At 66.3% G+C, this 193317-nt stretch carries 151 protein-coding genes, 1 tRNA gene and 5 pseudogenes; 66 read left to right on the top strand and 91 right to left on the bottom strand.

What is annotated here, in order from left to right:
- Positions 1–116: 116 nt before the first annotated feature.
- The 6 genes from ABIC65_RS13455 to ABIC65_RS13430 all read right to left on the bottom strand — a co-directional run bounded on the left by ABIC65_RS13455 (position 117) and on the right by ABIC65_RS13430 (position 6650).
- The gene (locus tag ABIC65_RS13455) at positions 117–1223 is read right to left on the bottom strand and encodes a DegT/DnrJ/EryC1/StrS family aminotransferase (RefSeq protein WP_354309374.1); all 1107 of its coding nucleotides are present in this window, start codon (positions 1221–1223) and stop codon (positions 117–119) included.
- Between the two features lie 185 nt (positions 1224–1408).
- Entirely contained in the window at positions 1409–2410 is a 1002-nt protein-coding gene (locus ABIC65_RS13450; RefSeq protein WP_354309372.1) for a fatty acid desaturase family protein, read from the bottom strand.
- The gene (locus ABIC65_RS13445) at positions 2410–3240 is read right to left on the bottom strand and encodes a class I SAM-dependent methyltransferase (protein ID WP_354309370.1); all 831 of its coding nucleotides are present in this window, start codon (positions 3238–3240) and stop codon (positions 2410–2412) included. The genes ABIC65_RS13450 and ABIC65_RS13445 overlap by 1 nt, the downstream gene beginning before the upstream one ends.
- A gap of 66 nt (positions 3241–3306) precedes the next feature.
- On the bottom strand, positions 3307–4398 hold the full coding sequence (locus ABIC65_RS13440; RefSeq protein WP_354309369.1) for an FkbM family methyltransferase: 1092 nt from the start codon (positions 4396–4398) through the stop codon (positions 3307–3309).
- Positions 4395–5564, bottom strand: coding sequence for an ATP-grasp domain-containing protein (locus tag ABIC65_RS13435; RefSeq protein ID WP_354309368.1), 1170 nt, complete (start codon positions 5562–5564; stop codon positions 4395–4397). Before ABIC65_RS13435 ends, ABIC65_RS13440 begins: the two co-directional genes overlap by 4 nt.
- 36 nt (positions 5565–5600) lie before the next feature.
- Positions 5601–6650: a Gfo/Idh/MocA family protein gene (locus ABIC65_RS13430; RefSeq protein ID WP_354309405.1), complete on the bottom strand. Its 1050-nt coding sequence runs from the start codon at positions 6648–6650 to the stop codon at positions 5601–5603.
- Between the two features lie 343 nt (positions 6651–6993).
- Here ABIC65_RS13430 and ABIC65_RS13425 point away from each other — a divergent pair, with 343 nt between their 5' ends.
- Together ABIC65_RS13425 and ABIC65_RS13420 are read left to right on the top strand one after the other, a co-directional pair.
- Positions 6994–8082 carry a class I SAM-dependent methyltransferase gene (locus ABIC65_RS13425; protein WP_354309366.1) on the top strand — a complete coding sequence of 363 codons (1089 nt, stop codon included), beginning with the start codon at positions 6994–6996 and terminating at the stop codon, positions 8080–8082.
- A gap of 68 nt (positions 8083–8150) precedes the next feature.
- Positions 8151–9665, top strand: a complete 1515-nt coding sequence (locus tag ABIC65_RS13420) for a hypothetical protein (protein ID WP_354309364.1) — start codon at positions 8151–8153, stop codon at positions 9663–9665.
- A 101-nt stretch (positions 9666–9766) separates the two neighbouring features.
- On the opposite strand, the gene ABIC65_RS13415 is transcribed toward ABIC65_RS13420, so the two are convergent.
- The 4 genes from ABIC65_RS13415 to ABIC65_RS13400 all read right to left on the bottom strand — a co-directional run bounded on the left by ABIC65_RS13415 (position 9767) and on the right by ABIC65_RS13400 (position 13984).
- Positions 9767–11113: a sensor histidine kinase gene (locus ABIC65_RS13415; RefSeq protein ID WP_354309363.1), complete on the bottom strand. Its 1347-nt coding sequence runs from the start codon at positions 11111–11113 to the stop codon at positions 9767–9769.
- 3 nt (positions 11114–11116) lie between these two features.
- Complete coding sequence (locus tag ABIC65_RS13410) at positions 11117–11824, bottom strand: response regulator transcription factor (protein WP_354309362.1); 708 nt, start codon at positions 11822–11824, stop codon at positions 11117–11119.
- A 78-nt stretch (positions 11825–11902) separates the two neighbouring features.
- Entirely contained in the window at positions 11903–12454 is a 552-nt protein-coding gene (locus tag ABIC65_RS13405) for a DUF4142 domain-containing protein (protein WP_354309360.1), read from the bottom strand.
- A gap of 96 nt (positions 12455–12550) precedes the next feature.
- Positions 12551–13984: a S41 family peptidase gene (locus ABIC65_RS13400; RefSeq protein WP_354309359.1), complete on the bottom strand. Its 1434-nt coding sequence runs from the start codon at positions 13982–13984 to the stop codon at positions 12551–12553.
- A gap of 626 nt (positions 13985–14610) precedes the next feature.
- Between ABIC65_RS13400 and ABIC65_RS13395 the strand changes: the two genes are divergently transcribed.
- From ABIC65_RS13395 to ABIC65_RS13360, 8 genes are all read left to right on the top strand, one after another.
- Positions 14611–15360, top strand: a complete 750-nt coding sequence (locus ABIC65_RS13395) for a response regulator (RefSeq protein WP_354309357.1) — start codon at positions 14611–14613, stop codon at positions 15358–15360.
- Positions 15357–16307, top strand: a complete 951-nt coding sequence (locus ABIC65_RS13390) for a cytochrome-c peroxidase (RefSeq protein ID WP_354309355.1) — start codon at positions 15357–15359, stop codon at positions 16305–16307. Before ABIC65_RS13395 ends, ABIC65_RS13390 begins: the two co-directional genes overlap by 4 nt.
- On the top strand, positions 16304–18709 hold the full coding sequence (locus ABIC65_RS13385; RefSeq protein ID WP_354309353.1) for a DAHL domain-containing protein: 2406 nt from the start codon (positions 16304–16306) through the stop codon (positions 18707–18709). The genes ABIC65_RS13390 and ABIC65_RS13385 overlap by 4 nt, the downstream gene beginning before the upstream one ends.
- A 133-nt stretch (positions 18710–18842) precedes the next feature.
- Positions 18843–20186 carry a type VI secretion system baseplate subunit TssK gene (gene tssK / locus ABIC65_RS13380; protein WP_354309351.1) on the top strand — a complete coding sequence of 448 codons (1344 nt, stop codon included), beginning with the start codon at positions 18843–18845 and terminating at the stop codon, positions 20184–20186.
- Entirely contained in the window at positions 20183–21499 is a 1317-nt protein-coding gene (gene icmH, locus ABIC65_RS13375; RefSeq protein WP_354309349.1) for a type IVB secretion system protein IcmH/DotU, read from the top strand. The genes tssK and icmH overlap by 4 nt, the downstream gene beginning before the upstream one ends.
- Positions 21500–21503: 4 nt before the next feature.
- The gene (tssM, locus tag ABIC65_RS13370) at positions 21504–24884 is read left to right on the top strand and encodes a type VI secretion system membrane subunit TssM (RefSeq protein ID WP_354309347.1); all 3381 of its coding nucleotides are present in this window, start codon (positions 21504–21506) and stop codon (positions 24882–24884) included.
- Positions 24881–25348 carry a type VI secretion system-associated protein TagF gene (gene tagF, locus ABIC65_RS13365; RefSeq protein ID WP_354309345.1) on the top strand — a complete coding sequence of 156 codons (468 nt, stop codon included), beginning with the start codon at positions 24881–24883 and terminating at the stop codon, positions 25346–25348. The genes tssM and tagF overlap by 4 nt, the downstream gene beginning before the upstream one ends.
- Entirely contained in the window at positions 25345–26088 is a 744-nt protein-coding gene (locus tag ABIC65_RS13360) for a PP2C family protein-serine/threonine phosphatase (protein WP_354309343.1), read from the top strand. The genes tagF and ABIC65_RS13360 overlap by 4 nt, the downstream gene beginning before the upstream one ends.
- On the opposite strand, the gene tagH is transcribed toward ABIC65_RS13360, so the two are convergent.
- From tagH to ABIC65_RS13345, 3 genes are read right to left on the bottom strand one after another with little or no spacing between them, the layout of a single operon-like run.
- Positions 26085–27395 (bottom strand): type VI secretion system-associated FHA domain protein TagH, encoded by a 1311-nt coding sequence (gene tagH / locus ABIC65_RS13355; RefSeq protein WP_354309341.1) that lies wholly within the window; start codon positions 27393–27395, stop codon positions 26085–26087. The two genes, ABIC65_RS13360 and tagH, sit on opposite strands and share 4 nt — an antisense overlap.
- Entirely contained in the window at positions 27392–27937 is a 546-nt protein-coding gene (locus ABIC65_RS13350; RefSeq protein ID WP_354309339.1) for a DUF6931 family protein, read from the bottom strand. Before ABIC65_RS13350 ends, tagH begins: the two co-directional genes overlap by 4 nt.
- The gene (locus tag ABIC65_RS13345; protein WP_354309337.1) at positions 27934–29862 is read right to left on the bottom strand and encodes a type VI secretion system Vgr family protein; all 1929 of its coding nucleotides are present in this window, start codon (positions 29860–29862) and stop codon (positions 27934–27936) included. The genes ABIC65_RS13350 and ABIC65_RS13345 overlap by 4 nt, the downstream gene beginning before the upstream one ends.
- Positions 29863–29987: 125 nt before the next feature.
- Between ABIC65_RS13345 and tssA the strand changes: the two genes are divergently transcribed.
- The 10 genes from tssA (at position 29988) to ABIC65_RS13295 (ending at position 42500) form a co-directional block, all read left to right on the top strand.
- On the top strand, positions 29988–30989 hold the full coding sequence (gene tssA, locus ABIC65_RS13340) for a type VI secretion system protein TssA (RefSeq protein ID WP_354309336.1): 1002 nt from the start codon (positions 29988–29990) through the stop codon (positions 30987–30989).
- A 321-nt stretch (positions 30990–31310) separates the two neighbouring features.
- On the top strand, positions 31311–31853 hold the full coding sequence (gene tssB, locus ABIC65_RS13335; RefSeq protein ID WP_354309334.1) for a type VI secretion system contractile sheath small subunit: 543 nt from the start codon (positions 31311–31313) through the stop codon (positions 31851–31853).
- 28 nt (positions 31854–31881) lie between these two features.
- The gene (gene tssC / locus ABIC65_RS13330; RefSeq protein ID WP_354309333.1) at positions 31882–33375 is read left to right on the top strand and encodes a type VI secretion system contractile sheath large subunit; all 1494 of its coding nucleotides are present in this window, start codon (positions 31882–31884) and stop codon (positions 33373–33375) included.
- 56 nt (positions 33376–33431) lie between these two features.
- A complete protein-coding gene (locus ABIC65_RS13325; RefSeq protein ID WP_354309332.1) occupies positions 33432–33917 on the top strand; it encodes an Hcp family type VI secretion system effector in 486 nt (161 codons plus the stop codon).
- A gap of 77 nt (positions 33918–33994) precedes the next feature.
- Positions 33995–34804 (top strand): type VI secretion system accessory protein TagJ, encoded by an 810-nt coding sequence (locus tag ABIC65_RS13320; protein ID WP_354309330.1) that lies wholly within the window; start codon positions 33995–33997, stop codon positions 34802–34804.
- Positions 34801–35331, top strand: coding sequence for a type VI secretion system baseplate subunit TssE (gene tssE, locus ABIC65_RS13315; RefSeq protein WP_354309328.1), 531 nt, complete (start codon positions 34801–34803; stop codon positions 35329–35331). The genes ABIC65_RS13320 and tssE overlap by 4 nt, the downstream gene beginning before the upstream one ends.
- Positions 35331–37196, top strand: coding sequence for a type VI secretion system baseplate subunit TssF (gene tssF / locus ABIC65_RS13310; RefSeq protein WP_354309327.1), 1866 nt, complete (start codon positions 35331–35333; stop codon positions 37194–37196). Before tssE ends, tssF begins: the two co-directional genes overlap by 1 nt.
- On the top strand, positions 37160–38203 hold the full coding sequence (gene tssG, locus ABIC65_RS13305) for a type VI secretion system baseplate subunit TssG (protein ID WP_354309325.1): 1044 nt from the start codon (positions 37160–37162) through the stop codon (positions 38201–38203). The genes tssF and tssG overlap by 37 nt, the downstream gene beginning before the upstream one ends.
- The gene (gene tssH / locus ABIC65_RS13300) at positions 38200–40827 is read left to right on the top strand and encodes a type VI secretion system ATPase TssH (protein WP_354309324.1); all 2628 of its coding nucleotides are present in this window, start codon (positions 38200–38202) and stop codon (positions 40825–40827) included. Before tssG ends, tssH begins: the two co-directional genes overlap by 4 nt.
- Entirely contained in the window at positions 40824–42500 is a 1677-nt protein-coding gene (locus ABIC65_RS13295; protein WP_354309322.1) for a serine/threonine-protein kinase, read from the top strand. The genes tssH and ABIC65_RS13295 overlap by 4 nt, the downstream gene beginning before the upstream one ends.
- 27 nt (positions 42501–42527) lie before the next feature.
- Here ABIC65_RS13295 and ABIC65_RS13290 read toward each other — a convergent pair whose 3' ends face one another.
- The 8 genes from ABIC65_RS13290 to ABIC65_RS13255 all read right to left on the bottom strand — a co-directional run bounded on the left by ABIC65_RS13290 (position 42528) and on the right by ABIC65_RS13255 (position 56922).
- Entirely contained in the window at positions 42528–44882 is a 2355-nt protein-coding gene (locus ABIC65_RS13290; RefSeq protein ID WP_354309320.1) for a GH92 family glycosyl hydrolase, read from the bottom strand.
- Between the two features lie 129 nt (positions 44883–45011).
- Positions 45012–47729 (bottom strand): M16 family metallopeptidase, encoded by a 2718-nt coding sequence (locus ABIC65_RS13285; protein WP_354309319.1) that lies wholly within the window; start codon positions 47727–47729, stop codon positions 45012–45014.
- Positions 47730–47794: 65 nt separating this feature from the next.
- Positions 47795–51214 (bottom strand): TonB-dependent receptor, encoded by a 3420-nt coding sequence (locus ABIC65_RS13280; protein ID WP_354309318.1) that lies wholly within the window; start codon positions 51212–51214, stop codon positions 47795–47797.
- A 96-nt stretch (positions 51215–51310) separates the two neighbouring features.
- Positions 51311–52261 (bottom strand): FecR family protein, encoded by a 951-nt coding sequence (locus ABIC65_RS13275; protein ID WP_354309316.1) that lies wholly within the window; start codon positions 52259–52261, stop codon positions 51311–51313.
- The gene (locus ABIC65_RS13270; protein ID WP_354309315.1) at positions 52255–52731 is read right to left on the bottom strand and encodes an RNA polymerase sigma factor; all 477 of its coding nucleotides are present in this window, start codon (positions 52729–52731) and stop codon (positions 52255–52257) included. The genes ABIC65_RS13275 and ABIC65_RS13270 overlap by 7 nt, the downstream gene beginning before the upstream one ends.
- Before the next feature lie 249 nt (positions 52732–52980).
- The gene (locus ABIC65_RS13265) at positions 52981–55311 is read right to left on the bottom strand and encodes a TonB-dependent receptor (protein WP_354309313.1); all 2331 of its coding nucleotides are present in this window, start codon (positions 55309–55311) and stop codon (positions 52981–52983) included.
- A 21-nt stretch (positions 55312–55332) separates the two neighbouring features.
- The gene (locus ABIC65_RS13260) at positions 55333–56298 is read right to left on the bottom strand and encodes a FecR family protein (protein WP_354309311.1); all 966 of its coding nucleotides are present in this window, start codon (positions 56296–56298) and stop codon (positions 55333–55335) included.
- A 36-nt stretch (positions 56299–56334) separates the two neighbouring features.
- Complete coding sequence (locus ABIC65_RS13255; RefSeq protein WP_354309310.1) at positions 56335–56922, bottom strand: RNA polymerase sigma factor; 588 nt, start codon at positions 56920–56922, stop codon at positions 56335–56337.
- 377 nt (positions 56923–57299) lie between these two features.
- Here ABIC65_RS13255 and ABIC65_RS13250 point away from each other — a divergent pair, with 377 nt between their 5' ends.
- The 3 genes from ABIC65_RS13250 (at position 57300) to ABIC65_RS13240 (ending at position 65796) form a co-directional block, all read left to right on the top strand.
- Positions 57300–63236: a hypothetical protein gene (locus tag ABIC65_RS13250; RefSeq protein WP_354309308.1), complete on the top strand. Its 5937-nt coding sequence runs from the start codon at positions 57300–57302 to the stop codon at positions 63234–63236.
- 55 nt (positions 63237–63291) lie between these two features.
- Positions 63292–64419 (top strand): TIGR03032 family protein, encoded by a 1128-nt coding sequence (locus tag ABIC65_RS13245; RefSeq protein ID WP_354309307.1) that lies wholly within the window; start codon positions 63292–63294, stop codon positions 64417–64419.
- Positions 64420–64656: 237 nt separating this feature from the next.
- The gene (locus ABIC65_RS13240) at positions 64657–65796 is read left to right on the top strand and encodes a serine hydrolase domain-containing protein (RefSeq protein WP_354309306.1); all 1140 of its coding nucleotides are present in this window, start codon (positions 64657–64659) and stop codon (positions 65794–65796) included.
- A 199-nt stretch (positions 65797–65995) separates the two neighbouring features.
- Here ABIC65_RS13240 and ABIC65_RS13235 read toward each other — a convergent pair whose 3' ends face one another.
- The gene (locus ABIC65_RS13235; protein ID WP_354309305.1) at positions 65996–67102 is read right to left on the bottom strand and encodes an LLM class flavin-dependent oxidoreductase; all 1107 of its coding nucleotides are present in this window, start codon (positions 67100–67102) and stop codon (positions 65996–65998) included.
- 24 nt (positions 67103–67126) lie between these two features.
- Between ABIC65_RS13235 and ABIC65_RS13230 the strand changes: the two genes are divergently transcribed.
- Positions 67127–68230, top strand: a complete 1104-nt coding sequence (locus ABIC65_RS13230; RefSeq protein ID WP_354309304.1) for a Gfo/Idh/MocA family protein — start codon at positions 67127–67129, stop codon at positions 68228–68230.
- On the opposite strand, the gene ABIC65_RS13225 is transcribed toward ABIC65_RS13230, so the two are convergent.
- From ABIC65_RS13225 to ABIC65_RS13210, 4 genes are all read right to left on the bottom strand, one after another.
- Complete coding sequence (locus ABIC65_RS13225) at positions 68212–69438, bottom strand: MFS transporter (protein ID WP_354309302.1); 1227 nt, start codon at positions 69436–69438, stop codon at positions 68212–68214. The genes ABIC65_RS13230 and ABIC65_RS13225 overlap by 19 nt on opposite strands.
- Positions 69419–71662: a TonB-dependent receptor gene (locus ABIC65_RS13220; RefSeq protein WP_354309301.1), complete on the bottom strand. Its 2244-nt coding sequence runs from the start codon at positions 71660–71662 to the stop codon at positions 69419–69421. The genes ABIC65_RS13225 and ABIC65_RS13220 overlap by 20 nt, the downstream gene beginning before the upstream one ends.
- 338 nt (positions 71663–72000) lie before the next feature.
- Positions 72001–73179: a winged helix-turn-helix domain-containing protein gene (locus tag ABIC65_RS13215; protein WP_354309300.1), complete on the bottom strand. Its 1179-nt coding sequence runs from the start codon at positions 73177–73179 to the stop codon at positions 72001–72003.
- A 115-nt stretch (positions 73180–73294) separates the two neighbouring features.
- Complete coding sequence (locus ABIC65_RS13210) at positions 73295–76006, bottom strand: TonB-dependent receptor (protein WP_354309298.1); 2712 nt, start codon at positions 76004–76006, stop codon at positions 73295–73297.
- Between the two features lie 624 nt (positions 76007–76630).
- On the opposite strand from ABIC65_RS13210, the gene ABIC65_RS13205 reads away from it, so the two are divergent.
- From ABIC65_RS13205 to ABIC65_RS13190, 4 genes and pseudogenes are all read left to right on the top strand, one after another.
- Positions 76631–78763 (top strand): TonB-dependent receptor, encoded by a 2133-nt coding sequence (locus ABIC65_RS13205; RefSeq protein ID WP_354309296.1) that lies wholly within the window; start codon positions 76631–76633, stop codon positions 78761–78763.
- The gene (locus ABIC65_RS13200) at positions 78763–79863 is read left to right on the top strand and encodes a PepSY-associated TM helix domain-containing protein (RefSeq protein WP_354309294.1); all 1101 of its coding nucleotides are present in this window, start codon (positions 78763–78765) and stop codon (positions 79861–79863) included. The genes ABIC65_RS13205 and ABIC65_RS13200 overlap by 1 nt, the downstream gene beginning before the upstream one ends.
- A gap of 81 nt (positions 79864–79944) precedes the next feature.
- Positions 79945–81438 (top strand): glucuronyl esterase domain-containing protein, encoded by a 1494-nt coding sequence (locus tag ABIC65_RS13195; RefSeq protein ID WP_354309292.1) that lies wholly within the window; start codon positions 79945–79947, stop codon positions 81436–81438.
- Between the two features lie 27 nt (positions 81439–81465).
- A pseudogene (locus ABIC65_RS13190) lies at positions 81466–81759 on the top strand (MFS transporter); the annotation flags it as partial.
- A gap of 800 nt (positions 81760–82559) precedes the next feature.
- Here ABIC65_RS13190 and ABIC65_RS13185 read toward each other — a convergent pair.
- The 3 genes from ABIC65_RS13185 to ABIC65_RS13175 are packed head-to-tail and all read right to left on the bottom strand — an operon-like array spanning position 82560 to position 86126.
- Positions 82560–82898 (bottom strand): hypothetical protein, encoded by a 339-nt coding sequence (locus tag ABIC65_RS13185; RefSeq protein WP_354309290.1) that lies wholly within the window; start codon positions 82896–82898, stop codon positions 82560–82562.
- Between the two features lie 34 nt (positions 82899–82932).
- A complete protein-coding gene (locus tag ABIC65_RS13180; RefSeq protein WP_354309288.1) occupies positions 82933–85428 on the bottom strand; it encodes an ABC transporter permease in 2496 nt (831 codons plus the stop codon).
- Positions 85425–86126 (bottom strand): ABC transporter ATP-binding protein, encoded by a 702-nt coding sequence (locus ABIC65_RS13175; RefSeq protein ID WP_354309404.1) that lies wholly within the window; start codon positions 86124–86126, stop codon positions 85425–85427. The genes ABIC65_RS13180 and ABIC65_RS13175 overlap by 4 nt, the downstream gene beginning before the upstream one ends.
- Positions 86127–86176: 50 nt before the next feature.
- Between ABIC65_RS13175 and ABIC65_RS13170 the strand changes: the two are divergent.
- From ABIC65_RS13170 to ABIC65_RS13160, 3 genes and pseudogenes are all read left to right on the top strand, one after another.
- Positions 86177–86773 (top strand): annotated as a pseudogene (locus ABIC65_RS13170) (arylesterase); the annotation flags it as partial.
- 231 nt (positions 86774–87004) lie between these two features.
- Positions 87005–87955 carry an NADP-dependent oxidoreductase gene (locus tag ABIC65_RS13165; protein ID WP_354309286.1) on the top strand — a complete coding sequence of 317 codons (951 nt, stop codon included), beginning with the start codon at positions 87005–87007 and terminating at the stop codon, positions 87953–87955.
- Entirely contained in the window at positions 87955–88785 is an 831-nt protein-coding gene (locus ABIC65_RS13160; protein ID WP_354309402.1) for an aldo/keto reductase, read from the top strand. Before ABIC65_RS13165 ends, ABIC65_RS13160 begins: the two co-directional genes overlap by 1 nt.
- A gap of 59 nt (positions 88786–88844) precedes the next feature.
- Here ABIC65_RS13160 and ABIC65_RS13155 read toward each other — a convergent pair whose 3' ends face one another.
- The 3 genes from ABIC65_RS13155 to ABIC65_RS13145 form a co-directional block, all read right to left on the bottom strand.
- Entirely contained in the window at positions 88845–90371 is a 1527-nt protein-coding gene (locus tag ABIC65_RS13155) for a sialate O-acetylesterase (RefSeq protein ID WP_354309285.1), read from the bottom strand.
- A gap of 66 nt (positions 90372–90437) precedes the next feature.
- Positions 90438–92927, bottom strand: coding sequence for a glycoside hydrolase family 9 protein (locus ABIC65_RS13150; protein ID WP_354309283.1), 2490 nt, complete (start codon positions 92925–92927; stop codon positions 90438–90440).
- Positions 92928–93548: 621 nt separating this feature from the next.
- Positions 93549–94271 carry an SDR family NAD(P)-dependent oxidoreductase gene (locus ABIC65_RS13145; RefSeq protein WP_354309282.1) on the bottom strand — a complete coding sequence of 241 codons (723 nt, stop codon included), beginning with the start codon at positions 94269–94271 and terminating at the stop codon, positions 93549–93551.
- A gap of 90 nt (positions 94272–94361) precedes the next feature.
- On the opposite strand from ABIC65_RS13145, the gene ABIC65_RS13140 reads away from it, so the two are divergent.
- Positions 94362–94748, top strand: coding sequence for a winged helix-turn-helix transcriptional regulator (locus ABIC65_RS13140; protein ID WP_354309281.1), 387 nt, complete (start codon positions 94362–94364; stop codon positions 94746–94748).
- Positions 94749–94891: 143 nt separating this feature from the next.
- Here ABIC65_RS13140 and ABIC65_RS13135 read toward each other — a convergent pair whose 3' ends face one another.
- From ABIC65_RS13135 to ABIC65_RS13125, 3 genes are all read right to left on the bottom strand, one after another.
- Positions 94892–95434 carry a RidA family protein gene (locus ABIC65_RS13135; RefSeq protein WP_354309280.1) on the bottom strand — a complete coding sequence of 181 codons (543 nt, stop codon included), beginning with the start codon at positions 95432–95434 and terminating at the stop codon, positions 94892–94894.
- A gap of 59 nt (positions 95435–95493) precedes the next feature.
- Positions 95494–96273, bottom strand: coding sequence for an alpha/beta fold hydrolase (locus ABIC65_RS13130; RefSeq protein ID WP_354309278.1), 780 nt, complete (start codon positions 96271–96273; stop codon positions 95494–95496).
- A gap of 142 nt (positions 96274–96415) precedes the next feature.
- A complete protein-coding gene (locus tag ABIC65_RS13125; RefSeq protein ID WP_354309277.1) occupies positions 96416–97189 on the bottom strand; it encodes a response regulator transcription factor in 774 nt (257 codons plus the stop codon).
- Positions 97190–97779: 590 nt separating this feature from the next.
- On the opposite strand from ABIC65_RS13125, the gene ABIC65_RS13120 reads away from it, so the two are divergent.
- From ABIC65_RS13120 to ABIC65_RS13105, 4 genes are all read left to right on the top strand, one after another.
- On the top strand, positions 97780–97992 hold the full coding sequence (locus ABIC65_RS13120; RefSeq protein ID WP_354309275.1) for a hypothetical protein: 213 nt from the start codon (positions 97780–97782) through the stop codon (positions 97990–97992).
- A gap of 127 nt (positions 97993–98119) precedes the next feature.
- The gene (locus ABIC65_RS13115) at positions 98120–98746 is read left to right on the top strand and encodes a response regulator transcription factor (RefSeq protein WP_354309274.1); all 627 of its coding nucleotides are present in this window, start codon (positions 98120–98122) and stop codon (positions 98744–98746) included.
- 355 nt (positions 98747–99101) lie between these two features.
- Positions 99102–99878, top strand: coding sequence for a response regulator transcription factor (locus tag ABIC65_RS13110; protein ID WP_354309272.1), 777 nt, complete (start codon positions 99102–99104; stop codon positions 99876–99878).
- Between the two features lie 145 nt (positions 99879–100023).
- Entirely contained in the window at positions 100024–100824 is an 801-nt protein-coding gene (locus tag ABIC65_RS13105) for an alpha/beta fold hydrolase (protein WP_354309271.1), read from the top strand.
- 3 nt (positions 100825–100827) lie between these two features.
- Here the strand turns inward: ABIC65_RS13105 and ABIC65_RS13100 are convergent, their stop codons facing one another.
- Both ABIC65_RS13100 and ABIC65_RS13095 read right to left on the bottom strand, forming a co-directional pair.
- Positions 100828–102309 (bottom strand): hypothetical protein, encoded by a 1482-nt coding sequence (locus ABIC65_RS13100; protein ID WP_354309269.1) that lies wholly within the window; start codon positions 102307–102309, stop codon positions 100828–100830.
- A gap of 452 nt (positions 102310–102761) precedes the next feature.
- A complete protein-coding gene (locus tag ABIC65_RS13095; protein ID WP_354309267.1) occupies positions 102762–104048 on the bottom strand; it encodes a DUF418 domain-containing protein in 1287 nt (428 codons plus the stop codon).
- A 483-nt stretch (positions 104049–104531) separates the two neighbouring features.
- On the opposite strand from ABIC65_RS13095, the gene ABIC65_RS13090 reads away from it, so the two are divergent.
- Positions 104532–104993, top strand: coding sequence for a DoxX family protein (locus ABIC65_RS13090; RefSeq protein ID WP_354309265.1), 462 nt, complete (start codon positions 104532–104534; stop codon positions 104991–104993).
- Positions 104994–105040: 47 nt separating this feature from the next.
- Positions 105041–105862 (top strand): SAM-dependent methyltransferase, encoded by an 822-nt coding sequence (locus ABIC65_RS13085; RefSeq protein WP_354309263.1) that lies wholly within the window; start codon positions 105041–105043, stop codon positions 105860–105862.
- A gap of 63 nt (positions 105863–105925) precedes the next feature.
- Here ABIC65_RS13085 and ABIC65_RS13080 read toward each other — a convergent pair whose 3' ends face one another.
- Together ABIC65_RS13080 and ABIC65_RS13075 are read right to left on the bottom strand one after the other, a co-directional pair.
- The gene (locus ABIC65_RS13080) at positions 105926–106705 is read right to left on the bottom strand and encodes an SDR family oxidoreductase (protein ID WP_354309262.1); all 780 of its coding nucleotides are present in this window, start codon (positions 106703–106705) and stop codon (positions 105926–105928) included.
- Positions 106702–107031, bottom strand: coding sequence for a nuclear transport factor 2 family protein (locus ABIC65_RS13075; protein WP_354309260.1), 330 nt, complete (start codon positions 107029–107031; stop codon positions 106702–106704). Before ABIC65_RS13075 ends, ABIC65_RS13080 begins: the two co-directional genes overlap by 4 nt.
- A gap of 297 nt (positions 107032–107328) precedes the next feature.
- On the opposite strand from ABIC65_RS13075, the gene ABIC65_RS13070 reads away from it, so the two are divergent.
- Entirely contained in the window at positions 107329–108276 is a 948-nt protein-coding gene (locus tag ABIC65_RS13070) for a hypothetical protein (RefSeq protein ID WP_354309259.1), read from the top strand.
- A 95-nt stretch (positions 108277–108371) separates the two neighbouring features.
- Here the strand turns inward: ABIC65_RS13070 and ABIC65_RS13065 are convergent, their stop codons facing one another.
- The 6 genes from ABIC65_RS13065 to ABIC65_RS13040 form a co-directional block, all read right to left on the bottom strand.
- Positions 108372–108878, bottom strand: coding sequence for a VOC family protein (locus tag ABIC65_RS13065; protein ID WP_354309257.1), 507 nt, complete (start codon positions 108876–108878; stop codon positions 108372–108374).
- Positions 108879–108976: 98 nt separating this feature from the next.
- Entirely contained in the window at positions 108977–109738 is a 762-nt protein-coding gene (locus ABIC65_RS13060) for a response regulator transcription factor (RefSeq protein ID WP_354309256.1), read from the bottom strand.
- Between the two features lie 92 nt (positions 109739–109830).
- Complete coding sequence (locus tag ABIC65_RS13055) at positions 109831–111450, bottom strand: GMC family oxidoreductase (RefSeq protein WP_354309255.1); 1620 nt, start codon at positions 111448–111450, stop codon at positions 109831–109833.
- A 425-nt stretch (positions 111451–111875) separates the two neighbouring features.
- Complete coding sequence (locus ABIC65_RS13050; RefSeq protein WP_354309253.1) at positions 111876–112958, bottom strand: GAF domain-containing protein; 1083 nt, start codon at positions 112956–112958, stop codon at positions 111876–111878.
- Positions 112959–113366: 408 nt separating this feature from the next.
- Positions 113367–114659 carry a cytochrome P450 gene (locus ABIC65_RS13045; RefSeq protein WP_354309252.1) on the bottom strand — a complete coding sequence of 431 codons (1293 nt, stop codon included), beginning with the start codon at positions 114657–114659 and terminating at the stop codon, positions 113367–113369.
- A gap of 56 nt (positions 114660–114715) precedes the next feature.
- A complete protein-coding gene (locus tag ABIC65_RS13040) occupies positions 114716–115624 on the bottom strand; it encodes an alpha/beta fold hydrolase (RefSeq protein ID WP_354309250.1) in 909 nt (302 codons plus the stop codon).
- 413 nt (positions 115625–116037) lie between these two features.
- Between ABIC65_RS13040 and ABIC65_RS13035 the strand changes: the two genes are divergently transcribed.
- Positions 116038–116763: a hypothetical protein gene (locus tag ABIC65_RS13035; RefSeq protein WP_354309248.1), complete on the top strand. Its 726-nt coding sequence runs from the start codon at positions 116038–116040 to the stop codon at positions 116761–116763.
- Positions 116764–116805: 42 nt separating this feature from the next.
- On the opposite strand, the gene ABIC65_RS13030 is transcribed toward ABIC65_RS13035, so the two are convergent.
- Positions 116806–117705 carry a LysR family transcriptional regulator gene (locus ABIC65_RS13030; protein ID WP_354309246.1) on the bottom strand — a complete coding sequence of 300 codons (900 nt, stop codon included), beginning with the start codon at positions 117703–117705 and terminating at the stop codon, positions 116806–116808.
- 172 nt (positions 117706–117877) lie between these two features.
- Here ABIC65_RS13030 and ABIC65_RS13025 point away from each other — a divergent pair, with 172 nt between their 5' ends.
- Positions 117878–118303, top strand: coding sequence for an Ohr family peroxiredoxin (locus tag ABIC65_RS13025; RefSeq protein WP_354309401.1), 426 nt, complete (start codon positions 117878–117880; stop codon positions 118301–118303).
- A gap of 34 nt (positions 118304–118337) precedes the next feature.
- Here the strand turns inward: ABIC65_RS13025 and ABIC65_RS13020 are convergent, their stop codons facing one another.
- Positions 118338–118712, bottom strand: a complete 375-nt coding sequence (locus ABIC65_RS13020) for a winged helix-turn-helix transcriptional regulator (RefSeq protein WP_354309245.1) — start codon at positions 118710–118712, stop codon at positions 118338–118340.
- Positions 118713–118807: 95 nt separating this feature from the next.
- Here ABIC65_RS13020 and ABIC65_RS13015 point away from each other — a divergent pair, with 95 nt between their 5' ends.
- Together ABIC65_RS13015 and ABIC65_RS13010 are read left to right on the top strand one after the other, a co-directional pair.
- Positions 118808–119389, top strand: coding sequence for an FMN-dependent NADH-azoreductase (locus tag ABIC65_RS13015; protein ID WP_354309243.1), 582 nt, complete (start codon positions 118808–118810; stop codon positions 119387–119389).
- A gap of 99 nt (positions 119390–119488) precedes the next feature.
- Positions 119489–120640, top strand: a pseudogene (locus ABIC65_RS13010) (N-acetyltransferase).
- Between the two features lie 12 nt (positions 120641–120652).
- Here the strand turns inward: ABIC65_RS13010 and ABIC65_RS13005 are convergent.
- Positions 120653–121738: a class I SAM-dependent methyltransferase gene (locus tag ABIC65_RS13005; protein ID WP_354309242.1), complete on the bottom strand. Its 1086-nt coding sequence runs from the start codon at positions 121736–121738 to the stop codon at positions 120653–120655.
- 239 nt (positions 121739–121977) lie between these two features.
- Between ABIC65_RS13005 and ABIC65_RS13000 the strand changes: the two genes are divergently transcribed.
- The 3 genes from ABIC65_RS13000 (at position 121978) to ABIC65_RS12990 (ending at position 123620) form a co-directional block, all read left to right on the top strand.
- The gene (locus ABIC65_RS13000; RefSeq protein ID WP_354309240.1) at positions 121978–122604 is read left to right on the top strand and encodes a LysE family translocator; all 627 of its coding nucleotides are present in this window, start codon (positions 121978–121980) and stop codon (positions 122602–122604) included.
- 123 nt (positions 122605–122727) lie between these two features.
- A complete protein-coding gene (locus tag ABIC65_RS12995; protein ID WP_354309239.1) occupies positions 122728–123108 on the top strand; it encodes a lysozyme inhibitor LprI family protein in 381 nt (126 codons plus the stop codon).
- 56 nt (positions 123109–123164) lie between these two features.
- Positions 123165–123620, top strand: a complete 456-nt coding sequence (locus ABIC65_RS12990; RefSeq protein ID WP_354309237.1) for a hypothetical protein — start codon at positions 123165–123167, stop codon at positions 123618–123620.
- A 66-nt stretch (positions 123621–123686) separates the two neighbouring features.
- Here ABIC65_RS12990 and ABIC65_RS12985 read toward each other — a convergent pair whose 3' ends face one another.
- Positions 123687–126710 (bottom strand): sensor histidine kinase, encoded by a 3024-nt coding sequence (locus ABIC65_RS12985; RefSeq protein ID WP_354309235.1) that lies wholly within the window; start codon positions 126708–126710, stop codon positions 123687–123689.
- 206 nt (positions 126711–126916) lie between these two features.
- Here ABIC65_RS12985 and ABIC65_RS12980 point away from each other — a divergent pair, with 206 nt between their 5' ends.
- Together ABIC65_RS12980 and ABIC65_RS12975 are read left to right on the top strand one after the other, a co-directional pair.
- Positions 126917–127273, top strand: a complete 357-nt coding sequence (locus ABIC65_RS12980) for a hypothetical protein (protein WP_354309234.1) — start codon at positions 126917–126919, stop codon at positions 127271–127273.
- An 812-nt stretch (positions 127274–128085) separates the two neighbouring features.
- Positions 128086–129351, top strand: coding sequence for a carbohydrate porin (locus ABIC65_RS12975; protein ID WP_354309232.1), 1266 nt, complete (start codon positions 128086–128088; stop codon positions 129349–129351).
- 293 nt (positions 129352–129644) lie between these two features.
- Here ABIC65_RS12975 and ABIC65_RS12970 read toward each other — a convergent pair whose 3' ends face one another.
- Entirely contained in the window at positions 129645–130487 is an 843-nt protein-coding gene (locus tag ABIC65_RS12970; RefSeq protein ID WP_354309231.1) for an alpha/beta fold hydrolase, read from the bottom strand.
- Between the two features lie 227 nt (positions 130488–130714).
- The gene (locus ABIC65_RS12965) at positions 130715–131077 is read right to left on the bottom strand and encodes a response regulator (protein ID WP_354309229.1); all 363 of its coding nucleotides are present in this window, start codon (positions 131075–131077) and stop codon (positions 130715–130717) included.
- A gap of 281 nt (positions 131078–131358) precedes the next feature.
- On the opposite strand from ABIC65_RS12965, the gene ABIC65_RS12960 reads away from it, so the two are divergent.
- Positions 131359–133644 carry an FdhF/YdeP family oxidoreductase gene (locus tag ABIC65_RS12960; protein ID WP_354309227.1) on the top strand — a complete coding sequence of 762 codons (2286 nt, stop codon included), beginning with the start codon at positions 131359–131361 and terminating at the stop codon, positions 133642–133644.
- A gap of 169 nt (positions 133645–133813) precedes the next feature.
- On the opposite strand, the pseudogene ABIC65_RS12955 reads toward ABIC65_RS12960, so the two are convergent.
- Positions 133814–133942 (bottom strand): annotated as a pseudogene (locus tag ABIC65_RS12955) (MBL fold metallo-hydrolase); the annotation flags it as partial.
- A gap of 82 nt (positions 133943–134024) precedes the next feature.
- On the opposite strand from ABIC65_RS12955, the gene ABIC65_RS12950 reads away from it, so the two are divergent.
- Positions 134025–134366 (top strand): helix-turn-helix transcriptional regulator, encoded by a 342-nt coding sequence (locus ABIC65_RS12950; RefSeq protein WP_354309399.1) that lies wholly within the window; start codon positions 134025–134027, stop codon positions 134364–134366.
- 103 nt (positions 134367–134469) lie between these two features.
- On the opposite strand, the gene ABIC65_RS12945 is transcribed toward ABIC65_RS12950, so the two are convergent.
- The gene (locus tag ABIC65_RS12945) at positions 134470–135126 is read right to left on the bottom strand and encodes a sensor histidine kinase (protein ID WP_354309225.1); all 657 of its coding nucleotides are present in this window, start codon (positions 135124–135126) and stop codon (positions 134470–134472) included.
- A 181-nt stretch (positions 135127–135307) separates the two neighbouring features.
- Here ABIC65_RS12945 and ABIC65_RS12940 point away from each other — a divergent pair, with 181 nt between their 5' ends.
- Complete coding sequence (locus ABIC65_RS12940; RefSeq protein WP_354309397.1) at positions 135308–136018, top strand: FABP family protein; 711 nt, start codon at positions 135308–135310, stop codon at positions 136016–136018.
- Positions 136019–136126: 108 nt separating this feature from the next.
- On the opposite strand, the gene ABIC65_RS12935 is transcribed toward ABIC65_RS12940, so the two are convergent.
- Entirely contained in the window at positions 136127–137032 is a 906-nt protein-coding gene (locus tag ABIC65_RS12935) for a LysR substrate-binding domain-containing protein (RefSeq protein ID WP_354309224.1), read from the bottom strand.
- Positions 137033–137118: 86 nt separating this feature from the next.
- On the opposite strand from ABIC65_RS12935, the gene ABIC65_RS12930 reads away from it, so the two are divergent.
- Positions 137119–138153 carry an aldo/keto reductase gene (locus ABIC65_RS12930; RefSeq protein WP_354309395.1) on the top strand — a complete coding sequence of 345 codons (1035 nt, stop codon included), beginning with the start codon at positions 137119–137121 and terminating at the stop codon, positions 138151–138153.
- Positions 138150–139310, top strand: a complete 1161-nt coding sequence (locus ABIC65_RS12925) for an MFS transporter (protein WP_354309223.1) — start codon at positions 138150–138152, stop codon at positions 139308–139310. Before ABIC65_RS12930 ends, ABIC65_RS12925 begins: the two co-directional genes overlap by 4 nt.
- Positions 139311–139469: 159 nt before the next feature.
- Here the strand turns inward: ABIC65_RS12925 and ABIC65_RS12920 are convergent, their stop codons facing one another.
- Positions 139470–140021 (bottom strand): hypothetical protein, encoded by a 552-nt coding sequence (locus tag ABIC65_RS12920; RefSeq protein ID WP_354309221.1) that lies wholly within the window; start codon positions 140019–140021, stop codon positions 139470–139472.
- Between the two features lie 180 nt (positions 140022–140201).
- Positions 140202–140519, bottom strand: a complete 318-nt coding sequence (locus tag ABIC65_RS12915; protein ID WP_354309219.1) for a carboxymuconolactone decarboxylase family protein — start codon at positions 140517–140519, stop codon at positions 140202–140204.
- A gap of 682 nt (positions 140520–141201) precedes the next feature.
- Here ABIC65_RS12915 and ABIC65_RS12910 point away from each other — a divergent pair.
- Entirely contained in the window at positions 141202–141939 is a 738-nt protein-coding gene (locus ABIC65_RS12910; protein WP_354309217.1) for a helix-turn-helix domain-containing protein, read from the top strand.
- 155 nt (positions 141940–142094) lie between these two features.
- Here ABIC65_RS12910 and ABIC65_RS12905 read toward each other — a convergent pair whose 3' ends face one another.
- From ABIC65_RS12905 to ABIC65_RS12840, 14 genes are all read right to left on the bottom strand, one after another.
- Positions 142095–142625: a hypothetical protein gene (locus ABIC65_RS12905; protein WP_354309216.1), complete on the bottom strand. Its 531-nt coding sequence runs from the start codon at positions 142623–142625 to the stop codon at positions 142095–142097.
- 148 nt (positions 142626–142773) lie between these two features.
- A complete protein-coding gene (locus tag ABIC65_RS12900) occupies positions 142774–143139 on the bottom strand; it encodes a response regulator transcription factor (protein ID WP_354309214.1) in 366 nt (121 codons plus the stop codon).
- 70 nt (positions 143140–143209) lie between these two features.
- Positions 143210–143869 (bottom strand): response regulator transcription factor, encoded by a 660-nt coding sequence (locus ABIC65_RS12895; RefSeq protein ID WP_354309213.1) that lies wholly within the window; start codon positions 143867–143869, stop codon positions 143210–143212.
- The gene (locus tag ABIC65_RS12890; protein WP_354309211.1) at positions 143866–145395 is read right to left on the bottom strand and encodes an ATP-binding protein; all 1530 of its coding nucleotides are present in this window, start codon (positions 145393–145395) and stop codon (positions 143866–143868) included. The genes ABIC65_RS12895 and ABIC65_RS12890 overlap by 4 nt, the downstream gene beginning before the upstream one ends.
- Positions 145396–145724: 329 nt before the next feature.
- A complete protein-coding gene (locus ABIC65_RS12885) occupies positions 145725–146969 on the bottom strand; it encodes a threonine/serine ThrE exporter family protein (protein WP_354309209.1) in 1245 nt (414 codons plus the stop codon).
- A gap of 1 nt (position 146970) precedes the next feature.
- Positions 146971–148473, bottom strand: a complete 1503-nt coding sequence (gene mqo, locus ABIC65_RS12880; protein ID WP_354309208.1) for a malate dehydrogenase (quinone) — start codon at positions 148471–148473, stop codon at positions 146971–146973.
- Positions 148470–148865 carry a cupin domain-containing protein gene (locus ABIC65_RS12875; RefSeq protein ID WP_354309207.1) on the bottom strand — a complete coding sequence of 132 codons (396 nt, stop codon included), beginning with the start codon at positions 148863–148865 and terminating at the stop codon, positions 148470–148472. Before ABIC65_RS12875 ends, mqo begins: the two co-directional genes overlap by 4 nt.
- Positions 148866–148877: 12 nt before the next feature.
- Positions 148878–150326 (bottom strand): class II fumarate hydratase, encoded by a 1449-nt coding sequence (gene fumC, locus ABIC65_RS12870; protein WP_354309205.1) that lies wholly within the window; start codon positions 150324–150326, stop codon positions 148878–148880.
- 93 nt (positions 150327–150419) lie between these two features.
- Complete coding sequence (gene cydB / locus ABIC65_RS12865; RefSeq protein ID WP_354309203.1) at positions 150420–151436, bottom strand: cytochrome d ubiquinol oxidase subunit II; 1017 nt, start codon at positions 151434–151436, stop codon at positions 150420–150422.
- Positions 151436–152824: a cytochrome ubiquinol oxidase subunit I gene (locus ABIC65_RS12860; protein ID WP_354309202.1), complete on the bottom strand. Its 1389-nt coding sequence runs from the start codon at positions 152822–152824 to the stop codon at positions 151436–151438. The genes cydB and ABIC65_RS12860 overlap by 1 nt, the downstream gene beginning before the upstream one ends.
- Before the next feature lie 351 nt (positions 152825–153175).
- A complete protein-coding gene (locus ABIC65_RS12855) occupies positions 153176–154576 on the bottom strand; it encodes an Nramp family divalent metal transporter (protein WP_354309200.1) in 1401 nt (466 codons plus the stop codon).
- A gap of 276 nt (positions 154577–154852) precedes the next feature.
- On the bottom strand, positions 154853–155425 hold the full coding sequence (locus ABIC65_RS12850; RefSeq protein ID WP_354309198.1) for an HdeD family acid-resistance protein: 573 nt from the start codon (positions 155423–155425) through the stop codon (positions 154853–154855).
- A gap of 24 nt (positions 155426–155449) precedes the next feature.
- On the bottom strand, positions 155450–156160 hold the full coding sequence (locus ABIC65_RS12845; RefSeq protein ID WP_354309197.1) for a hypothetical protein: 711 nt from the start codon (positions 156158–156160) through the stop codon (positions 155450–155452).
- A gap of 115 nt (positions 156161–156275) precedes the next feature.
- Complete coding sequence (locus ABIC65_RS12840; RefSeq protein WP_354309195.1) at positions 156276–156851, bottom strand: outer membrane protein; 576 nt, start codon at positions 156849–156851, stop codon at positions 156276–156278.
- A 268-nt stretch (positions 156852–157119) separates the two neighbouring features.
- On the opposite strand from ABIC65_RS12840, the gene ABIC65_RS12835 reads away from it, so the two are divergent.
- A complete protein-coding gene (locus ABIC65_RS12835) occupies positions 157120–157479 on the top strand; it encodes an HdeA/HdeB family chaperone (RefSeq protein ID WP_354309193.1) in 360 nt (119 codons plus the stop codon).
- 183 nt (positions 157480–157662) lie between these two features.
- On the opposite strand, the pseudogene ABIC65_RS12830 reads toward ABIC65_RS12835, so the two are convergent.
- Positions 157663–157785 (bottom strand): annotated as a pseudogene (locus ABIC65_RS12830) (transposase); the annotation flags it as partial.
- A 320-nt stretch (positions 157786–158105) separates the two neighbouring features.
- Here ABIC65_RS12830 and ABIC65_RS12825 point away from each other — a divergent pair.
- Both ABIC65_RS12825 and ABIC65_RS12820 read left to right on the top strand, forming a co-directional pair.
- Entirely contained in the window at positions 158106–159590 is a 1485-nt protein-coding gene (locus ABIC65_RS12825) for an ATPase domain-containing protein (RefSeq protein WP_354309191.1), read from the top strand.
- A gap of 71 nt (positions 159591–159661) precedes the next feature.
- The gene (locus ABIC65_RS12820; RefSeq protein WP_354309190.1) at positions 159662–161602 is read left to right on the top strand and encodes a response regulator; all 1941 of its coding nucleotides are present in this window, start codon (positions 159662–159664) and stop codon (positions 161600–161602) included.
- Positions 161603–161922: 320 nt separating this feature from the next.
- Here the strand turns inward: ABIC65_RS12820 and ABIC65_RS12815 are convergent, their stop codons facing one another.
- From ABIC65_RS12815 to poxB, 3 genes are read right to left on the bottom strand one after another with little or no spacing between them, the layout of a single operon-like run.
- Entirely contained in the window at positions 161923–162945 is a 1023-nt protein-coding gene (locus tag ABIC65_RS12815) for an MsnO8 family LLM class oxidoreductase (protein ID WP_354309394.1), read from the bottom strand.
- A 37-nt stretch (positions 162946–162982) separates the two neighbouring features.
- Positions 162983–163984, bottom strand: a complete 1002-nt coding sequence (locus ABIC65_RS12810) for an MsnO8 family LLM class oxidoreductase (RefSeq protein ID WP_354309188.1) — start codon at positions 163982–163984, stop codon at positions 162983–162985.
- 27 nt (positions 163985–164011) lie between these two features.
- Complete coding sequence (poxB, locus tag ABIC65_RS12805; protein ID WP_354309186.1) at positions 164012–165754, bottom strand: ubiquinone-dependent pyruvate dehydrogenase; 1743 nt, start codon at positions 165752–165754, stop codon at positions 164012–164014.
- Between the two features lie 217 nt (positions 165755–165971).
- On the opposite strand from poxB, the gene ABIC65_RS12800 reads away from it, so the two are divergent.
- The 9 genes from ABIC65_RS12800 (at position 165972) to ABIC65_RS12760 (ending at position 179173) form a co-directional block, all read left to right on the top strand.
- Positions 165972–166895 (top strand): cation diffusion facilitator family transporter, encoded by a 924-nt coding sequence (locus tag ABIC65_RS12800; protein ID WP_354309185.1) that lies wholly within the window; start codon positions 165972–165974, stop codon positions 166893–166895.
- A 306-nt stretch (positions 166896–167201) separates the two neighbouring features.
- A complete protein-coding gene (locus tag ABIC65_RS12795) occupies positions 167202–168209 on the top strand; it encodes an NAD(P)H-quinone oxidoreductase (RefSeq protein WP_354309183.1) in 1008 nt (335 codons plus the stop codon).
- Positions 168210–168391: 182 nt separating this feature from the next.
- Positions 168392–170029: an MFS transporter gene (locus ABIC65_RS12790; protein ID WP_354309182.1), complete on the top strand. Its 1638-nt coding sequence runs from the start codon at positions 168392–168394 to the stop codon at positions 170027–170029.
- Complete coding sequence (locus tag ABIC65_RS12785; RefSeq protein ID WP_354309180.1) at positions 170026–171114, top strand: HlyD family secretion protein; 1089 nt, start codon at positions 170026–170028, stop codon at positions 171112–171114. The genes ABIC65_RS12790 and ABIC65_RS12785 overlap by 4 nt, the downstream gene beginning before the upstream one ends.
- The gene (locus ABIC65_RS12780) at positions 171111–172562 is read left to right on the top strand and encodes an efflux transporter outer membrane subunit (protein ID WP_354309179.1); all 1452 of its coding nucleotides are present in this window, start codon (positions 171111–171113) and stop codon (positions 172560–172562) included. Before ABIC65_RS12785 ends, ABIC65_RS12780 begins: the two co-directional genes overlap by 4 nt.
- Before the next feature lie 220 nt (positions 172563–172782).
- Positions 172783–176934: a trifunctional serine/threonine-protein kinase/ATP-binding protein/sensor histidine kinase gene (locus tag ABIC65_RS12775; protein ID WP_354309178.1), complete on the top strand. Its 4152-nt coding sequence runs from the start codon at positions 172783–172785 to the stop codon at positions 176932–176934.
- Between the two features lie 871 nt (positions 176935–177805).
- Complete coding sequence (locus tag ABIC65_RS12770) at positions 177806–178390, top strand: outer membrane protein (protein WP_354309176.1); 585 nt, start codon at positions 177806–177808, stop codon at positions 178388–178390.
- 86 nt (positions 178391–178476) lie between these two features.
- Positions 178477–178779, top strand: coding sequence for a hypothetical protein (locus tag ABIC65_RS12765; protein ID WP_354309174.1), 303 nt, complete (start codon positions 178477–178479; stop codon positions 178777–178779).
- 43 nt (positions 178780–178822) lie between these two features.
- Complete coding sequence (locus ABIC65_RS12760) at positions 178823–179173, top strand: HdeA/HdeB family chaperone (RefSeq protein WP_354309172.1); 351 nt, start codon at positions 178823–178825, stop codon at positions 179171–179173.
- 88 nt (positions 179174–179261) lie between these two features.
- On the opposite strand, the gene ABIC65_RS12755 is transcribed toward ABIC65_RS12760, so the two are convergent.
- From ABIC65_RS12755 to ABIC65_RS12675, 17 genes are all read right to left on the bottom strand, one after another.
- Positions 179262–179654: a hypothetical protein gene (locus ABIC65_RS12755; RefSeq protein WP_354309171.1), complete on the bottom strand. Its 393-nt coding sequence runs from the start codon at positions 179652–179654 to the stop codon at positions 179262–179264.
- A 353-nt stretch (positions 179655–180007) separates the two neighbouring features.
- Positions 180008–181135, bottom strand: coding sequence for a thiamine pyrophosphate-dependent enzyme (locus ABIC65_RS12750; protein WP_354309169.1), 1128 nt, complete (start codon positions 181133–181135; stop codon positions 180008–180010).
- Positions 181108–181926 carry a TauD/TfdA dioxygenase family protein gene (locus tag ABIC65_RS12745; RefSeq protein ID WP_354309167.1) on the bottom strand — a complete coding sequence of 273 codons (819 nt, stop codon included), beginning with the start codon at positions 181924–181926 and terminating at the stop codon, positions 181108–181110. The genes ABIC65_RS12750 and ABIC65_RS12745 overlap by 28 nt, the downstream gene beginning before the upstream one ends.
- Before the next feature lie 5 nt (positions 181927–181931).
- Positions 181932–182993, bottom strand: a complete 1062-nt coding sequence (locus ABIC65_RS12740) for a polyprenyl synthetase family protein (protein WP_354309166.1) — start codon at positions 182991–182993, stop codon at positions 181932–181934.
- Positions 182990–183865, bottom strand: a complete 876-nt coding sequence (locus tag ABIC65_RS12735; RefSeq protein WP_354309165.1) for an SAM-dependent methyltransferase — start codon at positions 183863–183865, stop codon at positions 182990–182992. The genes ABIC65_RS12740 and ABIC65_RS12735 overlap by 4 nt, the downstream gene beginning before the upstream one ends.
- Before the next feature lie 2 nt (positions 183866–183867).
- Entirely contained in the window at positions 183868–185244 is a 1377-nt protein-coding gene (locus ABIC65_RS12730) for a cytochrome P450 (RefSeq protein WP_354309392.1), read from the bottom strand.
- Positions 185245–185249: 5 nt separating this feature from the next.
- Positions 185250–186242: a polyprenyl synthetase family protein gene (locus ABIC65_RS12725; RefSeq protein ID WP_354309164.1), complete on the bottom strand. Its 993-nt coding sequence runs from the start codon at positions 186240–186242 to the stop codon at positions 185250–185252.
- A complete protein-coding gene (locus tag ABIC65_RS12720; protein WP_354309163.1) occupies positions 186239–186496 on the bottom strand; it encodes a hypothetical protein in 258 nt (85 codons plus the stop codon). Before ABIC65_RS12720 ends, ABIC65_RS12725 begins: the two co-directional genes overlap by 4 nt.
- Before the next feature lie 8 nt (positions 186497–186504).
- Positions 186505–186840, bottom strand: coding sequence for a hypothetical protein (locus ABIC65_RS12715; protein ID WP_354309162.1), 336 nt, complete (start codon positions 186838–186840; stop codon positions 186505–186507).
- A 48-nt stretch (positions 186841–186888) separates the two neighbouring features.
- Positions 186889–187869: an isocitrate lyase/phosphoenolpyruvate mutase family protein gene (locus ABIC65_RS12710; protein ID WP_354309161.1), complete on the bottom strand. Its 981-nt coding sequence runs from the start codon at positions 187867–187869 to the stop codon at positions 186889–186891.
- 320 nt (positions 187870–188189) lie between these two features.
- Positions 188190–188507 (bottom strand): Arm DNA-binding domain-containing protein, encoded by a 318-nt coding sequence (locus ABIC65_RS12705; RefSeq protein ID WP_354309160.1) that lies wholly within the window; start codon positions 188505–188507, stop codon positions 188190–188192.
- A 162-nt stretch (positions 188508–188669) separates the two neighbouring features.
- Positions 188670–188745: transfer RNA gene (locus ABIC65_RS12700), tRNA-Phe, on the bottom strand.
- Positions 188746–188776: 31 nt separating this feature from the next.
- Positions 188777–188959 (bottom strand): DNA gyrase inhibitor YacG, encoded by a 183-nt coding sequence (locus tag ABIC65_RS12695; protein WP_064312577.1) that lies wholly within the window; start codon positions 188957–188959, stop codon positions 188777–188779.
- A 5-nt stretch (positions 188960–188964) separates the two neighbouring features.
- Positions 188965–189915 carry a ribonuclease E/G gene (locus ABIC65_RS12690; protein WP_354309158.1) on the bottom strand — a complete coding sequence of 317 codons (951 nt, stop codon included), beginning with the start codon at positions 189913–189915 and terminating at the stop codon, positions 188965–188967.
- Complete coding sequence (locus ABIC65_RS12685; protein WP_354309157.1) at positions 189908–190477, bottom strand: Maf family protein; 570 nt, start codon at positions 190475–190477, stop codon at positions 189908–189910. The genes ABIC65_RS12690 and ABIC65_RS12685 overlap by 8 nt, the downstream gene beginning before the upstream one ends.
- Positions 190478–190490: 13 nt before the next feature.
- Positions 190491–190709 carry a translation initiation factor IF-1 gene (infA, locus tag ABIC65_RS12680; protein WP_003049127.1) on the bottom strand — a complete coding sequence of 73 codons (219 nt, stop codon included), beginning with the start codon at positions 190707–190709 and terminating at the stop codon, positions 190491–190493.
- A 270-nt stretch (positions 190710–190979) separates the two neighbouring features.
- Positions 190980–193169, bottom strand: a complete 2190-nt coding sequence (locus ABIC65_RS12675) for a sodium-translocating pyrophosphatase (RefSeq protein WP_354309156.1) — start codon at positions 193167–193169, stop codon at positions 190980–190982.
- Between the last annotated feature and the right edge of the window lie 148 nt (positions 193170–193317).

The raw sequence follows: 193317 nt of genomic DNA, 5'->3' as shown, positions 1-193317 counted from the left end.
ACGCGGAAGGGACCCTTGCTCCCTATCGGGCTCCAGACCCTCGGGGGGGACGGGCTCCCTTCCGCAACCTCTTCATACCACCATCCCATCAGACAGGGGGGGAGTGATCGAGATGGTCAGAAGGCGTGTTCGATGACACGGCAGACGCGTTCGACATCCGTGTCGGTCATGTCGACAAAATAGGGGAGACCCAAGGTTTCCCGCGCAAGCATCTCCGTCACCGGAAGCGTCAGACGCGGTAGTTCGGCGAAAGCGGACTGAAGATGAACGCCGGCACCCCACCAGGCACGACTGCTGATGCCGACGGCGTCGAGCCGCGACACCAGCCGCTGCTGGTCCGCGCCGAAAAATCGCGCGACGCACACGCTTCCGCACCATTCGCTTCCGAAACCAGCCTGGAACGCGATCTGCTGCCTCCGGCCCAAGCGCTCGCGATAGGCCTCTGCGACCGCTCGGTATCCCACCAGGTCGCTTGCATAGGCGTCCATGGCCGCCAGACCGACGGCCGCGTGATACTCGCTCATCTTCGCGTTGGTGCCGACCGCGCGGGCGTCGCGCGAGCCGGAGAAACCGAAATTGCTACGTTGCTTGATGTCGGCAATCGTGTCGCGCCGCCGACAGACGACATAGCCGCCTTCACCTGCGCCGAGGATCTTAGTGGCGTGAAGACTGACGACGGCGGGGGAGGTGCCGACGCGCACCGCGTCATGCCCGGCGGCAGCGTCGATGACCACCGGGACGCCGGTTTCCTCGGTGAAGCGGTCCCAGGCCGCGGTGTCCATCGGCGCGCCGAAGGGCGCCACGGGCATCACCGCGGCGACGGGGCCGTCGACCCGCGCCAGGGCGTCGCGCGCGATCTCGGGCGTCAGCGCCCAGGATCCTTCGTCGACATCGACGAGAAACGGCGTCAGGCCGGCACTGCTGACGGCATGTGCCGTCGCGACGAACGTCCAGGACGGAATGAGGCAGTAGCCCTTGGCTTTCCCGACGACCGACTGCAGGGCGATCGCAAGGCCCGCGGTCCCATTTGATACCGTGACGATGCACGCCGGGTCGACGCCCAGCCGCTGCGCCAGCCTGGCTTCGAGTTCCGTGACGAGCGGGCCGAAGTTCGAATAGCTCCGCCGGTCGTCGATCCGCTGCAGATAGGGCAGCAGCGCTTCGGCCCGAGGCATGCGGGGACGCAGGACCGGAAGGTCTTCGGTAGCGACGACGGAGAGCATGGCTCTGCTGCCGGTCGCGTTCCGTTCTACTGCCGCACTTGTCTGAGTCCGCATCGGGCCGCTTTCGGATGGATGGTATCTTTTCTTTATAGGTCGGTGGTCGTTTCCCGGGAAATGCGTGTCGAGATAAGCGCGGGCATCCGCGGAAGATCGAGACTCGGTCGAGCCCCTGCGGTGGCGGCGGACTAGCGCTCGCGGCGGCGCCAGGGCCCCGGCATCCGACCGGCGGTGAAGAAACCCTCCCGCGCCAGCAGCTTCACGCCGCTCCAATATCCGCACTCGATGTGGCGGTGCGCGCCCTGGCGCCTGAAGGCCTTGTGCACCGCGTGCAGATTATAATGCGGGATCGACGGAAATTGATGGTGTTCCAGGTGGTAGTGCATGTCCGCGTAGAAGAACGCGGTAATCGGATCCAGAACCACCGTGCGGGTCGAGGCTTCATACTGCCCACGAACCTCGTCGGCGGACAGGTTGAAGTGCTGTAGCGCTGCCAGCGTACGGTTGGGAAAGGTGAGGCAGAACGGCGCGAGGCAGATCGCGGTGGCGAGATAGGGGCCACCAAGCACGAGGCTGACGGCGAGGATCAGCGCCTGTCCCGCAAATACGGCGCGCGCCCCGTTCTTGAGCTGAACCGCCTCGCGCGATCCCGGCGCGAACAGCGTGGCGAAGCGCCCCTTGAGAATCGTGCCCGCCGCGTTCAGTGCCAGCACGCGGAGACGCCGCCAGATCGCGGGCACATCCACCGTCAGCAGCGCCAGCGTACCCAGCCAGGACAGCCGCTCCTGCGGCGACGCTTCGAGGTCGTTGGGACCCAGCGGGGTCCGATGATGTTGCGGATGCGTCACCGCGAAATAGCCGTAGTTGCTCCACGTCAGGATGGAGCATAGCCGGAACAGCACCACATTGGGCCATCGTGCGGTGAAGACCGAACGATGGAAAAGCTCATGGCCGATGCCCGCCCAACCCAGAAAGGACCAGGTGAGGAAATGCGGGATCAGGACGAGCAGCGCCGCCCAGACATGGCCATGCGCGAAGAGGTGCGTCCCCGCCGTCAGCAACGCAGCATGGAACGCCACGCGGATCGCGATCAGCAGCGCGGCGAGAAGATCGCGCTTTTGGGACCAGCGCCGATAGGCGTCTCGATCGAGAAGCCTTAGCCCGCGCGCTTCGCCGTCGGTTGCAGCCATCAGGCCGTATCCCGAAGCGGGCCGTCGACGCCCATGCCGAGAAACCGTTCCCGGATGTCGCCCACGAGCAGCATTGCCATCATCGTGTGCTGGACGTGAATCACCAGATCGTCCTTCGCGAGCTCCTCGACGAAGGTGGTCACGTCGCCATGAATGGACGATCTGAAATCGTGCCAGAGGATCACGCCGCTGTCGCCGATCATCTTTCTCGCATTGGTGGTGTCGATCGCCACGGTTTCCAGATCATGGCCGCCATCGACGAAGACGAGATCGACCGCGCCGACCAGCCCGTGCGCCGCAGGATCGAACACGCGGCTGTCCTGCTGGAGCAGGGTTGTCCGGGATCTGTCCGCATCGGTCAGCCCACCGAGGTAGCGGGGAGCAGACGCACTCTGGACGGCGCGCAAATACGCGTCGTTGATGTTGCCGTCGCGCCGCAAGTCCGCATCGGTGTAGGAGTCGACAGTGTCCCCGGCAGCATGGCTCTCTCCGAGATCGAGCGAGTATACCGCGCATTCCGCGCCCGAATTCTCGACCAGCAGGGCGGTGGAATAGCCGAGGAAGGTGCCGAACTCGAAGATCTTCCGCGGCTGGATCAGCTTGACGATCGAGATCAGCGCGGCGGCCTCCAGCAAGGTCACGCTGCCGAGCCCGCTGGAGGGCACGTTGATCTTCATCGGCACGGGGCCCGGGTTTTCGGCCTCGATCTTCAGGAAGAGGACCTTCGGCTTGATCGCCACGACGCCGGCCCGGTGCGTCTCGCAATGATCGAGCAAGCCGGCAGGGTCTTCGATCGGTGCGGGGTCGAGTGCAGATTGCAGAACGGGCATGTGAAAATTCCGATTGCCGAAGAGGAAGGGAAGGTGCCTGGGCAGGATGTCGCGCCGGTCACGCCGTCAGAGGAAGAACATCACCGTCTCCGACCAACCCTGGGTGTAATGCCGGAGATAAACCTGGTAGTCGGCGTGTAGCGAGCGAACATATCGCCAGATATCGCGGAAGTCGCTCGCGCGGTGGTACACGGCAATGGCCAGCTTGGGCCGGTCCTGGCGGATGTGCCGCTCGCACCCGGCAAGTGCCTTTATCTCCCAGCCTTCGAGATCCATCTTGATGAAGCTGACCGGGTCGGGGATGGCCAGATCGACCGTCGTCATCTCCACCAGCTCGCGGCCGCCGCTGGTGACGGCGGATGCGGATCCCGCCTCGCTGTCGAAGGCGATCTGCCCCGGCGCGTCGGAAAGCGCCTTGGCGTGGAAAGCGATGTCGCGATGTCCGGCCAGCCGGGCTTTGGCGGCGCGGAGATTCCGCTCCGAAGGCTCGAACAGGTGCACCTGCCGATAGTCGGGGCAGCGGCGGCAGAATTCCTCGGTGGTATCGCCGTCGAAGCCGCCGGCGTCGACGAATACTTCCGACCGCAGGTCCAGGAAGGGTTCGAAATATTGCTCCTGGGTGCGCACGGCATAGCCGCGCATGAAGGCGGCGTTCGCCGTCAGCCGGTAGCGCAGCACGTCGGCGAGCGTCCGGCGCGACGCTTCGTCCGCGAGCGTATCGAAGATGTCGGCCCATTCCGGGGCGAAGCGCCTCCAGTCCGCACGCTGTTCGCGAACGACGTCGGCGTCGGCGATCGCACCGCCCGATGCATGAGCGAGCTCCTGGATCGAAAGGACCGAGCGGACCCCGGCATCCGCGAGCCGCTGTTCGACCGCTACCGGACTGATCGAGGTCGAGCAGTTGATGACCGCGGCATCGGGTGGCAATTGCGCCATTCCGACCGCGGCGAGCCCGTTCCATACCGAACCGGCCGGCGCGAAATCGTCGACGATGCCATCCAGGCGCAACCGGCCGATGAGCCCGAGCGACTCGGCATTGCGCCCGATTACGTAGCAGGGGCGGTCCTGGCCGGACAGCAGGTCGCTGGCCAGCTGCTGGTTGGCGGCAGGCGCTGCGACCGCCGAGTCCAGCATCGCGCTGAAATCCTGTTTCGTCATGCTCTCGCCTTTCGATCTGCCCCAAGTACCGAATATAGTTCGCCGTCCAGCGTGGCACGCATCAGCGCGTCCAGCGCGCCCGGATCTTCTGCCCGCGCAAACAGGATGCCGATCCGGCCGAACGGGCTGGCCGCGATGCAATCGCCGGCGAGGGCGAGCGATACGAACATCTCGATATCGATGGGCCGGTGGAACCGCAGTCCCTCGAAGACCTGCGGCTCGCGCAGCGAAATCGTGTGGCGCAGGATCGGGCGATAGGATTGGGCATGCCCGTCGAATCCTTCCCCAAGAAAGGGGCGGGCATAGTTTTCGGCATAGTTGAAGCCGGTCGAGCTCGCGATCAACTGGCTATACAGATCGCCGGGGCACCGCCGGGTGATCTCGATGATCCAGAAGCGCTCGCCATCGGCAATGAACTGGGTGTGGATCAGGCCCGAGGTCAGTTGCAGGTCGTGCGCAATCTTCTCGATCGCCGCCCGCACCTTGCTCGCCAGCGTCGGGTCGAACGCCGGAACGACATAGCTGGTGTCGACGGCGAACGGATTGACCGAGCCATGCTCCTCGACGAAGAAATCGGTGCGGATGCCATCCGGGCCGAGAAAGGCGGAATGGCTGTACAGCTGCCCCTGGACGAACGCTTCGATCAGGCAGGTGCCGTTTCGTGAAAATGCTTTCGCATGCTCGATCGCCGCTGCAAGATCCCCTGCCGAGGGCGCCGGCAGGGCCGTCACGCCGCGGCCGCTGAAGGCCTCCGCGGGCTTTACGATCACCGGACCCGCCGCCAGCGCCTCGCTCTCGGCGAGGCGGCGGGGGGCAGGAATGGCGGCGGCTTCCGCATATCGCCGGAAATCCTGCTTGTTGCCGAGGATGCGGACGGTCTCGACCGGGTCGATCCCGGGAAAGGGGCGCTTGGCGCTGATCGCGGCACAGGTCTCGTAGGAGAGATCGTTGCACCCGGGGATGAGGAAGTCCGCATCCAGCCGCTCCACCAGCGCCGTCACCGCCTCGATGTCCGAATAGTCGAGCTTGACGTACTTGTCGGCGGACATGGCGAGCGCGTTGTCCGGCTTGTTCCCGACGACGGTCACGTCATGACCTGAATCGACGAGATACCGGTAGATCGGCACGGACGCGGCATTGGTGTCGAGAAGGATGGCGACGGCCATTCTGGATTCAGCCTTTCACGAAGTTTCGCGGCACGATCAGGCGTCGAGTTCCACCAGCGACCTGGTTTCGGCGGACCTTCGGATCGCCTCGGCGACCCGCACATTCTGGGCCCCGTCGAAGGCCGGCACGATCGGCTCGGCGGTGCCGAGGATGACCGCCAGAAAATTCTCGAGCTGCCGCGCGAGCGGATCTTCCCGCATGACCGGAATGACCTCTTCCGCAAGCGGGGTGTGCCAGGAAGGGGATTGCGGAGCCGGGTGGGACAGCAGGCGCATGCTGGGGAAGTCGAAGGTCCCTAGCGTTCCGGTGATGCTGTAGCAGTCCTCGTTGGGGTAGGTCGGATAGACCGGGTTCTCTCGCGAGGTCTGCTCCCAGCTATGCGGCGAGGCGCCGGCGTCGGACAGCAGGAACGTGCCGAGCACGCCGTTCCGGAATTGCAGGTTGATCGCCACGGTATCCTCGACCGCAAACTGCCGGATCGCGTTGGACGCGATCGCCTGCACCGCGGCGATTTCGCCGCAAAAGGTGCGCATGATGCCGATCTCGTGGATAAGGTTGATCAGGATCGGGCCGCCACCAGGCTGGCTACGCCAGGGGCCCGCCTCGAAATACGCGGCCGGCTTGTAGAAGATCGCGCTTCCCTGGAAGGCGACCAGCCGCCCGAGCCGCCCGCTGTCGATGATCGCCTTGGCGGCGGTCAGCAATGGCGAGTGGACCCGGTGGTGGCCGACCAGGACCTTTGCGCCGCGCTGCGCCGCGAGATCCACCAGATCGAGAGCCTCGTCATGATCTGCGGTGATCGGCTTCTCGATCAGCACGGGGATGCCACGCTCGATGCACAGCTTCGCCTGCGCGTAGTGGAATTCGTTGGGCGACGAAATGATCACGCCCGACGGGGTTCCCGCTGCAAGACAGGCCTCGAGCGTGTCGAAGATCGGCACATTGGGAAAGCGTTCGCCGATGTTCCTGCTGCCGTTGCGCCCAGGCGTCACGATGCCGGCCAGTTCACAGTGCGGATGTGCCTGGATCATCTCTATATGCTTCAGGCCCATAAGGCCCGGACCCACCACAATGATGGATGGCATCGTCATCGCACGACCCCGATCATCTGACTCATCCCGCACCATCCTGCTTCGTGCATAGAAGCTGTTGAACCACGCAAGGGCGCGCCGGTTGTCTGGCCCGGCCGTTCACCTGCCGGGGTCGAGCATCGCCCCTCCCGATCCATTATAGGACGTGCGTCAGAACGGGACACAAACTGGTGCAGGGCAATGTGCGTGTTCAGCGTCCGAATGTCGCCGGCGCGGGTCGCGGCGGGCAGCCACGCGCGGCCTCGATGTGCTTCCCGTTCCGCCAACTGGACCTCTCCGGCGCGGAACGGCCGCTATAATGGGGTGGACGCACCGGTTGCGCTACAGGATGAACGAAATGTCTGTGACCTTGGTCTTTCCCGTCTCCACCCCCGATGGCCGGACCTATCTCAAGCAAGCGCTGGAACGGGGAGAGCCGGTAGTGACGGCATCGTGCGACGTCAGCGATCCCACCAATGGGGCGGCCCCCTGGATAAGGCTGCCACTGGTCAGCGAACCGGCGTTTCTGGACGCATTCACCGATGTGGTGCGACGGCATGACGTAACCCGGATCCACGCGTCGGCGCACATCGTCCACGCGGCACTGCGCAATCTGCTGCAGGAGCAGGATCTGGGCCCGCTGCGGATCATCAACCGCTCGGCGCTCGAACTGGAATTCGAGCGGTGGGACGATATTTTCGCGCGGGCGGAGCGGTGGGCTGAGTTCATCGAGCGCTTGGTGCCGGCCCAGCCGCAGCCCGGCCTTGCGTTCATCGCCGGCGTCGTGCGGCTTGCGTTCGATCTGTTCGGCGAATCCTATGACGACAAGCTGGCAGCGCTGCTCGCCTGCCTGCTCGATGCGCCGGAGGGCGACATCGTCGAGATCGGCTCGCTGTTCGGCCGCTCCGCGGGCGTGTTGCTCGCGGGACGCGCGCTCGGGGTGGCGGAGCGCAAGATGTTCGTGTTCGACCCCTGGTGCTCGGACGCGGGCGCGCAGCAGGATCTGCCGGTCGCTCTTCAGAAATACACGCGTTCGGCCGGGCTGGAGCGCGTCGCCCATGCGTTCGAAGCGACCTTCGCCGCACTGGCGCCGGCGGGGGCAATGACCGTGTACCGTACGCCCTCGGTTTCGGGCCACGCCGTGTATCGTGGCGAGACCGATGGCGAAGCCGTGCGACTGCTGAAGCCGGCGAAAGCATCCCGACCGACGGGTCGGATCGCGCTGCTCCACATCGACGGCAATCACGATCGATCGGCGGCCGCGGAGGATGTCATGCTCTGGTCCCCGCACGTCGCATCCGGCGGCTGGGTGGTGATCGACGACTATAACTGGCGCTATGGCGACGGCCCCAAGGAAGCGGGAGACGCGCTGCTCCGGCTGTGGGGCGACAAGGCTGCGCGCGCCTTCGTCGCGGGCGACTGCCTGTTCATACAGCGCGCTCGTTGAGCGCGCTTGTGGCTGGCACGACACCGGCCGTAACCCTGCGTTAAACAGTTCTCTTTACCGTCCCGGCCATGATCGCCAGCAACGCCATGGATATGTCGGCACCACCGCGCGGCACGGCGGCCCCCGCCTTGGCCGGTCCCCTTCGGTTCAGCTGGTTGCAGGAAGAGCTCCCCGACCGCCCTTGGCCCGAGCCTCTTCGCGCGGCGCTAAGTGCCGCGATGAATCAGGTCGGCTGGCCGGCCGTGCAGCAGGGCGAACGCGCAAACCTCGAGGGGCTGTATCGCGACTTCACCTCCGTGTTTCCACGCTTTCTCACCGCGGCCGGCGATGTCGACCGAGCGGCCGACCTCTACACGCTCATCCACATCCTGTTGTGGCGCAGCACCCAGAACTTGGCCGAGCTGAAACGGTTCAACACGGATGTGGTGCTGCCGTTCACCGACTATCTCGCGCGGCACTTCCCCAAGCGACCGCTTCGTCCCGCAACACGCGCCGTGCCCCGCATCGCCTATCTTTCCGAGACGAGCGATCTGTTCAGCAGCAATGCGGTAGCCAAGACCACCGTTTCGCTGATGCTGGGCCAGCACGCGCTCCGCGCACCGGAAGACTGGCCGTTCCTCTACTGCATCAAGCAACCCGTGCAGAATCTGTGGGACTTCGCACGGGAAACCGGCCTCCGTGTGCGTGACATGTCCCGTCCGACGCCTTCGCAGATGACGCAGGCGATCCTGTCGCAGCTCGAGGCGGACGAGATCGACATCTTGATCGCCGACAGCAATTGCGCCGTCGCGACGATGGTGCTGCAGCAGCGCCCCTGCCGGGTGCAGGCGTTCCACGAGAACGGCTTCGCGCCTTGGGGTATCCCCGAGCTGGACCTTGCCTTCATGGGCATCACCAAGCCCGCATCCGGCCTGTTCGACGACCGCGTCGCAATGCACGAGACGCCGCGGAACACCGCCTCCGTCTTCCACTGCGTCGCGAGGCCGCAAGCCCAGATCGACGCCTTGCGAAACGTGCTGTGCGCCGGGACGGGGGTTGCCCAGCCAAGCGCCATCTACGGATTCTATGGTCGCATGGCCAAGATCACGCCTGCCTATATGGCGCTTGTCGAGGAGATACTGGAACGCGATCCGCAGGCGATCTTCTTCGCCGGCGGCACCGGCTCGACCACGATGATCGTGGAACGCCGGGCGACATCGCCCGCCGGCGACCGCATCATTCTCTATGACGAGTTCATCGACGGGCACCTCGTAAGCGAATGCATCGACATTTTCCTCGACACCTTCCCCTTCCCGGGCGGCAATGCGTGCCTGGAGGCGCAGGCGCATGGCGTGCCGGTGGTGTGGATGGCGCCGGAGCCGGACAGCGAAATGCAGCTTGTGTTCACGCTGCGCGACGAGCGCCTGAAGGCGCGCGATGGTGCCCAGTTCGTCGCACTGTCGCAGCGGTTGGCCGATCCCGGCCAGCGCCAGGAACATGGCAATCTCGCACAAGCGCTCGTCGCCCGGCACGGCGACATGACCGAACAGGCCACCCGTGTGGAGGATCTTCTACGCGCAGCCTGGAATCAGGCCGCGAGATAGTTGCTTGATGCTGTTTGGAAGAACGCGAGCGCCCGCGGTGTCGCAGCTGGCTTTGCCTTCAGCTCCACCAGTCGGCTGAAGCTTCTCCCGACCAGCTGCATTCAACCCGCGAGCGCCAGCCGCAGCACCACGCGCAGGCCGGGTTCGGCATCTTCCAACGCCAGCGTGCCGCGATGCAACCGCGCGATCGCCAGCGCGAGGGGCAGGCCCAGCCCGTGACCGTGCGTATGGCGGCTGTCGTCCAGCCGGCCGAAGCGGCGCAGGGCACGATCGCGTTCCGTCGGCGGGATGCCCTGGCCGTTGTCCGCAACGTAGAGCAGCGCTGTGTCGTCTTCGCGGCGCACCTCCAGCCGGATCGTCGTTCCGGGTGGGGTGTGCGTCACGGCATTCTCGATCAGGTTGACGGTCAGCTGGGTGAGGAGGCGCGGGTCGCCCTCGACCGGCACTGCCTCCACCGGTACGGGGGCCACGAAGTACCGGCCATTCCCGGTCACCAGCAGCTCCAATCCTTCGCCTACGTCCGCCGCGAGTGCTGCAAGGTCCAGCCGCTCGAAACCCGCGCGCCGTTCGCCGCCCTCGATCTCGGTGATGCGCAGGATCGCTGCGAAGATGGCGAGAATCTCCTCGCTCTCGGCAACGGCGTCGGCCAGTTCCTCCCGCATCGGCGCCGCCTCGGGCGTTTCGGCGAGCGCCGCGAGCCGGCCGTGCAGCCGCGCCAGCGGCGTGCGCAGATCGTGGGCGATGTCGTTGGAGATGCTGCGCATGCCGGTCATCAGCTCGCCGATGCGATCGAGCATGCGGTTGAAGGTCACCGCCAGCCCGCCGAAGACGCTCCCCGGCCGCTCCACCGGCACCCGCGCGCGGAGGTCGCCGTCGATGATCGCCTCCGCCGTGTGGCCGATCGCGGCGATGTTGATGCGGATCGCGCGGATCAGCGCGAAGGTGCCGATCAGCAGGAGCGCCACCACCGCGCCGAAGCCGATCGCGAGGATGCGACCCCGCTTGTGGTCATGCTGGTCGATCGGCTCGCTCTCGGCGACCAGCGCCAGCGTCTCGCCGTCGGGCAGCTGCTTGACCCAGGCCCGCCCGCGGCTGAGTCCTGGGATCGCCGCGTCAGTCTTCACCGTCGAGACTCCGATCGGCAGCGGATGCGCGGGCGCGATGTTGCCGGCGATTCGTTCCCCCAGAGAATCACGCAGCAGAAAACCGATATCGGCGCTCTCGCGCTCGCTGCTCTCGCGGGCGATGCGGCGGACGATCTCGGGCACGCCGGCGCCGCCTTCCAGCAGCTCGCGCGCCTCGCCCTGCAGCCGCAGGTCCACCTGATGGTCGATGGCGTCGAGCAGCGCGAGATAGACGCCCACCCCGGCGAGCGCCGTCGTCGCGGAGAGCGCCAGCGCGAAGGCGATCGCGATCCGACCGAGCGAACGGAGGCGCCGGCGCGGCACCGTTCAGGCGCGGAACATGTAGCCGACCCCGCGCACGGTCGCGATCGGATCGGGCAGGCCGGGCATCTCCAGCCGCTGGCGCAGCTTGAGGATATGGACGTCGACGATGTTGGTGGTCGGCACGAAGTCATAGCCCCAGACGCGCTCGATCAGCATCTTGCGCGACAGCACGCTGCCGGCCTCGCGGACCAGCTCGGCGAGCAGCTTGAGCTCGGTCTTCTGCAGCTCGATCGGCTTGCCGGCGCGGGTGACGCGGTGGCGCAGCACGCTGACCGTCACGTCGCCGGCGGTCAGCGTCGCAGTGTCGGCGGCAGGGGCGCTGCGGCGGCGGAGCACCGCACGGATGCGGGCGTTGAGCTCGTCGATCTCGAACGGCTTGACGATATAGTCGTCGGCGCCGGCCTCCAGCCCCTCCACCCGTTCCTGGGTGAGCCCCAGCGCGGTGAGCAGGATCACCGGCGTCTCGACGCCCTCGGCGCGGATGCGGCGGAGCACTTCGACGCCCTCGATCGCGGGCAGCAGGCGATCGAGCAGGATCGCATCGAACTGCGCCTGGCCGAGCGTGGTGATCGCGGCGCGGCCATCGGCCACCGTCTCCACCGTGTAGCCTAGGCCACTCAATTGCCGGGCGAGCAGGGCGCTGAGCTGGGCGTCGTCCTCGACGACGAGGATGCGGAGGGCGGCGGGCGACGGGTCGGACGGGGACTGCATGATCGGCATCCTTAGGGCGGACGCCTGTTCCTAACCTTACAGCCCGTGCAGGTCGACCCGCCGCGCGCGGGCAGTCCTTCAGCCCTTGGGCAGCTGCGCGAGCAGGTCGATGTGGCGCTGGACGATCGGCACCGCGGCCGCGGCGACCTTGCGCAGCGCGGCGTTGTCGCCATTCTCGGCATAGCCGGCATGGAGTGCCAGCGCTTCCTGATGCGCCATGCGCTGCTGGCGGAGATAGGCGGCGTCGAACGGCGCGCCGGAGAGGCCGCGGAGTTCGTCGATCATCTTCTGCTGGCGCGGCGCCAGCGCGGGCGGCGGCGGGGTCATGCCGGCGGCGCGGGCGGCGCTGGTCAGCGCCTGCGTCGTCTGGGTGTGTTGCTCGATCATCATCTGGCCGAACTGGCGCACCGCCCCGGTCGCGCCCTTTTGCTGGGCGAGGCGCGAGGACTCGATCTCGTACAGGTCGCCGGCGCCGGCCATGCGGGCATAGCCCATCGTGTCGCGCGGCATCTGCATCTGCGCCGGGGCCATCGGCTCGGTCTGCGGCGCCATCGAACGGGGCGCCTCGGCGGCGGTGGCAGCCGTCATCGCCAGCGACGCGAAGGCGCCGCACAAGAATATCGTCTTCATCTTTCCCTCCTGGATGTGGCCGATCAACCGGCCACATCCAGGATGGTTGCAAATTGGCTTTTCTTTACTTGGTGTTACTTCGCCGTGACGAGTGCGTCAGAACAGTCCCGGCACCTCGCGCTGCGCGGTATTCGGGCGATCGGGCATCAGCAGCTCGTTCGGCGCGGAGGCGGCCCGTGCCAGCGCGAAGCCGCCGATCGCGCTGCAGCTGCGCCCCGCGACGAAATCGAGCGCCGCCCTGACCGAGGCTTCGCGCACGTCGCCCAGGGGCTGCGACAGGTCGTCGCTGGCGGCGCAACTCGCCTCGACGTTGCTGGCGAGGCCGTTGAAATAGCTGCCCTGGCGATTGGCATTCTGCGTGGCGAAGGCGATCACGCGCAGCCGATCGTCGCACTCGCTCTTGTCGATCGCGACCTGGCCCACCGGCTTGCCATAGGTGTTGGTGCCGATCAGCCCCAGATTGGCGTGGAAATAGGGGATCATGCCGTTGATCACCAGTTCGCTGGCGGAGGCGGTGCTGCGCGTGCCGATGAAGGCGATGCGGGTGGGCGCGAGCGACTCGGGCTGGGGTGCGAACCTGTCGACCTTGTCGTTTGCCGATTTCTCCGGGCGGAAACTGGTATAGGCAAACACGTCAGTGGTGGCGCGTGCGCCGCCGAGCAGATTGCCGAACAGGACTGCGATCGAGACGAGCCCGCCGCCATTGTAGCGCAGGTCGACGATCACCTTGTCGATGCCCTGCGCCTTGAACGTCGCGAAGGCGCTGCGCAGCGCCGGATCGGCGGTGTCGATGAAGGTGCGCAGATTGAGATAGCCGACGCGGCCGCCGCCGTTCGGGTCGGTGAGGATCTGCGCGCCGTAGCGGCTGGATACCGGGGTGAGGGTGAAGTCCGACTTGGCGAGCGTGACAGTGCGGACCGCGCCGTTCGGATCGCGCACGCGCAGCACGCGGGTGGTGCCGTTGGTGTCCGGCCCGAGCGCCGACTGTACGCCGGCCGAACCCTGCGTGCTGAAGATCGTGCTCACGTCGCGCAGGTCGCTGCTGCTGGTGCCGATGGCGAGAATCTGGGTGCCGCGATCGATGCCGGCCTGCAGCGCGTTGCCGCCCTCGAAGCTCTCCGCGACGGTCAGCGTGCTGCTGCCGTCGCTGGTCAGGCGGAAGCCGAAGCCGGCGCTGGAGCCGCTGCTATAGTAGGCGGTCTCCTCGGCGATCGAGGTGAGATAGGTGAAATAGCGGTCGCGCCCCTGCGCGCGCGCGGTGGCGGTGAGCGCGTCGAGATAGTCGTCGGCGGTGCCGTAGCCCGACGGGTTCAGGTTCGCCGGCAGCGTCTCGGGGAAGAGATACCATTCGCGCATCGTCGCCAGGATCCAGTCCTGCCGGGCGCGCAGCGTGCAGGCGCTGGAGGTCGGGGCGGGCGTAGCGGTGCCGGTACCGGGCTGGACGACATTGCCTGCCCCACCGCCACCTCCACATCCAGCCAGCAACGCGGCCAAGACAATCGTCGAAACCCCAGATCGCACACGTCGCATTGCGATGCTCCCCCGTTTCGGAGAAACTAGCCGGGCGGCGGATGCAGTGCCAGCGCCTTCCTCACAGCCTTGATCGCGCCGCCGTGACGTTGGCCAAGGGCTGCAACGGGTATATACGCGAGCATAGGTTGACACGTTTCGGCCTTTGCTTGTCATAAGCATGTTGTCGGCGGAGTATAAAAAGGCAACTGCGCTTCAAGGCCCACAAAAAAATCTAGATGGTCCAAGTAAGGCTCCAAGACTGGTACGCTTTTGCGGTGTCGGAGGGGTCGGGCTGTTGCGGTGCTTTGCGTCGAGCGGATTTGGTGTGACGGCCAATCGGCTTGGCAAATCGTGTTACAATTGCAACTCTCCGCGCGGCATCTGTTCGACATCATCGCTGCTGGGTGTTGTCGGCCCTGTTAGAGCGGTTCGTGCAGCCATATATGCCGCGGGATGCCGCCTGCCCCGGAACCGGCGGCCGCGGGGCTGCGGATGCAGAGATAAATTCAGGTGAAATGAGGTAATTGCGAGCACCAGGCTATGGAGTTTTACGCGGAGCAAGGCTGTACCGGATAATAGTTTCACCTGTTGGTTCGGTCGGGCGAGCCATATCGCCGAGTATATGTTGGTTTTGAGGTAAGTGAATGAACGCAGAAGTTTTCGGTGATGCCGTTGTGCCGGCCACGCCGCGAGTTCTCGTCGTGGATGACGACGCAGCGATGCAGCGCATGATTGTTTCCTATCTGAGTGAAAACAACATGCAGACGGCGGCCGTGTCCGGGCGGGAAGGCGTGGTGCGTGCACTCGCCGGCCGCGAGCCCGACGTCATCCTGCTGGACCTCAACCTCGGCGATCAGGACGGGCTGGATCTTCTCCGCGAGGTGCGCGCCAAGAGCGTCGTGCCGGTCATCCTGATTACCGGCCACCGTCGGGACGAGGTGGACCGGGTGATCGGCCTCGAACTGGGTGCGGACGATTACCTGACCAAGCCATTTGGCATGCGTGAGATGCTGGCTCGCGTACGCTCGGTGCTGCGCAGACGGACGATGGATCGCTTGCATCCTGCGCGTCAGCCCGAACAGAGTTTCGAATTCGCGGGCTGGGTGTTCAGCCAGCGATCGCGGCGGCTCATCAGCCCGGACGGTGAGACCGTGCCGCTTACCAAGGGCGAGTTCGCGCTGCTCAGTGCCTTCGTCGCAGCGCCGCGGCGGCCGCTCACCCGCGAACGGCTGCTGCAGGCGACGCGCGTGCACGAGGACGTGTACGATCGCAGCATCGACGTGCAGATCCTCCGACTGCGGCGCAAGCTCGAACGCGACGCGAGCGCTCCCAGGCTGATCCGCACCGAGCGCGGTGTCGGCTATGTCTTCGATGCCGAGGTGCGGACAGTGTGAGCTTTCGTCTGCGGATACGAACCCTGTCCGTGCTTGTCGGCGCCGCGATGCTGTGCGCGGGCGCGGCGCTGGCCGGCCAGTGGGGTGCGCGCGACGAGCCGATCACGCCGCTGCCGCCGGCGCCGGCGATCGCGCCGGCCAAGCTCGCGCTGGGGGCGCTGCTGTTCCGCGATCCGCGACTGTCGCAGCGCCAGACGGTGAGCTGCAACTCCTGCCACGACGTTGCCACCAGCGGGGCCAGCGATCGCAATTTCGACATCGCCCAGAACGGCGGTGCCCTGCGGATGAACACGCTCACCGTGTTCAATGCGGCGCTCAACTATCGCTTCAACTGGCGCGGGCGGCGGGAGAAGTTCGAACGCTTCACCGCGCAGGTGCTCGACGATCCGGGACTGATGGGGGCCGCAAATGGGGTGGCGGTAGCGCGGCTGCGGCGGGATCCGGCGATGGTCACGCGCTTCCGGCGGGTATATGGCCGGCCAATCGACGACGCCGCGTTGGTCGATGCACTTGCGGCGTACCAGCGTAGCCTGGTCACGCCGGGCGCACGCTTCGATCGCTGGCTTGCCGGCGACGACCGCGCGATTTCCGCACAGGAGCGGCGCGGCTATGCCCGCTTCAAGGCGCTGGGCTGCGTCTCCTGCCACCAGGGGGTGAACATCGGCGGCAATCTCATGCAGCGCCACGGCATTTTTCATCCGATCGGCGCGGCAGATCCGGTGCTGGTGCGGGTGCCTAGCCTGCGCAACGTGGCGGCGACCGCGCCCTATTTCCACGACGGCAGCGCAGCCACGCTGCCGGACGCGGTGCGCGCGATGGGACGGGCGCAGCTCGACCTGACGCTGTCGCCGCACGAGGTCGACGACATCGTCGCATTCCTTCGCACGCTTACCGGCACCTATCAGGGCAAGCCGGTCCGCCCGCCCGTGCCGAGCCGCCACAGGTGAAGTCTGTCGCTATGCTGCGCGCCGCGGCCGCGACGACCGCGCTGGCGGCGGTGCTGCTGTTCGGCGCGGCGGCGCGCATGCGGACGATGGGCGATGGTTGGGCGGTGGACGCGAATCAGGCGATCGAACGCTACGCCTTTGCCGATCGCTCGCTCACGCGCGACATGTTGAGCGCGCGAATCGGGTTGCTGCGCAACTACGACATGATCAATCAGGACCTGGCGAGCGCGGACGAAAGCATCGAGCGTCTGGTGCAGCTCGCAGGCGACGACCTGCCGCTCCGCGACGCCGTGTCGCGGCTCGGTGATCACACCCGGTCTGCCGAGGCGATGGCCGAGGAGTTCAAGAGCGAGAACGCCCTGCTGCAGAACTCGCTCGCGCGGGTCACGGCGCTGTGCAACTTGCTGCAGGACTCGCCGCGGGCGGGCACGGTCTCGGCACGCTTCCTGCGGCTGACGCTGGATACCAGCCCCGCGGCGGTGGCGGCGGCGCAGGCCGCGCTGGCCGGGGTGAAGGGCGCGCGGAGCGACCTCGAATCCCAGCTGATCACGCATGGCAGCCTGCTGATCGCGCTGTTGCCGCGCGTCGATGCGATTCTCGATGCGGTGCGCGAGGGCAGCCGCGACGGCGAGATCGAAATCGTGCGCCGGCTGACCGTCGAGCACCAGCAGCGCATCGAGGCGGGGCACCAGCGGGCCTTTCTGGGGCTGCTCGCCGCCGGCGCTGCGGCGGGGATCCTGTGGCTCGCCCTTCTTGCCGCGCTTCGCGCGCAGTCGCGAGAGCGTCGACGCCGCCGCGAGAATGAGCGGTTGAGCGCCACCGTCGCCAGCCTGTTGCTCGAAGTGTCGTCGGAACAGCTCGAGCAGCGGATCGGGGATGCGCTGCAGCGACTTGCCGCCCATGCTGGCGCCACCGATGCTTATCTCGTGCTCCAAGGGGAGCAGGCCGGCCGCACCTATGTGTGGAGCAGCGACGGACGGCTGAGCGAAAACTGGCCGGCGCGTGTGGCGGCGGCGGCGCAGGACTCGCCGCTCTGGGAGGAGGACGTGCTCCACCTAGCGCTACCGCACGGCGCCGACACTCCGCTCGGCGCGATGCTGCTGTCACGCGGGACAACGTCGCTCCTTCTGCTCCGGGCATCGACGCCGGTGCCCGCACTGCTCGGCTTCGAGCGCCACGATACCGATCGTGGCCGGTCCGACGTGATTGCCGGGTTGCACATGGCACAGGCGGCGATCCTGCAGGCACTGCGCCGCGACGGGCTGGAGCGGGCGCGTCTCCAGCTGGAATTGCGTCTCGCCCGCGCCCGGCGGATGGAGGCGATCGGCGCGGTGGCGAGCGGTGTGGCGCACAATTTCAACAACATCATCGGCGCGATCGGCGGCTTCAGCGAGATCGCCGAGATCCATGCCGGGCAAAACCGGGTGGTGCGGGAAGACCTGTCCGAAATCCGCCAAGCAGTCGATCGTGCGCGCGAACTGGTCGACGAGATCCTCGCCTTCGGGCGGGGCCATGATGCCGAATACAGGCCGCTGGCGCTGCAGGCGCTGGTGGAGGAAACCGTGCGGCTCGTGCAGGCGACGGGGCGCGGCACGGTCTGCTTTGCCGCCCAGGATTGGCCGGTGGGGCGCGAAGTGCAGGGCAATGCCACGCAGCTCCAGCAGGTGTTCATGAACATCTGCAACAATGCCTTCCTCGCAATGCCCGGCGATCCGCATGTCGACGTGACGCTCGGCTTCCGCGTCGAGTGCAGGCCGCGCGCCTTCAGCCATGGCAGTCTGGAGGCGGGGGACTATGCCGTGGTCACGATCGCGGATCGCGGATGCGGCATCGCCGCCGCCGCCCAGCCGCGCCTGTTCGAACCTTTCTTCACCGGGCGACAGGGCGGTACCGGGCTGGGCCTGTCGACCGCCTGGGAGATCGTCCAGGCGCATGGCGGCACGATCGACGTCCGCAGCGCACCCGGCCAGGGCAGCCGCTTCGACATCTGGCTGCCGGCGATGCGCGCGCAGCTGCAAGCACCGGTGCAGCAGGCCGCGGCGCCACTGTCGGGCAATGGCGAAGGCGTGCTGGTGGTGGCGCCGGCGGCGATACGTGAGGCAGTCGAGGATCTGGTGGCGCAACTCGGCTACGAACCGGTGAGCGTCGATCCCGCGCGCGCGGACCTGGCCGAGCAGGCAGATCACGCAGGTGCCGATGCGGTGCTGCTGGTCGACGCGCCGGGCGCCGCGCACCAGTTCCTGCCGGACGGCCGATCGGGCTCGGAACATGGCATGCTGCTTCTGATGCGGCCGGCAAGCGGGCAGGCGTTCGCGCCGGTGCCGCTCGCAGCACCGCTCGATCCGATCGCGCTTGCCGCCGCACTCCACCCGCTAACTGGCGCGCCAACACTACAGCCGTAACCGCAGCCCACGCCATCCGACATGCGCGTGAAACCGTCCTGCTGGCACAGCCGGCCGGACGGTCGCCGCCTGTTGTTGGGAGTGAATGTGTTTCGAGCCGGGAATTTCTGCCGCCGCCGCGGAAGCGCGCACCGTGTCCGCTGACGGGCGCGTCGCCTGGCGCGAGGGGCTGTTCCTGCGCCAGCAGCATTTCCAGCAGCTGGAACGCCATCTCGACGCGGAGCTCGCGGCCGCCGGCCGCCATGCCGGGCCCTATCGCTGGGGCGTGACCGAGTTGGTGATCAACCAGAATCTCGCCGCGCTCGGCAAGTTCGCGATCGAGAAGCTCTCCGGCGTGCTGCCCGACGGGCTGCATTTCGCCATCCCGGGCACGCTGCCGCCGCCGCCGCCGATCGACATCCCCGCCGACGCGCGCGACGCCGGCATCCAGCTGACCCTGCCCGCGCACCAGCCCGGCGGGGTAGCCTTTCGCGACGTCGACGCAGCCGGTGCCGAGGGCGCACGGTACCTGGTCGAGACCCATGAGGTCGCCGACGTCTTTTCTGAAGAGCGGGCGAGCGAGCCGATCGAAATGGCACGCCCCAATCTGCGCTTCGGCATCACTCGCGACCAGACCTATGGCCGTGTCACGCTCGAATTGGCGCGGGTGCGCGAGGTGCGAAACGGCGCGATCCAGTTCGACGAGCGCCACATCCCGCCCGCGCTCGACCTGCGCGCCAGCCCGCGGCTCGCCGGCTTCCTCGCCGATATATTGGGCCGGGCCGGGCAGCGGGTGGAGGAACTCGCCCTGCGCGCGGTCGAGGCGGCCGAGGCGGGCGCCGAGAGCATCGCCAATTTCCTGTTGCTCCAGGCGCTCAACCGCTGGCGCCCGCAACTCGCGCATCTGGCGAGCCTGCCGATGGTGCATCCCGAGCGGCTGTACGAGGCGCTGCTCGGCATGGCGGGCGAACTGGCGACGTTCACCCGACCCGAACGCCAGCCGCCGCCCTTCCCGCCCTATGACCATCTCCGCCTGCGCGAGACGTTCGAGCCGGTGGTCGAGGCGATTCAGGCGGCCCTCTCGGCGGTCTATGATCGCGCCGCGGTCCAGCTGCCGCTCGTCCAGGCGGGGCCGGGGGCCTATACCGCGCGGATCACCGATCCGGCGCTGTTCCAGACCGGCTATTTCTACCTCGTCGCCTCGGCGCGCATGTCGCTCGAGGATCTGCGCGCGCGCTTTCCCTCGGTCGCCAAGATCGGGCCGGTGCAGAAGATGCGGCAGATCGTCGATTCGGCGCTGGCCGGCATCCCGCTGCGCCACACGCCGACCCCGCCGCCGCAGATCCGCGCACTACCGGGGCATGTCTATTTCGAGCTCGACCGCTCGGCACCCGACTGGCCTGCGCTCGCCGCCGCGCCCGCGCTGGGGCTGCACGTCGCCGGCGACTGGCCCGAGCTCCGGCTCGAGCTCTGGTGCGTCAAGAAGGCCGCGCGGTGAACGACGACGACGCCCTGGGCGGCGACGGCCACACCGTCTTCCAGCCGACGCCGCTCCAGCAGGCGCGCGCCCGGCTTGCCGAGACGCGGGCCGCACCGCCCCCCGCCGACGAGGATTTCCCCGAGCCGCCGGTCGCGGTTCGCGCGCACAATCCGATCGTCGCGGCAGCCGCGCCGCTGCTCGCGCTGATCGCGTCGGCGCGGTCGGGCCGGATCGCGCTCGATCTGCCGTCGCTGCATCGCCGCGCGTCGGCCGCCGCCCAGCGTTTCGACGCGGCGATCGCGGGCGGCGGCTATGATGCCGAGACCCAGCGCCGCGCGCGCTACGCCGTCTATGCGACGGTCGACGACATCGCGCAGAACCTGCCCGGCCAAGCCGCCGACGGCGCCGAATGGGCGCGGCGCAGCATGGTGGTGCGCGGGTTCGGCGAGAATATCGGCGGCGACCGCTTCTGGGCGCTGCTGCGCGAGATGCTCGCCCAACCGGCGGCGCACGCCGAGCTGATCGAGCTCTACCATGCCTGCCTCGCCGCGGGGTTCGAAGGCCGTTTTCGGGTGGCGCAGGACGAGCGCGGACAGCGCGCCGCGATCCTGGCGAGCGCCTATGCCGCGATCCCCGCCGCGCGTGGACTCTCGGAAACCGAGCTGGTGCCGCACTGGCGCGGCTCCCCTACAGCGCGCGGTCGGATCGGCTTCTGGGCGCCGATCGGGCTAGCGGCGAGCGTCGCGCTCGGCGTGCTGCTGCTGGTCGTGCTGGCCTTCCGGCTGGTGCTGATCCAGACGGGCCAGCCGGCGATGACCGCCTTGCTCGCGCTCAACCCCGAACAGCCCTTGCGCCTCTCGCGCGCGGCGCCACCCGTCGCCGTGCCGATCGGTGCACAGCAGCAGCGGCTCCAGGGATTCCTCGCCGACGAGATCGCGCGGAAGCTGGTCGTGGTCGAGCAGGACCCCAACAGCGTGCGGGTGCGCACCACCGTCGGCACGCTGTTCCGCTCGGGCTCGGATCAGCTCGCGCCGGGGCGGCAGGCGCTGTTCGAGAAGATCGCCGAGGCCGTGGCAGGCGAAAAGGGCGTCGTGCGGGTCGAGGGCCATGCCGACAGCGATCCGGTGGCGAGCCTGACCTTCCCCGACAATGTCGCCCTGTCGAAGGCGCGGGCCGAGACGGTCGCGGCGATCCTGCGCGCGCGGCTCGCCGATCCGGCGCGGGTCGAGGCGCAGGGCTTCGGCGCGACCCAGCCGATCGCGCCCAACGCCACCCCCGAAGGCAAGGCGCAGAACCGGCGCGTCGAAATCGTGATCGCGCGGAACGGATAACGGAATGCAGAAGCTGATGCGCAACTGGATGGCGGTGAGCGCCTCCGCGGCGGCGATCCTCGCGCTGATCATACTGTTCGGGCTGCCGACGCTGTTTCCGCTGTTCCGTGCGACCTGGATACGGCTCGCGCTGGTCGGCCTGGTCGCGCTCGGCTTCGGGCTCGCGGTGCTGTGGCGGTGGTGGCGCGGCAAGCGCGCCGCCGATGGCTTGGCCGACGGGCTGGCAGCGACCGACGCGGAGGACGGGGCCGAGGAAACGCGCACGCTTGCCGCGCGGATGCGCGAGGCGCTGGCCGAGCTGAAATCGCTGTCGGGATCGCGGCGCGCCTATCTGTACGACCGGCCCTGGTACGTCATCATCGGCCCGCCGGGTGCCGGCAAGACGACGGCGCTGGTCCATTCCGGCTTGCGCTTCCCTTGGGCCAAGCGCGCGCTGAAGGGCGTGGGCGGCACACGCAACCTCGATTTCTGGTTCGCCGACGAGGCGGTGCTGGTCGACACCGCCGGGCGCTACACCACGCAGGATGCCGATGCCGGCACCGATGCCGCGGGCTGGCGCGGGTTTCTCGACCTGCTCCGCCGCCATCGGCCGCTTCAGCCGATCAACGGCATCCTCGTCGCGCTCGCCACCGATATGCTGACCAGCGCCGACCGCGCCGTGCTGGACGCGCACGCGGCGGCGATCCGCCAGCGGCTGGCCGAGCTGCGCCGCACGCTGCAGGTGGATGCGCCGGTCTATCTGCTGTTGCCCAAGGCCGATCTCCTGGCCGGCTTCACCGACTTTTTCGGCGACCTCAGCGCCGAGGGCCGACGTGCCGTGCTCGGCGCCACGTTGGAGCCCGATAGCGCGGCCGATGGAGCCCAGGTCGCCGCCGAGTTCGATCGCGTGGTGCAGGCGCTCTGGCAGCGGCTGCCGCGACGGTTGCACGAGGAGCCCGATGCCGCGCGACGCGCCCGCATCCTCGCCTTCCCGGCGCAGATGGCGTCGCTGCGCCAACGGCTCGTCTATCTGGTCGAGGGAGCGTTCCTCGCCGATGGCGACGGCGCGGGCGATTTCCGCGGCTTCTATTTCGCCAGCGGCGTGCAGGAAGGCGCGACGCTCGATCGGGTGCTGAGCGCGATGGCGGCGGTGTACGACGCGCCGCAGCCGCCCGCGCGCGAGGGGCAGGGGCGCGCCTATTTCCTCAACCGGCTGCTCACCGAGGTAGTGATCCCCGAAGCCGGCCTGGTTCGGTCGGCGCCCGCCGTGCAGCGGCGGCGGCGTGGGGTGCTGGCGGGCGTGTTCGGGGGCATGGTGCTGCTGGTCGTGGCGATGAGCGCGCTTTGGGCAGGCAGCTTCGCGCGCAACAAGGCGCTGCAGGCCGATCTCGCCGCGCAGGCGCAGTCGATTTCCGGCCAGATCGGCACCTCGGGAATCGACCTCGTCGAGGTGCGTGCCAGCGATCCCGACCTCGAACAGGTGCTGCCGCTGCTCGACCGGCTGCGTGCGCTGCCGCGCGGGTTCGCCGACCAAGCGCAGGGCGATCCGTCGTGGCGGATGCGGCTCGGGCTGTTCCAGTCGGGGCATGCGGCGACCGCGCGCGGTGCCTATCTGGAGGGGGTGCAGCGCATCCTGCTGCCACGGCTGTTGCTCCGGCTCGAGCAGGTGCTGCGAGCCGACGCAGAAACACCGGCGGCGCTTTACGAACCGCTCAAGGTGTATCTGATGCTCGGCGGGCAGGGGCCGCTCGACCCGCGGGCGGTGCGCGCGTGGGCGGTGGCCGATTGGCGCACCGGTCCGCTCGCCGGCGACGACCGCGCCGATATTCGCGCCGATCTCGCGCGGCACTTGGACGCGATGCTCGCCGATCCCGATCTCGGCCGCGTCTGGCCGAACCGGCGTGCGCCGCTCGATGGCGCGCTGATCGCCTCGACCCGTGCCGCGGTGCAGACGCTGTCGCTCGCCGATCGCGCCTATGCCGAGCTGCGGACGCGCGCGGCGGCGAGCGGCCGGCCGGACTGGCAGCCTGGCGGCGTGCTCGCCAGCGGGGACGCGCAGGCGTTCCGGGGTGGCAATGCGCTGCTCGCCGCGCAGGTGCCGTGGTTCTTCACGCGCGAGGGCTATGCCAAGGCCTATCGGCCGGGGCTCGCCGACGTGCAGGCGGAGCTCGGCAACAGCCTGTGGGTGCTGGGGCCGGACGCCGCACGCCAGTCGATCCGCGAGCAGCTGCCGGCGCTGCGGGCCGCGGTCGCCGCTGCCTATGCCCGCGATTACGTTGCCGCCTGGGACGGGCTGCTCGCGCAGGTGCAGCCGGCCGATTATTTCGGCAGCCCGGCCGCGCTGGGCGCCTTCACCCGCACACCCTCGCCGCTCAAGGTGCTGCTCCAGGATGTCGCCCGCAACACCCGGCTGGGTAGCGAGGGCGGACAGGCGGGCGACGCCGGCGGCACGATCACCGCGCATTTCGCCGATCTCGCGCGCTATGCCGGCGAGGGCTCCGGGCCGGCGCCGGTCGATGCGCTGGTCGACGGCGTGCGCAAGGCCGCGTCTGCCCGATCGGCGGCGAGCGTGGCGGGCGCCTCGCTCGGTAGCGACGCGGCGCAGGGGCAGCTGGCGGTGGCGCTCGGCGACCTGACAACCAGCAGCGCTTCCGCACCCCCGCAGCTCCAAGACTTCGCGCGACAGGCGACGCGTAGCGGCGCGAGTGCCGCGGCGAAGTCGGCGCAGACCGCGCTCGGTACCGAATATGCGCGCGACGTGCTGCCCGCCTGCCTGGCGGCGACGCGGGGCCGCTATCCCTTTGCCCCCGGCGCGCCCCAGGATGCGGCGCTGGCCGAGGTGCAGCAGGTCTTCGGCATGGGCGGCATGCTCGACCGGTTCGTGCAGCAGCGGTTGCTGGCCTTGCTCGATCTGTCGGGGCCGGTCTGGAGGTGGAAGTCGGGCGATCCGGTCGCCGCCAGCTTCGCCGCGAGCAGCGCCGCGCAGTTCCAGAAGGCGGCGGCGATCCGCGCGCTGCTCGCAGGCGGGATCGCGGTCAATGTCGGGCTGGCGCAGCTTGGGCCGGAGGTGCGCGCCGTGCAGTTCGCTGCCGGCGGTGCCAGCTATCGCTTCGATGCCGCCACGCGCGATCCCAAGCCCGTGCTGTGGTCGGCGAGCGCATTGCCGAGCGCGAGCCTGCAGCTTTCGGCCGACCAGCGCATCCTCTCGACCATCGAGACACGCGGCAGCTGGGCGCTGTTCCGTCTGGTCGACCGCGCGCGGGTGGCGAATGCCGGACCGTCGACGCTGCGGCTCGGCTTCGGCGAGGGCGCACAGGCGACGAGCCTGACCATGGTACTGCCGGGAAGCGAAAGTCCGTTCGGCCGCGGCGGTCCCTTCGCCTTCCGGTGCCCCGAGCGGCTATGAGCGGCGCAGCCTTCCTGTTCGGCAAGCTGCCGTCGCGCGGCGAGTTCACCAGCCGCGGCCTCGCGCCGGCCGAGCGGCTGCGCTGGGATGCCTGGTGCTGCGCGGTTATGGCCGACGGCGCCGCCCGGCTCGGCGAGGGCTTCGAGGCGGCGTTCGACGCCACCCCGCCGTGGCGCTTCGGCCTTTCACTCGCCGACGGCAGCTGGCAGGCGGGTTGCATCGCGCCGGCGTGCGACAGTCACGGCCGCCGCTTTCCGCTGGTGTTGGGGCGCAAGGGCGCGGGTGCGCTGGCACCCCCGTTCCTGGCAGGCATCGCTGCGGCGATGGCTGAGGCGATCCAGTCTGCCTTCGCGCCGATGCTCGACCTCGACGCATTCCTTCCGGCCTGCGCGGCGCGCGTCGCCGATCCTGCGGCGCCTGCGCCGCAGATGACCGACTGGCGGCACGATTGGATCAGCCGATGACGATCGCGACGCGGCTTCGCTTCGAACAGGGCGCGCGCAGCGATGTCGGCTGCGTGCGGCGGGTGAACGAGGATAGCTGGGCGGCGCGGCTGCGCGACGGGCTCTGGCTGGTCGCCGACGGCATGGGCGGGCATGCGCATGGCCAATGGGCCTCGTCGACGATCGCCGCCGCGCTCGAAGCCGCGCCCTTGCCCGAAACCTTCGAGGAAGCCGCCGCCGCCGCCCGCGCCGCGCTGCTCGCCGTCAACGCCCGGATCTATGCGGCCACCGGCGCGGAGGGGGCCAAGATCGGCTCCACCGTCGCGCTGCTGCTCGCCCGCGAGGGCCGGGCACGGGTGATGTGGGTGGGGGACAGCCGCGTCTATCGCCTGCGCGAGGGCGCGCTCGAGCAGCTCACTACCGATCATTCGCAGGTCGAGCAGCTGGTCGCGCGCGGCCTCCTCACCCGCGCGGAGGCGGAGCAGCATCCGATGGCGCATGTCCTTGCGCGCGCGGTGGGCGTCGAGCCGCGGCTCAACGTCGACATGCGCGACGAGGTGGTCCTGGCGGGGGACGTGTTCCTGCTGTGCAGCGACGGGCTGACGCGCATCGTCACCGATGCCGAGATCGCCCAGACGCTCGCCGCCGAGCATCCCCGCCGCGCCGCCGACGCGCTCGTCGCGCTGGCCTTGGCCCGCGGCGCGCCCGACAATGTGACGGTGGTCGTCATCGGCTGCGATTCGACCACGCTGATCGGCTAGCGGCGCCCCCGCATCGCGGCGATCTGCTCCTCATAGGCGGTGCGGAATTCCTTGGCGAAGCGGTCCATGAATGCCTCGTCGGCACCGCGCACCACGCCTTCGAAGTCGCGGACATAGGCGCGCCACAGCGCCGCCTCGCGGGCCTGGCGCGACCAGCGGGCGATGCCCGCCGGCTCGGGTTGCCGCGCCTGGATCGCATCGGGGGAAAACTGCGCCAGCGTCTGGGTGAGCGCGCCGCGCATCGCCGACAGCGTCGCCATCTGGTGCGCCTGCAGATCCTGATAGGCTTCCTCCACCGCGCGGGCGGCATCCATGAAGCCGGGTTCGGGCGCGTCGAGGAGCTGGAGCAACGCGCGCTCGGGGGAGCGCACGAACTTGATCGGATTGTTGCCTTCGAGCTCGAGGCTCGTCGCTTGCGTGCCGAGCTGCGCCTTGGCGCGGGCGCGGGCGTCGACCATCAGGATCAGCCCGCTGACCATCTGGCGCAGCATCGCGCCGGCGGCCGCCAGCGCCTCCGCCGGGCGGCTGCGCAGCCGATCGGCGGGCACGCCAGAGGCGCGGAGGAACGCGGCCCAGCCGTCGTCGGCGATGGCGGCAGGGGCGGGGGGCGCTTCGACGGCAGCGGCTTGCGCGGCGGGTGCTAGGTCCTCCGGCGGCAGCGGCAGCGCGAGCGGCGCCGGCTGCTGCGCGGCGCTCCACGCCTCGGCGGCGGCGAAATCGCCGCGCGACCAGTCGATCGCGCTCTCGGCGGCAAGCTGCCCCCAGAGGTCGGTCGCCGAAGGCTGGGTGCTTTCGCGCGGCGCGCTGGCCCAGTCGGAGGGTGCGCGCTGCGGCTCGGGCGCTGCCCAGAGGCTGGCATCCGGCGGCGGTGCGGCCGGCAGATCGTCCCAGGCCGAGGGCGCGGCGGGCGGCGCGGGCGGGTCCCAGCTGCCCCAGGGCGATTCCGCCGGAGCCGCCGCTACGGCCGCGACCTGGGTGCCCGCGCTCGCCTCGGCCGGGAGCGATACCACGATCCGATAGTCGCCGATCGCGATCCGGTCGCCGTCGCGCAGCACATGCGGCGCGGTCAGCCGCTCGGCGGAATCGTTGACGAACGTGCCGTTGGTGCTGAGATCGGTGAGCAGATAGGCGCCATCGCGATAGCCGATCTCGCAGTGGCGCGACGAAATGTGGTGGCGCGGGTCGGGCAGGTGCCAGTCGGCGTGGGGCGAGCGGCCGATCAGCGCGCCATGCCCGTCGAGGTGAAGCGGGGCGGGCTGGTCGGGCACGGGCGACGTGCCGGGCTGGAGGGTGAGGGTCAGCGTCATGGGGTGGTCTCCGCCTCGCGCCGGGCGAGGGCCGTTCCAAGGTCGAGGGCGTGGTCGAGTGCGGCGCGGTGGTCCCTTCCGGCCATGGCGACCGCGGCGAGTACCGCGACCGCGGCCAGCGTACCGGCAACTTCGCGCGGCGGTGTCGTGGGCGGCTGGTCCGGCGGCGCGATCGAGCCGCCCGAATGGAATACCGCGCTGGCGGCGAGGGTGGCGGCGGTGGCCGGGGGGCCTTGCAGCGCCGCGGTGCCGGCGGCGCGGCGCTGGGGCTCGGCGGGGTTGGCCAGCCAGGCCTGCACGGCCGCCATCGCCGCAGCATCCGCCGGGCCGGCGACCGGCGCAGCGACTTGCGCCGCCCAGAGCACCGCCTCGAACCGCGGCAGCGCCTGGCCGAGGAACAGGGCCGCCTCGGCCGCCTTGCCCTCGGCACGCAGCCGCTCGAAGAAACGATCGGGCGGCGCGTCGTCGCCGGGCAGCGCCGGCCAGCGCAGCAGCGCGTTGATCTGGCGGGCCTGCGCCCAGATGGTGCGCGGCCAGCTCACAGGATCACCAGCGAACCGCCGATCAGGGTCAGCAGTCCTGCAGCCGAGACGGTGGCGGTGCCGAGGCTGTTGAGCGTCAACGCCCCCGTCGTGTTGCCGGTGATGGTCAAGCCGTTGAGCAGGATCCCGGCCTGGGTGATGGTGATATTGTTCATGCCCACGCGCAGGGTGATCGCCGCTTCGTTCATGACGATGGTGTTGAGCCCCACCGTGAGCTTGATCTCCCGCGCCGCGCTGATGTCTGCACTGCCGCGGGCGACGTCGAGGCGGTGGTTGCCGGTTTCGACCGACACGCTGTCGTCGCCGTGTACCTCGGTGGTGCGATCCCGGCCCACCCGCGTCTTGCGATCGCGCCGGACGCGCAGCTCGTCGTCGAGCATCACCTCGGCGAGACGGTCGCGCTGGGCGCGGAGATAGACCTGCTCGGCCCCGCCCTTGTCCTCGAAATGCAGCTCGTTATAGCCGCGCCCGCCCGGCGCGCCGCCCTCGGCGCCGGCATAGCTGCCGCTCGCCCCGATCGTCTGCGAGCGGTAGAGCGAGCGCGTGCGATGCTCGGGCAGCGCATAGGCCGGCACGTGCTCCGAATTGTAGACGCGGCCCGTGAGGATCGGACGATCCGGGTTGCCGTCGAGAAAGTCGACGATCACTTCCTCGCCGGTGCGCGGCAGCGTGACATGCCCGAAGCCGGCACCTGCCGAGGGATAGGAGATGCGCAGCCAGCAGGAGCGCGCCTTGTCCTCTCCCTCCGAAGCGCGCTTCCACAGGAAGCGCACCCGCACGCGGCCCTGCGGATCGACATTGCTGTCGTCGGCCCCGCCGGCGACCACGATCGCGGTTTCGGGCCCGGCGACCGGTGCGGGCGTGACCGCCGGCGCGCGCCAGGGGGTGTCGCCGGGAACGGCCTCGATCGAGACGCGGCGCGGCGTCGCGTCCGCGCCGGTGCGATAGGGCTCGGCGTCCATCGCCATGTCGAGCGCGGTGACGACGAACTCGGACCCGCGATCGAACGCGTCCTGCGAATCGAGCGTGAACCGCCCGCCGCAGGCGAGCCCGATCGCGTCGCCGGTGCCGGTATAGACGCGCTGGCCGGCACGCGCCGCCTGCAGCGCCACCTCCGCCCAATGCTGCGCCAGCGCGGGCTCGACGAAGTCGCCGGTGTAGCGATGCACCTCCTGGCTGTCGGCCTTGTTGCGCGCGGGACCTTCCTTCTGGCCCTCGCGCACCGTGCTCGACTGATGGTCGAAGCTCTGCAGCAGATAGCGCCGCTCGCCGCCACTGCGGACATGCTCGTGCCAGTCCCACAGTGCCTCGGCGAGCCCGCCGCTGCGGCCCGACCAGTCCGGGCGCAGCTTGACCGTGGCATAGCCGGGCGCGGGCTTGTGCGCCGAGGGCGAGTCGCACAGCACCAGCACATGCTCGCCCGCCTCGTGGCGGAAATAGTAATAGATGCCCTCGCGCTCCATCAGCCGCGAGACGAAGGCGAAGTCGCTCTCGCGATACTGGGTGCAGTACTTCCAGGGGCGATAGCTGCCCGTCAGCCCGCCGACATCGACCCGTCGGCTATACGACTCCAGCACCGCCTTGAGGATGTCGACCACGCTGCGCTCCTCGAACACGCGATAGGCCATGTTGTGGTCGAGCAGGTGCAGCCAGGGACGCAGCTCCAGCCTGTAGTGATAGCCCTGGTCCTCCTCGCGCAGGAAATGTGCTTCGGCGAGCTGCGCGTGGAAGTAGCGCACATGCGCATCCAGTTCGAAGACTTCGATGCTGGCGGCGTTGCCGAGCTTCGGCAGGAAATCCACCTTGTCGCGCACGACGATCTCGGCAGTGATCGTGAACAAGCTGCTCAGTCGCTCATGCGAAGCGAAGTGCACCAGCTTGATCGGCGAGCCGACATCCAGCGTTATTTCGGCCTGCCGCTTCATGCGATCGCGCTTTCCATTCTGTTACTATTGTCATCATGTCGTCGATTGATCGGCTTCCGAGCCGCGCTTAGGCCCGGCGCCGCCCGCCGGGCCCCGGCGGTCCCCCGATCAAGGATGCTCCCGACATGGCCATCGACCTCGACACGCTGCTGGCGCCCGTCTCCGACGAGGATCCCGCCGGGCCCGACCTCGCCTATGATCCGCAGCGCCACCGGATCGAGCAGGCGTTCGACACGTCGGTCTCGATCGACGCCTCCGGCATCGTCGAGCAGCGCGCCGATACCGACTGGCGGCAGCTGCTCGACACCATCGCGACGCTCGCCACGCGGACCAAGGACCTTTGGCTCGGGGTCTATTTCTGTCGTGTCGCGGCGGAGTCGGGCAGGCTCGACCAGGTCGAGCTGGGCGTGGCGTTCGTCGCCGGGCTGCTCGACCGCTACTGGGACGCGGTGCATCCGCGGCTCGACGAATATGGCGTGGAGGCACGCAAGAGCGCGTTCGATGCGCTCGCCTCGGTGCCGGCCTTTGCGGGCCCGTTGCGGCGCATCGTCTATGCCGATCACGCCCGGCTCGGCCGGATCACCGGCGAGGACATTGCGCGCTTCCATCGCGGCGGAGAGGGCGAGGAAGGGTATGGCATGTTCCGCGCGATGCTTGCCGAGGCCGAGATCCGCGAGGCGCTGACCGAGGGGGCGGCGGCGATCGAGCGGATCGAGGCGACCATCCACGCCATCGACGAGCGCCTGATGGCCAATGCCGGCGCCCGCAATGCCACTGATTTCTCCGCGCTGTACGAGGTGCTCTCCACGCAACGGGTCGCGCTGCGCAGCTTCGTGCCCGCCGAGGCGGACATTGAAATGCCGAGTGAAGAGGCCGTCGCCGGCGCCGAGGCGGCGCAGGACGGCGTGCAGCCGATGGGCACCACGGTGCGGAACCGGGAGGATGTGGCCCGGGTACTCGATCTGGTGCTCGACTATTACCGCCGGCACGAGCCGTCGAGCCCGGTGCCCATGCTGGTGGAGCGGGCGCGGGGCTGGATCGGGCTCGATTTCATGGCCGTGCTCGAAGACATCGCACCGACTGCGCTCGTCGATGCGCACGCCATCCTGCGCATGCGCGGCCAGTAGGGCGGCGCATGCGTGTTCGGCATGGCGATGTCGGGCGGCGAGCGGCGCTGCCATGTGCTGCGGTTCCCGTGGCGGTGTGAAGCGGTGGACGGGAAATAGGCGCGGCCGGGTGCCGGGCGGTAGGAGGATTGCGTTGCGCCTGAAATATTGCGGGCGCCGGGGTGCCGCTTTTTCCATGGGCCCAGAGCCGCTTATTTCGATCGTAGCTTCGCCGCCGGCTTCTGAAATCCGGCTGAAGCCGTCCGCCCGCTACTCGGCCAGCGTCGCTCGGCGGGAGCCCCAACCGTTCCCCCCGAGCAATCGCAAACGCACGAGGTGGCTATGGTTTCGGCACGAGGCGGTCAGCGCTTCATCAAGGAAAACAGGGCGCCGCGCGTCCATATCGAGTATGAGGTCGAGACCTATGGCTCGCGCCAGAAGATCGAGATCCCGTTCGTGATGGGCGTGATGTCCGATCTTTCCGGCAAGTCGCTGGTCGAGAAGAAGCCGCACGACCAGCGCGACTTCGTCGAGTTCGACATGGACAATTTCGAGGAGCGCATGGAGCGGATCGCCCCGCGCGCGGCCTTCACGGTCGAGAACACGCTGACCGGCGAGGGGCGGCTGGGCGTCGACCTGACCTTCAAGACGCTCGAGGATTTCAGCCCCGGCCAGATCGCCCGCGGCGTGCCCGCGCTCGCGAAGCTGCTCGAGGCGCGAGAGCAGCTCAACGACCTGATGCTCTACATGGACGGCAAGGCCGGCGCGCAGGAGCTGCTCGACAAGGTCCTGAAGGACCCCGAGCTGATGCGCTCGCTCGCCGCCAGCCGCGCGGCGCATGCCGAGACGGCCGAGACCACGACCGGCGGCGACGCGGCCGCATAAGCGCAGACACCGGATTCAGGAGGCACAGATGGCCCAGCAAGCAACGCAGCAGGACGATCGCATCCAGCTGACGGAAGACGGCGGCGCGGACGAGTTCGCGATGCTGCTCCAGCGCGAGTTCAAGCCCGGCTCGGACACCAAGCGCGCCCGCATCGAGGAAGCGGTGAAGACGCTCGCCGAGCAGGCGCTCGCCGACGCCGCGGTGATCGGCGAGGACGTCTACATGACGGTCGACGCGCTCAAGGCGGCGATCGATCGCAAGCTCAGCGAGCAGGTCAACGCGATCCTGCACCATCCCGAATTCCAGCAGCTGGAATCGGCGTGGCGCGGGCTGTGGTACCTGGTCGGCAACACCTCGACCGGCAAGGATCTCAAGATCCGCGTGCTCAACGTCTCCAAGGAGGAGACGCGCCGCCAGCTGCGCCAGTATCGTGACGCGGCCTGGGATCAGAGCCCGCTGTTCAAGCGCATCTACGAGGCGGAGTTCGGCCAGCTGGGCGGCCAGCCCTATGGTGCGATCGTCTGCGACTATCAGTTCGACCATAGCGGCCCCGACATCGAAGTGATGAAGGGCCTCGCCAAGATCGGTGCGGCGGCGCACGCGCCGTTCCTGGCGGCGGCGGCCCCGGCGCTGATCGGCATGGACAGCTGGCGCGAGCTCGCCAATCCGCGCGACATCGCCAAGCAGTTCGACGCCACCGACTATATGGCCTGGCGCTCGTTCCGCGCCTCGAACGACAGCCGCTACATGGCGCTGACGCTGCCGCGCTTCCTGGGTCGTCCGCTCTACGGCGCGAACACCGATCCCGTCGAGGAATTCGCCTTTGAGGAAGAGGTCGAGGGCGATCACGACAACTATCTGTGGCTCAACGCCGCCTATGCGCTGGGCGTGCGGATCACCGAGGCGTTCAAGACCTATGGCTGGTGCACGCGCATCCGCGGCGTGGAATCGGGCGGCACGGTCGAGGATCTGCCGACCGCCCTGTTCCCCACCGACGAGGGCGGGCTCGACGTGAAGTGCCCGACCGAGATCGCGATCTCGGACCGGCGCGAGGCGGAGCTCTCCAAGGCCGGGCTGATGGCGCTGGTCCACCGCAAGAACACCGATCACGCCACCTTCATCGGCGCGCAGACGCTCCACGCGCCAAAAGCCTATGAGGATCCGGACGCGACGGCGAGCGCCAACCTCTCGGCGCGGCTGCCCTATATCTTCGCCAGCTGCCGCTTCGCGCATTACCTGAAGTGCATGGTGCGCGACTGGGTGGGCAGCAGCCGCGAGGCGCCGGTGCTCGAGCGCGATCTGCAGAGCTGGATCATGCAATATGTCGACGTCCAGCCCGACTTCTCGACCGAGGATACCAAGGCCCGCAAGCCGCTGAAGCAGGCCTCGGTCGAGGTGATCCCGGACCCCGAGAACCCCGGCTATTATCGCGGCCTGTTCCGCATGATCCCGCACTATCAGCTCGAAGGCATGGACGTGTCGCTGAGCATGGTCTCGCGGCTGCCCAAGTCCGGCAACTGAGCCGCGGGCCCGTCCAATCCCACTCCCTACCGCTTCAAACCAACCAAGGGTGAATCATGGCTGTCGATATTTTCCTGAAGCTCGAAGGCATCAACGGCGAGTCGAAAGATTCCACGCACAATAACGAGATCGACGTGATCGGCTGGAACTGGGGCATGAGCAATGTCGGCACCGCCCATATGGGCGGCGGCGCCGGCACCGGCAAAGCCAATTTCCAGGACATCACCGTCACTAAGTACGTCGACCTCGCCTCGATGCCGCTGATGCTCAGCTGCGCGCAGGGCAAGCATGTCACCAAGGCGACGCTCACCATGCGCAAGGCGGGCGGCACGAGCCCGCTGGAGTATCTCACCATCGTGATGGAGGAAGTGCTCGTCTCGAACATCCAGCACGGCGGCAGCAGCGGCGACGAGCGCACCACCGAGATGGTCTCGCTCAACTTCGAGAAGATGCACATGACCTACAAGGAGCAGACCAAGGACGGTGCCGCAGGCGGCGCGCCCGAGTTCAAGTGGGACATTCTCAAGAACACCAGCGCCTGACCGGCCTTCGGGGCGCCCCGCGTCCGCCTCGGCAGGAAGGCGCGGCGCCCCTTTTCCAGCGACCAGCAAGAGAGAAGATGATGCCAGCCGATGTCGCACAGGAACAGGTTATCGCGGCGCAGCTCGCCTCGGGCGATCTGGTCGCTGCGCGGCAGGCGTTGGTCGCCGCGGTGCGCAATGCGCCTGGCGACCAGCGTGCGCGGATGTTTCTGTGCCAGATGCTCTGCCTCGACGGCGCGTGGGACAGTGCGCGCAGCCAGCTCCGCGCGCTGGCGCAGCTCTCGCCCGAGGCGCAGATGCTGTCCGTCGCCTATGGCCAGGTGATCGAGGCGGAGCGGCTGCGCGCCGCGGCGATGGCAGGCGAGGAACGCGCGCCGCTGCTCGTCGGCGACGATGCCTGGGCGGAAGTGTTCGTCGACGCGCTCGCCGCGGTGGGCCCCGATGCGGGGCTGCTGCGTCGCCACGCGCTCGACGGCAGCCCCGATACGCCCGGCGAGGTCGACGGCCATCGCTTCGACTATCTGTTCGACGCCGACAGCCGCTTCGGGCCGATGTTCGAGGCGGTGGTGGCGGGCCGCTGGGGCCTGATCCCCTTCGCGGCGGTCGCGGAGATCACCAGCGACGGGCCGGTCGACCTGCGCGACCTGGTGTGGCTTCCCGCCGAGATCCGCCTGCGCGACGGTGCGGGGATCGCGGCGTTGCTGCCGGTGCGCTACCCCGGCACCGAAGCCCAGGACGACGGCGCCCTGCGGCTCGCACGGCGGACCGAGTGGCGCGAGGCGGGCGACGCGGTGCACGGCGTCGGCCAGCACCTCTGGACGACCAGCGACGGCACCGACATCGGCATCCTGGGCTTTCGCCGCATCCGCTTCGATTCCCGGCCATGACGCAGCGGATCAACCCGACGCTGTTCGACAAGCTGGTCGCCGATCTCGAGCTCGACGGGTTGCGCGACGAGTCGATCGAGGTGCGCGGCATGGACCGCACGTCGCTGCGTTTCTACACCGTGCCGCGGATCGAGCGGTTCAACGAGGCCGCGCTGCGCACCACGGTGCTGCGCGAGCTCAACTGGCTGCTCAACACCATCTCGCTTGCCTCGGCCGAGGATCTTTCGGCGGCGCCCGAAGCGGCGAGCTCGGTGCTCAACTACGGCTTGGCCGACCTGACCGGCAGCCTGCTCACCCGCCCGGGCGTGCAGTCGCGTGCGCGCGAGATGCGCGAGGCGGTCGCCCGGTTCGAGCCGCGGGTGGCGCGCGGCAGCCTGGAGGTCGAGGTCGATCCCGATCGCACCCGCGCCAGCAGCGTCGGCTTCGTAATCCGCGGCGACCTGGTGAGCGCGGTCGCCGCGCTGCCGGTCGAGTTCCGCTCGGACGTGGAGATCGAAACCGGCGCGGTCGCCTTCCGGGAGCAGTGATGGATCCTCGGCTCCTCCACGCGTATAACGACGAGCTCGTCTACCTCCGCGAAAGCGCGCGGCAATTCGGCGAGGAGCACCCGACCGTCGCCGGCCGGCTGGGGCTCGACGCCTCGGGCGAAGTCGATCCGCATGTCGAGCGGCTGCTGGAGGGCGTGGCGTTCCTCGCGGCGCGCGTCCAGCTCAAGCTGCAGGACCAGTTTCCCGATTTCACCCAGCATCTGCTGCAGGTGGTCCAGCCGCATTATCTCGCGCCGACGCCGTCGATCTGCATCGCCGGGTTCGAGCCGCATGCCGGGGACGGCGCGCTGGCCGAAGGCGTGACGGTGCCGCGCGGCACCCGGCTGCGCACGCTCGCCGCCGATCGGGACAATTCCCCTGTCCAGTTCGTCACCGGCCATGCGGTCACGCTCTGGCCGCTGCGCGTCGTCGAAGCGGAGTATCTGGGCTCGCGTGCGGCGGTCGCGCCGTTCATGACCGCGGCGCGCACGGGCGAGCCGATCGAGGCCGGCATCCGGCTGCGGCTGGGCACGACCGAGGGCATGCTGCTGGCCGATCTGCCGGTCGACGATCTCCCGCTCTATCTCGACGGTACCGGCAGCGTGCCGGGCGAGCTGTACCGCCAGCTGATCGGCGATGCCGTCGCCGTGGTCGCCCGCGCGCCCGAATCCGGCGCGGCCGGGGGCGTGCGCCTGCCGGTGCCGGCGCAGCATGGCTTCGACGAGGACCATGCGCTGCTGCCGCACGACCGGCGTTCGCATCGCGGCTATCGCTTGCTCGGCGAATATTTCGCCTGCCCCGAACGCTTCCTCTTTGCCCGTCTCGAAGGGCTCCGCGCCGCCTTCGCGGCCGGTGAGGGCGAGACGTGCGACATCGTCATCCTGTTGCGGCGCGCCGCGCCGGTGCTCGCCGGTGCGCTGTCCTCTGCGAATTTCCGGCTGTTCGCGACGCCGGCGATCAACCTGTTCGAAAAGCAGCTCGATCGCGTGCCGCTGCGCGGGTTCGAGCACGAGCATCAGGTGATCGCCGATCGCACCCGGCCGCTCAACTACGAGGTGTGGCGGCTGCTCGACGTGAAGGCGCATGGCCGCGAGGCGGACGATGTCCAGCCGGTGCTGCCGCTGCACGATTTTGCCGGGCTGCTCTACGACTGGAGCGACGCGATCTTCTACGTCCCGCGCCTGCGCTACCGCCGGCTCTCGACCCGCGAGCAGCGCGCGCGGCGGCGCGGCGACTATACCGGCACCGAGACCTGGATCAGCCTGACCGCCCCCGGCCGCCCCGATCGCGTCGAGGAGATCGGCGAGCTGTCGGTCCGCGCGCTCGTTACCAATCGCGAGCTGCCCGAGCTGGTGCGCGGCACCGGCGCGGCGCTGTCGGCGGACGGTCTGCCGGTGCGTGCGATCACGATGCTGCGCGCGCCGACGCCGCCGCGGCCGCCGCTCGGCATCGGCGATGCGGCGTGGCGGGTGGTGAGTCACCTCACGCCCAATTACACCGGCTTCGCCAGCGATCCCGACGGTAGTCCTGACGTGCTGCTCAGCCATCTCGCGCTTTACGGCCGGGTCGACGATCCGGCGCTGCGGCGACAGGTGGACGGGGTGCGCTCGGTCACCGCGCGCCCGGTGTCGCGCCGTGTGCCCGGCGAGGCGCAGCCCGGCTTCGTGCGGGGGCAGCAGCTGCGCGTCACGCTGGACGAGGCGGCGTACGAGAATGGCCGCATGTTCGTGTTCGGCGCGGTGCTCGAGCGGTTCCTCAGCGAGTTCGCCGCAGTCAACAGCTTCACCGAGACGGTGTTCGAGACCCTCCAGCAAGGGAGGTTGGCGCAATGGCCCGCGCGCATCGGCCGCCGTCCGACCATCTGAGCTATTTCGCCCGCGCCGCGCAGCAACTGTGCCGGCTGGGTCCGCTCGCGCTGCTGCGCGGGGCGGAGGCGCGTGCGCCGGGCCTGCCGCGGATCGGCGAGGCGAAGCTGCCCGCGCAGGACATCGCGACGCTTACCCACACGCCCTCGCTGGCCTTTCCCGCCGCCACGCTCGATGCGATCCGGGTGGAAGACGGCCGGGCGACGGTCGCCGGGCAATGGATGGGGCTGACCGGGCCGATGGGGCCGCTGCCGCTCCACCTCAGCGAGTTCGCCGCCTATGAGCAGCGCTATTCGCGCACCCAGCCCTATGGCGGCTTTCTCGACGTCCTCGCGGGCCGGATGCTGCAGCTCTTCTACCGCGCCTGGGCGTCGACCAGCCCGGCGGCGAGCGCCGATCGCCCGGCCGACGACCGCTTCGCCGATCGCATCGCCGCGCTCACCGGCGCGCAGGACGGCGCGCGCGCGGACAGCGCCTTCCCGCCCGCCGCCCGGCTGCGCCATGCCGCGCTGTTCGTCTCACCGCGCAGCCCGGCCGGGCTGCAGGATGCGCTTGCCGACCTGCTCCGCGTGCCGGTGCGGATCCGCGAGTTCGTGCCGCGCTGGCGCGCGGTGGAGCCGGAGGACGCCACGCGGCTAGGCGGGCGGTGCGCGGGGCTGGGGCAGGACGCGCTGGCGGGCGGCCGCGTGCGGACCTGGCAGGATGTCTTCCGCGTCGAACTCACCATCCGCGATCCGCGCGACCACGCAGCGTTCCTGCCCGGCGGCCAGCGTTATGCGCTGCTGGTCGCGGCACTCGATGCCTTCGCGCCGCCGCATCTCGAATGGGACGTCGAACTCGCCGTCGCGATCGAGGCGATCCGACCGGCGCGGCTGGGCGGCGGCGCCCGGCTCGGCTGGAGCGGCTGGACCGGGCGCGCGGCGCCCGGCGGCATCCGCGCCGATGCCCGGCTCGGCCCCAGCGCCCGGCGGCTTGCCCGCACCCTTTCCAAGGAGACCATCACGTGACGGAGATCAGCCGGTCGGCGCTGTTCGGACGCCTCAACCCCACCGCCCTCAAGGCGATCGAGACCGCGACCGGCTTCTGCCGGATGCGCGGCAATCCCTATGTCGAGCTGGTCCACTGGCTGCACGTGCTGGTGCAGGATGCCGGCAACGACGTCGCGGCGATCCGCAGCGCCTTCGCGATCGACGATGCCCGGCTGGCGGCCGACCTCGCCGAGGCGCTCGACCGGCTGCCGCGCGGCGCCAGCGCGATCTCGGACTTCGCGCCGCAAATCGAGGAAACGATCGAGAAGGGCTTGCTGTTCGCCTCGCTGATGTTCGCCGCGCCGCGCGTGCGTAGCGGGCACCTGCTGCTCGCGATGCTCAAGACGCCGACGCTGCGCGGGCTGCTCCACGCGACCTCGGCCGAATGGCGCAAGCTTTCCGCCGAGCGGCTGGGCGCCGACTTCGCCGACATCGTCCGCCACTCCACCGAGGCGGCGGGCGCCGAGCCTGCGGCGGTATCCGACGCCCCGGCTCCGGCTATGGGGGAAGGCGCGCTGGCCCGCTATGCGGTCGACCTCACCGAACGCGCCCGTGCCGGCGCGATCGACCGGATCGTCGGGCGCGATGCCGAGATCCGGCAGGCGATCGATATCCTGCTGCGCCGCCGCCAGAACAACCCGATCCTCACCGGCGAGGCGGGGGTGGGCAAGACCGCGATCGTCGAGGGGCTGGCGCGCCGCATCGCCGATGGCGACGTGCCGCCCGCGCTCGCCGACGTCACCCTCCACGCGCTCGACATCGGGCTGCTCCAGGCCGGTGCCGGGGTGAAGGGCGAGTTCGAGAAGCGGCTGCGCGCAGTGATCGACGAGGTCGAGGCCTCGCCCAAGCCGATCATCCTGTTCATCGACGAGGCGCACACGCTGATCGGCGCGGGCGGCCAGGCCGGCACCGGCGACGCCGCCAATTTGCTCAAGCCGGCGCTCGCCCGCGGGCAGCTGCGGACGATCGCCGCGACCACCTGGGCCGAGTATCGCCAGTATTTCGAGAAGGACCCGGCGCTCACCCGGCGCTTCCAGCCGATCGCGGTCGGCGAGCCCGATACTGAGACGGCAATCGCGATGCTGCGCTCGGTCAAGCCGCTGATGGAGACGCACCACCGCGTCGTGGTGCTCGACGAGGCGGTCGCCGCGGCGGTGCGGCTCTCGCAGCGGTACATTCCGGCGCGGCAGCTGCCCGACAAGGCGGTGAGCCTGCTCGACACCGCCAGCGCCCGCGTCGCGGTCTCGCAGCATGCGACGCCGGCCCCGGTCGAGGATGCGCGCCGCCGCATCGAATTGCTCGAAATCGAGCTGGGCATCGCCGAGCGCGAGGCGGCCGGCCGCTATGCCGATGCCGGGCGGATCGCGCCGCTGGAACAGGCGCTGGCAGAGGCCCGCGCGACCTTCGCCGCGCTCGAACAGCAATGGGCGGGCGAGCGCGCGGCGGTCGCGGCGGTGGCCGAGGCGCGCGCCGCGCTGGCGGACGGTGACGACGCGTCGCTCGATGCCGCGCTTGAAGCTGCCGATGCCGTGCGCGGCGATCGGGCGATGGTGTATGGCGAAGTGACCGAGGAGATGGTCGCCGCCGTGGTCGCCGACTGGACCGGCATCCCGGTCGGGCGGATGGTCCAGGACGAACTCACCGCCGTCCTCGAGATGGAAACGCGGCTCCAGCGGCGCGTGATCGGGCAGGATCATGCGATGGCGGCGATCGCCCGGCGGCTGCGGACCAGCCGCGCGCGGCTCGACAATCCAGACAAGCCGGTCGGCGTGTTCCTGCTCTGCGGTCCCTCGGGTGTCGGCAAGACCGAGACCGCGCATGCGCTCGCCGAACTCCTCTATTCGGGCGACGACAGCCTGATCACGATCAACATGAGCGAGTTCCAGGAGGCGCACAGCGTCTCGACGCTGAAGGGCGCGCCCGCGGGCTATGTCGGCTATGGCCAAGGCGGGGTGCTCACGGAGGCGGTGCGGCGGCGGCCCTATTCGGTGGTGCTGCTCGACGAGATCGAGAAGGCCCATCCGGACGTCCACGAGATGTTCTTCCAGGTCTTCGACAAGGGGTACATGGAAGACGCCGAGGGCCGCTACATCGACTTCCGCAACACGCTGATCCTGCTCACCTCGAACGTCGGAACCGACCTGATCGCCAGCCTATGCGAAGACGAGGAGACGGCACCCGCGCCCGAGGCGCTTGCCGGGGCGCTGCGCCCGGCGTTGCTCCAGGTGTTCCCGCCGGCGCTGCTCGGCCGGTTGAGTGTCCTGCCCTATCTGCCGCTCTCGCCCGCGATGCTGCGCCGGATCGTCGCGCTCCAGCTCGATCGCATCGTGCGCCGGGTGGCGGAGCATCACGGCGCGGCGCTGGTCGTCGCACCCGCGACGATCGACCTGATCGTGTCGCGTTGCGAGGAGGTCGCCTCGGGCGGCCGCATGATCGATGCGATCCTTACCAACACGCTGCTCCCCGATCTCTCGCTCGGGCTGATCGAAAGGCAGATCGCGGGCACGGCGGTGACGGCGATCCATGTCGGCGTCGACGGCGACGGCTTCACCTACCGCTTCGACGGCGCGGCGGCCGAAGCCCCCGCACTGGCGGCCGAATGAGTAGCGAGGCGATGCCCGACAAGGACCAGCCCGTCGACGGCCGCACCGTGGTCGCGATCGAGCCCAGCGCGGGTGGATCCCTGCCGGGTGCCGGCGGTGGCGCTCGTCGCGGTGCCAGCCTCGTGCCCGGCGACGTGCTCAACGGCATCTACCGGGTCGATCGCTTCATCGCGCGCGGCGGCATGGGCGAGGTGTTCGAGGGCATCAACGTCGAGAGCGACGAGCGCGTCGCGATCAAGGCGATCCGCAGCCACCTGGCGCAGGAAGACAAGATTATCGCGATGTTCCGCAAGGAAGCGCGCGTGCTCACCCAGATCGCCCACCCGGCGATCGTGCAGTACCGCGTGCTGGCGCGCGATCCGATGCTCGACCTCTATTACATCGTTACCGACTTCATCGACGGCGAGCCGCTGTCGACGCATCTCGGGGGCTCCCTGCCGACGGCGGCCGAGATCGCGGTGCTGGCGCGCCGGCTTGCCGCGGGACTGCTGGCGGCGCACGAACATGGCGCAGTCCACCGCGACATGTCGCCGGACAATGTGCTGCTGCCGGGCGGCGCGATCGAGCGGGCCAAGATCATCGATTTCGGGATCGCCAAGAGCCTCGACATCGGCGGCGAGACCGTCGTTGGCGAGGGCTTTGCCGGCAAGCTCGGCTATGTCGCGCCCGAGCAGTTCGGCGACTTCGGTCGCGAGGTCGGTCCCTGGACCGACGTGTACAGCACCGCCTTGGTGCTGCTCGCCTTTGCGCGCGGCAAGGCGCCGGCGATGGGCAACACCCTCGCCGATGCTGTAGAGCGCCGCCGCCAGCTGCCCGATTGCGACGGGCTGCCGCCGGCGCTGGTGCCGCTGTTCCGCAAGATGCTCGCGCCGAACCCCGCCGAGCGCATCCGCTCGATGGCGGAGGTGCTGGCGTTCCTCGACTCGCTGGTGCTGCCGGAGGAGGATGCGACCGGTGCATCGCCTGTGCCCGTCCCGGCCCCCGCTGCGCCGCCCGCTCCGGAAACCGTGTTCGCACCCGCCGTCGCGGTCGCCCCGACGCGGCCGGCGGCTGCTCCCAAACCCGCAGCTGCGCCGAAGCGACGGCGCGGCAAGGCGATATGGGCGCTTGCCGCGCTGCCGATCGCCGGGGGCGCATGGTGGCTCGTTGCCACACCCGCATCGCATCCCCCCGCTGCCCCACCGCCGGTACGGGCGGCGGCACGCACCGTCCCCCAAGCACCTGCCGTGCCGCGTCCGGCGCCGGCGGCATCGCAAAGTCCCCGCGTGGAAACGGCCGGACCGGCTTCCAAGATCGCTGCGCTGCCCGTGCCGACGGCGACGCCGACCCCAACGGCATCGCCGACCGCGCTCCCGGAGGCCAAGCCCTCGCCCGCGGCGCCCGCGCGTAAGCCCGACGAAGACGGGGAGGGGCAACTCGTCGACCTGCAGAAACTGGAGCGCAGCCACCATTGGCAGAGCAGCGGCGTCGGTGCCTGCTACCGCTTTACCGGCGACTGGAAGCTGATTGGCTATACCAGCAAGGCAGCCTGCGCGCTGACGGTGTTCTTCAACCAGTGCCAGGTGAAGAACGGCCTGTTCGACCAGATTGCACTACGCCGCAACGGCCCGCGCATCGAGGAACTGCGCGGGCGCAAGTGGCAGCCGCTCTACGCCGACCGCCGCTGCGGGTGAGTGCGGCGCAGAGCACCGGACTGCAGGTCAATTCGGTGCGAAGGAGGGCGGGGCTGTCGTTCCCCAATGCCGGTTCGGCATCGCCGCCAGCGTGAAATCCAATGTCCCGCCGCGCTGGACGAAGCGGGCCGGCAGCCAGGTCTGGTTGCTTTGCCGGCCATTGACCGCGAGCGACTGGACATACGGCGCGGCAGGCCCCGCGCCCTTCGCCCGAATGACGATCCGCGCCCCCGGGCGGTCGATCGTCATGGCCGGGAACGATGGGCTGCCGATGACCAGGTCGGCGAGGCCGGGATAAAGCGGATACAGACCCAGCGCAGCCCATACATACCAGGAGGACATCTGCCCCAGATCGTCGTTGCCGGAAATGCCGGCGGGCGCGTTGGTCCAGATGCGTCGCATTGCCTCGCGTACCGTTTCCTGCGTCTTCCACGGCTCGCCGGTGAACAGATAGAGCCAGGGCGATGCGATCGACGGTTCGTTGTCCATTTCCGCATGTAGCGGCCCCGACTTGGTGACTGCCCAGCTGCCGTCGGGCTTGCGGAAAAAGGCATCGAGCCGTTGGGACGCCCGCTCGGGGCCGCCGAGCGCCGAGATCAGTCCGCCCGCATCGAACGGCACCATCCACAGATATTGCGCGCCGCTTCCCTCCACGAACTCGTCTTCGGCGGCAGGATCGAAGGTCGGCCAGCTCCCGTCGGCATTGCGCGGCTGGATATAGCCGCCGTTCGGCGTCGCCTTCGGATTGAACAGGTTGCGCCACCATCCGGATCGCGCCCGGAACTGGCGCGCGCCGTTGCCATCGCCTGCCGCGCGCGCCAGCTCGCTCAAGCCGAAATCGGCCGCCGCCAGTTCGAGGGTGTCGGCTGCCGAGCCCCAGCCGGGCGCCCCGATGGGCATGTAGTGAAGCTGCAACCACTGATCGAGACCGGGCCGCTGGCCGACGCACAGCACCGGGCAGCCCTTGCGGCTGAGGTCCAGCGCCGTCGGCACCGTCGCTGCCCGCTTGAGCGAGGCATAGGCGCGCTTCACGTCGAAGCTGCGTCCGCCGAACGCATGAATGGCAGCCAGCGACGCGGGCGACGGGTCGCCGTTCATCACGCTGGTCGCGCCGGTGAGATGGGTCCAGCGATCCCAAACGCCGCCATTCTGGTCGGCCTGGTTGAGCAGCGATTGGGCGATGTCGGCGCCGCGCTTCGGATCGAGCAGCGTCACCAGTTGCAGTTGGGAGCGATACACGTCCCAGCCGGAGTAGTTGGCATATTGCGCACCTTGCCCGGGCGACAGGCGATGCACCCGGCCGTCGAATCCGCGATAGCGTCCATCGACATCGCTGTAGAGATTGGGCGTCAGCAGCGCATGGTAGAGCGCGGTGTAGAACACGGCGCGCTCGTCCTGCGCGCCGCCCTCGATCGCGATCTGGCCGAGGCGCCGGTTCCAGGCCGCGCGCGCCGCCGCCTGCACGGCCGGAAGCGTGGTGCCTGCCGGACTCTCGCGGTTCAGATTGGCGCGGGCACCGGCGGCGTTGATATAGGAGATGCCCACCCGCATCGTCACGACCGGGCTGCGCTTCGCGTCGAAGCGGATCCAGCCGCCGGAGCCCTTGCCGATCGGCGGATGCCCATCGCTGCCATAGCTGGTTCCGCCCGAACCCTGCGCCGCGCCGGGCGACACCATTTCGTCGCGCCATGTTCCGCCGATTTCGAACGGCTGGTCGAATACGGCGACGAAGTGCAGCGTATAATAGCTCTCGCGCCGGTCTGGGGCGAGGTAGCCGCAGAAATTGCCGCTGGTGACCGAGCCGGTAACGGTGCGCGTCGCGGGATCGATGGTGATGGTCGAGGCGGTGCTGCCGACTTCGCTGTCCGACGTGCGAAACAGCAGGTTCGCCTGCTGGCCCGCGGGGAAGGCGAACTGCCCTATTGCAGTACGGTCCGTCGCGCCAAGCTCGACCTTCACGCCATTGCCCAAGGCAACGCCGTAGCGGCCCGGGCTCGCGCTTTCCTTGGCATGGTCCAGGATGCTCGCATAGTCGGTCCCGGCCGCCACCGATGCGGGTGACATGGTCACCGGCGTCGTGATCGGCATGATCGGGATGTCGCCGCTCGCCCCTGCGCAGCCTGTCCCCGAGACGTGCGTCAGGCTGAAGCCGCGCACGCTGTTCGCACGCCACTCATAGCCGCCGGGCGCGGCCACGGCGGAGCGCCGGCCCAACAGCGGCAGCTCCTCGGGGCTGAACGCGACCATGCCGAAGGGCATCGAGACGCCGGGGAAGACGTTGCCGCCGTTGGTGGTGCCGATGAACGGGTTCACCTCCCCGGCGGGATCCCCGACGGCTTCGACTTGACCGGCGGCTTGCCCGACGCCGGCGAGCCCCAACATAGCTATGGCGATCGCCCGCATTCCAAAACTCCCGATACAAACCATGGATCGCGTTACCGGCCCTGATGTTCCGCCATCGGCCGATACGCGCTGCGTACCGTCAAGGCCGCAAGAAAAGGAAGCGAGCCGTCACCGCAGCTTCTTTCCTTCCGCGTCCCATACCTCGACGGGCCCCAGCGACAGTGCGCGCAGCTTGTCCTCGATCTTCGAAAGGTCCCCGACGATCACCCATGTCATCGCATCCGGGTTTAGCAGCTGTGCCGTGGTGGTGATGGTCGCCGGCGTGAGCTTGCCATAGGCGTCCGGCAGGGTGGTGATCCAGTCATAGGGTCGGCCGAAGCGCTGCACATATTGCAGGTAGCCCACCATCGCCTGGCTGGTTTCGAAACGCCCCGGCAGGCCCAGTACCTCGCCCTTGGTCAGCAATTCCAGCTCGCGCGCGCTCGCCGGTCGCTTGCCGCGGATATCGCGCAATTCCTTGTCGATCTCGTGCAGCGCCTCGGCGGTCTTGTCGGTCTGCACGCTGGTCGAGACGCCGAAGACCTGCGGCCCCCGCGCTTCCGCAACGAAGGAATTGGCGCCGTAGCTCCAGCCCTTGTCCTCGCGCAGATTCATGTTGAGCCGCGCGGTGAAGCTGCCGCCGAGCACATCGCTCATCGCGCCGATCTCGAACTGGCGGGGATCGGTGCCCGGCGGCAGGATCTGGCCCACCCGGATAACGGACTGGATCGCGCCGGGCTTGTCGATCAGCACGATGCGGGGGCTGGTGGCAGGGGCGACGGGGTCGATCTGCTTCGTGCCCCTGGCGCTAGCGGGTGCCTTCCAGTCGCCGAAGCTGCGCTCGAGCGTCGCGCGGAGCGTGGCGAGGTCGGTGCCGCCGGCGGCATAGATCGTCGCATTGTCGGGCCGGAACCAGCTTTCATAGAAGCCCACGACATCGTCGCGTGTGATCCCGCGCAGCGTCTCCGCCCGGTCCGCGAGCGGCACGCCATAGGCATGGGCGGCACCGTAGAGAAGATAGGTGAAGGTGCGCTGCGCCACTTCCGACGGCTCCGCCAGCGATTGCGACAGCCCGGAGAGGCTCAGCGCGCGATCGGCCTCGATGTCCGTGGGACGGAAGGCCGGGCGGCGAATCTCGTCGGCCCAGAGCGCAACCGTCTCCGACAGGCTGCGCGGCATCGCCGAGAGGATGAAGTTCGTCGTATCCACGTCCAGGGTCGCATATATCCGTGCACCCAGCAGCGCCTGGCGTGCCGCGAACTGCTGGCTGTTGAGCGTGGCGGTGCCTTCGTCCATCAACCCCATGGTGAAGCCGCCCAGGCCGGGTTTGGATCGTTGCTCCGCCGCCTGGCCGGCGTCGAACACCATCGTCATGTCGACCGTCGGTGCGCCGGGGCGTTCGGCGAGCAGGACCCGGATGCCGTTGGAAAGGCGCGTTTCCTGCAAGGGCGGCAGCTTCAGCGCCGGCGAGGGCGCCAGCGGCGGCAGCTTGGTGCGATCGGCGCCGTCGGCGAGCACCTTGTGGCTGCCGAACGGCAGCACGGTGAGCGCATAGTTCGGCCGGGTCAGCCAGCTGGCCGCGACGCTGCGCACCTGTGGCGCGGTCACCGCCTGCAGCCGTTGCGCCTCCACCGCATATTGCCCGGGATTGCCGGAGAAGACCGTGCTGTCCGCCAGCGCCATTGCCTTCACGTAGATGGATTCCATGGCCCGGGCATTGTCGGCATAGGCACTTGCCTTCACCCGGGCGAGTTCGGGTGCGGACGGGCCTTGCGCGACAAAGCCGTCCAGCACTTCCTTCACCGCCTGCTCTGCGGCGGCGCGATCGACCCCAGGCTTGAGGCGGACGTCGATCGAGAAGATGCCTGCGACGGCGAAGCCCGCATAGCTGGCCGCGGCATAGGTCGCGAGTTGCTTGTCCTGCACCAGCACCTGGAACAACCGGGACGTCTTGCCCCGGCCGAGCGCCTGTGCGGCCGCCTGCAGCGCCGGTGCTTCGGCGGTGCCTCGCCCCGGCACCGCCCAGGCCCAGGCGATCGCGGTCTGGGGAACATTGTCTTCCATCGTCTCGCGCCGATCACGCTCCAGCACCGGCACCCAAGCGTTGGTGCGGGTGATCGGCGCACCGGCTGGCACGCTGCCGAAATACTGCTGCATCAGTGCCTTGGCCCGTTCCACCGTGACATCGCCGGTAAGCGAGACGACGGCGTTGGTCGCGCCGTAATAATCGGCGAACCAAGTCTTCACGTCGCTTAGAGTGGCGGCGTTCAGGTCCTCCATCGATCCGATGGTGGGGTGGTGATAGGGGTGCCCCTCCGGGAACAGCGCGGCCGCCTGGCGGGGGTCCATCAGTGCATAGGGGGTGTTCTCCCGCGTGCGCTTCTCGTTCTGGACGACCTTGCGCTGCTCGTCGAGCTTCGCCTGGCTGATCGCGCCGGCAAGATAGCCCATGCGATCGGATTCCAGCCACAGCACGCGCTCCAGCCCGCCGGTGGGGACGATCTCGTAATAATAGGTCTGGTCGAGCGAGGTCGCGCCGTTGACGCCCGAGACGCCGATCTCCTGCAGCGGCGGCATATATTCCTTGTCGTGATGTTCGGAGCCGTTGAACATCAGATGCTCGAACAGATGCGCAAAGCCCGATTTGCCGAGCGGCTCGTTCATCGAGCCGACATGGTACCACACGGTCACGGCGACCTTCGGCGTACTGTGATCCTCGTGCACGACGACGCGCAGGCCGTTGGGGAGGGTGAATTGCTGGTAAGGGATGGCGTCCTGCCCGTGAGCGGGGGCGGCGCAGGCGAGCGCTAGGGAAGCGGCCGTGCGAAGCAGCGCGGTGCGAAACATCGGAAATCCTTGTGAAAAGAGCGCCGGCGCAACCCTGGAAGCGCCGGCGCGAGGTGGGCCGAGGCTCAGAAGAGGATGGCGCCGCCGATCTTGAACTTGCGCCCGCCGAGATAGGTGGCGCGGGTGTAGGTGCCGGCGATCAGCTGCTGCAGGTCGGGCGTAGAGGTGCCCTTCAGCAGGTCCGAGCCCTCGACATAGAGGCGGTATTTGCGGGTGCGCGGGTCCAGATAATATTCGGCGTGCAGGTCGAGCGTCTGCACCCCCTTGTCCCACACCGACAGCCCGCGCGGGATGAAGTTGTTGAGCGTCTTCGACTGGAAGCTGTACGCCAGCGTGCCGTCAAAGCCGTATTTGTTGTAGGTCAGCGCAACCGTGCCGGAATGCTTGGGCTGCTGGTTGAACGGCAGGCCGGCGAATTCGTAGACGTTGCTCTGGCCTGTCGGGGCGTAGGCCCAGCTGTAGCGCTGCCAGCGCTTGCTGTGCGTGTAGGTGTAATTGGCGATGATCCCCAGGCCGCCCAGCGCGCCGGGCAGGAAGTCGAACTGGCGTTCGAACCGCGTCTCGATGCCCCAGATCGTCGCCAGATGACCGCTGTTGATCGGCGATCCGCCGTTGATGAACACCGTCTCGGGATGCGCTGGGTCGAAATAGGGCGCACCCTGGAAATAGGGGTGGTCCGGCAGCGTGACATTGGCGAGGTTGGCCGGACCGTTGGTCTGGGTGGACTGGAGCAGATTGTTGATCCGCTTGTAGAAGCCGGCAAGCTTGATGATGCCGATCTTGTGATAATACTCTGCGCTCAGATCGAAATTGTGCGTGATCGCCTGCTTCAGATTGGGGTTGCCCGAGTTGAGCTGGAGCACCGGCTTCACGCCTTCCGGGCCAGGGATCGGAATGTTGATGAAGCTGATCCGCGTCTGCTGCGACAAGTCTCCGATCTGTGGCCGGGCGACCGACAGGAAATAGCCGCCGCGGAAGATGAGATTGTCCGACCGGCGATAGTTGAACAGAATGCGCGGCAGGAAGTCCTCCGACTTGGCAGTTTCCGTCACGAGCTTGCTGAACTGGTTCTGGAAAATCAGGTCGGCGCCGAAGCCGCCGCCATCCTGCGCCAGGATCGGGCCCACATAGGTCGGGAAAAGCAGGTTGGATGCGCTGAGATCGGTGCGATTGTATCGCACGCCGCCGATGATCTCGAGCTTGCCGAACTGCAGCCGGGTCTGGACATAGGCGGCGTAATTGTCCTCGCGCGTGCCCTGTCGGTCCTGCCCGTCCACCGGCTTGATCGGGTTCAGGGTCAGCTGTCCGCTCTTCGCGATATAGTCGTCGATATGATCGAGGAAGCCGATCAGCGTGCTTTCGGACATGGCGGTGAAGTTGGCACCCGTGACACCGATCCGGCTGAGGTCGGTCGGCGAGAAGGGCAGCCCCAGCGAAGCGACCGACGCGTTGCCGCCGAACTGGGTGCGCACCAGATCGTGCCGGAACTTGGCGCGCTCGAAGCGGCCGCCGATCTGGACGTACTTGAGGAAACCCCAGTCCATGTCCCAGCGCACGCTGATGTCGCCGGTATAGCGATCGTTGCTGCCGGTGGTGGTGTCGATCTGGCCGGTCCCGCTGCTGATCTTGTACAGCGACGGATCGTTGATTACCGCCCAGCCGGCCTCGCTGAGCAGCGGAATCGGGATGGCATCGCCGCTGCGAGGGGCGAAGGCCGAAATAATATAGCCCAGCTTGGCATCGGTCGCCGCAGGCTGGAATAGCGCGGGGGTTGCTTCAGTACCCGGCGTGCGCATGTCCAGAGCGGTGTTGCGGCCGTGGTTCTCACTGCCATGGGCATAGCCCGCAATATAGGTGAACGTCAGCTTGCCCAGCGTGCTTTTGCCGTTGAAGCTGTAGGTGTCGGTTCGGCTCTTGCCGCCGGGATCATAGCCATAGACCTGCTCGCGGTAGAGCGAACCGTTGCCGGGTTTGAGGTTCAGGTGCAGCGCCGAGATCGCCTCCCCACCCGGCACATCCGAATAGTCCCCACCGGCCGAGAAAACGTCGGACATCGAATAGCTGGTGCGATCGGATTCGGCGTGCTGGAAATCGAAGCGGAGATTGGTGTGGCGCCCGATCTGCCATTCGGCCGACAAGGTTGCCGCGACCGTCGACTGCTTGACGTGGTTGAAGTCGGTCTGCAGCTGCGAGACATAGACGCCGTCGTCGCCCGGCGTGAACGGGAAGGTCGCGCGCGGATCGACCGCCTCGATCGTGGTGAGCGTGGGCTTGCCGTTCGCGGCGTTGGGCAGGAATGCACCGAAGTTCGTGACCGTCCCGTACGAAATGTTGCGCACCGAATTGCGGCGATACTGGACCGAGGCGCTAAGGCCGAGATTGCGCTGCGCGCCGAACCGCCCGGCGACCGTGCCGGAGACGAGCAGGTCGTGGCTGAAGTCCTTGGCCCCGAGCCCGCCTTCCAACTGGAAGCTGGCGTAGCGCCGCGGGCGGTTGAGCGGCGAGAGCGTCTCGATCTCGATCAGGCCGCCCGTGCCGGCGCTGTCCTGGCTGGGCAGCAGGCTCTTGCTGATCGTGATCTTGCTGACGGAATCCGCCAGCAGGTTATTGAGATTGGCCGAGCGCCCGGTGCCGTTGCCCACCGGTAGCTGCAGTCCGTTGAGCTTTACGTTGTTCATGTCCGGATCCAGCCCGCGGACGATGACGTTTGTGCCGTCGCCGGTCACGCCGTCGCGCTGGAACGAGATGCCGGCAGTACGCCGCAGCGCGTCCGCGAAGGTGGTGCCGGTGAAATTGCCGAGATCGTCGGCGGAAACCACTTCCGAGTTATTCTCGGCGCTGCGCTGCAGATTGAGCGCGTTCGCGCGCGCGCTCTGCGTGCCGTAGACGACGATCTGCGTGCCTTGTTCGGTCACGCCTTCGCTCAGCGCCAGATCGAAGGCGCTGACGCCGGTGCCGACCGAGATGGTCTGCGTTCGCGTCTCGAAGCCGAGGAAGGCGACCTCGACGGTGTAGGTGCCGGGCGCGAGATCGTCGAAGTGGAAATCGCCATTGTCGTCGGCGGTGGTGGTCTGGCCGGTTTCAACGATGCGGACCAGCGCGCCGGCCAGCGAACGCCCGCCCTGGTCCCGCATCAGATGCCCGGCGATGCTGCCCTTCTCTCCGCCGTGGCTCTGCCCTGCCGGTGGTGCGACGACGTAGGACCCGCCCCCCGTTACGGTGAGCGTAAGTCCCGAACCCTGCAATAGCGTGTAATAGGCATCACGCGCGCTGTACTCGCCGTGCAGTGCGGGGGCGTTGCGTCGCTGCGCCGTCGGCCCGTCGAACACGATGTTGGTGCTGGTGCGCGATGCGACGGAACGCAGCGCCGCGTCGAGCGGCTGTGCCGCCATGTCGAAGCTGTAGCGCGTCTGCGCCTGTGCAACGGGAATGACAGATAGGCAGCAACCCGCTGCGAGAACGGCAAGCATCGGTCTGGACGGCATCGATTTCCCCCCAGGGAGCGCGACCCTTTTCGCTGTCTCCCTACCGACCTAGACGATGCTGCAACGCGGAACCGACAAAGATTCGACATGAAAATGTCATCGCTTGTCGTCTTGGCGCACGATCCACAAAATTTTTCCATCTTCAGCGACATGAAGCGCGTGGAGTGCTGCCACTGCCCTGGCGAACTCGCCGGTGTCGTTGGTTGCGAAAACGCCGGATACGCGCAGGCTCCCGAGTGCCGGATCGGCGAGTATCAGGCGGGGGCCGCCATAGCGGTTCATTTCCGCGATAGCCTCCGGCAGCGGCGTGTCCGCGAATACCGCCTGTCCACGCCGCCAAGCGGTGGCTGCTTCCAACGGCTGCACGTCGATTCGCATTTGCCCCGCCGCGGGCGCGCGAAGGCGATCGCCGGGATTGAGGTAGGTCGGGGCGCTGCCCGATGCTCCGCTACGCACGTCGGTCACCGCGACCTTGCCATGGAGCAGCGTGACCGTCACCGCATTTGCCTCGCGCCGCACGACGAAGGCCGTGCCTACGGCCCGTATCTGCTTGTCGCCGGCGCGGACGAGGAAGGGGCGAGCGCTGTTATGCGCCACCTCGAACATCGCCTCGCCGCGATCCAGCTGCACCAGCCGTTCCTTCGCGTCATAGCGTACTTCGACACTGCTATCGGTATTCAGCGCGATCCGGCTGCCATCTTCGAGCGTCGCGACCTTCTGTTCGCCGACGCGGGTGGAGTAGGCGGCGGGACGCAGGATCCACAGCGTGGCCGCAACTGCGATCGCCGCTACCAGCATGGCTGCCAGCGCATAAAGGGGCGCTCGCTGTCTCGGCTTCGGCGCCGTCACTTCGGGCTCGGCTCCGACCATGTCCGGCACCTCCGCCCAGATGTCGGTCGCCTTCTCGAACGCATAGCGGTGCGCAGGGTCCGCGCGTAGCCATTCGCGGAACGCCGTCTCCCGTTCGGGGGTGCGTACGTCCCCCTGCAGGCGGGCAAGCCATACCGCTGCCTCTGCGGCGGCGCGGGTGTCGAGGCGGCTCACCATCCGTCCATCCACTGCATGAGTTGCAGCGTCGCACGGGCGACCTGTTTCTCAACGGCGGCGATGCTCATCCCTTCGTCGGCCGCGATCTCTGCATAGGAGGCGCCGTCCAGACGGCGACGGAGCAGGATGCGCCGGGTCCGCTCCGGCAACCGCTCGAGCCCGGCCCGGGCATGCGCCAGCCGCGCCTGCTGCTCCAGGACCTGCGCCGGATCGGGCGATGCGTCGGCGATGTTGAGCAGGTCGTTCGCCGGCGAGAACGGCGCGCGGGATTCGCGGCGGTGGCGATCTATGGAGAGGTTGACTGCCGCCGTGACGAGCAAAGCCTCGCGCGAGCGGGCTTGCTGCGCGCGCTCGTAGCGCTCGATCCTGAGGAACGCTTCCTGCACCAACTCGTCCGCATCCTGCTCCGCGACTCCGCGACGAAGCACCGCGCGCTTCGCCTTTGCAAGCATGTCCGCAAGATCGGGCACGCCGTCGCTACCTTAGCTAGACGCGCGGGGTTGGGAAATCCGACAAGTATTCGATCGTCGGGGAGCGGGGTTCATCGGTCCAGATTGGTGGAGCCATGCCGTCTTGCCAAGCGCAATGTCGGACTGCGTCGTGGAAAGCGTTCTCTGTTGGTACACCCTTCCGGCACTTCGCCGGGCGAGACACATATTGACGGCGCGTTCTTGGGAAGATCGCGCGGGGAGTGACCGCAAGCCCACGTGCCGCAACGCCTAGAACCTTCTCGAAACAGCCAGCCGTGCGCTGCGAGGCTGCAACGGTGTGGTGCGGGTGGCCCCGTCCGGCAGGAACGGGGTGCCGAAGGCGAAGACGTTGCCCCGGGCGTCGAGCAGGTTGGTTGCCTCCATTGAGAAGGTGAGCCGTCCGATTGTCAGCGCAGCGGTGGCCGACAGGGTTGCATACCGACCCTGCGCGCGGTTGACCGACTGCTCGATGCCCAGCCGCGACGGGCCGATCACGTTGAGGCGAACCCCGAGCCGATACGGATAGGCGCCGCGCAGCGCGTGGAGATAGTCCAGCGAGGCTGCAAGCCCGTATCGCGCGACATCGGGCAGCGGCAGCTTCCCGGGAAGATCTGCCAATGCCGGACTCGGGTGGAGCGTGCCTTCGGCCAGGAAGCCGCTTCCCGCCACGCGCAGCGACGGTGCCAGAGTAGCTGCCAATTCGAGCGTCGCACTGCGGACCCGGGCGTCGCCGACATTGGCGACACGCGGCAGGCCGAGGCCGTCATGGGCGTCCGCCTGCACGTCATGCCACGCGCCCGTCGCCAGCGACCCGGCAACGCGCAGCCTGTTGCCGTCCCCCGACCGGTAGCGGAACCCGATCTCGGCGGTGCGGATGGTGTCGGCGTCGAAACGCTCGAGAACGGCGTTGGCAGTGATGCCGCCCGGCCGATAGCCGCCGGCATAGCGCACGAAAAGATCGAGCGGCGCAGCGGGCCGCCACAGCAGGGCGGCCATGGGAGTGGCAAGCCATTGCACGCCAGGCCGCCTGGTCACCGGCTCGCCGCCCTGTACCGGCTTTGCCAGTGCACCCTCGCCCGCGCCGTCGATCTGCACGCGCGACCCGCGCCCGCCGAGCGTCAGTCGAAGCCCGGGCAGAACGGGGGCCTCCACTTGCCCGAACAGGGTGGCGTCGCCGACGCGCGCGTGGACCCTGCCCAGGCTGGTCAGGGCGTCCGGCGTACCGGTTGCCCGTTCCTGGCGTGAATCGCCCAGGACGAACGACGCACCGGCCAGCCAGCCGCCGTCCCGGCCCGCCTGCCCGGAAAGCCGCGCTTCCCCCGTCCACAGGCCCAGCGCATCATATTGACGATAGAGGCTTGGCGCCTCCGCGCCGGCCGCTGCGTCGAACACTTGCCGGATGCGTTGGCCGCTATGGCCGATCGTCATATGGAAGTCGGCCTTCGCCACCCGCCCGCTGACGTCTACATGCGCGGCTTCATAGTCGTGCCGGGAGGGCTCCGCGACGCTGCTCGCCCGTGCCAGTGCGCCGACCGACGGATCGGTATATTGCGCATCATCGTTGCGGATCCGCTGGAAGATGCCGGCCAGCTGGATCGACCAATCGGCATTGATCGGCACCCCCAGGGTCGCGCGTCCGCCGACCACCGCGCCTCCATTGACGTTCTGTGCCTGGCGGCGGACATCGTCGATATAGCCGCCGTTGCGCTCTGCATATCCTACGACACGGATCGCCACGTTGCGACCGAGCGGCACGTTGGCGACTACGCCGGCATCCGTGCCGGCGCTTCCATGTTCGGTCAGCGTCAGTGCGCTCCATGCTTCGCCCGACATGGCGGACGCGTCTGGCGGATTGGGCACGGCGCGGACGATGCCCCCCAGTGCGCCGGAGCCGTACAATTCTCCCTGCGGACCTTCGAGGATCTCCACCTGTTTGAGGTCGTAGAGACGCAGGTCCGGGTCCGGCGCGGCATAGGTCAGGCGGAAATCGCCGAGATATTGGCCGACCAGCATCGGGCTGGTGCCGTTGAAGCTGCTGTCGGCAATCCCGCGCAGGAACAGCTTGTTCCGCCCCGGGCCCAGCCGGGTGGCGAGCAGCGCGGCATGATGCTCGGCAATCGCCAGCGTGCCCCGGGTCGCGGCGGGCAGGCCGATCGTGTCGCCCTCGATCAGGGTCACGCTGGCGGGCAAGTCTTCGAGCCGCAGGCCGCGCTTGCTGCCGGTCACGACGATCGTGTCGGAGGCGGGCACGGGTGGCGGCGGCGGGGACGACGGTGCGCCGTGGCGTCGCGGCCGGCGTTTCGCCACGATCCGCCAGACCCGCGGACCGACCGAAACCGCCACGGCGCCCGTGCCTTCCAGCACCTGCCGCAGTGCCAGCTCGATGCTTCCGTCGAAGCGCTGTGGCCGTATGCGGCGGCGCAGCAGCGATGGATCGGCGGTACCGATGCTGGCATCCGCCTGGATTGCGATCGACGCCAGCACCTCGGCGAGCGATGTCGGCTGTCGAATGTCGAGATGGACATGCTGCGCCTGTGCGCCGGATACCGCCAGCGAGAGTATAGAGAGCGCCGGCGTCATCGCCGAACGAGCATCACGCGCTCATCTGCCATCGCGACGCGGTTCCAGGATCCAGCCGTCGCTCGCCCGGCGCGCGCGCACGTTGAGGATCGCCTCAATCCGGGGGATCAGGCGCTCGCCGCCGTTGGCCACGTTGATCGAGCCGGCGAAGCGCCGCCCGGCCAGCCCGGGCGCAAGCGTCAGCCGCACGCCGCTGCGCTGCGTGATATCGGCGGCCACTTCGGCGAGCGGCGCATCGGCATAGTTCAGCTGCCCGGTGCGCCAGCCGTCGATCATGCGGGGCTGTGTGGGGGAGGGGGCCGTCACGGCGCCGTCGCGCGTGACCCGGCTTTCCTGCCCGGCCGTCAGCGTGACCGCGCGCGCGCCGCGCTTCAGTCGCACCATCCCCTCGGCGACGGCCACCCGGATCGCCGCGTCGCTGCGCTTGACGTCGAAGCGGGTGCCGATGTCGATGATCTCGACATCGCCGACCTGAACGGTGAAGGCGCGCGCGGGATCGTGGACGATGTCGAAGCTCGCCTGGCCGCGGACGAGCGTCATGCGGCCGGGGCTGCCGGGATCGCGGCGCAGTTCGCTGTCGCCATTCAGCACGACGGTACCGTCTCGACCCAGATCGACCCGGCGTATCTCGCCTGCACGCGTCGTCACCAGCTGGGCGTATTCAGCCGGCCTGGGTCCGAGCGGCAACCCCATCCACAGCGCGGCGGCAAGCGATGCGGCAAGCGCCCCACCTATGGCTACGGGAATCGCGCGGCGGGGAAGACGGATCAGCAGCCTCCGTCCCGTCATGCCGGAGGGCGCAGGCCGCGCCGCGTCGCGCAGCAGAACCGCGGCCTCGTCCACCGTGATCGAGACCCGGTCGAACGCGACGGCATGCCGCGGATCGGCCGCCAGCCATGCCTCGAGCGCCGGCCAATCCTCGAACGCGGGATCGTCGGTGCGGATCGCCCATTGCGACGCCTGGGCAGCAATCTCGCGCTCGGTCATCGGCTCCTCCTGCCTCCGATGACGCCGAGCGAGGCCTCAACCCTCATCCGGTTCCCTTTCCAGTCCCGAAAGGGCGACATAGCTGCGCCGCAATTCCTTTTCCACGGTACTGAGGCTGACGCCCAGTTCCTCCGCGATCCTGCGCTGCTCCACGCCGTCGACGCGGTAGCGCAGGAAGATTCGGGCCGCGCGGGCGCCGAGCCGCCCAAGCGCGGCTTCGATATGCTGGAGCCTCTCCCGGGCGAGCAGCGCGCGCTCGGCCAGCGCGGCCTCGGCATCCTCGATCGCGCCGCTGGTGATGCTCCAGCTATGCTCGCGATCTTTCGCCCGCGACGCGCCCCTACGGGTATCGAGCACCAGGCGGTGCGCCATGCGATACAGATAGGGCAGCGGCTTTTCGATCACGGCGTCGCTCAGCTGCACCTTGATCCACAATTCCTGCAGCAGATCCTCCGCCACGTCCCCGCCGCAGCGTATCGCAAGGAAGCGCGCAAGTGCGCTGCGGTGCGCCATGAACGTTTCGGAAAGCGAGCCTTCGACCCTGGACACGTTTCTGCTCGTTCGCCTTCCAAACGTTAACGCAATACTGCGGCGCAACAAATCGGGATGCGTCGGATGCGTCAAGTCGCTCGATTTGGGAGGAAGGGCTGCCAGATCCTCGCGCCCGCTTCGCATCGAGGCACAGGAGACGCGAAAGTGGCGGATTTGCGTGGCTGCGCGAATGCACCGAATAGGAGATAGGACGCCGCGCCAGGCGCAGAACCGTAACCCGCGCAGCATAAAAGTTTTCTGCGGCGTACTCGCGGCAATTCCGTTTCGCCACAAAGGCATATTCGTAAAATTTTCCTTACGGCTGGCGCTCCTGCTCGGCGTCGAAGGGGCAGAGGGGCCGCCGGACCATCCAACCGACAAGCGCAGCAATGCCCGCCGCAAGGGGGGCGTGGCGCGCATTGAACAGGTGGAGGAACGGCGGACCGCCCGACATGTCAGGGAGCGGTCGCGTGCAGCAGTTTCGACGCACAGGATTTGGGGACGTTTCTTTCAACACCGTCGCGCGCCGTCGCACGGCGCTTCGGCTGGGCACCTGCCTCACGGGCGCGGCGGCCGCATTGCTCATCGGCGCGCCGCCGGCCAGGGCGCAGAGCTGCGGAACGCTGACGCTCGTCGCGATCACCTGCCCGGCGGGCACCAGCTACCCGAGCGGGATCGCCTATTCGGTGGACGCCACCCAGCCGCCGCAGGACCTCACTGTGCGCCTTGACGACGGCGTGCAGATCGAGACTACGGCCGATCAGACGCACGGCATCAGCGTCAGCAACCTGTCCGGCGGCGGCGCGGCAATCCTGGCCGATAGCGCGAGCGCGATCGCCACCAGCGGGCAGGACGCCAAGGGCATCCTCGCGGAAACCATCGTCGGCGACCTCACCGTGCATGTCGGCGACGTCTCCACGGCCGGTGGCCAGTCCACCGGCATCCAGGCGCGCAGCGACGGCGGCGCCATCGAGGTGCATGCGGGCACGATCACCACGGTGGGCGACGACGCGCCCGGGATCGACACGCGCACCAACGGCACGACGACGATCGACGTGACGGCGATCAGCACCCAGGGCGCCAATTCGGCCGCCATCCATGCCTATGGTTCGGGACCTATCACGATCCAGGCGGGTACGATCGAGACGCAGGGCTATCGCGCGCACGGCATCTACGCGAACAACAATCTGGGCGGCCAGTCGGGCGGGATCACCATCGACGCGGGCAACGTGAACACCGCCGGCTATGGTGCGGCCGGCATCTGGGCCACCGGCTATGCCGGCGACACGCACATCACCGCGCAGACCGTCACGGTGCAGGGCAGCAACACCGATGCCGTCTACGGCAGCAGCTATCTCGGCAACACCAGCATCCAGGTAGGCAGCGTCTCGGCGGCGAGCCCGGGCGGCGTTGGGATCCGCGCGATTTCCGGCGGGGCAACCGACGTGACGGTCGGCGACGTCACCAGCGATGGGATCGGCATCCTGGCGATCGGCACCCAGGCCACGGTCACCGCCGACACCGTCTCGACCTCCGGCGACAATGGCAAAGGCGTCTATGTCCACAGCGATTTCGCCATCGACAACGGCAAGGCGCCGACCCGGGATCTCACCGTCAATGTCGGCTCCGTCGTCACCAGCGGCTATGAGTCGGACGGCGTCTATGTGCGCAACGGTGCGTCCGGCGGGCATATCGACGTCACCGTCGGATCGATCAACACCTTCGGCGATCAGGCGGACGGCATTGTCGGCATCGGCTATGGCGATGTCGCGATCAAGGCGGGCTCGGTGGTCACCAGCGGCGCGGGCGCGTTCGGCTTGGGCGCGATCTCCAAGGAAGGCGCCGCCACGATCGACGTCGACCATGTCAAAACCGCCGGCCAGGGTTCGCAGGGCATCTACGCCAAGGCGGCGGGGGCGGTGACGGTCTCGGCCGGCAGCGTGGAGACCGCGGGCGCCGGTTCGCATGGCATCAACGTCCAGGCAGGCAGCGGCGATATCGACATCACCGCCGGTTCGGTGCGTGCCGATGGCGCCAACTCGGTCGGTGTCTATGCGGTCAACTATTCGGAAGGGGCGACCAAGGTTGCAATCGGCACGGGCACCACGACGCGCGACTATTCGCGGGTGGTGACCGCCATCGGCTTTGGCGACATTGCCGTGGAGGCCGGGACGATCAAGTCCTCGGGCTATGGCAGCACGGGCCTGTTCGGCTACAGCGTCTACGGCAACGTCTCGATCTCGGGCCAGCATATCAGCACCGCCGGAGGCGCGGCGTACGGCGTCGATGCCCGCGCGCTGGACGCGAAGAGCCATATCGAGGTGAGCGTCGGCTCGATCGAGACGAGCGGCAAGCGCGCCGCCGGCGTGGTGGTGCTGGCGGGCGGCACCGCCGCGGTAGACCTGGGCACCATCAAGACGAGCGGTGACCTGTCGGACGGCATCTACGCCGCCTTCAACACCAGCAATGGCGAGCGCGACGGGCCCCCGCCGCCGACCGTGATCAAGGCGGGCACGATCGCCGTCACCGGCGACGGTGCGCACGGCATCAACGTCATCGGTCGCGGCGATGTCGAGATCAGCGTCGACTCCGTAACCACGGAAGGCGGCCGGTTCAGCGAAGGCAAGCACACCTTCTGGGCGGAGGGCATTTCGGCGGGCGCCGCCTATGGCTTCCTGCACGTCACCGCCGGATCGGTAACGACGAAGGGCGAGGGATCGGTCGGCATCGATGCCAATGTCGGCGACGGCGATCTCGTGATCGCGGCGAAGGAAATCGCGACCAGCGGCGCGCATGCGGCCGGCGTGCTGGCGGGCACCATCTATGGGAACACCCAGATCAGCGTCGGCACCATCACCACCGCGGGCGAGCATGCCACCGGCGTGCAGGTGAGCGCCGCCGGCCTTCCCGAGACCGGAACCTACACGGCCAGGATCGAGGTCGGCGCGATCACCACGGCTGGCATCTACTCCAAGGGCATCGAGGCCAAGGTGGACGGCGACCTGGCCATCGTCGCGGGTACGGTCGCGACGCAGGGCGAAACCGATGCGGGCGGTATCGTCGCGGTCAGCTATGGCGGCAACGCCAGCGTATCGGTGACGGGCGGCATCTCGACGAAGGGGGCCTACAGCACCGGTGTCTATGCCGTTGCGCTGCAGGGCAGCGTCCAGATCGACGCCGCGCATGTTGCGGCGGCGGGCGCGAAATCGAACGGTGTCGCGGGCGTCTCCCTTACCGGCGACGTGGCGATCCGCGCCAGTGACGTGGCCGCGATCGGGGGCGGCGCCAGCGCGGTGCTGGCGGTGAGCTATCAGGGCCTGGGGCATGTGTCGGTCGATGCGACGAACGTCACCGGCAGCGACTATGCCAATGCGATCCAGGCCTATGGCGCCTCGGTCGAGATCAGCACCCATGGCACGATCCACAAGACCGGCAGCTATGCCGCGATCGCCGCGCAGGCGGTGGGCGGGGGCGTGACGATCCACAACGATGCCGCGATCACGACGGCCGAGGGGTCCGGGCCCTATGGCTCTGCTGTCGCGCACGGCATTTCGGCCCAGGCGACGGGCGACGTGGCGATCGACGGCAGCGGCACGATCTCGACCGCGGTGGGCACGAGCAATGCCATTTCCGCGTACAGCATCCGCGGCGGCACCATCTCGATCACCCAAGCCAGCCTGTCGACCAGCGGCGACAGCGCGCACGGCATCTCCGCCGTGACCAGCAACGGCATCGGCACGGCAGAGAGCGATGGCCCGGGCGGCATCACCGTATCGCTCAAGGATGTGTCCACCCAGGGCGAGGGCAGCTCCGCCCTGCTGCTGTCGGACAACACCCGGCACGGCAACGTCCTCGCGACGGTGACCGGCAAGGTCTCCACGCACGGCAATTACGGCGAAGGCGTCAGCCTCTACGCCGCCAACGGCACGGTGCAGGCGGTATTGAACAGCGTGGAGACCAAGGGCCTCTATGCGCAGGCCGTGCACCTGAACGGCCATGCCGACGTACTGAACGTCTCGGGGGCGCTTTCGACCGCCGGGGCGCTCTCCACGGCCGTGGTCGCCTATGCCGGCAATGGCGGCATCCGGATCAGCGGCGCGGGCCCCATCAGCACCACCGGCAGCTATTTCAGCTCGGGCGTGCGCGCGACCTCGCCGGGCGACATCACGATCGCCCTGACCGGCCCGATCACCACGACCGGCCGGGGCTCGGCGGGCATCGAGGTCACCGAGCGCAAGCGCCATTCCGAGGTCTACCCCTATGACCCGCCGGCCGAGCAGGCGAAGAAGGGCGGCACCAAGGCCTCCGGCTTCCCGACCGAGGACCCGCGCATCCCGGAGGAGGCGGCCACCGGCAGCACGATCGCGATCAACGCGGCTGCCATCACCACCACCGGCGCCAACTCGGACGGCGTGATGGCGAGCACCACCACCGGCTCGGTGGCGATCACCACGGGCAAGGTGGTCGTCAGCGGCCAGGGCTCGATCGGCGTCTTCGCCGAGGGACGACGGGTTTCGGCCGATATCGGCGCGACGCAATCGGCGCAGGCCGAGGCTGTGGCGCTGCGTGGCTTCGACGCGGCGAGCCTCACGGTACGTGGCGCCGTTTCGGGCGGCACCGACGGGGCGCTCCTCCAGGCCTATGCCGCGCAGCTCACCGTGGCGAGCGGCGGCAGCATTGCCGGGGTGAACAACGGCGTGGTGATCGATGCGACGCCGCACGTGACGCCGATCGTCCATTATTGGGGCTATGCGCCGCGCGACGGCTATGTCGGCCAGGACGAGCCGCAGCCGCTGCCACCCGCCCATCCGGCGGCAGGTGCCGTGCGCGTCGACAATGCCGGGACGATCACCGGCGGAAGCGGCTTCGCGATCGTCGCCAGCGGCGGCCCGGTCAACGTGACCAATACCGGCATGGTCGTCGGCGGGGTGAAGTTCGCCGGTTTCAACGACAGCTTCGTCAACAACGGTACCTTCGTCGCGACCAAGGACAGCGACTTCGGCGGGGGATCGGACGTGTTCGTCAACAGCGGCACCTTCGTCGTCGGATCCGCCGCACCGGCAGTGCAGTCCGTCCGCGCTGCCTCGGCCGCGGCCGCTGCCCAGACCGTCACCATGGTGGGGCTCGACACCTTCGAGAATCACGGGCTGATCGACTTCCGCGGTGCGGCGGGCGACACGTTGCTTCTTCCCGGCAACTATGTCGGCGCGGCCGGCGCCAAGGTCCGCTTCGACCTCACCGCCCAGGGCAGCGGCCAGCTGGTGATCGGCGGCACCGCGACGGGGACCACGACCATCGTGCTGGGCGGGGACGCGTCCGCGGCCACGCTTCTCGCGCAGCCGCGGGCGCTGGTGAAGACCGGTGCGGGATCCTCGGCCAATGCCTTTACCCTGGGTTCGGCCGACATCGGGCTCGTGCGCTACGGCCTCGCCTTCGATGCGGCGAGCGGCACCTTCCAGCTCCGCAACGAGGCGGGCGCTCCGGTCTACCGCCTGCTCAAACTGGCTGAGGGCGCGCAGGCGATCTGGCGCCAGTCGGCGGATGCCTGGTCCAGCCACATGCTCGAGCTGCGCGATGTCGAGGCGGGGCGCTCCCGGCTCTGGGGGCAGAGCTTCGGCTCGGTTGCCGATCGCGACCAGTCCAGCACGATCGGCGGGAATGCCTACCGGCTCGATTATCGCCAGGATTTCTACGGCGCGCAGGTGGGTGTCGACTTCGGCGGGCTATCGAGCGATGCGGGCCAGACGCGCAGCGTGTTCGGCCTCACCGCTGGCTATCTGAGCGCCCGGCAGAACTTCAAGCAGGGCGGCGATCGGGTGACCTTCGATACGCTGAGCCTGGGGGGCTATGGCATGGTGCGGAAGGGTGCCTTCTACGGCAATCTTCTGGCGCAATATGATCATCACTGGATCGATGCGGGCAATCGCGGGCTCGGCTGGTCCGATCGATCGAAGGCCGACGGGTACGGCATCGCCGGCGAGATCGGCGCGCATCTCGGCACCGAACGCCTGTTCGCCGAGCCGCAGGTGTCGCTGTCGTGGCAGCATACCGACATCGGCAGCCTCCATCCGTTCGGCCAGCGCGTCGATTTCGGCGGCAACACGGCGCTCACCGGCAAGCTGGGCGGGCGGATCGGCGGCGTGGTCGATATCGGCGGCACCCGGGCGGTGTTCTACGCCCGCGGCGACTATGTCCGCGAATTCGACGGCAAGGGCATGCTCAGCTTCGGCAGCGGCGGCGTCGTGCAGACGCTCGAGGGCCAGCGGATGGGCGATTACGGCCAGGCCGCGATCGGGGTGAACATACTGTCGCAGGGGCTGATCAGCGGCTTCGTCGAGGGTAATGCCACTTTCGGGACGAGTGCCAGCGGCGGCGGCGGCCGTGCCGGCATCCGCATCCGCTTCTGATCTCTTCGGGTACCGGACCGGCCGAGCGCCGGTCCGCTTTCATAGTGCAGGTAGAATGACCAACATCCCCAACGCCGAAGTCGCTGCTGAAGCTGCCGAACCCAAGCCGGGCCAGGCCTCGGCGCCAGGGGCCGAGGCGCCGAACCTCGCGCCCGGTGCGACCAACATCCAGGTCTCGCGCGGCTTCGGCGCGTGGCTGCGCAGCCAGCGCCTGAGCCTCGCCTTCACTTCCTACCAGACCGGCCAGCTCTTCCTGGTGGGCACGCATGCCGACGGCACCGTGTCGTTCAACCAGCAGAATTTCAGCCGGGCGATGGGCGTGTGCTGGCGGGCGGGGCGGTTGTATCTCGGCGCGCTGTTCCAGGTATGGCGGCTGGAAAACATGCTGCGGCCCGGCGAGCTGGGCAACAAGAAGTTCGACGCGGTGCTCGTCCCGCGCAATGCGCAGACCACCGGCGATGTCGATATCCACGAGGTGGGCGTCGACAAGGAGGGGCGGGTCGTCTTCGTCAACACCAAGTATAGCTGCCTCGCCACGCTGGACCTGACGCACAGCTTCAAGCCGGTGTGGAAGCCGCCGTTCATTTCGCGGCTGGCGCCCGAAGATCGCTGCCACCTCAACGGCATGGCGATGGCCGACGGCGAGGTGCGCTATGTGACCGCGGTCAGCCGGTCCGACGTGCTGACCGGATGGCGCGCCCGCCGGCACGAGGGCGGCGTACTGATCGACGTGCGGGACGATCGCATCGTCACCGATCAGCTATCCATGCCGCACTCGCCGCGCGTGGTGGGCGATGAGGTCTATGCGCTCGACAGCGGGCGCGGTCAGGTGATCCGCATCGATCCCGCCAGCGGCGCCAAGACCGACATCGCCTTCTGCCCCGGCTTCCTGCGTGGGCTGGCGATCCACAACGGCTTCGCGATCGCGACCGTTTCCAAGCCGCGCGACGGGACGTTCAAGGGGCTGTCCCTCGACGAGGAGCTGAAGCGCCGGGATGCGGAGGCATGGTGCGGCGTGCTCGTCGTCAACCTCGCCAATGGCGACATCGTCGAATGGATCCGCCTGGAGGGGCACATCACCGAACTGTTCGACGTGGCGGCGATGCCGGGGGTGCTGTGCCCGATGTCCGTCGGCCCGCTCACCGCGGAGATCCAGAACACGATCACCTTCGACGACATCTGATCGTAGGAAGATCGCCCGCGGCAAGCCTCACAAACGGAAGCACCCGTATCGCTGCGGCGGAAACAAATCCCCAACTTTCGATTAGCGCGTGCAGCGCCTAGTCAAACTTGCATTGAATGCATAGCATGCGCCTGTTCTGTAAGTAGTAAAGCATGAGGGATCTACCAGTATTCGCGCACCGGTTAGAGGTGCGTGGAACTGGCGGGGAAAGGGGGAGTGATGCGCAGGCTACGGTGCATGGCAATTCTCGGGCTTATCCCGCTGCTTGGCTGCGAGGCGGCAAGTGCCCGCCCTGTGGCGTCTTCCCAAATCGATGCGGCCGTTCAGGCCGCCATGGAGAAGACGGGGGCAAAGGGCGTAGCCGTCGCGTTCATCGAGGGCGGCAAAACTGTGTATGTTCGGGCATATGGTGTCCGCAACGCCAAGGAGGACCCGCTTACGCCGGACACGATCATGTACGGCGCCTCCTTGACCAAGGCGGTATTCGGCTACTTCGTCACGCAATTGGCAGCCGAGAAGAAGCTGGATCTTGATCGGCCGATCGCCGCCATGCTGCCGCGGCCGATCCCTTCATACGGTAATATCGACGCATATGGGGCATGGGGGGACCTGGCGGGGGACGACCGATGGAAGCGGGTTACCCCGCGCCATGTTCTCAATCACGCCACCGGCTTTGCCAACTACGCGTCGCTCGAACCGGACGGAAAGCTCCGTTTCCACTTCGATCCGGGCAGCCGCTATTCCTACTCGGGCGAAGGCATCTCTCTGTTGCAGTTCGGGATCGAGAAGGGCCTGGGCCTGAGCGTGGAAGACGAGCTGCAACGCCGTTTCTTCCGCCCGCTCGGGATGCGGCGGACCTCGCTGGTCTGGCAGGAAAGTTTCGGCACCAACCTGGCCGATGGCTGGGACGAAAGCGGCAAGAGCGAGCGTCACGATGACCGCAGCCGCGTGCGCGCGGCCGGATCGATGGACACGACGATCACCGATCTTGCCACGATGGTCGCCGCCATGGTGCGGGGCTATGGATTGCCCAGAGCGTGGCGAGCGGAATTCGCGCGCGGTACGCAGGCCATCACCGGAAAGACGCAGTTTCCTACGCTGCAGGGGGACGCGCCACCCGCCGAACGGACGCGCGCCAAGGCTGCGCTGGGCGTCATCGCCTTCTCCGGACCCCAGGGCCCCGGTTGGCTCAAGGGCGGACACAATGACGTCACGGCGAACACCCTGGTCTGCCTCGAGCGCGGCCGTCGATGCGTGCTGATCCTCGGGAACGACGTCCGGATCGAGCGCGCATTTCCGGCATTGGTGCGCGCGGCGCTAGGGGTAACCGGGGTTCCGTACCGCTGGGAATATGGGTTCGACGCCGCCGACGATTGAGCACCTCGACATCGAGCCAGGATCGATATGCGCAGGCGAGCGACGTTCCGTCTGCGAACCTTGGGGCCTTGCCGCGCCCCATGCCCGGCAAACGCGGGTGGGTGAGTGATCGTCGCGTCCCCGGACTATCTGGCCAACGCGGATGCGTTAGGAGCGGCGCGACGGATTGTCGGGGATGTGATCGCCAACTTGGCTGCGCTCATTCAAGCTGCGCATGCTCCAGCCTGGGCAGCACATGCCGCGCGAACAGGTCCGCCTCGGCAGCGTGGGGGTAACCGGAGAGGATGAACGCCTCGATCCCCAGCGCGCGATAGGCATTGAGCTTGGCGAGCACCTGGTCCGGATCGCCGACGATTGCTGCGCCGCAACCGGAGCGCGCGCGGCCGATTCCGGTCCAGAGATTGTCCTCGACATAGCCGTCGCCGGCCGAGGCTTCGCGCAATTCGGCCTGGCGGCGGACGCCGGCAGACTGGGCATCGAGCGAGCGGGCGCGGATCGCTTCGCCTTGCGCCGCGTCGAGATGGGAGAGCAGCCGGTCGGCGGCGGTGCGGGCCTCGGCTTCGGTCTCGCGCACCACGACATGGACGCGGTAGCCGAAGCGCAGCGTGCGGCCGCGTTTCGCGGCGCGGGCGCGCAGATCATCCAGCGTGGCCGCGACGGCCTCCATCCGGTCCGGCCACATCAGGTAGACGTCGGCGCCTTCGGCGGCCGCTTCGCGCGCGTCCTCGGACAGGCCGCCGAAATACAACTGCGGTGCGCGGCCCGAGACGGTGGTGATCCGCGGCGGCTCGACCTTGAGCTGCCAGAACTCGCCCTGGTGATCGAGCGCCTCGCCGTTCAGCAGCGTCTTCAGGATGTGCATCGCCTCGATCGTGCGGCGGTAGCGCGGGGCCGAGGCCAGCGTCTCGCCCGGCAGGTCGGAGGAAATGATGTTGACCGCCAGGCGCCCGCCGAGGATCCGGTCGATCGTCGCGATCTGGCGGGCGAGCTGGGGCGGCCAGCTCTCGCCGACGCGCACCGCCATCAGCAGCCGGATGCGGCGGACCAGCGTCGCGATCGCCGCGGCGAAGGCGGTGGTGTCGATGCCCAGCGCATAGCCCGAGGGCAGCAGGATATTGTCGAACCCGGCGCTCTCCGCCGCCAGCACGATGTCGCGGCAATGCTCCCAGCTGGAGAGCAGGCGCGGGTCCGGCTGGCCGAGAAACTCGTAATCATCATCGCACAGGGCGGAAAACCAGCTCACTTCGCAGGGGGGAAGTTGTTCTTGCTTGCCCGAAGCGTCGGTCTGGGGATGGAGGGTGGTCATGTATCAAAGCCTCTGGAGAAGATGATGGCGTCGCGAATTCGGTACGGTCTGGTCGGGTGCGGGATGATGGGCGTGGAGCATATCCGCAATCTCGCGATCACGCCCGGCGCGGAGCTGGTGGCGATCGCCGATCCGGTCGAGGCCTCGCTCGGCTGGGCGCGCGAGGCGCTGGGCGGCAAGGCGCAGGACGTGGCCGCCTATCGCGATGCCAAGGCGCTGGCGAAGCATGAGGGGCTGGACGCGGTGATCGTGGCCAGCCCGAACTTCACCCACCGTGATACCGTGGCGCCGCTGTTCGACGCGGGGCTCCACATCCTGTGCGAGAAGCCGCTGGCGACGACGATCGAGGACGCGCGCTGGATCGCCGAGCGTGCCGCGCGCCACGGCGCTGTGTTCTGGACGGCGATGGAATATCGCTACATGCCGCCCGTCGCCGCGCTGATCGCGGGCGTGCACGGCGGCGAGATCGGCCGGCTGCGCATGCTGGCGATGCGCGAGCACCGCTTTCCCTTCCTGGTGAAGGTCGGCGACTGGAACCGCTTCGCCCGCAATACCGGCGGCACGATGGTGGAGAAATGCTGCCATTTCTTCGACCTGATGCGTTTCATCGTGCGCAGCGAGCCGGTGCGGGTCTATTGCTCGGGCGCACAGGACGTGAACCATCTGCACGAGCGTTATGACGGGAAGACCCCCGACATCGTCGACAACAGCTTCACCACGGTCGATTTCGCCGACGGCACCCGCGCGCTGCTCGACCTGTGCATGTTCGCCGACGGCGCCGAAGAGCAGGAGGAGATCGTCGCGACCGGCGACATCGCCCAGCTCGACGTGAGCATCCCGGGCAGCGTGCTCACCCGCTCGCCGCGCACCGGTTTCGGCAATCCCAAGGCGCCGGAGAAGCGCCACATCGACGTGGACGCGGCGGCGCTGGCAGCGGGCTCGCACCATGGCTCGACCTTCTACCAGCATCAGGCCTTCGCCCGTGCGGTGCGGGGCGAGGGGCCGGTAGAAGTGACCGCCGAGGACGGGCTGAAGGCCGTCGCCATCGGCATGGCGGCGGAGATCAGTCTGCGCGAGCACCGGGTGGTCAACATGGCCGAGCTGCTGGGTCAGCCCGCGTCCGCATAGGCGGTGCGCGGCAGGATCCAGCGCACCAGCAGCGCGCCGGCGAGGTAGGAAAAGGCCGCGATCCAGAACATCGGGGCATAGCCATGGCCATTGTCGAGCGACCAGCCGGCGAGCTCGAGAATGGCCATGCCGGCTAGGTTGCCGGCAAAGGCGCCGATGCCGATCACCGATCCGACGCGGTTCGCCGGGATGATGTCGGTCGCGAGGCCGAACACGTTGGTGGAGAATCCCTGGTGGGCGAACAGCGCGAGGCCGAGCAATAGGGCGGCCACCCAGGGATTGCTCGCCACCAGCACCAGCGGGATCGGCAGCACGAGCAGCGCATAGCCGAGCAGCGTCGCATGCCGCACCTTCTCGGGCGGCCAACCGCGTGCGAGCAGCCAGCCCGGCACCCAGCCGCCGCTGATCGCACCCAGCGCGGCAAGGCTGTAGGCCAGCGCTACCGGCAGCCCCAGCGCGCCCTGTTCCAGCCCGAACTGGCGGTGGAACAGGTCGGGCGTCCAGAACAGCAGGAACCACCAGACCTGGTCGCTCAGCACCTTGGCGACGGCGATGGCGAGCGTCCGCCGATCGCGCAGCAGGTGGAGCCAGGGCACGTCGGAGCGCGGTCCGCGCACGCCGGCGGCGGCGGGCACGTAGCGCAGCCACACCGCGACCCAGACCAGACCCAGCCCGCCGGCGATCAGGAAGCTCCCCTTCCAGCCGACCGCAAGCGCCAGCGCCGGGATCAGCAGCGGCGTGAGGATCGCGCCGAAATTGGGCGCGGTGTTGCCGATGCCGAGCGCGCGGGAGCGCTCGGACGGCGGGAAGAAGGTGGCGGCGGACTTCACTGCCGCTGGGGTGCCGATCGACTCCGCTGCGCCCAGCACGGCGCGCGCCGCGACGAACTGCGTGACCGTGGTGGCGAAGGCATGCGCCATGCCCGCGAGGCTCCACAGCGCCACGCCCAGCGCGAAGCCGCGCCGCAGCCCCACCCGGTCGAGAAACCAGCCGGTGCCGAGAAAGGCCAGTGCCGCGGCGAACTGAAAGGCCGAGGCCATGTGCGCATAGTCGCGGTCGGACCAGTGGAATTCGCCCTGCAGCATCGGCTTGAGCAGCGCGAGGATCTGCCGGTCGACATAGTTCAGCATCACCGCGCCGAACACGAGCGCGAGGATCGCCCAGCGACCCTGTGCCCCGGCGGTGGTGTCAGTAGCGGATGCGCGCATTCAGGCCGACATAGCGATCATTGTCCCGCGGCACGTAACGGACGACGCCCGCCGTGGTGCCATAGACCAGATAGTTCGAATAGTGCTGGTCGAGGATGTTCTTCACCAGCGCACGCAGCTCCCAGCGCTCGCCGCCGATCAGCGCGATGCTGGCGTTCCAGATGCCATAGGCAGGCTGGATCGTGTCCGGGTTCTGGGTGATCGCGTACTGCGTCTTGCTCTTGTAGCTCGCGTCGGTCTGCAACTCGATCGCGAGGCCGTCGGTGATCGGCAGCTTCCACGCCGCGCCGCCGCTCAGCTTCCAGTCGGGCGCGAAGGGGAGGGCGCCGCCGTCGATCGAGGTGCAGCTGGTTGCGGCCGGGCAGTTGAAGTGGCGGATGCGCGCATCGGTGCGTGCCACCGCGAAGTTGAGCGTCAGCCGGTCGGTGGGGCGGGCGTTCAGGTCCGCCTCGACGCCCTTGGTCCGAACCCTGCCCGCGTTGATCAGCCGGGTGACGATCGCGCCGAGATAGGTGTCGGTGTAATTTGCCTGGAAGCCGTCGTAATCGGTGAGATAGGCCGCGATCCCGCCGCTCACCCGCCCGTCGAACAGGCTGCCCTTCAGGCCGACCTCGTAGCTGGTCGAGGTCTCGGGCGCGAGCGGCTGGGTATCGAACGCTTGCATGTTGAAGAAGACGTTGTAGGCCGGGCCCTTATAGCCGCGCGAGAAGGTGAAGTAGGTGTTGGCGTTGGGCGCCAGCTTGTACTGCACGCCGGCGCGCGCGCTGTAGTCCACCCGGTCGGTCTTGCCACTGCTGGCGAAGCTGGGGCGGATGCCCGACACGCCGGTCGCGGTGTCCGAGACGCGCTGGTGGAAATAGCTGAGCGAATCGTGGATCAGCCGCCCGCCCGCGATGAAGGTCAGCGCATCGGTGGCGTGGAGGTTGGCCTCGCCGAACAGCGCGTGGTTCTGCGCGCGGATGCCGTAGTTCGCCACGCCGTTGTTGGTCACCGGCGCACCGCCGATCAGCTGGGTGACGCTGCGCTGGTAGCGCTCGTCGGTATCGGCCGAGAGCAGATAGGCGCCGACGACATAGTCGATCAGCCCGCCCTGCGGGGAGGCGAGACGGATTTCCTGCGAGAACTGGTCGAAATCGACCGTGCCGTCGTCGCGGCCCTGCGGGAAGCCAGCGGCGAGGATCGCGCGCGCATCCCAGTCGGGCGTCTGGTGGTTCTTCCACTCGCGATAGGCGGTGATCGAGGTCAGCGTGTAGCCGCCGCCCAGCCGCCAATCGAGCGTGATCGATCCGCCATAGTTGCGGTCGCGCACCTCGGCGTCGAAATTGGTGTTGATCCGGGTGTTGTTGGCCGAGGGCGTGATGCCTTCCTGGGTCAGCAGCCCGGCAAGCGTCGGGTTCGGCGTCACCACGCCGGTCGGATAGGCGACGCGAGAGGAGCTGACATAGACGCCCTGCGGGGTATCGTCGCGATTGTAGAGATAGTCGCCTGCGAAGGTGATCGTGACGTCGTCATTGGGCTTGGCGACGATCTTGCCGCGGACGCCCCAGCGGTCATAGCCGTTCACCCAGCTCCGCGTGCCGCCATTGTCCACATTGCCGCGATAGGCGGCGTAGAGCCCGCTCAGCGTATAGCCGATATTGCTGGTGATCGGACCCGAGACGGTGCCCTTGATGCGGCCCTCGCCGCCTTCGTAATAGCCGCCTTCGAGCGACCCGGTCTGCGTCTTGGTCGGGGACTTGGTGACGAGATTGATCACGCCCGCCGAGGCATTCTTGCCGAACAGCGTGCCCTGGGGCCCGCGCAGCACTTCCAGATGGTCGAGATCGAGCAGGTCGAGCGTCGCCTGGCCCGGGCGCACCAGCACCACCCCGTCGATCACCGTCGAGACCGAGCTCTCGACGCCCGGCGACGTCGTGATGGTACCGACCCCGCGGATGAACACGGTGCGGTCCTTGTTCGACTGGCCGGTGCGGAAGTCCACCGTCGGGATGACGGTCGAGAGGTCCTGGAGCGTATTGAGGTTGCGCGAGGCGGCGACGTCGCCGTTCACCACCGAGACGGCGATCGGCACGTCCTGCAGATTCTCGTTGCGGAAGCGGGCGGTGACGACGATGTCGCCCGAGCCCTCCTTCGCAGGCACCTCGCTTTCCTGCGCCTGGGCGAGCGCAGGCTGCGCCACCCCCGCCAGCAAGCCTGCAACCACCCAACCGTACATGCGCCCCATCCGATCCTCCTTATGTGTCGCCGAGGGTCGTAATTCCCAGCCATGGACTAGGAAAATGAGCTTTTGCTTGGGCCCGGCAAAGCAGGCCTTCGCGGGCTTGCTAAAACCTTTTCATACAAGGCGTTGCGGCTGTGGGTGGTGAAGCCTCGATGCGTAGCGACGAAAGGCTTCTCCTGATCAGGAGGCGGCCGAAGGCTGCGGTTCTCGCCAACAAGCGTGGCGCGATGCCCGTCCCGATATCGACGGCACCGGGTTCGGCCGGACCACCGGGAACCGATCATGGTGCAAAGCAACGCTTCGTGCCGCTCCGGTCCCTCGGCCGTGGCATGCGCAGCGGCCTAGGCGGACATGACGATTTGCCCCACATCGACGCCTTCGAGACCGAGCCACTTTGCCATCCGCTCCAGTTCGAGGGTTAGCCGCTCGCAGGTATCTGTCGGCGCGTTCTGCTCGAGCGTGACCCTGTGTGCCCGCAAGACGCCAGCCTGGCGATCGGCCTTGAGGTCGACGCGGGCGACCAGCGCCTCATCGAGCAGGAATGGCAGCACGTAATAGCCATGGGTGCGAAGCGGCTGCGGAACGTAGATCTCGATCCGATATCGGAAGCCGAACAGCCGCTCGGTGCGACCACGCTCCCAGACGAGCGGGTCGAAAGGCGCGAGCAGCGCGGCACCGCGGATTCGGCGTGCTTGCACAGCGTCGCGGTGCAGCCAGGCCTTTTGACTCCACCCCTCGACCTTCACCGACTTCAGGACGCCTTCTTCGACCAAGCTTGCTATCGCTGGATCGCTCTCGGCGGGCTTCAACCGGAAGTAGTCGCGAAGGTCGGCGGCCGTGGCGACGCCGAGTGCGCGCGCGCTTCGCTCGATTAGCATGCGTTGCGCGTCCGTCTCGCTCGGGCTGGGGAGCGCGAGGACATCGGCGGGGATGACCCGGTTGGTCAGATCGTACAGTCGTGCGAAGCTGCCGCGCCGCGTAGCGGTGGTGATCCGTCCCGCCCAGAAGAGATACTCCAGCGCGTGCTTGGTATGGCTCCACTCCCACCAGCCGCTCCGGCTCGAGCCGTTCTCGAAGTCGGCCGCGGCGAGCGGCCCGTCCGTAACGATCCGCGCGAGCACTGCATCGGCCTCGGCGCGCCGCTCGGTTGCGAAGCGTCGGAGTGCGACGTACCCGGTCTCGCCGCGCTCGGCTTTCGCCATCCGCCACCGCAGCAGCGGGTGCAGGCTCATCGGAAGCAGCGAGGCTTCATGGGCCCAATATTCGAAGAGGCGCCGGGCCGACTTGGGGCCCCAGGCATCGCGCTCAAGCAACGCGCGATCGTACGTGCCGAGCCTTGAGAAGGCCGGCAGATAGTGCGCGCGCGTCAGCACGTTGACGCTGTCGATCTGGAACAGGCCGAGGCGGTCCACCGTCCGTCGCAGCTGCGCCGCGCCTACCCGCGTGGGATGTCGTGCTCCAAAGCCCTGCGCGGCCAGCGCAATCCGGCGTGCATCGGCGAGGGAAAGGCTGGTCGTCATGCTTTGCTGATTGGATGGTGCGAGCGGGAGGTCAAGCAGCGTGGAAGACCGGTAACGCTGCTTGCCGATAGGCGGTCATGGGCGGCGGCGCCGGGGGGGCACCGCCGCCGCAGCCTCAGAGCTTTATCCGCACGCCGAAATTGTAGCGTGCGCCGGTCTCCTGCTGGAGCAGATACCGCTCCTCGATGGCCGACCATTCGTCGATGTACTGGTTCGTCACGTTCACGCCCTGGAGATAGACCTGGAAGTTGGGCGTGAGATCGTAGGACAGGTTGAAGTCGAGCTGTCCGTACGCCGAGCGATTGCGCGGTCGCGATTGGCTGTCGCGGCAGTTGCGGAGATAGTCCGAGCGCCAGTTGTACGATACGCGGGCCGAAATGCCGTATTTCTCGTAGAACACGCTGCCGTTGGCCGAGTGCGGCGACAGACCGTTATAGCCGCAGGAGAAATCGCTCAGCGTCTGATCGCGCGTGGCGCTGCTGGCGACATAGGTGTAGTTGCCGGTCACCCCGAACCCGCCGACGAAGCCGCCCAGCGCATCGAGCGAATATTGCGCGCCTACCTCGATGCCCTTGATCGTCCCGGTCTGGCCGTTGCGCGTGCGCGTGTCCTGATAGATGCGGCCGAAGCGCTCGACGGGCAGCGTCTGCAGCTCGAGGAAGTCGGACAGGTCCTTATAGAAGCCGCCCACGCTGATGTAGCTGACGCGCGACAGATACCATTCGAGCGACAGGTCATAATTGGTAGAGCGGAACGGCAACAGGCTGGGATTTCCGCCCGACGACAGCGGCACTGCGATGCGGCCGCCATAGTCGTTGTTGACGCCCAGATCGGTCAGCGTCGGCCGCGTGATCGTCTGCGAGAAGGCGGCGCGGGCGATCAGCTTGTCGGTCAGGCTGTACTTGATGTTGGCGGAGGGGAGGGCGTTGACATAGCTGCTGCGCACCGCGATCGCGGTGGCGGCGCCATAGGTATATTGCAGCGTGTCGTCGCCGGGGGTGTTGTTGATGCTCGTTACCGGCGTGTCGAAGCCCGAGGACAGCACCTGAGTGCGGATCACGCGGACACCGGCATTGCCGGTCCAGCGATCGTTGCCGAACTGCATGCTGATATAGCCCGCGGTGAGCCGCTCGCGCACGTTGACGGTGCCGCGCAGCTGCTCGCGCACGCCGAAGGGGCCGCCGTCGAGCGCCTGCACCTGTGCCGCGAACGCCGCCTGCTGCTGCGGGGTGCGCCCGTTGGAGGGAATGGCGAGCGTGGCGGGATTGTTCAGATAGGCCAGGAAGGCCTGCGGATCGACTTCGAACACCGAGGGCGGGATATTCTGCCCGCCGCCGAGCAGATCGCCCCATTGATAGGGCTTCAGCAAGCCCTGCGCGATCGGCACCTGATATCCGCAATAGGTGCAGCTCGTATCGCTGTTGTTGAACGAGCGATTGATCTTGCGCCGTTCGGTATAGGACAGGCCGACCATGACGTTGCGCAGGATCGAGCCGTCGACATCCCACTTCGTGTCGAAATGATATTCGGAGCCGCGATCGCGCGAGCGGTTGGCGTCGATCCCCATGTAATGCAGGCGCATCAGGTCCGCGTTGTTGATGATGTTGTTGTCGTACGAGATCGACGGAATGCCGTTGCCGCCGTCCAGCTTGAACTGGTAATTGTACGGCAGCAGCGCGCCATAGACGAGGTAGGCGTTGGGCGAACGCCGGTTGGCACCGGTGGTGGAGGCGTCGAAGCGCAACTCGATGTTCTCCGCCGGATTCCACTTGAGGTTGGCGCCGATCTGATAGCTGTCCGACTTGCGGTTGGTCGTGTTGTAGACGTGGTCGACCTTGGCATTGACGCCGTTGTTCGTCAGATCGGGGTTGGCTGCCAGGAACTGCGGGTTCTGCGCGATGAAGTCGCGCCCGAGCATGGTCAGGCCGGTGGCGGTGTTGGTGCCGTCGAAGGTCGGCTGGAAATACGGCGCCGCCATGAAGTTGTCGAGGCGGCGCGTCACGCCGGAGATATTGAAGCGCGAATAGATGCCGTCGACGGTGATCTCGAGATTGTCGCTGGGCTTTAGCTGGATCGCGCCCGAGACGTTGATCCGCTCGCGTTCCTCCTGCGCGCGCTGATAATAGAGGCTCTGCGGCAGGTTGGCATTGCCGGTCACCGGGTAGCGCGGGTCGGTGCCGGTGATCAGCGTCGGCACGCCGCCGATCGACTGGACGATGTTCGGTCGGCCATTGATCCAGCCGTCGATCGCGATCGTGTCCGTCTGGCTCTTGCGCTTGGTGTACGAGCCCGCGAGCAGCACGCCGAAGGTCTTGTCCGGGTTGGCATAGGAGACGGTGGCCGCGAGATCGGGCGACACGCTCTTGCGCGAACGATCATAGATGCCGCCGATCTGCGCTGCGGCCTGGAGGCCGCCGGGGCCCTTGAGCGGACGCGCGGTCACGATGTTGACCGTCGCGCCGATCCCGCCTTCCTGCAGCTCGGGGACGCTCGACTTGAAGACGTCGGTCCGCTGGATCATGTTGGACGAGAGCACGTCGAAGGAGAACTCGCGTCCGGCATTGTCGGTCGCCATGACGCGACCATTGACCAGCACGGTGTTGAACTCCGGCCCGAGGCCGCGGACCGTGATGAACTGGCCTTCGCCACCCGAACGGTCGATGGCCACACCGGTGATGCGCTGGAGCGATTCGGCGATATTCGCGTCGGGAAACTTGCCGACATCCACCGCACTGATGGAGTCGACGATCTGGTTGGCCTCGCGCTTCACCTGCGCCGAGGAGCTCAGGCTGGCGCGAATGCCGGTGACGACGATCTCATCTTGCACCGCGGTGCCATTCGGAGAGACGGCGGTATCCTGCCCCACCGCCGCCGCTGGGGGCGTCTGGTCCTGTGTTGAAGGCGCGAGATCAGGGGCTGATCCTGTCTGTGCAATCGCAGGGGCACCCCCCAAGATGCTGCCGAGCAGCAGGCAAAGTTTGAGCGACGTGGACATGACGCGTTCCTCTCCCATTGAAACAGTTCCGCTCGCTGGCGGAGATTATTTTGGTTTTTCAACGTATGAGAAAAACAAATTAAGATATCAAGGCGAGAATGTAACCGGTTAACTTGTGACCGCTAACATGCGGTTGCGGGCCGACCAAAGTCTGCCGTTCTGTACGTGGGTGCTTCTATATGTGGGCTCGGCGTGTGATTCCGTGCTGTGGTGGTGCGATTGACCAGCATGCAGCGCGGGATTCGCTACCGGCGAGATTCTACGCGGCAGTGCCCGAACGACGGAGGCACTGCGTCGGGCTAATAGACGACGATCGGACAAACGCCTCTGCGCTAACGTGCCGCTGATCGAACACAGCGGCGGCGCAGCCTAAGCCTCCGCTTTTCCAGATTTGCTAATGCGAGGCTGTTGCAAATCGCGCAGTTCTTTTCTATCGCCCCCCGAAAGGGGAAGACGATGAAGTTCGCCATCGGCGTTATCGCCGCAGCTACCATCTGGACGGGAAGTGCCAAGGCGCAGGACGGCCGCGCCGGCGCGGACGCGCTCGAGACCGCGCGCGAGGATATCGTGGTGACCGCCGCACGCACCAACTTGCCGGCCAGCGCACTACCGCTGACGGTCGACGTGATCGATCGCGAGACGCTGTCGCGTCAGGTCGCGGTCTCCGGTTCCACCGTCGATGCGGTGTCCGCGCTGCTCCCGTCCTTCTCGCCGACGCGCGAGAAGATCACCGGCTTCGGCGAGACGCTGCGCGGCCGGTCGCCGCTCTACGCGATCAACGGCATCCCCCAGACGACGCCGATCCGCGACGGCGCGCGCGACGGCTATACCATCGACCCCTTCTTCATCGATCGGGTCGAAGTGATCTACGGCTCCAACGCGCTGCAGGGCATCGGGGCGACGGGCGGGGTGGTCAACCAGGTCACCGTCGGTGCGCCCAAGCAAAATGGCTGGAGCGGGCGGACCCTGCTCCAAGGGAATAGCGGCGATGATTTCTCCGGCGACTCCCTGGGCGGCAAGGTTGCCGGTCTGGTCAGCGTCCGCAGCGGCCGGTTCGATGCCACCGCGGGCGCGGCCTTCGAACGGCGCGGCGTGTTCCTCGACGGGCGCGGGCGCCGCATCGGGCTCGACGGCAACCAGAGCGAGATCCAGGATACGGACAGCCTTTCCTTCTTCGGCCGGGCAGGCTTCGACCTCTCCGATACCGCCCGTATCGAGGTGATCGCCAATCGCTTCCGGCTGGAGGGCAACAACCATTACCTGCCCGTCGACGGCAACCGGGCGCTGGGCATTCCCGCCACAAGCCGGCGGGGGCAGACGCCGGGGCAGCCCTCGACCGGCCTGGCCGAGATGGTGTCGGCCTCGCTCACCGACGGCGATCTGGCGGGCGGGGCGTTCACGCTGCAGGGCTTCTACAACCGCACCAGCGATACCTTTGCCGGCGGCATCCTGGCGACGTTCCAGGACGCGCGGATCGCGCCGGTGGGCACGCTGTTCGACCAGTCGCGCAACGTATCGCGCAAGATCGGCGGCAAGGTCAGCTACGAGCGCGCCGTGCCGGGGTTCGAGGCGCTGACGCTGACCGCAGGGTTCGATGCGCTGATCGATCGCACCAAGCAGGATCTCGTCCAGACCGGCCGCGCCTGGGTGCCGCAGACCGACTTCCGCAGCCTCGCGCCGTTCGGGCAGGCCAATCTGAAGCTGTTCGACGGCATCGTGCGGCTGGCCGGGGGCGTGCGCTACGAGAACGTCCAGCTCGACATTCCCGATTATACCACGCTCGCCAGCGCGGGTGCGCGGGCGGTCACCGGCGGCAAGCCGTCGTTCGAGCGCGCCTTGTGGAACGGCGGCGTGGTGGTGGAGCCGATCAAGGGCATCCGCGCCTATGGCAGCTATGCGGAAGGCTATACGATCGCCGATATCGGGCGCGTCCTGCGCGGCATCACCCAGCCCAATATCCGCATCGCCGACTTCCTCGACCTGACGCCCGTCGTGTCGAACAACCGCGAGCTCGGCGTCGAGGTGAACCAGGGGCCGCTGGAGGCGAGCGCCACCTATTACTGGTCCTCGAGCGACCTGGGCCAGGTGCTGGTGCGCGCCAGCGACGGCATATTCAACGTGATGCGCCAGCCGATCGACATCGAGGGGCTGGAAGTGAACCTCAACGTCCGCACCCCGCTGCCGGGGCTGACGCTCGGGACCGGCTTGGCCCATGTCAGCGGGCGCACGGATACCAATGGCGACGGCAGGATGGACGCCGATCTCGACGGCGCCAACATCTCGCCCGACCGGCTCAACCTCAGCATCGACTATGCCCGCGGACGCTTCAGCGCGCGCGTGCAGGGCCGCTATTATCTGTCGCGCCGGTTCCAGGGGCAGCCGATCGCCAATGATTTCGTCGGGTACCGGCTGTTCGACGCCTATGTCGCCTATGACCTGCCGATCGGCCGCATGATGCTGAGCGTCCAGAACCTCGGCAACACCGACTATGTCACCTATTACAGCGACACGCAGGGACCGACCGACAATGCCCGCTTCTATACGGGGCGCGGCCGCAACTTCACGCTGAGCTGGCAGGCCGGGTTCTGATGCACGTTCTGGCCCTGCTGCATCGCTGGATCGGTGCGATCGGCGGCCTGTTGCTCGCGGTGCTGGGGCTGACGGGAACGCTGCTCGTGTGGCGGGACGAGCTCACCTTCGTGGCGCATGCCGGGGATCCGGTGCGTGCCGATCCGGCCGCGTTGGCCAGGGTCGTACGCCTGATATCCGACGGGGCGCGCCCGATCGACCGCATCACCTTTGCGGGCGACGGTCTCGGGGTCCACCAGGTGCTGTTCAGGGACGGCGGCGGCGCCTATCTCAGCCAGGCCGGCGAGACGGTCGCCCGCTGGTCGGCGTCGTGGCAGCGGCCCGAGCTCTGGCTGTTCGATCTCCACCATCGCCTGCTGATCGGCGACACGGGGGAGACGATCACCGGCGTCGCCGGTCTCGTCGGGCTGTTCTTCGTCGTCACCGGGGTCCTGCTGTGGTGGCGGACGCGGCGGCGCTTTCGCCTGCGGCTATGGCCCGCGACGATGAAGTCCGGCGCGATCGTCCACCATCACCGCGACTTGGGCGTGGTCGCCGCGCCCTTGCTGCTCGTCTCGCTCGTGACGGGGGTGCTGATGGTCTTTCCGGCCCTGGGCGGCAGCCTGATCGCCGAAGCCCGTTCGCGCCCGCCGAAGGTGGAGGAGCACCGCGCGGCGTCGGCTGCCCGAGATCTGGCGCCGCTCTTCCAGGCCGCAGCGGCGACCTTCCCCGGCGCCGAGTTCCGCCGCCTGCAATGGCCGCGCAAGGCCGGGTCGCCCATCGTCCTCCGGCTGCGGCAGCCGTTCGAGTGGACGCCGAACGGCCGCACCTTCGTCTATGCCGATCCTGCCACGCTGGCGATCGTCGGCCGTGCCGATCCCGTCGAGGGCGGCAGTGCGGCTTCGATCCGCGAGAAGCTCTATCCGATCCACGCTGCCAAGACTGGTGGTGTGCTCTGGAAGCTGGCCATGAGCATGTCCGGCGTCGCTCTGGCGCTGCTCGGGAGCTTGGCAGTGTATGCATTCTGGCGAACCCAGTGGAATATACTTGGCGCCAAACGCAGGAAGTCTAAGGATCGATCTCAGTTAAAAATGCAGGACCTTGCTTCGACCAAGCGGTGAGCGTGGGCTGGAATCTTGTGCGGGCCGCTACGCGTACTTCGATGCATGCCTGTTCGTACGTTGATCTGGGAGAACGGCTGCATGAGGACCTGGAAGATTGGCGGCACGGCGCTCGCGGTCCTGCTGCTTTCGGCAGCCGCAGCGCAGCCATGGTCTGCCGAGCAGGATCACCGGGACATGATGAGGCAGCTGGGCATCGAGCAGCTGCGGCCCGGAGCGAATGGCGACCCTGCCGCATCGAACGCCGCGAATTATGATCCCGCTAAGGCCAATCCCTATCCCGTCTGGCCCGAACTGTTGAAGATGGCGGACGGTCGTGCCGTGACCGACGCTGAGATGTGGCGCCGCGAACGACGCCCAGAACTCCTCGCTCTGTTCGAACGTGAAGTTTATGGTCGCGTGCCCGACAAGGTGCCACCCGTGACTTGGCGAGTAGATACAGCCGATCGCGAATTCTTTGCGGGGCGTCCCGTCATCGCGCAGCAGCTTGTCGGCCACATTCAGGACTCCAACGCGCCTGCCACCGTCGTCGATATAAGAGCGACCCTCGTGCTCCCGGCAGGCGCCAGGCGCCAGGTGCCGCTGCTCATCATGTTCGCGCCAGCGCGGTATCCTTCCCCCAGCCAGCCCAACGCAGTGGAAGCGGGGCGGCTCGATCAGGCGATGAAGGCGATGCTCATCGCACAAGATCCTTCGTTCAAAGCAGTGTTCGCGAAGCATCCCGGCTTCGAATTTGTGAAGCCTGGCGGCTTCGTCACGCCGCCGCCTGAAGACGACCGGATCACGAAGCTCGTCGCCGATGGCTGGGGCGTGGCGCTGCTCGATACCTCCACCATTCAGGCAGACGATGGCGCAGGTCTACGCGACGGAATCATCGGGCTCGTCAACAAAGGTGCACCGCGTACCCCAGAGCAATGGGGAGCGCTGCGCGCCTGGGGCTGGGGCGCCAGCCGCCTGCTGGACTATCTTTCAACTCGGCCCGAGATCGATGCTGCCCATGTAGGCGTGGAGGGTGTGTCGCGCTGGGGCAAGGCGGCTCTGGTAGCCGCGGCCTTTGACGAGCGCTTCGCGATCGTCGTGATCGGCTCTTCGGGAGAGGGCGGTGTCAAGCCGCACCGCCGCAACTTTGGCGAGCAGGTCGAGAACCTGACAAGTGCCGGCGAATACCACTGGATGGCCGGAAATTTCCTGAAATACGGTACCGAGAAGGGCAGGCTCGGTCGGCGGACCGCAGCCGACCTTCCGGTCGATGCGCATCAGCTCTTGGCGCTCGTTGCTCCGCGACTGGCCTTTGTGAGCTATGGGGTCCCGGAGGCGGGGGATGCATCGTGGCTGGATCAACAAGGCAGCTATATGGCGGCGATAGCTGCAGGTCCCGCTTGGACGCTATTGGGCGCACACGACTTGGGACGAGGTAGCGACTATCGGCATGCGATACTACCGGCACCAGAAACCGATCTTCTGGAAGGAGAGCTTGCCTGGCGCCAACATCGAGGCGGCCACACGGATGCGCCAAATATTTCAGCCTTCTTGCGTTGGGCTGATCTGAAGATCGGGCATCATTCGAGCAACTAGAAGCACGTTGCCTCGACAGCCGCACCTGTCGCAAGCTTTGCGCTGGTGCCGCCGCTGCAGGTGCGGGTGATGACCGCGGCAACGGACGCCCCGAACCTCGCCTCGGCGGTCAACATCGGTGCGTTCAACCTCGGCAATGCGTCGGGTGCGGCGCTAGGGGGCGGCGTGATCGCCGCGGGGCTTGGCTATCCGGCCGTGGCACTGGCAGGCGCCGCGACATCGCTGATGGGGCTGGTAGCGCTTTGGACGACCAGCCGCCATAAAGCTGCGCGGCAACCCGGCTTGCAAGGCGCTTCCCGGGCCGTCGCCAATAAGGGATGACGTTCAGGACCTCCGCACCAGCGACATCGGGCGTCGCTCGCCAGAAGTGCCAGCTTGATACCTACGAGCTGCTGATGCGCAAAGGCTGCTTTCGGGATTGCGCGACGACATCTCGAACGATCCAGATGGAGCGCGGTGCTCCCCGCCGAATGGAGGGATTGGCAATGGCAGCTGTTGTCAGGAACTGCCACCGTAACGGGGGCGGGGAACGGCGCACGCTGTGTGACCGGCCGTAGGTGCCGAAGTTCGCATTGTGGGTGGTTAGCTGCCATCCGCTCCTGTCATAAGCAGGGGATTTAGACGGCCCCAGATCGTGCGAGGGGTTCGGCGACGAACTCCCGGGTGGTATCGCGGAGCATCGCCGGTCCGTCGGCGAGGTAGCGCGGCATTGGTGTCTCCCTCTCCCTCTCCCGCTTGCGGGAGAGGGCCGGGGTGAGGGTGAGTCGGGCGCAGAAAAGGGCCACATTCGCCCCATACACCCTCACCCTTCCGCCGCCTGGCGGCGGCTCCCTCCCTCTCCCGCAGGCGGGAGAGGGAAAGTCCGCGCGGTTCACGCGGCAACCATTTCTCTTCCCTCCGACGCACCGAAGGTGGACGAAGGGGGTAACGTCCGCAATTGGGCGCGAGCTGCCAATGTGGAATCCCGATTTCAAGGCGCTGCCGTCACTGGCGAACACGGCCGCCTATGGCAGCTTTTGGTCCGAAAGGTCATTCCCAACTGCTGATGGGAACGACCACCCCGCGAGATGCATCGCCTTTGCCGTGGCATGAAACGAGTGATGCGGGCGGCGCTGCACGGGTCAGCGCTGCTTTTTCGCAATGGTGGCGGTGAAATCGGGGTCCTTGTTCGCCACCCAGTCGACGAACTTTCTCACATTGGGGTTGGCCAGCAGTGCCTCGACGTCGGTGCCGTGGCGTTGCAGTTCGGCATTGGTGAAGTTGGCGATCAGCGTCTGCTGGCAGATCGCATGCATCGGCACGACGTCGCGGCCGCCGCGGCTCTTCGGCACCGGGTGGTGCCAGACAGTCGTCTTGCCCATCGGCCGGCCGCACAGCCAGCACAATAGCGGTGCTTCGGGCGGCTCCTCCGCACGGAGCAGCTCGCCATAGGGGTCTTTCTTCGACTGTCTGCGGTTCATGGATGGCGCTCCTACCGCCTTTCGGGACGCGCCGCTACAGGTCGCGCAACGCCGCGGCGGGCCGGGCGCGCAGGGCAGGGAGGCTGCCGACGATCCCCATGCCAAGCGTCGCGACCACGGCGGCCGCCACGGTCGCGGCGACGATGTCCCAGCGCGGCGCCCAGGCGATGGCGAACACCTGGGTGACGACATACCATCCCGCACCCGTTCCCACGCCGATCGCCACCAGCACCAGGGCGGCGGCGAGCAGGGCATATTCGAGCGCCTGCGCGCCCAGCACCTGGCGGCGGCTGCCGCCGAGCAGCTTGAGGATCACCGCATCGTAGCGCCGCGCGCGCGCCGAGGCGGAGACGGCGCCGATCAGCACTGCGATCCCCGCCGCCACGGTCACCGCCGCCGCCGCGCGGATCGCCACCGCGATCTGGCCGAGCACCGCACCGAGCTGGCCGATGACGTCGCCGACGCGGACCAGCGTGACCGAGGGGAGGGCGGCCCCGACGCTGCGCATGATTGCGCCATCGCGACCAGGATCGGCATAGACGCTCGCGAGCAGGCTGTGCGGCGCTTCCTCGATATAGCCGGGCGAGAAGACGATGGCGAAGTTGAGCCCGAGCCCGCCCCAGTCGATCTTGCGCAAGGCCGCGATCCGCGCCGGTACGTCGACGCCAAGCACCGACACGGTGATGCTGTCGCCGACCTTGAGGCCAAGCGCGGCGGCCGCCTTGTCCTCCAGCGAGACGAGCGGGGGGCCGCGATAGTCCGCCGGCCACCATCGTCCCGCGACGACGGTATTGCGGGGCGGCAGCGTGGCCGACCAGGTGAGCGTCCGGTCGCCGCGCAGCACCCAGGCGCCTTCGGTCAGCGTCTTCATGTCGGCGACCCGCTGACCGCGCAAGGCGACGACCGATCCGCGTAGCGACGGCTGCGTCTCGATTCCGGCACCCGGCCCGGCGGCCCGGACGGCGCGGGAAAAGGTCGCGGCGTCTTCCGGCTGCAGGTCGATCGCGAAGAAGCGGGGGGCCTTGGCTGGGGCGGCATTGCGCAGTTCGGACGCGAGGCTGGCATCGATCACCGCCAGCGCGACGAACAGCGAGAAGCCTAGCCCAAGGGCAACAACCAGCCGATCGGTTTGCGCGCCGGGGCGATGCAGGTTGGCGATCGCCAGCCGCAGGAGCGGCGTGCGCACCCTCGGAGCTTTCGAAGCAGCGAACCGGATGGCGAGGCCGAAGCTCCACAACAGCGCGATCAGTGCTGCCACCGCACCGACGAAGCCGAGCGCGAGCAGCCGGTCCGACGCAGTCAGAACCGCAAGCGCAACCAGCGCCGCCACCAGCAATGCCATCAGCCCCAGCACGATCGCCGAGGGTCGCCGCCCCGTGCCAAGCGCGTCGCGGAGCAAGGTCGCCGCCGGCACGTCGCGTGCGCGGGCGAGCGCCGGCAACGCGAACAGCAGTGCCACCAGCAGTGCCAGCATTGCGGCGGTGGCCAGGGGCACCGGGTAAAGCGCAAGGCGCGGCGGCACCGGCAGCGATGCGCCGACGAGGCGGGTCAGCAGCCATGGCACGGCCGCGCCGACCAGCAGGCCGCTGCCGATGCCGAGCGCCGAGACTGCCCCCAGTTGCGCGAGGAAGATCGAAGCGATCGTGCCGGAGGTCGCCCCCAGCACCTTGAGCGTGGCGATGATCCGCGTCTTGCCCGCCAGATAGGCGGCGACGCCGCTCCCCACGCCGACGCCGGCAATGGCGAGCGCGGCGAGCCCGACCAGCATCAGGAACTGCCCGAACTGGTCGATCCCGCGGCGCAGCCCGCCGGCCGCTCGATCACTGGTCCGCGCCGTCCAGCCAGCGCCGGACAGGCGGGCGAGCAGATGCTTCTGCACTTCGGCTGCGTCTGCAGGCCTTGCGAGGGCGATGCGATAATGGCTTTCGTACAGGCTGCCGGGCTGCACAAGCGCGGTCGCGTCGAGCCCGGCGAGGTCTACCAGCGCCGGCGGCCCGAGCGTGAACCCCGCGCCGAGCCGATCGGGCTCCTCGGCGATGATCCCGACTACCCGCAGCCATGCCGAGCCCAGCCGCACGCGATCGCCGGGCTTCACGCCCAACCGATCGGCCGCCGCCGCCGCAATGGCGATCTCGCGGCCCTGGGGGCGGTCGGACAGCGCACCCGCCGCGAGCCGGAAGCGCCCGACCAGCGGCCATGCCGCATCCGTCCCGCGCAGATCGATCAGCATCGCGGGGGTGTCGACGCCCTTGCGCAGCATCGCGCGCATCGACACCGTCTCGGACACGCGGCCCGCGTCCGCGAAGGCGGCAAGCTCCGCCACGGTGGCGCGTCGCTGGGAAACGGTGAACTCGACATCGCCGCCCAGGATCTGCCGCCCGTTCGCGTCGAGTGCGGCGATCATGCTGGCGGCGAGGCTGCCGATCCCGGCAAGCGCGGCGGTGCCGAGGAACAGGCAGGCGATCAGCAGCACCAGCCCGCGTCCGCCGCGCCGCAGGTCGCGCAGCGCCAGCCGCCAGGCGATGTTCATGCGCGCTCCCGATCGGTGGCGATGCGCCCGTCGGCTAGCGTGACGACGCGTCCGCACCGCGCGGCGAGGGCGGGGTCGTGGGTGATGACGAACAGCGTGGTCGCGCTGGCCGCGTGCCGTTCGAACAGCAGGTCCATGATCGCCGCCCCGGTGGCGGTATCGAGATTGCCGGTCGGCTCGTCGGCGAACAGCAGGGCCGGGCGCCCGACCAGCGCCCGCGCGATCGCCACCCGCTGCTGCTCGCCGCCGGAGAGCTGCGCGGGATAATGGCCCGTCCGGTGCGCGAGGCCGACGGCGGTCAGTTCCGCCTCGGCACGCGTGAAGGCGTCGCGCGTGCCGGCCAGTTCCAGCGGCACCGCGACATTCTCCAGCGCGGTCATCGTCGGCAGCAGGTGGAAGGCCTGCAGCACGATGCCGATGCGCCCCCGCCGCGCGACGGCGAGCGCGTCCTCGTCGAGCGCGGTGAAGTCCAGCCCGTCGACCGAGACGATGCCGCCGCTCGGGCGCTCCAGCCCGGCGAGCACCGCCATCAACGAGGATTTTCCCGATCCCGACGGGCCAAGGAGCGCAACGCTTTCGCCGGCGGACACCCGCAGGTCGATCCCGCGGAGGATGTCCACCCGGGCGGGCGCCTTCCCCAGCGACAGCGAAACATTGCGCGCGTCGATCAGCGCGCTATCGGAGAGGGATGAAGCCATGGTCACGCCCGAAGCGATATGGAGCGTTGCGGGGGATTGTCCATCTCGCGATGCTCTCGGTCCTGGTATTTGGGCCGGTCGCGGATGCTGCGCCGCGCGCGCCAGTGATCTGGGCGTTCGGGGATAGCCTCAGCGCCGGCTATGGCCTTCCGCCCGCCTCGGGCTTCACCGCCAGGCTGGAAGCGGCATTGCGCCGGGCGGGCGTGGCGGCGACGGTCCGCAACGGCGGGGTCGCCGGCGACACGGCCGCACAGGCCCGCGCGCGCCTGCGCTGGGGGTTGCGCGGACTTGGCGCGACACCCGATCTGGTCATCGTCGAGCTCGGTGCGAACGACATGCTGCGCGGCCTTCCGGTTTCGCAGACCCAGGCCAATCTCGATGCGATCCTCACCGAACTGCGTAATCGGCGCATCCCCGTGCTGCTGGCCGGCATGCGCGCCGCGCCGAACCTGGGGCTGGAATATGGGCGGGCCTTCGACGGCATCTATCCCGCGCTCGCGAAGAAATATGGCGTAGCGGGCTACCCGTTCTTCCTCGACGGCGTGGCCGGCAATCGAGCGCTGCTCCAGGCCGACGGAATGCATCCGAACGCACGGGGCGTCGATATCATCGTCGGCCGCATCTTGCCGGAGGTGCGCAAGGCGCTGCGCGGTTCGGCGGCACGCGCGGGATGGTTGGACCCCATATCGCGCGCGCCTAGCTTCGGCTTTGCATGCCGTCGCGACGGTCGGCCGGAAAGCAGGGGCAAATCGGTCCCCCTCCTTGCATCGACGATGCCCGACATGGCTTCCAGCGCCGCCCGTGCCGCAAAAGTCGAAGGCGACAGGAGCCGCCATGGCCCCGCAAGCGTTGTGGCGTGATTCCCGTTGGAGACGATTATGGCCATTGAAGCCGGAAACACGCGCGCCGTATGGATTGAGACATTCGGCGGCCCGGAGGTCGTCCAGGTGAAAGCGCTGCCCGTACCTGCGCCGGCGTCCGACGAGGTCGTCGTTCGCGTCGCGGTGGCGAGCATCAATCCGGTCGACTGGAAGACGGCAGAAGGGAAGTATCCGCCGATGGGCGCGGACAAGCTGCCGTTCGTTCTCGGGCGCGACCTGGCCGGCACGATCGAGACCGTCGGCAGCGAGAGCGGGGAATGGGCGGTCGGCGATCGGGTCTGCGCCTTTATCGGACCGGACCGCGGTGCGCAGGGCGAGCGGGTCGTGGTGAGGACCAGCGAGTTGGCGAAGGTACCCGACGGCGTGGACATCGAGGTCGCCGGTGCGCTGCCACTGGCGGCGATGACCGCATGGCAGGGGCTGTTCGATCATGGCGGCCTCGAGGCGGGCCAGCGCGTGCTGATCCATGGCGGGGCCGGCGGTGTCGGCCACCTGGCGGTGCAGTTCGCCCGCTGGAAGGGGGCAACCGTGTTCGCCACCGCCTCCGAGCGCGACCTCGACTTCGTGCGCGCGCTCGGCGCGGACACGGCGATCGACTATGCGAAGCAGCGCTTCGAGGACATCGCCACGGATCTCGACATGGTGTTCGACACGCAGGGCGGCGAGACCCAGGCGCGCTCGTTCCCCACGCTTCGCAAGGGCGGCATCCTCGTGTCGACGCTGGAGCCGGACGAGAAGAAGGCCGCGGAATTCGGGATCCGCACGGTGCCGCGCTGGCATGCCGATCCCGACGCGGCCGAACTCGAGCAGGTACTCGGCCTGATCGCGGACGGCCAGGTTCGCGTGGAAATCGCGAAGCGCTTTCCGCTCGACGACATCCGCGAGGCGCAGCGCTTCGCCCGCGAGGAGCATCCCCGCGGCAAGGTCCTTCTGGATCTGGCCGAGTGATCGGCTCGGTTACGCTCCCCGGCGGCGCCACCGTTGCCGCCCTGGGCCAGGGCACGTGGCAGATGGGCGAGCGCCGGGATCTGCGCACCGCCGAGATCGCGGCGCTGCGTGCGGGCGTGGAGGCGGGCATGACGCTCATCGACACGGCCGAGATGTATGGAGAGGGCGCAGCCGAAACCCTGATCGGCGAGGCGCTCGGCGACCGGCGGGACGATCTGTTCATCGTGAGCAAGGCCTATCCGCAGAATGCGGGCCGCGAGCGGCTGCCCAAGGCGTGCGAGGCCAGCCTTCGGCGGCTCGGCACGGACCGCATCGACCTGTATCTGCTGCACTGGCGCGGCAGCGTACCATTCGCCGAGACGATCGATGCGATGCACGCGCTGCGCGATGCCGGGAAGATCCGCTACTGGGGCGTCAGCAACCTCGACAGGGACGACATGGCGGAGCTCGTCGCGGCGGGCGGGGAGGACTGCGCCGCCGATCAGATCCTCTACAATCTCGGGCGCCGCGGCCCGGAGTTCGATCTGCTTCCCTGGCTGGATGCCCGGCAGATGGCCGGCATGGCGTACAGTCCGGTCGAGCAGGGGCGGCTGGTCGGAAACGCTGCACTCCAGGAGATCGCCGACGCGCTCTCCGCGACGCCGGCGCAGGTCGCATTGGCGTGGCTGCTCCGCAGGAAGAACCTGATCGCGATACCGAAGGCGGGAACGGCGGCGCATGTGCGCGAGAATGCGGGCGCCGCGGATCTCCACCTCGACGACGATGTGCTCGCCGCCCTTGACCGGGCTTTCCCCGCACCGTCCAAGCCAAGCCGGCTGGAAATGCTGTAGCGATCGCCCGACGCGGCGGGGGGCTGCCGGCGCGCTCGGCTTTGGGCCGGTGACCCCGTTCAGGGAAAGGCGAGATGCCCCTGGATCCGCTCCTCGGAGGTGAAGGTCGACATGGGCAGGCCTGCGGCATTGTACAGGCTGCCCGGCACGACGCCGCTCCAGTTGTAGCGGACATAGCGGGGTTGCGGTACGGCGCCGGTCACCACCACCGTCTCGCCGTCGATCCGCGTGGTTGCGGCGACGAACTTGCGGTCCGCTCCGGCGATTTCGAAGCCCGGCACGGGTGCACCGCGGCTGGTCAGGCCGTCGGCGTGATCGAACCAGATCCGCATCCCGCCGGTTTCGCCGGTTGCCTGGCGGAACAGCGGGCCCTGATAGGCAACGCGCTCGCCATAGGCGATTCCCCGTGCCGCAAGCGCGAGCCGGGCGGCGACCGTCTGCTTGTCGCCCGGATGCACATTATCCGGGTCGCCGACGTCGGTGGTGACGACCATCGCGGTGTTGACCAGCCCCAGTGCCCGGCGCTGCGCGTCGCGCACCAGGCCCCATTCCTCCTCGGGCGAGTTGAACGACGAGATCTGCGCGTAGAGGAACGGGAAGTCGCCTTGCGCGAAATTGTGCCGCCAGTCGGTGATCAGGCCACGGAACAGTGCGGCATAATAAGGCGCGCGCGCGACGTTGCTGTTGGTCTCGCCCTGGTACCAGATCACGCCCTTGATGCCGTAGCCGGTAAACGGCGCGACCATCGCGTTGTAGAGCGAAGACGGCCGATATGCTTCCTCGGGCGGGTGCCATGGGTGCGAGGGCGGCGTGCCCCCGGAAGCGCGGATCGCGGCGTCCTCGCGCGCCTCGGCCGCGAGCGCGAGATCGGCGTCGGCCTGGTCCTGCTGGAAGCGGGCGCGCGCGTCGAGCGCGGGGGCGAGCGTCGCGTCGGTGGCGAAGGCATCCGTCGACACCCAGCTGTCGGCGGGCGTGCCGCCCCAGGTGGAGTCGATCACGCCGACCGTCACCTTCTCGCGCGCGGCGATTTCGCGCGCAAAGAAATAGCCGATCGCCGAGAAATCGGCTGCGGTCGCGGGCGTCGTCGTCGTCCAGGTCGCATCGATGTCGCGGAGCGGCGTCGTGCTGCTCTTGTGCTCGAGGCGGAGAAGTCGCACGCGCGGATTGGTCGCTGCGGCGATTTCCGCGGCGCCGTTGTTCAGGGGCGCGCCTTTAAAGCCGTTGAGCGGGAACTCCATGTTGGACTGGCCCGACGCGAACCACACATCGCCGAGCATCACGTCCTGGACCTGCGCCCGCCCTTCGGCAGTGCCGCCGTCGACGGTGAGCACATAGGGGCCACCTGCCGCCTCGGGCTTCAGCCAAACCTCCCAGCGGCCGAGCCGGTCGGCGATGGCTGTCGCGCACTGGCCGTGGAGGGAGACGGTGATGGTCGCCCCTGCGCTGGACCAGCCCCAGACGTGCAGCGGCCGATCGCGCTGCAGAACGGCATGGTCGCTGAACAGATGGGGCAGCCTGAGCTGTGCGCTGGCGGGGGAGGCGGTAACGGCAACGACCAGAGCGGCGGCGAGCAGGCGCTTCATCATCGACTTCTTCCTTGTCACGTCAGGCTGGTCGCGCAATCGGCATTGCAAAAGCGAACAGGCCACACTCTAGTTCGCCTCTTCCGCTGCTGCCATCGCGGCGCGGGCGGCGAGGATGTAGGCGGTGGTGGTGCTGACGGTGTACTCGTTCTCGAACCACAGGAACGGCCAGTCCGTCTTCGCCTCCGGAAAGTCGGGTTTGACGATCAGCACGCCGGGGACGAGGCCGCCGGGGATGAAGCTGTAGTCGGCACGGTTGTGGCCATAGCCGATCAGCTTCGACGCGGTGCCGACGGTCGAGACCAAGGACAGGTTGTTGGCCGGATGCCGCCCCAGCACATAGTCGATCGCGTCGAGCGTGTAGCGGGTGCCGACCAGCTCCGGAAACGCCTTGTGCAGCAGGTACATGGTCGAGCCGAAGGCGACCACCTGGTTGGAGCCTGCCCAGGTCCCGGTGGCGATCGGCACGCCGAACGGGTTGTTCGCGCGATCCTGGTCGACCTTCGCCTTCATTGCGCGGACCAGCGGCGCGAGCTGCGCGCGATAGGCGGCATCCATGAAGGGGATGGCGCGCACCGCCGGTGCCGCGGTCCATTCGAAATTGTCGCGTATCACCGGCAGCAGCGCGCGCAGCCGGTCGGCATAGGCCTTGCTGCCCTTGGTGGTGATCAGCAGCTCGACCGTGGCAGTGACGTTGGCGCCTTCCGCCGATCGCGGCGAGGTCGAATCGTCGCGGCCGTCGCCGGCCTTGACGACGCCCTGCTGCTGCTTGGCCCAGAGCGCCTCGGCGGCGCGGAGCGCTTCGGCTGCCATCGTCGGATCGCTCTCGGCCAGCGCGCGGCTCGCACCGGCCAACCCCGCCGCGACCATCAAATTGTTGGCAGGAAGGTCCGTCGTGAACGCCCAGCGATCGTCCTGCGCGCCCGACGCGCCGTTCTTGCGCTCGGCGGGCTTTAGCGACGGATCATAGGTCAGCCCGTCGGTCTGCGAGCCGGCATCGCCGAGATGCGCATATTGGCGCAGCGTCGGATCGACGATTCCTACGATGGCGTGGCCGAAGACCTTGTACTGCGCGAGCAACTGCAGCGCGCCGTGCCGGATCTGCTGCAGCGAATCCTCGACGCCGTCGGGCTTGCGGATCTCGACCGCGCGCGCTGCTTCGTCGACGCTGGTTTCATCCCAATCGAGCCCGAACAGCTCGCGGGCCCAGACGAGGTCGCGCACGACCATCGCGTTCTCGGGGGTCTGAATGTCGTAGTCCCCCGCATCCTGGAAGCCCCCGACGGCGAGACCGGGGATATGCTCGCCGGCCTTGAACGGCGAATCCAAGTTCGCACCCATCTTGTAGCCGTCGAAATGCGTGATGTTGGGCGGGGCCTGACGCGCGTCATCGAGGTGCGAGGGCGCGGACCAGACGCGATACTGCTCGCGGATGCCGACATGGTCCATCTGCTCGGCGAGGAACGTGTCGAGCGAGGTCTGCCAGATCCGCGCATAGGCATCGGGCGCGATGCGGAACGGGTTGGTCGTGGCGCCCGCATAGCGGATCGCGTAGATGCCGGGCGCGCGCACGCTGGAGAAGTCGAACGCCGCATAGTCGTAGCGCGTCCAGTGTCCGCGGGGCAGCGTGCGCGCGCGGAGCACCGGCTCTTCGCGACCGTCGGCGGTAAGCCGGACCAGCTCGGCCTCTGCCGGTGCCTTGAAGTGCGGATCCAGCTCGATCAGCGCAACCTTGGGCCGGTTCGGCGTATAGCCCGCCTGGTTGAACGAGACGACCGGAGCCCGCACCCAGTCCTTCACAACATTGGGGCGGACATGCCAGACGACGGCATTCTCCTTCGCACCTTCGGCGATCATCGATCGCACGACGAACCAGCCATTCTGCGCGCGCGCGCGGGCATCGTAGAGTGCCAACGAGCCCCGGTCGGAGGTGATGGTGACGCGCGTCATCGGATCTTCGGGCGCCAGCGTGACCGACTTGCCGCCCGATGCCAGCGGCAGCGGGTCGCCCGAGCCGTCCTTCGCCATCGGGCCAGTCGGGTGCCGCGGGAACAGCCCGGGGGCGGCGTCCATTATATAGGTCTTGCCGAAATAGGCGCTCGGCAGGAAATCGAGGTTGAAGCCGGCCTTGCCCGCCAGCGCCGCGGGCAAGGGGCGGTCGAGATCGACGGCGATGCGGAAGCCGTCGCCTTCGGCGGTGACCTTGACCGAATAGTCGAGCTCCACGTCCTTGTACGACGAACGGACGACCAGCTGGTTGGGCTCCGCACCGCGGGTGCGGCTGACAAAGGCGGGAACGGGCGCCCATTGTTCGGGCGTCTTGTCGAGGCGCACCGCGCCATCCGTGGCGATGCGGTTCCCGTGCAGCACGATCTGGATGCCCGCATTCTTCTCGTCGAAGAAGATCGGGCTGAACTGGTTCTGGTCGACAATGACCGTCAGGCCCTGCCTCTCGAGCGTGTCCGCCGGCGTGAGCGTCAAGGATTGCGCGATGGCCGTGCCGGAAACGGCGCAGGCCGCTACCGAGGCGAGCAAGGCGGACAGAACCTTACGGGGCATGCATCTCTCCTAAGGATTGTGTTTGCCGGTGCCGCGATTGATCGTGGTCAACGGGTAGAAGATGTTGGCGGCCGACCTTGCCGCGGTTGTTTCACCAGCCGTCGCGCGTCGCTTTCAGCCGGTAACTTCGTCGGATCGGCCCATGCGGCGCGTCCGCCGGAAACAATGGGCAGCCGCCCGTTCGAGAATATCTGGGCGGCCGCGCCGCTTGGACGCTGGCCAGCTGTAGATACGCTGCAAGCAGGCATCTCCGGACCGCGTGATCGGCGCCGACCGCCACAAAACTGGAGGGGGCGCCGGTTCGTATCGCGGGGCGAAAGCATGCGTGTCGAAGCCCGACGCAACCCCGTTGCCTAAATCGCGAATCACGCCCGCGCTCTCCTGATGGCTCTTGTTTTTCGCCATGCTAAGGGTAGCGCTACCATCCGGCAATCAGCTCTGCGTTATTTTGCTTTCCTTTGCGGCGACTGATCGAACCCGCACATTTGCGAAGTGACGCATGCGCTTCGCCGCATCACGGGCAAGGATCCGAAGCCCTTTGCCGGATGGGCAGAGGAGCACCGCGATCGATTTCTCTGATGCGGAGGCGGGCACCGCCCGACAGGCGGTGCCACCGTTACCTCATACCTGCCGCATACCGCCATCGACGCAGAGTTCGGCACCCGTGATGAAGCTGGCTTCGTCGCTAAGCAGAAACACCGCTGCGGACGCGACTTCGTCGACATGCGCCATGCGGCCCAGGGGAATGGGGGCGATCAGCGCCTGCCGCATCTCTTCGGATACCGCCGCCATCATGTCCGTGTCGGTCGGCCCCGGGGCGACGACGTTGACGCGGATGCGGCGTGATGCGAGTTCGGCCGCCCAGCTGCGCGCATAGGATCGCAGCGCCGCCTTCGTGGCCCCATAGGTGCTGAACGGCGTCACGCCCATCACGTCCGCGATCGAGCCAACCAGCACCACGGATGCCCCGTCCTCCATTGCAGGCAGCGCCGCCTGGATGCCGAACAGCGCGGCGCGCACGTTGACCGCGAAATGCCGGTCGAAGTGCTCGCCTGTTTCCTCGGTAATCGTTGCCGGCTCCGAAAGCCCGGCATTCAGCACCAGGACGTCGATCCTGCCGTGGAGACGCTTGGCTTCGGCCATGACTCGTTCCAGATCGGCCTGGCTCGCCGCATCGGCCTGGATGCCCCGCGCGGATGCGCCGATGGTTTCTGCCGCAGCGGCGACTTCGTCAGGCTTCCGACCGGTCAAAAGGACCGTCGCGCCCTCCTTCGAGAGTCCGCCGGCAATCGCGAAGCCGATCCCCTTCGCTCCGCCGACCACCACCGCGATCTTGCCTGTCATCCTTGCCATCGTCCGTCCTTCCATTTGAGACGGCAATTCAGATATACACCGCATATCTGATATCAAGAACGCATCTGGAGTAGCGTAGATATGCCGGATGATACCGACCTGCATGCCCTGTCCGATCAGGCGATGCTGGACGTGCCGAGGATCCGTCCCGTGCTCGACAAGATCGCCGACAAGTGGACGATCATGATCCTGACCGTGCTGTGCCCGCAACCGGCGCGCTTCAATGCGATCAAGCGGCGGCTCGACGGCATTACCCACAAATCGCTCGCGGACGCGCTGAAGCGTCTCGAACGCCATGGACTGGTGACCCGCACGGTGATCCCGACAACGCCGATCGGTGTCGTCTATGCGATCACCCCTTTGGGACACTCGCTCCGTGGTCCGTTCGAAGCGCTGTGCTCCTGGGCCTTGGCGCACGAGCGGGCGATGGCGGATGCCGCAGCTACCTATGATCGGTCACGGCCATAGGCGGAAAGGGCGGTGTCGCGTGACGGGGGCACCTTCGATGCGCCCGGTGCCGGAGGACGGTCACTCGCTGCGCGTATGGATCACCAGTCTCAACGCAGGGTCATCGCTTGCCTGAAAGCTCGCATGGTCGTATCTGCATCCTCTCAATTGTTCGCGACAGCCGGCCTTTCGACCTCACCGGACCTTGCTTTCGCGCTTCTGGCGGCGGTCGCTTCGATCTCGACCAGATAGCCGGGCCGGGACAAGCCGGCGACCTGCACCGTCGAACGGGCGGGAAGGTTGGGCTGCGCGGCGGTGCCGAAATAGCGGAGATAGGCGCGGGTGAACCCATCCATGTCCAGCTGGCCGGCCTTCTCGGGAACGCCGACGAGAAACACCGTCAGCTTCACCACGTCGCCCAGAGCATAGCCGCGCTCCCGCAGCGTCCGCTCGATCTTCTCGAACACGCTCGATGTCTGCGCTTCCGTGTTGCCATAGACCGGCGCTTCGCCCTGCGTGCCGGCGGCCACGATCGGGGATGCCACCTCGCCGCTCACGTACAGCGTTTCCCCCGACGGAGGCACCTGCACAGCTCTTGCGATCGGCAACGTGACGTGGCGGTCGAAACGCTCGATCGCTTGCGCCTGTGCAGGGCTCGCGAGCGCCAGAAGGGCCGGCAGGGCCGCCGGGCAGGTTCTGGGCAGCATTGCATGTCTCCCCAATGCAAAGGTGCCGCGCCGCCTGCGCGGCGCGGCATTTCCTCCGGTCACTTCGCTGCAGCAGCCTGCGGCTTGATGGTCAGCGCCCCTTTGGCGGCTTGATCGATGACGTCGGCAACCGCCTTGGGCTGGGTCAGGAACACGACATGGCTGCCTTTCACTTCGGTGGTGACCGCGCCGATCCGGCGCGCCGTGCTGCGCAGCAGCTTGGGGTCGATCGCGCCGTCCTCGGTGGCGACCACTGCCCAGCTGGGCTTGGACTTGAATGCCGCAAAGGTCACCTTCGCCTTCAGCGCGGCCATGGCGACCGGAACCTGGCTGTCCCGCAGGAGCGCGCCGACCGCCTCGCTGGTGTCGGCGGCAAAGCCCGCCTTGAACTTCTGCTTGTTGAGGAACGCGAAGCCGTCCGCCGTCTCTTCGGGGACGAAGTTCGGCGGCGGCGCGACCTCGGCATATTGATCGAGCGTGGACGTGCCCACTTCCGGTGCGAAGGCGGCAACATAGACCAGGCCGACAACCTTGTTGCTGCCGCCGGCCTGGGTGATGACGCTGCCCCCATAGCTGTGGCCGACCAGGATCGCGGGGCCGTTCTGCTGCGCCAGGACGCGGTTTGTCGCCGCGACGTCGTCGTCGAACGAGGTCAGCGGATTCTGGACGATGCTGACACGGTAGCCGCGCGCGGTCAGCTCCTCATACACGCCCTTCCATCCCGATCCGTCCGCGAAAGCGCCGTGGACGAGCACGATGTTCTTGACGGTTTGCGCGCTGGCCGCGCCCGCAAAGCCGATGGTTGCGACGGCGGCGAGAACGGCGTGACGGATCTTCATGACTATCTCCCTTTTTGCGACATTAGTTATCGCGATATCGGTCTGTAGAAGCTCATTCCGATTCTGTCTAGCAATAATAGATATCGCGATATATAATTTCTGTGCGGGCTTGGCTCGGGCGCCTCTGCGCGCGATCGGCGCGTCAGCTCCCCGCGAGCTGGTGGTCGCGGACCGGCGGCGGGAGCCACTCCCACAAACGGACAAGGTCGCCGACCGACGAGGCCCTCAGCTTCCGCATCATGCTTCCGCGGTGCAGTTTGACGGTGATTTCGCTGATCCCCAGTTCGTACGCGATCTGCTTGTTGATCCGTCCGGTCACCACCGCGCGCAGGACCTGGCGTTCGCGCGGCGTCAGCGTTGCCAGCATGGCGGCACGGCGATTGACGATCTCGTCGGCCGCGCGGCGGTTGCGGTCCTGCTCCGTTGCGCGAGCGATCGCATCGAGGAGCGCCTGGTGGCGAAAGGGCTTGGTGAGGAAGTCCACGGCGCCCAGCTTCATCGCCTGCACGCTCATCGCAATGTCGCCATGGCCGGTCAGGAACACGATCGGCCGGCGGCTTCCCTGCGACAGGAGGATCTGTTGCACGTCGAGGCCGCTAAGACCGGGCATGCGGACGTCGAGAACGAAGCAGCCCGGGCGATCGGGCAGATCGGCCTGCAGCATCTCCCTGCCGGAGCCAAAGGCGAGCACTTCGATGTCGACGGTTTCCAGAAGCGATAGGATCACCTCGCGAACCATTGGATCATCATCGACGACGACGACAAATGGGGCGGTGCTCCGGTCATCGAGATCATCCGACGAGTCCAAAGGCACCTGCGCGCCGCCGAATGGCCCGTGTGGGCCTTTGTCGCTTTTACCAACCTTCGGCCAGAATGGGGATTGCATCTCCAGCCCGGTGCGGTCGATCACATGCATCTCTTGACCCTTCATCGCATCCGCTTCGATCTGCTGGCAGTTTCCCACGCGGCATCAGGCGGCGACACCCCAACCAGGGCTAGTGTTACATCCGTCATTTGGGTGAGACGGCGCTTTCGTCCCGGCTCCCCCGGAGGATGATCGTTTGCCGGTCGCCTATGTCGGCATTCCTCGAACAGGCACCGGCACCGAACAGCCATATCGCGGCGGCGTCGCAACGATGCGCGCCCCATCCTGTCAGGTCCTCGCCTCGTCCCGGCTCGGACGAAGGCACGGCAATACAGAGGATTGCCGTCACCCGGATCCACCGCCCGAGGATCACAAGCGCGGCGGATAAGGCGCGGGTGCAGCGGCCCTGCGCCGCTACGGCCCGCAGGAACGCGGGCGGAACGCATGGCATACGGCGTAGCAGCTAGCAGTGCCTCGTCCTTCCAGGCACCCCGAGACGAGGTATCGCCGAATGGGTCTTTCGGGGTGTGCCAGTGCCGTACCGGAGAGGTAGACCATTTCCCTGATCTGGGGCGCGGGGCCGGGATGTCGAGGCTGCCGAGGGCTGGTCTGGCGCGCTGCATCCCCTGCCGGATGAACGGTTGCAGATTGCCGAAGAGGCGGTGCACAACGTTCGACAAGATGCAGAACCGAGCGAAATCGAGATCCTGTTGATGTGGGACCATGGAAGGGTGAGACGGTTGCTGCGCGACGACGGCATGGGACTCCCGGCGGAGGTGCTCGCCCGCGGCGGGCGGGCCGAACGTGACGGTCTGCGCGCACGTGCCGAGCGGATAGGGGGCGGCTTGTCGTGACCAGCCAGGTAGGCGAGAGCACCGATGTGGCGCGCATCGTGCCCGGGCGCATGACCTGCCTGGATCATGCTGCCCGCCGTTTCGGCGTCCACGCCCTGCCGCACCGTTCCCGTGGGCTGATCCCGCGATGACGCCGCCGCCCATCCGCGTCCTGGTGGTCGATGACCACGTCCTGTTGCGGCAGGGTATCGCCGGGATCCTTGCGCCAGAACCCGACATCGAACTGGTTGCCGAGGCCGCGGACGGCGCCGAAGCCGTCGAGGCCTTCGCGCGCATGCGGCCCGACGTCACGCTGATGGACCTTCAGATGCCCGTGCTGCCGGGCATCGAGGCGATCCAGCGGATCCGCAGCGGCGCGCCCCAGGCCCGGATCATCGTTCTGACGACCTATCCCGGCGACGTGCAGGCGGTGAAGGCGCTCAAGGCAGGTGCCTCGGGCTATCTGCTCAAGAGCTCGCTGATCGACGAATTGCTGCGTGCTATTCGTGCCGTGCATGGCGGGCGACGCTATATTCCGGCGGACGTGGCGCAGGAAATCGCCTTGCACGCAGCCGAAGAGCCGCTGAGTGCCCGGGAGGTCGACATCCTGGCGCTCGTCGCGGCGGGCAAGGCCAACAAGGTCGTGGCGCATGAACTGTCCGTCTCCGAACAGACCGTGAAAGCGCATCTGCGCACGATCTTCCAGAAGCTCGGCGTCAACGACCGGACACAGGCTGTCACTACGGCGCTCCGACGGGGAATCATCACGCTGTAGCGCGGGCCCTGCGGCGTCGCCTGTCGACCTGTCCTCGGGGATGGGGTGCGTCGCATTTTCGTATGAGGGACTGCGGGCAAACCCAGCAATTCCCAGCGTTGCCCCTCCACCCAGCACGATTGGCGCGTGCCTTTCCATTTGCCACCTTCGGACGATCCCCGAGGCCCCTGGCGTTGAAAGGACTTCAGAAATGACGCGTCTGCCGCAATCAGGTCGAAGTCGGGCTTCAACGTCGTGTGCGCGCACATCGGGCATGCCGTACGTGCCGGCATCCCTGGGTGCGCGCGTTGAAAACGCGGTCCGCACAGCGGGCCGGCCGCGACGCCTCTCGCTGGCAAGCTGAGAGGTTGCCGGCATGTACCATTCGGTAGGGCCTTTCGACGAAGACATGGGAGATCCAATTTCCTCCGTCGCATCCGTGAAGATCGGGCGCGTTCTTGTCGTCGAGGAGGATCTCGGCTCGCGCCGCGCGATCCTGTCGTACCTCGTCGATCGGCAATGCTCCCCGATGGGGTGCGGGGTGGCCGACGTGCTTCGCCACCTCCGCAGCCAGTCGTTCGGGCTTATCACGCTGAACATGCGCTTGGGCGCGGTGGACGGAGTGGACATGTTGCGGCAGATCCGAACCCTGTCTGACGTGCCCGTGATCTTGTACGCGGATGGCCCTCAGGCAGACGGCGATCGCATCATCGGGCTCGAACTGGGGGCCGACGATGTGCTGAGCGGACCCCTCAACCCCGACATGTTGCTGGCGCGCGCACGCGCGGTCCTGCGCCGGCAGGAACTGGGGCGCGACGTCATCGCCTGCCTCCGCGGCGGCTATGCGTTTCGAGGGTGGGAGCTTTGCAACGCGACGCGGGAGCTGAAAGCCCCCGACGGCGCGGATGTCAGCCTGACGAAGCGGGAATATGCGCTGCTGGTGGCGCTGCTGGCGTCTCCGGGCCGCACCTTGTCGAGGCTGCACCTGATGCGCGCCACCAGGACGCAGGAGGATGTGTATGACCGAAGCATCGATGTGCAGATCCTCAGGCTGCGGCGAAGGCTGGAAAGCCATCCCTCGGGCAGGGGGCTGATACGAACCGAGCGGGGCGTCGGCTATGCGCTGGACGCCCAGGTCGAAACGCTATTCTGACGCTGCCGCAACGGCCGGGCGCAACGCGCCACTATCGCGAGCCCTCGATGCCCCGGCAGCCGTGGCGAGATCATGGGGCGGATGCCGGCCATGCCGACCAGCCCCTTCACGGCGGCGCACCCGCGCCCTTTCCACAGGAGAGATCATGATGCGATTTATTCTTTTGCGTAAGGCGATCGCCGCCGCCCTGCTCGGGCTGGCCCCGGCCGCGGAGGCCCAGACCGCCGCGGTGCCCTCGACACCCGCCCGCATTGTTCTGGTGCATGGAGCGTTTGCGGACGGATCGGGTTGGCGGGGGCTTTACAATGCGCTCACGGCGCGAGGCTATCGGGTCGCCATCGTCCAGAATCCGCTGACCTCGCTGAAGGACGATGTGGATGCGACGACGCGGGTGATCGAGCGGCAAGACGGGCCGGTGATCCTCGTCGGCCATAGCTGGGGAGGCACGGTCATCACGGCTGCGGGCGTCCACGCCAAGGTGAAGGCGCTCGTCTACATATCCGCGCTCGCCCCCGACGCCGGCGAGACAACCGCGCAGCAATATGAAGGCTTTCCACCGGCTTCCGAATTCGTGATCGACAGGCAGAGCGACGGCTACGGGTTCATCGATCTGCAGCGATTCAAGGCAGGCTTCGCGGCCGACACCAAGGATGCCGATGCCGCGTTCCTGCGCGATTCCCAGGTGCCGATCAACATGTCCGTCTTCGGCACGCGGCTCACCCAGGCCGCCTGGCACACCCGGCCCAGCTGGGCCGTCATCGCACAGCAGGACAAGGCCTTCGGTGCGGGGATGCTGATGCACATGGCAAAGCGCATCGGCGCGAAGATCACCGAAGTCCCAGGCAGCCACGCCGTCTTCATGACCCAGCCCGAGGCCATCGCCCGGGTGATCGACAGCGCGGCCCGGGACATCGGCAGCGCCCCCCGCGTCGCGAAGGTCCGGTAGCGGTTAGCGGCTGTTCGCCGGGATGGGGGGCAGGGGGCGATTGCGCCACGCTTCGTTCGGCAGGGGCGGGAGCGGTCTGGTGGGGGGCTGCGGCCGTTGTGGCGCGGGTCCTGGTCGGGTAACCTCGGCCAGGGTGGCGGCCGGCAGCCGCGGCGCTGGCGGCGGCGCGACCACGCAATTGACCTCCACCCGGATTTTCTCCGTCTCCGCGCTGATGTCGGACGAAGCCGGCGTCACCAGCCCAAGTTCCTTCGCAAGTGCATGCGCATCCTTGAACACGCTCATGAACTGGCGCTTGATCCCCAGGATGAACGCGGCGACGCCGCCCTGCGCCACCTGGTGATCCCGCGTCAGTCGCAACGCTTCCTGCGCTTCGGCCATGCCATGGGGGTTCGGCAGCGCCAGGGCCGCATTATAGCCTGCCAGCCCCACGCCCATATTGGTGAGCAGGGTCAGCGCCCGATCCGCAATCAGGACCACGTTTTCGCGCTGCTCAAGAGCTTTGAGATCCTTGAACAGCGTCTCCACGGCCGAGATTTGCGCCATCTCGCGCTGGCATTTCTGCCATGCTTCGTTGATGGTGAAGGTGCCGCGAAAGCCATGCCGCAGCCCGGGCACGCCGAACTCTATAAGGGCGGCCACCTTGTCCCGCAGCTTGGCGAACTCGGCTCGGAACGGGGCGCCCGCGCCGTGGCGATCGTCAAAGGCGTCGATCTGTTCCAGCAGGTCGTACAGCTTCCGCGCCAGGCGCTCCGAATGGTCGCCGAGATGGCCGACCTTGCCCTTGTACGCGTTGAGCTCGGTCTTGATGCGGGTGAATCCCGGCACCCAATCCCGCTTGTACAGCGACGCCATCTTGCCGACCGTCAGCGCATGGGCCACCGCGCCGCCGAGCTGCATTGCCCTGCCCTTGGCCGGGCTTTCTTCATAGATTGCGCGGAGTTTTGTGATCTCCGATATCACCCGCTCACGGCTTTCCTCGGCGGAGCGATAGGTTTCGGCGAGCTTCTTGATCACGTCTGTCACGCCGCGCACGGTGCTGATGATCGTGATGGCCAGCGATACGCCCACCGTAGGCGGCGCCAGCGCGATTCCGGCGACCACGAAGGTGAGGGTCAGCCCGACGCGCGCGGCTTCCTTCCTGCTGTCATGGCGATAGGCATCCCAGGCGCCGGACGCCTTCAGGCTCGCGGCGATCGCATCGTTGACGCGCCGCTGCAACGCCGGGGTTTCGGCAGTGATCTGCCGTGTCACCGTGTCGTGCAGCGTTCGGGTGTATCGCGTGTCCGGTCCGATCATCGGGCCGATCCTGGTCAGCACGATCCTGCGGACCTCGCCCGCCAGCAGCAGCTGGACTTCGTTGTTGAGGACCGGCCGCTGCAGCAGCGCCTGGCGGATCACGTCGGGCATGTCGGCGGACCAGGTCAGCGGAATGGCGTCGAGCTCCTCGCTGACGTCCGTGCCGCCGCGGGTGGCGCGCAGCATGCGGCCCAAGGTGCTCTCGAATAGGATGACAGACATGAACGGGTTCCCTGCCGACGGCGGGGGTTGTCGGCGCGCCTTACAGCCCCAAGCATTGGAAGCGCGTCGTTTCAGTTTCGTGATATGGGTGTGAACGATGAAAGGTATCGCGTTACTTTTGCAACGAAACTTTAGCTGTTGGCGGCAACTGGAATCTGGTTGCAAGCGCCTCCCGTGACAGATTTCATCAACGCCGTATTGGTGTACAGTGGTATGAGTGTTGAACTAGTCTGGTAACTTGGGAATATTAACTGTGTATAGATGTTTGCGATATATTTCTATTCATGCCTATTTTTGGGAAAATACTATACCTCATCTTCATCGAGGAACGTCGCGGACGCAAGTGGTGCGCGATTCTGAGCGATCGCCGCTGCGGATGAGCGAGAGGGCATGGGCGTGTGCCCATGCCCTCTCGCTCAGGCGGACCTTTTCCGCGTGGGAAGCATCGGTTGCAGCTTCCAATAGGTCAGGGATCGCCATAGCCATTCCAGCGGTCCGAAGCTGAAGAAACGCAGCCAGGCCAGGCTGAACGCAATGTTGAACGCCCACACCGAGAGGACGACCAGCATCATCTGATATTGTTCGAGCGTGCCCGTCGGCAAGGTGGCCGTCCAGGTGAAGATGCCCGTGCAGATCGCGCTGGTGGCGATGTAGTTGGTCAGCGCCATCCGCCCGACCGCGGCCAGGGCGCGCTGGACCGGCAGCATCTTTCCATGCCGCACCAGCAGGAGGAGGATCGACGCGTCGGCGAGCGACGCCGCGATGGTCTGGAGTTCATAGGGTGCCATCATCGCCACTGTCGTCACGGCGCTGCTGAAGCCGTATCGATGGGCATGGGCCAGCCCGCCCAGGATGATCGGGAAGGCGAGCGCGTATCCCAGCACGGCGATGGCGACATAGTGTGCGGAGGACAGGCGGCCGGTCAGGAAGCCGGTCTTGAACAGGCCCATCCCTGCGATGAGGAATCCCAGGGTCTCCAGGATCCAGCCGGAGCTGAAGATCGCGGTCACGAAGCCGCGATAGGCGGCCGCCGGGATGCCGTCGACATAGGCGCCCGCCGCCGGGGCGGGCGCAGCCTTCATGCCCGCGATCTGGTCGCGTCGCGCGGCTTGCGCGCCGGCCAGGGCTTTGGCCTCGGCCGTGGTGGGGCTTTCGCCTTTCGCGATCGCGTCCTGCGCCTTTTCCTCGAGCTGCGCGACGGACCAGGCGGCGGGGACGTCCATCATGTTCCAGACGCCGAAGGTGCCGCCGACCAGCGCCACCGCCAGGCCGATGCCGATGAGCCATTTGCCGGCCAGACGGCGCAACGGGTAGAGCGCCAGCAGCGCGACGGCCGCATAGAAGAAGAGAACGTCGCCGTTCCAGATCAGCGTGCCGTGCAGCGTGCCGAACAGCAGCAGCCACAGGTTGCGCCGATGGAAAATCTTGGCTGCGGTGCCGGCACCTTCGCGGGCTTCGATGCGGCTCAGCAGCAACAGCGCGCCTGCGCCGAACAGCATCGAGAACAGGGCGCGCATCTTGCCCTCGAAGAACAGCCACTGCAGGACCATCACGGCTGCATTCAGAACGGGATGCTCTCCGGTGAACGTCACGACGCGGAGCGGCACGTTGAACGCGATGCTCGGCGCGCCGGCGAAAATCTGGATGTTGATCACCAGGATCCCGAGCAGCGCCGCGCCGCGCAGTACGTCCAGCGACGGCACGCGCTCGGACCGGGAAACGGGGGCAACGGGAGGAAGGGCGGCCGCCTTCCCATGGGACGTTGAAAGCATGCGAGTTCACCCTGCCTGTGGTCGTGCCCCGCCGTGCGCGGGCCTTCGCTACATTCGCGCTTCAGGCCGTGGCGTTTTCATCGCGAATGCAACCCAGCCGGCGGAGGCATCCGGTCCCGCATTGCAAGTGTAGCCAGGCGCAGATGGGCAGTAGCCTTGCCGTGGCAGCAGGCTGGCTAGCGGCGTTCCATGTTCGATCCTGATCACCGTCCAGTCCCCGGTGGGTGGCTTCTGGCGTGGGAAGCTCTCCTCGAAGGCTTCTGTGCCTATCATCATGCGCATTATCCTTCGGCGCTGACGACGGCATTCCTGCAGGACCCCCAGGATCGGCGACTTCAACCGAACCCCCATGGTGCGAGCAGGGACAGGCCGTTGCCGTCCCCACGCCCGCGCACCCGATATTGGAGACCCGATTTGCAGCACCGCATCACGAAGCTCTTGCGCACGCCGATGATGGCGTGGCTCGCCCGCGGCCTGTTGACGCTGCCCTTCTGGTCCAGCGGCTTGTCCAAGCTCTTCCTGTTCGACGCTGGCGTGGCCGAAATGGCACGTGCCGGCCTCGAACCCGCGGCGGCCTTCAATGTCGCGACGATCGTCGTGCAACTGGGCGGATCGGCACTCGTCATCCTGAACCGCGCCGCCTGGCTGGGCGCGGGCGCGCTGGGCCTGTTCACGGGCCTGACCATCCTGCTCGTCCACCGCTTCTGGGCGATACCGGAAGAGCCGTTCCGCACCATCGCGATGCACGTTTCGAGTGAGCATGTCGGCATGATCGGCGGCTTGATCGCTATCGCCATCCTGTCCGCCCGTAGCGGCATCGCGGACGACACACGGCACAATCCTGCATTGCACGCACGATCGGAGGCTCGGGCATGAGTAACAGGATCGTTTCGCAATTACAGGAACTTGCGCGATCCGCGCGCATGCTGGCGATGATCGGCGCGTCCATCAAGCTTCGATCGGGCACCGGCGGCGGGGTCGATGCGGCGATCCGCGCCGAGATCGAACGTGGATCCTCGCTGGCATTGAAAGAGGCACCCGTCGAACTTGAAGACATTGATCCGGCGGAGTTGCTCCGCATCGTCGAAATGGCGCTCGTCGAGAGCAGCGACCTGTTCAACAATGCAGGGGCGCCCGCTGGCTGGAACGTCACGGACACGACCAAGATGGAAGCGATGGGGCGCGCATCCAGCAGCGCGTTCGACCGCATCCTGGCGCTCGCCGAAACGCGACCCGCGTTGGCCGGCTGTCTGTCGGGGCGGTTTCTGGACGTGGGTACGGGCGTGGCGGGTATCGCGCTGCGCGCGGCGGAGGCCTGTCCGAACCTGCAGGTAGAGGCGATCGATATCTGGCCGCCTGCACTGCGCATCGCCGAGCAGCGGGTTGCGGCAAGCGCCTATGCGGCGCGGATCTACCTGCGCGAGCTCGACGTCGGCGACCTCGATACGGCGCCGCGATTCACGCTGGCATGGCTTCCGACGATGTTCCTGCCGCGCGCGACTGTGCAGACCGCGGTCGCGCGGATCGCCGTGGCCTCTCGTTCGGGTGCGTGGCTGGTGGCGTCCCTCTACACGATCCCTGCAGAGCCCTTCACCGCGACCATGTCGCGGCTGCGCACGCTTCGCAGCGGTGGAGAGATCCTCGATCCCGCGGAACTGGCAGATCTGCTGGGGCATCACGGCTATGTCGATGTGGAGGTGGATGCCTCGCCCGTGGCGACCTTCGTGTTCGGCCGGCTGCCTTGACGCGCGCGCCCGCGGGCTCCGGAGCCATGGCGCCAGAGTCCGCGGGCAGGCATCATCGGCCGATTACGCGGTCGGGATGGTGCCGCCGTCGATCACGTGCTCGGTGCCGGTAATGCTGCCGGCGCGGTCCGAGGCGAGGAAGGCGATCAGGTTCGCCACTTCTTCCGGTTGCGCGGGGCGTCCGATCGGGATGCCGCCAAGCGCCTGCATGATCAGCTGCTTGCCCGCCTCGACGCCGCCGCCATGCTCGGCACCCAGCCGCTCGGCGAGATGCACCGATGCCTCGGTCGCGATCCATCCGGGGGAGACGCGCACGACCCGGACGCCGCGCGTGGAAACCTCTTTCGACAGGCTCTTGCTGTAGGTCGACAGCGCTGCCTTGGCGGCCGCGTAGGCGGTGGTCGCGTCCGGCAGCGGCAGGCGATTCTGGATCGACGTCACATGGACAATCACGCCGCTGCCGCGTGCAACCATCGCCGGCAACAACGCGCGATCAAGGCGGACCGCCGGCATCAGGTTCAGGTCGAGTTCGCGCTGCCACTGGTCGTCATCCAGCGCGGCGAAACCGCCCGCGGGAGCGGAGGAACCGCCGAGCATGTGCACGAGGATGTCGGGCGCGCCCAGGCGGTCCTGCACGGCCGCGGCGAGGTCGGCACAGCCTTGTGCGGTGGTCAGGTCCGCCGCGACGAAGCGGTCTTCGGCAATGTCCGCCGGGCGCGTGCGGGCGGTGGTCAGCACCTCCGCACCCAGCTCGCGGAGGAGCCGGACGGTCGCCGCGCCTGCGCCGCGCGTGCCGGAGGTGACCAGGGCCTTCTTGCCCTCCAGGTTGAGGAACGCGTTCATGGCTTGATCTCCAGCGCGGCGATCTTGCCGGCGCGCAGGGTGAAGAAATAGCGCAAATCCAGCGGGCTGCCGGGGAAATCGCCGGTGAGGCGGCTGGTGACGATCGTCTGGTCGGCGTCGCTGGTGGCGGCAAAGGGCTCGCTGACATAATTGTAGGCGGCGGAGGATTTGGCCTTCCAGGCGCGCACCGCGTCATGCCCCTGGTTCATCTTGCCTTCGTCGCGGACCAACGCGTCTTCGGTGAAGCAGGCGAGGATGGCATCGATGTCGCCTTCTCTGTCGGCGCTGAAATATGCCGCGACGGCGGGCGGAAGCTGAAGGTTCATGGACTGTCCCTTTCTCTGGGTTCGGTTCGCAGGCGCGGATCGCGACGGTCCGGCTCTCCGCGCCTGTGGCGGCATCTTGAAGCCTCCAGATAGACCCGAGACTGCATTTGGATAAGCAGGACGATCCGGGATGTGCTGTACGGAATATCGGGATAATGGGCCGGTCCTGCAGCGTGACCCACCGTGCGCGTCGGATTCTTGGCTACAGTTGCAGCCTTGGTGGACAAGCGTCGCTTCCCGCCTTGACGATCGATGGGCGGCGGACCTTTCTTCCGCGCCTCCCGGTAGGATGCTCGCATGAAACCTGTCGCTGTCCTCTCGATCTCTGTTGCCGCGCTGCTGCTGGGCGCAGCACGGTCCGCAACCCCGCGTGCCGAGGATCAGTCGGGCCGATGCGCGATCGCGTTCAACCCGGCGAGTCCGCTTCGCGCCCGCGTCGGCGCGCCGCCGCCGGACATACTGGACGCCTATAGGCGGTCGGGCGCGAAGGATGTCCGGCCCCACCGCCTAACCGACGCGGAGTGGAAGACGGTCGACGCCGCCATCGCGGCGCTCCCGCGCGTACATCGCGACGTCCTGCAACGGCATTTGCGGCGCATCAGCTTCGTCGATGCGTCTTCGGGGGCAGGGAACGCGCTTACCAGCCGGGGGGAGCCGGCTTGTGGCGAGGCGCTGTTCGATCTGACGCTGCGGGCGGGCCTGCTCGGCGAGTCCTTGACGGCCTTCCTCAGCGGCAAGGAGTCTGGCCTGTTCGCCGACGACGGCTCGGGCATGACGGTACGCATCGAGGCCGGCGCGATGCCCGCCGCGCCCTATATCCTGCTCCACGAGAGCACGCATATCGTCGACGGCGTGCTCGGGCTCTCGGAAAAGAAGGATGCGGCTTTCCGCAGGGAAGTGTGGGATGCCGCGCAGAGCAAGGCATTCGTTCCCGAACTGGCGACCAACCCGATCAATGGCATCGCCTGGCGTGGCGGCGCGAAGCTGCCAATCGGGGACGCGGCGAACCTCTATCGCGGGTTGCGCCAGAGCCCGTTCGTCTCGCTCTACGCGAGCGTCGCGCCCTCGGAAGATCTTGCGGAGCTCGTCGCCTGGCAGCAGCTCTCGGCGCGCTGGCAGGTGCCGCTCCGGATCGTCGTGCGGCGCGCGGACGGCGCCACCGCGTTCGAATACAAGCCGCTCGAGGCGCCGGCGGTCCGGGCGCGTATGGCCAGCGCCTCGGCCCTGCTGGTGAAAGCGAACTGATGTAGGCGGGATCCTGACGGGGCTCCGTGCGGCAACGCGTCCGGACCCGCAGGTGGCACCCGGGCGGCGGACGCTGCCGCTCGGGTGCAGGTCGCTCAGGCGGCGCGCGGCAAGTGGTTGTTCGGAGCCCGGTCGCCCGCAAGCCAGCGGGTCAGCGCATCGCGGGCACGCTCCTTGGCGCCTTCGCCATGATGCTCCGGGTCGACGCAAAGCTCGAGCGTCTGGCCATCGGGATCTTCGACATAGAGCGAGCGTGCATAGCCGTGATCGAATTCCATGGCCGGGACTCCCGCCGCCTTGAGCCGATCGCGAAGCGCGTCCTGCTGCTCGGGTGCGATCTTTAGCGCGAGATGGACGAACAGCCCCTGCGGCTTGGCGGCATAGCGCGCCTGGAGCTCGGGATCGGCGAAGTGGAAGAAGGACAGCGAACTGCCGTCGGCGAGGCCATAGGAGGCGAGGGCGAATGCATGCTCGACCCCGCCCAGCACCTCGTGCTCGATCCAGAAGTCGGTCAGGGGAATGCCGAGAATGTCTTCGTAGAAGTGTCGCGTGCGTTCCTGGTCGGAGGAAACATAGGCGGCATGATGCAGGCGTGCGGGCATCAGCGGTGTCGCGCTATGGTCAGAAGATGGCATGAAAAGATCCTTTCGCGTCAAATATCGTTTCGGATGATGTCGGAACCGGGATGCTGCGGGGGGCGTCAGAACAACGGTTCGACCTGGGCATCCAGGCGGTAGCCGAAGCCGCGTTCCGTCTTGATGAGCGACTCGCCGCCCGGCACCGCGGCGAGCTTCTTGCGCAACCGCAGGACCTGCACGTCGACGCTGCGGTCGAAAATGTCGTCATGCGCGCGCGTGGCGCGCATCAGGTGCACGCGCGAGAGCGAGCGGCCGGGCGCCTCCAGCAATGCGGCGAGCAGGCTATATTCCCCCTTGGTGAGATCGATCTCGCTGCCGTCGGGCGCCACGAGGGCGCGATCGGCATGCCGCATTTCCCAGCCTGAGAAACGATAGCCGCCACGCAGGGGCGCACCGACAACGCGGCCCAGCTCCTGCCGCCGCAGCACGGCGCGTGCGCGTGCCACCAGCTCTGCCGGGTTCAGCGCTCCCGCGATGAAATCGTCGGCACCCAGTTCCAGCCCCACGATGATGGAAACGCTGTCGTGGCAGAGGCTGTCGTACATGATCACGGGTACGTCGGAGCGACTCCGGATCTCGCGCAGCACGTCGAGCGCATTGCGGCTTTGCAGGCGCGCGTTCAAGGCGATCAGGCTGAGCTGCCGGCTGTGCAACTGGTGCGCGACCTCGCGCGCGCCCGAGCTGACCGACACCCACCGATGATCGCGCAGATACGCGGTGATGCGATCGCGCGCACGCTCGTCTTCATCGACGACGAGAATACGGCCCAGGCTGAGGGGAAGATCGGATTGCTCGGCAAACTCCCGCATCGGAAAGCGATACATTGCGTCAACTCCGCAGGGCGGCGCGGCGCCGCCGGTCTGGGGGGGCAGGGGCTGCGCCCGCACGCGGCGGGCGCACGGTGCATGGCAGGGCGTCAGATCTGGTGCGCCGCGCGGAGGCTGGCGGCGGCCTGCTCCCCGATGATCGCACAGGGCGCCTGCGTGTTGCCCGTTGCGACGCGCGGCATGATCGAACCGTCGGCGATGCGCAGCCCTTCGATGCCGTAAACGCGCAGCACCCCGTCGACCACGGACATGCTGTCTCGGCCCATCTTCGCCGTGCAGGTCTGGTGCCAATAGGTCACCGCCGCGTCCCGCACATACTCCTTCAACGCCTCGCGGGAGAGTTTGCCGGGCATCGCTTCGCCCCGCACCAGCGGCCGGAACGCCTCGGCGTTGCCGAGGTCGCGGCAGAGCTCGACGCAGGCCAGTGCCGCCTGCAGGTCGGCGGGGTCCGACAGCATGTTGGCGTCGATCTGCAGCGGCGCCGAGGCATCTGCACTGGTCAGCCGCAGGCGCCCGCGGCTATGCGGCCGCGCCAGGCCGGCGAACATCGTCCAGCCATGCTCGGGCACGCCGCGCGCGGCGGTCCGCTCGCTCGGCACCGGGAATTCGACCTGGCAGAACAGCAAGTCGGGCGCGGTCAGCTCGGGGCGGCTCTTCCAGTACAGCGTGGCTTCGCTGCCGCTGTTGCGCGGCGCGATCGGTTCCGCATATTCCCAGGTGCAGCCGAAGGAGACATGGTCCTGCAGATTGGCGCCGACGCCGGGCAGGTGCTGGCGGACCGGGATGCCGACGCGGGCCAACTCGGCTTCGTCGCCGATGCCGGAGTGCATCAGCACCTTGGGCGTCTGCATCGCGCCCATCGACAGGACGACCTCGTGCGCGGCGCCGATGCGCTGGCGCTGGCCGCCCCGCACGATGTCGACGCCGACGGCGCGGTTGCCCTCAAAGGCGATCCGCTCGACCGTCGTCCCCGTCACCACGGTAAGGTTCGGGCGATCGAGATAGGGGTGCACATAGGCGCGGAACAGCGAGTGGCGGCGGCCGTCGCGGACCAGCATGTCGCTGATCGCGACGCCGCCTTCGCCTTCCATCATCCGCCCGTTCGGGCTGTCATAGCTGGGAATCCCCAGTTCGTTCGCCGCGTCGAGAAGCGCATGGGCGACCGGGCTCGGATCGGCTGCCGGCTGGACCCAGACCGGGCCATTGGTGCCGCGGCGCAGCGGATCGGGCGCGCCCTGCCAGTTCTCGATACGGCGATAGATGTCGAGGACGTTCTGGTAGTTCCAGCGCTCGTCCCCGGCCTCCTCGGCGAAATGATCCCAGTCGCTGCGATGGCCGCGCGCCCAGACCATGACGTTGATGCTGGAGCCGCCGCCCAGTCCCTTGCCCATCGACATCGGAAGGGCGCGGCCGTTGAGATGCGGGTTCGGTTCCGCGGTGAAGCCCCAGTCGCGCTCGCTGCCGAGATTGGTCGGCCACAGCGCGGGATCGAGCACGGCCTCGGCCTCGTCGCTGCCGCCGGCCTCGATCAGCAGGACCTGGACGGCTTCGTTCTCGGCGAGCCGCCGTGCGACGACCGAGCCGGAGGCGCCGGCGCCGCAAACGATGAAGTCATAGGCGGACTTGAGCTCGGCGGTCAGCCGGGCCTGGTTTTCGGCAGCGCGGCGCTGGAAGTCCTGCGCGTCGTCGTGGTTTGCATGGGTCATCATCAACTCCTTCGAATGGTTGATGCGCAAGCAGGCGGAAGGCGCGCGCCCCCGTCGGCGCGGAGGCGGCGCAATGCACGCCGCGGACCGCGCCGCAGAGGTGGCTCTCGACATGTTCGCGCTACCGGCCGGCCAAGCGGGGGAGCTTGGATGCACCGGTGTTCCGAAGGGGGTGGATTCGATGGGGGCCTTCGGTAGAACCCAACTATCATTTCTATCAAATATGGCAATGATGCCGATTTGGGAATTTGGCTACAAGTCTGTAATATTGCCGCCGCCGACCGAAGTATCGCGGCGGACTTGCTGGCGAAATCGATCCTTGTGGGGCGGGAAAAGGGGCGCACGGCCACGTAAAGCGGCGCCACGTTGGTGAATCGATGGGCAGGGGTTCGCTCGCCGACAGGTAGACAGCGGGGCCTGGGGACGGCTTAGCGTTTCGCGCGCGCCGCCGAGCGCAGCTTGCGATCCAGCGACCGCAGCCGCACCTCATCGGAGGCGACCGCAGCGAGTGCCCGGATCGTCCTGGCTTCCCGCTCGTCGATCACGCGGGGCTTGCGATCGATTACGCACAGCGACCCGACGATGAAGCCTTCGTCATCCAGGACCGGCGCGCCGGCGTAGAAACGGAAGCCGGGCTCCCCGGCCACGGCGGGATTGGCGGCGAAGCGCGGATCGGCCGACAGATCCGGCACCGTGAATACGTCGCGCTGCAGGATCGTGTGGTTGCAGAAGGCCCAGCTGCGCGGCGTGTCGGCCATGTCGAGGCCGATCTTCGACTTGAACCATTGCTTGGTCGGGGTCAGCAGCGTCAGCAGGGCGATCGGCGCATCCAGGCTCTGGGCCGCCAGCCAGGTAAGCCGGTCGAAGCTTTCCTCGCTTTGGGAATGCAGCAGGCCGGAGCGTTCTACCGCCATCAGCCGGCGGCGCTCGTCCTGCGAGACCGGGAAGGCGACACCCCATTCGCCGAACTCGCTGTCTTCGGCGGCGAACACCGAGCCGCGCAGCTGCGCCAGGGCCGCGGCCGGCGTGGCGGCGCGGCTGATCCTGGCGTTCAGGTCCGGGGGAACCGCGCCTTCGTCGCCGACCGCGACGATCCGCGTGGTGGCGATCGCCTTGTTGGCGGCGAGGCTGCGCAGCAAGGCCTCGCTGTTCAGCCCCGCAGTGCAGTCGACGAGAATGCCGTGCGGTTGCGTCGAGCCGATCGCCACCAAGGCCGCGAGAACGTCGTCGAAATAGTCGATGGCGAAATCGGCGGCGTTTTCGGCGGCGGCGCGATATGCCGGCAGCCGGTCGCCGGTGGCCACGACGACGAGGATCGCGGACGGGGCAGCTTCGGCGGCTGGTTGCCTGCTGTCGATCAGCGCGACGACATCGGCATGATAGACGCGGCGGTGACCACCCGGCGTCTTCCAGGAGGGGATCGTCCCGCCTTCGATCAGCACCTGCGCGGTACGTACCGAGATGCCCAGCAGTTTCGCGGCATCGGCGGTCGTCAAAATGTCCTTCTTCACGCTTCCGACTCCCTGACCGCCGGATCCGTCTCCACCGTCAAGCGGCGTCCACAATCTGCTCAAGCGATGTTCCAGACCGATATATTGATAGAATCGGCAGTTTAAAGAGCGATCGGCGGAGGCGAAAGTGCGGTGAGCCGTTGCTCGCGCTAAATGACTGCGGACGTAACGCTAAGCATCGCCTCCGACACCCTGTGAAGATAGGCAACGCGTAGCCGTATTCATGAACGTGGTCCGCAGTGAACCTGCCAAGAGGTAAGGCATGCCTGAAGATAAGGCGCATAGGATATTGCCGGACGAATGCCGGAACGTGGACCGTGTGTTCGCGATCCTTTTGTATCTTTCGCAGTTCTGCGACTGGGTGGCCGCCCCTTGACGAAGGAGCGGCCCTCGTTGGCTAGGGCAATACTAAGCGGCGCTGCCGTGCGGCAGCCGGACCAGCACCTGCTGGTACCCGTTGATGAAGGTCGACGGAACCCGCATGGGGTCCGCAGCGACGTCGAAAGCGGGGATGCGGCGCAGGATCTCCTCCCACAGCGTCCGCACCTGCAGGTCCGCCAGCCGCGCGCCGATGCAGCGATGCACGCCGAACCCGAAGGCGAGGTGGCGCCGCGCGTTGGGGCGCTCGAGGACGAAATCGTCCGGACGCTCGAACAGCGCCTCGTCGCGGTTGGCAGAGAGGTACCACAGGACCACCTTGTCGCCGCGACGTATGTGCTGGCCGTGGAGGGTGACATCCCGCGTCGCCGTGCGCCGCATGTGCGCGATCGGCGTCTGCCAGCGGAGCAACTCGGGGGTGAGGTTCGCGAGAAGTGCCGGGTCGTCGCGCAGGTTGCGCAACGCATCCGGGAAGGCGTGGAGCGCCACGATGCTGCCGCTGATGCTGTTGCGCGTCGTGTCGTTGCCGCCGACGATGAGGAGCAGGATGTTGCCGTAGAATTCCGGCTTCGACATCTGCCGGGTCTCTTCTCCCTGGGCGAGCAGCGAAATCAGGTCGTCGTCGCCGGGCGTTTCCAGCCGCTGCGCCCAGATCGCGTCGAAGGTGTCGAAGCACTCCTTCATCACCCGCATCTTGTTCTCGGGCGTCGAATAGGCCGGGTGTCCGGGCAGCGCGACCATCGCTTCGGACCAGCGGATCAGGTCCCGCGATCGCTCCTGGGGAAAGCCGAGCAGCAGCGCCAGCGTTCGCGCGGTCAGCTCGATCGAGACGCGGTCGACCCAGTCGAACCATTCGCCGCGGGGCAGTGCCTCCAGGATCTCCGCGCACCAGGCGCGGATCCGGGGTTCCATCTGCGCCAGCCGTTCGGGGGAAAAGGCAGGTGCGATCACCCGGCGCTGCGTCGCGTGCCGCGGCGGGTCCATCGAGATGAAGGCCGGGAAGAACTGCGGATCGTCGGCGCTCGATCCGATGGTGATGCCGCCATTGGCATGCGCGGAGGAGAAGGTCACGGTATCGAGCTCGATCGCTTCGATGTCGCTGTGCCGGGTGATCGACCAATAGGGCGCGAACCGACCTTCGGCGCAGTAATGCACCGGCGCTTCGTGCCGCAGCCGGGCGAGGTAGCGCGGCGCGAACCCGGCGTTGAACAGATCGGGCTGGGCGACGTCGAGCGCCGCGATCGGCAACCGGTGGAGATCCTGTTCGAAGCACTGCGCGCTCGAAGCGGCGTGGCGGTTTTCGTGGCTTTGCTCTTGGGTCATGCGCGCAGCCTGCCGGCGCTTGCGCTACCGCGCCGCTACACTTCGCCTCGTGGCCGTCACCGACGTAACGGCGCGCGCCTCGGGCGGGCGGTGCCGGCACCGTCCAGGAACGTCAGCAATGCGCGGTTGAACAGCGCCGGGTTCTGCCACGGAAGGAAGTGCCCTGCCGCCGGAAACAGCGCCAGCTGCGCGGACGGAATCGCCTTGGCCAGTGCGCGAAAATGCGTCGGCAGAATGAACTCGTCCTGCGCCGAACCGGCGATCGTCACGCGCGTGCGAATCCGCCGGAGCTGCTCCGGGCCGATGTCATCCTGGCTTGCCTGCATCGCGCGGACGGCTTGTTGCAGTCGGCCGAACCCGCTCGGGTCCGGCGAGCGCGCGGCATAGTCCGCCACGAGGCGCGGCGCGACCGTCGCAAGGATCGGCGCATCGCCCGCATTGGGGCGCACGCTCGCCTTGTCCATGTTGGCGCCAAAGGCGTAGACCGCGCCCAGCCGCTGCGGCGCACGCATCGCGACCAGCAAGGCGACGATCGCGCCGTCGCTCCAGCCGATGACCGCCGGCCTGGCCAGGTGGAGATGATCCAGCACCGCCAGCACGTCCTCCGCGAGCAGGTCGTAGCGCAGCGGCAGCGGGCCCATCGTGCTGCGGCCATGGCCGCGGCTGTCGATCAGGATGACCCGGTGGCCCGAGGCGAGGAGCGCGGGGACCTGCGCGTCCCAGCTGCGGCTGCTGGTCAGTCCGCCGTGCAGCAATACCACCGGCTTTCCCTTCCCGATGCTGGCGTACCAGATGCGGGCGCCCTTGATTGCTAGATAGTCGCCGCTGGGATCGAGGGCGGTCGCCTCACTCTGCTCTGCCTGCTGCTGCGCGGCTGGCGCGGCGATTGCGGGGATGGCGGCGAAGAGGCTCGCCGCGAGGCAGGCTGGCCACAGCAGGCTGGGCAACTTCCCGTTTCGTCGCATCGTCGTTCTTCCTCATGTGGCGGCGGACACGCCCGGCCGTTTCGCAAAAAGGGCCCGGCGGCCGGGGCCGCCGGGCCAAGACGGTGCCTTCGCAGGAGAAGGCATCGGGTCGCAACGCCATGCTGCGTCGAGCTGGATGTCGTTGTGGCTACAATCAAGCGCTGCAGTGATACAATCGTAACGCCGCTAATGATTCGCTGGTGGTCTTTCGGTATATAGGGCGGTGATATAGCCTTTGGATTTTCCATATTGGCATAGGTCGGCTGACGAAGGCTGTAACGCATAGCGAATATTTATTATGTCACCGCATTGTTACTGATGAAGTTGATTATTGCTTCTTTAAAATTCCTCCGGGCGGTACCTGACCCAGGTCGATGCATGCATCAGACCATAAGTGTTTCCTGGAGGATTTTGTGCGTATCTTGATTTCTGTTGCCGCTGCTGCTGGCGCCCTGCTGACCGCGATGCCCGCCCTTGCGCAGGACCGTCCCACTACGGAAGAGCCCCACGCCGGATCGATCTATGTGGGCGGCTTTCTGGGCGACCGGTTCGGTCGCGAACAAACCCTGCGCGGCGCCACGCCCGCCGGCCTGCCGCGGGTGATCGAAACCGACGCCAAGGACGGCCTGACGGGTGGCCTGGTGCTGGGTGCCGTCGCCGCCACCGGCGACTGGGGACGGGCGCGCGTCGAGGCCGAGTTCTCGGCGAGCCGCAACACGCTCAAGCGGCTGGATCTCAACGGCCAGCAGCGCACGCTGCTGGAGGGCAGCCGCTCGGTGACGACCCAGATGGTCAACATCCTCTATGACACGCCGCGCATCGCCGAACGCCTGCGCTTCACGCTGGGCGCGGGCGTCGGCCACGGCGCGATCGACTATGACACGCGCTATCTGGTCGCCGCGACGGGGCCGGAGATCAACATTCCGACCAGCGTCTCGGGCAAGATCGCGCTGCAGGGCATCGCGGGCGCCTCGGTGGCGCTGGGCGGCGGGCTCGAGCTGACCACCGACGTGCGCTATTCGCGCATCGCCCGGCACCAGGTGGAACGCTTCAACGCGACCGCGGGTACGCTCGATTCGGTGCTCTCGACGCGGTACAGCGACGTGATCGCGACCGCGGGCTTCCGCTTCTTCTTCTGATGCGCCGGGGCCGCGGCGCAGCGATGCCGCGGCCCCGATCGGTCAGGCGTTCGTGGACATCGCGCGTGCCAGTGCGATGAAGGCCTTCAGCGCTGCGGACTGGTTGCGACGCCCGGGATAATAGAGGGCGAGCGGCGCGCCGGGCGGCGTCCAGTCTTCCAGCAAACGGACCAACCGGCCGGCGGCGATGTCGTCGCGGACGTTGGATTCCATGAAGAAGCCGATGCCGATGCCGTCCAGCACGGCCATGCGCGCCAGATGCGGCTCGTCGAGCGTAACCGGCCCGGCGACATCGACATGGAGGGTCTCCCCGTTTTGCGTGAACTGCCAGCGATAGCGTGCCCCGTTGGGAAGGCGGATGCGGATGCAGGGGTGGCCCAGCAGGTCGGAAGGTGTCTCGGGCGCGCCGTGCTTCGCCAGATAGTCCGGCGTGGCGACGACGGCGAACCGCCGCGCCGGTCCGAGCGGGACCGCGATCATGTCGGTCGGCACCAGCTCGGCGGTGCGGATGCCGAGATCGAAGCCGCTGTCGACCACGTCGACCAGCTTGCCCTCGGTGACAAGGTCGATATGCACGTGCGGATAACGACGCAGATATTCGAGGATCAGCGGGGCGAAGACCTCCTGCGCGGCGGTAGCGAAGGCATTGATCCGGATGGTGCCCGACGGCGTCGCCTGTTGCGAGCGCGCGGTCCGCATCGCCTCCTGGATGTCTTCGAGCGCGGGCCCCACCTGCTCGACGAAGCGGCGCCCGGCATCGGTCAGCGAAACGCTCCGGGTGGTGCGGTTGAACAGCTGCACGCCCAGCTGGCGCTCGATCTTGCCGATGCTGCTGCTCAGTGCGCTGGTCGACATGCCGAGTTCCAGCGCGGCCTGGCGGAAGGAGCCGCGTCGCGCGATCGCCATCACCGCTTCCAGTTCGATGAGACCGTCCTTGCTCACTGTCCCGCTTTTCCGAAGGCCACGTCCCGCCATAAGCCGATTATCTGGGCATAGGTAACCCTCTAAGTGAGGACAGGTTGGCACGCGCCGCTGCTTCCTCGAAACATGGGGGCGCCCCGGTGCCGGAAGGCGGAGCCGTGGCATCCGCCTGCAGACAAGAGAGACGTCCGTGATGAACATCCTGTACGAAACGCGCGCGCGGGTGGTCGGCGGTCGGACGGGCCGCGCAACGGTGGAAGACGGTGCCCTTGCGCTGACGCTCGCCACGCCGCGGGCGCTGGGCGGCGGCGACGATAGCGGGACCAATCCGGAGCAGCTCTTCGCGACCAGCTATGCCGCCTGCTTCCTCAGCGCGCTCCGCTTCGTGGCAAATCGGCGCCGGCTCGTCCTCACCGACGACAGCGCGGTGGTCGCCGCGGTGGGGATCGGGATGCGCGAGGATGGCGCCGGCTTCGGGCTGCAGGTGGAATTGTCGGTCAGCCTGCCGGGGCTGGAGCCGGGCCTCGCCGCCAAGCTGGTGGAGGAGGCGGATCAGATTTGCCCCTATTCGCACCTCTCGCGCGCGGGGGCGGAAATCCGCGTCGGCATCGCCGATTGACGCGAGCCGCTCTGCCGGAGGATCGCGACGTCGTTCAGCCTTCTTCCTCTGCCTTGGCGTCGAACGCGGCGCGGCTCGCGGCGAGGCTGGCGAGATGGCTTTCCACCCAGCCGCCCAGCTCGCGGCCCTGCGCGGCGAGCGAGGTGCCCATCGGGGTCAACCGATATTCCACCTGGGGCGGCGTGGTGGGATAGACTTCGCGACACACCAGGCCGTCGCGCTCCAGCGCGCGCAGGGTACGGGTCAGCATCTGTTGCGAAATGCCGGGCACCGCGCGCCGCAGCGCGTTGAAGCGCAGTGCGCCGGCCTGCAGCGTCACGACGATCGGCAACGTCCAGCGATCGCCGATCCAGCGCAGATGCTGCGAAAGCTCGACGCAGCGGTGCGAACCGGGGGAAAAGGAAGTCATATGGATGTGACCATGTCAGGAAAATATGCGTTCTTGGCCGAGGGTCAACCCGCCCGTAGGCACGCTGCATTCCACCAACAGCAGGATAGTCAGCGATGCAGCTTCTTCATCTCGACTCGTCGATTCAGGGCGAGACTTCGGTCAGCCGGTTGCTCTCCGCCGCCGTGGTCGAGCGCTATCGGCAGCGCGTCGACGGGATCGTCGTCGAATACCGGGATCTCGCCGCCGCGCCGCTCCCGCACATCACCTTGCCCGGTTTCGCTACCGACGCGGCGGAGGCCGTCCTCGCCGAATTCCTCGCCGCCGACGTCGTCGTGCTCGGCGCCCCGATGTACAATCTCGGCATCCCCAGCCAGTTGAAGAGCTGGTTCGACCACATCCTGGTTGCCGGCAAGACGTTCCGCTACGGCGCCGGGGGCGTCGAGGGCCTCGCCGGCGGGAAGAAGGCGGTGATCGTGCTGTCGCGCGGGGGCGTCTATTCGGAAGGGCCGAGAGCCGGCGTGGAGCATGCCGAGACGCATCTCCGCGCCATGCTGGGCTTTATCGGGATCGATCGACCCCAGGTCATCGTCGCCGAAGGCGTGGCGATGGGCGACGAGCCGCGGCGCGCCGCCATCGACGCGGCGCTGGCTGCGATCGAGCATGTGGCAGCGGCAAAGGAACCAGCCGAGGCTTGATTTCCTCCAAGTCGTAAATCGAGTTACGGACGACATGAAGCAGCAGTTTGCCGGCGTATCTCGCTCGATCCGTGTCTCTCACGCGGCTAGTCATGCCACATGACGAAACTAACCATCGTACCCGTTACAAGTAAGCGCGAGCGCAAGGCATTCGTGGAACTGCCATTTCGCCTGTACGCGGAGGATCCGTACTGGGTTCCTCCGCTCAAGGGCGAGGCACTAGGGCTGATCACGCCCACGAAGAACGGCTGGTTCTCGCATGCCAAGGCGTAATTGTTCCTGGCATATCGGGATGGCCGCGTCGTCGGGCGTATCTCCGCGCATATCGACACGCTCGCGCTCGAGATGCCGGCCGCCTTGGGTTTCGGCCCGGGCGTCGGCCAATGGGGTTTGATGGATGCGGAGGAGGAGGAGGTTTTCCTCGCCCTGCTCGACCGTGCCGAATCCTGGTTGCGGGACCAGGGCATGACGCGCGCGCTCGGCCCGATCAGCATGTCGATCTGGGAGGAGCCCGGGCTGCTGATCGAAGGCTTCGATCAGGCGCCGACGGTGATGATGGGGCACCATAGCCCGAAATACAGGGCATGGATCGAGGCCGCCGGGTACAAGCCGGTCAAGCAATTGCGCACCTATGAGCTCGACATCACGCGCAGGTTCCCGCCGATCGTCCAGCGCATCATCCAGTCGGGGGAGAACAACCAGCGCATCGTCGTGCGCCAGGTGGACAAGCGCCGCTTCGACGAGGAAGCCGCGATCATCCTCGAGATCCTGAACGATGCATGGTCGGACAATTGGGGGTTCGTGCCGCTCACCCCGCCCGAGATCAAGGACGTGGGCGTGAAGCTCAAGCCGATCGTGTTCAATGATCTGATCCGGATCGCCGAGCTGGATGGGCGCCCGGTGGCGTTCATGATCACGCTGCCCGATCTCAACGAAGCGATCCGGCCGCTGAACGGCAACCTGCTGCCCTTCGGCTGGGCAAGGCTGCTGCTGTGGCTGCGCAAGCCCCGCGTGACCACGATGTGCGTGCCGTTGATGGGCGTGCGCAAGGAGTTGCAGTCTTCCCACCTCGCCAGCCAGCTGGCCTTCATGATGATCGAGGAGATCCGCCGGGCCTCGGTCGCCAACTATGGCGCGTCGCGCGGCGAGATCGGGTGGATCCTCGAGGACAATCAGGGGATGAACGCGATCGCCACCACGATCGGCAGCCGGATCAACAAGGTGTACCAGATCTACGAGGGCAGCCTGTAGGCGCGCGCCCCGTCACCCGGTTGCGGGGCAGGGGCGCTTGCGCGCGGTGATCAACGCCCCCTTCTCCGCGGGCTCGAGCACCTGCAGCCGGTGATGCGCAAAGCCCGCTGATTCGAGATAGTCGCCGAGTTCGGCATAGCTATAGGTCCGGGTTCCGGTCTCGCTCAGCAGCGTGAGGCGGAACGCCGTCTCGAACAGCGCCGGCGTCGTCTCGCGGGGATAGTCGTGCAGGATCACCACGCCGTCCGGCGTGGTGGCCTGTGCGAGATGGCTGAAATTGGCGCGGTTCTCCGCCGGGGACATGTTGTGCGCGACCGACAGGTATAGCGCGACGTCATATCCGTCTCCCCAATCGCGATCCCGCAGGTCGGCGGCGTGGAGCGTGATTCGATCGGACAGGCCCGCCCGTTCGATCCGCGCCTGCGTTTCGGTGAGCGCCGATTCGAGGTCGACGATCACGGCCGTCATCCGGGGATGGGCATGGCAGAAGCGCATGGCATGATAGCCATGCGAGCCGCCCAGATCGAGGAGCCGCAGGGGCCGATCGGGCAGGGGGACGGCGGCGACCACGTCTGGTGCAAGGTGCTGGGCGAACGACGCCATGTAGCGCGAGAAGCTGCGTCCCATCCCCGGTCGTGCGCGCATGCGATCCCAAAGCAGCTGGCGCGGTTGCCCTTCGGCGATGGCGGCAGGGAGGTCTTCCAGGATCCCCCACGCATAGGCCGACCAATCGAGCCCGGTGCTGTAGTCGACCACGCCCTGGCTGGTGAACCAGCGCGCCGCCGTATCGCCATTGGCCACGTAGATCCCGGCGCGCCGCAGGAAGCCGGCGGCGACGAGGAAATCGACGATCCGTTCGGTGCCGTCCACGCTCATGCCCAGGGTGCCTGCCAGCAACCCTAGTTCGCGCGCGCCACCGGCCAGCGCTTCGAACAGCCCGATCCGCCCGGCGGTGGCGAGTGCGCTTGCCGTCATCATCGGGATATAGGCGTGCAGCATCGGCAAGGTCTCTGCAGCGGGGCTGGCCTCCACTTCAGGCGCTGGCAGCGAGCTTCGCTGGTCCGAGATGGCGGCGGTGATGCGGGTCATGCTGCTCATGCGTGCTTCTGGCTCCCTTGCCTATTGGCAACGCCAATTGGCGACATCGCCTGACGGCTGGATGTCCGGGCGGGCCAAACTGCCTACGCCTGAAATCTGGCGCGTCGGAGCCAATCGAAGCGGCAGCGCGACCGCTACGTCCGAAACCTGCTACCGCCTGGATGAAGCGCGCGCGAAACGAAGATCGGCGACAAGGCCTGCGTGCGCTTCGGCGACGCCTTCAAGGATGCAAGCTAGCTGTGACCGCCGATCTCTTCATGACATATCTGATCACGGCAGCGCTGCTGACGATGGCGCCCGGCCTCGACACGGCCACCGTGCTGCGCTCGGCGATGGTCGAAGGTGCCACCCATGGGGCGGCGACGACGGCGGGCGTGGCTGTCGGCTGCTTCTGCTGGGGAAGTGCCGCCGCCTTCGGATTGGCGCAATTGTTCCGGGATGCGCCGGTAGCAGGCGCCTGCCTGCGCGTGGCGGGCGCCCTTTATCTCGGCTATGCAGGCATCGCGTTGCTGCTGCGGCGGCGTTCCGGCATGATCGTCGACGGATCCGACGGGCCGGCTCCCAGGCTGCGCACGTCCATGCTTCGCGGCTTCACGACCAACATCCTCAACCCCAAGGTGGGTATCTTCTACCTGACCTTGCTGCCGCAATTTGCCCCGCAGGACGGTGACGTGGAAATCGCGTGGCTGCTCGCACTCGTCCATGTGGCGATCGCCACCGTCTGGTTTCTGGGCCTGTCGGCCTTTGCGGGCGGCATTCGGCCGCTGCTGTCCAACCCGCGTGCCACCCTGGCGATCGACCGGGTGACCGGGGGCATCTTCGTACTGTTGGGTTTGGGCCTCATCCACGCGGCCACGACGGCGTGACGGCAATCCCGCATCGGCGTGGGCGAGGCTGGATGCTGGAGCCTACCCGCTGATCGATTCACGAACGTGGTGCGTTGACGCCGAAGTCGACGCCGCGCTGATTTACGAGGAGTATCCATAGGCATGCGCACGTACGGTTTTCGCGGTCTCTTCGTAGCGATGGCATTCGCGTTGGCCGGTGCCCCGCTGTCGGCCCAGACGCAGTCCGCGACAAACGCTTCGGCTGCGCGCGCGGCGCGCGCTGCCGATCAGGCTTTGAATGCTCAATACAAGGCTGCAAGCGCCCGGTTGTCGCCCGCATCGCGCCTGCTGCTGCGCGATGCCCAGCGAAGCTGGATCGCGTTTCGCGACGCCCAGTGCAAGTTCGAGACCGCGGGCGTGCAGGGCGGCTCCGCCTACCCGGTGGTCCAGGCGACCTGCCTGAAGGCGCTCAGCCAGCAGCGTACCCGGCAGCTCGAAAGGATTGCGGCGTGCGAAGAGGGCGATCTTGCCTGTCCGCGTTGAAGCGAGCTGGTCTGATGGAAAGACCACAGAACCCCTGTCGCGTTGAAGAGGCTATCATGTACCAGACAAGCGTTCGCCACGTCCTTGCTTCCTTCGCACTCCTGACGGGTGCCGCGCTGGTTGCTACCCCGACGTCCGCCGATCCGGATCGCACGCCCCCGCCGGGCGGCGTGTACAAGTTGAAGCCGGGCATCTTCGTCGCGCAGGGCGTGTCCTGCGGCAATCCGCCGAACGTCGCGATCAGGCGCTACGACGGCAAGGGCATCAGCTCGGCGCATAGCCGCGCCTGTATCGCCCGGATCCTCTCCAAGCGTCGCAGCGGATATGGCAGTCTCTACAGGGTAAGCCAGTCCTGCATCGATGCCGGTGCCGGACCCGCGAAGCGCGTTGTCGAGCGGCAGACGATCGACATTCCCGATGCCCTCAACTTCACGATACGGTCTCAGGGAAACACGACCTATCGCTATTGCCCGATCCGCGAACTGCCTGCCCGCCTGCGCGCGGCCGGCTAGGCCGGCGAGGCCCGCGAGGCGCAGCAGGACAGGATCATCGATCACCCGGTCGGCGTGGCGACGAACTCACCGGCGTCGCCCGGGCCACATGCCGCGCAGCATCGTGCGATAGCGATTTAGACGACTACCCGGTCGGGCACGGTACGCCGCGCGTGCCGGCACGACGAGCCCCACTTCGGTGCCGCCACCCGATCGGCCGCCGCTCCCTCTGCTGATGACCACCAGCCGGCCGCCGATACGCTCGGCGCGCTCGCGCATGCCGCGCAGCCCGAAATGGCCCGGCCGCTCGCCATGCGCGAGGATGTCTGCAGGCATGCCCACGCCGTCGTCGCAAACCGACAGCCGCAAGCTTTGCCGACCCCATATCAGCAAGACGGCAATCGAGGCTGCATTGGCATGCTTTTGGGCGTTGCGTACGGCCTCCTCGCCGATCCGATGTACTTCCTCCAGCACCAGCGGGCGCAGCTCGCGGGGTTCGCCTTCGGTTGTCACCTGTACGTCGGGCCCCGTCCTGCTCGCGGTCATGGATGCGCTATCGATCAGCGCTTGTGCCAGATCGCCGGCACGATCCCGGGTCCGGAGCTCCTGCACGCGATCGCGACCCTCGATGAGCACGGCCTGCGCCTGCTTCAGCGCCTCGTCCAGCGGCTTTCGCGCATCAGCGTCGGGCAGCCGGTTCACCCCCGCCTTTATCTGCAGCATCAGTCCCTGGAATCCTTGCAGCAACGTATCATGCAACTCGCGCGCGATCCGTTCGCGCTCGGCAATGCGGATATCGAAGCGATGTTGCAGCCGCGCAGTAAGCTGCCGGAGCCGCCACAGATACCACGCGGCGAGCATGCCGATCACCCCGAGTCCGATCAGCAGCTTGAACCAGATCGACTGCACGAAGGTGGGCGGAATGGTGAACTCCAGCGTCGCCCCTTCGTGGTTCCACACCCCGTCATTGTTGGCCGCGATCACCCGGAAGCGATACGTGCCGGGTCCCAGATTGGTGAAATAGGCGTCGCGTCGCGTTCCGGCGTCGATCCAATCCTCGTCAACGCCTTCGAGGCGATATCGGAAGCGGACCCGGCTTGGTATCGAAAGACTGAGGCCGGCATATTGAATGGCCAGCTGCGACGTTCCCGCAGCCAGGGTCATGCTGGAAGGATTGCGATAGCGCGTTCCCGCCACCGTCATCGCGCGGATGGAAACCGGCGGCGGCAACGCGTTGCGCACCAGTCGGGCCGGATCGACCGACACGACGCCCCCTGTCGTCGTGAACCACAGCCGGCCGTCGCCGCCCCGTACGGCGTTCCGGTCGCCATCGCGGAACTGAACATTGGGAAGACCATCCTCCATGTCGAGGATCATCGCGTCGAGCGGCGCCGCGGGATCGGCGAACGCCCGGTCCAGCGCGCGGGACGACACGCGGATGATCCCGGCCCTCGCGATCAGCCAGGTCTGGCCGTCGGGCGTCTCGACAAAGCCGGACGGACCGACCAGCCAAGGGAAACGATTGGTACCAATGGTTTGCAGACGCCCTCCGCGCAGTCTGCTGATTCCGGACTGCCGCCCGAACAGGACCTGCCCCGCGCCCACATAGACCGTGCTGGAGTCGGTCACACGATCGCCGAGGATCGGCGCCGCATTCCTTCCCACGTCGTCCAGCCGTACGAGCGCGCCTGATTCAAGCAGGGCAAGCGATGGCTCCTGCGTCCTGATGATGAGGTATTGCGGGGTTTCGGCCAATGTCGCGAACGAGCGCCGATACCATCGGCCCGAGCGAAGGGTGCGCAGTTCCCCCGGGACACCCGGGCTGCCGATCAGGAGGGTATCGGCATTGTCCACGGTGCAATATTGTCGGTCGCGGCCTAAAGGGAGGTCGCGCCGCTCAATGCGGCCTGGCCGGATGCGGAGCACCTTCCCCGTCTGGAGGGCCCAGATGCTTCCGTCGTGCGCTTCACACAGATCGTGCGTTTCGCCGCCAGCGCCCGGGATCCGTGTCGGCCTGCCTCCGGGCGGAATCTGAAAGACGCCGTCGTTTGCGCCGACATAGACGGTGCCATTTCGCGCACCCAGCAGAACGTAGCCCCATACGGCCCTGGATCCTATCGACGGCGCTACCACAACATTCGCGGCGCGAAACCGATCGAGCCCCAAACTGGTGCCGATCCAGATATTGCCTTCGCGGTCTTCGAGAAAGGCATTGGCGACGTCCGCGGTCAGTCCGTCCTTCGCCGTGAATGTCTCGACCCGTTCCGCAACCGGCCGATCGCGCCAGGTGCCCGGCGCGCGCATACGAAACAGTCCGGCGCCGGTGACTCCCCAAAGGTTTCCGTCCCGGTCGAAGCGCGTGTCGAAAGTGTTTTGCGCCGCAGGCGTCGCCACCAGCGGCCCATCGGGTGCGAGCGATGCCGACAGCCTGCGGGTTCCGCGCCGGTCCGAGAACCAGATGCGCCCCGCTGCATCGTCGCTCACCGCCGCCAGGCCGGAAGGCGCTTCGATCTTCTCGAAGCGGCGCGCGCCCTTTCTGAGAAGCAGGATCGCCTTGCTGGTGGTCACCCAGAGCGACCCGTCCCGCGTCGTGGTGACGTCGGTTATCCAGTCGTCGGGCAATCCCCAATCGGTGCCGATTTCCTGCCAGCGCCCGCCTGTTCGGCGCAGAAGCGCGCGCCGCTGCAAGCCGGCGGCGAGCCAGATCGCGCCGTCGCTCGTCTGCGCAAGGCGCAGTGTGAACGCCACGGTCTTCGGGACCGATGTATCCAATTGCAACGCACCGCCGCGGTACGTCGCCAGCTTACCATTGTCGTAGCCGACCCAGATGGTGCCGTCCTGCGCCGCGAGCATCGCCGTGACGCGCCAGCTCTCGGCGCGCGGAACGCGCAGCGGGATGTGTTCGAAGGTGACGCCGTCGAAGCGGTACACCCCGTCCGAGCCACCGATCCACAGATAGCCGTCGGTCCCCTGGACGAGCCCATGAATGCCTTGCGGCGCCCCCTCGGTGATCGTCCAGCGCGTGTGTTTGTATTGGTTCAGGTCGCGGGTCGGGTCGAGGGCATAGGCCGGACCATGTGCGAAGCCTGCAAGCAAGATGCCCAGCAGCAAGCATAGGCGCGAACCTACCATCGCCTCAAATGCTGTCTCCATACATCGCCGCGTGCCACGCCGCATCGAATGCCTCACCCGATCTCGCCCTGCGAGGATCGGGCTACTACACCGATCGCGCCCCACAGCCATGCCCCTAAAGACCAAGCGCACGATAGCCCATTTCGCGCTGCCGGGCAGCCCATGGGATCCGTATTGCTAGGCGCATGCCAGGCATTCTCCCAACCTATCCGGACGGTCGCATCGGCACCGGACTCCTGCTGCTGCGCCTCTCGGCTGCGATGTCGATACTCGCCATGCCGATGCTGACGCCCGCGGCTGCGCGGCCTTGGATCGTGATGCTGCTGGCGGTCGGTCTCATCATCGGGTTTTGGACCAGGATGATGGCGATCGGGTGCCTGGCATTGTTGCTCTCGGGCCTGGTCACGGGCGGAGTTCCGAGCGGGGTCGTAGCACCGTCGCTGGAGATGGCGGCAATCCTGTTGATGGGATCGGGTGCCTACTCCTCCGACGCATTCATTTTCGGGCGGCGGACGATCGTGCTCGGGCGGGGGCGGGACTGACGGCATGAATGCAGGGGCACACGGCAACTGCGTCAGGGTGCCGGCCAGCAATGCGTACAGCTGTTGATCACGATCCCGCGCAGGCGCTCGGCGAACCGGCTTCGGCTTTGCAAGAAGAATTATGATCCGCGTGCACGTCTTGTCTCGGGCCGTGACGACTGGTCAATAAAGACGATGGCTCGCGTCCATGCGTACTGGTGCCAGCTTCCGGAGCTTGAAGTTGTGCACTGAATGTTCTTGGGCGTATCAATGTGCATGTACGGGCGATTACCCCGCCCTTGAGACGAGGGGTGACACACTTGGTCTTGCATCCGACGCGATCAGGCGACCAGAGCCGCTTGGGAAGCACTTAGCGGGCCATGTATTGCCAGTGTTGAATTATTGGAGCCCTGCGACACGTCCGACCATGGGGAAGGCCCTGCTGCGAGGAATGGCGTGGGTCTCCTACGTCGCGGGTGCGGTCCTAGGTGCTTCCGCCAGTGGTTGGCGCTTGATGTTGCGGCCGCCAGTAGGCTTGCTGTTCGCGACGGCGCTTGATCTGATTTGGAGCGATAGGCGCGTGGCGGTCACCATGGTCCAAACCGCCCCTCGTTCTCCTGAATGACGGACAGGCAGATGCGCTCCACCCGCCCGCGATCAGGCGCCGACAGGTGCGTGCCGCGGCTCGGCTGACACACCGCTCGCGGAGGGCCGCCTAGCGCCCAGCAGTCTTGCCGATGTTGAGAGCGCGACGCGTCCCAATCTGCGAAAACACCGCACGGCATATTTGTGTATAAGTGCGCGTGTCTCGGCCGCGGATCTACCATTCCGGCATGAAAATCTGCCGCACCCGAGGACGCACAACCAGCATCTTCTCACTGCTTGCCACGCTTCTGGCCAGTGTGCCGGACGGGGCGAGAGCGCAGGACGTGCGTCCGCTGACTGCGCCGCAACATCGAGATGAGAATGGCGAACAGGCGACACGCTCTACGTCGGCAGTAGCGTTGACGTTGATCTATACCAGCGACGCCAATTCCGATGTCGCCGGTGGCTCGCGGCGAGGAGCGGCGTATCTGCAGCGGCTGGGCGGTATCGTTGATGCCGATCTTCACAGGCTCGTCGGCTGGCGCGGCGCGGCGCTGCACGCCAGTGTCCAAGCCATCGAAGGCACAGGACTGTCGGCGAGCCGCGTAGACAATCTACTCACCGTCAGCGGCATCGAAGCGGCGCCGGCATTGCGGCTGTTCAATTTATGGGTCGAGCAGAAGCTGGGCGCAACGCGCTCTATCCGCGTGGGCCAGTTCACGGCGGGACAGGAGTTCGCGATCGCGCCCACCGCCAACTTCTTCGTCAACGCGACGTTCGGCTGGCCTGGCAGTTTCGCAACCGACCTGCCGGGAGGTGGGCCGGCTTACCCGGTTGCTGTGCCGGGCGCTCGATTCGCCTCCACCTCCTCCAGTGGACGAGCCACGATCCGCGCCGCGCTGTTTGCTGCCAATCCGCCCGATCCGGATCGACGCGGGCTGGCCGGATGGCAGTTTCGTGGGAATCCGCTGGCGATTGCTGAATTCGTCTGCAGTGCAGGTGGCGACGATCCAGCGTGGACGTTCATCATCGGCGGCTGGTGGAATTTCGCGCGCACGGCGGATCTCTGGTCGCCTCTCCGGTCCTCGCACAACGGCAATCGCGCGGCTTACGTCATAGCCGACGCGCGGCTTCGATCGAACCTGCACGGGTTCGCGCGGGTCACGATTTCGCCCGGCGATCGGAACGCTGTCAGCCGCTACATCGACGCTGGCGTGACTGCTAAGGGTCTCTTGGCGGGGCGTCCCAACGACGTCGTTGGTGTAGCGCTGGCTGTAGCCCGGCTTTCTCCTGCGTTGCGCCGTCCGCAGCCAGGCGGCTTGGGCGCGGCCGCGAGTGGCGAACTGGCCGTGGAGGCGAGCTATCAGGTTGCCGTCGGTCGCAACGTTGCACTGCAGCCCAACCTCCAGTGGATCGTGCACCCGATCTCGCCCAATGCGTTGACTTGGCCAGGTGCTGGTATCCGCCGGAAGAACGCGCTCGTTCTCGGCCTGCGCAGTTCGATGCGGCTTTGAAGTCGCGCCGGTCACGCGCGGATGATCGAATCACGGCGTGCAGAAGCGATTGATAACGATCGTTGCTTGTTGATGCGGGCAGTGCGCCGCGCAGCCGTCTGCGCATGCCCGCCTGCTAGCCCTCAGTTCTTGTAACAAGGCGGCGGAGGTCTGCGCGGCTCTGCAAGATCTACCTCGGCCCTCAGCCACTGACGTGATCGCAACCCGAAAAAAGCGGACCTCGGGCCCACCAGATCGTCTTCCCCGGCGCTGAATCCGGATTGGCCCCAAGCGCCGGGTAGAACTGCATCCGTTTAGCTACGCACGAATGCGAGCAGATCCGGATTGATCACGTCCGCATGGGTGGTCAGCATGCCGTGCGGGAAGCCTTCGTAGATCTTGAGCTGCGAGCCCTTGATGAGCTTCGCCTGCAACAGCGCTGCGTCCTTGTAGGGAACGATCTGATCGTCATCGCCCTGCAGGATGAGCGTCGGCACGGTAATCGCCTGCAGATCAGCCGTCTGATCGGTTTCGGAAAAGGCCTTGATGCCTTCGAGGTGCGCGAGCGCGCCGCCTTCCATGCCTTGACGCCACCAGTTGCGGATCACGCCTTCCGAAACCTTCGCGTTGGGGCGGTTGAAGCCGTAGAAGGGACCGGAGGCGACATCGAGGAAGAACTGCGCGCGGTTGGCGGCCAGCGCCTCGCGGAAGCCGTTGAAGACCTCGATGGGCGTCCCATCGGGATTGCTGGCCGTCTTCACCATCAGCGGCGGAACGGAGCTTACCAGGACGGCCTTGGCTACGCGCCCCTGCGGCTGGCCGAACTTCGCAACATAGCGGGCAACTTCACCGCCTCCGGTCGAGTGGCCGATATGGACGGCGTTCCAAAGGTCGAGATGCTCTGCGACCGCGGAGGCATCCGCCGCGTAATGGTCCATGTCGTTGCCGACATCGACTTGCGTCGAGCGGCCATGACCGCGCCGATCATGGGCAACCACTCGATATCCGTTCGCCAGGAAGAACAGCATCTGCGTATCCCAGTCGTCAGAAGAGAGCGGCCAGCCATGATGGAAGACGATCGGCTGGGCATCCTTGGGACCCCAGTCCTTATAAAAAATCTCGGTGCCGTCTTTGGTTTTCACGAAGCCGCTCGCCATGTTCTCTACTCCAATCAATCCTGAGGGGGTGTGCGGGAAGAAGAAGGACTATGATCGAACCCCAGGGTTCTTGCTGATCTGGTCCCACCGTCTCCAGCAGCTTGCACTTTTGCTACGCATTCGATCGCAGACGTACGAGCGCGACGCGCTCACAACGGCATCCGAATGCAGTGAGGATTTTGGCTTCGGGCTGACGGATGATAATCTATACAAAGGTAGCACTGGGTTCATTTACGGCCGCGCACCGCACTCGTAAGCTGATGCGATCGGTAAGGCTTCTGCAAAAAGGCTATAGAGCCGCGCCTTGCCAGGCTGGCACTAGGATCGTCTCCAGAGGACACGATGATGTGCGCTTGTGGCACTCGCTGTTGAACGCAGCGGGCGAGATCAATGCCATCCATTGATCCAGCAAGATTTAAATCCGTGACAAGAACACCGATATCGTGGGTGTCAAGAAGAGACAGGGCTTCATCGGTGGCCGAGGCGCCGAGCACGACGAAGTCATCTGCCTGCAGTGAATATACGGCCATGAACAGAATAAGTGGATCGTCATCTACGACAAGAACGACCGAGGGTGTCTTTTCCTCCATCGCGATCTCCCTCTTTCGAGCGGGAATGTCGAATTGCTTTTGAGGTTCCTCTCGGCATCTTACTGCTGGGGTGCGGCTGTCGGAAAATGGAACACTGCTCGTGGAGCCGCTGTGACAATTGGCTAGCAGCGCCAGGAGGCGTTTAGCCAAGCCTCGAACGATCATTCGCTGCCGACACAGTCTTGCCGAGGCACAGGCGCCCGCTCAACCGAAACAGAAGTATGATTCCGCTGCCTTCCGCTCCTGCGCCAGGGTGTGCTGTCATTTCGAAGGAGAAGGTAGTGGCTGGTCCTGAGGAGCCGGTAGACGGCGTTGCACCTTATGGCGGTCCGGCGGGCGGATGGGGTGCGCTGCGTGCCGTAGCCTTGGCGGTGAAGGACGAGATGGGGGCGAGCGCAAGAACGCGTGCTCTGTTGCGCCTCAATCAGCCCGAGGGCTTCGACTGTCCTGGTTGCGCCTGGCCGGATCCGAAGCACACCTCCTCCTTCGAGTTCTGCGAGAACGGCGCGAAGGCAGTCACTTGGGAAGCGACGGAGAAACGCGTCGACGCCGACTTCTTTGCATCGCACACGGTGTCCGAGCTCTGGAACTGGTCGGATCACGAGCTGGAGCAGGCTGGCCGCCTTGTGCATCCGCTTCGCTATGACGCAGAGACAGACCACTTCGTGCCGGTCGAATGGGATGAGGCCTTTGCGCGAGCAGGCGCGGCTTTAAGATCGCTAGAGGATCCGAATGAGGCGGAGTTCTATACGTCCGGCCGCGCCTCCAACGAGGCGGCGTTCCTCTATCAGCTGTTCGTCCGCGCCTTCGGCACCAACAACTTCCCCGACTGCTCAAACATGTGCCACGAGGCGACCAGCGTAGGTCTGCCACAGTCGATCGGCGTGGGTAAGGGAACGGTGACGCTCGAGGATTTCGACTATGCGGATGCCGTCTTCTGCATTGGGCACAATCCTGGCACCAATCACCCTCGCATGTTGGGCACGCTACGCGAGGTGTCCCGTCGCGGCGTTCCGATCATCGTGATCAACCCGATGCGAGAGCGGGGCCTCGAGCGCTTCCAGGATCCCCAGGCTCCCATCGAGATGGTGACGAACAGCTCGACGCCGCTTGCGTCGGCCTATCATCTCGTGAAGGTCGGCGGGGATGTGGCACTGCTGAAAGGCGTGATGAAGGCGCTGCTCGCCACAGACCGCGCGCAGCGAGTTGCCGGCGAGCCGCCGCTGTTCGACTATGCGTTCATCGAGCAGCATACCGTTGGCTTCGAGGGCCTGATCGAAGATCTGGACCGGCAGCATTGGGCGGATCTGGAACAGCGTGCGGGGCTTACGCAGGCTGCGATGGAGAGCATCGCCGAGGTCTATGCACGCGCCGAACGTGTGATCATCTGCTACGGCATGGGTATCACCCAGCACCGTCATGGCACGGAAGCCGTGCAGCAAATCGCCAATCTGCTTCTGCTTCGCGGCAACATTGGGCGCGAGGGGGCGGGGATCTGCCCATTGCGAGGCCACTCGAATGTTCAGGGTGACCGGACGGTTGGAATCACCGAGATCCCGACCGAGGCATTCCTCGACCGGCTGGATGCCGAGTTTGGTATCGAGAGCCCCCGCGCCCATGGCGACAACGCTGTGGAGGCGGTCGCCGCCATGCACGAGGGGCGGGCGAAGACGTTCGTTGGGCTAGGAGGGAATTTCGCGTCTGCGATGAGCGACCCTCAGACCACTTTCGCTGCGTTCCGAAAGCTGAAGCTCAACGTCCAGATCTGCACCAAGCTCAACCGCACCTGTCTGCTGACGGCGCAGGAGAGCCTTATCCTGCCGTGCCTCGGGCGAACGGAACTCGATGTCCAGGCCTCCGGACCGCAGGCCATTACCGTCGAGGACTCGATGTCGATGGTGCATGCATCGCGCGGGTTCTTGAAGCCTGTCTCGGACGCGCTTCGCTCCGAGCCGGCGATCATCGCGGGGCTTGCTAAGGCGGCGGTTCCGCATGCGCCGATCGAGTGGGATGCGCTCATCAGCGACTATGATCGCATCCGCGAGTCCATCCAAGCTGTGTTCCCGGATTTCGCGGACTTCAACGCCCGCGTGCGGGTTAAGGGCGGCTTCCGCTTGCGGGTCGGTGCATCCATTCGCGAGTGGGATACACCGGACGGGAAGGCGCAGTTCCTGGTCTATCCCTCCATTCAGGAAGACCCGGACATCGCGCACGATCAGCTGACGCTCGCGACGATCCGCAGCCACGATCAGTATAACACGACGATCTACGGTTTGAACGACCGCTATCGCGGTGTGACCGGCCGGCGGGATGTTGTCTTTGCGAACGCCGATGATCTTGCAGCGCATGGGCTAGCGCACGGTGATGTCGTGGACGTGGTGACCGGTGATCGTGTCTTGGCCGGGCAGACTATCCTCGCGCACCCCATCTCACGCGGCTCGGTCGCAGCCTATTATCCGGAGGCCAACTGCCTGGTGCCGCTGAGCGACATCGATAAGCGCAGCGGCACGCCGTCCTACAAGTCGATCCCGGTGCGGCTCCGGCGCTCGGCTGTTTCGGCTGGCTGATCTTCGATTGGGAGACGCCCGCCATGGGCGCCTCCCGATCCCCATCCACCGGATCGACTTTGCTGCTGCCGTCGAGCCACGGCCCAAGCAGCGCTCGATCGGCACCAAATGGCAGCGGATTAGCGTGGAGCGCAGCCCAGTCCCTGGCGCCGATGAGCAAGGTAGCATTCGGGAAGGTTGCGGCCTGCCCAACATGGTCGAAGTGATAGTGGCTGATGCCGAGCTTGGTCACGTCGGCGGAGCGAAAGCCGATCTTGGCGAGTTGGGCGGCGAGGCCAGTTGAGAGGGTAGGGCTGATCGGGTCCTTGTTTGTGGGCTATCCTACTCCTGCAGTCGCGGCGGCGATCGCCCGAACTCGCATTCTGGAAATCTTGCTGTTGATGAGCGAAGCGCCAGCGGCTGCGATGTTGACCGCGGTCGGACCAGCAGAGCAGGTCGAGGCGGTGATATACTCGGATCCAGCCTGGGCCTGGCAGGTCAGCGAAGTGGCGGAAAGGCTGGGGCTAGGTGCCTCCACGCTACGGGGACATCTGAAGGGGAGCGAGCGCTCTTTTCGCCAGATCCTGCTGGCAGTCCGGATGGATATGGCGGGGCGTCTACTCGGCTCTTCGCACAACACGGTCACTCAGGCCGCGCAAGCCGCGGGATATGCTTCAAGATCGCACTTCGCGCGCTGTATGAGAGCTGCTCACGGAGTGTCGCCCAGGGAGCGCATGCGGTAATGGCGCCGCTTGGCCTAGCCGCTCGGGTTGTGACCGCGAGCGCGGCCGACTTGCCCACTTCTTGGAGGGGAACTGGCTCGCCGGCGTTAGCTGATGAAGTCCCTCATCGCGCGTCCAGCTGCAAATAGAGGTTGAAGCGGGTGCCGGGCATCGCCTGTTCCCAGACGGCGAGACCCTTCAGCCGCTTCACCGTTGCGTCAATCAGGCGAGAGCCCAGACCGCCGCCATCCGCCAGGCGCGGTCGACCGCGGCCTCTGTCTTCGACTATCAAGCGCGCCTCGCCGGAGGAGGTGGAAAGGGAGACCGCTACAGCGCCGGGCGCGTCGCTCGCATAGGCGTGCTTGCAGGCATTCATCACAAGCTCGGCCGTCAGCATGCCGAGGGCGGCGGCCGTCTCAGCAGAAGCATTTGCCCGATCGGCGGCGACGAGCAACGTGCGGTGCCGAGGCAGGCTCAACTGCATGTGTGCACAGAGCTCACGAAGATAGGCGCCCAGGTCTACGGTCCCATCGACACCTTTTGTGTGGAGGTGACGGTGCACGCTGGCGATGGCGGTAAGGCGGTTCATCGTGCGCTCGAGCGCTGCTCGACCTGCGGCGTCTTCAAGGGCGCGCGCTTCGCCGGCAACCAGATTGAGGAGCACCTGCAGGTTGTTGGCAATGCGATGGTTGGCTTCATCGGCTGCGCTAGGCGCGTCCAGGGGGGGCAGCACGATCGGGGTGTGCGTGTTCTCGCGATAGGTGTTGATCGACACGCTCATGTCTGCCTCACGTTTGCTGTCCTGATGTTGATCAGCTTTCGCGGTTCGGCGGGGGCGGGGCTATCATACTCAGGTTCAAGCCGGCGCATTTCGCAATTGCGAGTGTCGCAGGATGCCGAAAGCCGGTCGCGCGCTCGCGACCAAAACTATTGTATGGATGCATCGCAAGCGGTTGTCGGCGATGAAGGTCGGGTTTGGTCCCGATGGCGGGCCCATTTTCTTAAGCGGGACTAGGATCATGACACCTGCACCAAGAGATGTCTTCACCGAGCCTGCAAATGTGGATCCGGATACCCTCGCGAACCTCGGGCCCCTCCGCCGTTTGGCGGGCCGCTGGCGTGCTCGGAAGGGTGTCGATATGGCACCCAAGGCTGCCGGATCCGAACGTCGCGTGTTCATCGAAAACATCGACTTCCAGGCGATCGATCCTCAAGCGAATGGCCCGCAGCTCTTCTACGGCCTGCGGTACCACATTCACATCACCACTGAGGAAGAGGACATCACCTTCCACGATCAAGTGGGCTATTGGCTTTGGGAGCCTGCCACCGGCCTAGTGCTGCAGACGCTCGCCATCCCTCGGGGGCAGGTTGCCCTCGCATCCGGCATCGCGAAAGCGAACGCCGACGAGATCATCGTCTCCTCCGTGCGCGGCAGCACCGAGAATGGGATCTGCTCCACGACCTTTTTGGAGCAGGCGTTTCGGACGGACAGCTATCGTATCACGATCACCTTCCATGAGGATGGGACGTGGAGCTACGTGACGGACACGGAACTGCAGGTCGAGGGGCAGGCGGCCACGTTCGCGCACCAGGACCGCAACACGCTGCATCGTGTTGGTGAGGCCAAGCCAAACCCTTGGGCCGCTATTCTCGCCAAGCGCCAAGGAACGTAGGGTCGGCGGTGCTCGCCATGGCAGGTTGAGGGCCGTGGGAGCCCAATTCCTGCCTGCGGTAGGAAGTCGGCCACGCCGTCGAGCGCGTGAGCGGTAGGCCGCATGGTCTCATCGCAAGTTGACGGCGAGAAAGTCGACGAAAACGCGGACCCGCGCCGGCATGTTGGTCCCTCCGACGAAGATCGCGTGTATCTGCTCGACGTCGCCCGGGTTGAAGGGCTCGAGGAGCGGCACCAGGGCACCGCTTGCGATTTCCTCGACGACACTGAAGGCGCCAACCCGAGCTACGCCCACGCCGATGGCGGCAAGCTGGCCGAGCGTTTCGCCATTGTTGGCCTCAAGATTGCCTCGCACCGAGAGAGCAAAGTCGCGGCCATCGCGTCGGAATGGCCAGACAGGCTCGGAGCGGCGGAAGCTGAAGTTCAAGCAGTTGTGAGCGAACAGATCCTCAGGCTCCTGCGGGGTTCCGTGTCGGGCAAGATAATCGGGCGACGCAACGATCACCCGACGACTCTCTCCCAGCTTCCGGGCCGTCAGACTGCTGTCAGGTAAGGGCCCAAACCGAACCGCGACGTCGGCTTGACCTGCTGCGATGTCGACCAGCGAGTCGGTTAGCACGATATCGATCAGGATCTCAGGGTAGAGCTCCGCAAACTTGCCGAGTAGCGGCACCACAAAGAGCCGTCCGTGAGAGAGCGCAGCTGTAACCCGCAGTCGACCCCGAGGGCTGCCCTGGTCGGCTATTTGCTGCTCCGTATCGTCCAGGTCCGCCAGTATCCGCCGTGCCGCTTGCAGATAGGTTCGTCCTTCGGCCGTGAGAGCAAGCGCTCGCGTGGACCGCAACAACAGCCGGACCCCAAGCCTTGCTTCGATGCGATCCACGGCGCGCGCGACCGCCGACGGGCTCAACCCTAGCTGTCGGCCAGCGGCCGAGAAGCTGCCTCGTTCTACCACTGCGATGAACAGTGCGAGTGCACTGGCGCGATCGCTGCCGCTACTTAGCTTTGCGTCCACTGCATAAATCCTTGGCGTCCGAAGGTCCTACTCCGGTACCGCGCAGTCGTCCATCTTTGCCTCGAACAAGCAACGGGACGGTGATCATGGAATATCGGCAATTGGGACGATCGGGGCTGCGCGTGCCAGCACTCAGCTTCGGCGCAGGCACCTTTGGCGGGCAGGGGCCGCTGTTCAGCGCTTGGGGCCAAAGCGATGCGACCGAGGCGCGGCGGTTGATCGACATCTGCCTCGATGCCGGGGTGACGCTGTTCGATACTGCCGACGTTTATTCGGGTGGTGCATCTGAGGAAATCCTTGGCCAGGCGATCCGCGGCCGCCGGGACGCGGTGCTGGTCTCGACCAAGACCGGGCTCCCGATGGGGCAAGGCCCGCAGGACTGGGGCGCCTCGCGCGCCCGGCTGATCCGCGCGGTCGAGGATGCACTGCGCCGGCTGGGCACCGACCATATCGACCTGCTCCAGCTCCACGCCTTTGACGCCTCCACGCCGACCGAGGAGGTGATGGGCACGTTCGACCTGCTGATCGCTTCCGGCAAGGTGCGCTATGCTGGCGTGTCCAACTATCCCGGCTGGCAGGTGATGAAGGCGCAGGCCGTGGCGGAGCGCCATGGCTGGCCGCGCCTGGTCGCCCACCAGGTCTATTATTCGCTGATCGGCCGCGCCTACGAGGCGGACCTGATGCCGCTCGCCGCCGACCAGGGCGTGGGCGCGCTGGTATGGAGCCCGCTCGGCTGGGGCCGGCTGACCGGCAGGATCGGCCGCGACCGCCCGATCCCCGAAGGCAGCCGCCTGCATGCGACCGAGCAGTTTGCGCCGCCGGTCGAGGCCGAGCATCTCTACCGCGTCGTCGATGCACTGGAAGGGGTCGCCGACGAGACCGGCAAGACCGTGCCGCAGATCGCGATCAACTGGCTGCTCCAGCGCCCGACCGTGTCGTCGGTGATCATCGGCGCGCGCGACGAGGCGCAGCTTCGCCAGAATCTGGGTGCCGTCGGCTGGGCGCTCAGCGCCGAGCAGATCGCCGCGCTTGATTGCGCTAGCGAGGTGCCGCCGCCCTACCCGCACACCCCCTATCGCCAGCAAGAGGGTTTTGCCCGCCTGGCACCGAGGCTCGTATGAAGAACCAGCTCGGCCTGCTGGCCCTAGCCGTCGGCGCCTTCGGCATCGGCGTGACCGAATTCGCGCCGATGGGGCTGCTGCCCGTCATCGCCCATGATCTGCAGGTATCCATTCCCGCAGCGGGGCTGCTGATCAGCGCCTATGCCTTGGGCGTGATGATCGGCGCGCCGTTGATGACGCTCTCCACCGGCCGGGTGCCGCGGCGGATGCTGCTGATCGGCCTGGCGGGCATCTTCACCGCGGGCAACCTGCTTGCGGCTGTGTCCGACAGCTATGCGGTGCTGCTCGTCGCCCGCGTGCTCACCTCGTTCAACCACGGCGCCTTTTTCGGGGTCGGATCGGTCGTGGCGGCAGGGCTGGTCCCGCCAGAGCGGCGGGCAAGCGCGGTCGCCTCGATGTTCATGGGGCTGACCATCGCCAATGTGGTGGGGGTGCCGCTCGCCACCTGGGCGGGCGAGCATCTCGGGTGGCGCACGTCCTTCTGGGGCATCGCCGGCTTGGGCGTGCTGACGATGGCGGCGCTTCGCATGACCTTGCCTGCGCTACCCGCTCCCGAGAGCGGCAACGTGCTCGCTGAGCTGCGGGTGCTCACCCGCAAGCAGGTGTTGGGCGCACTGGCGCTCACCGTGGTGGGATCGAGCGCGATGTTCACCGTGTTTACCTACATCACGCCGATCCTGCGCGACGCGACGCATGCGTCGCTGGGCTTCATCACCGCGATGCTGGTGCTCTATGGCCTGGGACTTACGGCGGGCAACTGGCTGGGCGGACGGTTCGCAGATCGCTCGGTCGACCGCACCTTGATGATCACCCTGGCAGGTCTGTCCGCCATCCTGATCGCTTTCGCATTGTCGATGACGCATGCCGCCCCGAGCGCGGTGCTGATCTTCCTGTGGGGTGTCGCGAGCTTCGCGCTGGTGCCGCCCCTGCAGGTGCGGGTGATGACCGCAGCGGCGGACGCACCCAACCTCGCCTCCGCAGTCAACATCGGCGCGTTCAACCTCGGCAATGCGTTCGGCGCGGCGCTGGGCGGCGGGGTGATCGCAGTTGACCTCGGGTATCCGGCGATCGCGTTGGCGGGGGCTGCCACGTCGATGCTGGGGCTAGTAGCCCTTTGGCTAGGCGGGCGTAGCGCTGCTGTGCTGCGAACCGCATGATCGGCTGCAGAGGAGCTCTGCAGTCGCTCCCGTGGGCCCGGAGGGAAAGTCGCCGAACCTCTACGCCGTCGACAGACATGGTTTGGCGTGCCCAGCCGGGCGCGGAATGACGAAAGCGGCGCCGGAGGCTGTCCGGCGCCGTTCTCTTGTAGACGGCCGTTAGGCGGCCTTCTTGTCCTTGGCGAGCGCGCGGCGGCCGATGCTGGCAGCGAACAGCGGGGTCTCGCGGCTGTTGTGGTCACCGCCGGCGTCCTGACGCGCCTTGGCGGCGTCTTCATACGAAATGCCGTGAGCAGCGATGAAGTCCATGAAGGCGTCGGTCGGGTGCGCGGTCACGGCGTTGGTGTAGCGGGTGCGGCCGCCCTCGATGCCTTCAGCCTTGAGCTCCCAAATCACGTTCACCTGGGTGCGGCCATTCGCCGTGAACACGTCCGAGATCGAGTTCATGCGGCAGTAGGTGGGGCCTGCTTCTTCAGCGACATAGTGCTGGATGACCAGGCCGGTGCCGATCATTTCGACATTGATCGACATCAGACGACCGTCGTCGGTGTGGGTGGTCGCAGCAGCGATGTGGTCCGGCGGGCAGCAGCGCTGATATTCCGCTTCGGCCAGGTTGAACAGCCAGTCAGCGATGTCGATCTTTTCGATCGGAACGTCGATCTCCGCCGAGAATGCCGACTTCGACAGGATGGTGTCGGTGAGAACCTTCATGATAGTGTCCTTCTTTCTTGTATCAGTGTTGCTCATTGAACATGGTGGCTTGTGCCCTTGGCCGGCCCAGTTGATTCCCACTGGTGGGCCGTGCGTGCGCCGAGGGGTTTCGAACGGGGCGGTCCGAGTTTCGTGGGAATTGGAGCTCCTCATGGAGCGAGAGCTTACGGCTGGCGCGGCTCAGCCACGGTTGAGAGGGCCGAGCGTATCGGCAGCGCGCGCCGAAGCGGAAATTGCCGCCGGGAACCCTGCGTAAAAGGCAAGGTGCGTGATGAGCGCGCTGAACTCGCGCTTCGTTATGCCGTTCTCGACACCACGATGAAGGTGGGCCGGTAGTTCATCCACGGCATGCAGTGCCACGAGAGCGGCGACTGTTGCGATGCTCCGATCGCGCTTGCTTAGCCCGCTGTTCTCCCAAACCTTCGAATAGAGTGGATCTTCCACATACTGGGTGAGATCCGGGGTGAAGGCCCTGGCTGCCTCGCGAGGACGTTTCATGTTCGATGTACCCATGCTGCACTACTCCGCAGTTCGGCGACTTAGATCAAAGATCTCGTTCGCTGGTCGGGATGTGGTGCAAAAGCTGCTTTGTTGACAGGCATACCTAGGTTTCAGGTCAAACTCAGCGCGCGATTATCAGTTGTAATCGCGATGATATAACACTTAGGTGCTATGCTAGAACAATGCCTATCAGCAGGATGGACAATGCAGATTTGTCTCCGCCGCCGTTTCCTCGTTAGCTTAACAAGCGCGCAGCAAGCGTTCGGAGATGCATTCATGTCGTTATGCCGGGGGCAACATGAACGATGCTGATGATGCCAGCGAGCTAATGGGTGTAACTCGTAACTTGGAGCTGGCTTGTCGAGGCGGGCTGGCGATGTGCTCGATACAGGCCCAAGGCCGAATTGGGTGGGCTCGGCCCCTCCTTCGGGGGTTTATTGGAGACCGCACCGAAGTATGCTCGGTGGGGATCGCTGCGCATGGGCAACGTCCCGCCAGGTGAGCAAATCCAAGGCTATTTCTAATGACCACCAATCGGACCCAGTCGTTCCTCCGAGTTCCAGACTCCGCGTCGATGAGCTTCGGTGGGCCAGGCGGATTCCCGATAGGCGTGACCCGGCTATGGTCCCGTGCAGTGGGGACAGGGATGACGGATCCTCATTGCTCGGAGGACGCCTTCATGATCAACGTGCAGCTGGCCGACTATGGCGGGCGCATTTTCTTGGAGGAACGTGAGCTTTCGTTCCGGCGGCAGTCGGCGGGGCAAGCCATGTTCTTCGATTACAGGAAGAATTGGCGTGCCGATCTTCAGACTGCCTTTGACTGCTTGAATTTTCACGTTGATCGCCGCGCTTTCGGCAGCGCGCTGATGGAAGGCAGATACCACGAAGTCGTTGATCTTGAATGCGAACCGGGGGAGCCGATTGACGATCAACAGCTTCACGGGCTTGCTCTGGCAATGGTGCCTGCTCTGGAACGCCCAGAACAGGTCAGCCGCCTTTTCTTAGAGCACTTGGGTTGGGCGTTATGCTGCCACCTCGCCGCGCGCTACGGCTTCATGGAGCATTCTCCCGATGTCGCGCGCGGTGGCTTGGCTGCTTGGCAAGAAAGGCGTTCCAAGGAGCTAATTGAGGCTTCTTTGAACAGCGACATATCGGTCGAGCACTTGGCCGCCGCTTGTGGATTGTCGCGGGCGCACTTCTCGCGATCATTTCGCATATCAACCGGGATGCCTCCTCATAGGTGGTTGATTTCGCGGCGTATAGCCAAGGCAAAGGATTTGCTGGCGGGTAAAGATTTGTCCATTGCGGAGATCGCTTTGAGTTGCGGCTTTTCGGATCAGAGCCACCTCAGCAGAGTCTTCAGAAAAGCTGAAGGGGTGTCGCCGATGACATGGCGCCGGGCCAGGGCCCTCTGAAACGCCGCATGCGAGCACTTGTAGCGTGATGTAGTGTGGCTAAGCCCTCAAGGCAAATAACGGCTGACTATCCAATCAACAATTGATCTGCAAGTCCGACTAAGTGTGTTCTCGCGAAAATGATGCCTGCTTCAATTCAGAGGAAGTAGCAGAGGTTAATCGTCTGACGTGCTGAAGGCAGAAGCTGGTTGGCAGGGATTCTTTAAATTGTCGAGCTCGAGGTTGCCGCTCGCTTTGCCAAGATCCTCCAGCAATTTGCGCACTGCAGCGCAACTGCGCTGGAGATCTGAGAGGCCGAGCTTGAGGCTGGCTAGTCCGGCCGGCGCGTCAGGCCCGCCTGCCTCGATCCACCGAGATGCGGCTGCGACGCGAAACGTTGCCGACATCAATGAATTGGCAGCGGCGGCAATTTCAACCATGGACGGCTCATTGGCGACCGCCGGCGTCGTAGAAAAGTCCCGTGAGAATGGCTGGACGGTCGACGAACGCGAAAAGCAGACCGCGCCTAAGCCGATGGACGCTGTTGTGACAAGGGCAGCTGAAAGGCTGAGCAGGGGCGTGAGGGGACCCTCGCTCATCGCTGCCGATGTTCCCGCAAAGCCCGCAGCTATCGCAATCACGCCGACAAGCCGCAAACTCCCGCGGTTAGGCTGCTGGGCAGAAGAACGAAATTTGTCCACACGCATCGGTCACCTGCAATGGCTCAGGAGCGTCAGCTGTATGCGGTTGAATGTTCGTGTTCGTGAATGAAGAGGCGCATTTTCGGACAAAGGTGTCTCAAGAGCAACTGGATGGCCGTGTTCGATAGATACGTCGTCTCTGCTCCCGGCGAGGTCACCCCTGCTCGACGACATCGAGCAGAACATCTGGATCGATCGGCTTCGTCATGAACGCACAAGCTCCCGCCTTTAGTGCCTGTTCTTCGAAGGCCGGTGTCGGGAAGGCGGTCATCAGGACGATCGAGGCCGCTACACCAAGTCGATTGATCTCAGCCTGAAGCTCTAACCCCGTCATGCCAGGCATATGAAGATCCGTGATGATCCAGCCGAAGCGCTCGGGATCCCCCGAGAGCAGGTCCTCCGCACAGGCGAAGGAGACGCTTTCGTGGCCCGCCGATCGTAACAGGCTATTGAGACTTCCTCGAACATCAGAATCGTCATCAACGATTGCTATGAGCGAATTTCGGCTTGCTTCGATCACGGTGAGATACTCGACTTGGGAATGGGAGCCTCACCAAATTGGGTTTGGCAGCGGGTCGATGCCATCATACTCAAATCTTAAACCGGCGGACGTTGTCGTCTCGGACTCCGAGCGCCTCAGCCATTCGAACAAGATCCGCTAGAGACTGTGCTTCCATTTTCCGCATGACGTTGCCGCGATGGATTTTTACGGTGATCTCTGACAATTCCAGCTTGGCGGCAACCTGCTTGTTCATCAAGCCTGCGACGACCAGACCGAGGACCTCACGCTCACGGGGGGTGAGCCGACCATAATTTTCCTTTATGCTCGCGACGCTCTCGGCGCCGGCCTGCCGCTCGCGATACCTGGCAAGCGCCGTGGCCACCGCGCGCAGCATCTGGTCGTCATCGAAGGGTTTCGGCAGGAAATCGACAGCGCCCAACTTCATGCCGCGAACCGTCATGGGGATATCACCATGTCCCGTGATGAAGATAACCGGGATATCCTTGCCTTCGGCCGCCAGGCGCTCCTGAAAGTCGAGTCCGTTGATGCCGGGAAGGCGTATGTCGAGCACCAAGCAGGCTGCGCCGGCCGGCTGCTCGGCCTTCAAGAACTCTGCGGGGCTTTCGTGCAGTGCCACGTCCAACCCTGCGGATCGGAATAGACTGCCGAGCGAGCCTCGCACTTCGTCGTCATCGTCGATAACGAACACGCAACCGTCGCCGATTTCCAGATCGGCATCATCGGTCATGCTGCATTCTCCACTTGGTCAGCTGAGGGAAGAAAGAAGCTGAAGACAGCTCCCCCTTCTGGATGATTGGCGGCGCTGAGGCTGCCGCCGTGGCTTTCGACGATGGATCTGCAAATCGCGAGGCCCATGCCCATTCCATCGTCCTTGGTGGTCACGAAGGGGTTGAAGAGGCCTTCAGGTTCCTCCCCAATGCCGATGCCATTGTCTCGGACCCGCACAGTGATGCCGTCGACGCTGCGATCTGCGCTTACCTGAAGCACGCGTGCTGCTGCCGGTGTCTGGGCCATAGCTTGCTCGGCGTTGAGCATGAGGTTCATCAGCACCTGCTGGACTTGGATGCGGTCTCCAATGAGACGTGGCAGCTCAGCTGGCACTGACACTTCCATCTTCACATCGTGGGAGTTCAGGTCTCGGCGAAGAAGCTCGACCGTCTCTTCCACCAGCGGGCGAAGGTCGATGGCTTCTTTGACCGGGTCCGCTCGACGCGTCAGCGCACGAATGCGGGCGATGACGTCGGCTGCACGTGTGCCGTTCGCGACAACGCGGTCCAAGCATTCTGCCACCTCATTAGCGCTAGGCGCCTCGCGGGCGAGCCAGCGCTTGCCAGATTTCGCGTAGGTGATGAGTGCGGAGAGCGGCTGATTGACCTCATGTGCGATGGAGGCGGCCAACTGCCCCAGCGTCGTGATGCGGGATACGTGCGTAAGCTGGACCTGCGCTTGGGCAAGCCGGACCTGCGCTTGATTTCGCTCGGTGACATCGATGGCCATGACCAGCACCTGACGCCATTCGCGACACTGTGGCGGAACCGCGAGCCGCAGAACAAGGTCGATGGGTTTGCCTTGAGCGGTGACGAAGCGAGCTTCTTCTTCAACCTCGCACTTGCCGGCGAGCAGTGCTTGCAAGATCCGCCCGAGCGCTGCCTTCGAAGCGGGCGTGTGGAACTGGGAAAGCGTCGTGCCCACCAGCTCCTGACGAGACTTCAGGCCGAACAGGTTCGCTGCTGCTTGGTTAGCGTCGCCGATGACCGCATTGGATGCGGCGAGGTCGACGAGCTCTTCGTCGGCTGGATGCCCGTCCTGCAACAGGGCATAGGCCATAGACCAGTCGCCCTCCCAGGTGGAAACGGCCGAGGCATAAAAGAGCGCCTTGTAGCGGGCGTCGGCGTTCCGCTGTCGCTCCGCTGCGGCTTGGTGAAAGATGGCGATAAGCGTGGTGATCGCGATCGCTACAAGGCTGACGCCCAAGCGGACTAGGGCTGAGCCGAGCGCTTCGCCCTCGTGACTGATCAGATATGCGGTAATCGAAAGGACGGCGCATGCGAGTGCGACAGAGACCGTGAGGTTACGGGATCCGGCGCGGATGCTGATGAAAACGACGCACGTGTAGAGCACCGCCACCGCGCCCTGCAGTGGGCTGAGCACGTCCAGCGCGAAGATGCCCATGGCAAGCGCGGCAGTCGCGATGGACTGTGACAGAGCCGCTATGTTGCGGCGTTTGGTTGATGGCTCAAACTCGAACGACACCGCGCGTCACTCTCGGCCCATAACGGGCGCTAAGCTGCGCGCCACCAGGCACTCGCCAGCCAGTTGGGCGAGGGTGCTTCCAGTCTTTGAAGATCGTCCGTCTTTCATCTCGATGAGCCTTCACCCCTCCAACCTGTTTCGCCTTCCTCACCAGAAACGAAGTGAGGAAGGTCAACATCCGGTCCGGAGGTCTGGCCCTGGACCGCCCGGCGCAGACAGGATGTCCTTCGGGCTATGGGCTGAGAAGCAATGTTTCATTCCCCGGTAGAAGAATATCATACAGAAGTGTTAGGTGGGTTTCCGGGCCTGCGAGCGCGCTTGCTGGCTGTTTAGGCTTGCCGATGCGCCAAACCGCCGAGCGAGGCGGCGATCAGCAGCCCGACGCCGATGGCCACCGTGATCACACAGGCTGCGATTGCCGCCGCGAAGGTGGCGCTCAGAAGGGCGATAGGAGCATGCCCGCCGAGTGCCATCACACCCAAGGCGCCGATCATGCCGCGGAAGGCGTAGGAGCCCGGGACCAACGCAACCACCGCAGGGAAGGCGATCGCTGTCCAAGGGATGCGCAAGCGCCGAGCTGCTTGCATCGCGAGAGCGCCCGCGAGCAATGACCCCAAGCAGCTCGAGACCGCTATATTGGCGCCGAGGGCCATCAACGCTGAACGAGATCCGTGAGCGAGGGCACCCGTTGCCACAATGGTCGCGATAGATCGCGCCGGCACGTTGAACAGGATGGAGAAACCAAGGGCCGCGATGGCTGCGAAGAGTAGATCCCATGGCACGGCGAGGTTCTGTGTCTGCAGATCGACGGGGATGCGAGCTCCTAATGCGGTGCTCGTCACCGCTAAGCCGGTGGCGATTGCGATGACGATCATCGTGCCATTGGCGAGGCGCGCAACGGCGACCGCCGCATACCCCCGCACCAGATCGTGTATCCCATTGATGAGGGGAACGCCCGGCACGAGGATCATCCCGGCGGCAACGAGTGCTAAGGTCGGATCTATACCGAGCAAATGAAGGGGTAGAATCGCGGCGGCACCGCTGAGGCACGCGTTGATCGCGACCGCTGCGGCGGGCACGACGCCGAAGCGAGGCAGCAGCAGGCGCAGGACTGTGTTGATCAGCCCGGCAAGGAACGCGGCGGCAACCACCGGCAAGTTGGCGCCGAACAGCCGCGAGAGTGCGGCCGCCGTAATCGCCACGGCAACGACGGTCAGCCAAGCTGGATAAGTTGGCGGGGCGTGTGCAGCTTCGTTGAGGCGGACGCTTGCGGTTTCGATGTCGATCACGCCCTCAGCGAGGGCTGTGGCGATGGCGTCTAGGGTCACGAGCCGCCCCGCATTGATCCCCATCGCCCCGACCGCGTGCCCAACGCGCGTTCGATAGGCCTCGCCGCTGTCAAGCATCAGCAGCAGGCGTTCGCTGCCAAGGAAGAGCTGCGCGGCGAGGCCCATCTTGTCGGCAAGCAGCTCAGTGCGCTGCCGGACATGCTCGCTGTCCGCACCTGCCTCCATCAGGAGGCGAGCCAGGAGCAGCAGAACATGCCCTGCGGCATCGAGGCGCTGCGTTTCCATTCTAGGCGGCGATGTTGTCGATCTTGAGCACCGGCGCGGTCGCCGCGCGGGTGGCGCGGCAGGCTTCGGCATCCTCGATCAGGTCGATGCCCCAGGTCGGGAAGATCGCGCGGAGCTTGGGGAGCCACGCCGCCTCGGTCAGCTTGTCGGCGAAGCAGGCCTGCAGCACCTCGACCGCGATGGCCGCCGCCGTGGAGGCGCCCGGCGAGGCACCAAGCAGCGCGACCAGCGACCTGTCCTCGGCTGCCACCAGCTCGGTGCCGAACACCAGCCTGCCGCCATGGTCCTCGGCATCGGGTTTGATGATCTGCACGCGCTGCCCGGCGACCGCTTCCTGCCAGTCGCCGCGCTTCGCCTGGGGGAAGAACTGGCGCAGCATCTCGAACTGGTGATGGCGGCTCTGGAACACCTGGCCGATCAGATATTCCTCGAGTCCCGCATTGTCCTTCGCCACGTCGAGCAGCGGCAGCAGGTTGTGCGCGGTGATCGATTCGAACAGATCGGCGTCCGACCCATGCTTCAGGAACTTGGTCGAGAAGCCGGCATAGGGGCCGAACAGCAGCGAGGTCTTGCCGTCGATCACCCGCGTGTCGAGATGCGGCACCGACATGGGCGGCGAGCCGCTGGCGGCCTTTCCATAGACCTTGGCGTGGTGGCGCGCGGTGACGGCGTCGACGTCGCAGCGCAGCCAGATGCCGCTCACCGGGAAGCCGCCATAACCTCGAGCTTCGGGAATGCCGGACATCTGCAGCAGTTCGATTGCCGCGCCGCCTGCGCCGATGAAGACGAAACCGGCGGTGATCATTTGCTGGGTGCCGTCGAGCACATCTTCGAACGTCACCTGCCAACGGCCATCAGGACCGCGCTCGATGCCGATGACCTCGCGATTGTAGCGAATGTCCGCACCTTCGGCCTGCAGATGCTGCACCAGCAGATGCGTGAGCGCGCCGTAATCGACATCGGTGCCGGTGATCATCCGCGTCGCGGCGATCTTCTCGTCCGGGTCGCGCCCTTCCATGACCAGCGGCGCCCATTGGGCGATCTGCGCGGGATCCTCGCTATATTCCATGCCGTGATAGCAATGGTGGGCGCTCATCGCGGCGTGGCGCGCCTTGAGGAAGGCGACATTCTCCTCCCCCCAAACGAAGCTCATATGCGGGCAGGGATGGAGGAAGGCGCGCGGGTCTGGGATGGCGTCCGCGGTGACGAGATGCGCCCAGAGCTGGCGCGACACGTCGAACTGGGTGTTGACCTTCAGCGCCTCGGCGATGTCGATGCTGCCATCGGCGCGCTGCGGCGTGTAGTTGAGCTCGCAGTTCGCGGCATGGCCGGTGCCGGCATTGTTCCACGCCATCGAGCTTTCCTGCGCGCAGTCGTCCAGCCGCTCGAGCATGGTGATGCGCAGGTTCGGATCGAGATTGTGCAGCAGGGTGCCGGTGGTGGCGCTCATGATGCCGGCGCCGATCAGCAGCACATCGGTTTCGTTGCTGGTCGAGAAGGTCATGCCTGCTTCTCCTGGGGGGTGAAGTGGAGGTCGGCGCCGGCGTCATAGACGACATAGGCGCGGCGCCAGGGCTCGCTGCCGATCAGCCGCCAGCGATGGCCGGTGCCGGTGTCGTCCTGGGCGAGCAGCACGTCGCCGGGATGGAGGGTGAAGGTCGCGCCGGACTTCACCTCGAACTCGATCGTGCCGGCCAGCGTCAGCACGAATTGCGGCTGCGGGTCCTGGTGCCATTCGAAGCTGCCGCCGCCGGCGGTCTCCTGGAACGAGAGTTCGTTGACGGCGATCGGCAGGCCGGAGGCCTTGCCGTGCAGGCCGGCGCCGATATCGAGATGCCCTTCCTCGAACAGCGAATTGCCGTCCGGGCCGGTCCACATGCGAACACAACGGATCATGGGTACGTCTCCTCAGGCGCCGGCCAGGCCGTGGCCGACCATGTCGAGCGGGCGGATGGTCTTGTCGAACAGCGCTTCGTCGACCTTGCCGGAGGCGAGGGCCGCCTGTTTCAAGGTGGTGCCGTCTGCGATCGCCTTCTCGGCGATGTGCGCGGCGTTCTGGTAGCCGATCATCGGCGACAGCGCGGTCACCAGCATCACGCTGCCCTCGACATAGGACTGGATCCTGTCGCGCAGGATCTCGGTGCGCTCGACCGAGAATTCGCGGAACCGGTCGCAGCCATCGGCGAGGATGCGGATCGAGTGCAGCACGTTGTTGATGATCACCGGGCGCATCGCGTTGAGCTCGAAATTGCCCTGGCTGCCGGCGAAGGCGACCGCGCTGTCGTTGCCGAGCACCTGGATCGCGATCATCACCATCGCTTCGCACTGGGTGGGGTTCACCTTGCCGGGCATGATCGACGAGCCGGGTTCGTTGTCCGGCAGCTTGAGCTCGCCGAAGCCGCAGCGCGGGCCCGAGGCGAGCCAGCGCATGTCGTTGGCGATCTTCATCAGCGCGACCGCCAGGCCCCGCAGCCCCGCCGAGGCGCGAACCATTGCGTCGAGCGAGCCTTGCGCGGTGAACTTGTTGGGCGCGGTGAAGAAGGGCTTGCCCGTCAGCTCGGCGATCTTGGCCGCAACATCCTTGGAGAAGCCCGCGGGTGCATTCAGCCCGGTGCCGACCGCGGTGCCGCCGACCGCCAGTTCATAGAGCCCGCCACGGCTCTCCTCGATCGCGGCGATGCAGGCGCGGATCTGCCCGGCCCAGCCATGCCATTCCTGGCCGACGGTGAGCGGCACCGCATCCTCCAGATGGGTGCGGCCGATCTTGACCACGTCCATCCAGCCATCGGCCTTCTTCTCGATCACCGCCACCAGCCGGGTGACGGCGGGCAGCAGTTGCTCGTCGATGGCGAGGATTGTCGCCACGTGCATCGCGGTGGGAAAGGTGTCGTTTGACGACTGCCCCATATTGACGTCGTCATTGGGGCCCACCGGATGCTGGCTGCCGAGCGTGCCGCCGAGCAGCTGGATCGCCCGGTTCGACAGCACCTCGTTGACGTTCATGTTCGACTGGGTGCCGGAGCCGGTCTGCCAGACGAACAGCGGGAAGTGATCGTCGAGCTTGCCGGCAATCGCCTCGTCGGCGGCCTGGACGATGGCATCGCGCTTCCAGTCCGGCAGGCGGCCGGCGGCGGCGTTCACCAGCGCGCAAGCCTTTTTCACGGTGCCATAGGCGTGGTAGACCGCCTTGGGCATGCGATCGCCGCCGATGTTGAAATGGTGGAGCGAACGCTCGGTCTGCGCGCCCCAGTAGCGGTCCGCCGGCACTGAGATGGTGCCCATGCTGTCGAACTCTTCGCGGGTACCGCTGGCATCGATGCCGATCGGGACCGGCTGCGGGGTAGGAATGTCAGTCAACGCAACTCTCCTCAGGGACTTGGGCGATCTCGAAAAAGCGCTGGTCAACCAGCTTCATGAGCTTCGCCCGCTTGGGATCAGGAAATGCTGTGGTCATGCGCCCGCCCGATCGGACGCCGGGCGCTCCCCGTAGAGGTCGCTCTGCGACACCCGCCCCTTGAAGAGGAAGTAGACGGCGAGGGTGTAGGCGAGCGTCACGGGCAGGACGACGATGCCCGCTCCCCAGAACAGAAAGTCCTGTGAGCTTGCCGGCGCAGCCGCCTGCGCTGCGGTGATCGCGTATGGGATCATGTAGGGATAGAAGGAGATGGCGAGCGTGCCAAACGCCGCCGCGAACAGCAGGACCGAGCCGAGGAACGGCAGAAGCGGTCGGCGGAAGGCCACGGCGACGGCGATGCCGACCGCCGCGATGCCGCCAATAGCGGGCACAAGCCGAAGCATCGGATTGCCCGACCATGCCTGAAGCGCGGGCACGTCGAGCCGCACGGCGGTCACGAAGGCAGCGATCAGGAAGATCAGCACGCCGGCCAGCAGGCGGGGAAGCAGGTGGAAGGCGCGGCGCTGCACTTCGAAGCCAGTCTTGTAGGCAAGCCAGCCGGCGCCCATCAGCATATAACCCAGGCACAGCCCGGCACCGCACAGCAGCGCAAATGGTGAGAGCCAGCCGAACGCGCCACCGACATAGCGGCCGTCCACGATCGGCAGACCTTCAACCAGCGCGCCGACAGCTGCTCCCTGGATGAAGCTCGCCACCGCCGAGCCGGCGAAGAAGGCGCGATCCCACAAGCTGCGGAAGCGCACGCTCTTGTCACGATATTCGAACGAGACGCCGCGCAGGATGAGCGCAGCCAGCATCGCAAAAAGCGGCAGGTAGAGCGCCGACAGCAGCGTTGCGTAGACGAGTGGGAAGGCACCGAACAGAACAGTGCCGTTCACCACGAGCCAGGTCTCGTTGCCGTCCCACACCGGCGCCACTGCCGCCAGCATCGCGCGCCGCTCTCGCTCGTTTCGGGCGAGCGGCAACAGCATGCCGACACCCAGGTCGAAGCCGTCCAGAGTGACGTAGAGAAAGATCGACAGCGCCAGAACGCCAAGCCAGAAGGAGATCATCAGACCAGCTCCTCGTCAGGAACAGAGTGGAGGTTGCCTGGGCTTCCGCCCGGCACGGAGAGAGGGCGCTTGGGGTTGGTTTCGCCCAGCTGCGGTTCGGCTTCCCCGAGGGGCCCGCGCTTGATCAGGCGATAGAGAACCATCACGCCGAACCCGAAGATTGCTGTGTAGACCACCGCGAAGATCGCAAGCGTGGCTGCCACCATGGGTGTGGTGAGGAACGGCGTAACTGCGTCGGCGGTGCGCAGCTGGCCGTAGACCGACCAGGGCTGCCGACCGACCTCCGCCACGAACCAGCCGGTCAGCGTCGCGATGAAACCGAGCGGGAAAGAGCAGGCGGTAGCCCACAGGAGCCAGCGCGATTGCTCCAGCCTGCGCCTGGCCATCAGGAAGCAGCCATACCAGGCGATGCCGAGCATCAAGAGCCCGCAACCCACCATGATGCGGAAGGCAAAGAAGGGGATGGCGACGGGCGGTCGGTCCTGGGGCTTCCAGTCGGTCAGCCCGACCTCGCGTGAATCCAGGGTCATCGAGGCGATGAGGCTGCCGGCGTAGGGAATGCTGATCGCAAACCAGTTTTGCTCGGCCTCCTCGTCGGGCCAGGCGATCAGCACCTCGGATGCGGGCCGCTCGTCGTGCCAGCGCGCCTCGATGGCGGCAAACTTCACAGGCTGGCGATCGTGAACATAGTCGCCGACGAGATGGCCGATGCCCAGCTGCGCGGGCACGAGCAGCGCGGCCAGACCCAGGCCCATGCGCACCATCACCGTCGCTTCGTCGCGGAAGCGGCCACGCAGAAGGTGCCACGCACCCGTCGCCGCGACGCAGAAGGCGGTGGTGATATAGGCTGCGAGCAACATGTGCGGGAAGCGCACCCAGACGACCGGGCTGAACAGGATCTCGCGCCAGCTGGTGGGCATGAAGATGCCGTCGGGCCCGCGGGCGAAGCCCACCGGCGCCTGCATCCAGCTGTTGTTCACCATGATCCAGAAGGACGACATGGTGGTGCCGAGCGCGACCATCACGCAGGCTAGGAAATAGAGCCAGCCAGGCACCCGGCCCCGGCCGAACATCATCACGCCGAAGAAGCTGCTCTCGAGCGCAAAGGCGGTGAAGCTCTCATAGACGAGCAGTGGCCCTTGGATGGCGCCCGTCTGGCGCGACAACTCGCTCCAGTTCGTGCCGAACTCGAAGGCCATGACGATGCCGGAGACGACACCGAGCCCGAAGGCCACAGCGAAGATCGTCCGCCAGAAGCTGAACAGCCGCTGATAGACGGCACGGCCCGTTGCCAAGGACATTCCATCCAGCACGCACAGCCAAGCGGCGAGGCCAACCGTGAAGGCGGGGAACAGGATGTGAAACGAAATGGTCGCGGCGAATTGCACCCGCGACAGGAAGAGCGCTGTCCACTCCATGGGTAAGCTGTCCCCTGGTTCGGTTGATATCTTGCCTCCGGGCAGAGGCGATCGGCATGGCTCTCAAGAGGACGCCTCTCGAGTTGCCGCAGCCGCGGAATAGAAATGCAATCAGTTCACCTGCAAAGGTGCGTAGGCTCAGTGCGAAGCTGTGGCCGTTTCGTTTGCCTTGCAGGATAGAAGGTCGATTATATCCGCCTTCACTTCCATAATATCTTCGTATGGGAACACTGCGGTTCGTGCGAAATCTTCGACGGGTTGGGGCAAGTCCGTTTAATCTGCAGGGGGCTTCCACGCGGTGTTATCGCTGACCCAAGCATCTCAAGACCCCATAATATGAATGGCGTCCTGAAGGCTGCCCGGAAGCCCGACCACGTCGAACACGGTGATCACGATGGCGGTGATCCAGCCCAGGATGAGCAGCACCTTGGGCGTCGCCCAACCACTGGTGAACCGCTTGGCGCTGACGAAATGGAGGAGCGGAAACATGGCGAACGGCAGCTGCATGGCGAGCACCACCTGGCTCAGCACCAGCAGATCGTTGATGCTGCCAGCGCCTTTAAGACCGATCACCAGGACCGCGGGGATGATCGCCATGAGGCGTGTGATGATCCGCCGCTTCCACGGCGCGATGCGCCAGTTCATGAAGCCTTCCATGACAACCTGGCCCGCGATCGTCCCAGTGATCGTGCTCGACTGCCCTGAGGCCAGCAGCGCGACTGCAAAGATGACGCTCGCGACGGCAGAACCGATAGCGGGCGCGAAGGTCAGATAGGCAACGCGGATCCAGTCGGTATCGTCGTTCAGAACATAGCGATGTCCGTCGACGATCAACGCGCTTCTCCCGTGGAAGACTACCGCTGCCAGAATAAGGATCCCGGCATTCACCAGAAATGCGAGCGATAGGGAGACGACGGTGTCGACGGCGTTGCAGCGTAGAGCGATCTTCTTCGACGCGACATCGTCATGGGTCTCGCGGCTCTGCACGAGCGAGGAGTGAAGATAGAGATTGTGAGGCATCACCGTCGCGCCGATGATTCCGACCGCCACACTGGCCATGCCGGCCGTCGCTAGGGTCGGGTGAACCAGCGCCGTTCCGATCTGACCGAAATCGGGGCGCGTGCCGGGAAGCACGAAGAGTTCGATGAAGAATGAGCCGGCGATCGTGAGAACGAGGACCAGAACCACCCGCTCGATCGTGCGCATGCCGTGGTGTTGCAGCAGGAGCAGCAGAAACACGTCGGCCGCGGTCATGATGACAGCCCAGAAGAGCGGCACGCCAAAAAGGAGGTTGATCGCGACTGCGGAGCCCAGCACCTCGGCAAGGTCGCAGGCTGCAATCGCGATCTCGCACAAGATCCATAGCGGGAGCCTGCTCCAGGAGGGATACCAGGCGTGGCAAGCCTCGGCGAGGTTCTTGCCGGTGACGATCCCAAGCTGAGCCGCTAGCATTTGCAGAACGATAGCCATGGCGCTGGCGAGTGCGACTACCCACAGCAGCCCATACTGATACATGGCGCCGGCTTGAAGATCGGTGCCCCAGTTTCCGGGGTCCATATATCCGACGCTCACGAGCAGCGCGGGGCCAAGATAGGCGCGGTATTGTTTAAGCGACGATGCCGACCAGTGGGGGACGGAGATCGAGCTTACCAGACGATGCAGCGTCCAGGCTGTCGACTTGCCGGCGAGGAGCGCAGGCTGTCTAGGCGGCTTTCTGAACATCGTCGGCCTTTCAGTAGCGCAGAAGGGTGAGCGGCCTCGTGGGCGTCGCCTCGTGAAGCGAAGGCGGTGGTCAGATCGCGGCTTTCGCCAGTCGCGGGAGCCGTCAGCTTGCCGCGGCGTATGTGTCATCAGATGCGACCATGTATCGGAAGGTGCCACCATCCTTAGGTGTGAGCCGCAGGCCTACGGGCGTCTCAGGCAACGCTCACCGCCACACCGTGAGCGCAAAGCGGCAAAGACGCGGCGACTTCGTTCGGCGAAGCCGCCGCGCTTGGCTCAGGCGTGGCCGAGTTTGCCGAAGCGGTGGTTGAGGCGCCGCAGGCGGACCGAGGCCCGGATTGTGGTCAGGCCGCTGGCCATCAGGCTAACCGCGATCAGCATGCTGATGAGCGGAATGCCCAGCCTCTCCCAATCCATCGCGAGGATCACGGCGACCACGAGATCGATGACACCGGTAATGATGAGCGGGAGGCGCTCCGCAGGGGTGCGGAAGGCGGTCGTCAACTTGAGAATGCCGCCGATCGCCAGCCACAGGCCGAGTGCCCAGAGGAGGCTGAAGGCGCCGGCGAACGGATCCACGAGGATCAGCAGGCCAGCAGCGATCGAGATGCCGCCGATGAACAGGTCGAGCGAGTGCCCTCTGCTCGGCGCCGTGCTGAAGTTGTTGACCATCGAGAGCACGCCGAGGGCGATCATCGCACAGCCGAAGTAGAGGCCAAGGGCGAATGTGCTCGCAAATGGGTAGAACAAGGCGGTGAATCCTACGAGGACCAACAGGACGCCTTGGAGCGATGTGAGATACCAGTGGTGCGCGCTTTGGCGCACCACGTTCATCCGATTTGCCACCATGGGACTAACTCCTGATCTCTTGACTTACGACCCGAAGTTGTAGGGGATCGACAGATAGCCGATGTTCGCGCCGCCCTCGGCGTGAATCGTCGCGTCGAAGTCGACCGTCTTCTTCGACGGCGGCACGTGTTGGAAATACAGCCAGCCTTCGAGTGAGCCGCCGGGATCGAGAATGCCCTCGGGCAGCACGTTCCGGCGCATTTCGGGCGTCGGCAGCTGAACGTTCGCGAAAGCGGTGTCGTAGTAGGTCCAGCCATAGGGCTGGCCGTAGAAGCCGCCGCGATACCAAGGCATGCCCGGGTAGAGGCCGGCATAATAGGGTGCGACACGGAAGCGATTCCACCGGAAGGCCGGATCGGTGATCGGATAGTAGCTGCCCACCGGCAGGTTCGTGGTGGCCGAGCTGTCGATCTTGTAAAGCGGGAGCGCTGCGTAGCTGGTGCCGTCGGTCGCATCGAGCTTGAAGTCGGCGTAGCGGATACGAACCGGCTTGGTGCCATTGTTGGTGATCTTGACCTTGATCGGGGTCACCGCGCTCTCGATGTCGACGATGCCGGGGAAGTTCGGCGTCATGGTGACGATGTTCACGCCAGCTGCGCTGGACGTGGCGCCGCCGTGCGGCGCAAGCGTTGCGCCCGGTGCGGGATGCAGCTGGCCGGCGCATGCCGAAAGACCGAAGGCGCTGGCGGCGAGGAGCAGGACAGTGGTGGTCTTGGTCAGGTGTTGAGTGTTCATAACAGCCTCCATGTGAAATGTTGAGGCGCGAGCTGAAGGCTCAGATGAGCAACTTCATGCATCTCCGCGCGATTTGTTGGTGAGAAGAGAGCAGCGTCGACTGCTCGACGGGACTTCAGAAGCGGAGCCCCACGCCGCCCAGGATCTGGTTCTGGTGCAGGTGGTCGCCGTATTGCGAAAAGCGATACTCGCCGTTCACGAAGACCTGACGGGTGACTGCCCATTCGGCACCAGCACCTAGGCGGTATCCGCTGTGGTCGTCAGCGAAGCGCGCAGCCGGTTTTGAACCCGTCGAGACATCCTCGTAGCGGTCGCTGAACCGTGCGTTGGTGTAGCCGACCTTGCCGTAGACGAGCAGCTTGGGGGCCGCGGTGTAGCCGAGCCGCACGCCTGCATAGAGGTCGCGATCGGAGCGTCCGCATTCGCGAGCGCTCGCACCGCCAGCGGGGTAGCGCTTGCAGGCATCCTGGGTGGAGTCAGCAATCCCGACTTCGGGACCGATGCGCAGATTGCCAGCCGCCACGTCGTAACCGAGCGTTGCGCCATAGTCGAAGCCGTCACCGGCCAAACCGTTGCCTGCCACGCGACCCCAACCCGCGTCCGCACTCACACGGGGGCCGGTGAAGCGGGGACTGTCCTGGGCGAAGGCAGGCGCTGCTGTCCCGGCGAAAGCCAGTGCAGCGAGCGACAAAAGCAGTCTTCATGTTCTTCCTTCGAGTTCCTAAAGCCTGACTGGCAAGCAAGAATCTGGCAGGAAAAATGATATCGATGAGAGATACCCAAGTATGTTGAAACTTTGGTATTAGATTTGCCGGTCGGGTCGCTGGCCCCGGCTGCATAAAACCTAAGTTCAATACGAAATCTCGGTGCCCGTGATGATCATTGCGGGGAGGCTAGTTGCAGGACCTTCATGGCAACTTGCCCGGAATCACCCACTGCTGATCACACGGAGAAATGACATGAAAATCATCGCCGCATCTGCCGCCGCTGCCCTGCTCATGGTCGGCTCGCTGGCTGTCCAGGCCAACGCCCAGACCTCGGGCGCCACTGCGAAGAATGGCGTCGTCACGTCGCACCAGTTCGTGAAGACCCGCTCGGGCGAGAAGGAAGTTTCCTGCCGCGGCTTCATGGGCCTCGAAGACAAGTTCAAGCCGGAGGCCGTCGCCTACGCGATCGGCTACAACAAGGCCAAGCGCCCCGACGATGCCGTGGTGGACGTGACCGGCGTCAATTCGCTCGTTCCCGTCGTGGTCAGCACCTGTGTGACGACTCCGGCGGCGCCGCTGCACGCCGCTGTCGCCAAGGCAGTCAAGAAGTAACCGTGTCTGGCTGGGCGAGGGGCTGTGGCTCCTCGCCCATGCCCCAAAACCTCGATCTTCCTTGCACTTCCAGCCCCGCTGCTGCCAATCGGCGCCCGGCGCCTCAGGCGCACACAGGCATTGATTTGCGCCAGTCTACGCTGTCCAGCCGCCGCGCTGATAGCGGCGCACTAGGGCTAGGACTCACAATAGCCACATGACGCTGGCGGCGAGATGGATGCCGCCAAGGAAGACGGCAGCGGTGCGGTCATAGCGCGTAGCGAGGCGCCGGCAGTCCTTGAGGCGGCAGAACATGCGCTCGATCGCACATCATGACGCTAGCCGGTGCGACCCCGTTCATCGCGCCGAATGACCGAAGCTGCCCAAAAGCTGCCGATTGGCTCACGCCCCGCCAGGTGACCTGCTCCCCGTTTTCAGGCGGCCGATAACTTAGCTTCGGTGTCCCCATTTCTGCACGCGGTCGCTGTGAAAACATGACCTCGCTTCAATCCGATCAAACTATCGGGGTCTATCGCCATCGGGCTCGACTTGCTAACAACCGGGAACAAAACGCAATTTCGCGACTGTAAGGTCGGACGTGGGCGCGATGCAGGGCACCCGCTACCGGACGCTCGGCAGGAGACCATATGCCCGTAGCCAACCCTCAAGCGACCATGGGAATTGGTGGCCTCGACGACGTGCTGAGCGGCGGCCTCGAACGGGCGCGCGTTTTCCTACTCGAAGGCAGTCCCGGCACAGGCAAGACGACGATCGCGCTGCAGTTCCTGTGCGCCGGCGCGGCATCGGACGAGCGCTGCCTGTACATCACGCTCTCCGAGACCGAGGAGGAACTGCGCGCCACCGCCACCTCGCATGGTTGGGATCTGCAGGGCGTGGAACTGTTCGAACTGGTGCCCCCCGAAAACCTGCTCGACGAGGAGCAGCAGCAGAGCCTGCTCTACTCCTCCGATCTGGAGCTGGGGGAGACCACCCGCCGCATCTTCGATGCGTTCGAACGCGTGCGCCCCGATCGGGTGGTACTGGACAGCCTGTCCGAGATCCGGCTGCTTGCGCAAAGCTCGCTCCGCTATCGCCGGCAGATCCTCGCGCTGAAGCATTATTTCGCACGGCAGAACGCCACTGTGCTGATGCTCGACGATCTGACCACGGATGCGAACGACAAAACCGTGCACTCGATCGCGCACGGTGTCGTTCGCCTGGAGGAACTTGCTCCCGAATATGGACCGGAGCGCCGGCGGCTGCGGGTGATCAAATATCGTGGCCGGCGGTTCCGCGGCGGCTTTCACGATTTCGCGATCGAGACCGGTGGCGTACGCGTGTTCCCCCGGCTGGTATCCGCCGAGCACAAGCGACCGGTAGATCGCGCGGTGCTGGGCACCGGGATGGCCGAGTTCGACGCGCTTCTGGGTGGCGGCGTTGAGCGCGGCTCCAGCGTGCTGGTGCTGGGTCCCGCGGGAACCGGCAAATCGATTATGACACTCACTTTCGTGCGCGACGCCATCGCACGCGGCGAGCGTGCGGCGATGTTCGTGTTCGATGAGGAGCGCGGGCTGCTGATCGAGCGCGCCAAGGGCCTGGGCATCGACCTACAGGCGATGATCGACGCGCAGATGCTGGTGCTGGAGCAGGTGGATGCGGCAGAACTTACGCCGGGCGAGTTCTCCGAGCGCGTTCGCGTCTGCGTCGAGACCCAAGGCGCGCGCACCGTCGTGCTGGACAGTCTCAACGGCTATCAGGCGGCCATGCCGGGCGAGAATGCGCTCGTCCTGCACGTGCATGAGCTGCTCCAGTATCTGAACCGCCGCGGCGCTACTACCTTCCTCACTGTTGCGCAGCACGGCCTTGTCGGCGACATGAAATCGCCGGTGGATGTCACCTATCTGGCCGACACCGTCATCTTGCTGCGCTATTTCGAGGCGCTGGGCCGGGTGCGGCGCGCCGTTTCCGTCGTCAAGAAGCGTACTGGGCCGCACGAGGACACGATCCGCGAATACCGCATCGGCGAGAACGGGCTCACGCTGGGGCCGCCCTTGGCCAATTTCCAGGGCGTGCTCCGCGGCGTTCCCGTCATGGTCGGCGAGGCAGCCCTGCTCGACGATCACGACGCGTGAAGCACAGCACGCTCTCGGAGCGGGCGCTGGTGCTAGCCCCACGCGGACGCGACGCGACGATCGCATGTGCCATGCTGGGCGAAGGCGGGATAGCAGCAACTCCCTGCGCTTCGCTCCTCGATCTGATCGTGGAGTTGGACGCTGGAGCCGCCTTCGTGCTGGTGACCGAGGAGGCGATCACCAGTGCCGACCTCAATCCGCTCGCCGACTGGCTCTCGCGCCAGCAGGAATGGTCGGACATGCCTTTCGTGCTGCTCACCACCCGCGGCGGGGGGATCGAGCGCAATCCGGCAGCGGTGCGGTACCTCGATGTGCTCGGCAACGTCACCTTCCTGGAGCGCCCCTTTCATCCGACGACGCTGATCAGCCTCGCGCGCTCGGCGCTGCGCGCCCGTAAGCGGCAATATGAGGCGCGCGCGCGCCTCGCCGAACTGCGTGAGGGCGAAGCGCGGTATCGCACGTTGTTCGATACGATGGACGAGGGCTTCGCCGTCATCGAGTTTCTCGATGGTCCCGAGGGCGAACTGTCGGACTATGTCCATGTCCAGGCAAACCCTGCCTATGAACGGCATACCGGCATCGCAAACGTCGTCGGTCAGAAGGTGCGCGAGATGGTGCCCGACGAGGCCGAGGGCTGGATCGCGCTCTATCGGCAGGTGCTCGTCTCGGGTGAGCCGATCCGGTTCGAGCGCGAGCTGGTTGCCACGCACCGTCACCTCGAACTCTCCGCGTTCCGCATCGAGCCGGCGCACCGAAGGGAGGTTGCGGTCCTCTTCCAAGACGTGACGGAGCGGAAGCGCGCCGAGCGGGAACTGCGTGAGTTGAACGAAGGGCTGGAAGCCCGCGTCACCGCGACCGTAGCCGAGCGCGAGACGGTGATCGCGCAGTTGCATGAGGCGCAGAAGCTGGAGACCATCGGCCAGCTGACCGGGGGCGTCGCCCACGACATCAACAATCTGCTGACGCCGATCACCGGCGCGCTCGATCTGCTGAACCGGCGTTACGGCGCCGACGACCCGCGTTCAGCGCGGTTGCTCGATGGCGCGCTGCAATCGGCGGAGCGCGCCAAGATCTTGGTCAGCCGTCTGCTGGGTTTTGCGCGCCGGCAGGCGCTGGAGACCCGCGCGGTCGACATCGGGCAGCTGTTCGAGGGAATGCGCGACCTGATTGCCAGTTCGATCGGGCCCGCCATCGAACTGCGCATGCTTCCCGTCCACGATCTGCCTGCGGGGATCGCGGATCCGAACCAGCTCGAGCTGGCCATCCTCAATCTTTGTGTCAATGCCCGCGATGCAATGGAGGGTGGCGGCGTTCTTACCATCGCCGCGGACCGCGTTGTGCTTGGCCCGGACAGAACGGGCAAGCTCAATCCCGGTGCCTATATTCGCATGACAGTGATCGATACCGGCTCGGGTATGGACGAGGTGACGCTCGCCAAGGCGGTGGAGCCCTTCTTTTCGACCAAGGATGTCGGGAAAGGGACCGGTCTCGGCCTGTCGATGGTGCACGGGCTGGCGGCGCAGCTCGGCGGCGCATTCGAGCTTCAGAGCAGTGTCGGCCAAGGCACCCGCGCGGACCTGTATCTGCCCGTCGCCACTGCGGGGACGGCCCAATCAGCGGCGCGGATTCCCGCCGCTCGCAAGCCGGTGCGCCCGCTCCGGCTGCTCCTGATCGACGACGAGGAACTAGTTCGCCGGGGCACCGCTGAGATGCTGCGCGAATTGGGTCATGAGGTGCACGAGGCCGCTGGCGGTGCGCAGGCGCTGGCGAAACTGCGCACCGGTATCCAGATCGATGCCGTGGTATCGGACTATATGATGCCGAGGATGAACGGCACGGAAGTGGCGGAGCGTATCCGTGAGCGGCACCCACATATGCCAATCCTCATCGTCACCGGTTACGCTGGAGGCGACCTGGATCTGCCGCTCCCGCAACTCGCCAAGCCGTTCCGGCAGGTCGATATTGCAATGGCCATTGATAAACTGATCGCCGCGCCCACGGTGTACCGATAGGCAGTACCGGGGCCGCCCCGCCGGCGGTGCCGTCGCTCACTGCTTGGCTTCGCCGTCCCGTTGAATTCGCCACCCGTGCGCACAATACCCGCTTCGGCCTAAAAGGTCCCCCGGCTATACTGTGATGCCCATCAAGCGGATCTTGGAGTGCCGGCTCCTGACGAAAGCCACCATTCGACATACCGCCTTGGAACGGCAGAAATGTCCCCAATTCAGGCCCACCAACAGGAGTGGGAACTCAAATCGCGCGCCGTCGGTCGGAGGTCGTGACCGGGGGAGCGGCTGAGTTCACTTTCCCGCCGTCGCTCATCCAATGCGATTCACTCGCCGATCAGCGCTTCTGCCAGCCCGGCCAGCGTGCGCAGTCGATTGGGCGAGGTGTTCGGCGCGTCACCCCGATAGGCGGCGGCCACCGGGTTGATCATCATCTCGTCGACGCCCAGCCGTTCCGCCAGAGCAGCGATTTGCCCCGCCGCGCCCGCAGGCGTATCGATGATCCACGTCCGTCGGAACATCGCGAGCAGGTCCTCGTAACGCGCCGGGAACGCGACCTCGCTAGCCTCTTCCACCAGCATCTGCCGATCGACCTGATCGCCAGAGCGGAAAGCGCACATGAAATAGAGCTGCGAGCGTGCGAGCCTCTCGGCTTCCTCTACCGTGTCCCCAATCACGACGATTGCAGACAAGAGCGTGGTAGGGACGTCGCACTGGGCGCTCGGCTTGAAGCTACGGCGGTAGGTGTGAAACGCCTCCTCTACGCCTTCGCCGGTGATGTGGTAGCCGAAGGCGTAAGGCAGGCCCAGCTCTCCCGCCAGGCGAGCTGAATAGGCGGATGTGCCCAGGATCCACATCGGAGGAGCGGCCTCGGCATTGGATGTGGCGCAGAGCCGATATTCCTCATCGGACAGTTGGAGGACAGCACCCGCCGGGTTGAGCAGGGCTTGTAGATTTGCAAGCGCCTGCGGGTGCTCCGCTCCGCTGCTCATCGGTCCGCCGCCCTTCAGCATCATGCTTGCGATCCGGTCGGCGCCGGTCGATCGTCCGATCCCGAGATCGAACCGTCCGGGGAAACAGGCTTCAACCATCGCTGCCTGTTCCGCGATCAGGAAGGGCGAGTAATGCGCCAGAAGGAAGCAGCCGCCCACCCGGATCGACGACGTGTGCGAGGCGATCACCGAGGACAGGATGGCCGTCTGGCCGGCAGCAACGGCAGCCACGTTGTGGTGCTCGCCGAGCCAATATCGATGGTAGCCGAGCGCTTCGGCCTGCCGTGCGAGGTCGACAATGGAGGCCATACAATCGGCGGCGGTCTGGTTGCTTCGGATCGGCCCGATGTCGAGGATCGAGAGTCGGAAGGGGAACTGTGCTATCGCCGCCTCCTCAGACCAGCGCCAGCGAAGGCAGCTCGAAAGCCTCCGCGACGAGTTGGAAGGCTTCGATCTTGTCGGCGAGTGCGTGGCTCATGGACGCGAGCATCACCTCGTCCGCCTGATAGCGCTCTGCCCGAGCGAGGATCTGGTGGCGAACCTCGTGCGGGAGGCCGACGACCTCTCGATTGGAGATCTGGTCAAGATACGCACGTTGGCGCGGCTCAAAGTCGATCGCGCTCAGGGTATCATGGCTCGGCAGCATCCGCGGGTAGCGACCAGAGTCCCGCATCAGGCGGAAATAGTCGGAGGTCTTGCGCACCTCCGCCAGCTTTTCCGGCGTGGACGCGCACACGAAGTTCACCGCAAGGATGACCCGAGGTTCGGGCATCTCGGCGGACGGCACGAAGTTGCGGCGGTATTCCGTGACGGCCGCCTCGTCTGCCTCAGGGTTGATGAACAGTGCGATAGCAAGACCCATGCCCTTCTCGGCCGCCAGTCGGCCACTTTGCGGTCCGCTGCCGGCAGACAGCAACCAGAGGGGAGGCGCGGTTCTTACCGCCGGCATGGCGAGCGCTCGCTTGCACTCGTCATGGAAGAAGCGGTCGAGCTGCTCGACCTGTTCTTCGAAACCGACGCCGCGGCCGGAGACAGGGGCCAGAAGGGAGCGCGAATAGGCATCGCCGCCGCTCGCACGCCCAATGCCGCAGTCCACCCGACCGGGATAGAGTGCCTCCAGCATGCGGAAGATCTCCGCCACGTGATAGGCGCTGTGGTTGGGCAGCATCACACCGCCTGAGCCGATGCGGAGCCGTTGGGTGTGGGCGCCGATTGCCGACAACAGCACTTCGGGTGCCGACCCTTGAAGCACGGGCATGTTGTGGTGCTCCGACAGCCAAAGGCGCGCGTAGCCCATCGCATCGAGCGCCTTGGCCAGGGTGAGGGTGGAGTTGATCGCATCCTCAGCGCTTGCGCCTTCGGACAGGGTGGATTGCTCAAGCACTGAGAGTTTCATCGGGTTTTCTCGATTTTTTTAATGCGATCAGCGGATGAGGTTTGTGCCGGCGAGGTCGATCACCTCGCTGACATCGCCGTTCAGCACCGCCTTCAGGGCCCAAAGGCTGAAGCCCTTGACCTGCTCGGCTTTGATCGAGGGCGGCATCACCAGTTCCTGGGTGTTGGTCACCACGTCGAGGAGCGCCGGCCCGGGGTGGGCCAGCACGTCGGCGATTGCCGCATCGAGCTCCAAGGGATCTTCGACGCGTATTGCGTGGATGCCCATCGCTCGAGCGACGGCGGCGAAGTCCGGGTTCTGAAGGTCCGTGCCGGTCTCGAGGAAGCCCGATGCTTTCATCTCCAGCGCCACGAAGCCCAGCGTGCCGTTGTTGAAGACGGCAACCTTCACCGGCAGCTGCTCCTGAACGAGGGTCAGCATGTCGCCCATCAGCATGGACAAGCCGCCGTCACCGGACATGCTGATCACCTGCCGGTCGGGATGGGAAGCCTGAGCACCGATCGCCTGGGGCAGTGCGTTCGCCATCGAGCCGTGGGCGAGCGAACCGATCATCCGGCGCTTGCCGTTCATCTTGAGGTAGCGCGCTGCCCAGACGGTGCAGGTGCCGACATCGAAGGTGAAAACGGCATCTTCGCTTGCAGCCGCGCTCAGCCGTTCGGCTAGTTGCTGAGGGTGGATGGGTCGGCGGCCGGAAGCTCCGCTTGCCAGGCTGTCGAGACCCTTACGGGCCTTGCGGTAGCGCTCGACGCTGCTCCGCAGGTGGCTGTCGTCGCGATCATCCAGCAGCTTTGGCAGCAGTGCACTCACGGAGTGCTGCACGTCACCGACAATGGCGCAGTCGAGCGACACACGGCGCCCGAGATTCTCGGGGCGCACATCGATCTGGGCGATTTGGCCCTTGGGATAGAACTGACGATATGGGAAGTCAGTGCCCAGCATCAGGAGCGTGTCGCAGGTCTCCATGGCGTGGTAGCCGGACGCAAAGCCGATCAGGCCGGTCATGCCTACGTCGAACGGGTTGTCCCATTCGATGTGCTCCTTGCCGCCAAGGGCATGCACGATCGGCGCCTTCAGGCGCTCCGCAAGCCGCACGACCTCATCATGGGCACCTGCACAGCCGCGGCCGCAGAGCAGGGTGATCTTGGCGCTTGAGTTGAGCAGATCCGCAAGTGCGTCGAGTTCCCCGTCGTCGGGCACGATCGCCGGCTGTCGGATCGCGAGTGCGCGCGGTGCTGATATGGGCGCGTCATAGGGCTGCAGGGCCACGTCGCCCGGGATCACGATCACGGCTACGCCGCGATTGCCGATGGCCGAGCGGATGGCGGCTTCCAGAACGCCGGGCAGCTGGGAAGGGTGGGAAATCGTCTCGCAGAAGTGGCTGCAATCGCGGAACAGGGCCTCCGGCTTGGTCTCCTGGAAGTAGCCGCGACCAACCTCGGGAGAGGGGATCTGGGCGGCGATGGCGAGAACCGGCACGCGTGTCCGGTGGCAATCGAACAGCCCGTTGATCAGGTGGAGGTTGCCGGGGCCACAGGAGCCGGCGCACACAGCAAGTTCGCCGGTGAGCGCCGCCTCAGCGCCTGCGGCGAATGCAGCGACCTCCTCGTGGCGGACGTGCACCCAGTCGATGTCGCCACGTTCGCGCATCGAGTCCGTGATGCCGTTCAGACTGTCGCCGACAACGCCGTAGACGCGCTTTACGCCTGCTGCCGCCAGGATCTCCGTTACGACATCCGCTACCTTCTTCACCATCACCGAACGCTCCTTCATGTGTGGCGTCGATGTCGACAGATCGGGGCGTGGGGGGAAGGCATATCAAGGTATGGATCCGCGGCGCGAGGCGCGGTCCTGCGACTAATCACTAAGTATGCTGACGTCAGCATAGGCCAGGCGGCTATAGCCCGAGCGAACTTTCGAGAGGCTTGTCGTGCCGTTCATTACGCAAGAGCTTCCCACCCTCGCGCGGTTTCGCCGTGTGTCTCCAAGCATGTCCATCGTGCTTCTCGGGCTATGCGCAGACACAATCATCGCACTTCTGAAATTCGCAGCCGCGCGCGAGAGTGGAGGAACGGCGCTCTTCGCCGAGGGCGTCCACAGCGTCCTCGATGCGCTGACGGAGGTGATCCTGCTCTACGGGCTTGCCTCAGCCAAGCGCCCCGCAGACCGAGATTTCCAACTCGGCTATGGCCGCTCAGCCTTCTTCTGGAACTTGATCGCCGCGATGCTGATCCTTGCGGTGGGTGCCGGTTTCGCGTTTCGCGAGGGCTGGCATCAATATGTGACACCCAAGCTCCTAGGGCCGACGACGACGAGCTTCATGGTGCTGCTCCTGTCGTTTGTCATCGACGGCGGCTTCGCCTTCATCACATGTCGAAAGATCATCCGCTCCTCAAGCGACCACAATCTACTTCGTTATCTCAAGCGCTCACGCGATGGCGCGACGATGACGGTCCTCTTCACGAGCTTCGCCTCGCTGGCTGGTATTGTCATCGCTGCCTTCGGCATGTTTGTCAGCGTTCGCTTCAACTTCCCGGCCGCAGACGGCGTGGCGTCGCTCGCGATCGCCATGATGATGGCGGCAACGGCGCTGCTCCTGGCGAATGAGAGTCGCAGCCTCATCATCGGTGCTTCGGCGTCGCCTGAGATCGAGCAGGGCGTGTTGGCAGCTACCGCCGAGGTTCCGGAGGTGCGCACCGCAAACGGGATGATTTCCGTGCGGATCGGCCCCGAGCGCCTGGTGGTGTCGATCAGTGTCGCATTTGCCGCAGATTTGCGAACAGATGAAATCGAGCGTGCGGTGATGACGATCGAAGATCGCGTGCGGTATCACGTGCCACAGATTTCACTTGTGCTGATAAAGCCGCAGAACGAGGCGCGGTTTCGCGACGTTCAGGCAAAACGTGGGTGGTAAAAGCCTCCGGAAGAAACTTAGGTATGTCTTATATCGCGTCTCCAGAATGCAGATATCACTTCCGCTAATAGATGCGAAAGTAGCGATATGTTCAGAAATTAATCGACTAGCGACTGCAATATTATAGGTGGCGAGGGAATGTGCCGTCATCGAGGCGGCCTATCCGCTCTCGCAGGCGGCACAAGCGCAGCGCCGCATGGAAGCGGGCAATCTGCTCGGCAAGATCCTTCTCATCCCCTGATCGACGTCTTTCCCTCTTCTCGGCCGAACCCGCCGACGAGCACTCTTTTGAAAAGGACCGGTGCCATGAAAGCTATCGTATTCAACCAGTTCGGTGCGCCCGAGGTGCTGGAAGTCACCGACCTGCCCGTTCCCGAACTGCGACCGAACGATCTGCTCGTCGAGGTCGGTGCAGCCGGCGTGAACCGAGCCGATATCCTCCAGCGGACCGGCTTCTACGGCGATCAGAACTTCGGTGAGAGTGCCCTGATGGGCCTTGAGATCGCCGGCAAGGTGGTCGAGGTCGGATCGGCGGTCTCCGACGTCGCTGTCGGCGACCGCGTCATGGCGATCGTGGGCGGCGGCGCCTATGCCGAGTTCGCGCGCGTGGACCGCGACATGGCCGTGCACATCCCCGCCAATGTCACGCTTCCTGAGGCGGCAGCGATCATGGAGTCGTTCGTGACCGCTTTCGAGGCCGTATCGAACCTTGGGTTCGTTAAGAGCGGCCAGACCGTGCTCATCCATGCCGCCGCCGGCGGGATCGGCTCGGCAGCGGTCCAGGTTGCCAAGGCTCTCGGGGCCAAGGTGTTTGCGACGACGTCTGCGGATCGGAAGGCCGACGTGGAGTCGATCGGTGCCGATGTGGTCATCGATTATGTGACGCAGGATTTCGAGAAGGAGATCGCGGCGCACACGGGCGGGCAGGGCGTTCACACCATCGTCGATTTCGTCGGTGGTGATTACCTGGGGCGCAACCTTCGCAGCCTGTCGCCGGGCGGCACGCTTGTGCAGGTGGGCATTCTGAGCGGCGACGATGCGCCGGTCATTCCGCTGAACCTCCTCCTTCACAATCACCTTCGGCTCGTCGGCACCGTGATGAAGTCGAGGGATGCTGATGAGAAGCGAGCCATGGTCCGCCGGTTCGTAGAGAATCTGCTGCCGCTCTTCGAGAATGGCAAGCTCCGGCCCATCCTGGCCTCGACCTTCCCGCTCGATCGCGCCTCTGACGCGCATCGGCGGATGGAAGGCGGCGGCGCTTTCGGCAAGATCGTGCTGACGAACGGTCTGGCCGAGGTCACCACTCCAGCCTGATCCGCCTAGGATCGTTTCGGCTTAGACATCGAGACCGGTTTTGATGTGCTGCATCCCCAACCTCACAATCGGGGATGCAGCCGAAACCTTCGGATAGGTTGGCGCTCGGCCAAGGCCCGGGGACATTGCTGGGACGGAGCGAATGTTCACGCTGCGGATCTACGCAGTCGAAGAGATCAGGAATGGCGGAGCCCAACTACACCTTTTTGCCAGAGGAGAGGCCGATCTTCCCGGGTGCGCCCTATTCGCCCCGGCTCTCGCCGCTGCATCGCTGGGTCTATGGTGTTTCAGCCATCGTGCTGGCCCTCGCCAGTGGCCTTGGTAACGCGCTGATCACCACCAACATCTTTTCGATCGCCGGTGATATGGGTCTCTACGTGACCGAGGCGAATATTCTGCTCGCCGTCTTCGTCGCGTTCAATGCAACGGCCAACCTGCTTTTGGTGAAGGCGCGCATTCAACTCGGCATTCCGATCTGCATGCACGTCATATTGGGAACGTTGATTGCCGGCGAGCTCATCGCACTCGCTCATCCAACCTTCGGCACGGCGGTTCTAGCCCGGGCCATCAGCGGCGTTGCCTCCGGGGGTCTCACCACCATGGCGCTGTATAGCCTGTTCCAGGTCTTTCCGCTTCGAATGCGCCCTATAGCGCTCGTCGTCGGCTTCAGCCTCCCACAGCTGGCTGTGCCGATCGCTCGCCTCGTTCCGCTCGATACCGTCGCATTCCATCACTGGGCAGGCGTGCACGTCATCGAGCTGGCACTCGCGCTAGCTTCTTGGGCGCTGATCAATCTCGTGCCCCTGCCGCCGACCGATCGAACCAAGGCGTTTCAGGTCTGGGATGCTGTCACGATCGCGCTGGCGCTGGCGGGCATGCTGTTAGGCTGCACGGCGCTTGCTCTGGGTCGCTTCTATTGGTGGACGGAGGCGCCTTGGCTGGGTTGGATGCTGGCCGCTTCCCTCCTGCTGCTCGGGGCGGTCTTCTTCCATGAAGACCGCAGGGCTCAGCCTCTCCTGCAGATCCGCTGGTTTGGAACCGCTGACATCCTCCTGATCGCGGCAATCTCTTTCACGGTCCGGATCGCGCTCACCGAGCAAACCTACGCCGCGGTCGGCCTCCTGTCGCTAGGTGGGCTGACGAACGACCAACTGCATGAGCTCTTCACGGCCGTGCTGGTGGCGATGATCCTTGGGATCGCTATCGCCGCCTGGCTAGCGAAGCCTGAACGTCTTCTGCCGATGATGATGGTATCCGCCCTCATCATTGCGCTTGGAGCATGGCTGGATACGCACGCTACCAGCGAGACGCGAGCACCGCAGCTCGTCATCAGCCAATCGCTGCTGGGCATAGGCGCGTCGTTGTTTCTCGGACCGGCGTTGCTGTTCGGCATCGCGAAGGTTCGTGAGCGCGGGCCAACGCATCTGGTGAGCTTCGTAGTTCTGTTCAGCACGACGCAGAACCTTGGCGGTTTGGCGGGGGCCTCGCTGCTGGGCAGCATCCAGACGATCCGACAGCGAACCCACGCTCAGATCTTGGCCGATAGCATGTCGCTCGGCGACCCGCTTGTGGCCGAGCGCCTGGCGACGACAGCGCGACAGCTTACGCCTAGCTTGCCAGATGCGGCGTCGGCGACCGCGCAGGCCGGTGCCCGATTGGGGGCCGCGCTCCAGGCGCAAGCCAATGTGCTGGCCTTCAACGACACCTTCTGGGTGGTGGCGCTGGTCTCCGTTTCGCTCGCGGCCTTTCTAGCCGTCGTCATCCTCATACAAGAGGGCCGCCGGTTGCGTGCCCGACCAGCTATTGGAGCACCTTCGTGAGTCAGGCCGTATCGCCTCCCGCGCAGCCCACCGAGGTGTGGCATCCACCCAAGCCCAGACCAGTCGTTACGATCCTGTGCGCTATCGCCCTCCTCATTGCCATTGGCGCGACCCTGCAGCTGTGGGGGCTAGGCCCGTTCGCCGGTGCGGAGCAGAAGACGGACAATGCGATGGTCCGCGGCCGCACGACGGTCGTAGCCCCCCAGGTCAGCGGCTATGTCGCGAAGGTGCTCCTGCGCGACTACCAGGCGGTTGCGGCGGGCCAGATCCTCGCCTTGATCGACGACGGAATTTACCGGGCGCGGGTCGCGCAGGCGCAGGCAAACCTAGACGTCCAGCTCGCGGCGCTGGCCAACAGCCGGCAAGCACAATCTGCCCGATTAGCTTCGATTACCGGGCAAGACGCAGCGGAAGCGGATGCAGTGGCGCAGCTGGTCCGCGCAAAGGCCGATATGGCTCGCGCCAGTGACCTCGTGGCAGATGGCTCCATCTCCGTTCGAGAGCGGGATGACGCAGCAGCGGCGCTGGCGCAGGCAGAAGCGGCCGTGCGCCGGGCGGCGGCGAATACCAAGGTCGCGCAAGAGGATCTTCGCACGGTAGAGGTTGGCAAGAACGGCCTGGCAGCACAGGTCGAGGCGGCCCGAGCGCAATTGCGGCTGGCGGAGATCGACCTGCTGCACACCGTGATACGAGCTCCTGAGAAGGGGCAGCTGGGCGAGATCCATGTTCGGCTTGGTCAGTATGTAACCAACGGTACGGCTCTGATGGAGCTGGTTCCTGCGGACCGGTGGGTGATAGCCCTCTACAAGGAAGCACAGACAAATCGGATGCGTCCCGGACAGTCGGTCCGGTTTACCGTGGATGCGTTGGGCGGTCGTAGTTTGACCGGTCATATCTCGCGATTGGCGCCAGCGACTGGCTGGGAATTTGCGGTGCTCAAGCCAGACAATGCGACCGGCAACTTCGTGAAAGTGCCGCAGCGGATTGGGGTGCTCATTGCCGTCGACGCCGGCCAGCCCTTAGCGGCCCGCCTCTTGCCTGGGATGTCGGTGGAAACGCATATCGATACGGCGAGCGGCAAATGAAGCGGCTCGCGCTATTGGCCTTGCTCAGCCTTCAGGCATGCGCGGGCTCGGAGCCGCCAGCAATGCCGGGCGCCAGCATTGCGGCCCCAGCCACGTGGCGAGATGGGTCCACGTCGACACTCGCGGTCCAAGCCGATTGGTGGCGGGTGTTCAATGACCCGGCTCTCGACGCGCTTGTCGATCAGGCGCTCGCTGGTAACTTGGACGTGAAGATCGCAGCCGCGCGCGTGGAGGAGGCGCGTGCGCAACTTGAAAGCGCCAGAGCCTCGCTTCGCCCGACGCTTGCCTCCGCCGCGGCCCCCCAAACCAGCAGGAGCTTGAGCCCCTTCGGGGTAGGCGTCGACCAAGACAGTGCTCAAGCTCAGTTCACCACCGCCTACGAAGTGGATCTGTTCGGCCGTTTGCGGCAGACGAGGACCGCGGCGAGAGACGAACTGCTCGCGGCCGCCGACGCTCGGGACGCGGTTCGCATCTCGATGATCGCGATGGTGATCCAAGGCTATTTCAGCCTGCAAGCCACGGACGCCCGCCTGGAGATCATCCGACGGACCATTCAAGAACGGCAGCTCGAGCGCGACTTGATCCATCGTCGCTTCACGGCCGGATACGCCTCCCAGTTGGAAGATCAGCAGGCCGACGCCGCTTTAGAAGCAGCGATAAGGCTTTCGCCCTCAACCGAGCTGATACGCGCCCAGCAGGAGAGCGCACTGAGCCAACTTATCGGGGTTTCGCCCACCTCGATCAGGCGAGGGCCTTTCCCTGCGCCGGACGGCTTGGCCGTTCCCGCCTCCGTCCCGTCGCAGGTGCTTGAGCAACGGCCTGACATAGCCGCGGCAGCGCTAAGGCTCTCTGCCGCGGACCATAGCTTGGCGGCGTCTCGCGCCGCGTTCATGCCGCGTCTTCAGCTTTCGGGTAGCGCTGGAGCTGTGGCGTCGACCTTGCTCTCGAGCCCGGTCTCGCTCTTCGCGCTCGGCGGCTCCGTGCTAGCGCCAATCTTTCAGGGCGGCGCTCTCAGGGCCAACCGAAACGCGGCTGCTGCAAGGCGAGACGAGGCGGCATTTGGCTATAAATCCGCCGTTCTGCAGGCATTCCGAGAGGTAGAAGATGCAATGGCGTCGGTCCGCTTTGTGTCGCAGGAGGCCGAGGCGGCGGATCGGCAGGTCGTGGCGCTCGAAGGCGCATATCACGCGGCGCAAAGGCGATATCAGGCGGGCTATGCTTCGTATCTGGAGCAGCTGGACAGTGAGCGTGCATTGCTGAGCGCCCGCCTGGATCAGGTCGATCTGCGGCTTCGTCGCCTCACTGCACTCGTCGCGCTGAATCGCAGTGTGGGAGGCGGATGGTCGTCCGTGCCGTCAGGCCAGCTGACGGACCTGCCAAGCGGTTCCGATTACCGGCCAGCGGGCGGAATGGCGCCGAAAGTTCCTTCAGCGAATGAACGAAAGTGACGCGGTATGGATGAATGTGCTGGAAAGCGCGCAGCCCGTCGAAACTGTTTTCCCAACGTAGTTTGCTTCGCTCAGAAGGACTTCGCGCGTCGGATGTGCCGCGCGGAAGCGGTGGTGTCGAAGGGTTGTGGTTGTGGGAATTAGTGCAGGGCCGGATGTCGGCAGCTCGTCGAGGCGCATCGACGAAGGCTTCTCTGGTGGAGAGCGGTCTCCTGGCACGATGTCATCGCGACTGTTCGGCCGACTTCAGGAGTCCGCAGCGCTCGCAGATGCATTTGCGCGTGTCTCGTCCACCAGTGGCAGCGAGATCGTTCTGCTCTCTGGTCCTCCTGGCATCGGCAAGTCAGCGCTCGTGAAGCGGTTTCAGTCGCTGATCCGAGTCGGGCGACATCGTTTCGTCTACGGGAAGAGCGAGCACAACAACACTCGCGCGGCATTTGCCTCCGTCACCCAAGCCCTTCGAGGGCTGTTCGATGCAGCTCTTGGCCAAAGTGACGAGGCGCTCGCTGAACTTCAAGCGCGTCTGCAGGAAAGCGTAGGCAGCCTGGGACGCCTCATCACAGACCTGGTGCCCGAAGCCAAGGTGTTGTTCGGCGTTCTTCCTCCGCTCCCCGAGTTGCCCGTCGGACTTGCCCAGGCGCGTGTCCATCGAGCGCTCATTGGAACGTTGGGAGCCTTCGCTGAGCGACAGCAGCCGCTGGTGCTTTTCCTCGACGATCTTCAGTGGGCTGACTCCTCGACAACGGCGTTGCTCGCGGCGTTTGCGAGCGCTCCTCCGGCCAGCACCCTCCTAGTGGGGTCTTATCGTGAGGAGGGTACTGACCGGCTCGAAGCGCCCGATGGCGTCGTGACTGAGCTCAGAGGTGCTCGCATCCCCCTGACAGAAATCTCGCTGGCTCCGCTGGATACGCGAGCCACGGAGGAGATGGTCGCGCATGCGCTCGACGTCGCGCCTGCAGCGATTGCGCCGCTCGCGAGCGCGATCCAGAAGCAAGCGTTGGGCAACCCCTTCTACACCGAACATTTTCTTAGGCGACTGCTCGAAGAGGGCATCCTTAGGCAGGATGTGTCTTCAGGGCATTGGCACTGGGATGATCAACAGCTGCAGTCGGTCGTTGGAAGCGGCGATGTGCTCGACTTCATCGCGGGTCGTGTCGCCCGCTTGGGCGATGCGCAGAAGGCAGTGCTTGCGTCCCTAGCAGCTCTGGGCGGACGTGCCGATCCCGAACTGCTCGCGGCGCTACTCGGCATGGAGCAACGCGAGGTCGAGCTGCTCGCCGAGGAGTTGATGTCGATCGGGCTGCTGACCGGTGAAGACGGCAGCTATGGCTTCCCGCATGACCGAATCCTGGAGGCGGCGGATCTCCTCACCCCTCTTAGCGAACAACCCCCTCTTCATGCTCGCATTGCCCGGCTGCTGATCGCAAAGCAGCGGGTTCTCGCGCCGGAACAGGTCTTTCAGCTTGCCGGCCATATTTTGCGAGCGGTGACGCCTGCGACCCCAGCATCTCTAAGAACGATAACGAAGCTGCTGTTCGCGAAGGCGCTGCTGGCGGCTGCTGAGCAGGCGCGCCTCGCTGCAGCCTCCGAGCAGACGGCCATTTACCTCGATGCAGCGGCTCTCCTGTTTCAGGACTCCTGGTGGTCTACGCACCATGAGGTTGCCGTCGGCATCACCCATCTCTGGGCGGATAGTCTATTGTTGAGGGGAGACGTTGTCGCGGCGGAAGCTGCGATCAACGTGTTGCTGGCGCGACGCCTGCGCGATCGAGATCGTGCGTCGGCTTGCCGTCTGCTGGCGGCACTCAGGACCGTCCAGTCGGACTACGAAGGGGCGACCGCGGCTGCTCTGGAAGGGCTGATGCTGCTGGGGCATGCACTGACGCGAGCACCTTCTGCGGAAGAATGCTTGGCCGCCAGCGATCGCATTCGCAAACTCATGGGTGACCGACCCGCCGCACCTTTGGCCGCGATGCCTCTGGCCGAGGATCCAGAGGTCGCACTGGCGACTTCGCTCTTGTCCACGCTCATCGTCTGCATCTTTACCGGCGACGACCTTCGTTTCCTGCATCTCGCGAAGATCGTCGAGCTTACCGTCACCCGTGGCGTTACGGCCGATTCTGCCTACGGCATGGCCTGGTATGGCGTGATGATCTCCGACTTCTACGGTCGGTTCGAAGATGGCTTTGCTTATGGTCAAGCAGCGCTGGAACTGGTCGATCGACACGGTTTCGAAGGTCAAAGGACAGGCGCTCTGGTCGCGGTCGATCAACTGAGCCCTTGGACGCGTTCCTTCGAATATGCTCTGGCGCAGGTTCACAACGCGATCGAGGGCGGCCACGCGGCCGGCGATCTCGCGATGACGTGCTTTGCGCGCAACCACCTTGTTTCAGATCTCCTGCAAATGGGGAGGCCTCTGAGCCAGGTGGAAGAGGAGGCAGACAAGGGGCTGGAGCTGACCCGGCGGATCAGCTTCCGCGACATCGAGCTGCTCATCGCGTCGCAAAGGTCGCTCGCACGCTGGCTGCGGACCGGAGATGCGGCGGAGTCCTACGACGCCAGCGGCGAGATCACGTCGGTTTCTACGCAGTTCTGGGTGCGCCTGTATGACGGGATCGGCGCCTACATGTTCGGCGACTTCGGACGCGCGGACCGCAGCTTCTCGCAGGCTGCGCCGCTCTGCTGGGCGCTGCCTGCACATATCGATCTAGTCTATCATGCGCTTTTTGCTGCGTTGAACGCCGCGAAGCATTTGCCGCGTCATGAGGCGCTCACGGCGATGGAGCCGCACCGCGCTCGTCTCGAACAATGGCTGCCGCTCAACCCGCCGATGTTCGAGCATAAGCTGCTCCTCGTCAGGGCTGAGATGGAGCGGCTGCGGGGCACGGATTTGGAGGCGCTCCGGCTGTATGACGCTGCCATTCGGGCGGCCGGTAGTTTCGTGCACGAGCGTGGGTTGGCCCGCGAGCTTGCCGGGCATCATTGTCGCGCGATTGGCCTTGAGGGGCTCGCCAAGCACTACTTCCAAGATGCCGTTGTCGATTACAGGCTGTGGGGAGCGGAGGCCAAGGCCCGCCAGGTTCCGTCACTGGTGGACGAGACGGACGATGCTGCAGCTGCACGCGAACTCCTCAGCGTAATGGAGACAATCCAGGAAATTACGAGAGAGAGTGATCTCGAGCGTCTGCGCGTCGAGGTTCTGAAGGCCCTAATGCGCCACACGGATGCTGACCGAGGCAAACTTCTCCTCATCCACGACGGCGATCCGGTTATTGAGGCGGAGGGACTTCTGGTCGGCAAGGAGATCGAGACCTTCGTCGGCACATTCATGCCGACGCCCGACCGCATCGCATCGGGCATCATGACGTCGATCCTTCGGGCGACGCAGCCGGTCCATCAGGACGTGCTGACGGGAGCCGATGACGTGCTGGCAGCGAATGGTCTGCGAGCAGTCGCTGGCCTGCCTCTCATGATCGAGAATGAATTGGTAGGCGTAGTCTATCTTGAGGCGAACCCTGAGCGATCGGATCTGGGCCTTCGCAAGATCCCGATACTCCAGCTGCTCTCCACGCAAGCGGCCATTTGTCTTGAGCGGGCACAATGGCATGCGACCACCTACGAAAATTATGAACGTCGCGCCCAGGCGGAGGAGGCGCTGCGTGCTGCGCGAGCGGAGATGGTTCACACATCGCACCTCGCAACGATGGGCGGTTTGGCAGCGTCGATCGCGCATGAGATCAATCAGCCGCTCTCGAGCATCGTATCTTATGCGTCAGCGGGCGCTCGGTGGCTCCGGAGGGCGCAACCCAACGTTGACGAGGCGCTGCAGAACCTGAGTGCGATCCGAGCCGCCGGCCTTCGTGCGTCTGAGATCGTCGCTGCACTTCGGTCACTGGCAAAGCAGGATAGCATTCAGCGTGAACGGCTAGAGCTTCTCGCCGTTATTGGCGAGGTGCTGGAGCTGACCCAGCCCGAGATCGAGGCACGCCAGGTCGACTTGGTGACTGAGTTTGATGCGGCCGAGCGGTTCGTCTCGGGGGACCGTGTTCAGCTTCAGCAGCTCATCCTGAACTTGGTCAACAACGCGATGGACGCAATGGTCGAAACACCGGCTGGGGACCGGTTCCTGAAGGTTGCCTGCTCCGAACAGGACGGCAGGATCGTGGTGCGCGTAGAAGATCGGGGGTGTGGCATACCGGACGACGCCATCGAGAAAATCTTCACGCCATTGTTCTCAACCAAGGCCAAGGGAATGGGGATGGGGCTGGCGATTTGTAAGTCCGTCGTGGAGGCGCATGGCGGCCGCCTAGAAGTCGGCAGGGTGCCTGTTGGAGGCACGTTCTTCCAGATATCACTTCCTGCGGCAAGCTGACGAACATTCCCGTCCAATCCGGCTCGGTAAGGGGCTTCAATAACTCTTTGACCTGTTGGAAAGAATGTGCGGACTTAGTGTCAGCGGTCGAGGTCCGTAGCGACCGAGGTGAAGGTAGTTTGGAGGCCAATTCATGCCCTGGTTCCGATAGCCGCTTCGCCATGCCCATTAAGTGGAGCGCTAACCAAACACTCGAAGCAATTACTTAGGCAGCGAGGCGGGCCGAAATCGACGGTGGCGTGTCACGGCTTGTTGGGCGATCGAGTGCGTCCAGCATTTCGATTACATCGAACGGATTGCCGGGTGGCGTCTCGGAGCATTGCGCGAGCTGTCTGTGTAAGTGCTCGATCGTCACCTGCGTCTCAAACGAGGTAGGCACAAGCATTCCTCTTTGGATAGCTTGTGCATGTCGATGGAAGATTGTGGGCGATCGTTCTCGGGGCGGCAAAGTTGCAACCAACCGCGACAAACCTGTCACAATTCGCTGTGGTGGATGCTGCGGGATGTTTCGCAGCGGCGCGCCCGCTTTCGGGGCAGGGGGGATACGAGCGCGCCGCCGCGGCCACAACCAACATGGTCGGTGAGTGGCAATCAGCCGGGCCGCCGAGGCCGCGTCGGGGCCGTGTTCTGATCTGGTGGGACTATATGCTGCTCCTCGATGACCGAGAATCACACTTTAGTTTATAGTTGATAATAAATCCTCTCTACAGCTGCATGTGGATCAAGCAGGCTGTCGCGTGCGTGTAGTACTTATTCGCGACAGATTGTCATACCAAGGTTTGTTAAGACCTAGGTATTCTAAACCTGCTCGTGAAATTCTCCCATGTCCCGCCTGCGGCCAACTGGTGGCCCAACGATTTGGGAGAATATCATGACTAAGCTGATCGCGCTGTTTGCGCTTACGACCACTGCAGCTATCGCGACCCCGGCGATGGCGCAGGAAGCAGCTCCGTTTGCCGGCGCACATGTCGGTGTGGAAGGCGGCTGGGGGCGTGTCGGCGGCGGCAGCAAGGTGGGCGGCGACGGCTTCGTCTATGGAGCCACCCTTGGCTACGACGTCGCCCGCGGCAACCTGCGCGTCGGTCCGGAGATCGAGATCGCAGACTCCACGCAATCCGAATGCCGCCCCTACGCATCCGCGGGCGCTGGCGCGCGTCTTTGCGAGCGCTCGGACCGTGACCTCTACGTCGGTGGTCGTATCGGGTATGTCGTGAACCCGAAGGTGCTGGTCTACGGCAAGATCGGCTACAGCAACGCGCGCTTCTCCACGCGCCTGGAAGGCACGACTGCCGGCAATTTCGACCGTGCGACCGACCGCGACGGCTATCGCCTGGGCGTCGGTGCAGAATATGCGGTCACGAAGGCGGTCTACGTCTCGGGCGAGTATCGTTACTCGCACTACTCGGCGGACGCGCATCGCAACCAGATCCTCGCCGGCGTCGGCTTGCGCTTCTGATGCCGCCTCGGAGCGGTGGCGATAGTGCCGCTCCGACCCTTCACCCTCACCGCAATCGCTCCAGTGGAGCAACTGAAGGCGTAGACATGATCCGCACGATTTTCGCTGCTTCGGCGGCCATCCTTCTCAGCGTTGCCGGTCACGCAAGCGCCCAGACAACCCAGCAGGACCGCACCTTCACCGACGCCAACGGCTTCCGCGCCGTCGAGACGTCGGGCGGCTATGAGCCGGCCGCCCCGGCGACCAGCGGTCCCGTGACGCCGACCACGAAGGTCGACTTCGTTCAGCAGCCGCTGACGCCGTCCGAAGCCTTCCCGGCCCCGGCGCCGCGGAAGAGCTACCCGGCGTGCACGAAGCAGCGCCGCGACGAGTGCCTGCAGCGCCAGTGATTCCGGCCAACCCTCAACGACTCTCAAGACGAAGGAAACGACAATGAAGAAGTTCAGCGCAGTCCTCTGCCTTGCCGCCGCTAGCGCTGGTTCGGTGCCCGCTCTGGCTCAGTCCATTTCGGCGAAGGGCGGCGTCATCACGACGACGCGGACCGAGGTGAAGGGCAAGCAGATCGACAGGATCACCTGCCGCGAATTCCTCAGCCTGCGGACCCGACTGCAGCCGCAGGTTCTGTCCTATACCGTGGGCTACAACAAGGCAAAGAAGCCCGACGACGTGGTCTTCAACGTCGAGGACGTCGATCGCCTCACGCCGGTCGTGGTGAAGTCGTGCAAGACGGGACCGGAAGAGACCCTGATGCAGCGCATTCGGGCCCTCTGGAACAAGCTCTGAGTTCACACATCAGCGCAATCGCCAAGAGCGTCTTCGCTACGTCGGTGCTCCGAGACGGGCTCTCGGGGCACCCTTGTTGCGGCCGCACTCATCGATAATGCGCCGAGAGCGTGCCGTCGTCATAGTCGAGCTCGGCATTGCCGACATGGCGCGGCGAGGCGACGACCTGCTTTCCCTTGGTGGGGATCCGCGCGCCCCCCAGCGGCTGGAGGTCGTCGTCATAGGTCGCATCGTTATAGGCCCAGCTGCAATAAAGCGACCAGTGCGGCAGGAACTTCTTGTTCGCCGCGGCTTCAACGCCGCGCGACGAGACACCAGACTTCGGCGGCGACGAACTTTGCCGGCGAATCGGAACTGAACGTCGACATCGGTGGCGCGACCGCCACCGACACCTTCCGCACCACTGGCACGGTCCCAGATCGAAGCGGGCAACCGGCTCCAGTCGGTAACAGGCGAGCCGCTGATCCTCTATGGCAACCATGTCGTGGTCCAGGCGGATGGCGGGCTAACCCGGCCAGTTCATCTATGACGACAAGCTCCTCACCCTTCACCGGGGTTTCGCGACAGCTACACGCAGACGACCGCCTATGTGGAGTCGCGCAGCTGAAGCTGCTGGCGGCGGGGGCTTACGCCGAACCAGAACGCCGCAGGTTCCGGGTGAATCCGAACATCATCTTCAGCGTCGGCTATGACGGTGTCCTGGGCGCCAGCACCGCCGACCACGCCATCACCGGATGCTTGCGTATGGTGTTCTGCCGACCGGCCTCGGCGGTCAGGTCCGTTCCAGAACCGGTCGGCCCCCTGGACGGCATGCATCGCCATGGGGGGGGGCACCTATCGCTGGCGAAGCGCGGCGCGGGTCCGCAGCGCGAGGTCGGGCAGCGGCAGCGCGATCCGCGGCGCGGGCGGCGCGGAATCGGGCGCAACCCGGACCTCGATCAGCCTCGGCCCCACTATCTGCTCCAGCGCCCCGAAGGCCGCCGCGAGACCGTCGAGGGAATCGCATTCGGTGGCGGCATAGCCGAACAATCTTGCCATCGCTGCGAAGGACGGCGCCGCCGCGACCGGCTGGCCGCCTGTGGATCCATAGACGCCGTTGTTGAAGACGATGTGAAGCAGGTCGAGCGACCGCCCCGATCCGATCGCGACCATCGTACCCAGCCGCATCAGCGCCGCGCCGTCGCCGTCGAGCACGATTGCCGGCTTGCCCGACAGCGCAAGGCCCAGCCCGACGCCGCTGGCGCAGCCCATCGCGCCAGAGAGGTAGAGGTGGCTGGCGCGGTCGCCCGCGAGCTGGAGCTCGCGCCCGGTCAGGCCGGTGGTCGTCACGATCGTCCGGTCCGCCGCGATCTGGGCGCGGAGCCAGCGGATCGCCTCCAGCCGGGTGAATGCTCCGCCGATCGGTGACGGTGGCGGGATGGCGGCGCGGAAAGCCCCCTTGCGGACAAGCAGTGCGAAGGGGCTGTCGGACCGAGCGACGTGCCGCATCGCGCGATCGAGAACCGCGTCGACATCGGCCGCATCGGCGGGCAGCCAGGCGAAATCGATCCCGGCGGCGGCCAATATCGCAGTGGTTGCCCCTCCCATGACATCGTGGTGCTGCTCGTCCTGCGTCCCCGGCTCGCCCCGCACCGAAATTAGGAGCAGCACGGGGACACGATAGGGGATGCACAAGGAGGCGAGGGGGTTGAGCGCGTCGCCCAGCCCCGAATTCTGCATTATCACGAGGAAGCGCCGCCCCGCCAGCCATGCCCCGGCTGCGACCGACACCGCTTCGCCTTCCGAAGTTGCCGCCAGATAGCCGATATCTGGCCGCTCGAACGCGCGGCTGAGCAGCGGGGCGAGATAGCTGCACGGCACCGCGGCGATGTCGCGATATCCCCGTTGCGACAGGCCGTCGAGAAAGCGATCGGAATGGAGACCCGCGTCTGCCGTCACCCCGGCCTCATCTGCGTGCGCCACATCAGCCGCCGCGCGCCGCCGGGCACCAGATCGCGGCGGTGCATCGTGACGCGATTGTCCCACAGCACCAGATCGCCCGGCCGCCAGCGGTGCCGCACGATCGTCGCCGGGTCGCGACAATAGCCCCAATATTCGTCGAGCAACGCTTCCGACTCTGCCACCTCCATTCCCACCAGATAGGCGTGGAGCCGCCGCCCGAGGTACAGCGCCCGCCGGCCGCTGGCGGGATGGACCGTGACCAGCGGATGGATTGCGCCCGACGAAGTCGTGACGTCGGTGACCGGCACCCGCCCGTGGCGCAGGTCGCCTGCGGCGGTGCAGCTGTCGTCATGCTTGCACTGCAGCCGATCGGCATGCCGCCGGAGCCGTTCGGGAAGGCGATCATAGACCGCCGCCATGTCCATGAACCAGGTGTCGCCGCCCTCGCGCGGTGCCTCGACGGCATAGAGCGCGCTCGCGATCGCCGGAGCCCGTGTATAGCACATGTCGGTATGCCAAGCGAGGTCGCCGCTGCCGAGATGGCCGATCGGTCGGCCATCCTGCGCGATGTTAGAAACCACCATGATGTCCGGCGGAAGCGCGCCGCAGGCGAGCAGGATCGTCTGGGTCGGTGCCGGGACCGGTTCGCCGAAGGTCCGGCTGAACCGGACAAGGCGCTCGGGCGAAAGGTCCAGGTCCCGAAAGATCAGCACCGGATGATGCCGCCATGTTTCGAGCAACTGGCTGGACGGTGCGTCGAGGGTCGGCAGCACCGCGACAAATGAGTCGCCCGCCACGGAGCGGTCGGACATGATCGTCACGTTCCCAGCCACGGCTCGGCGGCGGCGCGGCGGGCGACGTGCCCGTCGAGCAGCGCGTGGGTCACCTCCACAAAGGGCGACATGTCGAACCCCGCCAGCGCGGGCCTGTCGAGGCAGTCGAGTGCTTGCCCACCGAGCCGCGCGACCTCGTCGAGCGTCAGTGCCGAGGCGCCGGTCTCGTCCAGGATCGTTAGCACCGCGTCGATCTCGGCATTGCCGATCTCGGGGGAGGCGAACAACTCGATCATCCGCTGCCGCCCGGCATCGCCCGCGCGCAGATGGCCCGCCACGATCGGATAGGTTTTCTTGCGCTGGCGGATATCGCTGCACAACGGCTTGCCATTGTCTGCCTCGACGCCCCACAGGCCGCGCTGGTCGTCATAGATCGAGTAGGCTGTCGCGAGCAGCGCGCCGTACGCGCTCAGTGCGGCCTGAACCTCCTCATCCTCGCTGGCGACCGCCGCGCCGACCTCTGCGCCGCATTTGATCAGCGCGGACCGGCCGAGCGCAACCTGCTTCACCTCGTCTAGCGTCATGTCGAATTGTCGCTCCCAGTTCAGGTCGATGAACTGGGCGTCGTGCATTTCGAGGCAGCAGGAGAACAGGATCCGGGTTAGCCGCCGCAGCTGCGCCGGGGCGACGCCTAGGGCGGGATAATCCTGAAGGGCGTCGAGCCCTACGATGTACAGGCCGGTCGCCGCGGTCATCGCACGGTTGATGCCGTCGCGGACCCACAAGGTCGGCCGCCCGCGGCGTATGTGATCCTGGTCCATAATGTCGTCGAGGACGATGCTGAAATCGTGGACGATTTGCACTGCGAGCGCGGCGGGCATTGCCTTGCGATAGTCGCCGGCCAACGCCTGCGCGGCGAGCAGGGCGAGCAGCGGGCGAACCTTCTTGCCGCCCGCATTGGGCACCGCCTCGCTCCGGTCGTCCCATGACTGCCACGCCATATGCCACGCGATCATGTCGCGGAACGTGCCCGACCGGATATCTTGGCGGTGCAGAAAGCCGAACAGTTCCTGGTCGAACGCGCGCAGCAGCGCCGCTGGCGTCATCGTGCCACCCGCTCGGCGGCGATCATCAGATAGGCCACCGACCGGGTGCGATAGCCGTCGATGAACAGCTGTTCGATAGTCGATCGGTGTTCGCTGCGTTGGCGCAGTTCCCAGTACGGCAACGCCTCGGCATCCATCTGCTCGACCGAATAGGGAATGAACCCCGCGTCGAGCAGCGCCTCCAGATAGGCGCCGCGGCTGTGCATGGTGCAGACATAATGGTCGTCGATCGCATCGGTGAGCCGCCGCGCGTCCGAATTCGTCTCGTTGATCGCCCAAGTAGCGAAGACATATCGTCCGCCGATCTTCACGATCCGTGCAAACTCGCGGAAGAGCGGCTTGAGGTCATCGACATACATCGTCGTCTCGTTGGTCAGCGCCGCGTCGAAGCTGCCTGGCGCCAAGCCGGTTCGTAGCATATTCATGAAATTGAATCCGACCCGGTCGTCGCAGCCACGATCGCGCGCCTGGCGCTCGGCGAAATCGAGCTGGTAGCGTGAGATCGTCGCACCCTCGACGAAACAGCCGAAGCGGCTGTGGGCCATGAAAGCGGTTCCGCCGCGCCCCGATCCGCCGTCGAAGATCCGCTGCTCCGCCCCGAATCCCTCGAGCAGGTCGAGCAGCCGGTCGGTCTGGCTATTCTCCAGTTCGTGCAGCCGGCGCTGAACCGACTCCTCGTCCGCAAGCGCGCCTGGGCGGCGGTCGAAATCGCCGATGCCGAAATGATGGTGGACGAGCTGCGTGTCCTTGCCCAGCAACAGGTTGAAATCGTTCTGCTTGTCGTCATAGAGCCGCGCGACGTCACGCTCGTAATCGCTGTCGATCGGCGGTCGCACCCCCGCTTTGTTCGAGGAAATATCGTTGATGATCATGCTTACTCCCTTATCGGCTTAAGCGTCAGGCGATCGGCGCGCCGCAATATCGACAGCGCTTCGAGCACCGGGGGGCGGTTATCGGTCGGCTCGAACCGGAAACGCCGCAGCAGCAGGGCCAGGATCAGCTTGAGCTCCATCATCGCAACCCCCCGTCCGATGCAGATGCGCGGGCCCGCCCCGAAGGGAAGGAACGCGAATTTGTGCTGCCGCTCCGACCCGCCGTTGAGGAACCGGTCCGGATCGAACCGGCGCGGATTCGCCCACAGCCGGGGATCGCGGTGCAGCGCATATTGCGAGACAATCAGCACCGATCCGGGCGCCAGCGGGTAGCCGCCGAGCGTGATCGGGCTCAACACCCGGCGGCTGGTCAGCCAGCCGGGCGGGTAGAGGCGGAAGGATTCTCTGATAACCGCCTCGGTATAGCGCAGCCGCTGCAGGTCGGCATGGACGAGCGGGCGGTCGCCGATAACGGTGTCGATCTCCGCGGTCACCTGCCGCATCACCTCCGGGTGCCTGGCGAGTAGGTCGAAGGTCCACACCGCCGAGGTCGCGGTCGTCACATAGCCGGTGTTGAACACCGTCTTCACTTCGTCGAGCAGCTCGACATCGGTCAGATGCGTGCCGGTTTCCTCGTCGCACGAGCCCATCAACATGGTCAGCAGCGTTATGCGCTCTGGCGGGTCGGCGCGGTGAAGCGCGATGATCCCGGCGATGTTGCGGTTCAGCTCGGCCAGCGCGGCAGCGAATTTCCGGTTGCTCGGGATCGGCAGCCATAACGGGACATTGACGAACGCCCAGCGCCGCCGCTGGCGATAATTCATGCCGTAGTCAAAGACGGCGTGGATCTGGTCGACCGAGCCCGGAAACCCGACGCCGAACATCATGCGGACGATCATTCGCTGCACTAGGTCGAACATCGCGACGGTGAAATCGACCGTGTCGCCGCGCTGCGCCGCCGCATCGAAGCCGCGCACGGTCTCGGCAATCTCGCCCTGCGCCGCCTCGAACAGATTGGGCAGGAACGAGGCGCGGAATGCCGGCTGGAGCTGCGCACGCCGCAGCCGCCACGCGTCCTTCTTCAGCATGAATACTGATTTGTTGAACAGCGCCTTGAGCACGTCGCTGTCGCGAGTCATGTCGATCTCGCTGTCCGGCGCGGTCAGCACCTCGCGGATCAGCTCGGGATCATTGACCTGATAGAAGGCGCGGCCGCCGAGCCGCCCCAGTTGCACCACCGGCCCCTTGTCGCGGGCATCGCAGAGATAGCCGAGCGGGTCGCTCTTCATCCGGGCGATGCCGCCGAAATAGGGCAGCCCCGGCATGGCGGGCAGGCGGCGCGGCGCGGCCGGCACGGGGGCAAAGGCGATGCGCTGCATGACCGTCACAGCGTGCGGCGGAAATAGGCGTGGGCCCAGCGTTCCAGCCGGGCCGCCATCGCCGGCGTCACCGCGGCGACCGCCTCGGTTCCGCGAGAAATCCGCTCGCGGATCAGGAATTCGAGAAAGGTCCGCGCCTCGATCCCGTCCAGGATGTCTCGTGCCGTGGCGACATCCCGCTGCCTGGCCGGCGTGTGGAGGATCTCGGCCAGCTCGTCGCGCCGCGCATGGTCGATGCACAGGCCATAGGCGATCGGCGAGGTTACCTTGACTGGATCCTTTTCAAGATCGTCGCCGTCGCCCCAGATGCCGCCCGCGTCATCGAGGATCTGGACCGCAAAGCCGATGTGATGCCCGAACTCGGCCAGTGCCGCAACCGTCGCCGGCGGTGCCTCCATCGCCAGCGCGGCGCAGCGCATCAAGCTTTCGTAGATCACTGAGGACTTCCAGCCGACCAGCGTCTCGTAGAAGCGCGCCATCTTGACGCAGGCCGGCAGCGACAGCGTCGCCTCGCTGCTGAGTTGCGAATAGCCCGTCACGTCGAGATAGCTGCCAATCGATGCGGTCAGGCAGGCCGAGGCTAGCTCGATCGTCGCCTTGGCGATCGGGCGCAGCTCCGCCGCCGGAGTGCCGGGCGGAAACGCCTCGAGCGGCGCGCGCAGGATCTGGTCCTTCAGCGCCAGCACCAGCGCGAAACTCCCAACTCCGCCAAGCGAGCGCCAATGTTCGGACATAGGATCGTCGTCGACCAGCTGATCGATCGGCGCCGACAAATGGACCATCGCGAACCAGCCGCCGAGCAGCGCACGGGCGGCGTCAGACGGACGATACTCCAGTGCGCCCGCGAGCAGGTCCAGCACCGGCTGCCACAGACGCGTCCGCAGGCGCAGCGAGTATGAGAATTCGCGGCGGATGCCGGGATGCGCGTCGAACGCCGCATAGCGCGTCGCATGCTCCGCCAAATCCCACGCGTCGGGATCGATCGCTATCGTGCTCACCGGCCCCCCATCGTCCTATCTGTCGTTCCGTCGGACGTCGTCACTTCAAATTCGAAATCGACCATGTCGGTGTTGGTCAGCGGCAGGCGGAGCATGCGCTCCGCCTCCGCCGTTTCGAAAAGCTCCGCCAAGACGAGGTCGACGCGCGGCGAGCGCGTAGCGGCAACGCTGCCGCGCATCGCCGGCATTTCGTCCCGGGCGGCGATCTTCGCCCGGAACAAGTTCGCGAGTCCTGGAAGGTCCGGCACCGTCATTGCCGGCGTCAGAGCTTCATCAGCTTCGGTTCGGCATATTTGCCGGTCTCGATCGCCTCGTTCATCGCCGCGTGCAGCATCTGGGTATTGAAGGACCCGGCGAGGCGGTTGGCGAGCTCGTCATTCTTGACCACCGAATTGGCGGCGGTGATCACCAGCTGCGCGATTGCCGGGCCCGAATCGGTGAGGATGTTGCCGCGGCGCGGCTGATGACCGCCCACCGCCGACGCCGCGGCCTGGATCGACAGATATTTGATCGCGGCCACGAGTTTTGGGAAACTCTGCTCCGCCTTTTTCAGATCGTTGACCAGGTCAGCGCCGTCGAGCGCGAGGACGGTCGTCATAAAATCCTTGGTTGCCATTTCGATTCCTCCGTTCATCGAGTTGCTTGGCTATACTTGGCTCCGCGCCGCCAAAATTGTTTCGAGATCGCGTGATTCGGACGCGTCGGCCGGCTGGCTGTCATCCGTGGGGGCAGCCGCCGATCCGCCGCCGATCAGTGCCAGCAGGTCGCGCATCGCGACCAGATCGCCGTCGCAACCCGCAGGACCCTCGTCGGCAAGCAGCCTGGAGGCGGTATCCCGCATCGCCGCGATCGAGGCGCGCAGCAGGTGGTTGGCATAGATGACCACGTTGAAGCCCGCCGCGAACAATTCGCTGTCGCGCATCTGCGGATAGGCGGTGGGTACGCAGATGATCGGAAGCTCGTGCAGCCTGCCCGTTTCCGGGTGCCGCGCCGCCTCGATGAAATTGAACAGCTCGCCGCTGTCCCGGATGCTGTGGATCAGAACCGCGTCCGCTCCGGCATCAGCATAGAGCCGCGCGCGGTAGAGCGCCCGCTCTATCGTCTCACCGGCGATCAGGCTTTCGAGCCGCGCGATGATCCGCGGCCCGAACGGCTTGCGCGCGGCGACCCCCGCGCGGACCTTAGCCGCAAATTGCTCGGGATCCTCTAGGTGATGATGTCCGTCGCCCGAAAAGCTGTTCCGCTTGGGCAGCCGCTTGTCCTCGATACATACCCCAGCGGCCCCGATCCGTTCGAGGCGCCGTACCAGATATTGGAAGGCGAGTATCTCGCCGCCGGTATCCCCGTCCAGCACCACGGACTTGGCGCTCGCCTCGCAGATCTGAAGCGCCAGTTCGAGTCGCTGGTCGAGAAGATGCAGTTCCGCGTCAGGAAGTAAGCTTGCCGCCGAGGTGGTGAGGCTGGAAACCCACACGGCATCGAAGCATTTTGCCGAACCGTCCGCATCCGTAACCCGGCAAGTGCTTCCGATATGCGCGGACAGACCATTATGCGCCTCAATCCATCGCGAAGCACCATGAAGATTCAGCAATGACTTGCTGTGCTCTGTCAATCGTATGGCATTCATGCCATGTTGCCCCACTTATCGTGTAGATATATTATCTAGGCGCATTCTTGATCATTATGGTCGTGGAGTCGAGTCTCAATTGAGTGTGATGCTGATAAAAATCACTTGAACATAAAAATCATACGGAAATTCAAAGAACTCAAGGAAATGGAGATTTTACATAGGTCCTATTTTGATCCATTTTCGACTGTTCTGTTGATGTCAGCTATGATCACGATCACAATCGCGGTCCCGGCATTAGTCGCCGTCGATTCGCAAGTTGTCCGACTCGCATGACCTTGCGTCGCGCGTATCAGGCCAATCGCGCAGCAGGCTTCGCCCTAATTTGGTGCCCTCAAGGGCGATAATGGCGCGGCCATGCGCTCGCACGGGATGAGGTTCGTCTTTCCCCATTCGGAAGGATCGGCCGCGCAACGCGCCATCATCCGTGCACGCTGCCTATCCCGCGATGGTTCTCTGATGCTGGGGAGTTGAAAAATGGTCAGGGCGACGGTGCCGCGTTTGCCGTCAAGTCGATAGTGCCGTCGCCAATACCGGCCACCGCGAAGCTGAACGAGAAGGTACATGCCGTGCATGTCCTGAGTCTTGAACGCTTTGTCTCGAGGCTTGATTTGATGGACGGCTGCATCGGTGAGCATGACGGTATCTCCTCCGCTGGCGCAGCGCTGATACCGTCAAATATACCGTCAGGTGCCGCGGGTTCCAATGGATCGACCCGGATTTGGGTGGATCAGATACCGTCAAAACCCACGCAAAACTGGGGATTTTTGTACGTTCTTGGATTTGTGCGGAGAGGTGGATGGTGCCCGGGGACGGAGTCGAACCGCCGACACTGCGATTTTCAGTCGCATGCTCTACCAACTGAGCTACCCGGGCACACCGGCGGAACCGCCGGGGAGCGCGCCTGTTAGTCGGGGAATTCGTGGCTGTCCAGCCCCGATTGCACATTTGTTTGCGCAGGCTCACCCGGCACGCGATAGCCCTCGCCCAGCCATTGCAGCAGGTCGCGATCCTTGCAGCCGCGGCTGCAGAAGGGCTTGAACTCGGCGGTGCTGGGCTTGCCGCAGATCGGGCAGGCGTCGCGGGGCATGCGGGTCACTCCTTGGGGGTCACGAACTGGACCGCGCCGCCCATGCGGCGGGCGAGCGTCTCGGTCCAGTCGGGTTCGCGCGCCAGGCGGCGGGCGATTCGTCTGTCTACCATATGGGTGGCCGGCACCGGCGGGGGAAGGCGCTCCAGCCGGCGCAGCTCGGCGCGCGTCGCCGCGCCGACCGGATCGGCGTGGAGCAGCTCGGGCAGCGAGGGGCGGGTGCGGCGGCGGACGATCTGGAGGAAGCCGAAGCCGTTCACCGCGGTGCGCTCGAAGGGCTGGGGCAGCGCGGCGTCGATCGCCTCGGCCACGGCATTGCGGGCGGACTTGCTGCTCAGCGTCGGGAAATCGATGCCGATCGAGCCGCCGATGCCGAATCGCTCGATCGCTCGCGCCACGGCGTGCGCGGCGGCTATCGACAGGGGTTCGACCGGTCCCGAGCCGTCGACGTCGAACAAGGTCATGGCCGGAGTGGGGGACATGCGCAGTGCGCCGCCGGGGAAAGCGATCTCGCCGGTATAGGCCTCGTCGAGCAATTCGGACCAGCCCGCCTCTTCCAGCGCGTCCGTCTCGTGGGATCGCAGCATCCGCACCGGATGGTCGCTGCCGGTGATGCGGGCAAGCAGGTCCGGGCCGTCGCCCACGGGGCTCTCGGCGGGCGCGGGGACGGCCTTGGGGAGCTTGGCGCGGCCGGGCTCGGGGATCGCCTCGCGGACGATCTTCACGCGCAGCGGCGCGCCCTGGGTGATGCCCTTGGGGAGCGGATCGCACAGCGCCTCGCCGCCCTTGTCCAGCGTCACCTTGCCGGTGGATTTGTCGATGAGTCGTGCTGCGCAGATCGCACCGACCTGGGGGCGGGTGCCCGAAAGCTCGATTCGCGCCTTCCAGATGACCCCACGCGAAACGAGGGCGGCGCGGTTCTCGCCGATCCCCGCCTCGTATAGCCACTCAGCCAAGGGGATAGCCGGCGCCGGCCAGCAGCGCGCGGGCTTCGAACACCGGCAGGCCGACCACGCCCGAATGGCTGCCGGAGAGGAAGCGCACGAATGCCTCGGCCTTGCCCTGGATGGCATAGCCGCCCGCCTTGCCCATGCCTTCGCCGCTGGCGACGTACCAGTCGATATCGGCGTCGCTGAGGCGCTTGAAGGCGACGACGGTGTCGGAGACGCGGGTGCGTGTCCGGCCGTCGGCGCCGATCACACAGAGCGCGGAGAGGCAGTGGTGGCGGCGGCCGGAGAGCAGCGCCAGCATGCGGCGCAGATCGGCTTCGTCCGCGGGCTTGCCGAGGATGCGGCGGCCGACGGCGATGGTGGTGTCGCCGGCAAGGACGATCTCGTCCTCGGCACGGTCGACCGCATGCGCCTTGGCGGTGGCGACGCGCAGCACATAGGGTCGCGGCAGCTCGCCGGCGCGGACATCCTCGTCCACGTCCGGGGCGGCAACGCGATCGGGCGCGGCGCCGATCCGGGTGAGCAGATCGAGCCGTCGCGGCGAAGTGGAAGCGAGCACGAGCCGCATGGGCGGCACCCGCTTACTTGAAGCGGTAGGTGATGCGGCCCTTGGTCAGGTCGTACGGGGTCAGCTCGACGAGCACCTCGTCGCCGACCAGCACGCGGATGCGGTTCTTGCGCATCTTGCCGGCGGTGTGGCCGAGAATCTCATGGTCGTTCTCGAGCCGGACGCGGAACATGGCGTTGGGGAGAAGCTCCACAACCTGTCCACGCATTTCAAGCAGTTCTTCTTTGGCCAAAAAATGCCTCTCAGGGATTAGCGCGCGTAAAAGTGCGTCGCCCTTACAGCGCTGGAAGGAAAAAGGGAAGGCGGCGCGGCACGGGCGCGCGTCTTCGTGTGGGATGTGGGGATTGGCCGGTGAGGGAACAAGATCCTCCCCGGCACGGGGAGGGGGACCGCCGCCGAAGGCGGTGGTGGAGGGGGTTCTCCACAAGGGACTCGCCCGCTGCGATCCCCCTCCACCATGCTTCGCATGGTCCCCCTCCCCGTGCCGGGGAGGATCTTCAGGTCAGTGCGTACCGCTGCCGGCCAGCGCTGCGAGCAGCAGCAGCGCAACGATGTTGGTGATCTTGATCATCGGATTGACCGCCGGACCCGCCGTGTCCTTGTACGGATCGCCCACCGTGTCGCCGGTCACCGCGGCCTTGTGGGCGTCGCTGCCCTTGCCGCCGTAATTGCCGTCCTCGATATATTTCTTGGCGTTGTCCCAGGCGCCGCCGCCGCTGGTCATCGAGATGGCGACGAACAGCCCGGAGACGATCACGCCGAGCAGCATTGCGCCCACCGTGGCGAACCCCTGTTCCTTGCCCGCCACCGCGGCGATCAGGAAATATACGATGATCGGGCTGAGCACCGGCAGCAGCGAGGGGATGATCATCTCGCGGATCGCCGCCTTGGTGACGATGTCCACCGTGCGCGCATAATTGGGCCGGCTGGTGCCCGCCATGATCCCCGGATTGTCGCGGAACTGCGCGCGGACATCCTCCACCACCGATCCGGCCGCACGGCCGACCGCGGTCATGCCGAACGCACCGAACAGATAGGGGAGCAGCGCGCCGAGCAAGAGACCCACGATGATGTACGGGTTGGAGAGCGAGAAGTTGACAGGCCCGGTCAGCCCCAGCGCGTCGTGATAATGGTCGAGATCGGTGGTGTAGGCACCGAACAGCACCAGCGCCGCCAGCGCCGCCGAGCCGATCGCATAGCCTTTGGTCACCGCCTTGGTGGTGTTGCCCACCGCGTCCAGCGCGTCGGTCTTGTGGCGCACCTCGTCTTCGAGCCCGGCCATCTCGGCGATGCCGCCGGCATTGTCGGTCACCGGGCCATAGGCGTCGAGCGCGACCACCATGCCGGCCAGCGCCAGCAGCGAGGTGGCGGCGAAGGCCACGCCGAGGATGCCCGCGATCTGATAGGTCGCGATCACCGCGACGACGATCACCAGCGTCGGCAGCGCGGTCGATTCGAGGCTGATCGCGAGGCCCTGGATGACGTTGGTGCCATGGCCGGTCACCGAGGCCTTGGCGATGGATTTCACCGGGCGGAAATTGGTGCCGGTGTAATATTCGGTGATCCACACCAGCAGCCCGGTGACGACCAGGCCGATCATCATGCACCAGAACAGCCCCATGCCGGTGACGTTCGGCATCGCCGCGGCGGCCGCCACGGCATCGGCCGAGAGCGTGCTGCCGTCGAGCAGCGCGGAGGGCTCGCCGAGCGACGCGATCGAATCCTGCATCCGCCCGCCCAGCACATAATGGGTGACGCCGTAGATCGCCGGGACCGACAGGATCACCGTGGTCCAGAAGCCCTTGTAGAGCGCGCCCATGATCGACTGGTTGGCGCCCAGGCGGACCATGTAGGTGCCGAGGATCGAGGTGAGGATGCACACGCCGCCGACCAGCAGCGGCAGCGCCATCAACCGGGTGAGCAGCGCGGTGTCGATCCCGCGCAGCAGCAGCGCGATCGTCACCATGGTGAGGCCGAGCGTCACCACATAGGTCTCGAACAGATCGGCGGCCATGCCGGCGCAGTCGCCGACATTGTCACCGACATTGTCGGCGATCACGGCGGGGTTGCGGGGGTCGTCTTCCGGAATGCCGGCTTCCACCTTGCCGACCAGATCGGCGCCGACGTCCGCCGCCTTGGTGAAGATGCCACCGCCGAGCCGCGCGAAGATCGAGATCAGCGAGGCGCCGAAGGCGAGCGTCGACAGGGTGAGTACGACCAGGCGATCGTTCGGCGCATGGTGCGCCACTTCCACCAGATACCAGAACAGCACCGCGATCGAGAGCAGCCCCAGGCCCGCCACCAGCATGCCGGTGATCGCGCCCGAGCGGAAGGCGAGGGTGAGCCCGCCCTGCAGGCTGCCGCGTGCCGCCTCTGCCGTGCGCACATTGGCGCGGACCGAGATGTTCATGCCGACGAAGCCGGCCACGCCGGACAGGATCGCGCCGATCAGGAAGCCGATGGTGGGGATGAGCCCCAGCGTGAGGAACAGCACGACACCCACCACGACGCCGACCACGGCGATGGCGGTATATTGCCGCGTCAGATAGGCCTTGGCGCCTTCCTGGATGGCGGCGGCGATGTCCTGCATCTTGGCATTGCCCGCCGGTGCGCGCAGCACCTGCTGGCTCGTGAAAAAACCATAGGCCACGGCGATCAGGCCGCAGACGATGGCGAAATAGACGATCGTCATAGAGTGACATCCTCCCCTGCAATTGCGGGTCGCGGCGCGCGCCGGATCGATCCGGTCTCGTCCGCAACCCGGGAGCGTATAGCAATAAGGGGTTCGCGCAAGGCGGTTGGGGTGGGAGATGGGAGGACCGATTCCCCAACGCCAGCGT

The organism is Sphingomonas trueperi (assembly GCF_040545665.1).
GTDB lineage: Bacteria > Pseudomonadota > Alphaproteobacteria > Sphingomonadales > Sphingomonadaceae > Sphingomonas > Sphingomonas trueperi_B.
Note: the sequence above shows the minus strand (reverse complement) of the source record. Positions and strands in the feature narration are given on the sequence as shown.

Excerpts from the sequence above, each read along its gene's own strand:
- ABIC65_RS13455 (WP_354309374.1), bottom strand. The coding sequence starts at position 1,223 with ATGCTCTCCGTCGTCGCTACCGAAGACCTTCCGGTCCTGCGTCCCCGC.
- ABIC65_RS13450 (WP_354309372.1), bottom strand. The coding sequence starts at position 2,410 with ATGGCTGCAACCGACGGCGAAGCGCGCGGGCTAAGGCTTCTCGATCGA.
- ABIC65_RS13445 (WP_354309370.1), bottom strand. The coding sequence starts at position 3,240 with ATGCCCGTTCTGCAATCTGCACTCGACCCCGCACCGATCGAAGACCCT.
- ABIC65_RS13440 (WP_354309369.1), bottom strand. The coding sequence starts at position 4,398 with ATGACGAAACAGGATTTCAGCGCGATGCTGGACTCGGCGGTCGCAGCG.
- ABIC65_RS13435 (WP_354309368.1), bottom strand. The coding sequence starts at position 5,564 with ATGGCCGTCGCCATCCTTCTCGACACCAATGCCGCGTCCGTGCCGATC.
- ABIC65_RS13430 (WP_354309405.1), bottom strand. The coding sequence starts at position 6,650 with ATGCCATCCATCATTGTGGTGGGTCCGGGCCTTATGGGCCTGAAGCAT.
- ABIC65_RS13425 (WP_354309366.1), top strand. The coding sequence starts at position 6,994 with ATGTCTGTGACCTTGGTCTTTCCCGTCTCCACCCCCGATGGCCGGACC.
- ABIC65_RS13420 (WP_354309364.1), top strand. The coding sequence starts at position 8,151 with ATGATCGCCAGCAACGCCATGGATATGTCGGCACCACCGCGCGGCACG.
- ABIC65_RS13410 (WP_354309362.1), bottom strand. The coding sequence starts at position 11,824 with ATGCAGTCCCCGTCCGACCCGTCGCCCGCCGCCCTCCGCATCCTCGTC.
- ABIC65_RS13405 (WP_354309360.1), bottom strand. The coding sequence starts at position 12,454 with ATGAAGACGATATTCTTGTGCGGCGCCTTCGCGTCGCTGGCGATGACG.
- ABIC65_RS13400 (WP_354309359.1), bottom strand. The coding sequence starts at position 13,984 with ATGCGACGTGTGCGATCTGGGGTTTCGACGATTGTCTTGGCCGCGTTG.
- ABIC65_RS13395 (WP_354309357.1), top strand. The coding sequence starts at position 14,611 with ATGAACGCAGAAGTTTTCGGTGATGCCGTTGTGCCGGCCACGCCGCGA.
- tssM (WP_354309347.1), top strand. The coding sequence starts at position 21,504 with ATGCAGAAGCTGATGCGCAACTGGATGGCGGTGAGCGCCTCCGCGGCG.
- tagF (WP_354309345.1), top strand. The coding sequence starts at position 24,881 with ATGAGCGGCGCAGCCTTCCTGTTCGGCAAGCTGCCGTCGCGCGGCGAG.
- ABIC65_RS13360 (WP_354309343.1), top strand. The coding sequence starts at position 25,345 with ATGACGATCGCGACGCGGCTTCGCTTCGAACAGGGCGCGCGCAGCGAT.
- tagH (WP_354309341.1), bottom strand. The coding sequence starts at position 27,395 with ATGACGCTGACCCTCACCCTCCAGCCCGGCACGTCGCCCGTGCCCGAC.
- ABIC65_RS13345 (WP_354309337.1), bottom strand. The coding sequence starts at position 29,862 with ATGAAGCGGCAGGCCGAAATAACGCTGGATGTCGGCTCGCCGATCAAG.
- tssA (WP_354309336.1), top strand. The coding sequence starts at position 29,988 with ATGGCCATCGACCTCGACACGCTGCTGGCGCCCGTCTCCGACGAGGAT.
- tssB (WP_354309334.1), top strand. The coding sequence starts at position 31,311 with ATGGTTTCGGCACGAGGCGGTCAGCGCTTCATCAAGGAAAACAGGGCG.
- tssC (WP_354309333.1), top strand. The coding sequence starts at position 31,882 with ATGGCCCAGCAAGCAACGCAGCAGGACGATCGCATCCAGCTGACGGAA.
- ABIC65_RS13325 (WP_354309332.1), top strand. The coding sequence starts at position 33,432 with ATGGCTGTCGATATTTTCCTGAAGCTCGAAGGCATCAACGGCGAGTCG.
- ABIC65_RS13320 (WP_354309330.1), top strand. The coding sequence starts at position 33,995 with ATGATGCCAGCCGATGTCGCACAGGAACAGGTTATCGCGGCGCAGCTC.
- tssE (WP_354309328.1), top strand. The coding sequence starts at position 34,801 with ATGACGCAGCGGATCAACCCGACGCTGTTCGACAAGCTGGTCGCCGAT.
- tssF (WP_354309327.1), top strand. The coding sequence starts at position 35,331 with ATGGATCCTCGGCTCCTCCACGCGTATAACGACGAGCTCGTCTACCTC.
- tssG (WP_354309325.1), top strand. The coding sequence starts at position 37,160 with ATGGCCCGCGCGCATCGGCCGCCGTCCGACCATCTGAGCTATTTCGCC.
- ABIC65_RS13295 (WP_354309322.1), top strand. The coding sequence starts at position 40,824 with ATGAGTAGCGAGGCGATGCCCGACAAGGACCAGCCCGTCGACGGCCGC.
- ABIC65_RS13290 (WP_354309320.1), bottom strand. The coding sequence starts at position 44,882 with ATGTTGGGGCTCGCCGGCGTCGGGCAAGCCGCCGGTCAAGTCGAAGCC.
- ABIC65_RS13285 (WP_354309319.1), bottom strand. The coding sequence starts at position 47,729 with ATGTTTCGCACCGCGCTGCTTCGCACGGCCGCTTCCCTAGCGCTCGCC.
- ABIC65_RS13280 (WP_354309318.1), bottom strand. The coding sequence starts at position 51,214 with ATGCCGTCCAGACCGATGCTTGCCGTTCTCGCAGCGGGTTGCTGCCTA.
- ABIC65_RS13275 (WP_354309316.1), bottom strand. The coding sequence starts at position 52,261 with ATGGTGAGCCGCCTCGACACCCGCGCCGCCGCAGAGGCAGCGGTATGG.
- ABIC65_RS13265 (WP_354309313.1), bottom strand. The coding sequence starts at position 55,311 with ATGACGCCGGCGCTCTCTATACTCTCGCTGGCGGTATCCGGCGCACAG.
- ABIC65_RS13260 (WP_354309311.1), bottom strand. The coding sequence starts at position 56,298 with ATGACCGAGCGCGAGATTGCTGCCCAGGCGTCGCAATGGGCGATCCGC.
- ABIC65_RS13245 (WP_354309307.1), top strand. The coding sequence starts at position 63,292 with ATGACCAACATCCCCAACGCCGAAGTCGCTGCTGAAGCTGCCGAACCC.
- ABIC65_RS13240 (WP_354309306.1), top strand. The coding sequence starts at position 64,657 with ATGGCAATTCTCGGGCTTATCCCGCTGCTTGGCTGCGAGGCGGCAAGT.
- ABIC65_RS13235 (WP_354309305.1), bottom strand. The coding sequence starts at position 67,102 with ATGACCACCCTCCATCCCCAGACCGACGCTTCGGGCAAGCAAGAACAA.
- ABIC65_RS13230 (WP_354309304.1), top strand. The coding sequence starts at position 67,127 with ATGGCGTCGCGAATTCGGTACGGTCTGGTCGGGTGCGGGATGATGGGC.
- ABIC65_RS13225 (WP_354309302.1), bottom strand. The coding sequence starts at position 69,438 with ATGCGCGCATCCGCTACTGACACCACCGCCGGGGCACAGGGTCGCTGG.
- ABIC65_RS13220 (WP_354309301.1), bottom strand. The coding sequence starts at position 71,662 with ATGGGGCGCATGTACGGTTGGGTGGTTGCAGGCTTGCTGGCGGGGGTG.
- ABIC65_RS13215 (WP_354309300.1), bottom strand. The coding sequence starts at position 73,179 with ATGACGACCAGCCTTTCCCTCGCCGATGCACGCCGGATTGCGCTGGCC.
- ABIC65_RS13205 (WP_354309296.1), top strand. The coding sequence starts at position 76,631 with ATGAAGTTCGCCATCGGCGTTATCGCCGCAGCTACCATCTGGACGGGA.
- ABIC65_RS13200 (WP_354309294.1), top strand. The coding sequence starts at position 78,763 with ATGCACGTTCTGGCCCTGCTGCATCGCTGGATCGGTGCGATCGGCGGC.
- ABIC65_RS13195 (WP_354309292.1), top strand. The coding sequence starts at position 79,945 with ATGAGGACCTGGAAGATTGGCGGCACGGCGCTCGCGGTCCTGCTGCTT.
- ABIC65_RS13185 (WP_354309290.1), bottom strand. The coding sequence starts at position 82,898 with ATGAACCGCAGACAGTCGAAGAAAGACCCCTATGGCGAGCTGCTCCGT.
- ABIC65_RS13180 (WP_354309288.1), bottom strand. The coding sequence starts at position 85,428 with ATGAACATCGCCTGGCGGCTGGCGCTGCGCGACCTGCGGCGCGGCGGA.
- ABIC65_RS13175 (WP_354309404.1), bottom strand. The coding sequence starts at position 86,126 with ATGGCTTCATCCCTCTCCGATAGCGCGCTGATCGACGCGCGCAATGTT.
- ABIC65_RS13165 (WP_354309286.1), top strand. The coding sequence starts at position 87,005 with ATGGCCATTGAAGCCGGAAACACGCGCGCCGTATGGATTGAGACATTC.
- ABIC65_RS13155 (WP_354309285.1), bottom strand. The coding sequence starts at position 90,371 with ATGATGAAGCGCCTGCTCGCCGCCGCTCTGGTCGTTGCCGTTACCGCC.
- ABIC65_RS13150 (WP_354309283.1), bottom strand. The coding sequence starts at position 92,927 with ATGCCCCGTAAGGTTCTGTCCGCCTTGCTCGCCTCGGTAGCGGCCTGC.
- ABIC65_RS13145 (WP_354309282.1), bottom strand. The coding sequence starts at position 94,271 with ATGACAGGCAAGATCGCGGTGGTGGTCGGCGGAGCGAAGGGGATCGGC.
- ABIC65_RS13140 (WP_354309281.1), top strand. The coding sequence starts at position 94,362 with ATGCCGGATGATACCGACCTGCATGCCCTGTCCGATCAGGCGATGCTG.
- ABIC65_RS13135 (WP_354309280.1), bottom strand. The coding sequence starts at position 95,434 with ATGCTGCCCAGAACCTGCCCGGCGGCCCTGCCGGCCCTTCTGGCGCTC.
- ABIC65_RS13130 (WP_354309278.1), bottom strand. The coding sequence starts at position 96,273 with ATGAAGATCCGTCACGCCGTTCTCGCCGCCGTCGCAACCATCGGCTTT.
- ABIC65_RS13125 (WP_354309277.1), bottom strand. The coding sequence starts at position 97,189 with ATGCATGTGATCGACCGCACCGGGCTGGAGATGCAATCCCCATTCTGG.
- ABIC65_RS13115 (WP_354309274.1), top strand. The coding sequence starts at position 98,120 with ATGACGCCGCCGCCCATCCGCGTCCTGGTGGTCGATGACCACGTCCTG.
- ABIC65_RS13110 (WP_354309272.1), top strand. The coding sequence starts at position 99,102 with ATGTACCATTCGGTAGGGCCTTTCGACGAAGACATGGGAGATCCAATT.
- ABIC65_RS13105 (WP_354309271.1), top strand. The coding sequence starts at position 100,024 with ATGATGCGATTTATTCTTTTGCGTAAGGCGATCGCCGCCGCCCTGCTC.
- ABIC65_RS13100 (WP_354309269.1), bottom strand. The coding sequence starts at position 102,309 with ATGCTGCGCGCCACCCGCGGCGGCACGGACGTCAGCGAGGAGCTCGAC.
- ABIC65_RS13085 (WP_354309263.1), top strand. The coding sequence starts at position 105,041 with ATGCTGGCGATGATCGGCGCGTCCATCAAGCTTCGATCGGGCACCGGC.
- ABIC65_RS13080 (WP_354309262.1), bottom strand. The coding sequence starts at position 106,705 with ATGAACGCGTTCCTCAACCTGGAGGGCAAGAAGGCCCTGGTCACCTCC.
- ABIC65_RS13075 (WP_354309260.1), bottom strand. The coding sequence starts at position 107,031 with ATGAACCTTCAGCTTCCGCCCGCCGTCGCGGCATATTTCAGCGCCGAC.
- ABIC65_RS13070 (WP_354309259.1), top strand. The coding sequence starts at position 107,329 with ATGAAACCTGTCGCTGTCCTCTCGATCTCTGTTGCCGCGCTGCTGCTG.
- ABIC65_RS13065 (WP_354309257.1), bottom strand. The coding sequence starts at position 108,878 with ATGCCCGCACGCCTGCATCATGCCGCCTATGTTTCCTCCGACCAGGAA.
- ABIC65_RS13060 (WP_354309256.1), bottom strand. The coding sequence starts at position 109,738 with ATGTATCGCTTTCCGATGCGGGAGTTTGCCGAGCAATCCGATCTTCCC.
- ABIC65_RS13055 (WP_354309255.1), bottom strand. The coding sequence starts at position 111,450 with ATGATGACCCATGCAAACCACGACGACGCGCAGGACTTCCAGCGCCGC.
- ABIC65_RS13045 (WP_354309252.1), bottom strand. The coding sequence starts at position 114,659 with ATGACCCAAGAGCAAAGCCACGAAAACCGCCACGCCGCTTCGAGCGCG.
- ABIC65_RS13040 (WP_354309250.1), bottom strand. The coding sequence starts at position 115,624 with ATGCGACGAAACGGGAAGTTGCCCAGCCTGCTGTGGCCAGCCTGCCTC.
- ABIC65_RS13025 (WP_354309401.1), top strand. The coding sequence starts at position 117,878 with ATGAACATCCTGTACGAAACGCGCGCGCGGGTGGTCGGCGGTCGGACG.
- ABIC65_RS13020 (WP_354309245.1), bottom strand. The coding sequence starts at position 118,712 with ATGACTTCCTTTTCCCCCGGTTCGCACCGCTGCGTCGAGCTTTCGCAG.
- ABIC65_RS13015 (WP_354309243.1), top strand. The coding sequence starts at position 118,808 with ATGCAGCTTCTTCATCTCGACTCGTCGATTCAGGGCGAGACTTCGGTC.
- ABIC65_RS13005 (WP_354309242.1), bottom strand. The coding sequence starts at position 121,738 with ATGAGCAGCATGACCCGCATCACCGCCGCCATCTCGGACCAGCGAAGC.
- ABIC65_RS12995 (WP_354309239.1), top strand. The coding sequence starts at position 122,728 with ATGCGCACGTACGGTTTTCGCGGTCTCTTCGTAGCGATGGCATTCGCG.
- ABIC65_RS12990 (WP_354309237.1), top strand. The coding sequence starts at position 123,165 with ATGTACCAGACAAGCGTTCGCCACGTCCTTGCTTCCTTCGCACTCCTG.
- ABIC65_RS12980 (WP_354309234.1), top strand. The coding sequence starts at position 126,917 with ATGCCAGGCATTCTCCCAACCTATCCGGACGGTCGCATCGGCACCGGA.
- ABIC65_RS12975 (WP_354309232.1), top strand. The coding sequence starts at position 128,086 with ATGAAAATCTGCCGCACCCGAGGACGCACAACCAGCATCTTCTCACTG.
- ABIC65_RS12970 (WP_354309231.1), bottom strand. The coding sequence starts at position 130,487 with ATGGCGAGCGGCTTCGTGAAAACCAAAGACGGCACCGAGATTTTTTAT.
- ABIC65_RS12965 (WP_354309229.1), bottom strand. The coding sequence starts at position 131,077 with ATGGAGGAAAAGACACCCTCGGTCGTTCTTGTCGTAGATGACGATCCA.
- ABIC65_RS12950 (WP_354309399.1), top strand. The coding sequence starts at position 134,025 with ATGAGCGAAGCGCCAGCGGCTGCGATGTTGACCGCGGTCGGACCAGCA.
- ABIC65_RS12945 (WP_354309225.1), bottom strand. The coding sequence starts at position 135,126 with ATGAGCGTGTCGATCAACACCTATCGCGAGAACACGCACACCCCGATC.
- ABIC65_RS12940 (WP_354309397.1), top strand. The coding sequence starts at position 135,308 with ATGAAGGTCGGGTTTGGTCCCGATGGCGGGCCCATTTTCTTAAGCGGG.
- ABIC65_RS12930 (WP_354309395.1), top strand. The coding sequence starts at position 137,119 with ATGGAATATCGGCAATTGGGACGATCGGGGCTGCGCGTGCCAGCACTC.
- ABIC65_RS12925 (WP_354309223.1), top strand. The coding sequence starts at position 138,150 with ATGAAGAACCAGCTCGGCCTGCTGGCCCTAGCCGTCGGCGCCTTCGGC.
- ABIC65_RS12920 (WP_354309221.1), bottom strand. The coding sequence starts at position 140,021 with ATGAAGGTTCTCACCGACACCATCCTGTCGAAGTCGGCATTCTCGGCG.
- ABIC65_RS12915 (WP_354309219.1), bottom strand. The coding sequence starts at position 140,519 with ATGAAACGTCCTCGCGAGGCAGCCAGGGCCTTCACCCCGGATCTCACC.
- ABIC65_RS12910 (WP_354309217.1), top strand. The coding sequence starts at position 141,202 with ATGATCAACGTGCAGCTGGCCGACTATGGCGGGCGCATTTTCTTGGAG.
- ABIC65_RS12905 (WP_354309216.1), bottom strand. The coding sequence starts at position 142,625 with ATGCGTGTGGACAAATTTCGTTCTTCTGCCCAGCAGCCTAACCGCGGG.
- ABIC65_RS12895 (WP_354309213.1), bottom strand. The coding sequence starts at position 143,869 with ATGACCGATGATGCCGATCTGGAAATCGGCGACGGTTGCGTGTTCGTT.
- ABIC65_RS12885 (WP_354309209.1), bottom strand. The coding sequence starts at position 146,969 with ATGGAAACGCAGCGCCTCGATGCCGCAGGGCATGTTCTGCTGCTCCTG.
- mqo (WP_354309208.1), bottom strand. The coding sequence starts at position 148,473 with ATGACCTTCTCGACCAGCAACGAAACCGATGTGCTGCTGATCGGCGCC.
- ABIC65_RS12875 (WP_354309207.1), bottom strand. The coding sequence starts at position 148,865 with ATGATCCGTTGTGTTCGCATGTGGACCGGCCCGGACGGCAATTCGCTG.
- cydB (WP_354309203.1), bottom strand. The coding sequence starts at position 151,436 with ATGATCTCCTTCTGGCTTGGCGTTCTGGCGCTGTCGATCTTTCTCTAC.
- ABIC65_RS12855 (WP_354309200.1), bottom strand. The coding sequence starts at position 154,576 with ATGTTCAGAAAGCCGCCTAGACAGCCTGCGCTCCTCGCCGGCAAGTCG.
- ABIC65_RS12850 (WP_354309198.1), bottom strand. The coding sequence starts at position 155,425 with ATGGTGGCAAATCGGATGAACGTGGTGCGCCAAAGCGCGCACCACTGG.
- ABIC65_RS12845 (WP_354309197.1), bottom strand. The coding sequence starts at position 156,160 with ATGAACACTCAACACCTGACCAAGACCACCACTGTCCTGCTCCTCGCC.
- ABIC65_RS12835 (WP_354309193.1), top strand. The coding sequence starts at position 157,120 with ATGAAAATCATCGCCGCATCTGCCGCCGCTGCCCTGCTCATGGTCGGC.
- ABIC65_RS12825 (WP_354309191.1), top strand. The coding sequence starts at position 158,106 with ATGCCCGTAGCCAACCCTCAAGCGACCATGGGAATTGGTGGCCTCGAC.
- ABIC65_RS12820 (WP_354309190.1), top strand. The coding sequence starts at position 159,662 with ATGCTGGGCGAAGGCGGGATAGCAGCAACTCCCTGCGCTTCGCTCCTC.
- ABIC65_RS12810 (WP_354309188.1), bottom strand. The coding sequence starts at position 163,984 with ATGAAACTCTCAGTGCTTGAGCAATCCACCCTGTCCGAAGGCGCAAGC.
- poxB (WP_354309186.1), bottom strand. The coding sequence starts at position 165,754 with ATGAAGGAGCGTTCGGTGATGGTGAAGAAGGTAGCGGATGTCGTAACG.
- ABIC65_RS12800 (WP_354309185.1), top strand. The coding sequence starts at position 165,972 with ATGTCCATCGTGCTTCTCGGGCTATGCGCAGACACAATCATCGCACTT.
- ABIC65_RS12795 (WP_354309183.1), top strand. The coding sequence starts at position 167,202 with ATGAAAGCTATCGTATTCAACCAGTTCGGTGCGCCCGAGGTGCTGGAA.
- ABIC65_RS12790 (WP_354309182.1), top strand. The coding sequence starts at position 168,392 with ATGGCGGAGCCCAACTACACCTTTTTGCCAGAGGAGAGGCCGATCTTC.
- ABIC65_RS12780 (WP_354309179.1), top strand. The coding sequence starts at position 171,111 with ATGAAGCGGCTCGCGCTATTGGCCTTGCTCAGCCTTCAGGCATGCGCG.
- ABIC65_RS12775 (WP_354309178.1), top strand. The coding sequence starts at position 172,783 with ATGTCATCGCGACTGTTCGGCCGACTTCAGGAGTCCGCAGCGCTCGCA.
- ABIC65_RS12770 (WP_354309176.1), top strand. The coding sequence starts at position 177,806 with ATGACTAAGCTGATCGCGCTGTTTGCGCTTACGACCACTGCAGCTATC.
- ABIC65_RS12765 (WP_354309174.1), top strand. The coding sequence starts at position 178,477 with ATGATCCGCACGATTTTCGCTGCTTCGGCGGCCATCCTTCTCAGCGTT.
- ABIC65_RS12760 (WP_354309172.1), top strand. The coding sequence starts at position 178,823 with ATGAAGAAGTTCAGCGCAGTCCTCTGCCTTGCCGCCGCTAGCGCTGGT.
- ABIC65_RS12755 (WP_354309171.1), bottom strand. The coding sequence starts at position 179,654 with ATGGTTGCCATAGAGGATCAGCGGCTCGCCTGTTACCGACTGGAGCCG.
- ABIC65_RS12745 (WP_354309167.1), bottom strand. The coding sequence starts at position 181,926 with ATGTCCGACCGCTCCGTGGCGGGCGACTCATTTGTCGCGGTGCTGCCG.
- ABIC65_RS12740 (WP_354309166.1), bottom strand. The coding sequence starts at position 182,993 with ATGACGCCAGCGGCGCTGCTGCGCGCGTTCGACCAGGAACTGTTCGGC.
- ABIC65_RS12735 (WP_354309165.1), bottom strand. The coding sequence starts at position 183,865 with ATGATCATCAACGATATTTCCTCGAACAAAGCGGGGGTGCGACCGCCG.
- ABIC65_RS12730 (WP_354309392.1), bottom strand. The coding sequence starts at position 185,244 with ATGCAGCGCATCGCCTTTGCCCCCGTGCCGGCCGCGCCGCGCCGCCTG.
- ABIC65_RS12720 (WP_354309163.1), bottom strand. The coding sequence starts at position 186,496 with ATGACGGTGCCGGACCTTCCAGGACTCGCGAACTTGTTCCGGGCGAAG.
- ABIC65_RS12715 (WP_354309162.1), bottom strand. The coding sequence starts at position 186,840 with ATGACGACCGTCCTCGCGCTCGACGGCGCTGACCTGGTCAACGATCTG.
- ABIC65_RS12710 (WP_354309161.1), bottom strand. The coding sequence starts at position 187,869 with ATGAATGCCATACGATTGACAGAGCACAGCAAGTCATTGCTGAATCTT.
- ABIC65_RS12705 (WP_354309160.1), bottom strand. The coding sequence starts at position 188,507 with ATGCTCACCGATGCAGCCGTCCATCAAATCAAGCCTCGAGACAAAGCG.
- ABIC65_RS12695 (WP_064312577.1), bottom strand. The coding sequence starts at position 188,959 with ATGCCCCGCGACGCCTGCCCGATCTGCGGCAAGCCCAGCACCGCCGAG.
- ABIC65_RS12685 (WP_354309157.1), bottom strand. The coding sequence starts at position 190,477 with ATGCGGCTCGTGCTCGCTTCCACTTCGCCGCGACGGCTCGATCTGCTC.
- ABIC65_RS12675 (WP_354309156.1), bottom strand. The coding sequence starts at position 193,169 with ATGACGATCGTCTATTTCGCCATCGTCTGCGGCCTGATCGCCGTGGCC.